This window comes from Bacillus sp. AM1(2019) (assembly GCF_009906915.1).
GTDB classification, from domain to species: Bacteria; Bacillota; Bacilli; order Bacillales; family Bacillaceae; genus Bacillus; species Bacillus velezensis.
In genome coordinates this window covers 930,001-1,158,940 of sequence record NZ_CP047644.1, presented here as the reverse complement: position 1 = coordinate 1,158,940, position 228,940 = coordinate 930,001, and the positions used below count along the sequence as shown (strand labels likewise).

General features: G+C 47.8%; 231 protein-coding genes, 16 tRNA genes, 2 pseudogenes and 2 riboswitches (2 of these 251 running past the window's edge). Of the genes and pseudogenes, 95 read left to right on the top strand and 154 right to left on the bottom strand.

Annotation, left to right across the window (positions count from 1 at the left end):
* The 8 genes from GNE05_RS05980 to GNE05_RS05945 form a co-directional block, all read right to left on the bottom strand.
* On the bottom strand, window positions 1-989 hold the 5' portion of the coding sequence (locus tag GNE05_RS05980) for a carbamoyl-phosphate synthase (glutamine-hydrolyzing) large subunit (protein WP_063095701.1). It extends 2,107 nt beyond the left edge of the window; only the first 989 of its 3,096 coding nucleotides appear in the window; its start codon is at window positions 987-989; its stop codon lies beyond the left edge, outside the window.
* Window positions 982-2,040, bottom strand: a complete 1,059-nt coding sequence (locus GNE05_RS05975) for a carbamoyl phosphate synthase small subunit (RefSeq protein ID WP_160182558.1) — start codon at window positions 2,038-2,040, stop codon at window positions 982-984. The genes GNE05_RS05980 and GNE05_RS05975 overlap by 8 nt, the downstream gene beginning before the upstream one ends.
* Before the next feature lie 69 nt (window positions 2,041-2,109).
* A complete protein-coding gene (locus tag GNE05_RS05970; protein ID WP_063095704.1) occupies window positions 2,110-3,267 on the bottom strand; it encodes an acetylornithine transaminase in 1,158 nt (385 codons plus the stop codon).
* The gene (gene argB, locus GNE05_RS05965) at window positions 3,264-4,040 is read right to left on the bottom strand and encodes an acetylglutamate kinase (RefSeq protein WP_032871177.1); all 777 of its coding nucleotides are present in this window, start codon (window positions 4,038-4,040) and stop codon (window positions 3,264-3,266) included. Before argB ends, GNE05_RS05970 begins: the two co-directional genes overlap by 4 nt.
* A gap of 14 nt (window positions 4,041-4,054) precedes the next feature.
* Window positions 4,055-5,272: a bifunctional ornithine acetyltransferase/N-acetylglutamate synthase gene (argJ, locus tag GNE05_RS05960; RefSeq protein WP_063095706.1), complete on the bottom strand. Its 1,218-nt coding sequence runs from the start codon at window positions 5,270-5,272 to the stop codon at window positions 4,055-4,057.
* Between the two features lie 22 nt (window positions 5,273-5,294).
* Window positions 5,295-6,332 (bottom strand): N-acetyl-gamma-glutamyl-phosphate reductase, encoded by a 1,038-nt coding sequence (gene argC / locus GNE05_RS05955; protein ID WP_160182557.1) that lies wholly within the window; start codon window positions 6,330-6,332, stop codon window positions 5,295-5,297.
* 167 nt (window positions 6,333-6,499) lie between these two features.
* Window positions 6,500-7,042, bottom strand: coding sequence for an MFS transporter (locus GNE05_RS05950; RefSeq protein ID WP_003155082.1), 543 nt, complete (start codon window positions 7,040-7,042; stop codon window positions 6,500-6,502).
* A complete protein-coding gene (locus GNE05_RS05945; protein ID WP_160182556.1) occupies window positions 7,039-8,475 on the bottom strand; it encodes an FAD-binding oxidoreductase in 1,437 nt (478 codons plus the stop codon). The genes GNE05_RS05950 and GNE05_RS05945 overlap by 4 nt, the downstream gene beginning before the upstream one ends.
* 185 nt (window positions 8,476-8,660) lie before the next feature.
* Between GNE05_RS05945 and fosM the strand changes: the two genes are divergently transcribed.
* Window positions 8,661-9,104: a FosM family fosfomycin resistance protein gene (gene fosM / locus GNE05_RS05940; protein ID WP_014417395.1), complete on the top strand. Its 444-nt coding sequence runs from the start codon at window positions 8,661-8,663 to the stop codon at window positions 9,102-9,104.
* Window positions 9,105-9,212: 108 nt separating this feature from the next.
* Here the strand turns inward: fosM and GNE05_RS05935 are convergent, their stop codons facing one another.
* Entirely contained in the window at window positions 9,213-9,521 is a 309-nt protein-coding gene (locus tag GNE05_RS05935) for a metal-sulfur cluster assembly factor (protein ID WP_003155088.1), read from the bottom strand.
* A gap of 62 nt (window positions 9,522-9,583) precedes the next feature.
* Entirely contained in the window at window positions 9,584-10,351 is a 768-nt protein-coding gene (locus GNE05_RS05930) for a prolyl oligopeptidase family serine peptidase (protein ID WP_007409140.1), read from the bottom strand.
* A gap of 120 nt (window positions 10,352-10,471) precedes the next feature.
* Between GNE05_RS05930 and GNE05_RS05925 the strand changes: the two genes are divergently transcribed.
* The 3 genes from GNE05_RS05925 to GNE05_RS05920 all read left to right on the top strand — a co-directional run bounded on the left by GNE05_RS05925 (window position 10,472) and on the right by GNE05_RS05920 (window position 11,716).
* Window positions 10,472-11,284 carry a Cof-type HAD-IIB family hydrolase gene (locus GNE05_RS05925; RefSeq protein WP_061861339.1) on the top strand — a complete coding sequence of 271 codons (813 nt, stop codon included), beginning with the start codon at window positions 10,472-10,474 and terminating at the stop codon, window positions 11,282-11,284.
* 85 nt (window positions 11,285-11,369) lie between these two features.
* Entirely contained in the window at window positions 11,370-11,519 is a 150-nt protein-coding gene (locus GNE05_RS20945) for a hypothetical protein (protein WP_003155094.1), read from the top strand.
* The gene (locus GNE05_RS05920) at window positions 11,519-11,716 is read left to right on the top strand and encodes a DUF3813 domain-containing protein (protein ID WP_003155097.1); all 198 of its coding nucleotides are present in this window, start codon (window positions 11,519-11,521) and stop codon (window positions 11,714-11,716) included. Before GNE05_RS20945 ends, GNE05_RS05920 begins: the two co-directional genes overlap by 1 nt.
* 36 nt (window positions 11,717-11,752) lie before the next feature.
* Here the strand turns inward: GNE05_RS05920 and GNE05_RS05915 are convergent, their stop codons facing one another.
* The gene (locus GNE05_RS05915) at window positions 11,753-12,214 is read right to left on the bottom strand and encodes a BsuPI-related putative proteinase inhibitor (RefSeq protein ID WP_160182555.1); all 462 of its coding nucleotides are present in this window, start codon (window positions 12,212-12,214) and stop codon (window positions 11,753-11,755) included.
* Window positions 12,215-12,228: 14 nt separating this feature from the next.
* A complete protein-coding gene (locus tag GNE05_RS05910; RefSeq protein WP_007610547.1) occupies window positions 12,229-13,071 on the bottom strand; it encodes a YitT family protein in 843 nt (280 codons plus the stop codon).
* Window positions 13,072-13,196: 125 nt separating this feature from the next.
* Here GNE05_RS05910 and GNE05_RS05905 point away from each other — a divergent pair, with 125 nt between their 5' ends.
* Both GNE05_RS05905 and GNE05_RS05900 read left to right on the top strand, forming a co-directional pair.
* Window positions 13,197-14,048: a DegV family protein gene (locus GNE05_RS05905; protein WP_045207102.1), complete on the top strand. Its 852-nt coding sequence runs from the start codon at window positions 13,197-13,199 to the stop codon at window positions 14,046-14,048.
* Between the two features lie 48 nt (window positions 14,049-14,096).
* Window positions 14,097-14,219 (top strand): hypothetical protein, encoded by a 123-nt coding sequence (locus GNE05_RS05900; RefSeq protein WP_003155105.1) that lies wholly within the window; start codon window positions 14,097-14,099, stop codon window positions 14,217-14,219.
* A gap of 49 nt (window positions 14,220-14,268) precedes the next feature.
* On the opposite strand, the gene GNE05_RS05895 is transcribed toward GNE05_RS05900, so the two are convergent.
* The 4 genes from GNE05_RS05895 to GNE05_RS05880 form a co-directional block, all read right to left on the bottom strand.
* Window positions 14,269-15,519, bottom strand: coding sequence for a CYP152 family fatty-acid peroxygenase CypC (locus GNE05_RS05895; RefSeq protein ID WP_061862063.1), 1,251 nt, complete (start codon window positions 15,517-15,519; stop codon window positions 14,269-14,271).
* Between the two features lie 132 nt (window positions 15,520-15,651).
* Window positions 15,652-17,301, bottom strand: coding sequence for a methyl-accepting chemotaxis protein (locus GNE05_RS05890; protein ID WP_128496557.1), 1,650 nt, complete (start codon window positions 17,299-17,301; stop codon window positions 15,652-15,654).
* Entirely contained in the window at window positions 17,298-18,275 is a 978-nt protein-coding gene (locus GNE05_RS05885) for a BMP family lipoprotein (protein WP_072177114.1), read from the bottom strand. The genes GNE05_RS05890 and GNE05_RS05885 overlap by 4 nt, the downstream gene beginning before the upstream one ends.
* 170 nt (window positions 18,276-18,445) lie before the next feature.
* Window positions 18,446-19,342, bottom strand: a complete 897-nt coding sequence (locus tag GNE05_RS05880; protein WP_170936341.1) for a CvfB family protein — start codon at window positions 19,340-19,342, stop codon at window positions 18,446-18,448.
* A 99-nt stretch (window positions 19,343-19,441) separates the two neighbouring features.
* Here GNE05_RS05880 and GNE05_RS05875 point away from each other — a divergent pair, with 99 nt between their 5' ends.
* From GNE05_RS05875 to GNE05_RS05860, 4 genes are all read left to right on the top strand, one after another.
* Window positions 19,442-19,933 carry a YajQ family cyclic di-GMP-binding protein gene (locus tag GNE05_RS05875; RefSeq protein ID WP_014417389.1) on the top strand — a complete coding sequence of 164 codons (492 nt, stop codon included), beginning with the start codon at window positions 19,442-19,444 and terminating at the stop codon, window positions 19,931-19,933.
* 100 nt (window positions 19,934-20,033) lie between these two features.
* Window positions 20,034-20,155, top strand: a riboswitch (SAM riboswitch).
* Window positions 20,156-20,244: 89 nt separating this feature from the next.
* The gene (locus GNE05_RS05870) at window positions 20,245-22,086 is read left to right on the top strand and encodes a bifunctional homocysteine S-methyltransferase/methylenetetrahydrofolate reductase (RefSeq protein WP_160182554.1); all 1,842 of its coding nucleotides are present in this window, start codon (window positions 20,245-20,247) and stop codon (window positions 22,084-22,086) included.
* 82 nt (window positions 22,087-22,168) lie between these two features.
* A complete protein-coding gene (locus GNE05_RS05865) occupies window positions 22,169-22,609 on the top strand; it encodes a GNAT family N-acetyltransferase (protein ID WP_007409151.1) in 441 nt (146 codons plus the stop codon).
* A gap of 197 nt (window positions 22,610-22,806) precedes the next feature.
* Window positions 22,807-23,433, top strand: coding sequence for a pentapeptide repeat-containing protein (locus GNE05_RS05860; protein ID WP_032871159.1), 627 nt, complete (start codon window positions 22,807-22,809; stop codon window positions 23,431-23,433).
* Between the two features lie 7 nt (window positions 23,434-23,440).
* Here the strand turns inward: GNE05_RS05860 and pdxR are convergent, their stop codons facing one another.
* The gene (gene pdxR / locus GNE05_RS05855; RefSeq protein ID WP_160182553.1) at window positions 23,441-24,883 is read right to left on the bottom strand and encodes a MocR-like pyridoxine biosynthesis transcription factor PdxR; all 1,443 of its coding nucleotides are present in this window, start codon (window positions 24,881-24,883) and stop codon (window positions 23,441-23,443) included.
* Window positions 24,884-25,008: 125 nt separating this feature from the next.
* On the opposite strand from pdxR, the gene GNE05_RS05850 reads away from it, so the two are divergent.
* Window positions 25,009-25,617: a LysE/ArgO family amino acid transporter gene (locus tag GNE05_RS05850; protein ID WP_060562131.1), complete on the top strand. Its 609-nt coding sequence runs from the start codon at window positions 25,009-25,011 to the stop codon at window positions 25,615-25,617.
* Between the two features lie 54 nt (window positions 25,618-25,671).
* On the top strand, window positions 25,672-26,166 hold the full coding sequence (locus GNE05_RS05845) for a DinB family protein (RefSeq protein ID WP_015239546.1): 495 nt from the start codon (window positions 25,672-25,674) through the stop codon (window positions 26,164-26,166).
* A 143-nt stretch (window positions 26,167-26,309) separates the two neighbouring features.
* Here the strand turns inward: GNE05_RS05845 and GNE05_RS05840 are convergent, their stop codons facing one another.
* Window positions 26,310-27,173: an AraC family transcriptional regulator gene (locus GNE05_RS05840; protein WP_015239545.1), complete on the bottom strand. Its 864-nt coding sequence runs from the start codon at window positions 27,171-27,173 to the stop codon at window positions 26,310-26,312.
* A gap of 122 nt (window positions 27,174-27,295) precedes the next feature.
* Between GNE05_RS05840 and GNE05_RS05835 the strand changes: the two genes are divergently transcribed.
* Window positions 27,296-28,663, top strand: a complete 1,368-nt coding sequence (locus GNE05_RS05835; RefSeq protein WP_003155121.1) for an MATE family efflux transporter — start codon at window positions 27,296-27,298, stop codon at window positions 28,661-28,663.
* Between the two features lie 34 nt (window positions 28,664-28,697).
* Here the strand turns inward: GNE05_RS05835 and GNE05_RS05830 are convergent, their stop codons facing one another.
* Both GNE05_RS05830 and asnB read right to left on the bottom strand, forming a co-directional pair.
* Window positions 28,698-29,438, bottom strand: a complete 741-nt coding sequence (locus GNE05_RS05830; RefSeq protein WP_160182552.1) for a squalene/phytoene synthase family protein — start codon at window positions 29,436-29,438, stop codon at window positions 28,698-28,700.
* 85 nt (window positions 29,439-29,523) lie between these two features.
* A complete protein-coding gene (gene asnB / locus GNE05_RS05825; RefSeq protein WP_085341871.1) occupies window positions 29,524-31,365 on the bottom strand; it encodes an asparagine synthase (glutamine-hydrolyzing) in 1,842 nt (613 codons plus the stop codon).
* A gap of 175 nt (window positions 31,366-31,540) precedes the next feature.
* Between asnB and GNE05_RS05820 the strand changes: the two genes are divergently transcribed.
* On the top strand, window positions 31,541-32,083 hold the full coding sequence (locus GNE05_RS05820; protein ID WP_236654838.1) for a DUF2777 family protein: 543 nt from the start codon (window positions 31,541-31,543) through the stop codon (window positions 32,081-32,083).
* 265 nt (window positions 32,084-32,348) lie between these two features.
* Here the strand turns inward: GNE05_RS05820 and GNE05_RS05815 are convergent, their stop codons facing one another.
* Both GNE05_RS05815 and GNE05_RS05810 read right to left on the bottom strand, forming a co-directional pair.
* A complete protein-coding gene (locus GNE05_RS05815; RefSeq protein ID WP_007409161.1) occupies window positions 32,349-32,705 on the bottom strand; it encodes a YisL family protein in 357 nt (118 codons plus the stop codon).
* 93 nt (window positions 32,706-32,798) lie between these two features.
* Window positions 32,799-33,704 (bottom strand): fumarylacetoacetate hydrolase family protein, encoded by a 906-nt coding sequence (locus tag GNE05_RS05810; protein WP_031378473.1) that lies wholly within the window; start codon window positions 33,702-33,704, stop codon window positions 32,799-32,801.
* Between the two features lie 217 nt (window positions 33,705-33,921).
* Between GNE05_RS05810 and GNE05_RS05805 the strand changes: the two genes are divergently transcribed.
* The 7 genes from GNE05_RS05805 (at window position 33,922) to GNE05_RS05775 (ending at window position 36,276) form a co-directional block, all read left to right on the top strand.
* Window positions 33,922-34,137, top strand: a complete 216-nt coding sequence (locus GNE05_RS05805) for an aspartyl-phosphate phosphatase Spo0E family protein (RefSeq protein WP_014417374.1) — start codon at window positions 33,922-33,924, stop codon at window positions 34,135-34,137.
* Window positions 34,138-34,326: 189 nt separating this feature from the next.
* Window positions 34,327-34,548 carry a spore germination protein gene (locus tag GNE05_RS05800; RefSeq protein WP_003155135.1) on the top strand — a complete coding sequence of 74 codons (222 nt, stop codon included), beginning with the start codon at window positions 34,327-34,329 and terminating at the stop codon, window positions 34,546-34,548.
* A 12-nt stretch (window positions 34,549-34,560) separates the two neighbouring features.
* Entirely contained in the window at window positions 34,561-34,797 is a 237-nt protein-coding gene (locus GNE05_RS05795) for a spore germination protein GerPB (protein WP_007409164.1), read from the top strand.
* Between the two features lie 35 nt (window positions 34,798-34,832).
* Window positions 34,833-35,450, top strand: coding sequence for a spore germination protein GerPC (locus GNE05_RS05790; protein ID WP_031378472.1), 618 nt, complete (start codon window positions 34,833-34,835; stop codon window positions 35,448-35,450).
* Window positions 35,447-35,623: a hypothetical protein gene (locus GNE05_RS05785; RefSeq protein WP_003155141.1), complete on the top strand. Its 177-nt coding sequence runs from the start codon at window positions 35,447-35,449 to the stop codon at window positions 35,621-35,623. The genes GNE05_RS05790 and GNE05_RS05785 overlap by 4 nt, the downstream gene beginning before the upstream one ends.
* Complete coding sequence (locus GNE05_RS05780) at window positions 35,623-36,018, top strand: spore germination protein GerPE (RefSeq protein WP_007610514.1); 396 nt, start codon at window positions 35,623-35,625, stop codon at window positions 36,016-36,018. The genes GNE05_RS05785 and GNE05_RS05780 overlap by 1 nt, the downstream gene beginning before the upstream one ends.
* Window positions 36,019-36,057: 39 nt before the next feature.
* The gene (locus GNE05_RS05775; protein ID WP_003155143.1) at window positions 36,058-36,276 is read left to right on the top strand and encodes a spore germination protein; all 219 of its coding nucleotides are present in this window, start codon (window positions 36,058-36,060) and stop codon (window positions 36,274-36,276) included.
* Between the two features lie 43 nt (window positions 36,277-36,319).
* Here GNE05_RS05775 and GNE05_RS05770 read toward each other — a convergent pair whose 3' ends face one another.
* From GNE05_RS05770 to addB, 5 genes are all read right to left on the bottom strand, one after another.
* The gene (locus GNE05_RS05770; protein ID WP_003155144.1) at window positions 36,320-36,613 is read right to left on the bottom strand and encodes a hypothetical protein; all 294 of its coding nucleotides are present in this window, start codon (window positions 36,611-36,613) and stop codon (window positions 36,320-36,322) included.
* A gap of 15 nt (window positions 36,614-36,628) precedes the next feature.
* Window positions 36,629-40,021: an exonuclease subunit SbcC gene (sbcC, locus tag GNE05_RS05765; protein ID WP_160182550.1), complete on the bottom strand. Its 3,393-nt coding sequence runs from the start codon at window positions 40,019-40,021 to the stop codon at window positions 36,629-36,631.
* Window positions 40,018-41,190 carry an exonuclease subunit SbcD gene (gene sbcD / locus GNE05_RS05760; protein WP_160182549.1) on the bottom strand — a complete coding sequence of 391 codons (1,173 nt, stop codon included), beginning with the start codon at window positions 41,188-41,190 and terminating at the stop codon, window positions 40,018-40,020. Before sbcD ends, sbcC begins: the two co-directional genes overlap by 4 nt.
* A 64-nt stretch (window positions 41,191-41,254) precedes the next feature.
* Window positions 41,255-44,959 carry a helicase-exonuclease AddAB subunit AddA gene (gene addA / locus GNE05_RS05755; RefSeq protein WP_160183193.1) on the bottom strand — a complete coding sequence of 1,235 codons (3,705 nt, stop codon included), beginning with the start codon at window positions 44,957-44,959 and terminating at the stop codon, window positions 41,255-41,257.
* On the bottom strand, window positions 44,946-48,446 hold the full coding sequence (gene addB, locus GNE05_RS05750; RefSeq protein WP_160182548.1) for a helicase-exonuclease AddAB subunit AddB: 3,501 nt from the start codon (window positions 48,444-48,446) through the stop codon (window positions 44,946-44,948). The genes addA and addB overlap by 14 nt, the downstream gene beginning before the upstream one ends.
* Before the next feature lie 140 nt (window positions 48,447-48,586).
* On the opposite strand from addB, the gene GNE05_RS05745 reads away from it, so the two are divergent.
* From GNE05_RS05745 to GNE05_RS05725, 5 genes are all read left to right on the top strand, one after another.
* A complete protein-coding gene (locus GNE05_RS05745; RefSeq protein WP_014417366.1) occupies window positions 48,587-49,300 on the top strand; it encodes a DUF421 domain-containing protein in 714 nt (237 codons plus the stop codon).
* A gap of 68 nt (window positions 49,301-49,368) precedes the next feature.
* Entirely contained in the window at window positions 49,369-49,878 is a 510-nt protein-coding gene (locus GNE05_RS05740) for a ferritin-like domain-containing protein (RefSeq protein ID WP_007610501.1), read from the top strand.
* Between the two features lie 251 nt (window positions 49,879-50,129).
* A complete protein-coding gene (locus GNE05_RS05735; RefSeq protein ID WP_017417412.1) occupies window positions 50,130-50,750 on the top strand; it encodes a TetR/AcrR family transcriptional regulator in 621 nt (206 codons plus the stop codon).
* Window positions 50,751-50,765: 15 nt separating this feature from the next.
* Entirely contained in the window at window positions 50,766-51,962 is a 1,197-nt protein-coding gene (locus GNE05_RS05730; RefSeq protein WP_014417364.1) for an MFS transporter, read from the top strand.
* 166 nt (window positions 51,963-52,128) lie between these two features.
* On the top strand, window positions 52,129-53,271 hold the full coding sequence (locus GNE05_RS05725) for an AbrB family transcriptional regulator (protein WP_160182547.1): 1,143 nt from the start codon (window positions 52,129-52,131) through the stop codon (window positions 53,269-53,271).
* A gap of 36 nt (window positions 53,272-53,307) precedes the next feature.
* Here GNE05_RS05725 and GNE05_RS05720 read toward each other — a convergent pair whose 3' ends face one another.
* From GNE05_RS05720 to GNE05_RS05705, 4 genes are all read right to left on the bottom strand, one after another.
* Window positions 53,308-53,829 (bottom strand): MarR family transcriptional regulator, encoded by a 522-nt coding sequence (locus GNE05_RS05720; RefSeq protein ID WP_012117244.1) that lies wholly within the window; start codon window positions 53,827-53,829, stop codon window positions 53,308-53,310.
* Window positions 53,830-53,917: 88 nt separating this feature from the next.
* Window positions 53,918-55,396: a monooxygenase gene (locus tag GNE05_RS05715; RefSeq protein ID WP_160182546.1), complete on the bottom strand. Its 1,479-nt coding sequence runs from the start codon at window positions 55,394-55,396 to the stop codon at window positions 53,918-53,920.
* Between the two features lie 147 nt (window positions 55,397-55,543).
* On the bottom strand, window positions 55,544-56,059 hold the full coding sequence (gene lepB, locus GNE05_RS05710; protein ID WP_003155158.1) for a signal peptidase I: 516 nt from the start codon (window positions 56,057-56,059) through the stop codon (window positions 55,544-55,546).
* Window positions 56,056-56,682 (bottom strand): TVP38/TMEM64 family protein, encoded by a 627-nt coding sequence (locus GNE05_RS05705; RefSeq protein WP_160182545.1) that lies wholly within the window; start codon window positions 56,680-56,682, stop codon window positions 56,056-56,058. Before GNE05_RS05705 ends, lepB begins: the two co-directional genes overlap by 4 nt.
* A 152-nt stretch (window positions 56,683-56,834) precedes the next feature.
* On the opposite strand from GNE05_RS05705, the gene GNE05_RS05700 reads away from it, so the two are divergent.
* The 4 genes from GNE05_RS05700 (at window position 56,835) to GNE05_RS05685 (ending at window position 59,340) form a co-directional block, all read left to right on the top strand.
* The gene (locus tag GNE05_RS05700; RefSeq protein WP_014417360.1) at window positions 56,835-57,194 is read left to right on the top strand and encodes a YhjD family protein; all 360 of its coding nucleotides are present in this window, start codon (window positions 56,835-56,837) and stop codon (window positions 57,192-57,194) included.
* A gap of 120 nt (window positions 57,195-57,314) precedes the next feature.
* Window positions 57,315-57,515 carry a DUF3311 domain-containing protein gene (locus GNE05_RS05695; protein ID WP_007409181.1) on the top strand — a complete coding sequence of 67 codons (201 nt, stop codon included), beginning with the start codon at window positions 57,315-57,317 and terminating at the stop codon, window positions 57,513-57,515.
* Entirely contained in the window at window positions 57,512-58,981 is a 1,470-nt protein-coding gene (locus tag GNE05_RS05690) for a sodium:solute symporter family protein (protein WP_160182544.1), read from the top strand. Before GNE05_RS05695 ends, GNE05_RS05690 begins: the two co-directional genes overlap by 4 nt.
* 41 nt (window positions 58,982-59,022) lie before the next feature.
* Window positions 59,023-59,340 carry a YbjQ family protein gene (locus tag GNE05_RS05685; protein ID WP_003155166.1) on the top strand — a complete coding sequence of 106 codons (318 nt, stop codon included), beginning with the start codon at window positions 59,023-59,025 and terminating at the stop codon, window positions 59,338-59,340.
* 32 nt (window positions 59,341-59,372) lie between these two features.
* Here the strand turns inward: GNE05_RS05685 and GNE05_RS05680 are convergent, their stop codons facing one another.
* The gene (locus tag GNE05_RS05680) at window positions 59,373-59,642 is read right to left on the bottom strand and encodes an excalibur calcium-binding domain-containing protein (RefSeq protein ID WP_003155168.1); all 270 of its coding nucleotides are present in this window, start codon (window positions 59,640-59,642) and stop codon (window positions 59,373-59,375) included.
* Between the two features lie 195 nt (window positions 59,643-59,837).
* On the opposite strand from GNE05_RS05680, the gene GNE05_RS05675 reads away from it, so the two are divergent.
* Both GNE05_RS05675 and GNE05_RS05670 read left to right on the top strand, forming a co-directional pair.
* Entirely contained in the window at window positions 59,838-60,548 is a 711-nt protein-coding gene (locus GNE05_RS05675; protein WP_160183192.1) for a YrpD family protein, read from the top strand.
* A 156-nt stretch (window positions 60,549-60,704) separates the two neighbouring features.
* Window positions 60,705-61,916 (top strand): GNAT family N-acetyltransferase, encoded by a 1,212-nt coding sequence (locus GNE05_RS05670; protein WP_160182543.1) that lies wholly within the window; start codon window positions 60,705-60,707, stop codon window positions 61,914-61,916.
* Between the two features lie 46 nt (window positions 61,917-61,962).
* On the opposite strand, the gene GNE05_RS05665 is transcribed toward GNE05_RS05670, so the two are convergent.
* From GNE05_RS05665 to GNE05_RS05655, 3 genes are all read right to left on the bottom strand, one after another.
* Complete coding sequence (locus tag GNE05_RS05665; RefSeq protein WP_160182542.1) at window positions 61,963-62,334, bottom strand: iron chaperone; 372 nt, start codon at window positions 62,332-62,334, stop codon at window positions 61,963-61,965.
* 26 nt (window positions 62,335-62,360) lie between these two features.
* A complete protein-coding gene (locus GNE05_RS05660) occupies window positions 62,361-62,729 on the bottom strand; it encodes an iron chaperone (RefSeq protein WP_012117235.1) in 369 nt (122 codons plus the stop codon).
* Window positions 62,730-62,874: 145 nt separating this feature from the next.
* Window positions 62,875-63,453, bottom strand: coding sequence for a competence protein ComK (locus GNE05_RS05655; RefSeq protein ID WP_003155179.1), 579 nt, complete (start codon window positions 63,451-63,453; stop codon window positions 62,875-62,877).
* A gap of 315 nt (window positions 63,454-63,768) precedes the next feature.
* Between GNE05_RS05655 and GNE05_RS05650 the strand changes: the two genes are divergently transcribed.
* Window positions 63,769-64,002, top strand: a complete 234-nt coding sequence (locus GNE05_RS05650; protein WP_007610478.1) for an IDEAL domain-containing protein — start codon at window positions 63,769-63,771, stop codon at window positions 64,000-64,002.
* A 30-nt stretch (window positions 64,003-64,032) separates the two neighbouring features.
* Here the strand turns inward: GNE05_RS05650 and GNE05_RS05645 are convergent, their stop codons facing one another.
* Window positions 64,033-64,890 carry an SDR family oxidoreductase gene (locus GNE05_RS05645; protein ID WP_015239527.1) on the bottom strand — a complete coding sequence of 286 codons (858 nt, stop codon included), beginning with the start codon at window positions 64,888-64,890 and terminating at the stop codon, window positions 64,033-64,035.
* Window positions 64,891-65,014: 124 nt separating this feature from the next.
* Between GNE05_RS05645 and GNE05_RS05640 the strand changes: the two genes are divergently transcribed.
* The 7 genes and pseudogenes from GNE05_RS05640 to GNE05_RS05615 all read left to right on the top strand — a co-directional run bounded on the left by GNE05_RS05640 (window position 65,015) and on the right by GNE05_RS05615 (window position 71,794).
* Complete coding sequence (locus GNE05_RS05640) at window positions 65,015-66,538, top strand: FAD-dependent oxidoreductase (protein ID WP_160182541.1); 1,524 nt, start codon at window positions 65,015-65,017, stop codon at window positions 66,536-66,538.
* A pseudogene (locus tag GNE05_RS21515) lies at window positions 66,535-67,194 on the top strand (protoglobin domain-containing protein); the annotation flags it as partial. The gene GNE05_RS05640 and the pseudogene GNE05_RS21515, both read left to right, overlap by 4 nt.
* Window positions 67,195-67,437: 243 nt before the next feature.
* On the top strand, window positions 67,438-67,953 hold the full coding sequence (locus GNE05_RS21510) for a methyl-accepting chemotaxis protein (protein WP_375167588.1): 516 nt from the start codon (window positions 67,438-67,440) through the stop codon (window positions 67,951-67,953).
* A gap of 130 nt (window positions 67,954-68,083) precedes the next feature.
* Window positions 68,084-68,641: a biotin transporter BioY gene (locus tag GNE05_RS05630; RefSeq protein ID WP_003155185.1), complete on the top strand. Its 558-nt coding sequence runs from the start codon at window positions 68,084-68,086 to the stop codon at window positions 68,639-68,641.
* Window positions 68,642-68,652: 11 nt separating this feature from the next.
* Complete coding sequence (locus GNE05_RS05625) at window positions 68,653-70,089, top strand: acyl-CoA synthetase (protein ID WP_160182539.1); 1,437 nt, start codon at window positions 68,653-68,655, stop codon at window positions 70,087-70,089.
* On the top strand, window positions 70,077-71,168 hold the full coding sequence (locus GNE05_RS05620) for an acetyl-CoA C-acyltransferase (protein WP_160182538.1): 1,092 nt from the start codon (window positions 70,077-70,079) through the stop codon (window positions 71,166-71,168). Before GNE05_RS05625 ends, GNE05_RS05620 begins: the two co-directional genes overlap by 13 nt.
* A gap of 50 nt (window positions 71,169-71,218) precedes the next feature.
* Window positions 71,219-71,794, top strand: a complete 576-nt coding sequence (locus tag GNE05_RS05615; RefSeq protein WP_007610462.1) for a histidine phosphatase family protein — start codon at window positions 71,219-71,221, stop codon at window positions 71,792-71,794.
* Between the two features lie 15 nt (window positions 71,795-71,809).
* Here the strand turns inward: GNE05_RS05615 and GNE05_RS05610 are convergent, their stop codons facing one another.
* Window positions 71,810-72,688 carry an ABC transporter substrate-binding protein gene (locus GNE05_RS05610; RefSeq protein ID WP_095060906.1) on the bottom strand — a complete coding sequence of 293 codons (879 nt, stop codon included), beginning with the start codon at window positions 72,686-72,688 and terminating at the stop codon, window positions 71,810-71,812.
* A gap of 489 nt (window positions 72,689-73,177) precedes the next feature.
* Here GNE05_RS05610 and GNE05_RS05600 point away from each other — a divergent pair, with 489 nt between their 5' ends.
* Complete coding sequence (locus tag GNE05_RS05600; protein ID WP_061862038.1) at window positions 73,178-74,326, top strand: S8 family peptidase; 1,149 nt, start codon at window positions 73,178-73,180, stop codon at window positions 74,324-74,326.
* Window positions 74,327-74,371: 45 nt separating this feature from the next.
* Here GNE05_RS05600 and GNE05_RS05595 read toward each other — a convergent pair whose 3' ends face one another.
* Window positions 74,372-75,622: a M48 family metallopeptidase gene (locus GNE05_RS05595; protein WP_007409200.1), complete on the bottom strand. Its 1,251-nt coding sequence runs from the start codon at window positions 75,620-75,622 to the stop codon at window positions 74,372-74,374.
* Window positions 75,623-75,775: 153 nt separating this feature from the next.
* Between GNE05_RS05595 and GNE05_RS05590 the strand changes: the two genes are divergently transcribed.
* Window positions 75,776-76,171: a YhfM domain-containing protein gene (locus GNE05_RS05590; RefSeq protein ID WP_012117225.1), complete on the top strand. Its 396-nt coding sequence runs from the start codon at window positions 75,776-75,778 to the stop codon at window positions 76,169-76,171.
* Between the two features lie 47 nt (window positions 76,172-76,218).
* Here the strand turns inward: GNE05_RS05590 and GNE05_RS05585 are convergent, their stop codons facing one another.
* From GNE05_RS05585 to GNE05_RS05570, 4 genes are all read right to left on the bottom strand, one after another.
* Window positions 76,219-77,760, bottom strand: a complete 1,542-nt coding sequence (locus GNE05_RS05585) for a fatty acid--CoA ligase family protein (protein ID WP_094295664.1) — start codon at window positions 77,758-77,760, stop codon at window positions 76,219-76,221.
* A gap of 131 nt (window positions 77,761-77,891) precedes the next feature.
* A complete protein-coding gene (locus GNE05_RS05580; protein WP_032863814.1) occupies window positions 77,892-78,536 on the bottom strand; it encodes an SDR family oxidoreductase in 645 nt (214 codons plus the stop codon).
* A gap of 80 nt (window positions 78,537-78,616) precedes the next feature.
* Window positions 78,617-79,612, bottom strand: a complete 996-nt coding sequence (lplJ, locus tag GNE05_RS05575) for a lipoate--protein ligase (protein WP_003155205.1) — start codon at window positions 79,610-79,612, stop codon at window positions 78,617-78,619.
* Window positions 79,613-79,624: 12 nt separating this feature from the next.
* Entirely contained in the window at window positions 79,625-80,359 is a 735-nt protein-coding gene (locus GNE05_RS05570; protein ID WP_017417389.1) for an MBL fold metallo-hydrolase, read from the bottom strand.
* Window positions 80,360-80,510: 151 nt separating this feature from the next.
* On the opposite strand from GNE05_RS05570, the gene yhfH reads away from it, so the two are divergent.
* Window positions 80,511-80,651 (top strand): protein YhfH, encoded by a 141-nt coding sequence (yhfH, locus tag GNE05_RS05565; RefSeq protein WP_012117221.1) that lies wholly within the window; start codon window positions 80,511-80,513, stop codon window positions 80,649-80,651.
* Between the two features lie 234 nt (window positions 80,652-80,885).
* Window positions 80,886-82,175: a glutamate/proton symporter GltT gene (locus GNE05_RS05560; protein WP_007610442.1), complete on the top strand. Its 1,290-nt coding sequence runs from the start codon at window positions 80,886-80,888 to the stop codon at window positions 82,173-82,175.
* Window positions 82,176-82,212: 37 nt separating this feature from the next.
* On the opposite strand, the gene GNE05_RS05555 is transcribed toward GNE05_RS05560, so the two are convergent.
* The gene (locus tag GNE05_RS05555; RefSeq protein WP_216631575.1) at window positions 82,213-83,244 is read right to left on the bottom strand and encodes a M42 family metallopeptidase; all 1,032 of its coding nucleotides are present in this window, start codon (window positions 83,242-83,244) and stop codon (window positions 82,213-82,215) included.
* A 131-nt stretch (window positions 83,245-83,375) separates the two neighbouring features.
* On the opposite strand from GNE05_RS05555, the gene GNE05_RS05550 reads away from it, so the two are divergent.
* Both GNE05_RS05550 and fabHB read left to right on the top strand, forming a co-directional pair.
* On the top strand, window positions 83,376-83,579 hold the full coding sequence (locus GNE05_RS05550) for a hypothetical protein (RefSeq protein ID WP_021494937.1): 204 nt from the start codon (window positions 83,376-83,378) through the stop codon (window positions 83,577-83,579).
* Between the two features lie 136 nt (window positions 83,580-83,715).
* Window positions 83,716-84,693, top strand: a complete 978-nt coding sequence (fabHB, locus tag GNE05_RS05545) for a beta-ketoacyl-ACP synthase III FabHB (protein WP_014417343.1) — start codon at window positions 83,716-83,718, stop codon at window positions 84,691-84,693.
* A 62-nt stretch (window positions 84,694-84,755) separates the two neighbouring features.
* Here fabHB and GNE05_RS05540 read toward each other — a convergent pair whose 3' ends face one another.
* The 6 genes from GNE05_RS05540 to GNE05_RS05515 all read right to left on the bottom strand — a co-directional run bounded on the left by GNE05_RS05540 (window position 84,756) and on the right by GNE05_RS05515 (window position 93,683).
* Window positions 84,756-87,089 (bottom strand): YhgE/Pip domain-containing protein, encoded by a 2,334-nt coding sequence (locus tag GNE05_RS05540; protein ID WP_021494936.1) that lies wholly within the window; start codon window positions 87,087-87,089, stop codon window positions 84,756-84,758.
* A 74-nt stretch (window positions 87,090-87,163) separates the two neighbouring features.
* Entirely contained in the window at window positions 87,164-87,736 is a 573-nt protein-coding gene (locus tag GNE05_RS05535; RefSeq protein WP_003155219.1) for a TetR/AcrR family transcriptional regulator, read from the bottom strand.
* A 148-nt stretch (window positions 87,737-87,884) separates the two neighbouring features.
* Window positions 87,885-89,318: a protoporphyrinogen oxidase gene (gene hemY / locus GNE05_RS05530; RefSeq protein ID WP_014417341.1), complete on the bottom strand. Its 1,434-nt coding sequence runs from the start codon at window positions 89,316-89,318 to the stop codon at window positions 87,885-87,887.
* 27 nt (window positions 89,319-89,345) lie between these two features.
* Entirely contained in the window at window positions 89,346-90,281 is a 936-nt protein-coding gene (gene hemH, locus GNE05_RS05525) for a ferrochelatase (RefSeq protein ID WP_003155221.1), read from the bottom strand.
* 75 nt (window positions 90,282-90,356) lie between these two features.
* Window positions 90,357-91,418: a uroporphyrinogen decarboxylase gene (hemE, locus tag GNE05_RS05520; RefSeq protein WP_014417339.1), complete on the bottom strand. Its 1,062-nt coding sequence runs from the start codon at window positions 91,416-91,418 to the stop codon at window positions 90,357-90,359.
* A gap of 123 nt (window positions 91,419-91,541) precedes the next feature.
* A complete protein-coding gene (locus tag GNE05_RS05515; RefSeq protein ID WP_065180667.1) occupies window positions 91,542-93,683 on the bottom strand; it encodes a transglycosylase domain-containing protein in 2,142 nt (713 codons plus the stop codon).
* Between the two features lie 122 nt (window positions 93,684-93,805).
* Here GNE05_RS05515 and hmoB point away from each other — a divergent pair, with 122 nt between their 5' ends.
* The 3 genes from hmoB to GNE05_RS05500 all read left to right on the top strand — a co-directional run bounded on the left by hmoB (window position 93,806) and on the right by GNE05_RS05500 (window position 97,066).
* Window positions 93,806-94,306 (top strand): heme-degrading oxygenase HmoB, encoded by a 501-nt coding sequence (gene hmoB, locus GNE05_RS05510; RefSeq protein WP_014417337.1) that lies wholly within the window; start codon window positions 93,806-93,808, stop codon window positions 94,304-94,306.
* 118 nt (window positions 94,307-94,424) lie between these two features.
* Window positions 94,425-95,810 (top strand): membrane protein, encoded by a 1,386-nt coding sequence (locus GNE05_RS05505; RefSeq protein WP_017417381.1) that lies wholly within the window; start codon window positions 94,425-94,427, stop codon window positions 95,808-95,810.
* A gap of 68 nt (window positions 95,811-95,878) precedes the next feature.
* Complete coding sequence (locus tag GNE05_RS05500) at window positions 95,879-97,066, top strand: M20 family metallopeptidase (RefSeq protein ID WP_094295661.1); 1,188 nt, start codon at window positions 95,879-95,881, stop codon at window positions 97,064-97,066.
* 20 nt (window positions 97,067-97,086) lie between these two features.
* Here GNE05_RS05500 and GNE05_RS05495 read toward each other — a convergent pair whose 3' ends face one another.
* From GNE05_RS05495 to ecsA, 3 genes are read right to left on the bottom strand one after another with little or no spacing between them, the layout of a single operon-like run.
* Window positions 97,087-97,791, bottom strand: coding sequence for an EcsC family protein (locus GNE05_RS05495; protein WP_045207066.1), 705 nt, complete (start codon window positions 97,789-97,791; stop codon window positions 97,087-97,089).
* Window positions 97,792-97,833: 42 nt separating this feature from the next.
* Window positions 97,834-99,060, bottom strand: a complete 1,227-nt coding sequence (locus GNE05_RS05490; protein ID WP_095060913.1) for an ABC transporter permease — start codon at window positions 99,058-99,060, stop codon at window positions 97,834-97,836.
* On the bottom strand, window positions 99,053-99,796 hold the full coding sequence (gene ecsA, locus GNE05_RS05485; protein ID WP_003155231.1) for an ABC transporter ATP-binding protein EcsA: 744 nt from the start codon (window positions 99,794-99,796) through the stop codon (window positions 99,053-99,055). Before ecsA ends, GNE05_RS05490 begins: the two co-directional genes overlap by 8 nt.
* Window positions 99,797-100,286: 490 nt before the next feature.
* Here ecsA and GNE05_RS05480 point away from each other — a divergent pair, with 490 nt between their 5' ends.
* The 3 genes from GNE05_RS05480 to GNE05_RS05470 all read left to right on the top strand — a co-directional run bounded on the left by GNE05_RS05480 (window position 100,287) and on the right by GNE05_RS05470 (window position 102,579).
* A complete protein-coding gene (locus GNE05_RS05480; RefSeq protein ID WP_021494930.1) occupies window positions 100,287-100,724 on the top strand; it encodes an HIT family protein in 438 nt (145 codons plus the stop codon).
* Window positions 100,725-100,860: 136 nt separating this feature from the next.
* The gene (gene serC, locus GNE05_RS05475) at window positions 100,861-101,940 is read left to right on the top strand and encodes a 3-phosphoserine/phosphohydroxythreonine transaminase (RefSeq protein WP_160182537.1); all 1,080 of its coding nucleotides are present in this window, start codon (window positions 100,861-100,863) and stop codon (window positions 101,938-101,940) included.
* 120 nt (window positions 101,941-102,060) lie between these two features.
* Window positions 102,061-102,579, top strand: coding sequence for a tryptophan transporter (locus tag GNE05_RS05470; RefSeq protein ID WP_014417331.1), 519 nt, complete (start codon window positions 102,061-102,063; stop codon window positions 102,577-102,579).
* A gap of 57 nt (window positions 102,580-102,636) precedes the next feature.
* On the opposite strand, the gene GNE05_RS05465 is transcribed toward GNE05_RS05470, so the two are convergent.
* The gene (locus GNE05_RS05465; protein ID WP_003155235.1) at window positions 102,637-102,828 is read right to left on the bottom strand and encodes a membrane protein YhzF; all 192 of its coding nucleotides are present in this window, start codon (window positions 102,826-102,828) and stop codon (window positions 102,637-102,639) included.
* Between the two features lie 117 nt (window positions 102,829-102,945).
* Between GNE05_RS05465 and GNE05_RS05460 the strand changes: the two genes are divergently transcribed.
* On the top strand, window positions 102,946-103,302 hold the full coding sequence (locus GNE05_RS05460; protein WP_014417330.1) for a YtxH domain-containing protein: 357 nt from the start codon (window positions 102,946-102,948) through the stop codon (window positions 103,300-103,302).
* Between the two features lie 179 nt (window positions 103,303-103,481).
* Complete coding sequence (locus GNE05_RS05455; RefSeq protein ID WP_014417329.1) at window positions 103,482-104,093, top strand: HTH-type transcriptional regulator Hpr; 612 nt, start codon at window positions 103,482-103,484, stop codon at window positions 104,091-104,093.
* On the opposite strand, the gene GNE05_RS05450 is transcribed toward GNE05_RS05455, so the two are convergent.
* On the bottom strand, window positions 104,090-104,431 hold the full coding sequence (locus GNE05_RS05450; protein WP_003155243.1) for a YhaI family protein: 342 nt from the start codon (window positions 104,429-104,431) through the stop codon (window positions 104,090-104,092). The genes GNE05_RS05455 and GNE05_RS05450 overlap by 4 nt on opposite strands.
* Window positions 104,432-104,641: 210 nt before the next feature.
* On the opposite strand from GNE05_RS05450, the gene GNE05_RS05445 reads away from it, so the two are divergent.
* Both GNE05_RS05445 and GNE05_RS05440 read left to right on the top strand, forming a co-directional pair.
* Window positions 104,642-105,172, top strand: coding sequence for a DUF3267 domain-containing protein (locus GNE05_RS05445; protein WP_007409225.1), 531 nt, complete (start codon window positions 104,642-104,644; stop codon window positions 105,170-105,172).
* A gap of 60 nt (window positions 105,173-105,232) precedes the next feature.
* Window positions 105,233-105,451: a hypothetical protein gene (locus GNE05_RS05440; RefSeq protein WP_003155245.1), complete on the top strand. Its 219-nt coding sequence runs from the start codon at window positions 105,233-105,235 to the stop codon at window positions 105,449-105,451.
* Between the two features lie 56 nt (window positions 105,452-105,507).
* Here GNE05_RS05440 and yhzE2 read toward each other — a convergent pair whose 3' ends face one another.
* Together yhzE2 and yhzE1 are read right to left on the bottom strand one after the other, a co-directional pair.
* On the bottom strand, window positions 105,508-105,594 hold the full coding sequence (yhzE2, locus tag GNE05_RS05435) for a sporulation protein YhzE2 (protein ID WP_003155248.1): 87 nt from the start codon (window positions 105,592-105,594) through the stop codon (window positions 105,508-105,510).
* Window positions 105,595-105,718: 124 nt separating this feature from the next.
* On the bottom strand, window positions 105,719-105,805 hold the full coding sequence (yhzE1, locus tag GNE05_RS05430) for a sporulation protein YhzE1 (RefSeq protein WP_017417375.1): 87 nt from the start codon (window positions 105,803-105,805) through the stop codon (window positions 105,719-105,721).
* Between the two features lie 158 nt (window positions 105,806-105,963).
* Between yhzE1 and GNE05_RS05425 the strand changes: the two genes are divergently transcribed.
* A complete protein-coding gene (locus GNE05_RS05425; protein ID WP_014417328.1) occupies window positions 105,964-106,815 on the top strand; it encodes a peptidylprolyl isomerase in 852 nt (283 codons plus the stop codon).
* 38 nt (window positions 106,816-106,853) lie between these two features.
* Here GNE05_RS05425 and GNE05_RS05420 read toward each other — a convergent pair whose 3' ends face one another.
* The 6 genes from GNE05_RS05420 to GNE05_RS05395 all read right to left on the bottom strand — a co-directional run bounded on the left by GNE05_RS05420 (window position 106,854) and on the right by GNE05_RS05395 (window position 114,576).
* Window positions 106,854-107,081: a sporulation YhaL family protein gene (locus GNE05_RS05420; protein WP_012117207.1), complete on the bottom strand. Its 228-nt coding sequence runs from the start codon at window positions 107,079-107,081 to the stop codon at window positions 106,854-106,856.
* A 115-nt stretch (window positions 107,082-107,196) separates the two neighbouring features.
* Window positions 107,197-108,141 (bottom strand): 3'-5' exoribonuclease YhaM, encoded by a 945-nt coding sequence (yhaM, locus tag GNE05_RS05415; RefSeq protein WP_003155251.1) that lies wholly within the window; start codon window positions 108,139-108,141, stop codon window positions 107,197-107,199.
* Between the two features lie 73 nt (window positions 108,142-108,214).
* Entirely contained in the window at window positions 108,215-111,097 is a 2,883-nt protein-coding gene (locus GNE05_RS05410) for an ATP-binding protein (protein WP_160182536.1), read from the bottom strand.
* Complete coding sequence (locus GNE05_RS05405) at window positions 111,094-112,317, bottom strand: metallophosphoesterase family protein (RefSeq protein WP_160182535.1); 1,224 nt, start codon at window positions 112,315-112,317, stop codon at window positions 111,094-111,096. Before GNE05_RS05405 ends, GNE05_RS05410 begins: the two co-directional genes overlap by 4 nt.
* Before the next feature lie 110 nt (window positions 112,318-112,427).
* Window positions 112,428-113,687 carry an ABC transporter permease gene (locus GNE05_RS05400; RefSeq protein ID WP_014417324.1) on the bottom strand — a complete coding sequence of 420 codons (1,260 nt, stop codon included), beginning with the start codon at window positions 113,685-113,687 and terminating at the stop codon, window positions 112,428-112,430.
* Window positions 113,680-114,576, bottom strand: coding sequence for an ABC transporter ATP-binding protein (locus GNE05_RS05395; RefSeq protein ID WP_159353968.1), 897 nt, complete (start codon window positions 114,574-114,576; stop codon window positions 113,680-113,682). Before GNE05_RS05395 ends, GNE05_RS05400 begins: the two co-directional genes overlap by 8 nt.
* A 105-nt stretch (window positions 114,577-114,681) precedes the next feature.
* Here GNE05_RS05395 and GNE05_RS05390 point away from each other — a divergent pair, with 105 nt between their 5' ends.
* Complete coding sequence (locus GNE05_RS05390) at window positions 114,682-114,867, top strand: YhzD family protein (RefSeq protein WP_015239502.1); 186 nt, start codon at window positions 114,682-114,684, stop codon at window positions 114,865-114,867.
* Between the two features lie 24 nt (window positions 114,868-114,891).
* Here the strand turns inward: GNE05_RS05390 and GNE05_RS05385 are convergent, their stop codons facing one another.
* The gene (locus GNE05_RS05385) at window positions 114,892-115,659 is read right to left on the bottom strand and encodes an enoyl-CoA hydratase (protein WP_017417370.1); all 768 of its coding nucleotides are present in this window, start codon (window positions 115,657-115,659) and stop codon (window positions 114,892-114,894) included.
* 184 nt (window positions 115,660-115,843) lie between these two features.
* Between GNE05_RS05385 and GNE05_RS05380 the strand changes: the two genes are divergently transcribed.
* The 3 genes from GNE05_RS05380 to GNE05_RS05370 are packed head-to-tail and all read left to right on the top strand — an operon-like array spanning window position 115,844 to window position 117,943.
* Window positions 115,844-116,197, top strand: a complete 354-nt coding sequence (locus tag GNE05_RS05380) for a hypothetical protein (RefSeq protein ID WP_014417322.1) — start codon at window positions 115,844-115,846, stop codon at window positions 116,195-116,197.
* 26 nt (window positions 116,198-116,223) lie between these two features.
* On the top strand, window positions 116,224-116,721 hold the full coding sequence (locus tag GNE05_RS05375) for a cation:proton antiporter regulatory subunit (RefSeq protein WP_012117200.1): 498 nt from the start codon (window positions 116,224-116,226) through the stop codon (window positions 116,719-116,721).
* 7 nt (window positions 116,722-116,728) lie between these two features.
* On the top strand, window positions 116,729-117,943 hold the full coding sequence (locus tag GNE05_RS05370; RefSeq protein ID WP_003155266.1) for a cation:proton antiporter: 1,215 nt from the start codon (window positions 116,729-116,731) through the stop codon (window positions 117,941-117,943).
* A gap of 25 nt (window positions 117,944-117,968) precedes the next feature.
* Here the strand turns inward: GNE05_RS05370 and GNE05_RS05365 are convergent, their stop codons facing one another.
* The 3 genes from GNE05_RS05365 to GNE05_RS05355 form a co-directional block, all read right to left on the bottom strand.
* Window positions 117,969-119,258: a lysine N(6)-hydroxylase/L-ornithine N(5)-oxygenase family protein gene (locus GNE05_RS05365; RefSeq protein ID WP_160182534.1), complete on the bottom strand. Its 1,290-nt coding sequence runs from the start codon at window positions 119,256-119,258 to the stop codon at window positions 117,969-117,971.
* A gap of 101 nt (window positions 119,259-119,359) precedes the next feature.
* Entirely contained in the window at window positions 119,360-120,862 is a 1,503-nt protein-coding gene (locus tag GNE05_RS05360) for a coproporphyrinogen III oxidase (RefSeq protein WP_160182533.1), read from the bottom strand.
* 112 nt (window positions 120,863-120,974) lie between these two features.
* On the bottom strand, window positions 120,975-121,841 hold the full coding sequence (locus GNE05_RS05355) for a Cof-type HAD-IIB family hydrolase (RefSeq protein WP_012117197.1): 867 nt from the start codon (window positions 121,839-121,841) through the stop codon (window positions 120,975-120,977).
* 383 nt (window positions 121,842-122,224) lie between these two features.
* Between GNE05_RS05355 and GNE05_RS05350 the strand changes: the two are divergent.
* Window positions 122,225-123,354 (top strand): annotated as a pseudogene (locus GNE05_RS05350) (DNA alkylation repair protein).
* 38 nt (window positions 123,355-123,392) lie between these two features.
* Here the strand turns inward: GNE05_RS05350 and GNE05_RS05345 are convergent.
* Both GNE05_RS05345 and GNE05_RS05340 read right to left on the bottom strand, forming a co-directional pair.
* The gene (locus tag GNE05_RS05345) at window positions 123,393-123,743 is read right to left on the bottom strand and encodes a YlbF/YmcA family competence regulator (RefSeq protein ID WP_014720937.1); all 351 of its coding nucleotides are present in this window, start codon (window positions 123,741-123,743) and stop codon (window positions 123,393-123,395) included.
* A gap of 85 nt (window positions 123,744-123,828) precedes the next feature.
* A complete protein-coding gene (locus tag GNE05_RS05340) occupies window positions 123,829-124,962 on the bottom strand; it encodes a DUF445 domain-containing protein (RefSeq protein WP_022553604.1) in 1,134 nt (377 codons plus the stop codon).
* A 238-nt stretch (window positions 124,963-125,200) separates the two neighbouring features.
* Here GNE05_RS05340 and GNE05_RS05335 point away from each other — a divergent pair, with 238 nt between their 5' ends.
* The 6 genes from GNE05_RS05335 (at window position 125,201) to GNE05_RS05315 (ending at window position 129,245) form a co-directional block, all read left to right on the top strand.
* Entirely contained in the window at window positions 125,201-126,292 is a 1,092-nt protein-coding gene (locus GNE05_RS05335; protein ID WP_014417317.1) for a YheC/YheD family endospore coat-associated protein, read from the top strand.
* Window positions 126,282-127,640: a YheC/YheD family endospore coat-associated protein gene (locus GNE05_RS05330; RefSeq protein WP_014417316.1), complete on the top strand. Its 1,359-nt coding sequence runs from the start codon at window positions 126,282-126,284 to the stop codon at window positions 127,638-127,640. Before GNE05_RS05335 ends, GNE05_RS05330 begins: the two co-directional genes overlap by 11 nt.
* Before the next feature lie 82 nt (window positions 127,641-127,722).
* A complete protein-coding gene (locus GNE05_RS05325; RefSeq protein WP_012117190.1) occupies window positions 127,723-127,938 on the top strand; it encodes a YheE family protein in 216 nt (71 codons plus the stop codon).
* A 224-nt stretch (window positions 127,939-128,162) separates the two neighbouring features.
* Entirely contained in the window at window positions 128,163-128,369 is a 207-nt protein-coding gene (locus GNE05_RS05320) for an alpha/beta-type small acid-soluble spore protein (RefSeq protein WP_014417315.1), read from the top strand.
* A gap of 101 nt (window positions 128,370-128,470) precedes the next feature.
* On the top strand, window positions 128,471-128,596 hold the full coding sequence (locus tag GNE05_RS21205) for a hypothetical protein (protein ID WP_007610363.1): 126 nt from the start codon (window positions 128,471-128,473) through the stop codon (window positions 128,594-128,596).
* Between the two features lie 28 nt (window positions 128,597-128,624).
* On the top strand, window positions 128,625-129,245 hold the full coding sequence (locus GNE05_RS05315) for an NAD(P)-dependent oxidoreductase (protein ID WP_014417314.1): 621 nt from the start codon (window positions 128,625-128,627) through the stop codon (window positions 129,243-129,245).
* Window positions 129,246-129,284: 39 nt separating this feature from the next.
* Here the strand turns inward: GNE05_RS05315 and GNE05_RS05310 are convergent, their stop codons facing one another.
* Both GNE05_RS05310 and GNE05_RS05305 read right to left on the bottom strand, forming a co-directional pair.
* The gene (locus tag GNE05_RS05310) at window positions 129,285-131,306 is read right to left on the bottom strand and encodes a multidrug resistance ABC transporter ATP-binding protein/permease BmrD (RefSeq protein WP_115940950.1); all 2,022 of its coding nucleotides are present in this window, start codon (window positions 131,304-131,306) and stop codon (window positions 129,285-129,287) included.
* A complete protein-coding gene (locus GNE05_RS05305; RefSeq protein ID WP_160182532.1) occupies window positions 131,303-133,060 on the bottom strand; it encodes a multidrug ABC transporter ATP-binding protein BmrC in 1,758 nt (585 codons plus the stop codon). Before GNE05_RS05305 ends, GNE05_RS05310 begins: the two co-directional genes overlap by 4 nt.
* Before the next feature lie 421 nt (window positions 133,061-133,481).
* Here GNE05_RS05305 and GNE05_RS05300 point away from each other — a divergent pair, with 421 nt between their 5' ends.
* Entirely contained in the window at window positions 133,482-133,982 is a 501-nt protein-coding gene (locus GNE05_RS05300; RefSeq protein WP_007409250.1) for a universal stress protein, read from the top strand.
* Window positions 133,983-134,020: 38 nt separating this feature from the next.
* Here GNE05_RS05300 and GNE05_RS05295 read toward each other — a convergent pair whose 3' ends face one another.
* On the bottom strand, window positions 134,021-134,572 hold the full coding sequence (locus tag GNE05_RS05295) for a hypothetical protein (RefSeq protein ID WP_014417310.1): 552 nt from the start codon (window positions 134,570-134,572) through the stop codon (window positions 134,021-134,023).
* Between the two features lie 108 nt (window positions 134,573-134,680).
* Between GNE05_RS05295 and GNE05_RS05290 the strand changes: the two genes are divergently transcribed.
* On the top strand, window positions 134,681-135,265 hold the full coding sequence (locus GNE05_RS05290; protein ID WP_012117186.1) for a TetR/AcrR family transcriptional regulator: 585 nt from the start codon (window positions 134,681-134,683) through the stop codon (window positions 135,263-135,265).
* 41 nt (window positions 135,266-135,306) lie between these two features.
* Here the strand turns inward: GNE05_RS05290 and dat are convergent, their stop codons facing one another.
* The gene (gene dat, locus GNE05_RS05285; RefSeq protein ID WP_014417308.1) at window positions 135,307-136,158 is read right to left on the bottom strand and encodes a D-amino-acid transaminase; all 852 of its coding nucleotides are present in this window, start codon (window positions 136,156-136,158) and stop codon (window positions 135,307-135,309) included.
* A gap of 256 nt (window positions 136,159-136,414) precedes the next feature.
* On the opposite strand from dat, the gene GNE05_RS05280 reads away from it, so the two are divergent.
* Window positions 136,415-137,263, top strand: coding sequence for a polysaccharide deacetylase family protein (locus tag GNE05_RS05280; RefSeq protein WP_014417307.1), 849 nt, complete (start codon window positions 136,415-136,417; stop codon window positions 137,261-137,263).
* Window positions 137,264-137,295: 32 nt separating this feature from the next.
* Here the strand turns inward: GNE05_RS05280 and GNE05_RS05275 are convergent, their stop codons facing one another.
* The 3 genes from GNE05_RS05275 to GNE05_RS05265 all read right to left on the bottom strand — a co-directional run bounded on the left by GNE05_RS05275 (window position 137,296) and on the right by GNE05_RS05265 (window position 139,471).
* Window positions 137,296-138,027: an NAD-dependent protein deacylase gene (locus tag GNE05_RS05275; RefSeq protein WP_370531147.1), complete on the bottom strand. Its 732-nt coding sequence runs from the start codon at window positions 138,025-138,027 to the stop codon at window positions 137,296-137,298.
* A gap of 63 nt (window positions 138,028-138,090) precedes the next feature.
* Window positions 138,091-139,206 carry a mechanosensitive ion channel family protein gene (locus GNE05_RS05270; protein WP_014417305.1) on the bottom strand — a complete coding sequence of 372 codons (1,116 nt, stop codon included), beginning with the start codon at window positions 139,204-139,206 and terminating at the stop codon, window positions 138,091-138,093.
* Between the two features lie 160 nt (window positions 139,207-139,366).
* Window positions 139,367-139,471, bottom strand: coding sequence for a YhdX family protein (locus GNE05_RS05265; protein WP_003155299.1), 105 nt, complete (start codon window positions 139,469-139,471; stop codon window positions 139,367-139,369).
* 169 nt (window positions 139,472-139,640) lie between these two features.
* On the opposite strand from GNE05_RS05265, the gene GNE05_RS05260 reads away from it, so the two are divergent.
* The 3 genes from GNE05_RS05260 to crcB are packed head-to-tail and all read left to right on the top strand — an operon-like array spanning window position 139,641 to window position 141,110.
* Window positions 139,641-140,357 (top strand): glycerophosphodiester phosphodiesterase, encoded by a 717-nt coding sequence (locus tag GNE05_RS05260; RefSeq protein WP_160182531.1) that lies wholly within the window; start codon window positions 139,641-139,643, stop codon window positions 140,355-140,357.
* Window position 140,358: 1 nt separating this feature from the next.
* Window positions 140,359-140,754: a fluoride efflux transporter FluC gene (locus tag GNE05_RS05255; RefSeq protein ID WP_069006985.1), complete on the top strand. Its 396-nt coding sequence runs from the start codon at window positions 140,359-140,361 to the stop codon at window positions 140,752-140,754.
* The gene (gene crcB / locus GNE05_RS05250) at window positions 140,751-141,110 is read left to right on the top strand and encodes a fluoride efflux transporter CrcB (RefSeq protein WP_012117180.1); all 360 of its coding nucleotides are present in this window, start codon (window positions 140,751-140,753) and stop codon (window positions 141,108-141,110) included. The genes GNE05_RS05255 and crcB overlap by 4 nt, the downstream gene beginning before the upstream one ends.
* Before the next feature lie 13 nt (window positions 141,111-141,123).
* Here the strand turns inward: crcB and GNE05_RS05245 are convergent, their stop codons facing one another.
* The 3 genes from GNE05_RS05245 to GNE05_RS05235 form a co-directional block, all read right to left on the bottom strand.
* Window positions 141,124-142,512 carry a hemolysin family protein gene (locus GNE05_RS05245; protein ID WP_007610337.1) on the bottom strand — a complete coding sequence of 463 codons (1,389 nt, stop codon included), beginning with the start codon at window positions 142,510-142,512 and terminating at the stop codon, window positions 141,124-141,126.
* Window positions 142,513-142,742: 230 nt separating this feature from the next.
* Window positions 142,743-143,987, bottom strand: coding sequence for a beta-ketoacyl synthase N-terminal-like domain-containing protein (locus GNE05_RS05240; RefSeq protein ID WP_160182530.1), 1,245 nt, complete (start codon window positions 143,985-143,987; stop codon window positions 142,743-142,745).
* Between the two features lie 32 nt (window positions 143,988-144,019).
* Entirely contained in the window at window positions 144,020-145,204 is a 1,185-nt protein-coding gene (locus tag GNE05_RS05235; RefSeq protein WP_160182529.1) for a pyridoxal phosphate-dependent aminotransferase, read from the bottom strand.
* Window positions 145,205-145,383: 179 nt separating this feature from the next.
* Here GNE05_RS05235 and GNE05_RS05230 point away from each other — a divergent pair, with 179 nt between their 5' ends.
* Together GNE05_RS05230 and GNE05_RS05225 are read left to right on the top strand one after the other, a co-directional pair.
* Window positions 145,384-145,809, top strand: a complete 426-nt coding sequence (locus GNE05_RS05230; protein ID WP_007409263.1) for a Cu(I)-responsive transcriptional regulator — start codon at window positions 145,384-145,386, stop codon at window positions 145,807-145,809.
* A gap of 61 nt (window positions 145,810-145,870) precedes the next feature.
* Entirely contained in the window at window positions 145,871-147,205 is a 1,335-nt protein-coding gene (locus tag GNE05_RS05225) for a hemolysin family protein (protein ID WP_003155308.1), read from the top strand.
* A gap of 45 nt (window positions 147,206-147,250) precedes the next feature.
* Here GNE05_RS05225 and GNE05_RS05220 read toward each other — a convergent pair whose 3' ends face one another.
* Window positions 147,251-147,850: a lysophospholipid acyltransferase family protein gene (locus tag GNE05_RS05220; RefSeq protein ID WP_007409265.1), complete on the bottom strand. Its 600-nt coding sequence runs from the start codon at window positions 147,848-147,850 to the stop codon at window positions 147,251-147,253.
* 238 nt (window positions 147,851-148,088) lie between these two features.
* Between GNE05_RS05220 and sigM the strand changes: the two genes are divergently transcribed.
* The 3 genes from sigM to GNE05_RS05205 are packed head-to-tail and all read left to right on the top strand — an operon-like array spanning window position 148,089 to window position 149,924.
* Complete coding sequence (gene sigM, locus GNE05_RS05215) at window positions 148,089-148,580, top strand: RNA polymerase sigma factor SigM (RefSeq protein WP_003155312.1); 492 nt, start codon at window positions 148,089-148,091, stop codon at window positions 148,578-148,580.
* On the top strand, window positions 148,570-149,646 hold the full coding sequence (locus GNE05_RS05210) for an anti-sigma factor (protein WP_087920756.1): 1,077 nt from the start codon (window positions 148,570-148,572) through the stop codon (window positions 149,644-149,646). The genes sigM and GNE05_RS05210 overlap by 11 nt, the downstream gene beginning before the upstream one ends.
* Window positions 149,634-149,924 (top strand): anti-sigma-M factor, encoded by a 291-nt coding sequence (locus GNE05_RS05205; RefSeq protein ID WP_003155315.1) that lies wholly within the window; start codon window positions 149,634-149,636, stop codon window positions 149,922-149,924. The genes GNE05_RS05210 and GNE05_RS05205 overlap by 13 nt, the downstream gene beginning before the upstream one ends.
* Before the next feature lie 36 nt (window positions 149,925-149,960).
* Here GNE05_RS05205 and GNE05_RS05200 read toward each other — a convergent pair whose 3' ends face one another.
* The 4 genes from GNE05_RS05200 to GNE05_RS05185 all read right to left on the bottom strand — a co-directional run bounded on the left by GNE05_RS05200 (window position 149,961) and on the right by GNE05_RS05185 (window position 155,219).
* Window positions 149,961-151,316: a sodium-dependent transporter gene (locus GNE05_RS05200; protein WP_022553614.1), complete on the bottom strand. Its 1,356-nt coding sequence runs from the start codon at window positions 151,314-151,316 to the stop codon at window positions 149,961-149,963.
* A 114-nt stretch (window positions 151,317-151,430) separates the two neighbouring features.
* The gene (locus tag GNE05_RS05195) at window positions 151,431-152,834 is read right to left on the bottom strand and encodes a branched-chain amino acid transporter BcaP (RefSeq protein ID WP_014417297.1); all 1,404 of its coding nucleotides are present in this window, start codon (window positions 152,832-152,834) and stop codon (window positions 151,431-151,433) included.
* 332 nt (window positions 152,835-153,166) lie between these two features.
* On the bottom strand, window positions 153,167-154,036 hold the full coding sequence (locus GNE05_RS05190) for an SDR family oxidoreductase (protein WP_015417120.1): 870 nt from the start codon (window positions 154,034-154,036) through the stop codon (window positions 153,167-153,169).
* A gap of 79 nt (window positions 154,037-154,115) precedes the next feature.
* The gene (locus GNE05_RS05185; RefSeq protein WP_065180685.1) at window positions 154,116-155,219 is read right to left on the bottom strand and encodes a citrate synthase/methylcitrate synthase; all 1,104 of its coding nucleotides are present in this window, start codon (window positions 155,217-155,219) and stop codon (window positions 154,116-154,118) included.
* A 109-nt stretch (window positions 155,220-155,328) separates the two neighbouring features.
* Here GNE05_RS05185 and GNE05_RS05180 point away from each other — a divergent pair, with 109 nt between their 5' ends.
* Entirely contained in the window at window positions 155,329-156,204 is an 876-nt protein-coding gene (locus GNE05_RS05180) for a transcriptional regulator CitR (protein WP_007409271.1), read from the top strand.
* Between the two features lie 68 nt (window positions 156,205-156,272).
* On the opposite strand, the gene GNE05_RS05175 is transcribed toward GNE05_RS05180, so the two are convergent.
* Window positions 156,273-157,097: a C40 family peptidase gene (locus tag GNE05_RS05175; RefSeq protein WP_014417294.1), complete on the bottom strand. Its 825-nt coding sequence runs from the start codon at window positions 157,095-157,097 to the stop codon at window positions 156,273-156,275.
* A 458-nt stretch (window positions 157,098-157,555) separates the two neighbouring features.
* On the opposite strand from GNE05_RS05175, the gene GNE05_RS05170 reads away from it, so the two are divergent.
* A complete protein-coding gene (locus GNE05_RS05170; protein ID WP_043021357.1) occupies window positions 157,556-158,935 on the top strand; it encodes an alkaline phosphatase PhoA in 1,380 nt (459 codons plus the stop codon).
* Window positions 158,936-158,972: 37 nt separating this feature from the next.
* Here the strand turns inward: GNE05_RS05170 and GNE05_RS05165 are convergent, their stop codons facing one another.
* Window positions 158,973-160,379 (bottom strand): SpoVR family protein, encoded by a 1,407-nt coding sequence (locus GNE05_RS05165; protein ID WP_022553618.1) that lies wholly within the window; start codon window positions 160,377-160,379, stop codon window positions 158,973-158,975.
* Window positions 160,380-160,548: 169 nt separating this feature from the next.
* Here GNE05_RS05165 and GNE05_RS05160 point away from each other — a divergent pair, with 169 nt between their 5' ends.
* From GNE05_RS05160 to GNE05_RS05150, 3 genes are all read left to right on the top strand, one after another.
* The gene (locus GNE05_RS05160) at window positions 160,549-162,063 is read left to right on the top strand and encodes a mechanosensitive ion channel (protein WP_021494910.1); all 1,515 of its coding nucleotides are present in this window, start codon (window positions 160,549-160,551) and stop codon (window positions 162,061-162,063) included.
* Between the two features lie 132 nt (window positions 162,064-162,195).
* On the top strand, window positions 162,196-162,630 hold the full coding sequence (nsrR, locus tag GNE05_RS05155) for a nitric oxide-sensing transcriptional repressor NsrR (protein ID WP_007610306.1): 435 nt from the start codon (window positions 162,196-162,198) through the stop codon (window positions 162,628-162,630).
* A gap of 178 nt (window positions 162,631-162,808) precedes the next feature.
* Window positions 162,809-164,263 carry a peptidoglycan endopeptidase LytF gene (locus GNE05_RS05150; RefSeq protein WP_014417290.1) on the top strand — a complete coding sequence of 485 codons (1,455 nt, stop codon included), beginning with the start codon at window positions 162,809-162,811 and terminating at the stop codon, window positions 164,261-164,263.
* 44 nt (window positions 164,264-164,307) lie between these two features.
* Here the strand turns inward: GNE05_RS05150 and GNE05_RS05145 are convergent, their stop codons facing one another.
* Window positions 164,308-164,631 (bottom strand): DUF3889 domain-containing protein, encoded by a 324-nt coding sequence (locus GNE05_RS05145; RefSeq protein WP_029973217.1) that lies wholly within the window; start codon window positions 164,629-164,631, stop codon window positions 164,308-164,310.
* A 190-nt stretch (window positions 164,632-164,821) separates the two neighbouring features.
* Between GNE05_RS05145 and GNE05_RS05140 the strand changes: the two genes are divergently transcribed.
* Window positions 164,822-165,064 (top strand): YhdB family protein, encoded by a 243-nt coding sequence (locus GNE05_RS05140; protein WP_003155335.1) that lies wholly within the window; start codon window positions 164,822-164,824, stop codon window positions 165,062-165,064.
* A gap of 14 nt (window positions 165,065-165,078) precedes the next feature.
* On the opposite strand, the gene GNE05_RS05135 is transcribed toward GNE05_RS05140, so the two are convergent.
* The 13 genes from GNE05_RS05135 to GNE05_RS05075 all read right to left on the bottom strand — a co-directional run bounded on the left by GNE05_RS05135 (window position 165,079) and on the right by GNE05_RS05075 (window position 179,206).
* Complete coding sequence (locus tag GNE05_RS05135; RefSeq protein ID WP_029973218.1) at window positions 165,079-165,603, bottom strand: NADPH-dependent FMN reductase; 525 nt, start codon at window positions 165,601-165,603, stop codon at window positions 165,079-165,081.
* Window positions 165,600-166,247: a response regulator gene (locus GNE05_RS05130; protein WP_160182528.1), complete on the bottom strand. Its 648-nt coding sequence runs from the start codon at window positions 166,245-166,247 to the stop codon at window positions 165,600-165,602. The genes GNE05_RS05135 and GNE05_RS05130 overlap by 4 nt, the downstream gene beginning before the upstream one ends.
* Complete coding sequence (locus GNE05_RS05125) at window positions 166,247-167,383, bottom strand: GAF domain-containing sensor histidine kinase (RefSeq protein ID WP_160182527.1); 1,137 nt, start codon at window positions 167,381-167,383, stop codon at window positions 166,247-166,249. The genes GNE05_RS05130 and GNE05_RS05125 overlap by 1 nt, the downstream gene beginning before the upstream one ends.
* Before the next feature lie 144 nt (window positions 167,384-167,527).
* A complete protein-coding gene (locus GNE05_RS05120) occupies window positions 167,528-169,270 on the bottom strand; it encodes a phospho-sugar mutase (protein ID WP_088056542.1) in 1,743 nt (580 codons plus the stop codon).
* Between the two features lie 139 nt (window positions 169,271-169,409).
* Window positions 169,410-171,077: a glycerol-3-phosphate dehydrogenase gene (glpD, locus tag GNE05_RS05115; RefSeq protein ID WP_014417285.1), complete on the bottom strand. Its 1,668-nt coding sequence runs from the start codon at window positions 171,075-171,077 to the stop codon at window positions 169,410-169,412.
* 138 nt (window positions 171,078-171,215) lie between these two features.
* Entirely contained in the window at window positions 171,216-172,706 is a 1,491-nt protein-coding gene (glpK, locus tag GNE05_RS05110) for a glycerol kinase GlpK (RefSeq protein ID WP_007610291.1), read from the bottom strand.
* Between the two features lie 16 nt (window positions 172,707-172,722).
* Window positions 172,723-173,550: an MIP/aquaporin family protein gene (locus tag GNE05_RS05105; RefSeq protein ID WP_021494903.1), complete on the bottom strand. Its 828-nt coding sequence runs from the start codon at window positions 173,548-173,550 to the stop codon at window positions 172,723-172,725.
* A gap of 172 nt (window positions 173,551-173,722) precedes the next feature.
* Complete coding sequence (locus GNE05_RS05100; protein WP_007610287.1) at window positions 173,723-174,298, bottom strand: glycerol-3-phosphate responsive antiterminator; 576 nt, start codon at window positions 174,296-174,298, stop codon at window positions 173,723-173,725.
* A gap of 16 nt (window positions 174,299-174,314) precedes the next feature.
* On the bottom strand, window positions 174,315-175,667 hold the full coding sequence (locus GNE05_RS05095) for an aspartate aminotransferase family protein (protein WP_160182526.1): 1,353 nt from the start codon (window positions 175,665-175,667) through the stop codon (window positions 174,315-174,317).
* Window positions 175,668-175,909: 242 nt separating this feature from the next.
* Window positions 175,910-177,448, bottom strand: coding sequence for a bifunctional GNAT family N-acetyltransferase/carbon-nitrogen hydrolase family protein (locus tag GNE05_RS05090; RefSeq protein WP_007408451.1), 1,539 nt, complete (start codon window positions 177,446-177,448; stop codon window positions 175,910-175,912).
* The gene (locus tag GNE05_RS05085) at window positions 177,441-178,130 is read right to left on the bottom strand and encodes an HAD family hydrolase (RefSeq protein WP_003155347.1); all 690 of its coding nucleotides are present in this window, start codon (window positions 178,128-178,130) and stop codon (window positions 177,441-177,443) included. Before GNE05_RS05085 ends, GNE05_RS05090 begins: the two co-directional genes overlap by 8 nt.
* A 127-nt stretch (window positions 178,131-178,257) precedes the next feature.
* Window positions 178,258-178,680, bottom strand: a complete 423-nt coding sequence (locus GNE05_RS05080; protein WP_007408449.1) for a CBS domain-containing protein — start codon at window positions 178,678-178,680, stop codon at window positions 178,258-178,260.
* Between the two features lie 130 nt (window positions 178,681-178,810).
* A complete protein-coding gene (locus GNE05_RS05075; RefSeq protein ID WP_007408448.1) occupies window positions 178,811-179,206 on the bottom strand; it encodes a DUF5365 family protein in 396 nt (131 codons plus the stop codon).
* 109 nt (window positions 179,207-179,315) lie between these two features.
* On the opposite strand from GNE05_RS05075, the gene GNE05_RS05070 reads away from it, so the two are divergent.
* Window positions 179,316-180,224 carry an RluA family pseudouridine synthase gene (locus GNE05_RS05070; RefSeq protein ID WP_014417281.1) on the top strand — a complete coding sequence of 303 codons (909 nt, stop codon included), beginning with the start codon at window positions 179,316-179,318 and terminating at the stop codon, window positions 180,222-180,224.
* Here the strand turns inward: GNE05_RS05070 and GNE05_RS05065 are convergent.
* Both GNE05_RS05065 and GNE05_RS05060 read right to left on the bottom strand, forming a co-directional pair.
* Window positions 180,221-180,817, bottom strand: coding sequence for a class D sortase (locus GNE05_RS05065; protein ID WP_095060940.1), 597 nt, complete (start codon window positions 180,815-180,817; stop codon window positions 180,221-180,223). The genes GNE05_RS05070 and GNE05_RS05065 overlap by 4 nt on opposite strands.
* Entirely contained in the window at window positions 180,814-182,868 is a 2,055-nt protein-coding gene (locus tag GNE05_RS05060; protein ID WP_095060942.1) for a bifunctional metallophosphatase/5'-nucleotidase, read from the bottom strand. Before GNE05_RS05060 ends, GNE05_RS05065 begins: the two co-directional genes overlap by 4 nt.
* Before the next feature lie 192 nt (window positions 182,869-183,060).
* On the opposite strand from GNE05_RS05060, the gene GNE05_RS05055 reads away from it, so the two are divergent.
* Window positions 183,061-183,726, top strand: a complete 666-nt coding sequence (locus tag GNE05_RS05055) for a spore coat protein (RefSeq protein WP_007610275.1) — start codon at window positions 183,061-183,063, stop codon at window positions 183,724-183,726.
* Here the strand turns inward: GNE05_RS05055 and GNE05_RS05050 are convergent, their stop codons facing one another.
* Window positions 183,727-184,629, bottom strand: a complete 903-nt coding sequence (locus GNE05_RS05050; RefSeq protein ID WP_025649518.1) for a hypothetical protein — start codon at window positions 184,627-184,629, stop codon at window positions 183,727-183,729. It lies immediately after the preceding gene.
* Between the two features lie 120 nt (window positions 184,630-184,749).
* The gene (locus GNE05_RS05045) at window positions 184,750-185,289 is read right to left on the bottom strand and encodes a YhcN/YlaJ family sporulation lipoprotein (protein ID WP_003155362.1); all 540 of its coding nucleotides are present in this window, start codon (window positions 185,287-185,289) and stop codon (window positions 184,750-184,752) included.
* A 144-nt stretch (window positions 185,290-185,433) separates the two neighbouring features.
* Here GNE05_RS05045 and GNE05_RS05040 point away from each other — a divergent pair, with 144 nt between their 5' ends.
* Window positions 185,434-186,006 (top strand): hypothetical protein, encoded by a 573-nt coding sequence (locus GNE05_RS05040; RefSeq protein ID WP_101287887.1) that lies wholly within the window; start codon window positions 185,434-185,436, stop codon window positions 186,004-186,006.
* A gap of 98 nt (window positions 186,007-186,104) precedes the next feature.
* Here GNE05_RS05040 and GNE05_RS05035 read toward each other — a convergent pair whose 3' ends face one another.
* A complete protein-coding gene (locus GNE05_RS05035) occupies window positions 186,105-187,496 on the bottom strand; it encodes an L-cystine transporter (RefSeq protein WP_160182525.1) in 1,392 nt (463 codons plus the stop codon).
* Window positions 187,497-187,647: 151 nt separating this feature from the next.
* Between GNE05_RS05035 and GNE05_RS05030 the strand changes: the two genes are divergently transcribed.
* On the top strand, window positions 187,648-188,727 hold the full coding sequence (locus tag GNE05_RS05030; protein ID WP_071392064.1) for a GGDEF domain-containing protein: 1,080 nt from the start codon (window positions 187,648-187,650) through the stop codon (window positions 188,725-188,727).
* A gap of 16 nt (window positions 188,728-188,743) precedes the next feature.
* Here the strand turns inward: GNE05_RS05030 and GNE05_RS05025 are convergent, their stop codons facing one another.
* Complete coding sequence (locus tag GNE05_RS05025) at window positions 188,744-189,574, bottom strand: MetQ/NlpA family ABC transporter substrate-binding protein (RefSeq protein WP_160182524.1); 831 nt, start codon at window positions 189,572-189,574, stop codon at window positions 188,744-188,746.
* Between the two features lie 381 nt (window positions 189,575-189,955).
* Here GNE05_RS05025 and cspB point away from each other — a divergent pair, with 381 nt between their 5' ends.
* Window positions 189,956-190,156: a cold shock-like protein CspB gene (gene cspB / locus GNE05_RS05020; protein WP_003155376.1), complete on the top strand. Its 201-nt coding sequence runs from the start codon at window positions 189,956-189,958 to the stop codon at window positions 190,154-190,156.
* Window positions 190,157-190,247: 91 nt separating this feature from the next.
* Here the strand turns inward: cspB and GNE05_RS05015 are convergent, their stop codons facing one another.
* From GNE05_RS05015 to queG, 18 genes are all read right to left on the bottom strand, one after another.
* On the bottom strand, window positions 190,248-191,195 hold the full coding sequence (locus GNE05_RS05015) for an ABC transporter permease (protein WP_160182523.1): 948 nt from the start codon (window positions 191,193-191,195) through the stop codon (window positions 190,248-190,250).
* Window positions 191,188-192,105 (bottom strand): ABC transporter ATP-binding protein, encoded by a 918-nt coding sequence (locus GNE05_RS05010; protein WP_101287889.1) that lies wholly within the window; start codon window positions 192,103-192,105, stop codon window positions 191,188-191,190. Before GNE05_RS05010 ends, GNE05_RS05015 begins: the two co-directional genes overlap by 8 nt.
* Window positions 192,106-192,822, bottom strand: coding sequence for an ATP-binding cassette domain-containing protein (locus tag GNE05_RS05005; protein ID WP_033574454.1), 717 nt, complete (start codon window positions 192,820-192,822; stop codon window positions 192,106-192,108).
* Window positions 192,812-193,189 carry a GntR family transcriptional regulator gene (locus GNE05_RS05000; protein ID WP_031304429.1) on the bottom strand — a complete coding sequence of 126 codons (378 nt, stop codon included), beginning with the start codon at window positions 193,187-193,189 and terminating at the stop codon, window positions 192,812-192,814. The genes GNE05_RS05005 and GNE05_RS05000 overlap by 11 nt, the downstream gene beginning before the upstream one ends.
* A gap of 2 nt (window positions 193,190-193,191) precedes the next feature.
* Window positions 193,192-193,959, bottom strand: a complete 768-nt coding sequence (locus GNE05_RS04995) for a hypothetical protein (protein WP_160182522.1) — start codon at window positions 193,957-193,959, stop codon at window positions 193,192-193,194.
* Between the two features lie 119 nt (window positions 193,960-194,078).
* Window positions 194,079-194,450, bottom strand: coding sequence for a hypothetical protein (locus GNE05_RS04990; RefSeq protein WP_014417269.1), 372 nt, complete (start codon window positions 194,448-194,450; stop codon window positions 194,079-194,081).
* A gap of 12 nt (window positions 194,451-194,462) precedes the next feature.
* On the bottom strand, window positions 194,463-194,996 hold the full coding sequence (locus tag GNE05_RS04985; protein ID WP_003155386.1) for an NAD(P)H-dependent oxidoreductase: 534 nt from the start codon (window positions 194,994-194,996) through the stop codon (window positions 194,463-194,465).
* Window positions 194,997-195,020: 24 nt separating this feature from the next.
* Complete coding sequence (locus tag GNE05_RS04980) at window positions 195,021-196,616, bottom strand: MFS transporter (RefSeq protein ID WP_003155387.1); 1,596 nt, start codon at window positions 196,614-196,616, stop codon at window positions 195,021-195,023.
* A 40-nt stretch (window positions 196,617-196,656) separates the two neighbouring features.
* A complete protein-coding gene (locus tag GNE05_RS04975; protein WP_007610259.1) occupies window positions 196,657-197,322 on the bottom strand; it encodes an HlyD family secretion protein in 666 nt (221 codons plus the stop codon).
* Window positions 197,323-197,358: 36 nt separating this feature from the next.
* Window positions 197,359-197,823 (bottom strand): MarR family transcriptional regulator, encoded by a 465-nt coding sequence (locus GNE05_RS04970; RefSeq protein WP_003155389.1) that lies wholly within the window; start codon window positions 197,821-197,823, stop codon window positions 197,359-197,361.
* Window positions 197,824-198,009: 186 nt separating this feature from the next.
* Window positions 198,010-199,188, bottom strand: coding sequence for a sporulation protein YhbH (gene yhbH / locus GNE05_RS04965; RefSeq protein ID WP_017417325.1), 1,179 nt, complete (start codon window positions 199,186-199,188; stop codon window positions 198,010-198,012).
* Between the two features lie 190 nt (window positions 199,189-199,378).
* On the bottom strand, window positions 199,379-201,274 hold the full coding sequence (prkA, locus tag GNE05_RS04960) for a serine/threonine protein kinase PrkA (protein WP_003155391.1): 1,896 nt from the start codon (window positions 201,272-201,274) through the stop codon (window positions 199,379-199,381).
* 358 nt (window positions 201,275-201,632) lie between these two features.
* A complete protein-coding gene (locus GNE05_RS04955; protein WP_014417267.1) occupies window positions 201,633-202,343 on the bottom strand; it encodes a hypothetical protein in 711 nt (236 codons plus the stop codon).
* 11 nt (window positions 202,344-202,354) lie between these two features.
* A complete protein-coding gene (locus tag GNE05_RS04950; protein ID WP_017417324.1) occupies window positions 202,355-203,068 on the bottom strand; it encodes a polymer-forming cytoskeletal protein in 714 nt (237 codons plus the stop codon).
* Window positions 203,059-203,691, bottom strand: a complete 633-nt coding sequence (locus tag GNE05_RS04945) for a YhbD family protein (protein ID WP_021494891.1) — start codon at window positions 203,689-203,691, stop codon at window positions 203,059-203,061. Before GNE05_RS04945 ends, GNE05_RS04950 begins: the two co-directional genes overlap by 10 nt.
* Before the next feature lie 136 nt (window positions 203,692-203,827).
* Window positions 203,828-204,310, bottom strand: coding sequence for a tRNA (uridine(34)/cytosine(34)/5-carboxymethylaminomethyluridine(34)-2'-O)-methyltransferase TrmL (gene trmL, locus GNE05_RS04940; RefSeq protein WP_101536285.1), 483 nt, complete (start codon window positions 204,308-204,310; stop codon window positions 203,828-203,830).
* 36 nt (window positions 204,311-204,346) lie between these two features.
* Window positions 204,347-205,258: an amidase domain-containing protein gene (locus GNE05_RS04935; protein ID WP_012117141.1), complete on the bottom strand. Its 912-nt coding sequence runs from the start codon at window positions 205,256-205,258 to the stop codon at window positions 204,347-204,349.
* Window positions 205,259-205,333: 75 nt separating this feature from the next.
* Complete coding sequence (queG, locus tag GNE05_RS04930) at window positions 205,334-206,494, bottom strand: tRNA epoxyqueuosine(34) reductase QueG (RefSeq protein WP_015239452.1); 1,161 nt, start codon at window positions 206,492-206,494, stop codon at window positions 205,334-205,336.
* Between the two features lie 84 nt (window positions 206,495-206,578).
* Here queG and GNE05_RS04925 point away from each other — a divergent pair, with 84 nt between their 5' ends.
* Entirely contained in the window at window positions 206,579-207,202 is a 624-nt protein-coding gene (locus GNE05_RS04925; protein WP_072588930.1) for a hypothetical protein, read from the top strand.
* Between the two features lie 90 nt (window positions 207,203-207,292).
* Here the strand turns inward: GNE05_RS04925 and GNE05_RS04920 are convergent.
* A tRNA-Gly gene (locus GNE05_RS04920) sits at window positions 207,293-207,366 on the bottom strand.
* Window positions 207,367-207,556: 190 nt separating this feature from the next.
* On the opposite strand from GNE05_RS04920, the gene GNE05_RS04915 reads away from it, so the two are divergent.
* Together GNE05_RS04915 and GNE05_RS04910 are read left to right on the top strand one after the other, a co-directional pair.
* Entirely contained in the window at window positions 207,557-207,760 is a 204-nt protein-coding gene (locus tag GNE05_RS04915; RefSeq protein ID WP_003155407.1) for a helix-turn-helix transcriptional regulator, read from the top strand.
* Window positions 207,757-208,224, top strand: coding sequence for a hypothetical protein (locus GNE05_RS04910; RefSeq protein WP_160182521.1), 468 nt, complete (start codon window positions 207,757-207,759; stop codon window positions 208,222-208,224). Before GNE05_RS04915 ends, GNE05_RS04910 begins: the two co-directional genes overlap by 4 nt.
* A 20-nt stretch (window positions 208,225-208,244) precedes the next feature.
* Here GNE05_RS04910 and rpsN read toward each other — a convergent pair whose 3' ends face one another.
* The 6 genes from rpsN to GNE05_RS04880 all read right to left on the bottom strand — a co-directional run bounded on the left by rpsN (window position 208,245) and on the right by GNE05_RS04880 (window position 213,613).
* On the bottom strand, window positions 208,245-208,514 hold the full coding sequence (gene rpsN / locus GNE05_RS04905) for a 30S ribosomal protein S14 (protein WP_007610245.1): 270 nt from the start codon (window positions 208,512-208,514) through the stop codon (window positions 208,245-208,247).
* A gap of 174 nt (window positions 208,515-208,688) precedes the next feature.
* Entirely contained in the window at window positions 208,689-209,825 is a 1,137-nt protein-coding gene (gene ssuD, locus GNE05_RS04900) for an FMNH2-dependent alkanesulfonate monooxygenase (RefSeq protein ID WP_160182520.1), read from the bottom strand.
* A gap of 24 nt (window positions 209,826-209,849) precedes the next feature.
* Window positions 209,850-210,683 (bottom strand): ABC transporter permease, encoded by an 834-nt coding sequence (locus GNE05_RS04895; RefSeq protein WP_160182519.1) that lies wholly within the window; start codon window positions 210,681-210,683, stop codon window positions 209,850-209,852.
* Entirely contained in the window at window positions 210,683-211,672 is a 990-nt protein-coding gene (locus GNE05_RS04890) for an aliphatic sulfonate ABC transporter substrate-binding protein (RefSeq protein WP_007408418.1), read from the bottom strand. The genes GNE05_RS04895 and GNE05_RS04890 overlap by 1 nt, the downstream gene beginning before the upstream one ends.
* A 15-nt stretch (window positions 211,673-211,687) precedes the next feature.
* A complete protein-coding gene (locus tag GNE05_RS04885) occupies window positions 211,688-212,455 on the bottom strand; it encodes an ABC transporter ATP-binding protein (RefSeq protein WP_160182518.1) in 768 nt (255 codons plus the stop codon).
* Between the two features lie 222 nt (window positions 212,456-212,677).
* Window positions 212,678-213,613: an amidohydrolase family protein gene (locus GNE05_RS04880; protein ID WP_039062853.1), complete on the bottom strand. Its 936-nt coding sequence runs from the start codon at window positions 213,611-213,613 to the stop codon at window positions 212,678-212,680.
* 256 nt (window positions 213,614-213,869) lie between these two features.
* Here GNE05_RS04880 and katA point away from each other — a divergent pair, with 256 nt between their 5' ends.
* Complete coding sequence (katA, locus tag GNE05_RS04875) at window positions 213,870-215,315, top strand: catalase KatA (RefSeq protein ID WP_003155420.1); 1,446 nt, start codon at window positions 213,870-213,872, stop codon at window positions 215,313-215,315.
* A 71-nt stretch (window positions 215,316-215,386) separates the two neighbouring features.
* Here the strand turns inward: katA and GNE05_RS04870 are convergent, their stop codons facing one another.
* The 6 genes from GNE05_RS04870 to GNE05_RS04845 all read right to left on the bottom strand — a co-directional run bounded on the left by GNE05_RS04870 (window position 215,387) and on the right by GNE05_RS04845 (window position 221,174).
* Window positions 215,387-216,352, bottom strand: a complete 966-nt coding sequence (locus tag GNE05_RS04870; RefSeq protein ID WP_021494882.1) for an ABC transporter ATP-binding protein — start codon at window positions 216,350-216,352, stop codon at window positions 215,387-215,389.
* Entirely contained in the window at window positions 216,345-217,331 is a 987-nt protein-coding gene (locus GNE05_RS04865; protein WP_022552802.1) for an ABC transporter ATP-binding protein, read from the bottom strand. Before GNE05_RS04865 ends, GNE05_RS04870 begins: the two co-directional genes overlap by 8 nt.
* Entirely contained in the window at window positions 217,328-218,233 is a 906-nt protein-coding gene (gene opp4C / locus GNE05_RS04860; RefSeq protein ID WP_014417251.1) for an oligopeptide ABC transporter permease, read from the bottom strand. The genes GNE05_RS04865 and opp4C overlap by 4 nt, the downstream gene beginning before the upstream one ends.
* Before the next feature lie 12 nt (window positions 218,234-218,245).
* Window positions 218,246-219,202: an ABC transporter permease gene (locus tag GNE05_RS04855; protein WP_014417250.1), complete on the bottom strand. Its 957-nt coding sequence runs from the start codon at window positions 219,200-219,202 to the stop codon at window positions 218,246-218,248.
* Between the two features lie 68 nt (window positions 219,203-219,270).
* On the bottom strand, window positions 219,271-220,992 hold the full coding sequence (locus tag GNE05_RS04850; protein ID WP_160182517.1) for an ABC transporter substrate-binding protein: 1,722 nt from the start codon (window positions 220,990-220,992) through the stop codon (window positions 219,271-219,273).
* A 2-nt stretch (window positions 220,993-220,994) separates the two neighbouring features.
* Window positions 220,995-221,174 (bottom strand): FbpB family small basic protein, encoded by a 180-nt coding sequence (locus GNE05_RS04845; protein ID WP_015417079.1) that lies wholly within the window; start codon window positions 221,172-221,174, stop codon window positions 220,995-220,997.
* A 259-nt stretch (window positions 221,175-221,433) separates the two neighbouring features.
* Here GNE05_RS04845 and GNE05_RS04840 point away from each other — a divergent pair, with 259 nt between their 5' ends.
* A complete protein-coding gene (locus GNE05_RS04840) occupies window positions 221,434-222,789 on the top strand; it encodes an FAD-binding oxidoreductase (protein ID WP_025284453.1) in 1,356 nt (451 codons plus the stop codon).
* A gap of 40 nt (window positions 222,790-222,829) precedes the next feature.
* Here the strand turns inward: GNE05_RS04840 and thiC are convergent, their stop codons facing one another.
* The 18 genes from thiC to GNE05_RS04750 form a co-directional block, all read right to left on the bottom strand.
* Complete coding sequence (gene thiC, locus GNE05_RS04835; RefSeq protein ID WP_160182516.1) at window positions 222,830-224,602, bottom strand: phosphomethylpyrimidine synthase ThiC; 1,773 nt, start codon at window positions 224,600-224,602, stop codon at window positions 222,830-222,832.
* A gap of 121 nt (window positions 224,603-224,723) precedes the next feature.
* Window positions 224,724-224,834: riboswitch (TPP riboswitch) on the bottom strand.
* A 48-nt stretch (window positions 224,835-224,882) separates the two neighbouring features.
* Complete coding sequence (locus GNE05_RS04830; protein ID WP_160182515.1) at window positions 224,883-225,581, bottom strand: Type 1 glutamine amidotransferase-like domain-containing protein; 699 nt, start codon at window positions 225,579-225,581, stop codon at window positions 224,883-224,885.
* 85 nt (window positions 225,582-225,666) lie between these two features.
* On the bottom strand, window positions 225,667-227,238 hold the full coding sequence (locus GNE05_RS04825; protein WP_160182514.1) for a Na+/H+ antiporter NhaC family protein: 1,572 nt from the start codon (window positions 227,236-227,238) through the stop codon (window positions 225,667-225,669).
* A gap of 145 nt (window positions 227,239-227,383) precedes the next feature.
* Window positions 227,384-227,465 (bottom strand) — tRNA-Leu (locus GNE05_RS04820).
* A gap of 245 nt (window positions 227,466-227,710) precedes the next feature.
* Window positions 227,711-227,799: transfer RNA gene (locus tag GNE05_RS04815), tRNA-Leu, on the bottom strand.
* A 7-nt stretch (window positions 227,800-227,806) separates the two neighbouring features.
* Window positions 227,807-227,877, bottom strand: a tRNA-Cys gene (locus GNE05_RS04810).
* 6 nt (window positions 227,878-227,883) lie between these two features.
* Window positions 227,884-227,958 (bottom strand) — tRNA-Gly (locus GNE05_RS04805).
* A 52-nt stretch (window positions 227,959-228,010) separates the two neighbouring features.
* A tRNA-Gln gene (locus GNE05_RS04800) sits at window positions 228,011-228,082 on the bottom strand.
* Between the two features lie 9 nt (window positions 228,083-228,091).
* Window positions 228,092-228,167: transfer RNA gene (locus GNE05_RS04795), tRNA-His, on the bottom strand.
* A gap of 29 nt (window positions 228,168-228,196) precedes the next feature.
* Window positions 228,197-228,270: transfer RNA gene (locus GNE05_RS04790), tRNA-Trp, on the bottom strand.
* Between the two features lie 10 nt (window positions 228,271-228,280).
* Window positions 228,281-228,365, bottom strand: a tRNA-Tyr gene (locus GNE05_RS04785).
* 11 nt (window positions 228,366-228,376) lie between these two features.
* A tRNA-Thr gene (locus GNE05_RS04780) sits at window positions 228,377-228,449 on the bottom strand.
* A gap of 3 nt (window positions 228,450-228,452) precedes the next feature.
* Window positions 228,453-228,528, bottom strand: a tRNA-Phe gene (locus tag GNE05_RS04775).
* Window positions 228,529-228,538: 10 nt separating this feature from the next.
* A tRNA-Asp gene (locus tag GNE05_RS04770) sits at window positions 228,539-228,615 on the bottom strand.
* Window positions 228,616-228,622: 7 nt separating this feature from the next.
* A tRNA-Met gene (locus GNE05_RS04765) sits at window positions 228,623-228,699 on the bottom strand.
* 7 nt (window positions 228,700-228,706) lie between these two features.
* Window positions 228,707-228,782 (bottom strand) — tRNA-Val (locus GNE05_RS04760).
* A 10-nt stretch (window positions 228,783-228,792) separates the two neighbouring features.
* Window positions 228,793-228,864, bottom strand: a tRNA-Glu gene (locus tag GNE05_RS04755).
* A gap of 36 nt (window positions 228,865-228,900) precedes the next feature.
* A tRNA-Ser gene (locus GNE05_RS04750) sits at window positions 228,901-228,940 on the bottom strand (it continues 51 nt past the right edge of the window).

Sequence of the window (228,940 nt, the reverse complement as noted above, 5' to 3'; positions counted from 1 at the left end):
GTATAGCCGACGGCAAGTTTCGCCGCCATTTTGGCAATCGGATAGCCGGTCGCTTTTGACGCGAGAGCTGAAGAGCGGCTGACACGCGGGTTCACTTCAATGACATAGTACTGTTTGCTGAACGGATCCAGCGCAAATTGAATGTTGCAGCCGCCGACCACATCCAGCGCCGAAATAATCGCCAGGCTTGCTGAACGCAGCATCTGATATTCTTCATCCGTTAACGTCTGGGACGGTGCGACGACAATGGAGTCCCCTGTATGCACGCCGACGGGATCGATGTTTTCCATATTACAGACGGTGATGCATGTATGATTGCTGTCGCGCATGACCTCATATTCGATTTCTTTAAAACCGGCGATGCTTTTTTCGACGAGGCATTGGCTGATCGGGCTTGCTAACAGCGCCTGTTTAATAAGCGTCTGAAACGCTTCTTTCGTTTTCGCGATTCCGCCTCCCTTTCCGCCTAACGTGTACGCCGGTCTCAGAATGACCGGAAATCCGATAGACTCAGCGAAACGGAGGGCGTCTTCTTCGTTGTCGACGATTTCGCTTTCCGGAACGGGCTGATCGAGCTCTTTCATCAGGGCGCGGAACTGCTCCCGGTCTTCGCCTTTTTGAATGGTTTCCACCGATGTTCCCAAAAGCTTGACGTGATGCTTCTTCAGCACGCCTGCTTCTTCAAGCTTAACGGCTAAATTCAATGCCGTCTGGCCGCCCAAATTGGCAAGCAGACCGTCCGGTTTTTCTTTTTCAATAATGGCCTCGATGCTGTCGGTTGTGAGCGGTTCAAAATATATTTCATCGGCAAACGCCTCATCCGTCATAATCGTTGCCGGGTTGTTGTTGACTAGAATAACGCGGTATCCTTCTTCTTTCAGAGCCATGCAGCCCTGCGTTCCTGAATAATCAAATTCTGCCGCCTGGCCGATGATGATGGGGCCGGAGCCGATGACTAATATGCTGGAAATGGTTGTATCTTTAGGCATGAGCGATTTCTCTCCTTGCTGGTATCACTTTCTCTAGAAATTCATCAAATATCCACTCGCTCTCAGCCGGTCCGGGGTGAGCTTCAGGGTGGAACTGGACGCTTAATACGGGAAGGCGCTTATGAATGAGCCCTTCCACTGATGTATCATTGACATGATGAAATCTGATGGACAGCTCGTTTTCGTCAATTGATGCTTCATCAACGACATAGCTGTGGTTCTGGCTTGTCATAAACACCCGTTTCGTTTTCCGGTCAATGACGGGATGGTTGGCACCCCTGTGGCCGAACGGCAGCTTATACGTATTTCCTCCGAAAGCCAGGGCAATCAGCTGATGCCCGAGGCAAATGCCGAGTGCGGGGAAATCACTGAGTAATGATGTAATCCGGTTCATGTACGGCGCAATCGCTTTCGGGTCGCCCGGGCCGTTTGAGAGCACGATTCCGTCGGGCTGAATGTCGTAAACAGCGTTCATCTGCTGATACGGAATGACCGTTACTTTACAGCCGCGCTTTACAAGTGACGAGGCGATTGATTTTTTATAACCGAAATCAATCAGCGCAATATGCCGGTCTCCATTCCCCATTGACGTGATGTCTTCAGACTGCGCCAGCTCCGCCGGGTTTTCTGTTCCGGATGCTGCCGGAATTTCTCCTGTTGTTGACACGGCAGCGTTCATCGTGCCGCCGGAGCGGATGGTTTTGACGACGGCCCGTGTGTCCACTTCGGTTAAGAGCGGGATGTTCCATTTATTTAAATACTCTCTCAAGCTTGAGACTGCTTCGTGGTGAGAATAATGTTCACACGCTTCATAGACGGCAACAGCCTTGACTTGAGGAATCTTACTTTCAAGGTCTTTTTCATTAATTCCGTAGTTTCCGATCAGCGGATACGTAAAGACGACGATCTGACCCTTATATGACGGGTCTGTAAGCACTTCCTGATAGCCCGTCATTCCGGTGAAAAAAACCGCTTCGCCAACACAGCGGGCGTCTTTTTCAAGTTCACCGCCGAATGATGTTCCGTCTTCCAATACTAAATAGCCTTTCATCTAAAGCCCACCTCTTGATGAATAATTAATTAAAAATATGAATTTTTATACTTTAATATCGAAAAAAAATTACCGTTTCATTGCCGAATGCGCTTCGATCGCTGCCTTAAGCATACTGACGGCCGACAGCATTTCTTCTTCAGAAACCGTAAGCGGCGGGAGCAGCCTGATGACATTCGGTCCGGCCGGAAGCACGAGAAGCCCGCGTTCCTGCAGATCTCCGATGATGCCGGACACGGGACCTGCGCATTCAATGCCGATTAATAACCCTTTTCCGCGGATTTCTTTTACAAAAGGCCCTGTCAGTTCACGGTTCAGCTGCGCTTTTAAAAATGATCCTTTGTCTGCCGCCGCCTGGAGAAAGTCCGGCTGAAACACAATATCCAAGGTTGCTTTCACAGCTGCCATGGCAAGCTTATTGCCGCCGAAAGTCGTACCATGCGTACCCGGCGTAAAGGCGTCTCCAAGCTTCTTTTTGCCGATCACGGCTCCGACGGGAAAACCGTTTCCAAGCCCTTTCGCAGCAGTGATGATGTCCGGAGAGATGCCGAAATGCTCATAGCCGAATGCCTTGCCCGTCCGGCCGATTCCGGTTTGAATCTCGTCTGCGATAAGCAGCGCCTGTTTGTCTTTGCAAAATGTCTGTAAGGCTTCGATGAATTCCGGATCGGCGGGATTGACTCCCCCTTCTCCCTGCACCGTCTCAAGCATGACGGCGGCGATATCATCCTCTTTTGAAAGCGTGCTGAATGCCGACGGATCATTGAACGGAAGATAGTGAAAGCCTTGAAGCATCGGTCCGAAACCGGTCTTGATTTTGTCTTGTCCGGTGGCGGCCATCCCCGCATAGGTCCGTCCGTGAAAGGATTGATGAAATGTTACAATTTTTGTCTTTCCCGTTGCTTTACGGGCAAGCTTAATGGCGCCTTCATTCGCTTCGGCCCCGCTGTTGCAGAAGAAAACGAGATCCCCCGCGCTATGTTCGGCAAGCTTTGCCGCGGCTTTTTCCTGAAGATCATTTTCAAACAGATTGGAAACGTGCCATACGCTGTCAAGCTGTTCTTTCACCGCTTCTGTGACCTCATCATGACAATGGCCGAGATTGGAAACGGCGATGCCCTGAATAAAATCGAGATACGTTTTTCCGTTTTCATCCTCTGCAATTGTCCCTTTCGCTTTTTTGATATCGATGGGCCAGCGGCTGTAGGTTTGAAATAGACTGCTCATGACACGCTCTCCTTTTCTTTGACGATTTTTGTTCCTTGGAAGGCTTGATCGGTGAAAAACGCTCCTTTTCCGTTTACGATCATCACTTCCTCGACATCTTCACTCAGTGCCGATAATGCCGAGTTTACCTTCGGAATCATCCCTCCTGAAATCACGCCGTCATCTATGAGGGCCTGAATCTCTTGCGGCGTCAAAGTATCCAGCCTGTTCTCTCCGTCCATAATTCCTTCGACATCCGTGACAAATAAAAGTTTGTCGGCGTGTAAGGCTGAAGCGACGGCCGATGCCGCGGCGTCTGCGTTGACGTTCAGCGTTTCGAAATCACTTGTCATGGAAAGCGGAGCGATAACGGGAATGATGCCTTCTTTCATTAATGCGTGAATGATTGACGGATCGGTTTTTTGTATTTCGCCGACTTCTCCGTATTTGTCTTGATTAAGATAGGATGCTTGAAGGAGACCGCCGTCCTTTCCTGATATTCCCGCGGCTTTCAGCCCGTTTTTCGCGAGTTCGGTTACGAAAAATTTATTGATCGTCCCTGACAAGACCATTTCCGCTGTTTCCAGCACCGGTTTGGTCGTTTTCCGCTGTCCATCGACAAATTCCGTTTCAATCTGCAATGTTTTCAGCATTTTTGAAATGTCCGGGCCGCCTCCATGGACGACGGCAATGTTCCAGCCCGATTGCATAAGCTCTTTTACATTTTGAAAAAAATCGGCGGATAACTCGCGGATTACGCTTCCGCCGCACTTAAAAACGATCGTTTTCTTCATGCCGCTCCCCTTTGTTATGTGCGATAGCTCGCATTGATTTTGATATAATCATAGGTTAAGTCACAGCCCCATGCCCGGCCGCTGCCGGATCCTTCCTGCAGGCGGACTGCAATCGCAATCTCATCACCTGATAAGTACTCTTTGGCATCAGTTTCCGAAAATGGCTGAGGTTCGTTGTGTTTAAACAGACACTGACCGCCGAGGAAAACTTCCACTTGTTCGGCCGTTACGCTTGCCGCACTGTGCCCGATTGCGCCGATGATGCGCCCCCAATTGGCGTCTGTACCGTAAACGGCGGTCTTCACAAGGCTTGAGCCGACGATTTTTTTGGCGATAATATTCGCCTCAAGGTTATTTTTCGCGCCTTCGACTCTGGCTTCAATTAATTTCGTCGCTCCTTCACCGTCTCTGGCAATATCTTTGGCAAGGTCTTCGCATACAAGCTTTAACCCCTTTTTAAATGCCGGCCAGTCAGGGTGCTGCTCCGTCAGGCAATCATTCCCCGCGCAGCCGTTTGCCATCACAAGCACCATGTCATTCGTCGATGTTTCTCCGTCAACGGTGATTTGGTTAAATGAAACATCCGTAATCTCTCTGAGCGCGTTTTTGAGCGCCTGTTCTTCCACGGCCGCGTCCGTTGTGACAAAGCCGAGCATTGTCGCCATGTTGGGGTGGATCATGCCGGAGCCTTTCGCCGCTCCGCCGATCGTGATGATGTCTCCGCCGATCACCAGTTCATAACACGTCTGTTTCGTCACTGTATCCGTCGTCAAAATGGCTTCTTCAAATGCTCCGGACACGGACGGCGCTTGACCGAGCTGTTCAATGCCCGCTTGAATTTTTTTCATGTCTAAAAGCTCGCCGATCACCCCGGTTGACGAAACCGCAACAAGCTCCGGCTCAATGCCGAGCTGGCACGCGAAGCCGTCCCGCATTTCATAGGCGTCCTTTAATCCTTGGTCTCCCGTACAGGCGTTGGCAATCGCGCTGTTGACGATAACCGCCTGAAGCACACCCTCTTTTTTCAGGCTGGCTTGCGTCACTTTCAGCGGCGCTGCCTGAAAATGGCTCTGCGTATATACCGCTGCACTGACTGCAGGCGCTTCGCTGATAATCGCTCCGAGATCTTTTTTTGAATAGCGCAGACCGCAGTGCACGCCCTTTGCCTCAAACCCTTTCGGCGAGGATACGCCGCCTTTTATTTTCGTGATTTCCTCACTCAGCTGAATCATATTTTCGAATCCCTCTTTCGTTCTATGGATAGACTGGCGTCATCGTAAGTCCCGTTTCTTCCTGCCAGCCATTCATGATATTTAAATTTTGAACCGCCTGCCCTGCGGCGCCTTTCATCAGATTATCTATGACAGAAACGATGGTGGCACGGTTTGTTCTTTCATCCACGGTGACACTGATATCACAAAAATTGCTGCCGTATACCTCTTTCGTCGCCGGAAATTCACCTTCCGGCCTGATTCTGACAAAATATGAATCTTTGTAGAATTCGGAATACAATTCTCTTACCTGTGCAGCAGACATACCCGGAGGAGCCTCCGTATACATCGTCGCCATAATGCCCCTTGTCATCGGCGCCAAATGAGCGGAAAACGTGATCGGGCCTGTGCCGGGCTGCCAAGCCGCTAATTGCTGTTCAATTTCCGGAGTATGCTGATGCTCATTAACCTTATAAATTTTGAAATTATCATTCAGCTCAGAATAATGAGTGCCCATGGATGCTTTTCGGCCGGCGCCGGATACGCCTGTTTTCGCATCAACAATCAGAAATGAATCTTGTAAAAGCTTATTCTTCGCCAGCGGGGCGAGCCCGAGCAGCACAGCCGTCGGAAAACATCCCGGATTGGCAATCAGCTTTGCAGTCTGAATCTCTTTTTTTTGCAGTTCGGCTAAACCGTAAACCGCGTTTTGAATCGTTTCTTCCGGAGCGGCCTTCCGCTTATACCACTTTTCATACACGGCCGGGTTTTGAATCCGCAGATCGCCGGATAGATCAATGACCGGGATGCCCGCCTCCGCCAGCTTGGGCGACCACTCTCCGGAGACGCCGGGCGGCGCGGCTATGAACATGACATCAATTTCGTTTCGGATCGTTTCTATGTGAAGCGGCTGAAGTGATTGTGACGCTATATTCCTCAAATGCGGATATGAAGCGGCATATTCTTTTCCTTCGTCGCTCGATGAATATAATATACAATCCTCTGCATAAGGGTGATGGTTAAGAATCCTGACAAGTTCGGCGCCTCCATAACCAGTAGCGCCTATAACACCTATTTTCAACGGGTTCACCTTCTTGGTTTTTGTGAAATTATTTAACATTATAACATGAATAAAAATTAATTCAATTGTATATTTAATATTTTTTCATTCATTTTCCATCTGTTTTCGCTGACAAAAAAACTCCCTCTCGTTCGAGGGAGTTCCATAAGAAAAACAGGCTGATCGGATCAGCCTGTTTTCTTCAGCATCATCAGCCCGCTTATAAAAAACAGCACGGAGCTGGCGTAAAAAATAATATAAACCGTAAAGAAATCAGCGAGAAACCCGCCGAGAATAATGGCGGCAGCTGAAAATACGGCCGTCCAGAAATGATAGCTGCCGACTTTTTTTCCCCGCTCCCCGCCGTCGGTGTAATCGGCGATCATGATTTTCTCGCCGTGTTTTTGCATCGCGCCGAACAGGCCCAAAAGCACCTGCACAACATAAACCTGGTGCACGCCGGTAATGTGCGGGAGCGTCAGAAGAAGCACCGCCATCCCCCACGAATTCGCCATAAGGAACCAGCGGGGATCCAGTCTTGCCGACAGCCGGCCGAGCAGCGGATGAATCAATGCGCCGCTCAGGCCGAACAAGCCGTATGAGAGACCGAATTGCGTGTAGCTGGAACCGATGTTTTTAATAAATAAAATATAAAACGGAAAGATCAGGCTGCCGGCAAAAAAGACACTGCTCTGTGACAGGATCAGCCATTTTAAATGGTTGTGTTTCATGATTTGTACCTCTGATAAAAATAATTCATAAACAAGTCATCCGGATCATATTTGTGTTTTTTCTGAAAGAACATATCGCTTTTCGGATATGCCTCGCGCATCTGCTCTTTCGTTTGATACAGCATATACGGGAGATAATAACTGCCGCGGTGGCGCAATGCCGTATCCGTCATTTTTCTGACAATCCGCGCCGCACTCGCCTGGCCGTCTTTTGAAAACCCTTCATTGATTAAAAGAACGAGTGAAAACATGTCTTCCTTTGCGTATGACAGATCGGCTTTTTCATTTTTTTGCACGTAGCGGATCGTAATATTTACGAGATTGAGATCTTCATGTGACAGCGTCTTGCGTAAATCATGAATGTACGGCGCAAATTCGCCGACGGGCACGAAGTATTCTTGTAGCACATCGGTGTTGTCCGTGTTTTCATATTCCAAAAATTTCGACTCTGACCGCATGACATTGTTCCTGGAGACTTTCACGCCGTTTTGGCTGAGAAAATAAGATTGCTGGGTTGACCAGAACCAATTTCTGCCCCAGTCATACCGGCGGGAGAGGCCAAGCGCGAATTTCGTCAGCGCCGGATGCTCATCTTCTTTCAGTTCATTGTGCTGCTTTAATTCTTTCTGATTGTCTGAGAGCGTGTAATCAGTCACATACATATCGCGCAAAAAGCCTTTATCCCCTGTTGCGATCCGTGCGAGATGCATGCGCACGGCGGGGTTGCGCTGAACATGCTGCGTAAAATATTGACTGTATGTATCAGCGTTCATGCGTTTCGTTTTCATTTCATAAAGCTCATCATCCGTCAGCTCAATATCCGCGTCAAGGATGACGCCGAACAGGCCGTAGCCGCCGATGACGGCTGAAAACAGGTCATCTTTCGGAGTAACGGTGATGACTTTGCCGTCCGCCTTTAAAAGATGAAACGATTTGACCGTATCAATCAGCGAACCGTACCGGATATCCCGGCCGTGGGCGTTGGCGCTCAGTGAGCCGCCGATCGTAAAAATGTTTTGCGATTGCATGACTTTTACCGCGAGCCCGTACGGATTGACATAGCGCTGAATATCATTCCACGTCGCTCCCGCCTGCACTCTGATGATTTTTTTCTTTCGGTCGAGACCGAGTATTTTGTTGTAGCCCGTCATGTCGAGAACGATACCGTCTTCATAATACGTCTGGCCGCCCATTGAGTGCTGGGCGCCTGCGATTGAGATCTTCAGATGCTTTCTCTTTGCTTCCTTAATGGTTTCGATCAATGTTTCTTTCTCTTTTCCTTTGACCGTCTGCTTAATTTTCACGGGCATGAGACGGCTGACATCCGTCATTGTCCCTGCCTGCTGCTCCGGCTCTTTGTGAAAAGCGGAAACAGCGAACAGCGCCGTATAAACAAGAATGCTAAGGATAATGAGAAGTAATTTTTTCTTCATGGGTTCCTCCCTCGCATGCAGCCGGTCTATTATATCATGCCTTACGTCCGTTTTTTTCCTTTTTAACCCGATACCGGAAAACACACGGCATAAAAAATACACAGAAATCCTTAAAATGATTTTTTAGTCAGTATATAATCGATATATATGCAGATGTATTACCAAAGGGATTGTTTAAAACAAACATGTTAAATGAGGTGGGGAAAATAAACATAAAAGGAATCAATCATCTTCTTTTTTCTGTTTCAAATTTGGAAAGATCTATAGAATTTTATGAAAAAGTATTTCATGCACAACTCCTGGTTAAAGGGCAAAAGACAGCATATTTTGATCTGAACGGGCTTTGGCTTGCACTTAACTTAGAGGCGGATATACCAAGAAATGAAATACATAAATCTTATACGCATATGGCCTTTACAATTGATCCAAAAGATTTTGATGCAATACATCAACGGCTAAAAAATCTAAATGTAAATATATTAAATGGGCGTCCAAGAGATAAACAAGATCAAAAGTCAATTTATTTTACTGATCCCGATGGGCATAAATTTGAATTCCACACAGGCACACTCCAAGACAGACTGTCCTATTACAAAAAAGATAAACCTCATATGAAATTTTATATATAAAGGTTTGTTTGCGATCCAAAACAAACCCTCACTGTCGCTTATATGCAGACAAAAGAAAAGCACCTCCAAACTTTAGGATGTACCTAAAATCCGAGGTGCATTTTCTTATTACTGAATCCCTAATGCGATTTTTGCGTAGCGTGACATTTTGTCTCTTGTCCACGGCGGATTCCAGACGATGTGGACCTCCGTCTCTTTTACATCCGGAATGTCGGCGAGCGCTTTTTTCACCTCGTCGACGATGATCGGAGCGAGCGGGCACCCCATTGATGTCAGTGTCATCGTAACGTGCGTCAGGCCGTCGTCATCCATATCAACGTCGTATACAAGGCCGAGATTGACGATATCGACGCCGAGCTCAGGGTCAACAACCTGCTCCAAGGCGCCCATGATGTTTTCTTTTAATGCTTCTTCCACGTTCCATCACTCCTTTTTCCTCAGTATAACGTAAAAGCGGGTTTTGTTAACACCTTTGTGCTTTATAAATGCTTATCGAACCAGGCGACGGTTTCTAAAACGGCGTATCTCGGGACTTTATGATCAGCCCGTTCGTCTTTCAGAAACTGAAGATGGTCAGGCCGGCTGCTGTAATGAGGTTTAATCGTTTCATAAAAGCCGCGGGTCGGTGCATACGGAACGACTTTGTCTTGAACGCCGTGCCAGAACAGCAGCGGGCGGCTCCGGAGTTTTTCCGGTTCCAGACTGAGATCAAACGGTTTGAGCCGCGCAAACAGTTCATCGACCTGTTCTTTTGTGACGTCAATGTCGATGTCCTGCTTTTGAATGTGGTCAATCTGCTGCTGAAAAAACGCCGTATAGTTCGGGCTTCCCATCAGACTGACGCCGGCTTTGACCCAATCATACGCGGCCATCGCGCCGAATGTCGTAATTCCGCCCATTGACGTGCCCGCAAGACCGATCCGCCCGTCTTCAATCAGACCGCGCGCTTCAAAATCCTTTTTCAGCACGTCAAGCTCCTCGATTTCATTTAATACAATGTCCCAAAAATGGACGGCGAGCTCTTCTGCTGACAGCTGTTCAGCGCGTTCACCGTGGTAAAGAGCTTCCGGCAGCACCGCCCTGAAGCCCTTTTCAGCAAGCAGGTAAGCGAAATGAAGATTATGCTCCTTCGCGCTTGTAAAACCGTGAATAAAGAAAACAAGGGGAGCGGGACGGTCCCGATTTTCTTCTTTTACAATATGTAAAAACGGAATGCCTGATACGGTTTGATGATCAATAAGAATCACGTTGACTCCCTCCTTAGGATAACCATAATCATAAGTGTAACATGTAGACAATAAAGATGGTAAAAAGCTACACTGTACATAAGTGAAAAACAGCAAATCATATGACAAAAGGAGTTATTTATGGAGACAAAACCTTATCTCATCGCCTTAGATCTGGATGGAACTTTATTAAAAGACGATAAAACCATTTCCCCTGAAACGGCACGGACGATTCAGAATCTGAAAGAAGCGGGTCATCATGTCTGCATCTCAACCGGGCGCCCGTTCCGTTCCAGTTCGATGTATTATGACGAGCTTGGGCTGACAACGCCGATTGTCAATTTTAACGGGGCATTTGTCCACCACCCGAAAGACGAATCATGGGGACGCTACCACACGTCTTTATCGGTCGATGTGGTCAGACAGCTTGCCGAACTTACAGAGACCTATCAAATACATAATGTGCTCGCTGAGGTCATTGATGATGTGTACTTCCATTATCATGATGAGCATTTAATTGAGGCGTTTCATATGAATACGGCGAATGTCACATTCGGCGATCTGCGTGAAACGGTCAAGGAGGATGTAACGTCCGTATTGATTCACGCGAAGGAAGAGGACGTCGCGGACATACGCGCGCATTTATCCGATGTGCACGCCGAGGTCATTGACCACAGAAGATGGGCGGCTCCGTGGCATGTGATTGAAATCATTAAACACGGGATGAATAAAGCGGTCGGCCTGAAGAAAATCAGCGACTATTACCAAGTGCCGAGAGAACGGATCATCGCGTTCGGCGACGAAGACAACGATCTTGAAATGCTCCGGTTTGCCGGGTGCGGCGTAGCGATGGGAAACGGCACGGATGAAGTCAAACAGGCCGCAGACCGCGTCACGGGATCAAATGAAGCGGACGGAATCGCCGAATTTTTAAAATCCTATTTCTCCCTGTGAGGTTTTGCCGCTCATAACACAAAGCCTTCCGCCCATACTAAAACAGACGACTCATCTCGTCTAAATATGGAAGGGGGACATTGCAATGGGTAAACGAAACAAATCAAAACGGTTTATTCAGCAAGGCAAGGACTCTGTCAGTCTTCATGACGCAAGATTTCCATATCGGTCTACATTAGAGGAAGCACAGCATGATGCAGCAAAAGATTCGGCTGAAAGGCAGGTTGACTTTTAATGAGAAACGAACTGTTTTCTCAAGCCAAGTCATTTGTCCAGCAGGCCGTCATGATTGCTAACGGTTTCGAGGACGGCGATCAGGAAAAAGCTGTCTCACGCGCCAAAAACGCCGTGTCTTCCGCGTACGCCAATTCGACGGATGCAGAACGTCAGCAGCTGCACCAATTTCAGGATCAGCTGGAGAAATTGCAATAAAAAAAGGCGCCCCGTTTAGACGAGGGCGCCGCTTTTTTATTTCACTTCAAATGTTTTTACCGTTTTCAGCCTTTTTCCGATCTGATCGGACTTCCCTAAAAACGTCACCGTCACCGTGTATGTTCCCGGACCGGGCACGTTCTTCCACACATCTGAAAAGTCATACGTTTCATTCGGCATTAAAGTCACGGTTTGAAACGCCTGAGTAAACATTTTGTCTTTTGAATAGCGGTACAGTTCTTTGTGATGTTGGTCATGTACGGTCAATTCGAATTTCTGCCCTGAGCTGAATGTGAATTCGATCGGGCTGCCGCTTTTGTTTTTTAAAGACATTTGAAATTCGATCTGCTGATCCGTCTGCACAGGGTTTACGGCTAATTCCGCTTGCTGTTCATTCATCTCTCCGGATACCTCCTCAGCGGGCTCCTTCTGCCCGGATTGACTGCTGCACCCGATCAATAAAATGACCGGTAATAACAGGCCAAACAGCCACTTCATTCTATCCGCTCCTATCAGTCTTTTCTGAAGAAACCAAAGATCCCCGTCGTTTGCACGATGTTTGTGAAGGCTTTCGGGTCGACTTCTTTCACGATTTTCTCAAGGTCATACAATTCGTACCGCGTGATGACGATGATCATCATTTCTTTCTGTTCGTTTGTGTAAGCGCCTTTTGCCGGCACCGTCGTAATGCCGCGGACCATTTTCCCGTAAATCGCTTCTTTGATTTCATCGGCTTTTTTCGTAACGATCATGGCGGTCAGTTTCATGTGGCGGGTGTGAATGGCGTCAATCACCCTTGTTGTGACATACAGAGCGACAAGGGTATATAATGCTTTCTCCCATCCTTGCAATAATCCTGCCGTCAAAATGATAATCCCGTTCAAAATGAAGAAATATGTGCCGACCGGTTTATCCTTCCATTTGGCCAGCACCATCGACACGATATCAAGACCGCCTGTCGAAGCGCCGAATTTCAGCGTTAAACCGATGCCGATAGCTGAGATGACTCCTCCGAATACGGTATTCAGAAGAATATCGTGCGACAGTCTCATTTCCGGGAGAATTCCCATAAAGACGGACGTCATCGCTACGCTTAATATGCTGTATACGGTGAATGATCTGCCGACTTTCAGCCACCCTAACACACCGATGGGAATGTTTAAGAGGAACATGAGAACTCCTGTCGAAATATAAAAGGGGGCGTATTGATCAACGACGCTTGACAGCAGCTGGGCGACACCGGTAAAACCGCTGGCATATACATTCGCCGGTATCAGGAATAAATTCAGTCCCGCCGCATACAGAAACGCGCCGATGACGACGATTGCTAATTTTTTTGCTTGTTCTAGTACCATGGCTTGCTCCTCCGCTCATTTTCATTATTAGCTTTTCCCTTAAAACAAAGTTTTGAACACTATTTTGCCACATTTATATGATATAGTTGGCATCACTCTCACCAATCGGAAAGAAGGGAATTATGATGACAGTTCACCTTATTGCTGACAGCGCCTCTGACCTGCCGAAATCTTATATTGAAGAAAACCGGATCGGGTTCATTCCGCTGCACGTAACACTTGACGGAAACGAATATGAGGACGCGGTCACCATTCAGGCGGATCATATATTTCAAGCGATGCGGGACGGGAAAGTTCCGAAAACATCCCAGGCATCACCGGATACGATAAAAAAAGTATTTTTACAATATGCGGAACTGGGAGAACCGGCGATATACGTCGCCTTTTCCTCAGGTCTTTCCGGCACCTATCAGACGGCCGTAATGATCGCCAATGAAGTAAAAGAGGAATTTCCCGATTTTGATTTACGGATTGTAGATTCCAAATGCGCTTCATTGGGCTGCGGCCTCGCGGTGATGCACGCGCAAACACTCTGTGTTAACGGGAATACAATACAAGAAATCGAAACGTCTGTAAAGAGCTTTTGCGCACGGATGAAACATATATTTACGGTCGATGATGTCGCTTATCTCGCGCGGGGCGGCAGAATTTCAAAAACGTCCGCTTTTGTCGGGGGGCTTTTGAACATCAAACCGATTCTGCATGTGGATGACGGCAGGCTCGTGCCGCTCGAAAAATTGCGCGGACAAAAGAAACTGTTTAAACGGATTATAGAAATGATGAAGGAAGAAGGCGGCGATTGGGCGGATCAAACCGTGGGAATCAGCTATGCAGATAATGAAGAGACGGCGCTTCGGATGAAGGAAATGATTGAAGAAGCGTTCCATCCGAAAGAGATCATTCTTCATTCAATCGGCTCTGCGATCGGCGCCCACTCCGGGCCGGGCACGCTCGCGATTTTTTTCCTGAAGCCATAATTTCAATGCGGGCGGGCATCCTAACGGACAGAAGGGAGGCTTTGCCGCATGAAAGATGATGACAAAAAACCGTTGGACAATAACGCCGTAAATCAGAAAAAGAACCGGCTTGCCGAAAAAAACCGGCAGGCGGGAAAAAACCAGAATTCCAAAAAACCGGACCATCTGTAAAAGCAAAACAGCCCTCTTTGTCTTAGAAGAAAGAGGGCTGTTTTTTGTTCTATATGCGTCTAACATCACTTATCACGAATCCGCTTTCAGGCAATGCCGGCATTCTGGACAGGCTGAAGCTTAAATCTTGGGACGGAACATCGTACTCTATTTCATTGGCAAGAAACGCAAGGGAAGTTTTCATGACTTCCACGGTCATTCCCTCACCCGGACAGCGGTGGCCGTTAGCCGGATCACCTCCGCCCTGGGGAATGAAATCAAATTTATTTTCCTCCCGCCCCTGAAAACGTTCCGGGCGAAATTCATTCGGATTCTCCCAAAGCCGGGAATCATGGTTTGTCCCATATAGGTCAAGCATGACGGAAGCACCCTTTTTAAACTCACAGTTCTTCCATACGAAATCTTTTTTCACAACGGCTCCTAAAAACGGGGCAAACGGGTAATACCGCCGAACTTCATGTGCAAATCTTTCGGCCTCCTGATCATCTCTCGATCTCAGTTTGCCCCGATATTCAGGGTAATCATGCAATGCAAGAGCTGAAAACGTAATGAAGTAAGAAATGGCGGCAATCGGGCGCAGAACATTAATAAGCTCAACAGCAGCCATGTGAGAATCAAGTCTGTTCCCGTCAAGTTCTGTATGAAAAGCCATTTCATACAAGGCTGAGCCCTCCGGCGTTTGCAGCTTGCCGGACCGCACATCCTCAATGACCTCCTCTATCCATTTCTCCGTTTTCAGCCTCGCCCTTCTGCCTTTCCAATGACGCGGTCCGACAGCGCCGAATGCGTCTACCATATCGGTGAAATCCTCTGCCCGTTCTTTCACTTCTGAGTCTTTCAGCGGGACGCCGGCCCACTCACAGGCAGCCCGGCACAGCACTTTCTTCGCTTCATCAAAAAGGACAATTCGGTTTGAACCCTCCCACATTTCCGCAGATGCTTTCCACTGTTTTGCCACCGCTTCCGCAAGCCGTTTTTGCCGGGGCGGCGTCATCAGCGACATAAATAGAAGCTTCCTGTGCTTATGCCGTTCACCGTCCATTGCCTGGATTGCCCCTGTTCCGAATAACGTTTTCTGCACCCGTTTGGGGAGGGCCTGCTGCCGCTGAAATCGTTCTGTGTCATAAAAAAGCTTTGCGGCTTCCGCTCCGCTCATACAAATGAATGTCTTCCCTAATAAACGGGCGCGAAACACATCTGAGCGATAAGTCTCCGCTCGGTTTTTCACAAATACATAACCATCGCGTAATAAAGCCAGACTATTATCAAGACCCTTTTCATGCGGAATTTGTTCATCCATCCCGATTCCTCCCTTCTTTTTTCACCTTTCACGAAAAAGAATAAATATAAACACATGTATATTCAGTATTTGTGTTTCATTCAGAAGTTACTCATGTCAGGCTGCAAAAATCAGGGGCGGGGCAAAAGCCCGTTACAAAGTAAACCGGCGGACCTGATCGTTTAACCGCTCTGTCAGGCTCACCAGATTATTGACGCTTTCCGCCATTTTATGAAAAGAAGACAGCTGCTCAAGCGCGGAGGCAGAAATCTCTTCGCTTCCTGCAGCCGTTTCCTGAACGACGGCGCTGATGCTTTCGGCATGATGCAGCACTTGCTCACCAAGCTGTTTCGATTCGATGATCCGTCCGTCCAATTGAGTAAGCTCCGCTTTAATATGGGCGGCTTTTTGTTCAATATGGACGAATGATTCTGATGTTTTCTCCATCAGCTCCTGCTGTCTGTCCGCTAAAGCGACGCCGGTCGTGACAGCTCCGGTAATAGATGTGATGCCGTCTTCAATTTGCTTTACCATATCGAAAATCTGCGCGGTCGCTTTAGCTGATCCGTCTGCGAGCTTCCGTATCTCCTCGGCAACGACGGCAAATCCTTTTCCGGCCTCGCCTGCTCTGGCCGCCTCGATTGCGGCGTTTAATGACAGCAGATTGGTCTGGCCCGCAATGTCAGAAACGGTCTGCGCCATCATACTGATGCCTGCCGCATGCTCTATGAAGAGATCGGCGGCTTTGGAAATCTCTTTTGATGTCTCATTGCTTTTATCAATGGCTTGCTTGGTCTCGGCTAAAGCACCGCGCCCCGCAGCCACCGCCGCAATCGTCTCTTCGCTGCTTCTCGTCGTTTGTTTTGAACGTTCGGCGTTCGCCTTTGAATGTTCATCCATTTGTTCAATGAATTGCACCGCATGCTGCAGATCTTCTGAAATGGTTTGGGAGCCTTGCGCCATTTCTTCCGTCGACACGGACACCTGCTCGGTCATGTCCTTCAGCGTCTGGTTTTCCTTCGTCAAACCTTCCGCAAACGTCTCGACTTCACGGCCGACCTCTCCGATCGCCTGAATTAAGGTGCGGAGCTGTTCAGCCATCATTCCGAATGAGTCATTCAGCTCTTTCAGTTCGTCTTTCCCTTTATAATCAAGCATTTCAACAGCAAGGTTCCCTCCCGCAATACGACGGGCATTTTCAGCCATGCGGCGTATCGGCCCTGCAATTCTCCTCGTCAGCCTGATGGAAGATATGACGGTGACGGCAAGTATCACGATGGTCAGCACGGCTGCGCTGTAAACGATAAACTGAATCTGGTCAGCCGTATGCTTCTGCATGTCTTCATAGTGATCCCGGCTTTTCAGATTCAGCATATAAATATCATTCAGAAGACCGTTGATGCGGGCCGCCGTCCTTGTCGCTTCAGCCGGGCTTTTCGAATCAAGAGCAGCGTCCGCCTCCGCCTGCCACGATTCGTATTTTTTGGCGAGTTTGTCATAAGCGGCTTTGTCCGCATCGTCCGTCATCGTTTTTTCGAGCGCCGCCAGTTTGTCTGAGCTGCTTTTCATATAGCTTCGCACATCTTCTTTCTGGGCGTCTGCGAGCGTATAGGAATAGTCGGTGATGCTTTCTTTTAACGTATTAAGGTCAGCTTTTGCTTCCTGGACGTTTAACAGCGCGTCCACTTCATCTTCATTTGAAGCCTGAATCTTCATCATGTTTACGATGGTAAAGCCGATGACGGCGGCGAAGCAAATCATCGTAACGGCTGCGTTAACGAGCAGCCTTGTCCGTAATGTCACTTCAGATCGCCTCCTTTTTCAATCAGGCTGTTTTTCATATCCGTGATCTTTTTCGCCAGCCCGCCTGCGTTTTTGACAACTCTGATCTTGGCTAATTCCATGCCGTTTTCCTTCAGTCCGTAAACGATCTCACCGCTTTTGATCTCCTTGTTGTCTTTTAAATCTTTCGCCAATTCATAGATGACATGGTCGACATTTTTCACTAAAGAAGAGATAACGGCGTGCTCGGCGGTGTAATATTGATCGCTGTCAACACCGATGGCGTATACTTTTTGCGCCTCCGCTTCTTTCAGTGCGCCGACGCCCGTGAAGCCGGCCGCCGTAAACAGGACATCGGCTTTTTTTCGGATCATGTTTTGGGCGATGCGCTTCCCGAGCTTATCATCATCAAACGTACCGCTGATGTCCGACAGCACGCGGATTTTCGGTTTGACTGATTCCGCGCCTTTCAGATAGCCTTTTTTAAACCGTTTAATGACGTCGGCATCTGAACCGCCGATAAATCCGATCGTGCCGGTTTTGCTCGTCATAGCCGCCAGCGCTCCGGCTAAGAAGCTTCCTTCATCCTCTTTAAACGTGACGGAGGTGACATTATCCAGGTCTGATACGGAATCAATCAGCACAAACCGCTGCTTCGGATATTTTTTGGCGACCTTTTCTAAATCCGCCTGCATGCTGTAACCGAGCCCCACAACAAGATCATTGCCTTCCCGGACAAGCTGGGTCAGTCCTTTTTCGTATGTACCGGTATCTTTTATTTCCCGGTAATCAAATGTGATGCCGAGCTCGTCTCTCGCTTTCATCAAACCTTGAAAGCCTGAATCATTAAATGATTGGTCGCCGAGGCCGTTGTCTGTCAGCATGATGCCGATTGTTTTCGTTTTTTCGGCCGCCGTTTCCTCAGATTTGCCGGCACATCCCGCCGTGCTGAGCGCAAGCAGCAGTACAGCCGCAAATATCGCCATTTTTCTCATTGAAACTCTCCTTTTGTTTTTTCTATAGTTATATATCGGTTCGGATGTCAGAATATTTTATTTCAATAAAATATGTATGTTCGGCAGGGTGTTAAACAAATGAGGAATATAGCAGCTTTTGAGAAAATAAAAAACATCGGTTTTGGTTCACCGATGTTTTTGCAGAACATTTATTGTTTTTCGTATGTCCAGCCGTCTTCCTGATAGACCTTGCCGTTTTTCATCAGATGCCCGAGCGCCCGCTTAAAGGCGGCTTTGCTTAAATGAAACCGTTCGCGGATATCGTCAGGATGGCTTTTGTCTCCGTAAGGCATCGCGCCGTTTCTTGATCTCAGATAGGTCAGAATTTCTTCCGCGTCAACCGAAAGCGCATCCTGCTTTCTCGGCAGCAGGGACATGTTGACGGAGCCGTCTTCCTTTACCTCGATGACACGCCCTGTCACGCGGCTGCCGAGTCTCGGCTCTTCTTTTCTTTCTGAAGGGTGAATAAACGCGCGGATGCCTTCATCGGTAATCAGAAAAGAGCCTGATGCGATCAGTCTGTACACCGTGCCTGTCAGGTCTTTATTCATGACGTCTTCCTCTGCATCCGTAAATAATTCACTGATGATATCCTCAGGCGCCGGTTTGGCAAACATGCGCCCGCGGCTTGTCACCTTCAGCATGCAATACAGTCTGTCTCCTTTTTGCGGCCAGACGGATTTGTACGGAGGCAGGTGCTCCGTTGCGACGAGCGCGTCTTTTGACAGACCGACGTCGACGAATACGCCCATATCTTCCACAGCGTCCGTCACTTCCACCCATCCGTAGTCATAAAAGCTGATGAGCGGCTTTTTCATCGTCGCCGCGAGTCTTTCCTGATGATCGACGTAAATAAATACGTCCACTTCATCTCTGTCTTCGATATCCTCTGTGATTTCACTGTTATGTAAAAGAACCGTATCCTCGCCGTCAGTTAAAAAATAACCGAAATCGGTTTGGTGATCTATACTAAGCGTGAGCTGCTGCCCTGGTCTCATGTTATCGTCCTTCCTGATTCGCCCGTATGAGGCTGATGTTTTTCTCATTTTTTCCAATATGCATAAATTCATGCTTTATGCTGTTGGACATTTCTCTTTATTCTACTATAATCAACTCATAAGTGAAATGTTATAGGAGGTTTTCTCATGGCAAAAGAAAGTTCTTTTGATATTGTATCCAAAGTTGAATTTCCCGAAGTGCAGAATGCGATTCAGATGACGCTGAAAGAAATCGGCACGCGCTATGACTTTAAAGGATCGAAAAGCGATGTGAAGTTAGAAAAGGAAGAACTTGTCCTGATTTCTGATGACGAGTTTAAACTGAATCAGCTCAAAGATGTGCTGAGCGGCAAGCTGATCAAACGGGACGTGCCGACGAAAAACATTGAATACGGCAAAATCGAAAATGCAACTGGAGGCACGGTGCGCCAGCGCGCGAAGCTTGTACAGGGCATTGATAAAGACAACGCCAAAAAAATCAACGCGGTGATTAAAAATTCCGGCTTGAAGGTCAAGTCGCAGATTCAGGACGACCAAGTGCGCGTCACCGGAAAAAATAAAGATGATCTGCAGCAGATTATCGCAGCCGTCCGCGGAGCAGACCTGCCGATTGACGTTCAATTTATTAATTTTAGATAAATTATGTGATTCCTATTGATTATTGTCTCTATTTTCGGTAAATTTGGAGAAAGGGATTTTCACAGTTAAGTTTTGGAAACCCATGACAATTACATGAACGTTCTTATCAAGAGAAGCCGAGGGACTGGCCCGACGACGCTTCAGCAACCGGTGTAGTGGTTTATCCAAACCATGACCAAGGTGCTAAATCCAGCAAGCTAAAAACAGCTTGGAAGATAAGAAGAGAGACAAATGATTACAAAGTCTTCTTCTTAAGAAGACTTTTTTTATTTCTCTTTTTTCCTTGCTGAATGTGATGAAGGAGGCAAACAATGGGACTATTACAAGATTTAGAAGAACGGATTTTAATCGGAGACGGTGCGATGGGCACTCTCCTCTATTCCTACGGCATTGACAGATGTTTTGAGGAACTGAACGTATCAAAGCCCGAAGAAATCAAGCGGATACATAAGGCTTACGTGGAAGCCGGGGCAGACATCATCCAGACAAATACGTACGGCGCGAATTTTATTAAGCTCTCAAGATACGGACTTGAGGATGAAACGAAAAAAATCAATCAGGAGGCGGTCAGAATCGCGCGCGCTTCCTCAGACGGCGCTTATGTATTGGGAACGATGGGCGGCATCCGCACCTTTAACAAAAACGCCTACAGCCTGGAGGAGATTAAACGCAGCTTTCGGGAGCAGCTTTATTTATTGCTGCACGAAGAGCCGGACGGTCTGCTTCTGGAAACATACTATGATTTAGAAGAGGCCCGCGAAGTGCTGAAGATCGCGAGAAAAGAAACGGAACTTCCGATTATGCTGAACGTATCCATGCACGAACAGGGCGTGCTGCAGGACGGAACGCCGCTTCGGGAAGCCCTCAGGTCCATTGCCGATCTCGGCGCTGACATAACGGGAATCAATTGCCGGCTCGGCCCGTACCACATGATTGAAGCGCTCACCGAAGTGCCGATTTTCCATGACGCTTATTTATCGGTCTATCCGAACAGCAGCCTTCCGTCTTTAGAAGAAGGCCGGCTTGTTTATGATACGGACGATGCCTATTTCCGGGAGAGCGCCGTACAGTTCCGCACTCAGGGGGCGCGCATTATCGGCGGCTGCTGCGGTACGACGCCAAACCATATCAGAGCCATGGCTGAAGCGGTCCGCGGACTTTCTCCCGTCACTGATAAAGAAGTGAAAATCAGACGGGAAGAGGAAGTCATCTCAGTCCGTAATGAACGGACCGAGCCTGGTTTAAACGAAATCGCCGCTCAAAAACGGTCAATTATCGTAGAGCTTGATCCGCCGAAAAAATTGAATTTTGACAAATTTCTGCAAGCGGCGGCTGAATTAAAAGAAACCGGCATAGAAGCGCTGACGCTCGCCGACAATTCATTGGCGACACCGCGGATCAGCAATGCAGCCTGCGGTTCATTGCTGAAAGAGCGCCTTGATATCCGTTCTCTCGTTCACATTACATGCAGAGACCGCAACATCATCGGCCTTCAGTCACATTTAATGGGGCTGGATACGCTCGGGCTCACCGACATTTTAGCCATCACGGGTGATCCTTCAAAAATCGGCGACTTTCCGGGGGCTACCTCCGTCTATGATTTAACGTCCTTTGACTTGATCAGGCTGATTAAACAATTCAACGAGGGCATTTCTTTATCAGGGAAACCGCTCGGCAAGAAAACGAACTTTTCCGTAGCCGGAGCATTTAATCCGAATGTCCGCCACCTTGATAAAGCAGTAAAACGGCTGGAGAAGAAAATCGAGTGCGGAGCTGACTACTTCGTGTCCCAGCCTGTCTACTCGGAGCAGCAGCTCATTGACATTCATCATGAAACGAAGCATCTCAAAACACCGGTGTATATCGGAATCATGCCGTTAACGAGCAGCCGCAACGCAGAGTTCATCCATCATGAAATCCCGGGCATTAAGCTGTCAGACAGCATCCGCGAAAAAATGGCGCTCGCCGGCGAAGACAAGCGGAAGCAGAAAGCCGAAGGCCTCGCCATCGCCAAGTCGATTCTCGACACGGCGTGCGAACTGTTTAACGGAATTTATTTAATCACCCCGTTTCTCCGTTCTGATTTGACGTCAGAGCTTGCAGCTTATATTAAGCAAAAGGATGAAAAGCGGGCTGATGTATATTTGCATTGACGCGGAAGAGGCCGCCTGATATGACAGGCGGCTTTTTCATGGTACGATACAGAAAAAGAATCAAGCAAAGGAGGATTTTTTCATGGTTGAAGTAAAACCCATCACCGCAGAAGACACGTACGCGATCAGACACAGCGTGCTGCGCCCCCATCAGACGATTGAGGATTGTAAATATGATCAGGACAGCGTCAAAGGAGCCTTTCATCTCGGAGGTTTTTACGACGGGACATTGATCAGCATCGCTTCTTTCTACCCGCAGAACCAGCAGGCTTTACAGGCAGCGCCCGCCTACCAGCTGCGCGGCATGGCGACGCTTGAGGAATACCGGACGCAAAAAGCGGGAAGCACGTTAATCGCCTATGCAGAACGAAAACTGGCAGATATGGGGGCGGCGCTTGTCTGGTGCAACGCCAGATGTCACGTAAAGGGATATTACGAAAAGCTCGGCTGGAAAAGCACGGGCAGCCCCTTTGACATACCCGGCATCGGCCCGCATGTGATCATGTATAAAGAACTCGCCTGAAACAGACTAAAGCCCTTGGGGACATGTCTCTAAGGGCATTACCTTGAATGTCACGTCTGCTTTTATATGCGGTACTATTGACGCCCTCCCGCTTTTTTAATACCCTTTGTACATTACACAACAGCAAGGATGGCAGGCAGAAAACGATATCTGTCAATTGCCGTTTTCAGCTATTAATTCAGAAAAGGAAGTATGAGATGAATACGATCCAAAAACCGAAAATCCCGAAAGAATTGCCGGTGCTTTCTTTCACAGAAGCGCTTCAGGACGACCTCATAAAAGAAGTCGTCATAGAAAACGCCGTCGTAAACAGCAAACTGGACGGCCTGCGCGCCGAAAAAGTCATTTTCAGAAACACCGTTTTTACGGATGTCTCTTTCAGACATATGGAATGTACGGATGTCCTGTTTGACAAATGTGATGTCTCAAACGCTGATTTCAGCGGAAGCATCATCCATAGAACGGCGTTTCAGCATTCAAAACTTCTCGGCTTGAATCTGGCGGATTCCGCCATGCGTCATGTACGGTTTGAAGACTGCCTCGCAAATTACAGCTCCTTCAGCTATTCCAATATGAAGCATGTCCGGTTTGACACGTGCGCTCTTACAGAAAGCGAGTGGAATGATGCCGTTCTTGAATACACAGATCTTGACGCCTGTGATTTGAACGGCGCAAACTTCATCGGCACGTCTCTTTTTAATATGGATATCAGCACGTGCACATTTGATCATCTGCACGTCTCACTTGAGAAGCTGAAAGGATGCCGCATCTCTCCGGCGCATGCCGTTACATTCGCAGAAGCGCTCGGAGCCATTGTGACGTGATCTTTTATCAAACGAAACGGCGGGCGATGTCCGCTATCGTTTGAATGCCTTTTTCCAAGTCCGGTAAGGATGCGTATGAATAGGAAAGACGCAGGCTTTGCCGGTCTTCGGGAAGATAGAGTGCTCCCGGATTGATCAGCACGCCGGCCTCCAAGGCACGGGTGAAAAGCGTCTGAACGGCGATTGCTTGATGAAAAGTGACCCAAATATAAAAGCCCCCCTCCGGCACACGCCACTCCGCAATATCTCCCGCGTATCTTTCAAGAGAACGCAATGCCGCATCTCTTCTGATTTTGAGTTCCTTTCTGAGACGCAAAAGGCGCGCTTCATAGCGGCCGCTTGACAGCCATTGACATGCCGCCCATTGAGATAAAGCACTGGAGCCGTAATCCGTCTGCATTTTAATATCGGCGAGCCTGTCTGCAACCGGCTCAGGGGCGACGACCCATCCGATGCGCAGACCCGGGCTTACGGTTTTTGACAGCGTGCCGATATACAGCACATTCCCCTCACCGTCCATGGATTTTAACGGAGGCGGCGGTTCTTTATCGATCCATAAATCACCGTATGCGTCATCTTCAATGACAGGCAGGCGGTGATTTCTTGCGAGCGCGATGAGTTCCTTCCTCCGCTTAAGTGACATTACCGTTCCGGTCGGATTATGGAATGACGGAATGGTGTACAGCAGCCCTGCTTCGTATTGCCGCCGGTAAGCGGGAAGATGATCCGTTTTGATTCCGCTCCCATCCATCGGCACTCCCTTAAGCCTGACGCCCGCTGATTGAAACACACGCAGGGAATGGAGATACGACGGGTTTTCAGTCAGCATGACGGAGTTTGGTTTTAGCAGCCCGATTGAAATGAGCTGAAGCGCCTGCAGCGCGCCTGAGACGATTACGATGGATGCCGGGGACGCGTGAATCCCCTTTGTTTTCAAATGTTCCGCGACGCTTTGCCGAAGCTGCAGGCTGCCCTTCGGTTCTTCATAGCCGAGCGCAAAAATGTTAGTTCCCGCTTCACGGAACAGTTCGGCCATCTCCTGCTCAGGCAGCAGCTTTTGACTCAGTTCACCCGTCCCCAGCCTGATCAGATCCGGACGCGGCTCATTTTGATTAATGGCCTGAATCAAGGATGAATTCGGCTGATGACTCCCCGATGTAACGTATGTGCTCCAATCAAGGGGCTTAGCCGCTGCCATGATTCTCCACGTATTGTTGACGACCTTTGTGCCTCCCCCTCTTTTTCCTTCCAGAAGACCTTGGGCGATTAACTCATCAACTGCTACCGTCACTGTGCTTCGGTTGACCTGAAGCTCCTCAGCGAGCTTTCTTTGTGAGGGAATTTTCGTGCCAATGGTCCATTCGCCATGAAGTATTTTTTCTTTTATATGCTGTTCGATCTGGAGATAAAGCGGTATGTGCGACACCCGATCCGGACGCCAGCTGTTCATACGTCATCCCTCCTTCTTTATTTATTATACATTTGGCTGGTTTAAGTACCAGCCAAATGGCCGGAGACATCAGCACACAGTGCGGCTACAATGAGATTTAGTTGACGATTGGAGGGTTTTACGATATGAATGCCATTCTTCACGGAGTGATGCTCGCTTTCGGCCTTATTTTGCCATTGGGCGCGCAAAACGTGTTTATTTTTCAGCAGGGAGCCTGGCAAAAACATGTGTGGCAGGCGTTTCCCGCAGTGATTGCCGCCGCGGTATGCGATACGATTCTCATCAGCGCGGCGGTCGCAGGCGTGTCAATGATTATTGCAGAGATTCCCGTTTTTCAGACCGTCATGCTTATAGGCGGCTTTTTGTTTCTCAGTTTTTTAGGCTGGCAGACTTGGAGAAGCAAACCGCAGGCCGAACAGGCGAGAAAAACGGTTTTCACGGCAAAAAAACAGGCGGTCACGGCCGCCATGGTATCCCTTTTGAACCCGCATGCGATTTTGGATACCGTCAGTGTCATCGGCACAAGCTCCGCCGCCTATCCGGGAATTGATAAATGGCTGTTTGCCGGTGCTTGTATCGCGGTTTCCTGGGTATGGTTCGCCGGACTGGCATTCGCGGGACGGCTCGTCCAAACGGCGGATACAGGAGGCCGGCTCCTCGGCATCCTGAATAAATGCTCGGCATTGGTGATGTGGGGTGCTGCTTTTTATTTTGCTGCGCTTTTGTTTCGATAAAAGGAATTCGGCCAGGCCATGTTGAATGTACCGGAAGGAAGAGGGGGAATTGGAATGTCAGACATTTTAAAGCTGTATCACTACCACAGATGGGCAAATGAGCAAGTTATTCAGCATCTGAAGACGCTGCCCGCGGTCAGCTTACAGCAGAAACTGAAAAGTGTTTTTCCGACTGTGAACGCCGTGCTTGTGCATATATACCGGGCTGATTACATTTGGCTTCACGTGCTTTACGGAGAAACTTTCGAACAAATCGTCTCGCAGTTTGATCAATTTGAAAAGCTTGACGGAGATTTTGAGGCGATTGAACATAGAATGACTGAACTGGACAAAGAATTCAGCGAATTTTTAAAAGAAATGGAGAACCCGGAAGGTCCGATCTCTATTTCTCATCCGCGCCTGGGGACGCTTCAGACGACATATGCCGATGTGATCCGGCATGTTGTGAATCACGGCACATACCATCGCGGCAATATCACCGCGATGCTTCACCAAATGGGCTATAAAGGCGTGCCGACTGACTACATTTTTTTCTCATACGAATCATAAAAAAGCAAAGGCCTCCCGGGCCTTTGCTTTTTTACTTCGAATCTATCATAATCCGATATAGCCGGAGACGCCCGCTTTTTCGGCCACATCGTAAATTGTCATTTCCATGCTTACTGATCCCTCTTTTGTTCTCTGGTTTTAGGTCAGTCCGTTTTCCGGCTTACGAATTTGCGGTACTCAAGCGGCGAAATGCCTTCAATCTGTTTAAACAGTTTGGAAAAATAGGTTGGGTCCTCCATACCGATGGCGTCCGCGATCGCCCCCATTTTGTCATTGGTTGCGGACAAAAGACGTTTCGCCTCCGTCATTCTGACTTTGTTCGTATACTGGCCGGGCGTGACGCCGAGCACCTGCTGCATGCAGCGGGTCACGTAGTCTTGGTTGTAATGAAGAGCCGAAGAGAGCGCTTTAATGGTTGTTTTCTCCTGATAGTGCTCCTGCAGGTACCGGGCGGCCTCCCATGCGACTCTTTCCTTTGCGGACGGGATTTGGAACGCTTCTTTCTGAAGATGGAGCAGCAGCTCTTCAAACAGAATCTGCTTTCTGAGCGGCAGGTCGGAATTCTCGGCGCTGTCATCTGTCAGCACACTGAATTGCCCGGCCATAAACTGCGGGCGTCTCACCTTCCCTTTTTGCGGCAGGGACAGGCGGTAGCGGGACGGCTCTTCAAAGCTCCCTTTTTTTCGCCTCAGCTCCGACCAGTTGTTCCCGGTTGTTTCCGCCATCTCATAAGCCGCTCCCTCAAAATGAAGCCACGAATAGGATGTCGTTTCTTCACTGCCTTTTGTCCCGTAATGTTCAAGGCCGGGAGAAAGCAGAATATATTCTCCGGCTTCAACGGAAAAGGCGTTTTCGTCTTCTGTAATGTAGAGGACGCCTTCTTTCACATACAGCAGATCAAACACCGGGAAGACCCGTCTCACATGGGTTTCGCCTTTTTTGAATACTCCTTCTCCCGCAGCGATAAAGACCGGGAACGGAGGAACTGTGAACTCGAGAAAGGACATATTTTCGGCCCTCCTTTTTAAGTCGGATTTTTGCAAGAAGTTTCGTTTCTCTCCCTTTTTATTATAAGAAAATGGAGGTACACTTTTAAACGTTGATTTTGTCAGGAAAGGGGTTAAAAGAAATGAAACAAGCGATTTTAAAACGGGCTGCGTTCAAACAATCCTCTGATCACAAACTCTCATTATACGCGCTGACTTGGCCGATATTTATTGAGGTTTCATTATATATGTTTATGGGAAACGCCGACACTCTTATGCTTAGCCAATACTCTGACAACAGTGTGGCGGCCGTGGGTGTCAGCAATCAGATTTTAAATTTAATTATCGTGATGTTCAGCTTTATCGCAACGGGTACGACAATTGTGATTTCACAGTTTTTAGGATCTAAACAGAAAAAAGAGGCGCAGGAAGTGGCTTATGTATCAATAGGAGCGAACTTTGTCATCAGTCTCGCCATCAGCGCCGCCATATTTTTTGCGGCCGTTCCGCTGCTTCATGTGATGGGTCTTTCCAATGAATTGATGCCGGATGCCAAAGTCTTTTTGCAGGTGGTCGGCGGGCTGTCCTTCATTCAGGCTTTGATTATGACGTTCAGCGCCATTTTAAAAAGCTACGGTCATACGAAGGATACGATGTTCGTTACGATCGGGATGAATATTTTAAATATTGCCGGAAACTTTCTTGTCATTTTCGGGCCGCTCGGCCTTCCGGTGTTAGGCGTCGCCGGTGTTGCGATGTCAACGTCCTTCGCGCGGATCATCGGGCTGATCGCGATGATTGTGATCGTCAAAAAACGCATCGGACTCGGTCTAACATGGCAAAAGATTTTTCACGTCCATAAAGAGCACTTGCGGAAACTCCTGAAAATCGGGATTCCGTCTGCCGGCGAACAGCTGTCTTACAATATTTCGCAAATGGTTGTCACTTATTTTATCGCCATTATGGGCGCTCAGGCGCTTACAACAAAGGTTTATACACAAAACATCACCATGTTTATCCTGCTGTTCGGAACGGCGATCAGCCAGGGTACACAGATTTTGATCGGCAGATATATCGGCGCCAAACGGTTTGACGACGCTTATGACCGCTGCATGAAAAGTCTGTACTGGGCGCTTGGCATTGCCGCTTTGACATCAGTGATCATGACTTTGTTTTCAAAGCAGCTGATCGGAATTTTCACAAGCAGCCCTGACATTATTGCGACGGCGAGCATGCTGATCGCCATGACGATCATTCTTGAGCCCGGGCGTTCATTCAATGTCATTATCATCAACTCGCTGCGGGCTGCCGGAGATGCAAAATTCCCCGTCTACATGGCGATGATTTCCATGTGGGGTATCGGACTGCCGCTCGCTTATCTGTTCGGCATCCATTTCGGATTAGGGCTTATGGGCATCTGGATTTCATTTATCGCGGATGAATGGGTCAGAGGCATTCTTATGTACAGAAGATGGCGGTCGCGGATTTGGATTCAAAAAGGGATTGCATAGACGCCCTGGCTTCGTTATGAAGCCGGGCGTTTTTTTATGCTTGTGAAAGCCGTTGTCTCATGTCACCGAGCTCTGACCGGTAATGTGCCGCTAAACCGGTAACGGCGGGCCTTGAGTATAACGGAAACAGCTCCAGCTCTTCAGACGCCTCCTCGAAATACGCCTCGGCCTCGAATGCGATGTACTCCCATACATTCATAAAAGCTTTGTTGACGGTATGGCTCTCCAGCTCTTCTTCCGTATAGCCGAATTGCTTCATCACCTGGCGCGGGAGACGCTTTTTCGCCCGCTCGTCCGTATGGACCTCCAGAAGCACCCGGGTCAGCTGAATGGCTGCTCCTAATGAAACGGCTGCATGGCGGAGTTTCCCTTGGTTCCGGCGCGCGCAAACCGGCAGCAGAAGCAGGCCGAGGGCTCCGCCTGTTTGGCCCGCGTACATCAGCAGGTCATCAAACTCTTGATACGTTACTTTTTCTCTGTCAGAGATTTGGCCGGCGATAAACTCACGTAACGGCTCTTCTTCAAGCGCAAATTGCTGCCGCACATCGGCGAGCGCCTCCCACAAAAAGCCGTCGGCGCGGGACCCGTTCAGAAAGTCTTGTGCCGCCTGTTCAAATCCTCCAAGTTCCTGCACATCAAGCCGGTCAGCTTCGTGAAACAAAGCAAGCACCGCCCATGCGGCCCGCCTGTTTTTTGGCGGCAGGGATGAGAAAGTCCGTTTATATAAAGGAAAGTGCGCCTCGGCAAGCTGGGCGCATGTTTCGTATTCGGTCATGGTATCACTCCTCTGTTTTTTAGTGTACCATATGTTTCACAATAAAAAGACCGATATCCTTCAGCGGAAACCGGTCGCGGCACTGTTATTCTTCTATATCGATACGGTACGCCTCAAACCATGTATGGATCTGGGCAAGATGGGCGATCAGCTGCGGGCCTTTCATCAGCTGGCCGAACCACGGAACCTGAAAAGATGAACCTTCTGTCTCCAGCAGCATTTCCAGCTTCTTTCTGTCAAGCAGGGTGTGAAGCACGGAATCTTTCTGTTGTAAAATCGTTTTCAGCCATTCTGTGACCCCCTGCGTGTATTTCGGGTGATGCGTTTTCGGATAAGGGCTTTTTTTGCGGTACAAAATATCTTCAGGAAGCAGTCCTTCAAGCGCTTTCCGCAAGATGCCTTTTTCCCGGTTGCCATGCATTTTCATTTCCCAAGGAATATTCCAAACGTATTCCACAAGTCTGTGGTCAGCGAACGGCACCCGTACTTCAAGACTTGCGCCCATGCTCATGCGGTCTTTGCGGTCGAGCAGATTTGTCATAAACCAAAGCATATTTAAGTAGAACAGCTGCCGTCTCGCTTTATCTGTTCCCGTCTCACCGTCTAACAGCGGCGTTTCCGCAATGGTTTCTTCATATCTCGCATTCACGTATTCTCTAAGATTCAGCCGTTTTTGCCACTTTTCATCCAAGAGCGTGATCCTCTCCTCAGTCGACCTCATCCAAGGAAATCCGTCTTCTTCTGCCGCGGTGTGAAACCACGGATATCCGCCGAAAATTTCGTCCGCACATTCTCCGGAAAGGCTCACGACAAAATCTTTTTTAATTTCCCGGCAGAACCATAATAGCGAGGAATCAACATCAGCCATGCCCGGCAGGTCTCTGACGAGAACGGATTCCTCCAGATGTTCAACCAGCTGATCCTGCGTAATCACGCACTTATGATGCTGTGTGCCGAATGCATTTGTCATTTTATCGATCCACGGGCCGTCATCATTCGGCTGAAAGGCGCTCGCTTTAAAAAATTTGCTGTTCTCCTCATAATCAATTGAATAAGTATGAAGGGGATCTCTGCCTTGTTTCTCAAAATGAGCGGCGGCTATCGCGGTTATCGCGCTCGAATCAAGCCCCCCTGATAAAAACGTGCAAACCGGCACGTCAGATACGAGCTGGCGTGTCACTGCATCCTGAAATAAGTACCGAATGTGAGCCGCGGTTTCATCGAAGCTGTCTGTATGCTTTTCGCTCTTTACATTCCAATAGCGCCATATGGACAAACCGTCCTTTGAGAAAGTGAACGCATGGGCGGGACGCACCTCGTGAATTCCTTTAAACACCCCGCAGCCCGGAGTTCTGGACGGCCCGAGTCCGAATACTTCCGCAAGTCCGCCGCTGTCTGTGCGGGCTTTCACATCAGGATGAGCAAGGATGGCTTTCAATTCCGACCCAAACAGAAAGGAAGAGCCGTGTTCTTTATAAAAAAACGGTTTGACGCCGAGCCGGTCTCTTGCCCCGAACAGCCGCTTGCGCTTTTCATCCCAGATGGCAAAAGCGAAAATACCGTTCAAGCGGTCCACGCACTCCTCCCGCCACTCAATATAGCTGTGCAGCAGCACTTCTGTATCAGAGGTCCTCTCAAAACGGTGGCCCCTCGCCTGAAGCTCCTTCCGCAATTCCTCCGTGTTATACAGCTCGCCATTATAAATGATGGTGTACGTTTCCTCTTGATGCGTGCAGGCCATCGGCTGGCGGCCGCCTTCAATGTCAACGACCGAAAGTCTTTTATGTCCGAATAAAACATGGGGCTCTCCCCAGACGTTTGAATCATCAGGCCCTCGTTTTGAAAGAGTGTCTATCATATTGTTCATAATATGTTTCTCTTGGACGAGCTGCTTTTGAAAATCGACCCAACCCGCAATTCCACACATGTGATATCAGCTCCAATCCCGTTTCTGTCGGTATCAAATTCGTTTCTATCAGCACTTTACCCAGTTTATGCAAAGAAACGCAGATAGTTGATTTGTCCCACTAAGAGTTGTATGAGACAAGCCCGATTTGGAAAGAACGGAAGAGAAGAAACAAACAAAGGAGACCGGCACGGTTATGAAACGAAAACAGCTTTTCTCAGAAAAAAACAAATGGGGTCGCGGCACCCTGATGATAGAGGACGGCATCTGCCTCGTCGAAAACGATGAAGGCGATATCCTGCTGGCAGACAGTCTAGGAAACGCAGACGTATTGATGAAACGCGAGGGCAGATGGCAGCCGGCACGGATTTGCGGCGGTGCGGCCGAAATCGGCGCAGACACCATCGCCCTGCTCGGCGGGGAAGAAATCCGTTATGAAAAGGCGGTCAAACGGCCGCTGTTAACCTTGCTCGATTCGCTGGACGATGAAACGTTTCTGCTGTTTCTCAGCCATCTTCACGGGTTCGGCCTGTCTGTATATGATTGCGTATTTTCCTACAATCAGGCGCTGTTTTCCGGTGAAGGCGTTTCGTTTTATCACTTCTCGGCGGATGACGCACAATGCGCCCTGCAGCATCACCGCGGCAGCTCGGGTAAACACGACAGATTTGAATGGACGGCATCTGACGGGCGGCGCTCCATTATGTATTCAGCGGCAAGACAAGACGGCACCGCGTAACAAACAGGCGGCACCTTTTAAATAGGTGCCGCCTGATGTATTTAGCTTTGTTTTTCACGCTGATTGACGCCCGGCGTTTGCTTTGACCCTTCACAGCCGTAGCTTTTGCGGTAGCAAGAGTGATTGGCGCTTTTGGCATCCTGCAAATCTCCTTCGCCTCATCAACATCCCCCTGTCACGGCATTTCTCATTCAGCGGCACAGTCGCTTATACATTTTGCGCAACTAAAAAAACCCGGATGTATCCGGGTTTTTCAAGCGATTGATTAAAATACGTGAAAGCCGATCGGCAAGTGAAGGCCGAGCAGCACCGTCAGGACGAGCACGATAATAAAACCGATCCACAGTCCGCCGGTTGATTTGCCTTTTTTCTTGCGGATGACGAGCATTTCCATCAGTCCGATGGTAATGATGCCGAGCAGCATTTTTCCGGCGTACTCTCCGTTCCAATTCGCAAAACGGACGAAAAGCTCAGCTCCGGTCAGAATAATAATAATGTAGAATAAGCGCAGAATCATATGCGTAATTTTTGCGCCCTTCGCTTTTCCGGAACCGTACAGCCCGTAGCTGACAAACACCAGGATAAGCGCAACGACCCATGAAGTAATATGCCAATGTGTCATTATGTTCAATTCCCCCTATCAGATCAATCTGCCTCACTTATGGTACCACAACAAGCCGATCGGAGCATTATCAATCGTGCGAAAGACACACAATTATCCGATTTGGTTCGACAGCGTGCCGATCGGTTCAATTGTAATGTCAATGCGGTCCCCCGGCTTTAAAAATTTCGGCGGCTTAAACCCTTTTCCGACACCGGACGGCGTCCCCGTCGCTATAATATCACCGGCTTCAAGCGTCATTCCTTTTGACAGCGTTTCGATTAATTCAGCTATCGGAAAAATCATGTCACCCGTTGATCCTGATTGGCGCAGTTCTCCGTTCACCCGCGTTTCAACTTTCAGGCTTTGCGGATCACTGACGGCCGACTTATGTACAATGACCGGGCCCATCGGGCATGTCGTATCGAGGCTTTTGCCGATAAAAAACTGTTTATGTTTTTTCTGCAGATCGCGCGCTGTTATATCATTTACAATTGTATAGCCGAATATATGATCAAGCGCATGTTCTTTGGAGATGTGCGATCCGCTTTTTGATATGATTACCGCAAGCTCCCCTTCATAATCAAGCTGCTCCGTTACGTCCAAGTGGCTGTCCACTGTTTCTCCGTGTCCTGTAACGGCAGCGGGGGCTTTCGTAAAAACCATGGGATGCTCCGGTATATCAGCCTCACTCCCCATTTCAACGGCATGATCACGATAGTTTTTCCCGATGCAGATCACGTTCTTTGAAGGTCTCGGAATAGGCGCGCAAAGCTTTACGTCAGACAGCGCATACATAAATGAACCCGACTCGTCATTCGGTTTTTTCGCCCATTCCGCAAGCTGTCCGGCATGCGCGACAAACTTATCTCCTTTTTGAATGCACTCGATCAGCGAACCCGGAATCGTCTCAAGTTCAAACAATTTTTTTTCAGCCTTTTGCAGATCTAAGATTTTGTCATCATCAATGATCAGACCGACAAATGTTCGGCTGTTCAGTTCCCCTGTCGCAAATTTCATGTTAATCCCCCATCATTTTTAAATCTGGCATTCCTTTATGTATTCTTCCTCCAGGCGGGAAATTCCTCTTTTAAACAGGCTGAAAATAAGTGTAAAAGAGTATCAAAAATTGTCACTTTTTTAGTCATATTGACGAAATAAAACCTTCTTGGACAAAATGGGTTATACTATTATCATCCTATGTTTTCCAAAATAATCGAGAATTGGAGATCACACGATGAACAAAATTGAAGAAAAAAGATTAACTTTATTCGAGACAGCGCAAAAATTCGGAATCAATGCGACGGAGACCATCAGGTGCAGCCAGGAGCTGGACAGCCTTTTAAACGGGTGCCGGGGCGGGCTCATCCAACAAACGAAAGACAGCGGGCTGAACCCGTCCGTACAGATTGAGCACGGCCGCACCGCAGGAAAAAAAGAGGCTTTCTCATAAACGTGATGTGTATATAAATCTGTATCATTTATGTATAAGGCCCGGCATGCGTATAGCGCCGGTGTTTTTACGTCTAAAGTTTTTTCCGCTCACAAAAATGTGCATTTGTCATAAGCTATTTTAGGCAGGCAGCCCAGATAAGCTCCTGGAGTGCAGTCATGAAAATCTTCACGAAAAGGATGTGCTCGTATGCCCGCAATTGTCGGAGCGTTTAAAATTAATGCCGTCGGTACGAGCGGAGTCGTTCATATAGGCGACTGCATCACCATTTCTCCAAAAGCAGAGGTTAAGACATTTGCCGGCGCGGGCAGCTTCAATACCGGAGACAATCTCACACTGACGAATTACAGGAATTCAACGAATGTGTACGATAATGATGTAATCGATCAGCCGATGGCAGGAAACGCATAAAGGAGGCGCCGTATGAATTTTTACGTCAATCAGTCGATCCATATCAATTACATGCGTGTAGAATCTGTCAGCAATTCCTCCATACTGCAAATCGGAAGCGCCGGTTCAATTAAATCTCTTTCCAATCTGTACAATACAGGGAGTTATGTTGAGCCGGCGCCGCCTGTCACCGCGGGGCAGCAGACTGTAACAACAGGGGGAGGTCCCGGCACCTCATCATTTGTACCGCTCCAGCCGCCAAGCCGGTAGTTTTAATGAAGGAAACGAGACGCGAGGTGAATGTCATGTATGATCAATCCGTTTCATCCTACCTGCAGAATTTAAATTCTTTCGTCCAGCAGCAGGCGCAGCAGATTCAGGAGCTCGAACGGCAGCTGAAAGAATTCCAAAATGAAATTTCAACGCTGAAGCAGCAGCCTTCTACAAGAATCGATCGGCTCGAGTATAAATTTGATCAGCTGAAAATTGAACGGCTGGAAGGAACGCTGAATATCGGATTGAATCCGACTGATCCGAATGCCGTGCAAAACTTCGAGGTCGGCCAGACATCTCCGCAGGTCGGAATGATGCAGCAGGAACAGGCGGGCCAGCAAATGCAGCAAATCCGTCAAAACGTCGATATGTACCTGAATGAAGAAATCCCCGCGCTTTTAGAACAGCTCGAAACTCAGTATGAGAGCAGGCTGGACGAAGCGAACAAATATCATATTATTGAAGATATCAGAAAGCAGATGGACAGCCGGATTCAGTATTATCTGTCCCATGTCCCGAAAGAAGAAAATACGGCGCCCGCGCAATATGCCGAGCAGATTGCCGAACATGTGAAGCGTGATATTGTCAGGGCCGTCGAGCACTTTATTAAGCACATACCTGGTGAAATGAAAGGTGATGATCCGTCATGATTTTTACAGTGATTAACCGGAATATTGAAGTCGGCGACATCCGGTCTACCGGTGTATCCAGTTCTTCCTTATTATTAATCGGCGACACCGATTCCGTCTATCTGTCTTCCATCTTTGACACGCCTCCGGAATCTCTTATTATCGGGCCTTATGTGCCGCTGGCGCCGGAATAATGTTAAAGCGCATTTCACGCCTCCGGAACGCCAAAATCAATTCAGTCGGGATTGCGAGTGTCTTTCAAGCAGGCGATACGAATGAAATCAATATGCGGATCAAAGTATTGGCCGATCAGCGTACTATTGCCTTATACAGAGATGATGAAGGCTCATTTAACAAAAAAGAATACCAGATCTTTCGGCAGCCGGCCGTCATGCCGTTACCGGAAACGGGAGTCCAAAGCGCATTCTGCCATGAAAACCCTTCAATTCGGGTAAGGAATGTGAAAGTTCAAGGGGTATCGTCAGCGTCCGTGGTTCAAATCGGATCGACGTCGATCGTTCTTGGAGATTCGCGCCTGAAACATATTAGGCAGATTGTCACACCAAGCTCACAATCACAGCAGCCCTGACATATAATGACGGTGAGACTTCTATAAAGGGTGTCGTTTATGCCAGCAATTACCGGACCTATAGCTATCAATTCCATATCGGGCGGAGTCGTAAACTTTGGTGATTCCTTTTACCTTTCTCCAAAAAGCTCTTCTAAATCTGCGCTCGGTTCGGGAGCAGGCAATACCGGAGATTTCCTGTTATTAAACAACGTTGTCAATGCGACAAACTATATAGACCCCGATGTCAGCGATCAAAATGTGGTAGGAAACGCCTAAAAAGCAGCCGCTCTTTCAGAAGAGGGCTGCTTTTGGTTCAGCGTTATTTTCGTTCATTTGCTTTTTTTGTTTTTACAAGCTTTTCCGGCGGCTGTTTTCTGATCCATTTCACAAACCGCGCAAGTTTCGGGTCACGTCGCAGCTCTTCTATTCCCGCGAGCCTTGCCGCAAGCTCCTGATTCGTATAGAGCGCGTGAACCTGTTTATGACAAGGGATGCAGAGCATTGCGGTCGGAAGGAATGTCCCGCCTTCTTCCTTAGGCGTTAAGTGGTGCTCCGTCAGCCGCACATGATGGCGGCCGCATAATTCACATGTGCCCTCGGCAGAATCGGCCATGATTCCTTCTCCTTTCTACATGATCTCCAATGTGACCCGGGTGCCTTTCCCGCCCGGTTCGGACGGATGAACGATTAATTTTTTCGGCAGACGCGCTCTCAGCTCCTGCACATGGCTGATCACCCCGACGGATAAGTTGTCCGATTGCAGCTTTTCGAGCGCTGTGACAACGGTGTCTAAGAGCCCTTGGTCAAGAGTCCCGAATCCTTCATCTAAGAAAAAGAATTGCAGCGGGTATTGCCCCCGCAGCTGAATCTGGGCGGACAAGGCAAGCGCAAGCGACAGCGATGTCAGAAACGTCTCCCCGCCGGAAAGGCTTGATACGGGCCGTTTGACGCCTCCGTTCGCGTCATCACGCATGACGAAACCGCCTTCTGAATCGACTAATATGGCATACCGCTGCCTTGTCAGCGCTCCGAGACGGGCAGAGGCGTCTCGAGCCACGCTTTCCAGCTGTTCTTCCGCTAAAAATTCGACGAATGTATTGCCTTTACATACAGACTGGAGCTTATCAAGCCTGTCAATCTGTGTCTGCCAGCTTTTCAGTTCGGCTTCAATCTCTTTAAAGCGCTTATGCTGTTTTTGCATAACCGCGTAGGCTTTTGCCTGTGCTCCTTTTTCCTCCATGGCGGCGCCTGACTCAGCCTCTGCCTGCTTCAGCAGAGAAACGGATGCTGTCCATTCTTCCTCCGATATCCGGCGCTCGGCTAATTTATCAGTAACACGGCTGATATTTGCCGATAGCTGTTTGGAGGTGTCCAGAAACTCATCAATTTCTTTTTTCATTTCCTCTGCACGCCCTTGCGGAAGCAGACTTTTTTTGACTTGGTCCGGCTCGGTAAACCCGGTGCCTTTTGACCTCACGCGCCAGTCGTTTTGCGCTTTCTCAAGAGAGGCCTCAGCATCCCTGAGTGACATGAGACTCCCTGATTCCCGGCCTTTTGCGTCATTCAGTGATTGCTGCGCCTGCTTCAGCGCATCGAATAGGGACTGTTCTTTGGATTTTAACAGCTGTAATTCCTGCCGCACCGCTTCAAGCTTTGCGGAAATTGATGTTTCTTCAGCTGCTGTTCCGAGCTCTTGTTCATATCCGTCAATCACCTGCTGCAGGCGCTCAGACGCATAGTGAAGCTCGAGCCGTTCCCGTTCAAGCCGATGCTTCATCTCCTGCAGGCGTTCTTTCTCCTCTTCATGTTCCTTGAGGAATGCGATGCTTGTTTCAATGCGCTTCTCACATTCTTCTGCCTGCCTGTCCTTCTCATCTATCGAAGCCTGCCAGGCGTCAATCCGGTTTGGCGGAATATCACCGCAGACTTCGTTGTACTGATTCAATCGGCTTTCTGACAGCGATTCAAGCTCTTCTAATGAATGTCTGAGACGGCCGGCTTCTTTTTCCTCGTAGCGGATTCGTTCGGCAAGCTGCTCAGCTTGTTTTACCGTCTGCTGATGCGCGCTGATCAGTCTTGTGACCTTCTCTTTTACCGACAGCATATCCTGTTTCATTTGTTTCCATTCCAAGCGGACGGCGCTGAACGCTTCATCAAGCGGGCGTCCGCTGATGGAAGAAGCGGCTTCCAGCTCCGGAACCCGGGCGCTTTGCAGAAACGGACATTCTTCGGTAAAACGCCCCGACTGTTCTTCTAATGCAACCTTGGCTGTCAGCACTTCCTGAGAAAGAGCCGCCGCCTCAGAAAGCAGCGCTTCCACCTGCTGCAAATGTTCCTGCACAGCCGTATCAGGCGAGAATGTTTCATGAGCGGAACGCGGGCGGTCATGCTGCGTCGAGCCGCATACAGGACAAGGCTTTCCTTCGATCAGTTTTTCCGATAATTCTTTTGTTAATGCAGCCGTTCTCGCTTCCTCTGAGCGCCTGCGGAGATCGGCTTGCGTTTTGTCAGCCCGTTCGGCTGCGGCTTTCAGTGAACGCTCCGTTTCACAGACCATATGGTAAACGGTTTGAAGCGTTTGATAAGCGCGCGTAATGTCTTCCTCTTCCGTTTTCGCTTTCGCTGTGAGCGACTCGCTTTCTCCGTTCAGCTTCTCCATGTTTTTCAGCTGCGTTGTCAGATTGGCCCGCTCTTTCGTGATTTGTTCCTGTGTCTGCTGAAAGCCCGCCGCCAGCTGTGCTGCGGTCTGGCATTTTTTCCGTTCATCGGCGGTCACTTGAACTGCTTTCAGCTCTTCTTTCAGCTCATTCTGCCTGTTTTGGCCGCGGGTCAGGCGGTCTTTCACTCCGGCCAGCTGTTTCGAGGCGGCTTCGTATTCTTCCTCTTTTTTGCTGTGTTCCGCATTTGTTTTTTTCGCTTCTTTTTTCGCTTCGAGCAGTTTTTGTTCAATGGCTGAAAGTCTTTGATACAGCTCTTCTTCCTTGACAAGCTTCGGCTCCTGTTCGGCCTTATGGGCCCGCCATGCTTCATAGGCTTCATTTTGCCGGGTAAATGAAACGGTTTCCGCCTCTGATTTCCGTTTGGCCAGTTCGTGTTCCTGTTCGGCGCGCTGCTTCCGGCGGACGGCTTCTGTGTAACGGTCTGCGTAAGGCTCAAGGGCGAGAGCTGTTTCCGCCTCTTTAAGACGCTCAGTCAAATCCGTGATGTACGGGCGTCTTTCCTCAAGCTTTTTCTCCCGGCGCTCATATTCATCTCTTTCTGTCTGCAGGTTCCAAATTTCCTGGTGATTCTCAAAGCGCTCTTTTGCCCGGACCCGTTTCTTCTCAGCTTCTTCAAGCCGTTCGTTCGCTTCGTGAAACTGCTGTTCAGCCTGCTTCAGCGCATCTTCTCCTGCGTCTCCGAGGCCGGATTGTTCGGCCAGCATTTCATTTTTTTTCGCTGCCGCTTCCTGCGCCCGCCGCCGCAATTTTTTGACAAGCCTGTCCCCGTACTGTTCCAGATTAAACAGGCGCTGGAGCATATGTCTTCTTTCCGCGCCTTTAAGCGACAGAAACTCGGCAAACTTTCCTTGCGGCAGCACGACGGCTCTTGTAAAGTCGTCAATGGTCAGGCCAAGAAGCTCCTCTACCTTTTTGTTCACTTCATTCGCTTTATCGGCCAGCACCGTTTGTTCGTCTTTGATTTCAATCAGGCGGCAGAGGGCGGTTTTTACTTTCGTTTCATCCGTTCTCTTAAAAACGCGCTCGACCTTGTAGGAAACCCGGTGGCCGGATTGAAGCGCGAATGTAAATGAGACGGCGAGCTGATCTTCGGCATGATTCAGGATGCCGTGCGTATTATTTGCGGCGCGCTCCACTTTTCCGTATAAAGCGAGTGTCATGGCATCAAGGATCGACGATTTTCCGCTTCCAGTCGGCCCGAAAATTCCGAACACCCCGGCTCCGGACAGTCCGGCAAAATCAATGGTCTGTTCCTCCCTGAAGCTGTGGAGCCCTTTTATCGTTAACAGAATCGGCTTCATGTCGCATCCTCCTCATCATCTGCTGACGCAAGCTCTAAAAACAGCTTGACCATCTCCTCATCCGGCACGCCGCCGCCCGTTTGTTTTTCATAAAACTTCTTAAATCGATCCTCAATTGATGTGTGTTTCACTTCAATCCGGTCATTGCCGGTCTCTTTTTCTTCAAAAACCGGCCTGATATGGATAAAGCCGGGATGCGCCTTTCTCAGCCGATGAATTTCCTCGAGAGAAAGCTGATCCGTCAAATGGATATCAAGATCGATCCAGGCATTCCGGTCACGCCCTTCATCGAGCCAGCCGTGAACCTCGCTCAGCCCCTGCGCTTTCCATTTGACGAGCGGTTTACCGGAAGACAGGAAAATCTCTTCCCACTTCGCTTCTCCGCCGGGCTTCGCTTCTACCACCGTCACCGATTTGGCATAACCGGCTTCTGAAAAGCTGTATGCCAGCGGAGAGCCTGAATAACGGGCAGCCGTCTTGGCGCGCTTGATCGTTTGCGGTCGGTGGAGATGGCCGAGAGCCACGTAAGCCGCATCAGCCGGCAGGCTGTCAGCGGCAACTGTGTAAGCGCCCCCGACTTCAATCGGACGCTCTGAATCGGTCTGATTCCCCCCCGCGACATAAATGTGGCTCGCCGCGATTTTCACGGCATCGTCCCGGCACAGTCCGCACATGTGAGCAAACGCCTCTCTGATTTTGATATCGTAATGATCGCGAAGAAGCTTTTCCTCAAACGTATCAGAAAGCACTTCGTTTAATCTCGCCTCTGACGGATATGCCAGCGCGGCTACGGCTAACAGCTCGTCCGCCGACGGCACCTCAATATGCACGGGTTCTGTCCGCGGATAGCCGATTAAATGAATGCCGCGCTCATTTGTTAACGGAGAAGCCGCCGCCAGCCTGTCGGGATTGTCATGGTTTCCGGCAATGACGACAACCGGGCGCTTTCCGCCGTCAGAAAGCGCGGAAAGACTTTCGTAATACAATTGTTCAGCGAGCGCAGGCGGGTTGACCGTATCAAATACATCCCCCGCCATAATGACCGCATCAATATTTTCTTCCTTGACAATGGTATTCAGCTCTTCCAATACCTCGGCCTGCTCGCTCAGCCTGCTTCTGCCTTCCAGCGTTTTGCCGAGGTGCCAGTCAGCTGTATGTAAAATGCGCATACCGCATTCACCTCACTTTTTGATAGAAAAAAAGATCCGCTCCAAAAAGGAGCTTCGGATCTTGTTACAGTGTAAGAACGTGACCTCCATCGAAGAAATAGAGCGCACGCCCTTTCACTTTCGTTTTTGTAATTTGTTCAACCGCTTTTGTATACAATTCGATTTGTGTTTCATACCTTTTTTGCAGAATCGGAGCCGCGCCTTCAAATCCGTTCAGGAATTTCCCCTCTATCCGATCTGTTTTATAGTCCAGCAAATAGAGACCGTCCGCAGTTTCGTAGAGGCAGTCAATAATCCCCTGCACGAGCAGCGGTTCACCGGCCGTTTCGGCATCCTTGTACACCTCGCCGGCCGGAAGCGCCATACTGAACGGCACTTCCCGGTCAATCCGCAGCGCCCCGAGAAGGTCTTTCCCGATTTCAGTTCCGAAAAACTGGACAATTTCTTCTATATCAATAGCTTCCTGCTGTTCTTCTGTCAGCAGCTCTTTTTCGTAAAGCATCCGGACCGTCCGCTCCGCTTCTTCGGCAGTCGGAACGTGCGTCAGCGGTATGTGCTGCATCACCGTATGCATCGCCGTCCCTTTTTCGGCGGCTGTCAGCCCTTTTTTCATCATAAAACCGGGACGCCTGTATAAAAGCGTGTCTCCTGACGGTTTGATGAGAGAGCGGCCGCTGTATTCATCCTCGTATTCTTGCTTTCTCTTCAGCTCAGAAACTGACTGCTTCGTTCTGATAGCCGTCAGCTCTCGGTACGGATATTTCCATTCAAGCAGACGGCGCGCCTGATCATCAAATGAAAACGAATCAGGAATCGGCTCGCCCTGCTGAATCGCTTTGAGACGTTTGCTCTTTTCTTCAGCACGTTCTTTCGGATTCTCTTCCAGCAATTCACTTTGCTGCAGCATCCGGATGTGAAAACGCGACGGGTCGCGCGCGATATCCTCAGATGAGGAAAGTCCCGGCGTCCTGTGCGCTTCCATGTCACGGTGGCGGATGAGCGCCGGCCCGATAAAGTCCAAATAAGATGACGCCTGATAGCGGTCGAATTCAGAAAGAAGCCAATCGGGCCGGTCTGCTTGCGCCTGCCATTTGGCCAGCTGTTTTTCCCGGTTTTTGCAGGAACCGACGAGAAACAGCTTTTCCTTCGCTCTGGTCAGCGCCACATACAATACGCGCAATTCTTCGGATAAGAGCTCTCTGCGCATCTTTTTCTTCATCGCCACAAGCGGAAGAGTCGGATAGCTGATTCTGAGTTCCGGATGAATATACTTCGTGCCGAAACCGAGCTCTTTATCAAGCAGGTATGATTTGTTGAGATCCATCATATTAAAACTTCTGCCGAGTCCGGCGGTGAAAACGACGGGGAATTCAAGTCCTTTGCTGCTGTGGATCGTCATCAGCCGAACGACATCCTCCTGCTCGCTGAGCGCCCGGGCCGTCCCCAGATCATCGCCGCGCTCCTGCATCCGTTCAATGAACCGCAAAAAGCGGAATAACCCGCGGAACGCCGTCGCTTCGTACGAGCGCGCCCGGTCATACAAGACGCGCAGATTGGCCTGGCGCTGCTTTCCGCCAGGCATGCCGCCTGCATAGTCAAAATATCCGGTATCGCGGTATACTTCCCAAATCAGCTCAGACACCGAATGATTCGTCGAAAATGACCGCCACTTTTGCAGACTGTCATAAAAGGTTCTCAGTTTTTGATACAGGTCATCATGCCTGTCAGCGTTCGCTATATATGCTTTCAGCGCTTCATAAAACGGCGCTTTTTTCTTTTCAAGGCGTATCAGCGCAAGTTCATTTTCGTCACAGCCGACGATGGGCGATCGCAGCACGGAAGCAAGCGGAATATCCTGATACGGATTATCAATCACCTTCAAGACTGAAAGCGCCGCAGCTACCTCCACGGCTTCAAAGTAACCCGACGTCAAATTGGCGTACACCGGAATGCCCTGGTTTTTCAGCTCTTCCATTATTTGCGGCGCCCACGGCATGGAGCGCAGCAAAATTACGATATCCCGGTACTGGATATTCCGGTGTGTTTTTGTTTTGCCGTCATATACCTTAAACGGAGATGAGACAAGCTTTCGGATCTCCCCGGCTATCGCTTTCGCTTCCCAATGCACAGTTTCAAAGTCTTCGGTATCCTCGGAGCTGTCTGCGCCATCAGCGCTGTCAATGAGCAGCAGTTCCGTTTTTGCCGCGTCATTCGGCGGATACGATGCGCCGAGCTTCAATGCCGCCTGTTCATCGTAATCCACTTCGCCGATTTTTCCGCCCATCAGCTGCTTAAACAAGAAATTCGTACTGTCCAAAATATCGGAGCGGCTGCGGAAATTTTGGTTCAGGTCAATTTTCTGCCCCGCGCCTTCCCCGCTTTCTGTAAACCTTTTATATTTCCCGAGAAACAGCAGCGGCTCAGCAAGTCTGAAACGGTAGATCGATTGTTTAACGTCGCCTACCATAAACAGATTTCCCGTCTCTTCATTCCCGCTTTTAACAAGCTGCAGGATAGACTCTTGCACAAGATTCGTATCTTGATATTCATCAACCAGAACTTCATGGAACTGGTCTTGATAATAAACGGCCGCTTCGCTCGGCACTCGCCGGCCTTCTTCATCAACCGCAGTTAAAATCGCCAGGCAGTAATGTTCCAAATCTGAGAAATCAATAATTGATTTTTCTTGTTTCGCCGCTTCAAATCGTTTTCCGTATGATATCACGAGCTGAACGAGCGTTTCGATGACAGGCTTCATATCTGTTAAACTCTTTAAGTGATCTTGCGGACTTCTTGTAAAGTAATCGGTCTTTACCTTTTCGATCAGTTTCTTCGCGCCGTTTCGCAAATCGGTCGCTTCGTCCAAAAGCGCTTTGTCAAATTCATCGCCCTTTACCGCCTTCGCCCGCTTAAAGGAGACTGCGGGAACCCGTTCATACAGCGCATCGAAGTCATGCCGGCAGCTGATCAGCTCTTCTATCTGCTGAAGGTCATCCAGAAAATTATCAGCGCGCGGGGCCGGCCCGCCGGGCGCTTTTGTCAGTTCAAGCGCCTTCTCAAGCTTTTGTTTTGCCCCGAAGAGCGCCATTTCAGCATCTTCTTTCACATACTGGTAAAACGGAAGCTCTTCCATTTTGCTTTCTTCCGTCACGTCATACAGGCGGACAAAGCTTTGCAGCCACGCTTCCGGGTCAGGATGCGACCGGGAATACTCGTACACCCGTTTGACAAGGTCTTGAAGATCAAGATCATGCCTGTCTGTCGTATATCTGTCCGCAAGCTCAAAAAACGCCTGATTCCCTTTTGCGTATTCATCTTCAAACAGCTCATCAAGCACTTCGTCTCCGAGCAATTCGCCTTCCGTCTGGTCAGCCATCCGAAAACCGGGGTCAAGATCAATCATATAATAATATTTTTTAAGCACTTGCAGACAGAAAGAGTGAAGCGTCGAAATGCTCGCCCGATTTAATAGAGAGAGCTGCCGTCTGATATGCAGAGATCCCGGATTTTTGGCGAGCTCTTTTTCTAATGCTTCCGCGATCCGATGCTTCATCTCCGCTGCTGAGGCGTTTGTAAAGGTCACCACAAGGAGCCTGTCAACATCAACCGGATCTTCCTCCGCGGTTATCTTTCTGATCATCCGTTCCACGAGCACGGCCGTTTTACCTGATCCGGCTGCGGCAGCGACCAGAATATCGCGGCCGGAAGAAACGATGGCGCTCCATTGGTCATCCGTCCATATGCTGTCTTTCGGTTTAGGAATTTGCATCATCATCCGCCTCCTTCTTCAGCCAATCCAGTATGGTGCCGTCTTTTTCCGCTTTCAGGCTGCGGTATTCATTTTCCTTAAGCGACTCATCAAACTGGCACACCGATTGAAACGCACAATACGTACAAGGCGTCTTATCTTTCAGCTTATACGGGGTAATGGACACAAGCCCGTCCGTTATCGCTTCGCCCGCCTGTTCAAATGTCCGCCGCACATGGTCTGTCAGCAGATGAAAATCCTGTTCACTGACCGCGGCTGAGTCGGATCTTAAAGAACCGTCCTTTTTCAAACCGGCATTGACGATATTTGAACGCCCTTCCTCCAACGTCGTGTCCATCAGGCTGATCGCCTCCCGGTCACCGAGGAGAAGGCCTTTCATTTTAAATTTCTTAAAAATTTCCTGCTCGATTTCATCAAGCCCCATCGGCAGACTGGCCTGAATCATCGGATCATGAATATGGAAATACAAAACGCCTGCCGGTGTCGCTTTCATGCCGAGCCAATCCGCGGAATGTGTAATCGATAAGTCAAGATATGTGAGCATTTGCAGAGCGAGCCCGTAATACACCTCCGCCAGATCAAGCCCCCTGTCGCTTGATTTATAATCAACGACTCTCAGCAGCAGGCCTTTTGAGCTTTCCGCTTTATCCACGCGGTCGATCCGTCCGACGAGTTCCATCGTACAGCCGTTTTTCAGCGTGAAAGTGAGCGGAGGCAGCGGCCCGCTTCCGCCGAAACCGAGTTCAAGACCGACCGGGACGAAACCGCTCGCCTTCGCATGCTCGCTTAATATGCCTGAAACACGCGTGACGATCTTCTGCAGTTTTTCCTTCACATAAAAGTGTCTGTTTGAGCTGAGCAGAATCTCTTTTTGCAGCTTTGGCGCAAGCCGTTCCACCGCTTCATAGGAGAAATTCCGGCACTGATCTTTCGTCAGATCGCGCCATTCCAGCTTCTGCTCACGAAGCCGGTCTGAAATCAGCTTCAGGCTGGAGTGAAACAGCTGGCCGATATCCGGCGCTTCCAGCTTGAAAAACTGCCGCTCTTTTAATTGAAGCCCGTGTGATGCAAAATGGGAAAACTGGCAGGCATTAAACGCCTCCATCCGGGAGACGCTTCCTTTAATATGCTCGCCGTAAAGCTGGCGCGAAACAGGCCGTTCAAGACGCTTCGCCTCATTGCGGAAAAACAGGCTTGAAAACAGCTTTTTCGCACGTTGGTGATCAGACTCTTTCATCAGCACATTGTATGCGCTCCACCATACGTCACTGATCTCGTACTCTCTTGTCCACAGCCTGAGCTGACTTGCCGTATATGTCTGAGCCACCTGTATATTGACGAGATACTGAAGCTGCTCTTCTTCGCTTACCTGCTCGGGATCAGCCGCTGACAGCTTTTCCTGATGATCGGGAAACAGCTCGCCAAGCCTGTTTACAACGATTGACGGCAGGAGCGTTTTTCCTTCCGCATCGGCAATCGGGTACGACACATAAAGACGGTCAGACGGACTCGACAGCGCCATATAGATGAGAAAATGCTCATCAAGCAGGCGCTCACGCCCCGCGGAAGACAGCTCCACTCCGACCGCTTTCAGCCACTCCCGGTCATCATCAGACAGCACGCCGTTTTCATCCGGGCGCGCCGGAAGAACGCCGTCATTGGCCCCGATGACGAATGTGCAGGACGTGCCGTACATTCTTGAGAGATCCATATTCCCTACAAATACTTGGTCAAGCGCAGGAGGAATTAAAGAAAAATGAAGCGATTCCGTTCCCGTTTCAAGCATTTGCTGGAACAGCGCCAAAGATATTTCATCTTCACCCATCATGCCGGCAAACTCCTCGAGAAGCTGGATAACGGCATCCCACGCCTGGCCGTGCTGCTGCGCTTCGATCATGTTTCCGGCCTCTTCGGCCCGCTGCCTTTTTCGGTCCAGCTTCAGGGGAACATCGGTATCTTCCAAAAAGAGATAAAGAGCCTCCGCCATGCTTTGAACCGTTTTCGCCTTTTTCATCCGGTTTTGAAGCCGGACAAGGGGCGCGGCCATCCACTCTTTCGTCTCATTCAGCATTTGCTCCATCTCTATTTCCTGATCTGTCTGCGCGAAATCCTCATCGAGCGATACGAAGCGCCTGTATACAAACCGCTCGCCGCTCGTCCAGCGCTCCCCTTTAATGCCGTAGGCGATACAGTAGTTTTCAAGCTGATCAACCTGCTCTCTTATTTTCTGCTCCGGCTGATCAAGCGGGAATAACAGTTCGGTTTTCGCACAGCGGAACACCGCTTCATATCTCCAGTTCCCCTTCACGACATCCAGGCTTGAACGGATGAATTCAATAAGCGGGTGATGCTGCATAGAAGCTTTTCCGTCAATAAAATAAGGAAGCCCGTAATCGGCAAACACTTCCTTCAGCAAATCTTTATAATCTTCCGGCTGACGGATGAGAATCGCCATATCTTTGTACCGGTATCCTCCGTCCCGGACAAGTGATTGAACTTCCCGGGCAATACCTTCAAGCTCAGCTCTTCTGTTTTGCGCCTGCATGACGGTAAAAGCTTCCTGTCCGCCGGTATACGCCGCGGCGGGACGCACATCGTACTGCGACTCTATACAGGCAAGCTCCGGCACATGCCGATGCCGCTTCGTGCCATGCAGTTCCTTGCAGGAAATATCGGCATTCAATTCCTTTGCCGTCTGATAAAGCTTATAGTATGTGCTTCCCGTCATTCTGAACAGATCGAGCTCATCCGGTGCCTGTTCCGCCGAAGGGCTGTCCGCCGTCAGCGAGAATGTGACATGTTCAGCATGCATGATCAGCTGCTCCAGCACCCTTAATTCCTGCGGCGTAAATTGATAGAATCCGTCGACGTAAACACGGGCGCCTTTTACAACGTCCGCCAAAGGAATCTGCTGAGCGAGCAGCGTCAAATAATCCTCTGAATGCAAATAGTGTCCGGCGAGGCTTCTTTCCATCTGCTGATATAAAATGCCTAAATCATGAAGTTTTTCAGACAGCATCCGCTCTCCGCGATATTCTGACGCCGTTCCGCTTTCCGCCATGCGGCGGACGTCTTCAGGTTCAATACAGTACCGCTTAAACTCTGTCAGCATCCGTTCCACCTGCTCAGTGAACCCGGTTTTGTCACTCGCTTTTTGATACACTTTAAACTCGTGCTTATATTCTTCAATCAGTTTCCTTAAAAGCATCTGCACACCCGTCGTCGTCACAAACGGGCGGTTCATGCCCCCGGTATGGTGAAGCACGCGCCACGCCAAACGCGAAAAACTGAACACTTGAGCGCGTATCATGCCGCCGATATCCGGCGTTTTAGCAAGCTCATATTCCATTAAAAACGTCATTTGATCCGGGACTAGAAAAATGATCGGTTTCCCGAACGGCTCCCGGCGCAGTTCATCTTGAATGCTGTCGATAATCAGCCTCGTTTTCCCACTCCCCGATCTGCCTACTAAAAACTCAACACCCAAATTAGAAGACCCCTCTCTTTTTATCTTTCTACATTTTATCGAAAGTTGACGAAAATGACCAATCTCATCTGCTGGTAAAAACGGGATGACTATTTTAAAAAATATCGTTTTTGACCAAAATAAAGAAAAAAGGACTAATGATGATGTCAGAATATCCCGAAGTGATTGTACGGACGGCTCTGTCGTTCAGCATTCTGTTTATCGGCGCCCGGATACTCGGTAAACAAACCATTTCACAGATGACGCTTTTTGATTTCATTGCGGCCATCTCGCTCGGCGCCATCACGGCAAATCTGTCGTTTAATACAAAGCTGCCGATTCATTATAATGTCATTGCCTACATTATTTTCGTGGCAATCATTTACCTTGTCGCATATCTTTCTATGAAAAATAGGACCCTTAGGGGTTTCTTTGCAGGCAAACCGACCATTATCATTCAAAACGGTAAAATACTTGAGCATAATATGAAAACGATGCGTTATACCATCGACTACTTGAACCAGCAGCTGCGTGTAAATGACGTATTTGACATTTCTCAGGTTCAGACTGCCATCATTGAAACAAACGGCAGCATGTCAGTGGAGGTCAAACCGGAATTTGCGCCCATTACAAGACAGGATCTCGGCATCTTTGCCGGACATGAAAAGAACTTTGCCGTTGAGCTGATTATGGACGGCCGGCTGGTGATGAAGAATCTGGAAGAAAACCACGTATCGGAAAAATGGCTGAGAGAAGAATTGGACAAGAGAAACCTCAAACCGGAAGACGTCGTATACGCTGTGCGCGGAAGCAACGGCCGGCTTTTTGTCGACACATACGACGACCATATTACATCGCCGCTAGATCAAGAATAAAAATGACATCCGCACATGTCACGGGCTGCCGCCGTATAATACCCTATAAACATCCGGGGGTGAGTCCAATGCACGAGAATTTTTTTCATTATACAGCCATCTGCAGTGACGATTCTGTGCTTATCAAGGATCTGGTAAAATCCATAAACGGTGAATACAGCGCTGTGATTTGCTACTCAATATTAGCCGAAAAAGCGCCGACCGCAGAAATCAGAAGACGAATCGAACATATCAGAGAAGAAGAAGTGCGCCACCTGCACGCTTTCTCTTCACTGTATACGTCAATTACCGGAAAACAGTTGACGCCGAAACAGACGGAGCATTGTCCGCACACATACAGAGAAGGACTGAGGGCGGCGTTTTATGATGAGCAGAAAACGAATGATTTTTATTTGCAGGCATCCGATAGAGCGGTGCATCCGGAAGCGAAGCGGTTATTTGCCCGCACGGCATTTGACGAGCAGCGTCATGCCGTCTGGTTTTTATACGATATGGCCCACTCTCCTTTCCACCATACAGGGGGAACGGTATCAAACGCGCCGAACACAAGCTACACCGAGGTAAATACCGGAAAATAACGGTTCAGGCAGATCACGCTCCCCCGCCGGGAGTCTTCAGACCGCAGACAAACCCCGTTCTTTCAACATGAGAGAATGGGGTTTACTTTTCGAGCCGTTTTTATACTCCCTCTAAACAATGGATAACTTCTTCATTGTATAATCAGCAAAAACCCTTTATAATAAAATAAACCAACTGGTCGGTTTTAAACGAACCGAGCCCCGCTTTGCCGGGACAACGATATGAATGAGGCGGAAAGGATCTGTGTGAAGTGACAAATACAAAAGGCGGTGCCGGAAAGAGCGAAAAGACGAAGAACAGGCTCGTATCCGCTTCGCGTGACTTATTTGCAAAAAAAGGATATTCAGAAACATCGATTCGGGATATTTTAGAGGCGGCCGAAATCAGTAAAGGCAATCTATATCACCATTTTAAAGGAAAAGAGTTTCTGTTTCTTCATATCATGGAAGAGGATCACCGCGTGATGATCGAGACGTGGAGGGAAATGGAAGCTGATCTGAAAGATGCTGCCGAAAAACTGGCGGGCTTTGCGGAGCTGCTCAGCCGGATGAGCATTAATTACCCGCTTATGAGAGCAAGTGAAGAGTTTTATGCGAGTGCGTTTACGTCAGAGGAGGTCGTAAAGCGGCTCAACAAAATTGATATTGAATATGACGATGTGATGAGGGAGATCTTAGAAGAGGGAAATCAAGACGGCAGCTGGTCCATTCATCATGTCGAATCAAAAGTGAAAATCCTGCTATCCGTCTTCTACGGTTTAGATGTGTTATATAAAAACGATACCATTCAGCAAAGAATCGAATTGCAAAAAGAAGCCATCTCCGCGTTTATTCACGGGTCGATCAGCGCTGATAAACAGAATGACAGCTGACAAAGGAGAAACAACATGCAAAAACCGATCAGAGAACAAAAGGCTGTACTCATCATCTTATTAAGCAACATATTTATTGCGTTTTTAGGCATCGGATTGATCATTCCCGTTATGCCGCTGTTTATGAATGTGATGCACTTGACGGGCAGCACAATGGGATACCTTGTCGCTGCCTTCGCCGTCGCGCAATTAATTGCATCCCCCATTGCGGGGAGATGGGTTGACCGCTTCGGCAGAAAAATCATGATTCTCGCCGGACTGTTTTTGTTCGCATTATCCGAACTGACCTTCGGATTGGGCACACATGTCTCCATTTTATATTTCGCAAGGGTGCTGGGGGGCATCAGTGCCGCTTTTATCATGCCCGCTGTTACAGCGTATGTCGCAGATATTACGACGGTGCAGGAAAGATCGAAGGCGATGGGCTATGTATCTGCCGCCATCAGCACAGGGTTTATCATCGGGCCCGGCATAGGAGGATTTATTGCCGATCACGGCGTTCGAATGCCGTTTTTCTTTGCGGCGGGAATTGCATTTATCGCAGTGATTTCCTCTGTCTTTATGCTGAAAGAGCCGTTAACTAAAGAAGAACGCGCAAAGCAGATGGAAAGCGTCAAAGAATCAACCTTCTTAAAAGATTTGAAAAAGTCGATTCATCCAAGCTACTTGATCGCCTTTATCATCGTCTTTGTTTTGGCATTCGGGCTGTCGGCGTACGAAACGGTATTCAGCTTATTTACAAACCATAAATTCGGCTTCACTCCAAAGGATATCGCCATTATTATTACGTTCAGCTCCATTGTGGCGGTCCTCATTCAAGTGCTCGCATTCGGCAGACTTGTCAACTTCCTCGGGGAGAAAAAAGTCATTCAGCTTTGTCTGATCATCGGCGCTGTGCTGGCTTTCGTTTCTACGGTGATGTCAGGGTTTTTACCCGTGCTCGCTGTCACCTGCATCATTTTCCTTGCGTTTGATTTACTGCGCCCGGCACTGACAACTTATCTATCGAAAATCGCAGGAAATCAGCAGGGGTTTGTTGCCGGTATGAACTCAACATACACGAGTTTGGGCACCATTTTCGGCCCGGCTCTGGGCGGTATTTTATTTGATATGAATATTCACTTCCCGTTTCTGTTCGCAGGTGTGGTTTTATTTCTCGGTCTGGGATTGACCTTTGTGTGGAAAGGAAAAGCGGGCGAGGTTTCGGAGTAGGGTGCACTCACCCATCTCCGGAGCTTTTTTGCGTTTTCGATAAGAAAAATGAATGGATTATGAGAAATAATTCATTATTTATTTATCTCAAAATCTATACTATAGTAATAGTAAGGTTAACGAGCTTAACAATTTAATATGGATGTTTCAGGAAGAAGGGTTTTCATTGAAGAAAGACAAACATCTCCTTACGGATATCTGGTTTATTCTCATCAGTGCGGCAGGGGGATTTCTTCTTTCGCTTACAGGGATGTCGATCGCCTGGATGCTCGGAACGCTGGCAGCCGGCTGCATCCTCTCCATGACGAGGCCCCGCTGGCTGTTCATGGCGCCTGACAGAAGAGGGATTCACCGCAGATGGCTTGCGGCGGGACAAATGATCCTCGGCATCGAACTCGGCCAGAAACTGAACCTGTCCGTTCTGTCGGTTTTACGGGAGCATTGGCTTCCGGTAGGCTTCATGCTGATTTTCTCTATCGTGATGGCGCTTGTTTCCGGATATGTGCTCTTTCGGTTCAGCCGGACGGACATGATGACAAGCTTTGTAGGCACGGCGCCGGGCGGTTTATCCGCCATGCCCGGTATCGCCCAGGAAGTCGGCGCAAACACCGCGATTGTAAGCCTTATTCAGCTGACGCGCGTCCTTTTGGTCGTCATGACAATACCGTTTCTCGTCATTTTCTTATTTACCAAACAAAACGGTACGGCTCAGACATCAGCCGGAGCCGTTTCAGCAGGAGCTTCACATCCGGGCCTTATTCCCGCCTTGTTAACGGCCGGATTTATTTTGGCTGCCTGGCTTGCAAGCAAAGGCGCAAAACGGCTGAAATTTCCCGCCCCTTGGCTGCTCGGCAGCATGATCGGCGTTGCTGCTGCGGAAATCGGCGGGTCCGCCTTGGCGGGCAAAGACATGCTGGCCTGGTGGCCGCCGGAAGCGAACCAGCTGTCCCAAATTTTTCTCGGCGCCACAATCGGATCAAAAATGTACAAAAGCATGTTCACCGGTGTGACGAGAGTGCTGACCGTCGGATTTATTTCTTCCGTCGGATTAATCGCCGCCATGATTCTGAGCGCGGTTGCGGTTTCTAAATTAACGGGCATCTCCATGATTACATCTGTTCTCGCCTTTTCTCCCGGCGGGATCGCCGAGATGGCGGCGACTTCGATCACCCTGCATGAAGACTCGACTTTCGTCGTCGCTGTTCAGGTCATCCGGATCGTTCTCGTCATCGCCATGCTTCCGCCCTTCTATCGGCTGCTGCACCACCTTTCTCAGCTGAAACGGGCACACGGTGAAAGAGGAACATGATCCGAATAAAAAAACACGCATCCATATGCGTGTTTTTTATTTGAACAGCTCTCCGCCGCCATTTACAGACCGCCAGTTTGCTGAAAGATCACGGAACAGCCGTTCAGCAAATAACAGTTCTTCATCTGTATAGCGGTCTAAAAACGCCAAGAGCCGCTTTTTTATCAATTCATGATATTCATGATGAAGGGAATGCAGCTCTTTCCCGGCAGGAGTCAGCCGGAAATAGACTTCTTTTTTATTGTCGCTCAGCCGGGTTCTGCGCAGAAAGCCGGCTTCCAAAAACTTCGCGCAGCTTCTCGACACGGTCGGCTTTGTCGTCTTCATTTTTTCCGCTATTGACGTGACATTGATCGGTTCATGATCTCCGATACACGACAAAATGTGAATTTCCGTCAAGGTCAACTGTAATTTTTTTCCATTTTCTTCACGGAGTTCGTCCATCCGTCCGGCCAACGACGCCCTGATGTCCTCCTGACACCTCTCCTGCTCGTGAAAAATATCTGTCAGCCCTTCAAGAATCATGTGTTTTGCATGGTCTGGCTGTCTTCTGTCCAACTGCTGAATCACCCTTCCGTATTGATTGTTTCTTTTACTATAACGTTTTGTTACACAAGAAACAATCACACAGGCGCATAAAAGGGCATCAGATGAATCCCCATCTCTCCAAACCGGCCAGAAGGGCTTCTTCCGCTTCACGTCCCGAGCCGCCGGCTGCCCATGCCGCGTGGCCGTCCGGCCGGATTAAAACGGTGTGGACGTCATCCCAATCGGCACGTGTTTCAGCAAGCTCCGCACTGACAGCTGCCACGCTGTCCGTATCAATACCGGCGGGAATGCTCCCTCTTAATGACAAAAGCACAAAGGCGCCCTTATGAAGAAAATCATACAGCCGGGCCGGCCGCCCGTCATGAAGGGTCAATTCGATATCCGGCAGGCGTTTTCCGTTCAGGATATGCGGCGGCAGCTCCGCATCCGGTTCATAATGCAGATCAAGCGCGGATACTTTTCCCGCCAATAAACGGTTGGACTCCTGAAAATCCAGCAAAGCGGTCATCGTTTCTCTTAATGCCATCCCCGACTCGGTAAAATCCATGAGCTTTATCTGGGTTTTTATATTGTGCAACACTTCTTTTCCTGTGCTGTGCCTTTCCTGATGATAGCTGTCCAGAAGATGAGGCGCCGCTTTTCCCTTCACTTGCGCCGCCAGCTTCCAGCCGAGGTTGAAGGCATCCTGAAGCCCCGTGTTCAGCCCTTGGCCGCCTGCGGGAAAATGAATGTGCGCCGCATCACCGGCCACAAAAACCCGGCCTGATCGGTATTGTTCGGCCTGACGCTCGGCATTGCCGAACCGCGACATCCATACCGGATCACTCAATCCGAAATCAGTGCCGCATATCCGCCGCAGGTCTTCTTTCAGCTCATTTTCGGTGACCGGCTCTTCCTTCCGCTTTTGCGGAGCGTGCGGAGAAACGATGAGGACGCGGAAAAGTCCGTCCGTAAGAGGGACAATCACAACCGATCCCTCCAGGCGGCACGTTGACAAAAAGGAAGATTCGGGCGGATGTTTCAAAGCGGCATCACAGAGGGTTCCTGTTAAGTCGGCATCAGTGCCCGAAAAAGCGATGCCCGCCTGTTTCCTGACAATGCTCCCCGCTCCGTCTGTACCCGCGGCATATAAACTGTGAAGAGTGCGGATACCGCTTTCGTCCCGGAACACCGTCTCCACTCCGTCATCCGTCTGGGTGACAGCCACCGCTTCCGCCCCGCGGATGATGTCTGCGCCGAGACTTGATGCATACTCCTCCAAAATCCGCTCCGTTTCTGCCTGAGGCAGCATTAACGAATAATTCTGCTTCGTATCCAGCCGAGAAAAATCCAGCCGTGTATCAAGCATGGAAAAATGGCCGGAAGACACCTTCGTCCCTTTTTCCAAAAAGCGTTCCAATATGCCTCTCATGGCAAAAAGCTCAAGTGTGCGCGGATGCATGATAAGCGCTTTGGAATATGGCACCGTCTTCTTCAATCGTTCAATAACAGTCGTTTTCACTCCGGCCAGCGCCAGTTCTGATGCAAGCATAAGCCCGACCGGACCTCCCCCGATAATGGCAGCCTGTGTTTTCATCTCATCAGCTCTCTTTCATATTTTTTGTTACACACGTAACAAAATCACCAAAAAATAAAACGCCTCCTTTTTGTTTCACGCGTAACAATTTTCATTATAGTCTTTCCTCTGCTTTTTTACAATCATTTCCGAAAAAAAAGACGCCGTTTACTTGGCGTCTGATTCACTGATGACTCCGACAATGTCTTTATCCTTAATCGGACCGAAATGACGGCTGTCGAGGCTGTATATGCGGTTGTCGCCAATAACAAAGTATTGTCCCTTCGGTATGCTTTTGCGCCCGGTCGTTTCCTTCAGCGTATAATCACCGGTCACATGGCTCCCGGCGGACAATGATGACTTTAACGGTTTTAAAAACGGTTCCGCCACCCGTTTTCCATTCACATACAGCTGATCCTCCCTGTATGCGATTGACTCGCCGGGGAGCCCGATGACTCGTTTGATCAGCACTTTGCGGTGCGGGCCTTTAAACAGGACAATATCGAAACGGCGGATCGTTTTGTAACGATGGGAAAACTTGTTGACCATCAGCTCATTTCCTTGTTTAAAGGTCGGATTCATGCTGATTCCTTCGACTTTATAATCAATAAAAATGGCATTCTTTAATTGTATGGCCAAAACAACGATAAGCACGCCGGCTATAAACCAAAATCGTTTTTTCAAGATTCCTGTCTCCCTCCGTCTTTCTCATGCTGACTGATTCTCGTCTGTAAACGCCGTTCGATATGCTTTCCGGCATACCACAGCACCGCGATCACCGTTATGGTGCCCGCCATCCTGAAAGGCTGTGTCATGAGTGCGTGAAGATCATACCCGATAAAGCTGATCATAAAGATCATGACCATTTTCCCCATAGCGGCTGCTGATATAAACTGCAGCGCCCCCACCCGTGACAGACCGGCAACGATATGAACCGCAGCGGACGGCGTAAAGGGGAAGCAAAGTAAAATAAACAGCGGACCGAAACCGTGCCGCTCAACCCAGAGCATCATCCGCCTTATGGTCCGATGCCTGCGGATGAAACCGAAAGCTCTTTTCTGTCCGAAACGGCGGACGGCATAAAACATCAGCATCGATCCTGCCGCAGATCCAAGCCACGACAGAAAAAAACCTTCCCACAAACCAAATGCATTCGTATTCGCCACCACAAATACAACGAGCGGCAAAAACGGAAGAAACGCTTCAATAAAAGGCAGTGCAGCCGCAGCCGCCGGGCCGAAAGCTCTATAGCTTTGGAACCATTCCGTCAGCTGTTCCTCAGTCAAATATGATAAAAAATGCTCCAACGTTTATACTCCTTAACGAGTTTGTCTATCCTTATTCTACACATTATCTCCAAAAAACGAAAATGTTTACGAGATTTTCCGACTTGAAATATCGTGTAAGCGAGTATAAAATAAGAACAAACGTTCTCTTTTTTAAGAAAGAAGGAGTATTTATGCCTGACATCCGGAGCGGCACCCGCGATCTCATCGAAAAAGGGCTGTTTCTGCCCATGGCGGCTGCCATCCTGAACCGGGACCTCGAAGCGCTTGATTCGTGCCCGTTCAAATTAAAACAACCCTATAAACAGCTTATCGGCTGCTCTTTAAAATTAGCACAAAAGGATTTGAGTGATGTTAGAAAAGAGTTAAGAAAGCGTAAAATTAAACTATACGAAGCGGAAAGAGATGAAGCATTTACGCTTTATATATGCACCATTAACGGCTATGAAGAAAAACACCGTTATTTCAACCCGAGAATACGGGAACAGGTAACCGCCTTATTGGAATATTACCTGTCTATTGCGACCATTTAAAAAGCAGCCGGGACTGCTTTTCCTTTTCAGCTGATAAATTTCAGACTATTCACACTATACATTCGACATGATTTTCTTTATAATCGGGACACGCTGTTTTCAATGAAAAGGAGGAATGTTATGAAACTGATTCATGTTCTCGCCGCCCTGCCCTTTTTCGGAATTCTCGCCGGCATTCCATTTGCCAACCGGGTGACGCCTTATGTTTTCGGAATGCCTTTCATTCTCGCGTATGTCGTCATCTGGGCGGTGCTGACTTCCGTTCTGATGGCCGCCGTTTACAAATTGGACAAAGAAAACAAGGCGGGTGAGGCGGAATGAACGCAGCATTTCCCGTAATGGCCGCCGTGCTCCTGTTTTGTGTATGTCTCGGAATCCGGGCCCGAAAAGGAAAACATATGGACCTTGAACAATGGACGGTGGGCGGACGCGGCTTCGGCACGATGTTTGTCTTTTTATTAATGGCGGGAGAAATATACACGACCTTCACATTCCTCGGCGGAAGCGGATGGGCTTACGGAAAAGGAGGCCCCGCCTTTTATATTATCGCGTACGGCTGCCTTGCCTACATTTTGTCATATTGGCTTCTGCCAGCCGTGTGGACTTACGCCAAACAACACAAACTGATGTCGCAATCAGATTTTTTTATTTCAAAATACAACAGCCCGCTCCTCGGCATTCTCGTATCGCTCGTCGGCATCGCATCCCTCATCCCCTATCTCGTCCTGCAGCTGAAAGGGCTCGGATTAATTGTTTCAGCAACGTCATACGGACAGATTCCGCCCTCAGCCGCTGTCTGGATCGGCGCTGTCTCCATCACGATTTATGTGATGATATCAGGAATCCACGGTTCGGCGTGGATATCAGTCGTTAAAGATATCATGATTTTAGGCATCGTCCTGTATTTAGGCATTTATTTGCCCATTCATTACTATGGCGGGTTTACGGAGATGTTCAAACAAATTGACGCCGCAAAACCCGGTTTTCTCACGCTGCCGGAAACCGGACAGAGCGTTTCCTGGTTCAGCTCAACGGTTTTGCTGACCGCCCTCGGCTTTTATATGTGGCCCCATACATTTGCCGCTTCCTATTCGGCGGAGCATCCGCGGGTGTTTCGGAAAAACGCAATCATCATGCCTCTTTATCAGCTCGTCCTGCTGTTTGTCATCTTTACCGGATTTGCGGCGATTCTGCAGGTGCCCGGTTTAAAAGGGACGGACACGGATCTCGCCTTATTAAAGCTGTCTGTGAAAACCTTTGATCCCTGGTTTGTCGGACTGATCGGATCGGCGGGCATTCTGACGGCGCTTGTACCCGGTTCAATGATATTAATGGCCTCAAGCACGCTGTTCGCCAAAAATGTGTACAAAGCCATTCTGCCCGGCACGACTGACGAAAAAGTCTCACGGCTCGCAAAATACGCCGTACCCGTCATCGCGCTGATATCCGTATATTTTACGCTGAAAGGCGGAAATACCATCGTCACCTTGCTTTTAATGGGCTACAGCCTTGTCACCCAGCTTTTCCCCGCCCTCTTATTCAGCCTGCCGAAGCGGCGTTTCATCACAAGCCACGGCGCTTTTGCCGGCATAACGGCCGGGGTCGGAACGGTGGCCTTCATTACGCTGACCGAATCAACCATCGGAACCCTCTTTCCGTTTCTTCCGCAGATCGTTAAGGATATGAATACAGGCATCATCGCACTGGTTCTGAACATTGCCGTCATGTTTGCAGTCAGCGCCGCAGTCAGAAAAAAACAAATCGGCGCAGCCGAAAAGGCGGCTTAAATGGTAAGATAGCGGTAAGATACACGAAAGGGGAAAACCGCATGATCATGACAACGACCGAAACCGTCGCCGGAAAACAGATTACGGAAGTGAAAGGCTTGGTGACAAGCAGTATCGTCCAGTCCAGACACATCGGCAAAGACTTGCTTGCAGGCTTAAAATCTGTCGTCGGCGGCGAATTGAAAAGCTATACTGAAATGCTGGAAGACTCCAAAAAAGCGGTGAAAGAGCGGCTGATCAGAGAGGCGGAGCAGCTCGGAGCGAACGCCATCGTCGGCCTGCGGTTCGAACTGACCGCAGGACAGAACACATCCGAATTAATCGGATACGGAACCGCCGTCACCGCCGAATCCATTTAAAAAAACAAGCCTCTTTAAAGAGGCTTGTTTTTTTATTTCTCACATGCGATATAGTCTTTATCTCGGTCAAGTCTTTTATTTGCATTGTAAAGCGCTTTTGATACATACGGCTTGTACTTTGTTCTGCCGCCCTTGTTTTTCACTTTCGACGATTTGGCCACGCCGCCCTTGTACACCTTATTCAGCGCCTTGCAGTTTTGATACGTTTTCACCTTTGTTTTCGCTTCTGCCGTCTGCCCCGCTCCGTATGAACATCCGAACACCAGACCGAAAGACAAAAGCACAGCTGCCGTCTTTTTCATCTCTATCCTATCCCCTCTCCTGAGTTATGCGGTATTGCTGAACATATCATAGTTCAAATAATCTCCATTTACAAGAGAAATAGGAAAATAGTTTCAATTTACGTCCGACTGTATATCTTTTATAGAATTTTTCCCAAAACCTTTTATAATATGAATTGATAGCGCTATCTGACTATGATGATAGGAGGAGAAATGATGATGAAAAAAGGGCTTTTTGCGGGTGTGCTCACTACAGCCGTTCTATTCGGCACATGTACGGCGGAAATTCCGGGGTTGATCAGTCCCAATACGGCGGAAGCGGCGTCTCAGCTCAGCAAAGGAATCGGCGGAAGGGCCTACCTGAACAGCACGGGTTCTGTACTCGTCACGAAAATTCAGCTTCCAAGCTCAATTCAGGTGTCAAATGGGACAGCCTATATTTACTCAGGATTTACCGGAGGCACAGAGGCTGATATCGGACTTCAGTACAGTGACACCTATCATGTATGGAAACCGATCATGAAAGTCGGTTCAAAGGGACAAGGCCAGGTCAAGTATCTGGAAGGAGAAAGCCAATTCACCTATACGAAAGGCTTCCGGCCCGGCAGCACCGTACAGCTGACCATCTACAAAAATCTGAACGGCAATACCCGCGCCACATACTGGGGCACAAATAATGACGGATACACCGGCCGCATCATCTCAGAACTCGCCCAAACAAATGTAGGCTCTGTCTCAAAATGGAAAGCGCTCGCCACCGTCGCGGTCACATCAGAGGATCAGCGCCCTTACATCAAATCAAACTTCTCAACAGCCTTTACGAACATCACGATCGACAATAAAGCAATCACACCTGTGATTGATACACAGGATTTTGCCAAATTGACAGTGTCAGGCAGCAGCGTCAGCATGTCTGTCGTCAAATAAAGAATTTTGAACGCACGATTTCCCATATCGTGCGTTTCGTTATGTCAATACTGCCGCCGGGTGAAAAATTGGAAACGAGGCGGATTTTCATGTACACTTTATGTAAACCACAAAAATGATTGACGTTCAGTCATCATTCATACAGGAGCGAAATTTATGAACAGAGAAAAAAGGCTTGAATTAAAGAAAGTCAAACCGAAACATTTGCAGCAATTTAATCAGCTGCTCCGATATGTTTTCCAAGTCACGAACAGTAATCTGCATGAAGTGGGATGGAAGGAACCCGAAATCGCCTCCGCAAAACTCCCCGTTTTGGAACAAGCGCATGTATTGGGCTGGTTTGACAAAGACAAACTCGTTTCACAGGCGGCCGTTTATCCATTTCAAGTCCGGATTTTTAATAAAACGTTCGAAATGGGCGGTGTGACGGGGGTCGGAACATATCCCGAATACGCCAATATGGGATTAATGGCGAAACTGTTATACAAAGCATTAGTTGACATGCGTGAGCGCGGTCAGTCCGTATCCTATTTGTTCCCCTACTCCATCCCTTACTACAGAAGAAAAGGCTGGGAAATAATCAGCGATAAAATGATGTTTGAGGTGAAAGACTTTCAGCTCCCGAAAATGAGCACCGTTTCCGGTGAAGTGGAACGCGTCGAGCCGGAACATGAGGTCATTAAAGAAGTATACAGCCGATTCGCGCATAAAAGCCATGCGGCCATGATCAGAAATGAACTGGCATGGGATGAATATTGGCGCTGGGATTTAGAAGAGCTTACGGCTGCCGTGTATTATGACCAATCCAGACAGGCGAACGGTTATGTTCTTTACTGGATTGCAGATGAAGTTTTCCATATTAAAGAAATGGTATATGTAAATGAAGAAGCGCGAAGAGGCCTGTGGAACTTTATTTCGGCTCATTTCTCCATGGTGACAAAAGTCGTCGGCGACAATTATTCTAATGAACCGATCGCCTTTCTGTTAGAAGATGCTGAAATTGAGGAAACGATTTCTCCTTACTTTATGGCCCGGATTGTCGATATTGAGCAATTTATCAATCAGTATCCCTTTAAACCGCAAAAAGAGAAGCGGACATGGTCTTTTACACTGGAAGATCCGCTGCTTGAATGGAATCAGGGCGTCTTTACAGCGGAGATTTCGCCTGAAGGAAAAGCCGTTTTAAGCCCGGGCGGCGATGCTGATGCGGCGAAACTGGATATTCAGACGATGACGGCATTATTATTTGCATACCGGAAACCAGAATATCTTCACCGCACGGGCCGGCTCGAATGCAGCCCGGACACATTGGAATTCATTGAGGATTTGCTGGAAACGCAAACCCCTTATTTCTCGGATTACTTTTAATAAAAAAACAGCCCTCCTCAGGGTTGTTTTTTTAATATTTCTTTCATTATTTCCGCCAAAATGCTGAGCAGTCCGCCTTATCCTGAATATTGAATTGAATCATGCGTTCAAGCAGATCATAATGCACTGGTTCAGTCCATTGAATTCTGAACAAACGGGAAGTAGCGCTGTAGCCGGCACGGGCAATGTCGTCGGCAAAATGCGCAATTCCCGCTTCTTCGGGGGAAACACTTACATGATGCTTTGCTGCCGCAAAGCCGATAATAAAGGTGCCGTGATCCGTAAACATCGGCGTGTTCCACTTGATCTGCGCTTCTAAGTTCGGAAATCGGCCAGCCGTCCACGACAGGATTTCCTCCATTCGCAGACGATGATCAGGGCTGTCGATACTTGATAAATAGTCTTTGAAAACGTCCATGTCTTCCTCCTTCAACATCACGTCCGCTAGCGCCAAAACCCCGGATTTTCAGCTTTTTCCTTGATGTTAAATTCGATGATCTTCTTTAGCAGATCATAGTGCACCGGATCAGTCCATCGAATTCTGAACAGGCGCGAAGAAGCGCTGTACCCGGCTTGAGCGATGTCATCGGCAAAATGCTCCATCGTCTCTTTTTCAGGTAAAATGCTCAAATGATTTTTTGCCGCGGCAAACATAATGATATAGGTGCCGTGATCGGTAAATGTCGGTTTGTTCCACTTGATCTGCGCTTCTAAGTTCGGAAATTGGCCAGCCGTCCACGACAAAATTTCCTCTGCCTTGAGACGGTGATCCGGGTTATCGATTCCTGATACATATTTTGCGAACACATCCATGCCCATCTCTCCTAAAATGAAATATCATTACTCTTTACATCATCATAGCCAACAGACGGACACGATACAACTCTATACCGGCATGTAAATCGAAAAAAGCCCTCCCCAAAAGGAGAGGACCCGTCCCTTCACATCACAGCTCTCTCTAATATCTCTCCCCCAGCTCCCGCAAAATAAAGTCGTAGATCATTCTTGTCCGCTCTTCTTTCGGATACAGCATGAATTCCTGCCGCTTCGGGATATGACTGCCCATCCTGTCCTGAAAAGTGGTTCTGAGATAGGCGGTTCTGTAAACCTGATTTTCAAAAGAATGATAGGATACTTCCAGTTCCATCGTTTTGCCGTTTGAGAACGTGACCGCTGTGTCATCAAATGCCGTCGGTTGAAAATCTTTAACGTGCACATGCGATATCCAGCCGCATTGAGGCCTTGCAGAAGAAAGTGTAGGGAATAAAAAGATGTGATTTGAAGGGTCCACCATAATCGGCGGCTTGTGAGAAATTTTAATCGCTTCATATGTTCCCGCTTTTCTCCCGGCATAGCTGGAGCCAAAGTAGCGGCAGCTTCTGTCGATGATGTGAATCGGCTTCATGCTGACATACAGAATGCAGTCTTTTTCAATGACCTTCGACCCCATTTTACCGTCTATTTCCTCAGGCAAAACAGCGATGGTTGAACGATTTACTTCGTAGCTTTCTAAGGGTGCGTGTGTTTTCTGGCACATAATGTGCAGCCTCCAATCCTTTTCTTGAAAATTTATACTAATAATCTATCATCTGTCATTGAAAAACGACAGGTTTTTTTTGAATATAGCTAAAAATCACCTTTTAAAGATGTAATTTAGTCTTAAATTACTATTTAAATATTATTTTTCTTTTTCATTTCACCTCATTTATACAATGCTAATTTTCGTTTTTTCGTCAATTTGCAGGATATGTCGATATATTTCCAAGTATTAGTTGTCTAAAGATTATAAAAATTAATTGATTTTTCCGGCCGTTATCCATATACTATAAAAAAGGCATTGGGGGGATTCTTTATGAAAGAGAAAAAGTCGTACACTGAGCTCATGAAGTCCCGCAACACGCAAAAAGCAAACGAATTCGATGTGACAATGGCCGATATTTACATTCAAATGGTGCTTGATGAATCCTTGTATAAACGCCGGATCGCCATGCTGACAATGCAGATTAATAAGGCGCTTGATGATAAAAATAAAGAAGCGTTCCTCACGCTTTCAAAAGAATATGCCGCACTCAAACAGAGTGAATAAGCCAATCCATATGGATTGGCTTTTTTTACATTATCCGTTTACGATGGTGCCGCCGTTCACATGAATCGTCTGTCCCGTGACATAGGAAGAATCATCGCTTGCTAGGTACAAATAGCTCGGCGCCACTTCAACAGGCTCTCCCGGACGCTGCATCGGCACGTCTGAGCCGAAGACTTCCACTTCCTTCGCCGAGAAGCTCGCCGGGATCAGCGGCGTCCAGATCGGCCCCGGCGCCACTGCGTTTACCCTGATGCCCTGAGTGACAAGAGATTGGGAAAGAGATCTTGTAAACGTGACGATCGCCCCTTTTGTCGCTGAATAGTCAATCAATGTTTTGTGGCCTTTATAGGCGGTAATGGAGGCCGTATTAATGATTGAACTTCCTTTTTTCAGGTGAGGGAGCGCGGCTTTCGTTAAGTAAAACATTGAAAAAATATTCGTCTGAAACGTTCTGATGAGCTGGTGGCTCGTGATTTTCTCAATCCCCGGCTGCACGTGCTGCTCACCCGCGTTGTTGACCAGGATGTCAATGGAAGGAAAGGCTTGGCCCGCCTGGCGGATGACATCGTTGCAAAAGGCTTCGTCGCCGACATCCCCTGCGATCAGCAGACACTTCGCCCCCTCTTTTTCTACATATTGCTTCGTCTCTTCGGCATCCTGATGCTCATCAAAGTAAACGATGACCACATTAGCGCCTTCCTTCGCGAATAAAACGGATACGGCGCGGCCGATCCCGCTGTCTCCGCCCGTGATGACCGCCGTTTTCCCTTCAAGTTTTTTCGCCGCTTTCGGTTTGTCAAAAACGGGGCGCGGGTCCATTACATATTCAAAGCCCGGCTGCCGGTTTTGATGCTGCGGCGGCAAGGTTTTCTTCTTCTGGTTAGCCATTTTGATCACTCCTTTACATTAATTACTATATTATGAGTAATTTGAGCATCTTATACGAATTTCATGTATGAATAGAGTCTTATTGGAAAAATTAAGAATATACAACAGAGGAGGTAAATCTGAATTGACTACTTTTTCAAACGAGGAACCGGCTTCCTATTGGAAAGCAACAGCTGGCATTCCTTCCTTTCCCGCCCTCACTGAAGATACGGAATGTGACGTTGCGGTTATCGGCGGAGGAATTACGGGCCTGACAACGGCATACGAACTGACGAAAAGAGGTTTCCGTGTCGCTGTCATTGAAGCAGACCGGATTTTAAACGGGACGACCGCGGGCACGACCGCAAAAATTACCGCCCAGCATGATTTCATCTATGCCGATCTTATTCAGCAGATCGGCCTGACCAGCGCAAGGCTGTATTTCGAAGCCCATCTCCGCGCCATGGAAGACATGAAGCAGATCATCAAGGACCTTTCGATTGACTGCAGACTGATTGAACAAGACGCATATCTTTACACCAATACAGAATCAGGCGTCAAAAAAATCCGCAGTGAGCAGGAAGCTTATACCAAGCTCGGTATTGAACACGAGCTTGTGAAAGAACTTCCCGTCCCCGTTGATTGCAGGCTCGGCCTCGCCATGAAGAATCAGGCGCAATTCCATCCGCTTTTATATGGCGCGGCGCTCGTCAAAGAGATCGTTAAAAACGGGGCGCGGATTTTTGAACAGACGGCTGCGATCGACATAAAAAAAGAACCGCAGCCGGAAGTGGTCACGAAAAACAGACACGGCATCAAGTGCAGCTATATTGTCTGCTCTTCCCACTTTCCTTTTTATGACGGAGGCGGGCTTTACGCCGCCAGAATGTATGCCAGCAGATCCTACGTACTCGCGGTAAAACCGAAACAAGCGTATCCGGACGGGATGTATCTCAGCATAGACAAGCCGTCCAGATCACTGCGATACACCGATTTGAACGGTGAAAAACTGGTGCTTGTCGGCGGCGAAAGCCACAAAACAGGCCAGGGAAAAGAAATGTCCGAGCATTACGAAGCGCTGAAACAATTTGCGGAAGACACAATCGGAGTTGAAAGCATCCCATATCATTGGTCTGCACAAGACCTTGTCACCATTGACAAAATTCCGTTCATCGGTCCCATCTCAGGCGATGAAGAACATATTTTGGCGGCGACCGGTTTTAAAAAATGGGGCATGACAAGCTCAGCGCTCGCCGCGAAGCTTTTGGCTGATCATATTCAAAACAAAAAGAACCCGTTTTCCGGCCTGTTTATTCCGTCACGCTTCCACGCAGATCCGGGACTGAAAAAACTGATTTCCTATAATGCCGACGTGGCCAAACACCTTATCTCGGGCAAACTTGAGAGGCCGGACGCTTCACCTGAGACTCTTCGGCCCGGGGAGGGAAAAATCGTAACGGTAAACGGCAAACGGGCCGGCGCCTATAAAGATGAAAAAGGCTGTCTGCATCTTGTCGATACGACATGCACCCATTTGGGCTGTGAGGTCGAATGGAATGACGGCGAACGGACGTGGGACTGTCCTTGTCACGGGTCCCGGTTCACACCTGACGGCGGGGTTGCCGAAGGTCCCGCCATCAAGCCGCTGAAGCGCCTCAGCCAAGATTGACTAAACCATTCTGTACGAATGGTTTTATTTTTTTTCGCAATAAAATATTTTTATCAGATGCCTTCATTCAAGTTCCTTCCATACCGATAAAAAGAAAAAGAGAATATCTGGGGGAACTTATATTGTTATTTAAAAAAGACCGCAAAAAAGAAACAGCTTATTTTTCGGAAGCCGATGGAAAAAAACGCATCGCGCTTTCAAATCAATATGCAGATGTCCAAAAACAGCTGAAAATGGTCAGGCTTGGAAACGAAGAACTTCATGTGCTTGAAGAGCTGCAGCCGTTAATTAAAGAACATATCTCAACAATCGTCGATTCCTTTTACCGAAATCTGGATCACGAAAAATCATTAATGACGATCATTAACGACCACAGCACGGTCGAGCGCCTGAAAAAAACATTACGGCGTCATATCCATGAGATGTTTGCCGGCACGATTGATGATGAATTCATTGAAAAAAGACAGCGCATCGCTTCCATCCACTTGCGGATCGGCCTTGAACCGAAATGGTATATGGGAGCGTTTCAGGATCTGCTTCTGTCGATGATGAACATATATGAAGCAACCATTCCGGATTTGCATGAGCTTTTAAAAGCGATCAAAGCGACGACGAAAATATTGAATCTTGAACAGCAGCTCGTCCTTGAAGCATTCCAGACTGAATATAACTGCCAGCGTGACGAACAAGAGGAAAAGAAAGCCCGTCTTCATCAAAAAATCCAGGAAACATCCGGATCACTCGCTGATTTGTTTTCAGAAACGAGCAGAGCCGTGCAGGAGCTGGTCGATAAATCCGAGGGCATTTCCGAGGCGTCAAAAGCCGGCACCGTCACTTCCGTACATGTCGAAGAAAAATCAATCGGCGGGAAAAAAGAGCTTGAAAGCCAGCAGAAGCAGATGAATAAAATCGACACCAGTCTTCTGCAGATCGAAGAAGAAATGGACAAGCTGAATGACATCGCCCAGCAGATCGAAAAAATCTTCGGCATCGTGACGGGGATCGCCGAGCAAACGAATCTCCTGTCACTCAACGCTTCAATAGAATCTGCGAGAGCCGGTGAGCACGGCAAAGGGTTCGCCGTTGTGGCGACGGAGGTAAGAAAGCTTTCAGAGGATACGAAAAAAACCGTTTCCACCGTATCAGAGCTCGTGAACAATACCAATACACAAATCAACATCGTGTCCAAACATATCAAAGATGTAAACGGACTTGTAAGTGAAACGAAAGAAAAAATGGCGCAGATCAACCGTCTGTTTGATGACATCGTCCAAAGCATGAAAACGAGCAAAGACCAGACAGGCAAAATCGACGTTGATTTGCAGGCCTTTCTCGGCGGCCTTCAAGAAGTCAGCCGCGCCGTTTCCCACGTTGCATCATCCGTTGATTCACTTGTTATCCTTACAGAAGAATAAAGATAAACCGACCGGCCTTTTTCATAAAGGGCCGGTCTTTTTAATGTTAACTTAAAATATAATATAGTTGACATATATAAAGACTCGCTTTATTGTATAAACATATTTTGATAAGCTGGAGGAATACATAATGAAATTGACAGAAATGATGCATATTGCCGTGTTTACCGCCATTATGGGACTTTTGGGGCTGCTCCCGCCGCTTTTCTTATCCTTTACGCCGGTTCCGATTACGCTCCAGACGATCGGAGTGCTCTTATCGGGAAGCATCCTAAAACCGAAAGCGGCGTTTTTAAGCCAATTGCTGTTTTTGCTGATTGTGGCATGCGGAGCGCCTCTCCTTTCAGGCGGCAGAGGCGGGTTCGGGGTTTTTTTCGGGCCGAGCGCCGGATATCTCATCGCATATCCGCTGGCGGCATTACTGCTGAGCCTCAGCATCCAAGGCCTTCGCTCAGCTGCTGTCCCCCATTTGTTTATCAGACAGTTCTTGTTCGGCGTGCTGTTTTTGTATGTCATCGGCATTCCCGTTCAGGCTTTTATGATGCACATTGATATCTTGACTGCCGTAAAGCTCAGCCTCATCTATGTGCCCGGAGATCTGCTTAAAGCGGCCGCAGCCTCATTCGCAGCCGTAAGAATCAGAAAAACTCTTCAAGCAAGCCGGCTTTTGCCGACGAAAGGAAGCTGATTTTAGTCATCATGATTACATCATCATATTCAGATACAGCCGGACAAGCGCCGGAACAGATCGCAATTCAGACAGAAACAGAACAGATCAACTATCAAACTTGGAACAGGCTGGTAAACCAAACCGCAAACTGGCTTGGCAGCCTTTCAGGTAAGCCGGAAAACATTGCAATATTACTGCCGAACGGCATCCCATTTTTACAACTTTTCGCAGGCGCGGCGCATGCCGGCTGCACGGCGGTTCCGTTAGATCCCCGCTCGGCAGCGGCGGAACTCGCGGACCAGCTGCACATCAGCAAAACCGGCCTCGTCATCTGTGACCGCCGGCTGAGCGGCAGACTGGACGGCGTCAAAACGCCTGTCATCCTGTGGGATGAATGCAGGCCTTTGATCGAGGCGGAAAAAACGGAAGGCGCTTTTATCAAAAACGACGGCCTGCCCTTTTATACCGGATTCACCTCGGGATCGACCGGTAAGCCGAAAGCCTTCATCCGCTCTCACCGTTCGTGGCTGGAGAGCTTTTCTTGTACGAAACGTGAATTCGGCATTTCCCCTGATGACAAAGTGCTGGTACCGGGCACGCTTCGCTCGTCACACTTTTTATACGGCGCCGTCAGCACTTTGTTTATCGGCGGAACCGTCATCCTTCAAAGAAAATTCAATCCGGCCGGAATGAAAGACCGGCTCAGACAAGCTGACGTTCTATATACCGTTCCGACAATGACGGACGCCCTGCTCTCACTAGAGGCGTTTCCGGATACACCGCTCAAGGTGATTTCTTCCGGTGCAGACTGGCCCGCTTCGTCTAAACAAGCGCTGTCAGAGCGCTATCCCCATTTGCGGTTGTACGATTTTTACGGAACGTCTGAGCTGAGTTTCGTGGCGTTCTTATCGCCTGAAGACAGCGCCCGAAAGCCTGACGCGGCGGGCCGCCCGTTTGAAAATGTTACAATCGAAATCCGCCGGCCCGGCGGAGAACGCTGCATGCCGGGCGAAACGGGGAAGATTTTTGTGAACAGCCCGATGAAATTTTCCGGATACATCAATGGCGCAAAACCTGATGATTCCGGCTGGATGACGGTTGATGACATGGGATATATCGATCGTGAAGGCTATCTTTATATCGAAGGACGTGAAAACGGGATGATCGTATCAGGCGGCCTGAATGTATTCCCTGAAGAGATAGAACGTGTGCTCAACCGCTGTCCGGGCGTCAGAAAAGCGGCCGTCATCGGCATTCCTGATGATTATTGGGGCAGCATCGCCGTTGCGGTGATCGACGGACATGCAAATGTAAAGGAACTGAAGAAACAGTGCCGCGAGCAGCTGGCGGCATATAAAATCCCGAAAAAGTGGCTGTTTTCAGACATACCGGAAACGGCCGGCGGAAAGATCGCCCGTGCCGCCGTACAAAAGCAGGCAAAGGACATGATGGAATGGAAGCTGTAATTACGGATGCGAAACGGACAATTTTCGCCCGGGAAAACGGCCTGTTAAAAGACTGTCTCCCAGAAGATTTGGCAGCTCCGCTGATCCGCCATTTGAGCCGGAACATCCCCGAAGACATTGATGAAGTCCTGATCGGAAACGCGACGGGCCGCGGCGGGAATCTCGCCCGGCTGTCAGCCTTGGCCGCCGGGCTTCCTTTGAGCGTGTCCGGTACGACCATCGACAGGCAGTGCGGCTCCGGATTGGACGCCGTGAGGGTCGCGTGCCACTTTGTTAAAGCCGGCGCGGGGAGCACATACATCGCGGGAGGAGCGGAGAGCAGCAGCCGTTCCCCTTTCTCATCCCGGGCGCGCTTTTCTCCTGAACACATCGGCGATCCTGATATGGGCATAGCAGCCGAGTATACGGCACAGGCTTACGGCGTAACGAGAAAGATGCAGGATGAATATGCCCTTCTCAGCTATGAACGGAGCGTCAAGGCGCACGAAGACGGCTTGTACCGCCGGGAAATCCTTCCCTGCCACGGATTCGCCGCTGACGAAAACATGCTGAAAAAGCGGAACATGGAGCCTCTCATCACCCGCGCCAAACCCGTCTTTCAGTCCGGAGGGTCTGTCACCGCCGCCAACAGCTGCGGAATTTCTGACGGGGCGGCGGCAGTTTGTGTGATGGAAGAACAAAAAGCGCGGTCTCTCGGTTTAAAGCCGGGATTGCGTTTTATCGGAAGCGCGGTAAGCGGCGTCCATCCGCATTATCCGTCAGCAGCTCCGGTGTATGCCGTTAAAAAGCTTTTGAAGGAGCGGGATCTGTCACCCGATGATATTGATATATACGAAATCAACGAGGCGTTTGCCGTCAAAATATGCGTTTTTTCACAGCAGCTTCAAGTGCCGTATTCTAAAATAAATGTCCGGGGCGGCGCTCTGGCCGTAGGGCATCCGTACGGGGCTTCCGGGGCGGCGCTTGTCACCCGGCTTTTTTATGAAGCAAAAAGACGCCCGGATGCCCGCTACGCAGCAGCAGCGATCGGCAGCGGAGGCGGAGTCGGACTGGCGCTTCTCTTTGAAGTGTTAACGTAACGGCAGTATAATAGATGATATCGATAAAAAATGATCGGAGTGGAGACTTTATGACTGCCGTTTGTTTAGTAAGACATGGAGAGACTGATTGGAATGCCCAAAAGAAGCTTCAAGGCAAATCGGATATTCCGTTAAATGCGACGGGAGAGCGTCAGGCGAAAGAAACAGGAGAGTACTTAAAGGGGTCTGAATGGGATGTCATCGTCTCAAGCCCGATGAAACGGGCCAGAAAAACGGCTGACATTATTAACGGGTTTTTGAATCTTCCCATTGTCGTCATGGAAGATTTCAGAGAACGGAGCTACGGTGATGCGGAAGGAATGTCTTTACCGGAACGGTCGAAGCGCTACCCGGATAAAAACTACCCGAACATGGAGACCGCAGAAGAGCTGACAGACAGAATGCTTGCCGGTTTAGTGAAAGTTCAGGAGCGGTTTCCTGAGCAAAAAGTACTGATCGTCGCTCACGGCGCAGCCATTCACGCCCTCTTGTCCGCCATTTCTGACGGTGATACCGACATACAAAACGCAAAGCTTGTCAATGCGTGCCTGAGCAATATCGAACGAATTGAAAATAAGTGGCGCGTCAAAGATTACAATGTAAGCAGCCACCTATCAGAATCATAACAAAAAGGCCCGAATTCAGTTTTGGGCCTTTTTAGCGAGCATTTTTTTCTGCAGATCATGTAATATGGCGTCCGCACCGTCAATGCTCCGGCGCTCCGTCCATACCGCCCTGTCCGCGCGGTAAACGTGTCCGTTTTTTACGGCTGTCAGCTGTTTCCAAAGGTGATTTTTTTCGAGTTCTTTCTCACCGTCCAACAGTACGATGTAATCAGGATCGATATGCAAAAGCTGCCCGGGCGTCATTTTGATAGAGTCTGATTTCCCGCCGGAATCCGTCTGGACCGCATATGTAAACCCTGCGAGCGTCAAAAGCCGGGACGTGAAAAACCGGTCATCCTTTACGGAAATGCTGTCATTTGCAGCGTCAATTAATAAAATCGTGCCGCCTTCTGCATCCAGCTTTCTTTTGATGTCATTCAGCTTTTCTTCCTGGGCCGACAATTGTTTCTCTATGATGCCATCTTTACCGACCGCCTTTTCAATAGTAAGGGCAGCGTCAACCGCATCCTGATAATCCGCAGCTTCATTTTGTAAAGCGATTGTCGGAGCGATCTTCGTCAGTTTATGGTAGATCCCCTTGTGAAGGCTTGAGTCTGCAATGATGAGATCGGGTTTTAACGAAGTGATCTTTTTCAAATCGGGATGTGACGGGAGCCCGACGGACGGACTGCCGTCGTTTCGCTCTTTCCGGTCATCCGCCGCGGCCGCCGGCTTTATGCCGAGATCATGGAGGGTATCAATAAAGCCATCATTCAATACGGCGACGCGATGCGGGTGCGCAGCCACATGCGCCGTCCCCAGATCGTGCCTGACGGCGGTTTCATGTTCCTGTTCTGAACATGCCGTTATGAAGAGAACGGATAAGATCATCAGCATACTGAAAATTGGTTTCATCTGTTCCCCCTCTTTCATTTTTCCGCAATTATATCATTGACAATATAAGTATCAATGATATTCATTATCATTATTTTTATAAAATGGTTTCACAGCTTTTCTCCGTCAAGAAAGCCGAAGACTGATTCATGCCGGCCGCTTTATTTCATTCCGCTTTCGTTTCCATCAGACTTCTGCATTCAACAAAAGGTGACATTTATCCTGTTTTTGCCGCAGCTTCTAAAAATGGAATCAAACCGTTCGACCCAGCAAACAAGAGAGCGATCGCGGCTGTGTACAAATACTCATGTCCTTCCATCGGTTTTTTCCATTAAAATTTAAATATTTCGGGTTCCTATTAAACGAAAGAGAGATGATATACCTAAATAGAAATAAAACAAACTGAAAAAAATTGGGTCTACTAAAATATTATTCCATGCTATACAATTAATCCACAGAATAATCTGTCTATTGGTTGTTCTGCAAATGAAAAAAAGGAGAGGATAAAGAGTGAGAGGCAAAAAGGTATGGATCAGTTTGCTGTTTGCTTTAGCGTTAATCTTTACGATGGCGTTCGGCAGCACGTCTCCTGCCCAGGCGGCAGGGAAATCAAACGGGGAAAAGAAATACATTGTCGGATTTAAACAGACAATGAGCACGATGAGCGCCGCTAAGAAAAAAGATGTCATTTCTGAAAAAGGCGGGAAAGTGCAAAAGCAATTCAAATATGTAGACGCAGCTTCAGCTACATTAAATGAAAAAGCTGTAAAAGAGCTGAAAAAAGACCCTAGCGTCGCTTACGTTGAAGAAGATCACGTTGCACAGGCGTACGCGCAGTCCGTGCCTTACGGCGTATCACAGATTAAAGCCCCTGCTCTGCACTCTCAAGGCTTCACCGGATCAAATGTTAAAGTAGCGGTTATCGACAGCGGTATCGATTCTTCTCATCCTGATTTAAAGGTAGCAGGCGGAGCCAGCATGGTTCCTTCTGAAACAAATCCTTTCCAAGACAACAACTCTCACGGAACTCACGTTGCCGGTACAGTTGCGGCTCTTAATAACTCAGTCGGTGTATTAGGCGTTGCGCCAAGCGCATCTCTTTACGCTGTAAAAGTTCTCGGCGCTGACGGTTCCGGCCAGTACAGCTGGATCATTAACGGAATTGAGTGGGCGATCGCAAACAATATGGACGTTATTAACATGAGCCTCGGCGGACCTTCTGGTTCTGCAGCGTTAAAAGCGGCAGTTGACAAAGCCGTTGCTTCCGGCATCGTAGTCGTTGCGGCAGCCGGTAACGAAGGCACTTCCGGCGGCTCAAGCACAGTGGGCTATCCTGGTAAATACCCTTCTGTCATTGCGGTAGGCGCTGTTAACAGCAGCAACCAAAGAGCATCTTTCTCAAGCGTAGGTTCTGAGCTTGATGTCATGGCACCAGGCGTCTCTATCCAAAGCACGCTTCCTGGAAACAAATACGGCGCGTACAATGGTACGTCAATGGCATCTCCGCACGTTGCCGGAGCGGCTGCTTTGATTCTTTCTAAGCACCCGAACTGGACAAACACTCAAGTCCGCAGCAGTTTAGAAAACACCACTACAAAACTTGGTGATGCTTTCTACTACGGAAAAGGGCTGATCAACGTACAGGCGGCAGCTCAGTAAAACATAAAAAAACCGGCGTCGGCCATGGCCCCGCCGGTTTTTTTATTATTTTTCTTCCTCCGCATGTTCAATCCGCTCCATGATCGACGGGTGGCTCCCTCTGAAAATTTTGACGAGAAACGGCGGGTTGACCCGGCTCAGTCCCGTATCGGCCAAATCCTGAAACGTCTCAATCGCAGCTTCCCGGTTTCCGGTCAGCTCGATGCCGTAGCGGTCGGCGGCGTTTTCCTGATACCGGGAGACGGCATTCGTAATCGGATCAGAAGCAAAACTGAGAACGGATATGAGCAGCAATAACAGCGGGAGGGCGGCCAGATCTTCAGGCCCCTTTATATGAAGCATTCGGCCGAAGAATTTGGACAGCCGCTTATAAAGCTTGTCAATGATATAGAACCCGGCTAATGACAGCAGCAGATACCCGGCCAGTCCGATGTACACGTGCTTCATCACATAGTGCCCCATCTCATGCCCCATAATGAACAAAATTTCCCGATCCTTCAGTTTGTTAAGCGTCGTATCCCACAAAACGATTCGCTTATTCGAACCGATCCCCGTCACATACGCATTCAGCGCATTCGTTTTCTCCGACATATTTACTTCATAAACATGGCTGGCCGGAATGTCGGCCTTGTCGGCAAGCGACAAAATTTTGCTTTCCAGCTCCTTGTCTTTCAGCGGATAGAAATCATTGTATAAAGGATCAATCACGACCGGCTGCAGGAAAAACAAAAACAGGGTAAACGGCACAGTAAGACACCAAGCGTAAAACCACCATTTTTTTGTATGCTTTGTGATCAGCCAGTAAAACACAAGCACACACACGGCAAACAGCGGAAAGCTGATCCAGAAATCAATGACATGGTCTCTTATCCAGCTTGCTGTTGTCTGCGTCGAAATATGATACGCAAGCGAAACCCGATATCCGATCCACTCAAGCGGAAGCGAAGCCGCCGTAACGATGAGTGAAATCACAAATACGAAGCTTACGATTTGCAGCACCCGAAAGCGCACCGCTGCTTCCAGCCAATGCTTTATTTTTTTGGCAAGCCCCGTAATGAGCAGCAGAAAAAATAAAAACCAATCTAACGGCGCTCCGATGAAAAATAAAAAATCCTTTACATTTGAAAAGTTTTCAGCGGCTGCCAGGCGGCCCGGGTCCATAAACGAGGACGGATCGGCTTTCGTTCCCTTTACGGCCTCCGGGACGGCGGAGTCTCCTGTCATAAAGAAATACCAATAGAAAAAAAGGCCGTACAGCACATAGGCAAGTCCCGCTGCCGCTATCCATTTGCGCATGGAAGTCTCCCTCCTTAGCCTTATGACTTACTCCTATTGTAAGCATAAATGCAAATAAATAGAACCAAGCCTCCAAACGGATGTTAATCTTTTCACAACAGAAAAGAATGGAACAACAGGAAGCGGGAAAGACTAAAAGACGGAGTGATGAATATGAAAAAAATAATCGCGTTTATTGTAGTAATCGCCCTTTTGGTTATTGCTTTCTTCTATGTATACAGCCGGACCGGCGATGTGTTTCCATCAAGCAACGCAGATCTGATTATTCTGTCTGAGCACGGAAAAAAAGAGATCAAAATTAAAGACAGGCAGAATGTAAAAGATATGCTCGATATCTTGAACCAAGGAAAACAAGTCAAACTGACCAAAAGCGTATCTCCCGATTACGACGGAACGGTCAAATACCATGAAGACCGTTTCGATTCATTCAGCATGTGGCTCGAAGGCGGCAATTATATGCTGTACAAGTATAAAAACACGTATTACAAACTGACCCGGCATGATACGAAGCTTGTACAAAGCATCATTAAGGAAGAATCGCAGAGCTGACCGGATCAGCATGTAAAAGCGAAGCCCCCGGCTTCGCTTTTCGTCCGTCATTTCGGAAGCATGTCCCGGACCGCCCGCCTCAGCAGCTTCCCGGTCGCATTCTTCGGAATTTCCTCAAGAAAAACCACTTCCGCCGGCCGTTTATATTTTGCCAAATGTGTTTCACAGTAATCAAAAACCGCCTGCTCTGTCAGCTCACCGTCCCCAGGCACTATATAAGCATGCACCGCTTCCCCCGTTTTGGCGTCAGGAACGCCGATGACCACGGCTTCTTTAATGCCCTCATGGCTGTAGAGCACTTCTTCTACTTCGCGCGGATAGACGTTGTATCCGCCGACGAGAATCATATCTTTTTTTCTGTCGACGATATAAAAATAACCGTCTTCGTCGCGCTTCGCCAAATCACCCGTGTACAGCCAGCCGTCTTTCAGCGCGTGCTCCGTCTCCTCGGGCATCTTGTAATAGCCTTTCATCACATTCGGCCCTTTCACGATCAATTCTCCCACTTGATGGTCGGGCAATTCGCGTCCGAGTGTATCGACGACTTTATTTTCGACATGTAAAATATTCGTCCCGATCGAGCCGGGCTTTCTCCCCCGGTCAAACGGATTAAAACAAGTAACCGGCGACGCTTCAGAAAGTCCGTACCCCTCCAGAATGGTGACGTCAAAGGTTTGTTCAAACGTCTGCAACAGAGCGACCGGCATGGAGGCGCCGCCTGAAATGCACAGTCTGACGGACGCAAAATCCTCCGCCTTGCCGTGCTCGTATTGATACAGATAGTTATACATCGTCGGAACGCCGGCAAAAATGGTTGCCTGACGGCTTTTAATCAGTTTAAACACAGAAGCCGGGCTGAATTGCGGCTCGATTAAGACACACGCTCCGCTCATCAGAGGCGCATTCATACAAACGGTTAAACAAAAAACGTGAAACATCGGCAATGCCGCCACAATTTTGTCTTTCTCATTCATTCCTAAGTATCCGGCGACATCATTTGCATTGGAGAAAAGATTCTGATGGGTGAGCATGGCGCCTTTCGGTTTTCCGGTCGTCCCTGAGGTGTATAAAATGACGGCAGTATCATCTTTTGACAATGTCGGATAAGTTCTGCTGCGCTCCGCCGGGCGAAGCATTTTTGTAAACGTTGTCATTTTTAAGCGCAATTGAGGGTCTTCTGTCGATGGAGCGTTCTCTGCTGTCTGGCTGATAATGATATGCTCCAGCAGCGGCAGCGAGCCGTGCAGGCTTTCAAATACGGGAATTAATAGATCGATGCCGGCGATCGCTTTGACATCGCCGTTTTTCAGCATGTATGCGATTTCTGAAGGTGTATATGCCGGATTAACAGGTATGACGACAATTCCCGCTTTTAACGCGCCGAAAAACGCAATAACAAAGTCAGGCGTATTTCCGAGCAGCAGCGCGAGATGATCCCCTTTTTTCAGTCCCCTGTCCTCCAAGCCGTTTGCAAATGCTTTGATTTTACCTGCCAGCTCCTCATACGTCATGTACTGATCTTGAAACAGACAAGCTGGTTTTTCCGGTTTCTGCGATGCCGTTTCTTCCAATTTGGAAACCAGATTCATTTTCCCACCCCTTTAAAAATGTAATGAATGAATAGTCATTCATTTGTCCGGAATAAACGTTCACTTTTATTATAGAAAAATATAGAAAAACACTCAAGGGCAAAAAGCCCCGAGTGCCGTAAAACCGGAAACTATAATTGTTTCAGCGCTTCACTGACCGGCGTGCCGCCCGCCGTCAGATCGAATGCTTTTTCATACGTATTCGGTTCATCAAGGGATGCGATAACGGTCTTGGCGACATCGTCTCTTGAAATGGAGCCTCTTTCTAAATCGGCCGCGGCTTTGATATTTCCCGTGCCGGGATCATTTAATAACCCGCCCGGCCGGATAATCGTATACGTCAGACCGCTCGCTTCAAGAATTTTATCCGCATAATGCTTTGCGGCGTAATACGGCTTCAGCGCTTCATTCCAATTGCCGCGGTTATGAGCCTGAAGGGCGCTTACCATAATGAACCGCTTGATGCCGGCTTTCTTTGCCGCTTCTACCGCTTTCGCCGCTCCATCAAGATCAATCAAAAGCGTCTTATCGTATCCGGTGCTTCCTCCTGATCCGGCGGTAAACACAATCGCGTCACAGCCTTCGGCGGCTTTCGCGATGTCTTCCGGGCTTCCTTCCAAATCTGCAAGAACGGCTTCTGTTCCCGCGGCTTGAAGCGCTTCTTTCTGCTCTTGTTTCCGGACCATCGCCCGCAGCGTATGCGTGCCGTCTTTTTGAAACAGCCCGGTCAGCCGCTGTCCGATCTGTCCGTTTGCTCCGATGAGAAATACTTTCATCATGATCCCTCCCTATTCATTATGGTTCTATCATTTCACAAAAACGGGCGCTGATTCAAATCATGCGTTCGGCAAATGCTCTAATAAATCAGCTCGAGGAAATCTTCCAGCTCTATTTTGCCGAAATACTGTTTCAGATCGATTCCGGCCAGCGCTTCCCTGATAGCGGTTCGGTCATACTGTTTTCCGGTCAGTGCCTGTTCGACTTCACTCACATCTTTCGCACCGAAGAAATCACCGAAAATTTTGCAGTCCTGAATGATTCCTTTTTTCACTTCAAGACGCAGATCAATCGATCCGACCGGATAACGTTTCGAATGCTGAAGATTAAATGCGGGCGACCTGCCGAAATTCCAGTCCCAGTTTTGATAGCGCTCTTCGGAAATCTTCCGGATCGCTTTCCAGTCTTCATCGGTCAGTTTATATTCCGGCACTTCGGAAAGATCATTTGTATTAAAAATATGGTGAAGCAGGTGCTTTTTGAATTCGTCCGCCGTCATTTTGTCATCAAGAAACTCGCTGATGTTGGCGACACGGCTTCTGATTGACTTAATGCCTTTTGATTCGATTTTGTCCTTTTTCACTTTCAAGGCTGATACAACATGATCAATGGCGGAATCCAGCATTAATGTTCCGTGGCTGAAAATACGCCCTTTCGTCGAAAATTGAGCGTTGCCGGAAATTTTTCTGCCGTCCGCGACGATGTCGTTTCGGCCGCTTAATTCAGCTTCCACACCGAGCTGGCGCAGCGCTTGAATAACGGGTTCGGTGAATTTTTTAAAATTGTGAAAGCTGTCGCCGTCATCCTTGGTGATAAAACTGAAATTCAGATTCCCGAGGTCATGGTAAACCGCACCGCCTCCTGATAGCCTGCGGACGACGATGATTCCGTTATCTTCTACGTATTTCGTATTGATTTCTTCTATTGTGTTTTGGTTCTTCCCGATGATAATCGACGGCTGATTGACATAAAACAGCAGGTATGTCTGTTCAGGGTCGAGATGCTTCACGCAATATTCCTCGATCGCGAGGTTGATCCTCGGGTCGGTTATGTTTTGATTGTCGATAAATAACATGGTGCTCCTCCTTTATTTCTCCCACTTCAATCCGGAAGCGGCGATTGTCACTTCGCCCCCGAACACGGATTCCGCTTCTTCTTTCAGCTTCCGGTGCTCGCCGAAATGAGGCAGATGCGTGAGAATCAGCTCCCCCGCTCCGGCCTCCTTCGCGATACGTCCGGCTTCCAAACTGTTCATATGGCCGGCTGACGTGCCGTCCTGGTCTGCGTAAAAATTGCACTCACAGATCAGCAGATCGGCATTTTCCGCAAACGGGATAAACGCGTCCTGGTAGCTTGAATCAGCCGTATACACAACAGAAGCTGAACCGTCAGTAATCCGCATCGCATAACAAGTGACCGGATGCACCGTTTTCAGAAAGGTAATGGTGAACGGCCCGGCAGAAAGCGGGCGGTCCGGCTGATAGGCCACTCCTTTTGTATGCGTTTTATATGTAAGACGCTCAAACTGTTCTATATCAGCATCATGCCCGTAAATCGGCAGTGCATGCGTCCCTTTTCCGAGAAAGGAGCCGACCTGTTTGGCAAATTGAAGCGGCCCGATATCAGCGATGTGATCATGATGATAATGGGACAAAATGACGGCATCAAGCTCTTCTGCCGGAACATAGGCAAACAGCTTTGATAATACGGCGCTTCCGCAATCGACGAGCAGAGAATAGCCGCCGGACTGAAACAGATAGCCTGAAGTTGCTTCGTTTGCGGCCGGAAACCCGCCGCAGCATCCAATAACTGTAACTTTCATATAATCCTCCGAATGTTTATGATAAAAAGTTCCTTTCCTCCAATATACCTATTTTTCGTACAAATTGCATGTTTTAAACATTGTGCCAAAACAGCCGTTGATTTTCTCAAACTGTTATAATACAATGTAAAGACAAAACAATGAAAGAGGGATGGGTATGTTGGAAAAGATGTCGGATTTTTTCAGAAATTTACCCGGTAAGAAATGCGAAGAATGCGGAAATGAGATTGTTGAGCAGTATGAGTGTCACATTAATTTGTGCAATGACTGCTTGAAAATTAAGGATATGTGACAATAGGGCGCCGCACAATTCTAAGTTGTGCGGCGCCCGTTTTTTTCGGCCCTCATCATACTTTCTGAATAGGGCGTTATTCACCATTATTAGCAATTATCTGTACGTTTTAAAATATTCAGTATTTTCAATCTATATTTTTCTATAGACGGATTGTTTTCTTTTCTATTATAATTTGTTCTAATAGCTATCTTTTTAGATACTTATTGCACTTTTTTCTTCGGGAGGTAATCTATGAAAAAATTACGCTTTGGACTAGCGACGCAAATTTTCGTCGGACTCATACTAGGGGTTGTAGTCGGTGTCATCTGGTACGGCAATCCCGCCATTCCAACATATTTACAGCCTATCGGCGATTTGTTTTTACGCTTAATCAAAATGATAGTGATTCCAATTGTCGTCTCCAGCTTAATCATCGGCGTTGCCGGCGCGGGAAGCGGAAAACAAGTCGGAAAATTAGGCTTCAGAACGATTTTGTATTTTGAGATCATTACTACTTTTGCCATTATTCTCGGGCTGGCTTTGGCGAATCTGTTTCAGCCGGGGGCAGGCGTTAATATACATGAAGCTCAAAAGACAGATATCAGTCAATATGTTGAAACAGAAAAAGAACAAAGCGGCAAATCCGTTGCGGACACATTCCTGCATATCGTACCGACAAACTTCTTCCAATCATTGGCCGAAGGAGATCTGCTTGCCATCATCTGCTTTACCGTGCTGTTTGCACTCGGCATCTCGGCAATCGGTGAAAAAGGAAAGCCTGTCTTGGCCTTCTTTGAAGGTGTTTCTCATGCGATGTTCCATGTTGTGAACCTGGTCATGAAAGTTGCGCCGTTTGGTGTTTTTGCGTTGATTGGTGTTACCGTTTCCAAATTTGGGCTCAGTTCCCTGCTTTCACTCGGTAAACTGGTCGGTTTAGTATATGTAGCTTTGGCTTTCTTTCTCATTGTTGTATTCGGAATCGTCGGAAAGCTTGCCGGTTTAAACATTTTCAAATTCCTCGCCTATATGAAGGATGAAATTTTATTGGCGTTCAGTACGTCAAGCTCCGAAACCGTACTCCCCCGCATCATGGAGAAGATGGAGAAAATCGGCTGTCCGAAAGGTATTGTTTCCTTTGTTGTGCCGATCGGATATACCTTTAACTTAGACGGATCTGTGCTGTACCAATCAATCGCCGCTTTATTCCTCGCTCAGGTATACCACATTGACTTGACCATTTGGCAGCAGATTACCCTTGTGCTTGTCTTGATGGTCACTTCCAAAGGAATGGCTGCCGTGCCCGGGACTTCTTTCGTCGTCCTGCTTGCGACACTCGGCACAATCGGCGTTCCTGCAGAAGGCCTTGCATTCATCGCCGGTGTTGACCGGATTATGGACATGGCCCGTACGGTCGTCAATCTGACCGGAAACGCGCTGGCATCCGTTGTGATGTCAAAATGGGAAGGCCAGTATGATCCCGTTAAAGGCGCGAAGGTCATGAGCCTCGCCAAAACAGAACAAAACACAACCATCTCAGGTTAAAAAAACCCTGCACGGAATGATTTCCGCGCAGGTTTTTTTATGCCATCGGCGATAGAACGTACCGATGCAAAAGCTTTGCCGTATTAAGAAGCGATAATTCATGCGTGCGTTCAAAAGCGTGTGAAGCGTCAATTCCCGGGCCGATCAGCCCGTGGACGATGTCATGGCCCGAACGGATGGCTGCTGAGGCATCAGAACCGTAATACGGATAAATATCAAGCTGATAATCAATGCCATAGCGCTCCGCAAGGCCGGCCAGATGTTTTCTGAGCTGATAATGGTACGGGCCGCTCGCATCTTTCACGCAAATGGAGACGGTATATTCATCCGTTGACTGGCCGTCGCCGATCGCTCCCATATCAACAGCCAAGTATTCGACGGTCTCAGGAGGAATGTTGGAATTGCCGCCGTAGCCGATTTCTTCATTATTAGAAATCAGAAAATGCGTCGTATACGGAAGTTCGATTTTCTCTTCCGTGATACGGCGGATTAAATTCAGGAGCAGAGCCACGCTCGCTTTGTCATCAAGATGCCGGGACTTAATAAAGCCGCTCGGCGTAATCTGCACGCGCGGGTCAAATGAGATGAAATCGCCGACCCTGATGCCGAGATCGGACGTCTCTTCCTTCGTCCGGACAGGCTCATCAAGGCGGACTTCCATATTCTCCTGATTCCGCTCTGCCTTGCCGGCGTCCTTGTAGACGTGCACAGAAGTCTGATGCATTAAGATGGTGCCTGTATAGGTTTTGCCGGAAGAAGTTTGGATCTTGCAATATTCTCCTTCAATCGAGTTATATCGGAAGCCGCCGATCAAGTCAATCTTCAGCCGGCCGTCCGCCTTTATTTCCTTTACCATCGCGCCGAGCGTATCGACATGCGCCGTCAGCAATCTGTGTTTCTTGTCATCACGGCCGGGAATTGTGACAAAAAGACCGCCTTTGCGGTTTCTGTAAGAGGAGACGCCCCATTCTTTTAAAAGACTTTCTGTATAGGCGATAACCTCGTATGTATTGCCCGTCGGACTCGGAATCGACACCAATTCTTTAATCAGTTCCATCGTATGTTTCATATTTTCCACAGGTCATTCCTCCTATCAATTTTATTCTTCTTAAAATATACTCTTTTGATCCATAACCCGTCCAATCTTTTCCTTCTCTTTTTTCATAGAATGAAGGGAGCATGAGCATAGGAGGGAAATGTATGATCAGCCGTAAACCGCACAAGCGGAAAAGATTTCATAATGATTGGTTTGAGGATTGGTTTGAGGATAATTGGTCTGGTGCAGCCTTCTGGGGCTGTAAAAAAGAAAAAGATCACTGTAAAAAGAAAAAAGAAGACCCTTGTAAAAAGAAGAAAGATAAAAAGAAGCATCATCATTCATGCTGCCGCTGCCGTCATTGGTAATCGTTCACACAAGCCCGTTTTACAAATAGATTCTCATGCTCCCCAAACAGCGGATGCTGCTTGGGTTTTTTTATTAAAATTAGTACCAAGTAATAATATCAGGTGTTATAATCTGATATAAAGGAGTGATTTTTTCATGTCAAAATCTAAAATTACAGCAATCGGTACATATGCTCCGGCACGCCGATTAACAAACGCGGATTTGGAGCGCATCGTCGATACATCTGATGAATGGATCGTCCAGCGCACCGGTATGAAGGAAAGACGCATTGCCGGCGAACATGAATTCACATCGGATTTGTGTGTGGAAGCGGTGAAAAACCTTGCAGAACGATACAGCGGAACTCTTGATGATGTCGATATGATCCTTGTCGCCACAACGACGGCGGACTATGCGTTTCCAAGCACCGCGGCACGCGTGCAGGCTTACTTCGGCTGGCCGCAAACGGGGGCGCTTGATATTAACGCCACATGCGCCGGACTCACTTACGGCCTTCAGCTCGCAGACGCATTAATTACCGCCGGTTCCCATCAAAAAGTGATTGTCATTGCCGGTGAAACATTATCAAAGGTAACGGATTATACTGACCGGACGACCTGTGTTCTTTTTGGAGACGCTGCTGGCGCCCTATTGGTGGAACGCGATGAATCAGCGCCGGGCTTTTTGGCAGCCGTGCAAGGAACAGCGGGAGGCAGCGCGGACGTGCTGTATCGCACGGGACTGAGCGCAGAATTAAACGGCGAGCCGCTTAAAGGCGGAGGAAACATGGTGCAAAACGGGCGCGAAGTATATAAATGGGCGGCCAGAACCGTGCCTGAGGAATGCAATGCCCTTTTAGAAAAAGCCGGCTTTTCAAAAGACGATCTGGATTGGTTCGTTCCTCACAGCGCCAACATGCGGATGATCGAATCCATCTGTGAAAAACTGCCCTTCCCGCTTGAACGGACATTGACAAGCGTTGAATATTACGGCAACACTTCATCGGTTTCTATTATTCTCGCTTTGGACGAAGCTGTGAAAGCGAAAAAACTGTCGGAAGGCCAGACGCTGGTATTATTCGGGTTCGGCGGAGGATTGACGTATACCGGACTGTTGGTGAGATGGGGATTTTAATAGTACGACGATCGAAATCTAAAAAAAAGAGGCCCTGACCATCTGCTCAGAGCCTCTTTTTCTTATGCTGTTATTTCTTCTTCCGTTTTGTGTTCTTTTTTGCTTTGCACCGTAAAATACACGATGGTCAGCGCGATCATGACAACGGCGATGCCCAACAGAATGGATGCCTGCTGCCACATATAGCCGTAATCGCCATTTGAAATGACGGCGCGGAACCCGTTGATGCTGTAAGTCATCGGCAGTGCCCCGTGAATCACTTGATAGAATCCCGGCAGGAGTTCAAGCGGGAAGGTTCCTCCGCTTGCCCCGAGCTGGAGCACCAAAATGATGACAGCGATAAAGCGTCCCGGATTCCCCATCGTTGTCGCCAATAATTGAATCATGGACAGGAACGCGATGCTGGTAATCATCGTAAAGAGATAGAACCTCCAAGTGCTCTCCACATCAAGCCCGATTCCTTTCAACAGAACCGTGGCGACAATAACGGATTGAATCAGTCCGACGAGCAGAATAACGCTGAATTTGCTGAGGAACCATTCAAAACCGTTTCTCGGACGCCCTGAAGCTTCACTCAGAGGGAACACGACCGTCAGCATCAAGCCGCCGACATACAAGCCCATAGAGAGAATATAAGGCGTCAGTCCGGTACCGTAGTTAGGCACGGAATGAATCGCGTTATCGTCCGTTTTTACCGGATCGGCAAACATGCTGTACGTTTTGTCATCTGTCTTAATGTCCCCGGTTTGATCGGCCGCATCTTTCAGCTGGCTGGACAATTGTCCGGTGCCGTCTAAAAGCTTGCTTAAACCGGTGCCGAGAGACGCTTGACCCTGCTCAATTTTGGACGAGCCGTCATGGATTTTGTTTTGCGCATCCAGGAGTTTCGTTAAGCCGCCTGATACTTGGCCGCTCCCTGACACTAACGCTTCTGATCCTGATTTGAGCTGTCCGAACTTGCTGTTGTATTCGCCGATGCCGGCCGTCAGTTTATTTTGGCTTTCAAAGACGGTCTGCGCTCCGCTGTACAATTTATCAGTTCCCGCTGTCAGCTGGTTAATCGCGTCTTGTACCGCCGCTGCGCCGTTATACAGTTTCGATGTGGACTGAGGCAGTGCTTTCAGCTGATCAGCCTTCGCTTTTACATCTTTGAGCGCGCTTTTTATGACTGACATATCCGGAAGCTGAATATCTCCGCCGGACGGAAGCTGGCTGACGATATTGTCTAAATCCGGAAGGTCGGCCTTCGGAAGCTTCTCATTCAGTAGCTGAACAAGTTTCGCTTTTTGCTCATCCGTTAAGAAATCACTGTCCTTAATCACCTTTTTGACCGCGTCATCCCGGGCATCCAGGTTGTTTTTCAGATCAGAAAGCTTCTTCTTAAACTGCTGCAGGTCCTTTTCAGTCTGCTCGAGCTGCCCAACCGCGTTTTCAATGTCTGACAGGTTGACTGAATTGATCGCATCTTCAAATGCCGCCGCTTTTTGCGACACTTCCTGCGCCTTGCTGTTTAACGCGCTTAATCCATTCGTTAAATCCGGAAGCTTTTGCTGGAGCTGCTTTTGTGCGTCAAGGCTCGTTTTCAGCCCGCTGGCCACTTGGCCTCCTCCTGAAGCAATCTGTCCTGATTTATCTTGAATTTCGGCGCTTGCGCTCTGAAGTTTTGCGATAGAGCTGTCAAGCGTTTGAATTCCGCTTGTCACTTTCGCCGCTCCGTCTGCAAGCTGCTGCGTTTTATCGCTGATGGTGGCGGTGCTTTCAGTAAGCTTCGCTAAATTTTCCTTCAGCTTGGCGCTGCCGTCTTTCGCGTTTTTCGTGCCGTCGTCTATTTTCTTGGCTCCGCTGCTGGCTTTGCCGAGCCCTTTGGCAATATCTTTAAAGTTATCAAAAATGACTTTTGCGTATTGCTCTGTCACTTCTTTCGACACGGAGGCTTTCAGTTTGTCGATCGCCTTTTCCCCGATTGTCGCGCCGACATAGTTTGATCCGGCATTCGTATGATATTTCAGATCCAGCTTCTTCGGATTTTTATCCATTACCGTGCTGGCGTTTTTCGAAAAATCTTCAGGAATCTCGACCAATAAATAATATTTAGCATTTAATAAGTCCTTTAACGATTGATCAAGATCGCTTGAAAAATGCCAATCAAAATTATCATTTTTCTTTAACTCTTTCACAAGATCGTCACCGATCTGAAGATGTTTCCCTTCGTAGTCCGCCCCTTTATCCTGGTTGACAACGACAACCGGCAGCTGATCCACCGTGCCGTACGGGTCCCAGTACGCCTTCAAAAACACTCCGCTGTAGATCAGCGGAACGAATAATATGGCAATGATGGGGATTAACAGTTTCTTGTTCGTTACAATGTCTTTCCACTGGCTTTTTATTGTATTCAACCCTGTTGCCTCCTTCCGCAAACTGACTCATTTGACAAAACGGTCACGGCACCTAAAAAGTGAAGGATCATCTATTATTTAGATAATCCTTGACCAACATACATTTCCAGCAATTCGGCGATCGTCTCTTTTTCAAGAGGCGGATGGTTTTTTTCCCAGTCAAATATCAGCGCGATGTAGAGCTTGAGCATCACAAAAGCGGTCAGTTCCGGATCACACGGTTTAATGCTTCCGTTTTCAATGGCTGTTTCTATCTTTTCTTTAATGTATGACAGAATGGCCCGCTCCATTTTCGCAATGACATCCTGAACGGCTATTGTACCAATCTCGGCGTTCTCCTGAAAAATTTTAATAGTCAGCTGGTGTGTTTTTCTGAATTCCAAAATCGCGACAAGCGCCCGGTGGACATTTTCGTGAAATGAAAGCTCCGGTTTCATCGCTTCGTCTGCGTGTTCCTTCATTTCTCTTAAAATAGTGGTGAAAATATCATCAAACAGTTCTTCTTTGTTTTTGAAAAACGTGTAGATGGTTCCCTTCCCCACATTTGCAAGCTTTGCCACCAGATCCATTGTCGTTGCTTTGTAGCCGAATTGTGTAAAAGACTTCGTTGCCGCTTCCAGAATGAGCTTTTTCCGATCGACGGACATGTTTCCCACCTCGTTAAATTGACCGTTTGAACGTTTTAGTCATTTTGTACATAAGATAACTTATCACAGTCGCAAAGAAGATTCAAATGTTTTTTCTCTTTACTGGTGTTCCCTTTACAGAACGGGAACATGCAAAAAAACCTCCGTTTTACGATAACGGAGGCTGGTACGTTTCAAATAAATAAGCCAGTGAATCATATACGGCGGCTTTTCCCTGGTCGATACAGTCGGGGATGCCCACCCCTTCGAATGACGCGCCCGTCGCGTATACGCCCGGATAGGAAGCTTTCAGCGCATCTCTGAACTCTTTGATGCGCTCCTTATGGCCAACATGGTATTGCGGCATGCTTTCGTTCCAGCGGGTCACACAGGTCATTTCCGGTTCGCCATTCATTTTCATTACTTTTTTCAAATCTTCCATTACGATTTTAATGATCTCGTTATCTGAAAGATCTACGATGGATTCATCTCCGGCCTTTCCGACGTACGCCCTGAGAAGCGTTTTGCCCTCCGGCGCCGCGTGCGGCCATTTTTTATTCGTCCATGTGCAGGCCGTGATGGAGAAGTCGCTGTTTCTTGAGATTACGAATCCCGTACCTTCATGCTCCATCTTGACGGCTCCCTCAGGAAAACCTAAGGCGACGTTGGCAACGGACGTAGAATGCATGTCTTTGAGACATGAAACCGCCGGCAGATCAGAAAGCATTTTCGCCGCGGCTTTATGCGGGGCTGTTACTATGCATCCTTCCGCATAGAGCACTTTGCCGTTATCAAGCGTCACGGAATATCCTTTCTCCTCGCGGCCGATATGGGTGACTTTCGTTCCTTTCATCACCTTTGTCAGCGTAAGCTGCTTTTCCAGCTCCTCCACCAACGTTTGAAGCCCTGTCGTCAGCGTTAAAAACTGGCCCTGCTTTTTGGCCGTCAGCTGCTGTCCCGAAGGCTGCGGACGTGATTTTTTCATACCGAGAATCAGGCTTCTGTGCTTTTGCTCAGTCTGATAGAATTGCGGAAACGTAGACATGAGGCTCAGCTTATCAATATCTCCGGCATAAATCCCTGATAATAGCGGTTCTATTAAATTCTCAACAACTTCGTCACCGACGCGTCTGCGGAAAAATTCACCCAGAGACTGATCTTCCTTCGGTTTGCTCGCAGGCAGGACAAAGTCAAGCGCCGCCCGCGCTTTTCCGGGAACAGAAAATAAACCGGTGGAGATGAACGGAGCGATTTTGGTCGGAATGCCCATCACCGCGCCCTTCGGCATCGGATGAAGCGTCTCGTTGACGAGCACGTAAGACTGGCCGGTCGCATTGTTGACGAGCAGATGCTCAAGCCCCAAATCCTTGACGAGCTGCGGCGCGCTTTTTTTCCTTTCCAAAAAAGAATCCGGGCCCCGCTCAATGATGTAGCCGTCTTTATGCGCCGTCTGAATTTTGCCGCCGGCTCTCGGGCCTGCTTCGATCAAGGTGACCTCAAGCGGCAGCTGTTTTTCTTTGATTTCTTTTTCCATGTAGAAGGCGGCGGCTAATCCCGTTATGCCGCCGCCGATGATGACCAGATGTTTTTTATCGCCACTCATTTTTATCGCCTTCTTTACCGTTTAATTCTACTTGTCCAGCTCTTTCAGCACGACCGCTGCAAGCGCGTCGATAAATTCAGGCTGTGCGTTCGGCATGGCCGGACGATAGTAGCTTGCGCCGACTTCTTCGGTCACAGCTTTGCATTCATAATCATTATCGTAAAGCACCTCTAAATGATCGGCAACGAAGCCTGCGGGCACGTATACAAATGCTTTATAAGGATGCTTTTGATACAGCTCGCGCGTGAGATCCTGCACATCCGGCCCGAGCCACGGATCAGGGGTGTTCCCTTCGCTTTGCCAGCCGACTGCGTAATCGGTAATTCCGGCACCTTCGGCAATCAGTTTTGCGGATTCCTCCAGCTGGTCAGGATACGGATCGCCGTATTCTTTAATTTTTTCAGGAAGGCTGTGCGCTGAGACGATCAGCATCGCGTCATCCCGTTCTTCTTTCGGCATTGATTCATACGTTTTCTTCACCTGGCCGACCCAATAATCAACGAATTTCGGTTCATCATACCAGCTTTCAACGGACTTGATGGTCAAGCCGCCGAGCTTCTCCGCTTCTTCTTTCGCGCGTTTGTTGTATGACTGGACGCTGAATGTTGAAAAATGAGGGGCGAGCACAAGGCTGACAGCTTCTGTAATGCCGTCTTTATGCATGTCCGCCACCGCGTCTTCAATAAACGGTTCAATATGTTTTAATCCGATGTACACTTTGAATGTTACATCATCCTGGATTTCATTTAAACGCTGTGCGAGCTTCTCCGCCTGCTCCTGCGTGATTTTCGCCAGCGGAGAAATGCCTCCGATCGCTTCATATCTGTCTTTTAAATCTTGAAGCATATGAGGCTCCGGCTTTCTTCCGCGTCTGATATGCGTATAATAACGTTCTATGTCCTCTTCTTTGTAAGGCGTTCCGTAAGCCATGACAAGAAGTCCCATTTTCTTTTTGCTGCTCATTTTGTTAAACACCTCTTTTGATGGTCTGTCTACCTTGATTTTGACAGGAAAATCTACTTATAACCAACGATCTGCTCAGGAAGATTGTTCCGTTTTTTTGGCAGCGGAATATTCATGTACAAACGCCGTCAGCTTTTTCAGCGTTTCCGGATTGACATCAGGGAATACGCCGTGCCCTAAATTGAAAATAAACCCGTCCGCTTTCATGCCTTGATCAAGTATCGCTTTCGCTTTTTTCTCGATGACTTCCCAAGGCGCAAGAAGAAGCGACGGATCAAGATTGCCCTGAACCGTTTTTGTAATGCCTTGTTTTCTGGCGTCATCTATGCCGAGTCTCCAATCAAGACCGACGACATCAAGAGGAAGGTCATGCCAATCCCCGGCCAGATGGCTTGCGCCTACGCCGAACATGATCAGCGGAACTTGCTCTGCAGAAAGCTCCCGGAAAATTCTGTCCATCACCGGTTTTATAAACTGCCGGTAATCTTCGCGGTTCAGCGCGCCGACCCATGAATCAAAAATCTGAATGGCTTTTGCGCCGGCGTTAATCTGCGCTTTTGCATAAACGATAATCATGTCCGCGAGCTTGTCCATCAGCATTTGCCACGCTTGCGGCATACTGTGCATAAACGCTTTTGTTTTGTTGTAATTTTTAGAAGGCCCGCCTTCAATCATATAACTGGCCAGCGTAAAAGGCGCTCCCGAAAAACCGATGAGCGGAACATTCAGCTGTTCGTTTACGAGTAATCGGATCGTTTCCAGCACGTAAGGAACATCCTGTTCGGGATTCAGTTCGCCGAGCTTTTCAATATCCGCAGCAGAGCGCACCGGCTGATCGATCACCGGGCCGATTCCGTTTTTTATTTCAACATCCACTCCGATATAAGGAAGCGGCGTCATAATGTCTTTATATAAAATGGCAGCGTCCACTCCGTACTGCTCGACCGGGAGCCTCGTCACATACGCGCACAGCTCGGGCTGATGCGTAATTTCGACTAAGCCGTACTTTTCCTTCAGCTTGCGGTATTCCGGCTGCGACCTCCCCGCCTGTCTCATGTACCAGACAGGGACGTGATTTGTCTTTTCTCCCCGTGCCGCTTTTAAAAACGTATCATTAAACGCTTCTCGTTTACTCATCTGAATTTCCACCTTTCCTCCTGCAACCATACGTTCGTGTTCTTCGCCCATTACACTATACCTTGTTTTTTCAAAAGCGTATAGAATTGAGGCTTAATGTTCAAAAAATCGCCGAATTCATGATTAAGAAGAAAAAAGCTTCGGCTGAACGTATTCCGTTCCCTCTCCTTCTTGATCCGTCTGTGAATTATATGGAACGACTTTGTATGAAGCCCCTGAAAACAGATTGGCGTACGGTATGTCAAAGCTGCCTTTTCCTTTCACCGAATCCAGAAGCTTGTCTTTTCCGTCTTTCTTCTCATATATTCGGTAAACAACCCGATCATCCTTTTGAATATCCCATTTTAATTGAACCGTAATCAGTCCCATCGCCTTAAATGTATAACGGGCCGACAGGGACTTTACCGCCTCCAGCTCAATCGGGCTGCCCAGTTCCTTCACATTTTCAGGCTTTTTGAATGTCCGGCCGTTTTCCCCCGCTTTTGTAACGATATCTTTAAAGAGTCTGACCGGGTATTGGCTTCCGCCTTTCAGGTAATGGGTTTTATCCGTTTTGTCATAGCCCATCCAGACGGCTCCCGTCAGTCCGGGAGTGTATCCCGCAAACCAGGCGTCCTTTGTCGCGCCGGGGACGCCGGTAAATGTGGTCGTGCCGGTTTTCCCCGCCAGGTCACCTTGATAGCTGCCTTGTGAAGCGGTTCCTTCTTTTACGACCTGCTGAAGCATTCTCGTCATATTCCATGCCGTCTGTCCGCTGAAGACGCGCGTTTTGCCGTTTTTAGGCCCGGACAACGTTTCTCCGTCTTCGTCCGTGATTTTCTCTATAAAAAATGGCTTCGTATACATTCCGCTTGCCGCAAAGGTATGATAAGCTCCGGCAAGCTGAAGCGGGGTGACGCCTTCAGACAGACCGCCCAGCGCAATCGCGAGTCCGTTGTCAGAAATGTTCATACCGTTTTTCTCAAGATACGATTTTCCCGTATCTACGCCGATCTGCTTCAATGTCCAGACAGCGGGCGCATTTATGCTGTAAGTGATCGCATCCTGCATCGTCACTTCCCCCTTGTACTGTCCGTCATAATTTTTCGGTTCATACCCGTCGTAGGACGTGAGTTTGTCTTGGAGAAGCGAATACGGTTTGAACTTGTCTTCCTGCATGGCGGGACCGTATACGGCAATCGGCTTAAACGTTGAGCCCGGCTGCCGCTTCGCCGTAACCCTGTTGTATCCTTTTGTCACGTAGTCGCGTCCGCCGACCGCCGCGCGCACGCCTCCGGTTTTATTATCAATAAAGACGGCGCTTCCCTCTGCCGCTTGATCCGTCCCCGGAAAATAGCCGCTTTCCTTCATGAGGGTGTATGCCGTTTTCTGCAGCTTGGAATCAAGTGACGTCCGGATCGTATAGCCGCCTTGAAGCAGCTGTTCACCCGACATCGAATAACGGGATTCCGCCTCCTTGATGACAAGATCGATATAACTGTCAAACCAAGGCGTTTCTGATGTTTTCTTGACATGAAGCCCCAATGTCCGGCCCTGGGCTCTGACGGCTTCCTTGGCGCTGATATAGCCTTGGTCGTTCATCATTGCAAGAATCGTATCGCGGCGTTCTTTATTTTTATCCGGATGCTGAATCGGCGAATAAAGAGATGGCGCCTTCGGAATCGCTGCCAGAACGGCTCCTTCCGCAACGGTTAAATCTTTTACTTCTTTATTAAAGTAGTAGTGGGACGCGGCTTGAATGCCGTAAACGCCATGGCCGAAATAAAGCTGGTTCAGGTACATTTCAAGCAGCTTGTCCTTGCTGTAATCACGCTCAAGATTGATGGCGATAATGACTTCCTTCGTCTTGCGCAAAAATGTTTTATCATGAGTCAGAAAAATGTTTTTCGCCAGCTGCTGGGTGATCGTGCTTCCGCCTTCCACCTTGCCGCCTGCTAAAACATCCCGGAACACCGCCCGGCCGACAGACTTCACATCAATGCCGTGATGTTCGTAAAACCGTTTATCTTCAACGGCGATAAAGGCATCTCTCACATCTTCCGGAACCTGCTGAATGGATACCGGCTCGCGATTTTCCGTATAGAGGCTCGCGATTTCATCACCGTTTTGATCGACGATTTTTGAAGATGCGTGCAGTATTAATTTCTTTTCATCGATGACATAATGGCCGAGAAATATAATGATAATGTATCCGATTAACGCGAGAAAAGCGGTTGCCGCCGCAATTACAGCCGGAATAAAGAATCTTTTTTTCTTTTTCAGCATAAGTCACCTCGCCTTTCTTAACTTGTAGTATGGGAAATATTGTTTCGAATTATGTCAGAATGAGTCGCCAATAGAAACTTATACCACTCTTTTGATATACTAGCAAGCAGGAGGTGGCTGATATGAAGGTTTATATTACATACGGGACAGCCGATTTTTTAAAGACGATTGCAAAGAAACACCCGAGTGAGAATATGGTGCTGATGCAAGGTGAGGATAATGCGGTTTTAATTCATGAAACAAATGGAGAAACCGTTTTTCAGGCGCCCCATTCCTATGAAAGCATCGACAGCGTCGGGGAAATCAAAAATCCGGGCTACGCCGTCCTCAACAACATCGCCGTTACCCAGGAAGGCCGTCCGCTGTTTGAAAACCGGTTTAAAAACCGCGCCGGCAAAGTGGAAAATGAACCCGGTTTTCAAGCCATCCGCGTATTAAGACCGCTCGAAGGCGATACGTATGTCATTTTGACCCTGTGGAAAGAGGAAAAAGCCTTTCAGGATTGGCAGCAGTCAAACTCTTATCAGGAAGCTCATAAAAAACGCGGAACATCTGCCGGCATCGACACGACGTCTATTTTCTCCCGGCCGTCTTATGTAACCGCTTATTACGCAATAGACTAAAAAACCGCCGGAGATTCTCCGGCTTTTTTAATGTCCCGATTTTACGCTTCGTTCTTTGCACCTTCCGCCCGCCTATGAATAACCTGTAGCAATCCTATTTATAAACGGAGTGGTTCAATTGGGGATCGGCGTCTACTCGGTACATCTGCTTTATGTTGCTTTTATCGCGGCCATTATCGTTTTTATGCTTCTCAGAAAAGATACAACCTTTATTTCACTCGCCGGCATTTTTGTGATTGCGCTATGGACGACGCATTCATTCTCCGCTTCGGTCAGCAGCCTGTTTCACAGCTTCACGTATGCCGCCGGAGAATTGCTGCCGACGATTTTTATCATTTGTTTTATCGTGGCGATGAGCGGCCTCTTGACCGAAACCGGTATTAATGAAGCGATGATTTCTCCGTTTGCAAAGCTGATGAAAGGGCCGGCTGTCGCGTATTGGGTTATCGGCTGTCTGATGTTTGCCATCTCTCTTTTTTTCTGGCCGTCACCCGGGGTGGCGCTGATCGGCGCTGTGCTGCTTCCCGCAGCGATCCGGGCGGGCCTTTCTCCGATCGCCGCGGCTATGGCGATGAACCTGTTCGGCCACGGATTCGCTTTATCGGGGGATTACGTCATTCAGGCGGCCCCGAAATTAACGGCCGATGCCGCGGGCATTCCCGTGGGCGATGTCATGCAGGCAAGTATTCCGCTCGTTTTGATCATGGGGTTAACGACGACAATCACCGCTTTCTTCCTCATCATGCGGGATCGAAAAAAAACGAAGGCCCCCCTCTCCTTGGACAGCTCCGGTTCTTTGGACACAAGTATGTATCTGCCGAAAAAACTCAGGGTGATCCTGGCGGTTTTCATTCCGCTTGTTTTTCTCGCCGATATTATCTGCATGATTGTATACCGTCTGCAAGGAAACGAGGCGACGGCACTCGTCGGAGGAACCGCGATCGGCATTCTCCTGATCGTTCATTTCATTGTATATAAAGAGCGGCATTTAGAAAAGATCACCGAGTATTTTATCGGCGGTTTTCAATTCGGCTTTAAAGTATTCGGCCCCGTCATTCCGATCGCGGCCTTCTTTTATCTCGGTGACGCGGGGTTTAAAAGTATTTTGAACACCCCGCTGCCGAAAGGATCTGCGGGGATCGTCAATGACCTCGGATTGGCCCTGTCCCATTCTTTTCCGATGTCCGGAGAATTCGCCGGCATCGCCCTGGCAGCAGTCGGTGCGATTACCGGGCTCGACGGGTCAGGGTTTTCCGGTATATCTCTTGCAGGCTCGATGGCAAAGCTGTTTTCCGCCGCGCTTCATACGGACCCGGCCGTTTTAACGGCGCTGGGCCAGATTTCAGCGATCTGGGTCGGGGGCGGAACATTGGTCCCTTGGGCACTGATCCCCGCTGCGGCTATTTGTAAAGTTGATCCGTTTGAGCTTGCCAGGAAAAACTTTATCCCGGTTGCGGCCGGGCTAGTCGTCACAACGATCGCCGCCATCATCATTCTCCCGTAGCAAAAGGATTGAAATCTTCTGACATTTTCTATACAATCATGGGAAAAGCAGACGAGGGGGCATCGCTTTTGACGTTAACGACACTTCAAAAAAGCTTAAACGCTCAGCTTGACGGGCTGTATGAGGAAATGGTTGAAATCAGGCGTCACCTTCACATGAATCCCGAGCCATCGTTTAAGGAGAAAAAAACACCGGCGTTCATCGCCTCATTTTATGAAAAGCTCGGCGTCCCCATCCGGACGAATGTCGGGGGCAACGGTGTCACAGCCTATATTGAAGGCGGTGAACCGGGACCGGCCGTGGCACTCAGAGCTGATTTTGACGCTTTGCCGATACAGGATGAAAAAGATGTGCCCTATGCTTCACAAATTCCCGGCGTCATGCACGCCTGCGGGCACGACGGCCATACGGCGGCTCTGCTTGCGGTCGGAAAAGTGCTGTACCGCAACCGGGAAAAACTGAAAGGGTCATTTGTGATGATCCACCAGCACGCCGAAGAATTATCTCCCGGCGGAGCAAAATCAATGATTGAGGATGGCTGCCTCGAGCATGTCGATGCCATTTTCGGCACACACCTTTGGGCGACTGAACCCGTCGGGACGGTCTTATGCCGCCCGGGCGCAGTGATGGCCGCCGCTGACGGCTTTACGATTAAAGTCATCGGCAAAGGCGGCCACGGCGCGATTCCTCACGATACGAAGGACGCCGTTTTAATCGGCTCACAAATCGTCACGGCTCTTCAGCATATCGTCAGCCGGCGGGTAAATCCGGTGCAGCCGGCCGTCATCTCAGCCGGCTCATTCATCGCTGAAAATCCGTTTAATGCGATTGCCGATCAGGCAGTCATATCAGGCACCGTCCGCTCGTTTGACGAAAGTGTGCGCAGCCTGCTCGAAGCAGAAATAGAAGCCGTCGTAAAAGGAATCTGTTCCATGCACTCCGCTTCCTATGAATATCGTTTCAAGCGCGGTTATCCCGCCGTCGTTAATCATCCTGAGGAAGCGGCGCACGCTGCGGCAGCCGCAGCGGAAACAGACGGCGTCACGAAGGTCGTTGAAGGAGAGCCGCAGATGGCCGGAGAGGATTTTTCCTATTATCTGCAGCATACAAAAGGCGCATTTTTCTTTACGGGCGCCGCTTTAGAAAACGCGGAAACCATTTATCCTCATCATCATCCGAAATTTGATTTTAATGAAAAAGCGATGCTGACGGCCGCCAAGGTGCTTATCGGTGCCGCGGTGAGCTACCCCCGCTGACATAAAAAACAGCCGGTACATTACGTACCGGCTGCTGTGATTCTTAAATGAAAAACGTGCCTTGCCGTCTCACCGAGCTGTGACAGCAGTTTATAATTGGCCGCTCCGCCCACGGCGGCTCCGACGACCGGCAAAAGCTGAAACAATTTCACCACGTCCAGATAATCGCGGTATTCCTGCTGAAAAACTCTCCAATCGACATCATGCTTTTTCGAATCCCATTGTTCAATCATTGAGTATATGCGTTTCCGCTGTTCACCGCTTGAGAAAGCCAGCTGAAAAATAAACAGCAAAAACAATCGCTCATCCCTGTCTTTCACATCATAGCCGTAAATGGAGGCAAGATCGAACAGACATTTCATTTTAATGGATAGCAGCAAAGGAAAATCAGCCATCCCTAAAAAAATTCCGCCGGCCCCCGTACCGATACCTTCAGCTGCCGCGACCTTTTGGTACGATACGATGGTTTGTCTGGCAAGGGCATCTTTTTCAGCAAGCGTCATACCGTGTGTATCCCGCTTGCTTTTCACCAGATTTGAACCAGCCATTGTTGCTTCGGTCATTTTTTTAATGCTTTCTGTGATGACGGCATGAATTTTATCGGGAATCCGCTCATTGATTTTCGCCTGCATTCCTTTAGAAAAACGTTCAAGCATAGAATCTTTGCGCAAAAAACGCGCTTTCCATTGCAGTGCTTCCTGTATCAGCTGCTGATCGTCGGTCATCTGTGTCTCCTTCTTTCATTGAGGTTTCAAAAACCCGATTGATTACAGCTTGCCGTACTTTTTCAATCTTCCGCCCATATACGAAGGCATGATTACAAAAATCAGAACGGCTGAAGCAACAGCCGCATACAGCGCCCCGCTGACTCCCGCGGCATAAGCTGACGCTGCACAGAACAGCAGCGCCTGCACGGTTAATGCCGATTTCATCAGCGAAAAGAAACTTTGCAGCTTCGCTTTCTGATTGACCGGGTAAAGCTCCTGCAGAGAAAGATGATGAAAATGCCCGAACAGCGGCAGAAGCTGTATCCCCGTTATAAAGACGGTAAATACGGTTAACGCCGCCGTTATCCACGGATTGGCGGAAACGAGCATAATAATCAGGATAAAAATAATCGTGAGCCTGACCTGAATGCCGAGATAATCATTTGAACGCAGAAAGGCCCGCGCATACATATAGGAGAACGTTTTCCGCTGTTCAAACGGAATCATTCTGAGCAAAAAGTCGAGATACGCCCGGCGTTTTGCCTGTTTCTTCAGGTGAGGCACATCGGTAAACAGATTGGCGATTCTGTAAAACCGCTGCTTCCTTCTTAATTCATATTCAATATGGGCTTCCCATTTTAATGATTTATGTTTTGCGGCCGATATGAAATACACATAAAGGCCGGCCATCACAACATAGACGGCGGCAGCGTACACATAAAACGACTGTAAGACGAAGTATAAAAGCAGCATATTGCAGATAAAGCGTATAACCGCATCCATCATTTTCATGCTTCTGTCATTCATAAACGTCATCCGCCACTCCATGGCCTGATTCCACGCTTTTACCGCCAGCATCTGAATAAATACGGCGGCATACGACGCAAGCGACGCCCCCGGACTTACAGCGAAAAACAGAGGCATGCATACAAGCGACAGGGCAATAAGCGGAAACAGCTGTGACAGATAGCTGTACTTAAATGAATGCTTAAAGTATGTCCCCATTTTCGGTTCAAGCGGCAGCAGAAACACGAGGTCCGCTTCCTTTAACAGCGTCCGGACGTATGAACCGGTCAGCACAAATGAAAAGAGCACCGCCATCACCCAAAATGACGGAAAATGAACGGGAATGTCTTTGACCCACTTGCTGTACCAGCTTGCCGCTCCGGCAATAAAAAAGATCAGCACAATGACGAGATGATCATTGAGCATATATTTCATATACATTCTGGTTTCCTTTATATGCTCTTCAAGCCGGGACTGCCAAATCGTAGACATATTATTCATGGCCGGCGTCTTCCTTCGTCAGTTCGATATACAAGTCATCAAGAGCTGCGTCTTTCATGCCGAACTGCTCTCTCAGTTCTTCCAGTGTGCCGCTTGCCCGCACTTCGCCGTTATGTAAAATAATGAAAGCGTCACAGTAGCGCTCTGCCGTAGCCAGGATATGCGTTGACATCAGCACGCTTGATCCGGCTTTTTTCGCGGCGTCCATCCGCTCCAGCAATGCATTGATCGCAAGCGGGTCAAGGCCGAGAAACGGCTCGTCAATGATATAAAGCGAAGGCTCCGCGAGAAACGCGCACATGATCATGACCTTCTGCTTCATCCCTTTGGAAAAGTGAGCGGGAAACCATTTCAGCCTTTTTTCCATTCTGAATTCTTTCAGAAGCGGAGGAAGCCTTTTTTCAAGAGTTTCTTTGGAAAGGCCGTACGCCATGGCCGTCAGCTCCAAATGCTCTTTGAGCGTCAGTTCTTCATACAGCACCGGCGTTTCTGGGATGTACGTAAATTGCGAGCGGTAGCTTTCCTTATCCTCCGAAAACGTCTTGCCGTTCAGCTCGATCGAGCCTTTATGCGGGTCCATTAATCCGATAATATGCCGGATCGTCGTGCTTTTGCCCGCGCCGTTTAATCCGATGAGTCCGACAATCTGGTTCGGCTCAAGGGTGAATGAAACATTTTTTAAGACCGGGTTTCTCGTATAACCGCCGGTTAAGTCTTTTACCGATAGCAGAGACATAATTTCTCCCCTTCTGATTCGTTTTTCTTCATAGTACCAAAAATAAAGTCTGATTTGAAACGATTCCCTTTTTTCTCACGTGAAAATCGTGCATAGTTATCGTTTTGGCGGACATCATAATGTATGTAGAAGGAAACAGCTTTAATCAACTGAAAATGAGGTGTTTATAAAAGACGTCTTAGAACAGTTGGATGAAAATCAACATGTCCTGTGCTTACAATTTCTTCACACACTGCTTTGATGATGTTCTTCATTCATGATGAAATAATCAAATGAGGTGTTTGTCCCAGGAATGATTAAGCAGACTCATAAGTCTTCATTTTAAAAACAAATGAGGTGCTTACAAAAGGCATATTCAATTTTCTGTGATAAAGCTTCGTACTTCTGCATCAGGGTGAACGCGCAGCCGTTCATCCTGTTTTTTGTTTTGGCCGTTTTTGTGGTACGATGAGAATATACATATATTTCTTTTCAGGGAGGAAACCCATCTATGCACAAAGCGGACGATTGTATTTTCTGCAAAATCATTGCCGGTGACATTCCGTCTTCAAAAGTATACGAAAATGAACACGTCGCGGCGTTTCTTGATATCAGCCAGGTCACAAAGGGCCACACGCTCGTGATTCCGAAAACACATATCGAAAACGTGTACGAGTTTACGCCTGAGCTTTCTAAAGAATATTTTGAAGCGGTGCCGAAAATCGCACGCGCCATCCGCGATGAATTCGAGCCGATCGGGCTGAATATTCTCAATAACAACGGTGAAAAAGCGGGCCAATCGGTGTTCCATTTTCACATGCATATCATTCCGCGTTACGGAAAAGGCGACGGTTTCGGGGCTGTCTGGAAGCCCCACGCCGAAGACTATACGCCTGACGATCTTCAGGAGATCGCTTCAACCGTCAGAAAACGGCTTGCCTCATCTTAAAGATGAGGTTTTTTTGCGTCCGGAAACACAAAATACATAAAATTATATTTTTTCATATCAAAAAAATCAAAAAATTGTGATAGGATAATTGTATTATTTCTTACACTAAAGCGGAAAACAGGGAGAGATCGTAAACATGGAACGTACAACGAATTTCAATGCAGGACCCGCAGCCCTTCCACTGGATGTGCTGCAAAAAGCACAAAAAGAATTTGTCAACTTCAATGATACCGGCATGTCCGTCATGGAGCTGTCCCACCGGAGCACGGAATATGATGCGGTGCACCAAAAAGCCAAAAGCCTTCTGAAAGAACTGATGGATATTCCCGACGATTATGATATTTTATTTCTTCAAGGCGGCGCAAGCCTTCAATTCTCCATGCTTCCGATGAACTTTTTAACGCCGGAAAAAACGGCGCACTTCATCGTAACGGGCGCATGGTCTGAAAAAGCACTCGCCGAGGCGAAACTGTTCGGAAACACATCCGTCACGGCAACAAGCGCAGATTCAAACCACAACCGCATACCGGAAGCGGACCTCTCAGGAATCAAAGACGGCGCCTATCTGCATATTACGTCAAACAACACGATTTTCGGAACGCAGTGGAAAGAGTTCCCGAATTCACCGATCCCGCTCGTAGCCGACATGTCAAGCGACATCCTGAGCAGAAAAATTGATGTCAAAACGTTTGATGTCATCTATGGCGGAGCCCAGAAAAACCTCGGGCCGTCCGGCGTCACGGTCGTCATCATGAAAAAATCATGGCTTGAAAACGAAAACGCCAACGTCCCTAAAATGTTGAAATACTCCACTCACACAAAAGCCGATTCACTGTATAATACGCCGCCTACATTTGCGATTTATATGCTGAGCCTCGTCCTTGAATGGCTGGCTGAAAACGGCGGTGTCGAAGCGGCTGAACGGCGCAATCAGGAAAAGGCCGATGTCCTGTACGGCACAATCGACGCAAGCGGCGGGTTTTACGCGGGGCATGCCGCAAAAGACAGCCGTTCTCACATGAACGTCACGTTCACCCTCCGCGACAGCAGTCTCACGAAAAAATTCGTTGAAGAAGCGAAAGCGGCTAAAATGATCGGACTCGGAGGCCACCGCTCAGTCGGAGGCTGCAGGGCGTCTATCTACAACGCCGTCAGCCTGGCTGATTGTGAAAAACTGGCTCAGTTTATGAGAAAGTTCCAGCAGGAAAACGAATAAATTTCTTCTAACATAACGGTTCCTTTGATATACTGTTTGCATATCAATTTTTCCGGCCATCGCAATAAATGACGAGCATATTATTGGATGGCGAAAAAGCTTAGCAGAGGAGAGCTTAGTATGAAAACAAAAGAATTAGTCATTATGGCCCTGTTTGCGGCAATCGGAGCGGTGCTTCATTCCATTATGCCGCCGGTATTATTCGGAATGAAACCCGATATGATGCTTGTGATGATGTTTATGGGTATTCTGTTATTCCCCCGTGTGCAGAACGTACTGATGATCGGGATTGTAACGGGAATCATTTCCGCACTCACGACATCTTTTCCGGGCGGACAGCTTCCGAATATCATTGAAAAACCGGTAACGGCGTTTCTGTTTCTCGCGCTGGCGCTTTTGGTGAAAAAGAGCGTGAAAACAGCGGCCGCCGCCGTCATTACGATAGCCGGCACCTTCATCTCCGGTTTGCTCTTTTTGGCGCTGGCCCTTCTGATTGTCGGCCTGCCGGGCGGATTCACCGCCTTGGTGCTCGCGGTCGTCCTTCCGGCGGCTGCGCTGAACGCGATCGCCATGATCATTATGCATCCGATTGTGCAAACGATCTTAAAACGGTCCAATATGATTGAAACGGTGAAATAACCGCATACCGAAACCTCTTCCGGCCGGAAGAGGTTTTTTAATGTGTTTCAGCATGTTTTATACGAGAAGTTTTGTGAAAAAGATAAGGAACAATGTGAGGGCGGTTCCTGCTGAGCAGACGATGGCCTTTTGGCGGACGACCCGCTTCGGCGGATATGAAGCGGCCTGGCCGAGCAGTTTCAGGTAATAAACGGCGCCCGCCGCAAAGACAAGAGCCATACAAGATAAAACAATCATAAAGACAGACAACCTTCTCCCTCCTTTTCCCTTAAAAAATATGCTAAAATAAAGCAAGCTATGTATAGAAGTTTATTCTTCTGAACAAAAATGATAAAAGTTATGAGAAAAAAAACGGGGTGATTTCAAATGGCTGACGGACGTTCCCTTTTAACAGGCCTTTTCGTAGGCGGATTGATCGGAGGCGCAGCGGTGTTACTCTCGGCTCCTTCATCCGGAAAAGAGCTGCGGGGCAAAATCAAAGAGAATTGCAATTCAATTGAGGACACAATCAAACGGTTAAAAAAAGACGGAATGGCGCTTAAGGACCAGCTTGTCCAAACGGCGAAAGAAAGCGCAGAAGTCATTAAAGACGTAGGCGGAGAGCTTCAGACCAGCATTAAAAGGTGGCAGGAGGAAATCAAGCCGCACCAGCAGGATCTCCAAAAGGAAATCGCTGATATCGAAGAGAAAATCAGACAGCTGGAGAAAACCTTACAAAACTAATATCCTATACAACCAAAAAAAGTGCGGACCTATTGCGTTCCGCACTTTTTTTTGCGGTTTAAAGCCTTTCCCAGCAAAGGATTAAGAATTTATTATAAAATTCTTAAATTTTCATCTTTATTAATCTTTATTTTATTGGCATAATAGAGGAAAAGAAAATGTGAAGCAGGTGATCTGTATTGAATCGTGTTGAACCGCCTTACGATCTAAAAGAAGCTTTAATCTATACCCAAAAAATGGCGCAGCTGTCCAAAGCGCTCTGGAAATCTATCGAGAAAGACTGGCAGAATTGGCTGAAGCCGTACGACCTTAATATTAATGAGCATCATATATTATGGATTGCCTATCAGCTTAAAGGAGCTTCTATTTCAGAAATCGCCAAATTCGGCGTTATGCACGTATCAACTGCATTTAACTTTTCAAAAAAGCTTGAAGAACGGGGATATCTGAAATTTTCCAAGCGGCTGAATGATAAACGGAACACGTACATTCAGTTAACTGAAGAAGGGGAAAATGTATTCGAAAGCCTGCTTGAGGAGTTTGATCCGTCGAGGAACGCGGTGTTTAAAGGCTCACAGCCGATCTACCACTTATTCGGGAAGTTTCCTGAGGTTGAAGAATTAACCTGTGTCATCCGCCACATTTACGGCGAAGATTTTATGGAGATATTCGAGAAATCATTGACAAACATAAACAATGATTTTGAAAGTGAAGACGGAAGGCTGAAGAAAAAAACGGACGAATCGGCTGTCCATGAAACGGCTGAAGAGCTGGAACCGATCAACAGTTAATCAAAGTGCTTCATAATCTCAATAAACTCTTCCATCAGCGCTGTATAAAGCCCCTGCTCATACAGAGCAAAAATCGTTTCATGAACATCTAATTTTTCGTTCAGCTGTCCCGCAAAAAGCGCAAGGAGCTTGTCAAACGTCACAAAGCCTTGCGCTTTTTGCGACTCCAGCTCGTCCTCCAATTCGCGGCAGATCCGCCCGACCTCTTCTCCTTCTTCTTCGGTCAGCCCTTTTTCAATCATCATCGCATAAAAAGGGTACTTATCCATATCCACCGTTTTCACCAGCAATTGTATGTAATATTCTAAACGCCCGATACGCTGATCCATTGAATCCATCCGTTTCACTTCTTTCTATCTTTAATCTTATTTTAGCTGATAATGAATGGAGAAGAAAGGTTAAACCGTACATTTCCATGTTTCACCGAGCTCTTCTGTTCTTCTCTTTCCAGGTTTATTTTTTTCTTTAAAAAAGGATTGATTTTTTCTCCTGAAGAGAGTAAATTATTTTGAGATTGTATTCCATCTTTGTACGGAAGGATGACTCTGATGAATTGCTGGAAAACCATTAATCTGATCAAAGATTATGGTGCGGTTCGTTTATTATTGACTGCTGTAGGTTTTATGATCCTGTTTTTTATATGCAACTTCTTGGCATTCGGGCTGCTGCGTCCGAATATCAGTTTAAGTGACGGGCACGTGTTTGCTTTTTGTGTTCTGCTCGTTGTTACTTTATTTGTACATAAAGTCATACATGTCCTGCCGATGATCTGTAAAAAAAGAAAAAAGGAAATGAAAATGTACTTCTTGCGGATGCCGACATGGAAAGGCATACCGAAAACGACGATGCTGATTTCTACGATCAGCCCGTTTTTATTCATTACGCCGTTATTGTTTTATGCCGGACTGGCATTTCCGAGACACGCTCATTACTTTTATATGATTTCGAGCATTCATGCGGGGTATTGCCTGCCTGATCTTCTGTTTGCGCTCCATCTGGTCAAAGCGCCCAAATCATGTCTGATTGACCAGGAATCCGACGGTTTTGATATTTTAGTAAAAAAAGTGCCGGAGTCTTGATGTCCCGCTGATTTTTCAGGTTACATTCTATCTTTTTTAATAAATATTTGGTAATGTAATATGGGAGCAGTTCAGAGAGAGGGGGAATCTCCCATCATTTTATTCTATTTTATCGTGGCTGCCCTGTTTATTCTTTATTTCATAAACAGGCTCACAAATACATTATGCCTTGTCAGAGAGATTCCTGAAGACCGGCAGGATAAGGTATTCCGTTTTATTAATGTATCTATTTTAATTTTACTGATCTCTTCATTCGTCGAGATCTCCTTTACTGTGTAAACAGGCAAAAAAATATGGCTGACGGAGGTCTGACCCCCGACAGCCATATTTTTTTCTTAATAAAGCCAAGAAGCGCCGATGATGATCAATAAGATGAACAGAACAACCAATAATGCAAAACCGCCTGCAAATACTTCACCCATCTCCAAAAGCACCTCCTACAAAACGTTTTATTTTTCCAATTACATCATATGCAATGTACTTCTGAAACGATTAGGCGCCCGGGTAAGAAAACGGACCGCTTTTAGAAAAAGCGATCCGTTTCGCTTAACAAATGTAAGCTGCACCTACGATGATAAGCAATATGAACAGTACTACGAGCAGCGCGAAACCGTTTGAATATCCTCCGCCCATGGTTCATTACCTCCTTTTCATGATCAATATATTTGTATGTATCAGGAAAAAGTTTGACTAGACGAATGCCCTTTATTTAAAATCTTTTTACAGAAAGCCACAATATGTTATGATACGCATATGCAATTTAATTTGGATGATTAGGAGTGTTTAAAGGAATGAAGAAAATCGCGATAGCAGCTATTACGGCAACGAGCGTCCTGGCTCTCAGCGCTTGCAGCAGCGGCGACAACGACGTAATCGCCAAGACAGATGCCGGAAATGTAACAAAAGGCGAGCTCTACACGAACATGAAAAAAACCGCGGGTGCAAGTGTGCTGACACAGCTCGTACAAGAAAAAGTATTAGCAAAAAAATACAAAGTAACGGATAAAGAAATCGATAACAAGCTGAAAGAGTACAAAACGCAGCTCGGCGATCAGTACAGCGCCCTTAAACAGCAGTACGGCGAAGATTACCTGAAAGATCAGGTGAAGTACGAACTGCTTGCACAAAAAGCGGCGAAAGACAACATCAAAGTGACTGACGCTGATACGAAAGAATATTACGACGGCTTAAAAGGTAAAATCCGCGCGAGCCACATCCTTGTCGCTGACAAAAAGACAGCTGACGAAGTGGAGAAAAAGCTGAAAAAAGGCGAGAAGTTTGAAACGCTTGCGAAAGAATACTCAACTGACACATCAAAAGACAGCGGCGGCGACCTTGGCTGGTTCGATAAAAAGTCAATGGATGCAACATTCAGCAAAGCTGCATTCGGCCTGAAAGTCGGACAAGTCAGCGATCCGGTCAAAACAAAATTCGGTTATCATATCATCAAAAAGACGGAAGAACGCGGCAAATATGATGACATGAAAAAAGAACTGAAAGAAGAAGTTCTTAAACAGAAATTAAACGACAACTCAGCTGTACAGGCAGCGATTCAAAAAGTCATGAAAAAAGCTGACGTAAAAGTTGAAGACAAAGACTTAAAAGACACGTTTAACACTTCAACATCTTCTGAATCTAAATAAAAAAACTGTGCGGGCTCTCGGCGAGCCGCACAGTTTTTTTATGCGATGGAATGATTGGAGTTTTCTTCCGCATCCCCGTTTTCACTTGCGGGCGCAGCCATACGGCGCTCGCGTTCCTGTTCCATCCGTTCAATATACACCCTTCCTTCTTTTTCAATAAACGACTGGTCAAGCTTTTCCTCTTCTTTAGCTGTTGTGAAAAGCTTATATGCGCTGAAAATAATTCCGATAATGCAAAGGTATACCCACCAAGGAAAAAATAGCACGTCGGTTTCCTCCTTTTTTCACCCAGAGTCTTTATTCTAAGCTATGCTTGATAAAGACAAGTTATGAGAGCTGAACGTAAAAAAGACCGATCATAGAGAATCGGCCTTTTTTATCTTATTGATGGAAAGTCGGTTTGTAGAAAGAACGGTTTTCAAGCGCAAATACACGCTCTGTGTATTCGCCCGGCTTCACCCGTTCCAGCGCTCTGTCCATCATGATCATTTTTGCATCCAGATTATCAATGTAGTGCAGAATTTCCGCTTCTTTCACCATCGGCGGTTTCGGGCTTCCCCATTCCGCTTTTCCGTGATGGCTTAAAATCAAATGTTTCAGAATCAGCACTTCTTCAGCGTCAATCTGAAGCTCTTCGGCTGCTTTTGAAAGCTCTGTCACCATGATCGAAATGTGCCCGAGCAGATTCCCTTCCACGGTGTACGTTGTGGAGACGGGGCCTGAAAGCTCTTTTACTTTGCCGAGATCATGCAGAATGACTCCGGCATACAGTAAATCCCGGTCAAGAGACGGATACAGATCGGCAATCGCTTTTGCCAGGTTCAGCATGGACACTACATGATACGCGAGCCCGGAGACGAACTCATGGTGGTTTTTAGCCGCAGCCGGGTAATCCATAAACTCAGCCGCATATTTTTTGACCAGATGTCTTGTGATCCGCTGGATGTTTGGATTTTTCATTTCAAAAATGTATTGAGTGACGGTTTCCATCATTTCATTTTTCGGAATTGGCGCCGTTTCCAGAAAATCATCAATGCTGACATTTTCGTTCTCGCCGGCCGGCCGGATGTTTCTCAGCTTAAGCTGGTTTCGTCCGCGATAGTGATGGACATCTCCGATCACCTTCACGATCGTCTGCGCCGCGTACGTTACTTCATCAGTCGGCTTGGCATCCCACAGCTTCGCTTCGATATCTCCCGATTGGTCCTGCAGCATTAACGTCAGGAATGGTTTTCCGTTGCTTGCGATTCCTTTAGTCGAAGATTTAATCAGAAAGTATTGATCGACCTGCTCGCCGACCTCGTGCAGCATAATACCTTTTGCCATTCTATTAAAAGCTCCCTCCATATCTTACATAATACCAGTATAGCACATACCTCTTTTTTGAAAATAAACTCTTTTATGACAGGAGCCGCATGACTTGTCCGCTGTGAAAAGACCGGCTGACATGCTCATGGCAGGTGAAATAAAGTATCTGCCGCCCGCCTTCTGAAAGCTGATTCAGCACATCAAACAGCCGCTGCAGCCGCTGCCTGTCAAAATGGACAAAACTGTCATCAAGTAAAAACGGCAGTGATACCGCAGACTCCCTCTCTGACGCAAGGGCAAAACGAATCGCCGCATAAAGCTGCTCGCATGCCGCCTGTGACAGTTCGCCTGCAGAAAACACCGTTCCGTCTTTCCGCATGACCATAATAGAATCATCAGCCTCGGAAAAATACAATTTGTGATAGCGTCCGTCCGTAAGCGGTCCGTATAATGCACCGGCGGTTTCTAACAGACGGGGAAGCGTCACTTTTTTATGCCGCTCCATTTTTTCCCTGATAATGTGTCTGACCGTCTGTAATGCGGCCCACTCTTTAGCGGTTTTTTTCACGCGCTCCTTCTGCATTTCTGTCTGATGTTTTAAATCGGATACAAGCCCCGAGGACTCCAGCTGCTCTTGCTTCACCGTTAATAAAGCGGTTTGCTCACGGAGCTGGGCGCTTTTTTCCTCAAGCGTTTTTTTCTCTGTTTCCTTCTGAACGACTGTATGTTCAAGTTCGGACACTGTGCGGCTCATGTACGGCTCCAGCTGTTTTCCGCCTATGCCGGACAAGTGCGTTTTGATTTCGCGCAGCTGCCGCTCTTTTTCCCGGCGGCTTTCATTCAGCCTGGCGAGTTCACAAAAGTGTTCGCGTTTTTTTGCGCCTGCCGCCATGAAAAGCTGTTTGACCTGCTGTTCGTAGTAATGAACTTCTTCATTTAATTCACGCATTTGCTCTTGTGCATGCAGCAGATCCGTTTCGAGCGCCTGCTTTCGTTTTGCTTCCTCACGGGCCCGTTCCGCCTGCGCCAGCAAAACGTGCAGTCTTTCTTTTACGGACAGCTCCCTTCCGTCTGAAGGACTCAGCTTTTTGACCCGGTCCTCAAAAGCTCTTTGCAGCTTTTGCAGCCTGCCCGCTTCAATGGTCAGCTCATGCTTGTTAAGGATTTCTTTTTTGACATCTTTCATCACATGATATGCGTCAAGAAGATGGGAAGGACTTCCTGAAAACCCCAGTTCCTTCATAAAAAGTTCCGCCTGTTTTTCAGACGGCGCCATTTCCGCCTCCCATTCTTCATATTGGCGGATGACTCTTTCATATGCCGCTTCTTTCTGTTCAAGCACGGCTTGATCCGCAATCAGCTGCTGCCGGTGCCGGCCGTCACGCCAAAGCTCTTCCTGCAGAAGATCAGCCGCTTCTTTAGAGATCGCCGGCTTCTTTTTCTTGTGTCCGGGCCCTCCTCTTTCTGACGGCAGCGGCTTTTGCATGCCGGACAGCATATACAGCAGCAGAGCGCCGGTAAAAAGGGCGGCGGGCAGCCATTCCTTTAACATAGCAAAAATCGCAATGAACAGAATGCCCGCACCGAGAAAGAGCTTTTTTTGTCTGGCGCGCTGTTTTTCCAGCTGCTGAACATGTGCCTGCCATTCGTTTCCTTCTGTATCAGCCGTTTGCTTATATGATTGTAAAGCGGCTTCTTTTTCTTTCCTGACAGCGGGGTCCAAAATGTTTTCCGCCGTCACGGCATGTTTTCGTTCGGCTTCTTCCAGCTCCAGCCGCGCTTGTTCGAACATCGCATCAAGCTGTGCCTTTCTTTCTCTTGCCTGTCCGGCGCTCTGCACGGCTTCCTGCAGCCGCCATTCATATTCATAATCGGTGTTCAGTGAAAGAATGCCGTCTTCCTCATGTCTTCCGAGCTGCTGCAATCCTGACGAAACGCGGGCAGATGTCTGCCGGATCTGTGATTGGATGGCGGCAAGCTGTTCGCCGCGCGATTCGTACATATGCTGCTCGCCGGAAAGCTCCTGCAGCTGCCGCTCTTTTTGCAGCAAGTCCTCATTTGGAGCGAGCAGCTCAGCCTGCCGCCGGAGTTCATCCGCTTTTGCCCGAAGCCCCTCAAGACGGGCCGCTTTCGGATGGAGATGCGATTCGTATTTTTCAAGCTGATGCATTCCGTCCTTCGGGAATTGCTTCAATGCTTCCGGATAAGAAGAAAGTTCGCTTTCCAAGGCTGTTTTTTTGTCTGCGAGCGGCTTTGCTTCTATCGCTGATTTTACTGTTTTGATTTCTTCAGTTATGTCTTTCAATCGTGCTTCGGCATCCCGCAAACGGCCGCCGGCGCTTTTTTTCTCTTCCAGAAGGCTGTGATAGCCCGCTTCCGCAGCTTCCGCCTGTTTCAGCTGGGCGCTGAGCCGCTTTAATGTATCCAACTCCTGATTTAAGCGGGGGTTCCGCCCGTTCGGCTTATATATCCTGTCAAGTTCTTTTGCCAGCCGCCCGTCAAGCTTTGCCGCCGCTTCCGACCCGAATAAGCTCGAATACAGGAGAAACTCGCCGATTTTGTCCCGGTTAAAAGCTTGAATCTCCTGCAGTCCGAATACATCGAACGAATAGATCGCTTCGTACAGCGCCCGGTCTGTATCGGAGAGAAGCTGTTTGAGCCATTCTCCGTCCTTGATTTCGCCTGAAGCCGTATACACTCTGACTTTTTCGGCAGCGCCTTTTGTCCGTTCGATTTTGACAGCGCCGTGATCGACATGCTTCAATTCCACAGCGCCGCCGTAAACCCCGCCATTTTTCGGTTCGTATTTTTTTGATTTCGGAAAACCGAACAGCACGCTTTTGATAAAGGACATCAATGTCGTTTTCCCCGCTTCATTTAACCCGTAGATCACTTGCACGGGAGAATCTGACAGCTGAAAACTTCGGTCGGAAAATTTTCCGTATTGGTAAATATGCATCGCCGTTATTTTCATCGCTGAAGCTCCTTCATCTGGCGTCTTAAAACGGCTTGAGCCTGCCGCTTAATATCCAGTATCTCTTCATCTGTAAATGAAGCCATCTGACGCCGGTATACGGGATGACGCTCAAGGGCTTCAAATACACCGCTCATGTCCGCGCATTGTTCTATGTCCTGAAGCAGCCCTTTAAAAAACGGATCGGGCGGCACGCTGTCTGTTTCGTCCGTCCGATCCTCAAGCGCAAGCGGCCAGATGAAACATTCCTCTTCGGCCTCTTCCTCCTGTAAAGCGGAAAGAAGCTCCTCCACGATGCCTGCGGGCGCCTCCGTCCAAAAGCGGGGCGCTGCGCCGCGAAGCACCAGCCTGACACATGCCGGACGGCCCGCCGCGCGCAAGCCGGAGAATGTATCTGATGCGGCTCTCAGAAGTGAAGTCATATGTTCAGCTGCGGAGATATCCAGATCAATTTCCTCCCATAACACATCATGCGCTTCTTTGAATTCCCAAGACATCTCACCGTTTGCCGCCCGGACGAGAAAATATCCCTTAGGTCCGGTTTCTTTTAAATGCCGGGCTTGAATATTCCCGGGGTAAATGGCGGCGGGATGCTGGGCGGACAGAACCTGCCGTTTATGAATGTGTCCGAGCGCCCAGTAATCCATGCCGCTTTTTTCAAGGTCTTCTTTCGTAAACGGGCAGTACGGGTCATGCCCTTCCGCTCCTGATAACATGCCGTGGAGCATGCCGATATGATAAGGCGCGCCGGTCATTTTCCGGTAACGGGCCGCCTGATTGACCGTTACGCTTCTTTCCTGATAGCTGCACCCGTAAATGCTTGCCGCAAGCTCTCCGTTTTTAAAGAAAGATTTTTCCTCCGGTGTATCCGAGGTGAAGATATGTACATTTTCCGGCCATTCAATCGGCGTCCACTTACCGCCCAAATGATCATGGTTGCCGAATATGACGAACACTTGGATATCCGCTTCCTGTAATCTCGTAAACTGTTTTCTCAAAAACAGCTGGGCTTTTAAACTTCTGTTGGCTTCGTCAAACAGATCCCCCGAAAGCAGCACGAAATCTGCCTGCTCCCGGAGTGCCCCGTCCGTCAGTCGGCGGACGCTGTGAAATGTGCTTTCTTTAATACGCGCATATACCGGTTCAGGCAGATTCGAAATGCCGTAAAACGGGCTGTCCAGATGCAGGTCAGCGGCATGAATAAACGTCAGATCAGCCATCTCGCCCTCCCCTTTCTGCAAATTGAATTACCCTTATTTTAGCACCGTTTTTATACGAATGCACGTTCTGCAAAATAAAAAAACAGCCCGGCTGTTCCGGGCTGTTTCTCTTATTTTTTGGAGATGCGCAACGCTTGTTTAATCGCTTTGAATCCGCTGGCGTTTCCGTAAATCAATACGCCGCCTTTGTAAATTTTCGCGCCGACCGCCGCAAAGATCACGATAGTGACCAGTGTCAGGGCGATTCCGGCCGCAGCCTGCCAAAACGGGATATCGAGCATCCCGACGCGTAAAAACATAATCATCGGCGTGAAAAACGGAATGTAAGATGTAACGGTAATAAAACCGGCGTCAGGATTGCCGATGCCGAACATGGCGATCATAAAACCTGCGACGACTAAAAAAACCATCGGCTGAATCGTCTGCTGTACGTCCTCTATCCGGCTGACAACACTGCCGAGAAACGCGGCAAGCGTCGCGTAAAGAAAATAGCCGAGCAAATAGAAAATGACGGCATAGACTATCGTCGAGACTGGAACATCCGTAAAATTGAGAAATGCACTGATCGGCGACGACGCCTCATTATGAGGGTTCAGCTTCAGTGAGAGATAACCCGCCGCAATCAGCACCGCAAACTGTGTGATCCCCACGAGCGCGATACCGAACAGTTTGGCAAACATCTGCTGAATCGGCGGCATGCTTGAAATTAAAATTTCCATGACGCGGGACGATTTTTCCGTCGCCACTTCCATCGCAATCATGCTTGCGTACATGATAACTGAGAAGTAGATGACAAACAGCATGATGTATACAAGCCCCATTACCTGACCGAGCTCTTCCTCAGATTTCGCCCCTTTTTCCAGCGCGTCTTTGCTGACTTCCGGCGGAGTGTAGAGGCTGCTGACTTTTTCTGCCGAAATGCCGAGCTTGGCGGTTTCGACAGCGGTTTTTGTCTGGGTTAAAGCCTGCTTGAGCAGTTTATACGCTGATTCATCGGAAATGGTCAGCGCCTTGTATGCTCCTGTTATCGTTCCTTTTTGATCTTGTCTGATGATAAACAGTCCGTCCCATTCACCGTCTTTGACTCGCTTTACGGCATCTTTTTCAGACTCCTTCGTCTCCATTGCCTGCAGATCATTGTCTGTATCCGCCGCTTTAAGCTGTTTTGCAAACGCCGGATACAGCCCGCCCGTTTCATCAATCACCGCAATTTGCTGCTTGCCGTCATCCGATTGAAACACGGATATAATCGATTGCAGGTTGGTCACCGCTAATACCAATAAAACGGTAATGGCGGTCGAAATAATGAATGACTTTGCCGCGATTTTGTTTTTATATGTATGAAACAGCATAATCCAAAATTTATTCATAAACGGCCCCCACCTTTTCTATAAAAATATCATGCAGTGACGGCTCTTCCAATTCGAACTTCCGTATAAAACCTTTCCCTTGCAGCGCCCGGAAAATATCCTGAGAAACCGGTTCATTCGCGACCTGCAGTCTGATCCCGTCATTTGTTTCCTTCCATTTCACGACGCCTTCATGCGTTTTTAAAAAGCTGAGGTCATCATCTGAATGAACAGTGACATTTTTTTTGCCGAAAGACCGCTTAATGTCTTTCAGATTGCCTTGAACGACGGGTTTCCCCTTCTGGAGAATGCACAAATTCTCGCAAAGCTCTTCCACATGCTCCATTCGGTGGCTTGAAAAAACGATGGAAACGCCGCTGTTTTTCAAAGAAATAACCGCTTCTTTCAGCAGCTCGACATTCACCGGATCAAGACCGCTGAAAGGTTCATCGAGAATCAGCAGTTCAGGCTTATGCAGGACGGCCGAAATGAACTGGATTTTCTGCTGGTTTCCTTTCGACAGCTCTTCGACTTTCTTATTCTTGTAATCTGTAATGCCGAACCGCTCGAGCCATGTCATGAGCTCTTTTTCCGCCTCTTTTTTGCCCATTCCTTTTAATCTCGCCAGATAGACAAGCTGGTCACTCACCTTCACTTTCGGATACAGCCCCCGCTCTTCCGGGAGATAGCCTATTTTTTCACTGATGGAATAATTGACCGGCTGCCCTTTCCAGGTGATATGCCCGTCAGTCAGGCTTAAAAGACCTAAAATCATCCGAAAGGTCGTCGTTTTTCCCGCGCCGTTTGCGCCGAGCAGCCCGAACATTTCCCTTTCAGGTATTTGCAGGTTCAAATTGTCAACAGCGGTAAAGCTGCCGAATGTTTTCGTTACGTTTTTAATTGTAAGCACGAATCCAACTCCTTCCTTGACCCATTATATACTAATAATGGGTCAAAATTAATGGAGGATTTTAAATTCTTTATCAGAATATCATTCTATAAAGGGGGTGACATGATGGGACAATATGTATTGACCGCATTCCATGCGTCGGGAGAAACGCTGCTGAATGAACGGATCGAAGCGGATAATGAGGCGGAGGCGAAGGCCGCCGGAGAGGCTTTATTGAAGGAAAAAAAGCTTGAGAACAGTACTCATCGCTTGGTAAATGAAGCCGGAAAGCTGATTTTATTCCACAGATAACAGAAGCTTTCCGGCTTCTGTATTTTACCGGTTAAATTGCGGCGTCCGTTTTTCTAAAAAGGCGCGGATGCCCTCTTTATGATCATCCGTTTTTCTCATATTTTCCTGGGCCTTTCGTTCAAGAGACAAAACGTCTTTTAACCGGCTGATATGGAGGCTCTGATAAATAGCCTTCGTTTCAATCATCGCTGACAGCGGCGCATGCAGCAATCGGTCGATATACGGTTGTGCCCCCTCACTAGGGCCGCCGCTGAACAGCCCGTCGGCAAGCTTGAGCCGCACCGCTTTTTCAGCCGGCAATTTTTCACCGCTCCAAATCAGTTTTTTCGCTTCGATCTCACCGACGCGTCTCATTAATAAATAATGGCCTCCTCCATCGGGAACCAATCCGATGCCGATGAAATTCATCGCGAGGCGGGCGTTTTCTTCGGCGAGCACCACATCGGCGCACAGCGCGAAACTCAGCCCGAGCCCGGCCGCGGCTCCGTGGATGGCGGCAATCACAATTTTTTTCATATCATAGAGGGTCAGCGTAATGGATTCGATCATTTTCATGAGCCGTTCATATTCTCCTGAATCATGATCCGACGTCATCATCTGAATATCACCGCCCGCGGAAAATCCCCGGCCTTCCCCCCGTAAAAGCACGATAAGCGCCTCACTGTCGGCTGCCATCACGCATGCATTTTCCAATTCCCGGAGCATTTGTTCATTCAGCGCGTTGTAACTGTCAGGCCGGTTCAGCACAATCTCCGCGATCTTTCCCTTTTCTTCATAACGAATATACTGCATGTTTACATCCCCCTTGAATCCGCTTACATATTTTGTTCAAATGATATATTCCTTCCCCCGAAGCGAAACTCCTTTATTTTTCAAGGTCAACAGATACCGAAAAATGCATATCATTTGAAACTGAACATACATTTTTATATAGTGAAATTGATATACAAAACAAAAGGGGGGAAAAACGCCGATAATGAAATATGTGATACTCAGCTTGTTACTGAGCTTTTTTATGGTGCTGTTCCCCCCTTCGGATGTCGCTCTTCCTTCCCAATTGGTGACAGAAACAGACAGCCATGTACAAATTTCGGTTTACCCGCAGGAAACGGATTCGGCAAAGACGCCGGTTCAAACCAAAACCGCTCCGCAAGGCCTGTCAAAAGGATACGGTGCGTTATCCCGGATGATCTCCCTGTTATCTGTCAAACCTCTTGATCAATTCATTGATTCCACAATGGAAAGGACATGCGCCATTCCGATACAATACCAGTCAAATTACCTCCGGCATCAGACCATTTCTCATTGCCAATCTGTATTTACGGTGTAAAAACAGTATATTCCGGAGGGATTTTTATGAATATTAAAGAAAACGATCTGCCCGGCATCGGGAAAAAATTCGAAATCGAAACGAGAAATCATGAAAAAATGACAATCATCATTCATGATGACGGCAGGCGGGAAATTTACAGATTTGATGACCGCGACCCTGATGAGCTTCTGGCAAGCATTTCACTTGATGATGCGGAAGCTAGACAAATTGCCGCGATTATCGGCGGGATGGTGTATAAACCGCAGGCGCTTGAATCGATTGAAATGGCGTTCAACGATCTGATTATCGAATGGTTTAAAGTTGAAAAAGGGGCAAAAGCGGCAGGGCGGACGCTCGGCGAACTGGATGTGCGGCAGAACTATGACGTGACGGTCATCGCCATCATTAAGCATAACCAGAAAAAGCTTTTAAACCCGGGCGCTGATTCGCTCCTTGAAGCAAACGATACACTCGTCCTCTCAGGTGAAAGAAAGCATCTGAAAAAGCTGATCCAAGACTTCCTCTCCAGAGACGGAGTGTGATCTGTTTATGGACCATCTCGTATTTGAAGTCGGTACGGCGTTAGTTCTTGTGGCCATTGCGAGTGTCATCGCCAATAAAATTAAATTCTCGATCATCCCCTTCCTGATCATTTTAGGAATGCTCGTCGGGCCGCACGCGCCCCAAGCGGGCATCATTGACCTGACGTTTATCGAAAGCCGGGAAGTGATTGAATTTTTCGGACGGATGGGCGTCCTGTTCCTCCTCTTTTACCTCGGCCTTGAATTCTCGGTCGGAAAATTAGTCAAATCCGGACGTTCAATCGCCGCCGGCGGAACGATTTATATTCTGATTAATTTCAGTTTAGGGCTGATCTACGGCTTTATCACGGGCTTTTCCTTTTTGGAAGTGCTTGTATTGGCGGGTGTCATCACGATATCATCAAGCGCCATTGTCGCAAAGGTGCTTGTCGACTTAAAGCGCACGGCCAATCCGGAAACGGAGCTGATTCTCGGCATCATTATGTTTGAGGATATCTTTCTGGCGGTTTACTTGTCCGTCGTTTCCGGGCTTGTTCTGGGAGACGCGACGTCTGTCGGGGGCGCGCTGATGTCAATCGTGATCGCTTTCGGATATATGCTGCTGTTTTTCATTGCCGCTCGGAAATTGCCGCCTCTGCTGAACAAGCTGCTTGATATCCGTTCAAACGAGGTATTTGTCATCGTCATTTTCGCCGCGCTCTTTTTCATTGCCGGCTTTTCCGAAACGATTCATGTCGCTGAAGCGATCGGCGCGCTCTTGCTCGGACTCGTATTTTCGGAGACGGCCCATTCTGACAGGATTGAGCATCTTGTCGTGCCGTTCCGTGACTTTTTTGGCGCCATGTTTTTCTTCAGCTTCGGCCTCAGCATTGATCCGTTTTCACTCGGAGATGCGGTATGGCTCGCCCTCGGCGCCGTTCTGCTGACGATTGCCGGAAACTTTATCGCCGGCATGATCGCCGGGCGCCGGGCGGGGCTTTCTCATAAAGCATCGTCCAATATCGGGCTGACCATTGTGTCCCGCGGCGAATTCTCCATTATCGTCGCAAATCTCGGCATCGCCGGCGGCCTGTCCGCTTCACTTAAACCTTTCGCCGCCTTATATGTTTTGATACTGGCCATCTTCGGCCCTTTGCTCACGAAAGAATCGAAGCGGATATATCTCCTGTTGAACAGCGTGTTCAAATGGAAGACGCCTGAAAAGAAACCGCAGAAATCATAAAAAAAACTGACCTCTTCATAAGGGGTCAGTTTTTTTGAGCGGGAAGAAATTGCTGAAAAGCCGTTTTTTTATTAATGGAGAAATGCTCTTTCCCCAGAATGGTATTGATGATTTTTTGGTTTCTGTAAACAGACAGCTTCAAATTCGTAGCGCCTGTTCCGTGAGCATGATCAAGATTCGTTAATGTGAAAAAATGATGCCGCCTGTCGTCCTTAAAGATAAGACGGGAATCGGCCGTCACTTTAAACCGTTTCTCATCCTCCCATTCGATATCGGGGGCAATTGCCGTAAACCATTCCGGAATATGGGATTTAAAGCCGGTCGCCAATATCACTTTTTCTGAATCGGCCGTAAAGGTTTCATCCATCTGCCATTGATGAAAGCTCAGTACGCAGCGCCCGTTTTGCTTTTCAATTTTTTCAAGCTCCGCCATCGGCTGAATATACACGTCAGGCGAACCTCCGCTGATCGATCTGTGATACAGGGCATCGTAAATGGCGGCAAGTGTGTCAGAATCAATGCCGTGGCGCAGTCCGTCCAGCTCAGGGAGCGTGTTCAGCCGTTCTTTAAAAGGCAGGCGGTTAAAATATTCCACATAATCAGGTGTAAACATTTCCTGCCCGAGCTTGGCGGTTTCCAATTCTCGAAATCCGGCGGAGCGTGTCACCCATTGCAGCCGGCTGCGGCGGTATTGTTCATCGTGCAATAAGTCAGAAAAGATCTCCGCGGCGCTCTGTCCGGAGCCGACCACTGTAATTGATTCGGCGCCGGCGAGCTCGTCTTTCCGAAACAAATATTCCGTGCTGACCATCGTGTCCTGACGCGCTTCGCCAGCAATCTCTGCGGGAATAAGCGGTTCAGACCCCGTCCCCATGACGAAATGCTTCGTTTGATAGACACTGATGCTTCCGTCCTCAATGTTCTTGACGCTGACGTCATAATGTCCGCCGGCATTTTTCACGCCGATTACCTCTGAGCCGAAACGGCATGATTTGATTTCTGAAGCCGCCCAGCTCAAATAGTCGTTAAATTCCCGTCTCGGAATATCAAATTCATTAAACGTATAAAACCGGTACAGCCGGTCATGTTCATGGAGAAAGTTTAAAAACGTGTAGCGGCTTTTCGGATCGGCGAGCGTGACCAGGTCTGCCAGAAACGCCACCTGTAAATCTGTCCCTTTAATTAATAGACCGGGATGCCACGCAAATTCTTTCTTTTTATCGAAAAAAAGAGCGTCTGTTCCGGGTATATCCTCTAATAATGCGGCAAGCCCTAAATTAAACGGCCCGATTCCCGCTCCTATGACATCATACATAATTACACCTCTTACGAATAACAGTCTGATGGTCTTTTCCCGTTTTTGCAGACGGTTAAACATAAAAAAAACGGCACGCTGATTCCGTGCCGTTTTTGATATTATAATGCAGATTTAACGAACATCTCATCTAAGTATTTGATTTTCTCTTCTGTATAATGCTCGAATCGGTCATTATATGATTTCGGATCTTTCGGATTGGCGAAGTGCGTGATTTTTCCGGTTTCCGGATGAATGAATTTGCTTGCCGCGCCGCAGCCGATACCGATAATCGTCTGCACTTCTTCCATAATCATAATGTTGTAGATGCTTTCCTGACCAGGGAAGGAGTAGCCGACATTTTCAAGGTTTCCGAGAATGTTTTTCTGCCGGTACAAGTAGTACGGCGTATACCCGTGCTCTTTTGTCCAGCGGACGGCGTCATCCATCATGCGGGACACTTCCTGTCTGTCGGCAACTTTATACTTATGCTTGTTTCTCGTCATTTCTGACGCCCGTTTAAAAGAAAGCGTATGAACGGTCAAAGATTCAGGCATCAGCTTTTCCGTTTCTTCAAGACTGTGTCTGAACTCAGCCGTCCCTTCTCCCGGCAGGCCGATGATCAGGTCCATGTTGATGTTATTCATGCCGTGTTTGCGGGAAAGATGGTATTTTTCGATGGTTTCTTCAACTGTATGATGTCTGCCGATGGCCTTAAGCGTTTCGTTTTCATAAGATTGCGGGTTAATGCTGATTCTGTCAATCTTATACTTATTTAAAACGGCCAGCTTTTCCTCCGTAATCGTGTCGGGTCGGCCCGCTTCAACGGTAATCTCCCTGATATTCGCGACATCCGGGAAAGAGCGGACCATTTCTTCATATAAAAGATCCATTTCTTCAGCGGTAATGCTTGTCGGCGTGCCGCCGCCGAAATAAATGGTCGTCACTTTGATATCATGCCGCTTCAGCCATTCTCCGATTTTCTGCATTTCATAGTGAAGCCCCCATAAAAAGGAGCCGACTCTTCCCGCCTGTCCTTGAATGGCATATGCCGGAAACGTGCAGTAGGCGCATTTCGTCGGGCAGAACGGGATGCCGATATATATGCTGACTTCATCTTTGACCCGGTACAGATCGGGAACCGCAGCGAGCTGACGGTCGACAATCTCCTGCATCAGATTGATTTTTTCATCATGGATCAGATAATCTTTTTTCAGATCGGCGTGCGCCTCTTCTTTTGTCAGGCCGCTCTGCAGCTTTTTATGAAGAAGTTTAGTAGGTCTGATGCCGGTTAAGATTCCCCATTTTTGTGTCATGCCCGTATGCGATTGAAGAAGATTTAAGTAGACGTATGACAGCGTGTTTTTCACCTGTTTAAATACTTCTTTTTCGCTCCATCCGGTAAGAAGCGGTTTCGTATGATGTTCCTTTTCGCCGGTTCCTTTGATTTCTCCGGATACCGACACGCTGTCTGCATCTTGAGAAATGGCAAGTGAGATGACGAGATCAGAGGGTTCCTCCGTTTCGCCGTACGCAAGAACACACTCTTCAAAAAATAAATTCGCGATGTTTTGCAGCGGACGATGCAGCCTGTCATCCGTGATGCCGTCTATTTTTATTTGCAATGTGATCACCTTATTTTTCAGATTCAAAACTTTCTTTAGTGTACAGAAAGAACAGGCTAAAATCAATCCGCGAAAAAGCCGCAGACCGGCGTTTCGCGTCTGCGGCTCTTGATTACGGCCGTTTCATGTGGAACTTATCGAGAAAGCCTTTGCGGTGCTGCATGCGGAAATATTCCTTAATCATATAGGCGACTCCCTGTTCATCATTTGACCTTGTCACCCAGTCCGCTTTTCTTTTTAATTCATTTGAAGCATTCCCCATCGCGACGCCGAGACCGGCCAGCTCGATCATCGGCAGATCATCTTCCTGATGGCCGATAGCCACAACCTCTTCCATTGAAAGCCCGAGTTCAGCGGCGACCATAGAAAGTCCGCTTTCTTTTGAAACCCCTTTAGGCACGATGTTCAGTTTTTCTCCGTTGACGCGGATCACATCGACGGCCGGGAATGCTTTCATTATCGTATCCGTTATGTCAGCCTGCAGGCCATCTTCGGCATGCACTTCAATGACGGGCGCTGAAACCGGCTCATCAAGGAGCAGGTCACTTAATGATTCGACAAACTGCACCGGATAAAAAATCGGGTCAGACGGATGAATCATTGTTTTCCCGACCAGATTGGAGTTCACTTTCTTCTTGTTTCCGATCGAATATTTTTCGTGAAGAAGCCGGATATTGCATGGATAGCTTTCCAGCACCTGAACAATATTAAACGTGTGATCTTCTGATATTTTCTTTTCAAAAAACGGCTCATCTATTTTTTCAGAAATGTATGCGCCGCTGTGGGTAATCAATTTTGCATTCAGCTTTAATATTTTCGCCACTTTTTGAGCGGAGCGAAAATGGCGGTTTGTGACCAGTGTGACGTAAATTCCTTTTTTCTTGACGTATTCGATGGCATCCTTTGTCGTCTGATGAAGTTTGCCGTTGGAGCGAAGAAGCGCTCCGTCTATATTTAACGCCAGCATTTGTTTTGACACAGAGAAGTCCCCCTCCTTGATGACTGTACTTGTCATTAGGATATGACCCTGTCTCTTTGTTTAGAACAACCTTTTCTCCGCAGCAAAAAAGCCTGCCTCAAGCAGACTTTGAACTGTCGTTTTGTTGGGATACGATCGATTTGCTGCCTTCTCCCCAATGTGTATTTCTATTTACGAAATATATCAGGAACCCCTTATTTGACCGTTGATGCGCTCGTTTCACTTACTCTCTGTTGCTACCCCTTAACATACCAGGCAGTATAGGCGACCGTATCCTTAGATCATCTGTAAGTGTAGGCGCTTTCAGAGTTATTATCTCAATTATATTGTTAAAAAACAAGGGTTTTTTTAACTAAAAAAATCAGAGGGAATATCTGTGCTGAATGTATGATAAAGTTGAAAGGGAACATACATTCTCATATAATAAAAGAAAAAAAGCGGTGACTGTCATGTCTCTATTAAAAGATATTTATAACGAAGAATTTGCAGAAGCACTTCTGAACAGAATCAAATCGGCGCATCCGGCTTTTGAGCGGGACAAGTGCCGGGCGCTGATGTTTCAGGAAGATTGGCCCGGACTGACGTTAAAACAGCGGATGCGCCGGATCACAGACTCTTTATATGAAACACTGCCGAAGGATTACATACGGGCGCTTGACGTCTTATATGAGACAGCTCCCCGCTTCTCAGGGCTCGCCGGGATTATTTTTCCCGATTATGTCCAACAGTACGGAACGGATCACTGGGACGAATCAATGAAGGCGCTTCAGTATTTCACTCGTTTTTCCACTTCCGAATTTGCGGTCCGCCCGTATATCAGGCTTGACCGGGAGCGGATGTTCAAAGAGTTCCTTTCCTGGACGGAGCATCCGGACGAACATGTCAGAAGGCTTGCCAGCGAAGGCTCAAGACCGCGCCTCCCATGGGGAATCTCCATTCCGGCTCTTCTTGACGATCCTTCTCCGATTCTCCCTGTTCTGGACCGCTTGATGCAGGATGACTCGTTATATGTCAGAAAAAGCGTGGCGAATAACCTGAATGACATCTCCAAAACACATCCGGATAGATCGCAGCCGAGCGGTTCGGAAGCTGTCCGCACACGGACTGGATTTTGAAGCACGCCTGCAGGACACTGTTAAAAAGAGGAGACAAACAGGCGCTTGCGGTTTTCGGGTTTGAAGACGCCTCCCGGATTTCATTGGAACGTTTTACACTGAATTCGGAAACGGCCGCCATCGGAACAAGCATACATTTTTCTTTTCAGATCCGCTCATCCGCCCGGCAAAAAGTCAGGGTTGAATACGCGATTGATTTTGTAAAGAAAAGGGGGCACCGCAGCCGCAAGGTGTTTAAGATGTCGGAGTCCGCCATGGATAACGGGGACGTAAAAACCTTCAGCAAACATCATTCCCTTAAAGATTTAACCACCCGCAAGCATTATCGGGGAATTCACACTCTGTCTGTCATCATTAACGGTACGGTAAAAGGTTCGCTTGATTTTTCTGTTGAATAAAAAAACCCCTCCATTTCATAGATGGAGGGGTGTGGAGCTTATTCCGGGCTGCCGTAAAGCTCTTCAAGAGGTTTCATAATGATTTTGTTTAACTCGCCGATCAGCATGCTCATGCGCTGTTCCGCTTCCATCAGCTGAGAAATCAATTCATGCTGCTGTACGAGAGCAACCGTTTTTTGTGCCTGCTCTACCTCTTCCTGAGTGATTTCTTCACCTGACATCTGTTTCTGCTGAAGCTGCAGCTGTACATTGCGGAAGTTATCAAACATGCGTTTTGCGGATTCATCTGCGTTTACTTGATCATAAAGCCCTCTCAGACGGCTGTATTCATCACTGTTTCGCAAAGCTTTTTCAAGATCATATGCTGCATCATAAAAATGAACTGCCATAGTAACCGCTCCTTTCTTCCTTTCGGACATACCACTCCACTATAACAGACTGCGGAGCGACTTTCATCATCGGCGTATGTTTTCCTTAGAAAAGAATGACAAACAAAGCCTGAATTGCTCCGATTATCCCGCCGAGCAAACCGCCTAAATACGTTATCATCTTAAATTCTCTCTTGGAAATCGACAGCACCATTTCCTCCAGCCGTTCAACGGGAAACTGATCAACCTGCTCTTTGACCACTTCCTCAAGACGCAGCCGTTTCAGCACATCCTCCAAATGAGCGGCAATACCGCCGAGTGCCGCATCAAGCAGCTTCGGCGCGTACGTCCCCGTAATCTCCCCTTCATAACGGGAGATGATGTCACCGAGCCGGCATTCGAAAAAGGGCGCGGTTTGAAGTGCGGCCAAAGCCCGCTTTTTCATGCTGAACAGCAGATCTTTCGCATTCCACTTTTCATCGGCCTCATAAAGTGTATAAGATTTGAGCTTGCCCCATTCTTGAGAAAGCAGATCAGCCAGAAGCTTTTTCGTTTCCTCATTGCGCAAAAACTTTAACAGCTCAGGCAGCACACGGTCTGCCAAGCTTGAATTGCCGAGGAACATCTGCACCATGCCGCCGAGCATCCCCCGGGAATTCAAAAAGTCGTCAATCATATTTCCGAGCCTGTCTTTCCCTTCTTCGCTCTCAAAATAATCAATGCTCCGCTTCAGAATATAATCTGCGGCCATCGGGACTTTTGCATCCAGCTTTTCCTGCAGCTCATCAGGAAGCCAGTCTTTTATGGCGCGGTGCTCATATTTCCGGTACAGTTCCGAAAGCTTTTCATCGGTAAAACGGTCAATCCAGGCATCCGTCTTTTCCTGCGGATTCCGGATGCCCGCGGCGGCCAAAGCTTCGTGCACCGTCATCTCGGAAGCGGCCATTTTTTGTGTGAATTGTTCGGCGAAAAGAAGCGCCTGGTTTTTAACGGTATCTGATAAAAGCCGTTTTTTTATTCCTTCCGGGGTTAAAAGGTGGTTCGTCACCATGAGCCCCATTTGTTTTGCCAATTCATCCCGCCTTTTCGGGATCAGCCCCGGCGTAAACGGAACCCGTTTTCCGAACAGGTAATACGGCCGGTACGGACGAAATAACATCTGAATGGCAAGATGATTCGTCACCGCGCCGATCGCGGCTCCGATCACAATCATAAATAGAAACGTTCCTGCTATGCCCATTCCTTTTCTTCTGCCTCCATCTAATGTTCTATTTTCTTGATGATATATCTATTCGTATTATAGAGGCTGGCGTGCATGCGGGCAAATGAAGAACCTGAATTGTTGTTTGTGAGGAATAAGGCAAGATGCTGTTTCGTACTCTTTACAGTAGATCATCTTTTATGATGCGCCTTAGCATATTTATTGGATGGAAGGGCCGTTCCATCAGCGGCTTTTTGAATAAAGGGGGAGTAATAATATGACAACACTCGGTTTTATGTCTGTATCCCGCCGGCACGAAGAAGATTACGCCGGGGAATTGGCTGAAAGAGCGCCTCAATATAATGTGCGCTTAGCCCGCTTTACACCGTTTGATATATTTCCGGATTCTTTGCGCGTAAAAGCGCTCGTCTATCACCCGCAAAGCGGAAAGTGGAACGAAACGGAAATCGATATTCCCGAATATATTTACGACCGCTGTTTTTACGGAAAATCCGCTGAAGCGCAAAAAGCCAAACCGATCGTCGAATGGCTGAAAAAATATCGGAAAACGGAATTTATCGGCCGGGGGCTTCCTGATAAATGGACGGTCACGGATGCGCTCCAAAAACATCATCTGATCAGTCCCTATATTCCTGAAACGGCCGAAGTCAGCCGCTATGAACAGGTGCAATCATACTTAGCCAAGGAAAAAGCATGTATACTTAAGCCCGCTTTCGGCGCGGGAGGCAGAGGCATCATCCTGCTTGAAACAGGCAAAAAATCAATTACGGCCACTTACTATATCGGAAAAAACAAACAAACAAAATCATTTTCCAATCACGTGTCTTTTAAGTCTTGGTGCAAAAAAGTGCTGCAGCACCGCTATTTGCTTCAATCCTACTTAAATATCCAGGATAAAGAGCGGCATCCGTGCGACATCCGCATTTTCATGCGCAAAACTGAGTCAGGCGTTTGGGAAACGGTCGGAAAAGCGGTCAGAAGGGGTTATCAGAACGGTCTTTTATCTCATTTCCCCGGAGGATCTGAACCGATTAAGTTTGACACATGGTTTGAGGAAATTCCGAGAAAGCAGCAGGCCGTTTTATTGGATGATGTCTTTTCGATCACCCAATCCGTCCCTTATTTCCTTGACGAACGGTTCGGGCCGCTGTTTGAGCTGGGGCTCGATATTTGTTATGCCAAAGACGGACGCATCTGGCTTTTGGATGTCAATTCAAAGCCGGGGCGGAAAGCTATTTTAAGCGTGGCTCCGGAGGCGAAAGAGGATTTGTATACGAGTCCGCTGAGACGCTTCCGCGAACTTCAGTCACAGGAAAGCCGGAAAGGAGTATTACCGCGTGAATCATAAAGGGATGATTGTCGGCATCGATAAAAAAAGCAAAAATACGCTGTTTCTCCCCTCCTCCATGAAACGGGAAGGGCTTTTATCCGCTGCCTTCGGGACCAAGGTTGTCAAATGCCGTGTAGCCTTTTCTCAATCACTTGAAAAAAGCGCGCTCCTTTCTGAAGATTTGTTTGAGGAGCTGTTGATACCGCATAAAAGCCGGGCTGACTTTCTCATACACGGCCAGACGGTGCACATCGGTCCGCTGATCGGCGTTTTCACAGCCGGGTTCACATCATCGCCGACCCGCCCGTTAAGAGACCGCACAGACTTCTTTTCCAAGATGCTCTCTCTTCATGAACAGGCGAACGGATATTGTTTTGTTTTCGGTGCTCATCAGATCAACTGGGAAGAAGGCACCGTCCAAGCGCTGATTTATAAAGAAAACAGCTGGAAACGGACGGCCGTCCCGCTTCCGAATGTCGTATATGACAGACTCCCGAGCCGAAAAACGGAAGAAGTTCCGCTTTTACAACAGACAAAACAAAGGCTGATGAATGTCTATCAGATTCCGTGGTTTAATCCGCAATTCTTTAATAAATGGGACATTCATAAGCTTCTGGAAAAAAACAGTCTCACCGCTTCACTTCTGCCAAAATCTATCCTGCACCCGAATGCGGAAGCGTTAGAAACGTTATGCAGCACGTTTGACACCGTCTATATCAAACCTGCAGACGGCGCACTCGGAACGGGGATTTACAAGGTGGAAAAAACAGATGCCGGCTTATCTGTCAAACACACGAATGAGGAAAAAACGGTGGTGACGGCAGAGTATTCAGATGCGGCATCCTTCATGACATCATTTAAAGAAAACAATGACCCGTCCGCATTTTTAATTCAGCAAGGCATTGACCTGATCCGGCTGGATGGGCGCCCCGTCGATTTCAGGGTGCACACGAATAAAAACGCCGAGGGGAAGTGGACAGTGACGGCCATTGCGGCAAAAATTTCCGGTGAAAACAGCATCACGACGCATCTGGCAACTGGCGGAGAAGTCAGGACGTTAGCTGAATTATACGGCGATCCGCGCGAGAGAGTCGGCATGATGCGGAAACTTTCAAAAGCCGCCTTGGCGGTCAGCCGCGTGTTAAATGAGCACATTGAAGGTTTTATCGGCGAAATCGGTTTTGACCTCGGCGTCGATCATTCAGGGAAAGTTTGGATGTTTGAAGCCAATTCCCGCCCCGGGCGCAGCATTTTTTCCCATCCGAAGCTGAGATCGGTCGATTACCTGACAAAACGGAGAAATTTTGAATACGCGTCGTATTTATCAGAACGGTCCATCACCGCCCCGGAAAAACTTTGGCGGTGAGGCTGTCTTTTTTTTGGTTTACCCGGGACAGGCAATGAACGATGAGCTACAATGAACAAGATCAACATTTCCCATAAGGAGCGTGAACGTCATGATTTCGCACTTCAGCTGGAAACCGTTATTCAAAAAAGAGAAACTGCCCGGATGGCGGATTTCATTTTACTGGCAGGGTACGCATTACGAAGGGATTTACCATAAGTCCGGAGACATTGAATGGGGACACACACATCCGGGAAAAGAAGAGCCGGCTCTCGTAAAAGAGCTGCATGAATTAATGCTTTATCACATATATGACTGAAAGCTAAAAGCTCAGCCGCACCAGGCTGGGCTTTTCTTTTTCCTTCCGCTATTTACCACACCGTTTTCCGAATGAGATGCCGTTTGCTTTACCATAATACGTAGTACAAAGCGGCAAACAGCATTGGGTGAAGCCGAGCTGGCAATGGTTTTCATTCCGAAAATCATCGGCTGGTGCAATTCCAGCAAACCCAACCATACTACTTTATAAAGGAGATCATACAAATGGCAAACAACAACTCTTCAAACCAACTCGTAGTACCCGGCGCTGCTCAAGCAATCGACCAAATGAAATACGAAATTGCTTCTGAGTTCGGCGTAAACCTTGGCGGAGAAACAACTTCTCGTGCAAACGGTTCTGTCGGAGGAGAAATCACGAAACGTTTAGTATCTTTCGCACAGCAGAGCATGGGCGGCCAAGGCGTACAATAACTCAATAAATGGCTTACAGAAGGCGCGGGATACCGCGTCTTCTTTTATGCCGTCACCCTTTTTTCCTATTCCACATACCCTAGGAAAAAAGGAGGGAAAACATGTCATTCATTGCCTCAGTCAATTGGGAGCTGTTTCAGTTCGTAAGTGTCTCTTTGGTCAATGAATATGTTGCCCACCATTTCCCGTTTATTCACAGGTATTCTTTTCCCCGCTGCTTTGAATGATATAATGAGCGGCGAGGAGGTTTTTTACATGAACATCGCTTTACTCGGAGCAACGGGAAGAGTCGGACAGGCTTTTATAAAAGAAGCGCAGAAACATGGACACATGGAGATATTCGCTCTTGTCAGATCAGCCGGAACAGTCCTTCCCATTCCTGAAAAACATATCATAACAGGGAATGCGAGGCGGCGGGAAGATGTAAGCCGATTGATTTCCAAAGCGGACACAGTCGTGAGCTGTCTCGGCACGGACGGTGACGATACCCTTTCAGCCGCTATGACCCATATCATAGACGGCATGAAACGGCATCATGTTCAGCGTCTGATTACGATCGGCACCGCGGGTATCCTTCAATCACGGCTTATGCCTGATCAATACCGTTTTGAATCGGCAGAATCAAAACGAAAATCAACAAGAGCCGCAAAAGAACACGCCCGCGTATACGAGATGCTGCTGGCAGAGGATCTTGACTGGACGATCATCTGTCCCACCTACCTTCCTGACGGAGATGCTGCCGGAGTTTACCGGTTCGAACAGGATCGCCTTCCTGAAGACGGCGCTGAAATCACCGTCGGAGACACGGCGCATTTTCTGTACCGTGAGCTGATCAGCCCGCAGTTTGTCAGAAAACGGGTGGGACTGGCTTACTGAATGAAAAAAAGGGCGAATCTTTAGATTCACCCTTTCCGATTACACCGCGGACTTCGCCGTTCCTTTCTGCAATTCATACATTTGATGGTACTGCCCCTTTTGCGCCATTAATTCGTCATGGCTTCCCTTTTCAATGATGCGGCCCTTTTCCAGCACGAGAATCTGGTCCGCGTGTCTGATCGTGGAAAGCCGATGGGCGATAATAAATGTCGTGCGCCCTTCTTGAACGACTTGCAGCGCTTTTTGAATGACTGCTTCTGTTTCGGTGTCAATGTGCGCCGTCGCCTCATCCAAAATTAAAATGGCCGGATCAAACACAAGCGCTCTTGCAAAAGAAATCAGCTGACGCTGGCCTGAGGACAGTGTGCCGCCTTTTTCAGTGACGGGCTCTCTGATGCCCTTCGGCAGGGATTGCAGAAGACTTGCGGCGCCGACTTGGCGAAGCGCTTCTTCCGCCTGCTCCAAAGAAATACGCTGATCATCGAGTGTCACATTGGAGCCGATCGTGCCCGAGAAAAGATACGGGTCTTGCAGCACAATGCCCATATGCGACCTCAGCTCCTGCCTCGACATGCCGTATATGCTTTTATCGTCCAGCAGAATATCCCCTTTTTGAGCATCATAAAAACGGAACAGAAGATTCAGGATGGAGCTTTTGCCGGACCCCGTATGGCCGACGAGGGCGACCGTCTCCCCTTTTTCAGCTGTAAAGCTGATGTGTTTCAGCACCTCTTCCCCCTTTCGATATCCAAAAGAAACATCACGGAATTCCACTGTCCCTTTCGCCTTTCTGTCTGCGGGAGCGCCTTCTTCTTCCGTTTCCTCCTCCTGTAAAAGCTCGAATACCCTGGCGGCAGAGACACGGGCCAATTCAAGCTTCGAAAATTGGTTGACAATCCCCGTAACCGGCTGGAACAAACGGTTTAAATAATCAACAAATGCATATAAAACGCCGATCGAAACAATTCCGGCCGCACTCAGACTCGCGCCTCCGAAATACCATATCAGCCCGACAAACGCCAGATTGCGCAACACATTGACAAGACTGTGGGACATGAGGGAATTTAAGGACAGCATTTTGTTTTTGTAGCGGAAATGAGCTTCATTCAATTCTTCAAATTCCTTCATCGTTTCCTTCTCTCGGCGGAACGCCTGAATAATCGGCATCCCTTGAATGGACTCGTTCATTTTCGCATTGATGTCACTGTTAATGGAACGGATTTTTTGGTTGAAGACGGATGCGTATTTGCGATACACAACCGACCAGATCATTAAAATCGGGATAATCAGCAGGCAAACGGCGGCCAGCCTGACGTCAAGCATAAACAGCGCCGTAAAAATGCCGAGCATATAAACGCCGCTTGTGATAAATGTCGACAGCACCGTTACATATAAATCCCTCACCGCTTCTGTGTCATTCGTAATGCGGGCCACGACTTTTCCGGCAGGCAGATTATCAAAGTAGCGGATCGGCATTTTCTGAATGTGTGAAAATACATCCTGCCTCATGCGCTGTATGATCCGATTCGCTCCCATCTGCAGCAGATAATGCTGGCCGTAATGAAAACATACGGAAAACATGAGCAGTCCCGCGTAAATGGCGGTCAGCGTCAGCAATCCTTTTATTTCGGGACGGTAAAATTGAAAAATCTCCTGTCTTGATAACGTAATGGCGGGATATGACCTGCTTTCTTTACCGTTTGATATTGTCAGCCGGCCGTCAGACACAGAACGGTTTCCGTCAAAACTGACGGGACGGTCAACAAAATAGTAGCCCGCACCGACTTGATAAATGTGCGCCTCTCCGGTTTTGTCCGCCCCCGGTTTGAGCCGGTCCTCCCTGACATAATCATGCCCCCGGAACCTGACGGCGCCCGGATCGTCCGCAGAGGCTTTAACCCATGTTTTTTCAATGCCGAGAATGTGGTCGTCAATCATTTTTTTTCCGATAAACGGGCCGGTCAGCTCAGTGCCGACCGCAATAATGAGCAGGACGACCGCCCATATCAGCAGCTTCTTATATTGAAGCGCGTAATTCCATAATCTTCTCCCAGTCTTCATGCGCCCGTCCCCCCTTCTTCAAGAGAGGACAGCTGCTGCCTCTCATATTGTTTTCGATACCAGCCGTTCTGCGCCAATAGCTCCCGGTGCGTGCCTCTTTCAGATACCCGGCCTTCATCCATGACGAGAATGAGATCTGCGTGTTCAACTGCCGAGAGCCGGTGGGTGGTGATAATCGTTGTTTTATGCCGCCGTTTTTTACGGATGCTGTCAATGATAGCGGCTTCCGTTTTCGCGTCTACGGCAGAAAGCGAATCATCTAATATGAGAATGTCCGGATCGGTCAAAAGCGCTCTCGCAATTGAGATGCGCTGCTTTTGTCCGCCCGAGAGCGCTACGCCCTTCTCGCCGACAAGCGTCTCAAGCCCGTCGGAAAGCATACCGATATCGTTTTCAAAATGCGCATCTTTCAGCGCGCTGCCGATTTCCTCTTCGTTTGCATACTGCCGTCCGTAAAGCAGATTCTCTTTTACAGTCTTTGAAAATAAAATATGATCCTGCGGCACATAGCCGATCCACCCGCGGAGCTCCTCAAGCGGAATCTCCTGAATCGGAACGCCTGTAAACGTGATTGCTCCAGCCCCGGGCGGATATTCACGCAACAGCTGCTTAATGATCGTCGTCTTTCCGCTTCCCGTCTTCCCGACGATGCCGAGTGTCTGCCCTTTTTCTACGGAAAAAGATACATCAGAAACCGCCGGTCCCGCTCCGCTCGGATACGTGAAAGTCACATGTTCAAAAACAAGACGCCCTGGCTCCTTGATGCCGGCGGGGTGCTTGGGTCCTGTCACGTCAGGCTCATAGGAAAGCGTCTCATTGACACGATCCAAGGAGGCATTTCCGCGCTGCATGATATTGATTAATTCTCCGATCGCAAACATCGGCCAGATCATCATTCCGAGGTACACGTTAAACGATACCAGCTCTCCCAGCGTCAGCCGGTTTTGAAAAACGAGATAAGCGCCGTAGCCGAGACCGATAAGATAGCTGAGGCCGACGAGAAGCTTCACAGTCGGTTCAAAAAGTGAATCGATAAACGCCACCTTCATATTTTTCTCATATACATCCGCCGTCATATCACCGAACCGGCTGACATCATTTTTTTCCTGCACGAATGCCCGGATGACCCGGACGCCGGATACCGACTCCAGCACCTTGTCATTTAATGATCCGAAAGCATCCTGCGCTTCCGTAAACCGCTCATGGATCTTTTTTCCATACAGGCTGACCGCAGCCGCCATTATCGGCAGCGGAATAATCGCGGCAAATGTCAGCTTCCAGCTGATGAGAAGCCCCATTGTCAAAAATATCGTCAGCATATACATCGTCGAATCAACGAGCGTTAAGACCCCGAAGCCCGTCGTCATACTGACGGCCTGCAAGTCATTTGTCCCCCGCGCCATTAAATCGCCCGTTCTGTATTTCTCGTAAAACGGCGGTGACATTTGAAGAAGCCTTCCCATCAGCTTTGAACGGAGAATCTTCTCCATGACATTCGCCCCGCCGAAAAGCTGATACATCCAAAAATAAGACAGTAAATAGACGGCTGCCGTTAATGCGAGAAAAACACATATGTAAAACAGCATCCCGCTTTTTGTAAACACACCCGCCTTCATATCGTCTATCGCGTTACCAAGAAGTTTAGGCGGAAACATTTCAATGACATTCACAATCAATAACAGAACAATCGCTGTCGTATAGCGCAGCCAATAGGCTCTAAAAAACCACGCGAGCTTTTTTAATACAGTAAACAAATACCGTCATCCCCTTTCATCAATCAGCCGCCCTCAAGCTTTTCCGGATTGTTTTTCATTGTTTTCGCTAATACCGCCACATGCATCACACCTGTCTTTCTTTCATTTTTTTGTATAAAAAAAGACATGAAGCCTCAGCTCCATGCCTCTTATTATTATAAATAAGGTACAGACCCGCCGTTTATGCGCGACTGCCCCGTTTTTAAGCAAATGTTCAGAAAACGGAAGCTGTATGGGAGTCACGCCGGTATTCAGCTGAAGATGAGTTGACAAGCTTTAGTTTTGACATGATCCATACCTCCTTTTTCCCTATATTGTTCCTTCATCATATAAACAAATCCTTTTTTTGTCAATGCAGGTTTTGCATTTCTGCCATTCGGGTATTGTAAAACAAACCTTTTTTACTGAAAGGATGAGGCCGATGTTTCACGCGGACCGGTTGATAGCAGCTTTTGACGGAAGTGATGATAGTAAAAAAGCGCTCCAAAAAGCCATAGACCTTTCAAAAACATTTCACGCGGATTTAACGGTCGTACATTCCCACAATGCAAAAGATACCCGGACGATTGTTGATCCCCCGAGGCCGGGAGCCGGGGCAACGTATATCGGCGGCGGGATTGCAAGCGTTCCTGACCCGCTCCAGGCGGAAAGAATCTCCCCTGATCCGATGATTTATGAAGACCGTACGGAAGAAATCGTTGCGGAAGCGAGAATGCTGATGAACGACAGCCAGATTGACGGGGATATCGACATTTTAGAAGGTGATCCCGCTGATGCCATTATCGAGCATGCCGACCGTATATCGGCGGATTTGATCGTCATGGGGAGCCGGGACCAGAACAGGCTGAAAAAACTTTTATTCGGAAGCGTCAGTGAAAAACTGTCATCGAAATCCGATATTCCCGTGCTGATCGTAAAATAATTCTTTCTGTAAAGCAGCTTAATCAAAAGCTGCTTTTTTTACAGCTCCCGGCTGTTTCTTCTTTTTTTCGGCATCACAAAAAAACTCGCCATGATCAAAAAATCGATGCACAATACGACAGACCAGCCCTTTAACAGTACGCTGAGCGCTTCGGTGCGGGAAGCGTCCTGAATGAGAAATACCGTTCCGGCTAAAAGAACGCCGCCGATGACAAATGCTAATACATGTCTTCCCCACCCTTTTGCATAATGTTTGGCATAATCCAGTCCGTACCGTTTGACCGGTTTTGCCCCTTCCTTGACCACATAATAGCGGAACCGCTCATCCGCCCATTGAATCATGCTTTTCCCGAAGGCGACAGACACTCCGATATAAATGGCCGCCACCGCATGCGCCATAGTCGCCGCCGCCCCTCTGTATAAATCAGCTGCAGCCGCCAGAAACAGTACGGCATCCAATAAAGGAATGAGAGCGAAAAAAAACATTCCGAGCTTTTGCCGCCTGAATATATAGCGCGCCGCCAATCCGAAGATGACAGCCGCCCAAAAAGCAGCCTCACAAATGACAATCAACCAAGCAATCGCGTTCAATCCGGTTCCCCCTTATCGTTTTCTAAAATGCATTGTATCACTGCTTTTTATTTAATACAACTGTATTGCAAAATTGCAAGAAAAAATATTTCCTGTTACACTGGAACCATGCCTAAAATAATCGATCATGAAAAAAGAAGAAAACAAATAGCCGAAGCCACTTGGCGGACGATTTTGGAGCGGGGAATGGAAGGAGCGACAGTGAGAAACATCGCCCAGGAAGCGGGTCTTTCTTTAGGCGCGCTGAGGCACTATTTCACCACCCAGGATGAGCTTTTAGGGTATGCGATGACACTCGTAAAAGAAAAAGCGGCCGCCAGAATTAACGAAGTTGCCATGAAAGATCTGCCGCCGAAAGAAAAAGCGGTGCGTCTGATGCTTGAAATCATCCCGACAGATGAAGAAACGATGGCTGAAATGGAGGTATGGTTCGCTTTCACAGCTTATGCCAGACATAAGGGAGAAGAGTTTCAACCCCAGCAGGACGGGATCTTGGCATATATCCGCGGTCTGATTGACTGGCTGGATGAAAATAAGCTTCTGAAACCGAATCTTGATAAAGAGATCGAAGCGGAGAAAATGTACGCCATCGCCGACGGATTGGCGCTGCATGCCATGCTTGAACCTGAGCGTCTTTCAAAAGAGAAGATCTCCCGTGTGCTCGTGCAGCATATCGAATCTCTTTTTATCTGACTGAAGCAAAAAGGCCGGATGTGTTCCGGCCTTTTTTCAGCTTATGACTGAACGCCGAGCTCCTGCTGAATGTGCGACTGAAAAGCCTCCTGAATCGTTTTGGCTACAGGTCCCGGCGCGCCGCTTCCGACCGGTTTTCCGTCAAGGGTTACGATCGGGATTAATTCAGCCGTCGTTGACGAGATGAAAATTTCATCCGCATCCCTGAGTTCGTCTTCGGTAAGAGCCTTCTCCCGCACCTCAATCCCGTTTTCTTTCATCAGCTCTAACAGTTTCATCCGCGTAATGCCGTTTAAAATCAGCTCATTTGCAGGATGCGTCCGGACAGTGCCGTTTATGACGGCGTATACATTGGAAGAGGTTCCTTCCGTAACCGCTCCGTCCCTTATCAGCACCGCTTCATAAGCGCCTGCTTCATAGGCTTTTTGTTTAATCATCACATTATACAGTAAATTCAGACTCTTAATGTCACACCTCAGCCAGCGTTTGTCTTCCGCCGTTATGGCCTGCGCTCCGGCTTTTTGTTCATTTTCCGGTTTTTTCACTGAAAAGGTGTATGCCGTCGTCTGCGGTTCCAATCCTTCGTCATACTGGTGCTTCCGCGGCGCCTTCCCTCTCGTCGTCTGTATATAGACCCCGCCGTCAATGAGTTTGTTTTCCTGTACGAGCTTTTGCAGATCCCATTCTATGTCCTCTGCGGAGAACGGCAGGGTGATGCCGATTTCTGCGGCGCTTCTGAAAAGACGGACGATATGCTCACGCAGACCGAATAAGGCGCCGTTATACACTCTGATGACCTCATACACACCGTCACCGAATTGATATCCGCGGTCCTCAATATCAACTGCCGCTTCTTCACGATCAATCAACTGGCCGTTTACTAATGTCTTCATGTAAACCCTCCTAATCGTTATCTGCCGTGATGTACATTCTCAGCTGTTATTGTCAACTATTCTATCATACTGAACGAGCCGGCTGCGGAGTTTATTTTTTTCTTAAAATCTTATTATTCGACATCTTTTCTATGTCTTTTCCAGTTTTGTTCCTGTATACTTGATTCGACATACATATGCTGTTAACTTATGGCACTTCGCAAGCCTCCGCTGTTATCGGCATTATGCAGAAACTTATGCTACTGGAGAGATTGTTATGCGCAACACAAAAGAAGGTGCTTCCCCTTCTCTGTTTTCATTGGCTTTTAAACTTACAAGTTTAGCAGTTTTGTGCGGACTGCTTCTGGTAATCGTCATAATGGGATATTCCGCTTCCGCCGCAAAAAACAAACAGGTCACCGTGACCGCAAACGGGCAGCTTCGGGATGAAGCAGAAAGCCTGCGGCTGAAAAATGATTCTCCCGACGTCTTAATGAAACATTTGCAGAAAGAGCGTGACCCAGGGAAAAAAACGGTATATTTAACCTTCGACGACGGGCCGTCTCCATATACTGAACAGCTGTTGAATGTATTGAAGGCAAATGGCGCAAAGGCCACTTTTTTTATGCTTGAACCGCGGATGAAAGCCTATAAGCATTCCGTGCAAAGAGCGAAGCAGGAAGGAATCGCGCTCGGCCTGCACGGCGTGACGCACGATAATCACCTGTTTTATCAAACACCGACATCACCGCTGAACGAAATGCAGCAGGGACGCGATACGCTCGAGGCAATCACCGGAGTAAAAACGGATCTTGTCCGCACGCCATACGGCAGTAAACCGTCATTGACGGCTGCCCAGATTAAGAATCTCGAAAAAGGCGGATTCGTGTACTGGGACTGGACGATAGACAGTGAAGACTGGAAGTACAAAAACGCACGGTACGTGCCGGAAGTATTGAATCAGCTCGCATATTTGGAAAGCGTTCATACGAGCAGGCCGCATGTCATTTTAATGCACGATCTGCCTGCGACGGTGCACGCTTTGCCTAGCCTGATCCAAAAACTGAAAGCCCAGGGCTACTCCTTTGATGTTCTGACGGATCAAATGATTCCCGTCCATGAATAAGAAAAGCCGGATCTGTATATGATCCGGCTTTTTTATGTCGCGGCGCTGATCCGTTTTGCAAATTCACCGATCTTCTCATGGATGACAAGATCAAATAAATGGTCGCAATATGTCGGCTCAAGGTTAATGATCACCTGCTTCAAACCGGGAATCCGGCCCGCATCCTCAGGGACAAACCTTGCCGGCGCCACTTCAAGCGAAGTGCCGATCACAAGAAGAAGATCAGCTTTATCAAGCTTTTCATAAAGGGTTTCAAAATGCTGAACGAGATCGCCGAACAGCACGACATCCGTTTTTAATACGGTGCCGCATACCGCATGATCACCGATTTCCGCCGTACATTCCGGCACTTCGTCCTTCAGCAGATGAGAAAGCCCGTAGCGCGCTCCGCAGCGGGGGCATGCGGCGGTCTGAATTGAACCGTGAAGCTCATAGACACTGCTGCTTCCCGCTTTCTTATGCAGCCCGTCAATATTCTGCGTGAAAATGTCTACCTGCTTTCCCCGCTTTTCAAGATCCGCCAAATACGTATGGCCGGCATTCGGCTCATAGCCTCCGCTCATTTTCATCTGAAAGAGCTGTTTGAATTTAGGCCAGAATTCACGCGGACGGCGTTCAAAGTATTCCCTGCTCATCGCTTCCATTCTGGAGGTGTCTTCGGTCCATATACCGCCCGCCGAACGAAAATCAGGAATGCCGGATTCCGTGCTCATTCCCGCTCCCGTCAGCACCACGATACGTTCCGCCTGATTGATCAATGTCATAAACGCTTCCACTCTTCCACCGCCTTTTCTTTTTATCATATCATGAAAAAAGAACGGCGCCTGTTATGCCCGTTCTTTTTCTCCGGAATGATCCTTCACATGAACCGGATCATCGTGGCTCTTCTGTTTTACGAATACATTCTGGCCCGGATAGGCGAACTCCACGCCTTCCTCAGCAAAAATATCAATAATCCGGCGGTTGATATCCTGCCGCACGTCCAAGCTTTCCGCCCAGACGATGGTCTTTGTGTAAAAGTTGAAAAACAGATTATAATAGCTGTCCGCAAACACGTCAAAGTTAACCATAATCGTATCATCATGCACGCCTTCATGTTCACGAAGCATTTCTCTGAGCCTTGTGATGCACCGCTCTAAACGATCAATCGGCGTCGCATAAGAAACACGAACAGAAAACGTGACCTGGCGCTTCGTCATCCTCGTCCAGTTTGTGATGGCTTCCATAGACAGCGTTGAATTGGGCACGGTAACAAGCGCCCCCTGCGCCGTCCGGAACCTTGTGCTTCGGAATGTGATATCTTCAACGCCCCCCGTTACAGATGACGTCTCGACCCAGTCGCCGATCGTAAACGGCTTTTCCGTAATGATGATAATGCCGCCGAAAAAATTGCTGATCGTATCTTTAGCCGCGAGCGCGAAGGCCAATCCGCCAAGTCCGAGTCCGGCCACGAACCCGTTTACATCATAATTGAATTCCTGCGCGATCACACTGACGCTGAGCGCCAGAATGACAAAGCGCAGCACCTTGGATAAAAACGGCGCCAAAATGTCATCCATATCAAGCTCAAAACGCTGATTGACTTTATGAAATAAAAACGAAGACGCCGATGTCAGATTGCAAAGCCCCCAGGCGATCAGCGCAACGATCAGAGAGCGGTACAATTTTTTGACAATGTCCATCTGCCCGTCTAAAAACGGCGAATACTCAATCGCCAAAAACAGACCCAGCGCCACGAAAAACCATCTGGCCGGCTTGTCAAACGCTACGGCAATCTGTTTGAATATGTCGGTTTTCGGCTTGTTCGCCAATTTGTAAACGAGCTGAAAAAAGTATTTGACAAACAGTTTTCTCAAAACGAGAAAAGCCGCTAAAATTCCGATGCTGATACTGATCTGCGAAATATGGTCAAGCGTAAAAAAGCTCTGAAATTGTGTCATCATGGCATGCTCCTTTGTCTTGTCGAAAATCTATTATACTAAAACATTCGGACATCAGCTTCTTTTAATGTCTTTAGGCAGCCTGAAAAACCCCGGCATCAGAGCACAGCCGGGGTTTTCACACATTCGTTCATCTTTCAGCCAGATACAACAGGGTCAGGCACTATTTCTTCTTTGATTGTGTCTGTTTCAGGAGAGTCGCTTTTTGGATTTCAGCATCGGTTTCGGCCTTAATTCTTTCTTCCACTTTCAATCTCCCTTTTCCCATGATCTCGCCTCCTTTTTGCCATTATAAATCATCACTGCGGATTGTAAACCGAAAAAAGCACTATCTTTATTCCAAAAAAATACTGTTTCGCACATTCACCAGTTTGAATCGCTGTGCATATACGAATCTGATATAATAACAGAAATGCCCATGAGGGGAGCTGACAAGCTTGTATACCATCGCTCATCGCGGCGCATCCGGTTACGCGCCCGAAAATACATTTGCGGCATTTGATATCGCTGCCGAAATGAACGCTGATTTCATTGAGCTTGACGTCCAGCTCACAAAAGACGGCCAGATTGTCGTCATCCATGATGACAAAGTCGACCGGACGACGGACGGCTCCGGTTTTGTAAAAGATTTTACGCTGAAGAAGCTGCAGTCTCTGGATGCCGGCAGCTGGTATGGGGCTGAGTTTAAAGGGGAGCGGATTCCCCTGCTCGAAGAGGTTCTGAAGCGTTATCATTCTGAAATCGGATTTTTAATTGAACTGAAGGGGCACGTTTCTCAAATCGGTCTTGAAAAAGCAGTCGGCCAGCTGTTAAGCAGGTTTTCCTTTTCCATCCGCCCTATCGTTCAATCATTCAGCCTCAAGTCAATTCAGACCTTTCACGACATGTATCCGTCCGTTCCGACTGCAATAATTGCAAGACCCAGCTTCGGGATGTTTTCCAAAAGCCAGCTGGCCGCCTACAAATCAGCCGTAAATTATGTCAATATTAAATATACCCGCCTGAATCGGTTCTTGATTTCCACCGCTCACAGACACGGCCTGAAAGTATTTGCCTGGACGGTCAGAAATCAAAAGACGGCCGAAAAACTGCAAATGATGGCAGTTGACGGCATTGTAACTGATTTTCCGGATTTTATTTCTAAGGATGGCTGATATGAAACAATACATCGCAATTTTTATCGGAGGCGCGCTTGGCGCATTGCTCCGCTTTGAAATGAGCGCGCACATTCACAGCGGTTCTTTCCCGGCGGCCACTTTCCTCGAAAATACGGCGGGAAGCCTTTTACTCGGTCTTATTACGGGTTATTTCATCATTCGGGCTAAACGCCCTCTTTTGACCGCCTTTTTAGGAACCGGTTTTTGCGGAGGCTTCACGACGATGTCAACCTTCGCAAAAGAAACCATTTTTCTGCTGCAATCGTCTCCCGCAGCGGCTTTTTGTTATTTTGCCGCGACATTAGTCTCTGGCATTACCCTTGCATGTGCCGGCATTTTCTGGGGACGGCGGATTGCCCTTCACGCAGCGGGAAGGGGGCATGATACGCCATGACGATTGTCCTGATGCTTATCGCAGCGGGTATCGGAGCGGTATTACGGTCTCTGCTGGGTAAAACAATTTCAGAAAGAACAAAAGGTTTTCCGATGCCGCTTGGAATGGCTGCGGTCAACCTGCTCGGCTCCTTCGGCCTCGGCATGTTCACCGGCCTGGGTCTGGATAATCCTTCTGCCGGCATCATCATCGCGACGGGCTTTTTCGGTGCGTTTACGACCTTTTCCACGTTCAGTATTGAAGCCGTGCAGCTGATGATGAACAATCGCATAAAGGAAAGCCTGCTCTACATCGCTGTTTCAGCAGCCGGAAGCCTTTTGGCGTTCTGGTGCGGCTTTGTTATGATATCCATTTAAAAAAACCTTGAGCTTATTTTTCGCTCAAGGTTGCGTTATGAAGCATGACCGTTTCAGGCACGGGCAGCTGGCGGTTTATTGTTCCCTGACCGCCCGGGCGGCCCTGTTCTTCTTTGAGTTCAAGCTGTTTAATAAACCGGCCGTCCATTTCTAATATGAGGGCAGTGTATCCCCCGATTTGTATCGACTCACCCGCACAGATGTCAATATTCCGTTTCAGCACAAGACCGCCGATCGTGTCGACTTCCTCTTCAATCCCTGCGCCGAGAAGATGATTCACCTGATCAATCCGAACCTTTCCGTCCAGCACATAATGGCGTTCGGACAGCTTTTGAATCTGCGGCTGTTCGTCCTCATCAAATTCGTCTCTGATATCGCCGACGATTTCTTCAAGGATGTCTTCGGTCGTCACAAGACCGGACGTTCCGCCGTATTCATCAGACAATATCGCCAAATGAATCCGTTCTCTCTGCATTTTTATCAGCAGGTCGTGTATCGGGATCGTCTCGATGACTTCAATCACCGGGCGGACGTAAGACGTGATGGATACTTCCGCTTTTTCATCTTCTGTCATAAACAGCAGATCTGAAAAGAGATGCTTCGTATTGATCATGCCGATGACGCTGTCTTTGTCCCCGTCCGTTACGGGCCAGCGCGTATATTTGTCTTTCAGCATCATATCAAGCATTTCCGGCACGTCCATATCAGTGGAAACAGCCGCGATTTCTTTTCTCGGGATCATGATTTCCTTGGCGATCCGATTATCAAAATCAAAAATTTTATTCACAAACGTATATTCAGACGGATTGATTTCTCCGTTTTTTAAACTTTCTGACAGCAGGATCCGCAGCTCTTCTTCAGAGTGGGAGCCTTCATGCTCAGATGCCGGCTTTAATCCGGCCAAACCGGTCAGAATTCTCGCGGAGCCGTTCAGCACCCAAATAAACGGGAACATGAACACGTAAAATAACCGAAGCGGTCCGGCAATCCATAACGTCAGCTTTTCCGCTTTTTGAATCGCAACCGTTTTAGGCGCAAGCTCACCGACGACGACATGTAAAAACGTAATCAGCCCGTACGCCGCAGCAAAAGCAATCACATGCTCGGCTGAATCCGGCAGCCCCATACCCTGAAACACAGGATGAAGCATCCGCTCAAATGCAGGCTCTCCCAGTACGCCGAGCCCGATGGAGGTGAGTGTAATGCCAAGCTGCGAGGCGGATAAATACTCATCAAGATCCGTAATGATACGCTTTGCGAGCACCGCCCGTCTGTTCCCTTCTGAAATGAGCTGATCAATTCTGGATCTTCTCACTCTGACGATCGCAAATTCACTCGCCACGAAAAATGCCGTTAACGCAATGAGCACACCGATTAAAATCAAACTGTCAATATCGTCCATTTCACCTTATCCCGAATTGAAGGATAAGGACGTCACCTCCTGATTTCATCGTTTTTTCTTAAGCGAGAGGAACGAAATGGGTGATTGACTACACAGAGGGCCCCATCCTGCCACCTCCTAAGTCAAAGCATGATTGTCATTTGTATAGTTTATTGTATCACAACTCCATTCTTTCATCATTTTCAGATTTTTTATCATATAAAAAACAGCCTTCAAAAAGAAGGCTGCCGTTATCTGCTTCGGAAATGATTTTCTAAACAAAGCGCCGTATTAATCCCCCCGAATCCCATGCTTAAGCTTAACGCATGGTGTACGGTATGGGCGCTCGGCCCGTCGGTCACCCACTGAAAAGAATCATCAATCGGCTCCGTTAAGTTTCGGATCGGATGAAGCTTGTTTTCCCGCATTTGCAAGAGAGCAGCAATGATTTCCACCGTTCCGGCCGCACTCAGACCGTGTCCGGTAATCGATTTTGTCGCATTAATCCGCGCGTGCGACAGGCCGCTTTCAGAAAGCGCCCGGCATTCAGTCTTATCACCGATCGGCGAACCGGTGCCGTGCGGGTTGATGTAATCGATCTCTTTTGCTGAAAGACCGGCCCGCTCCAGCGCCTGGCGGATCACCGTCATTTCGCCCTCTGCTGAAGGATTCGGGTTGCGGTTCGCATCGGAAGCCATCCCCCAGCCCTTTAAGCCGGCCCACGAACGCGCGCCCCTCTCTTCGGCAGATTCAGCGCGTTCCAGCACAATCGCCCCGCACGCCTCTCCGAATATAAACCCGTCCGTATGCCGGTCAAACGGGCGGCAGGCGGCTTCAGGCCGTTCAGCGTATGTATCAGTGCCCATCGCTCCCAAAGAACGGAGAGCATGACACTCCATGTACGACAGATCGGCCAGCGCCCCGATCACGATGCATCGGTCAAACAGGCCTCCTTTGATTCCTTGAGCAGCCTGAATAACCGCCGCCTGGCCGCTTGCCGACGCGCCGCCGACCGTAAAGGCCGGCCCTTTTATCCCGAATTGCTCCGTACAAAGCCCCGACAAATCACTATCCATAAAAGAAAGCCCGTATGTCGGATTTACAAATTGCGGCGTTTCACCGTTTTTCTCAAAGACCTGCAGCAATTCGCGCTGCGTCATATTCGAGCCGCCGATGATCAGACCGGTGCGGCTGTGGTCAGCGCCGTCTAATTGAGCGTCATGCCACGCTTCATATAAAGCGATAAGCGCCGTCTTTCCTGATAATGCGGCCCTTCGGTACAAGCGCTTGGACAGCGCGTCCGGCGGCGTTAATCCGCTAAGCTCCGCGCCGATAAACGAACTGCCTTTCTGCCGGCCGGGCCGTTTCATCACATCAAAGGCGTGCCGCCCCTCCATGAGCGCATCGAGAAACGCCTCCTTGCCTTGTCCGACCGCGGTTAAGACTCCGATTCCTGTAATGCTGATGTCTGACGTGCCATTATTTCTCCTCGACATTTGTCCGTTCTCCCATCTTTATGTATTGGAAGCTATGAAGAAAAATCTTGATACAGTGCTTTGAAAATATCGCGCGACTGTCTGATCTGTTCTGAAGGCACGCTGAAAGATAATCGGAAATAGCCGCTTTTTCCAAATCCGCTGCCGGGTACGATCAATAGTTTGTATTTCTGTGCGGCATGCATGCAGAACGCCACCTCGTCTTCAATCGGTGATTTCGGAAAGACGAAAAAGCCTCCTTTCGGCATTTCAAATTCGAAGCCGGCTTCTGTGAGGATGTCCACCATAAGGTCTCTCCGCTTTCTGTAAGGTTCAGCGTCAATCGAAAGATCATCCATTTTCGCCACGGCGCGCTGCATCATGACCGGAGCGTTCACAAAGCCGAGCGTCCGGTTGCAGAAAACGAACGCATCCGTCAGAAGATCGCCCTCAGGCATTTGGGCGTCTGCCGCGATATACCCGAGCCTTTCCCCCGCAATGCCGAGATCTTTACTGAACGAACTGACTAAAATCACGCGGTGATACGCCTGAAACGGATTCGCCTGCTCTTCTCCGTAGATCAGCTGGCTGTACGGTTCATCAAATAAAATAAATATGCTTTGGCCGTTCCGCTCTTCGGCTTCTTTTAATAAGGCGCCCAATTCGTTAAGGTTTTTCTGGCTGAGCACAGTCCCCGTCGGATTATGCGGCGTATTAACGATCAGTCCTTTCGTACGGGGGGTGATCGCACCTTTAACCGCTTCAATATCAATCTCAAATGAGTCAGTCAGCGGGCGGATGACGGGTCTGCCGCGGTAATTTTCAACATACGCTTTATATTCCGCAAAATAAGGCGAAAGAAGGATGACTTCTTCCTCCGGGTTTAAAATGCTCTTCAGCGCGACATTCAGCGCCCCTCCGGCTCCGACCGTCATGACTGTATGCCTGGCGGAAATTTCTGTCTGAAACCGCTCTGACAAAAAGCGCGCAGCCTTTTCTCTCGCCTCCGGAAGCCCCTGGTTTTGTATGTATCCGTGCCGCCCTGTTTCAGCCGCTTCGCAAAGCGCCTTTTTAAACGTTTCAGGCGGCTCCGCAACCGGATTTCCTATTGAAAAGTCAAACACCTTATCGGCGCCGAACTCTTTTTTCAGCCGCGCGCCTTCATCAAATAGTTTGCGTATCCATGAACCTTTCTCCAGATTCTGTGTCACTTCCCGTGATAAACCGGCCACTGTCATCTGTCCCTTCTGTCTTTTTCTTCCGTTTCTATTTACAATGATTATGAAAGATTTACCTGGCGCAGTCAACGCTTTTTCAGACAGCCCGCCGCGCCGTTTCAGGAGAAAGACGGAAAACAATAAACTTGTGCAAACTCCCCTTCATATATTAAACTATTCTCATAACTATAACGTGATGGTTGGGGAGGGATTTAGATGGGGCTGAGACTTATCGCATCAGTGAATTAGCAGAGCTTGCCGGTGTAACGAAACGCACGGTGGATTACTACACAAACCTCGGGCTTTTAAAGCCTGACAGGTCTTGTTCGAACTATCGTTACTACGATACACTTGCACTTAATCGGTTAAAGTTTATAGTCGCTTGTAAAAAGCAGCGATTGGCCCTGTCTGATATAAAAGATCGACTGGAGAACCAGTTTCCCTCTTCAGCCCTGCCTGACGATATTGGAAATCTGGCATCGGAAATTGATCACATGAATCAAAACATCTCCGTGATCTTGAATCGGTTTGAAAAGCTTGAACCAGAGGAGCGCGCCCAGCTGAAAAAAAGGCTGGCTCCAGAAAAGCTTGCAGTGCTTCAATCATTTATGCTGCTGTTAAGTTAAACCATTATCTTACTAACAGGAGGTGTTACCTTCATCTTCCCAAAAGGAGTGAAGGTTCTAATTGGACATTGTGAATTTGATTTTAGTCGCGGTTTTAATCGCGCTGACGGCATTTTTCGTAGCATCTGAGTTTGCGATAATCAGAATCAGAGGCTCACGGGTTGACCAGCTTATAGCAGAAGGAAATAAAGCCGCAATCGGTGTCAAAAAAGTGACCACGCATTTAGATGAGTATTTATCGGCGTGCCAGCTCGGCATAACATTGACTTCCATCGGTCTTGGTGTCTTAGGCGAATCAACGATTGAACGCTTGCTTCATCCGCTTTTCACAAAGATAAACGTACCAAGCTCATTATCGCATATTATTTCATTTATTCTCGCCTACGCGATCATTACATTCTTACACGTGGTCGTGGGAGAATTGGCGCCGAAAACAGTCGCCATCCAGAAAGCGGAAGCCGTTTCAATGCTGTTTTCGAAACCGCTCATTTGGTTTTACCGCATCATGTTCCCGTTTATCTGGCTTCTGAACAACTCCGCCCGTCTTTTAACGAAGACGTTCGGTCTGGAGACGGTGTCTGAAAATGAGCTTGCCCACTCTGAAGAAGAGCTGCGCATCATTTTATCGGAAAGCTATAAAAGCGGTGAAATCAACCAGTCTGAATTTAAATATGTGAACAAAATCTTTGAATTTGACGACAGACTTGCAAAAGAAATCATGATTCCGCGTACGGAAATCGTCAGTCTGCCGCATGATATCAAAATTTCTGAAATGATGGACATCATTCAGATTGAAAAATATACCCGGTACCCTGTCGAAGAGGGTGACAAAGATAATATTATCGGCGTTATTAACATTAAAGAAGTGCTGACCGCCTGCATAAGCGGCGAAGTATCAGTCGACTCGCCGATTACCGATTTTGTCAATCCGATCATCCATGTGATTGAGTCGGCACCGATTCACGATCTGCTTGTAAAAATGCAGAAGGAACGGGTTCATATGGCGATTCTGTCGGATGAATACGGCGGCACCGCGGGGCTTGTCACCGTTGAAGACATTATTGAAGAAATCGTCGGGGAAATCCGTGATGAATTTGATATCGATGAAATCAACGAAATCCGCAAACTCGGCGACGGCCATTACATGCTTGACGGCAAGGTCCTGATTGATCAAGTGAACGAACTCCTCGGCATCCATTTGGAAAATGACGAGGTCGACACCATCGGCGGCTGGTTCCTTACCCAGAAATACGACGTCGAACAATACGACTCGATTATCGAAGAAGGCTGTGAATTTATCATTAATGAAATTGACGGCCACCACGTCGCATATATCGAAGTGAAAAAACTGGCGTTTGATGAACTGCTGGAAACCGCCGAACAAAAAGAAGCATAACAAAAAAGCTTGCGCGTCTGATACAGACGGCAAGCTTTTTTTCATTTACAATTGTTCAAGTTTTTTCTCAAGCTCTTTAATTCTGGCATTCAGCTCTTCTGTCATGGCCGCAAGCCTCTCCTTCGGCGCAAGATCGGAAAAGTCCTCCAAAAAAATCGGCTCGCCGATGATAAGCCGCATTTTTCCCTTTTTAAACAGCGCTTTACCCGTAGACGGCCCTTTATATGCGGCCGGAACGAGCGGCGCTTTTCCCATTTGGGCGATGGTCACGGCCCCTCTTTTCAGCGGGACGTCTTCTGATGTTCTCGTGCCGCTCGGAAAAATCCCGACAATCTTTCCTTCCTTCAGAAGCTTAATCGGCGTTTTAATGCTGCTCGGGCCCGGATTTTCACGGTCAACCGGGAACGCGTGAATCTTCTTCAAAAAACGTCCGATCCACTTTTTCTGAAACAGCTCTTTTTTCGCCATATAATGAATCTGATGGGGCAATATCCCGACACCGAGCGTTAGGACGTCCACCCAGCCCGCATGCGTGCACGCGATAACGAATCCTTTATCAGACGGAAGATTCTCTTTATTGTACACTTTCACTCCTCCGCGCAGGGATAGAATGCATTTGATGGCATTTGCACAAAACTTATACATAACGCACTTCCTTTGTTGTAATGATCAAAAGTGTTCTCTCTCTATTATAACAATATTTTTTATTACCTGGTACTAATAATTATATTTTTCCTCCGCCGATCTCTATCTTTTATGACGGATTTTGGGTACTATAGAGAAATGGTGTTTGATGAGGTGAAAATGAATTTAAGCCGTTTGCATGGAACGTGCAACTTTAAACCTTTCTTATGCGTGTATAACATAGAGGGGAGAAAAGGCAGTGACGATCGATGAAATTTACCAAATGTATATGAATGATGTTTACCGGTTCCTGCTCTCCATGACAAAAGACAAGCATCTCGCTGAAGATTTGCTGCAGGAAACCTTTATGAGGGCATACATACACATTCACTCCTACGACCACAGCAAAGTAAAGCCATGGCTTTTTCAAGTGGCGAGAAATGCGTTTATAGATTATGTCAGAAAACATAAAAAGGAAGTGACCATTTCCGATGACTTAATTGGGAGCCTTTTTCAGACGGCTGTTCAAAGCCCGGCTCATCAGATTGAAATCAAGGAAGTGCTGACAGGGTATATGTCCGAACTTCCCGACAATTATCGGGAGGCCTTAACACTGTATTATTTAAAAGAACTGAATTACAAAGAAGCATCCCATATTATGAATATTTCAGAGGCTAATTTTAAAAGTGTTTTATTTCGTGCCAGACAGCGGCTGAAAGCACTTTATAATAGAGGTGTTAATGATGAATGAAGAATTTAAAAAGCGTTTTTACCAATACAAAAATGGAGAAATGAGCGACCGGGAAATGGCCGCCTTTGAAGAAGAGCTGGAAAAGCTGGAAGTCTATCAGGAGTTGATTGAAAGCGAAATGCAGGACGACCGGGAATGGGACGTCGGCATCAGCCCGGAAAAACAGAAGGCCATTTTATCATACGGAAAACGCAAATCGTATTTGCGGATTTCAGTTCTCGCCGTCATCTCCACTTTGATGATTTTGCCGCTTTGCACTTTGGGAAGCTACCTCTATTACGGTCTGGGAGGAAAGGAAAGCACCGGCAATCAATTAATGGAGACCGCGGCAGTGACGGTGGCGACCACAATGCCGAACGTCCTTGTCGATACCTCCGGACTGAAAAGCCAGGTGAAGCTGTTTGGAATGAATACGGAATTTCCGCTGCAAAAGCAGATCGGCACAAAAACGAAATCCGTCGGCGGAGAACGGATTGAAATGTTTTTAGATACGGTCAAATCGCCTGCCGTTAACTACTATGATTTAGACGCGGCACAGGCAAAGCATTATTTCGCCCATCCTTCCGGCTTAAAGGAACGCACGATTGAAAAAGCCGGTCAGACATTAAAAAAATTGCCTGAAGGAAGCGTGGCGGAGGTCTATCTTTCTTATGACCGGGCCTACCCTTCTTCTCAAGTATATTCAACTTTTAAAAAATACGATGTGAAGTTTTTATGGAATGCGGTCGAAACGGAGAAAAATCTGAAAGACAGTCCTTATGCCGAGCCGTTAGGATTTCCCGGGAAAGATTCCAAGATGGTGTCCTCTTTCGAAACGCAAGGACAGACAGACCGTGAACAATTTATCAATGCCCTTGAATTTATGTCCCGCCATAAAAAATGGGCGCATGCAATATCGAAACGAAAAGACATGAATCTTGGCAGCCGAATCGACTATGTTGAACATCACGGAATGAACGTATACGGCTCTGTCGTGACGGGGCCGACAAAAGAAATCGAACGTCTGCTGAAAAACAAAACAGTAAAAGCAGCAAACATCGGTGAGGTGGAATTATGGAATTGGTAAGAATTTTTAAAGAGCATAATGTTTTCGGCTGGATATCAGTCGGTACCGCGATTTTGTCGCTGCTGCTTTTGAACGTGGCAATCATCAGCAATGTGACTTTCTATTCTTATCAGATGCTGCCGTTTGCGATGGCCGCCGTGCCGTTCGGCATCATTGAGCTGTTTATTAAAAAAGGACGGACGGGCCCGGGACTGCTCGGTGTCATTCTCAATCTGTTCGTCATTGTCTGTGTATATACGATCGTTGCGGTTGATACGAATCTGCAATTCGGTTTTTAAACATAAAAACAGGCCCTTTTACGGGGGCCTGTTTTTTTAAAATGAAAGAACGCCGATTAAATGCAGCAATACGACGATGATAGCCAGCGGCACGAGATATTTCAGAAGGAAATACCACAGTTGAAAGAAACGATAGCCGATGGCGGAACCGCTTTTCATCTCGGCAAACAGCTCCTGCTTCGGTATTTTCAGCGGGACGAAGATTGATATTAATAAAGCGCCGAGCGGAATCAGCACATTGCTGACGGTGAAATCCGCAAGATCAAAAAACGTTTTTCCGAACAAATGAACATCACCGAGAACACCGTATGATAAACAGGACGGAATTCCGACTAAGAAAATGAGCAAACCGCTTGTCCACGACAGCTTCTTTCTTTTCGTTTCATCACCTTTCCCGACAGTCGCCACGATAATTTCCACCATCGAAAAGGCCGAAGTCAGAGCGGCGAAGAAAAAGACAGCCAAAAAGCTGATAAAAAACAGCGAGCCGAACGGCAGCCGGTCAAACACAGCCGGCAGCACGGTAAACAGCAGTGTAGGCCCTTCATCCGGTTTAAAGCCGAACGAAAAAACCGCCGGGAAAATGGCCAGTCCCGCAAACAGCGTGACGAGCACATTCATCAAAACAATGGAACCCGCCGAACCCGGAAGATTTTGGGTTTTCGGCAGATACGAACTGTATGTCACCATGACCGAAACACCGAGCGTTAATGTAAAAAACGCCTGTCCTAAAGCATATAGGATGGATTCCGGCGTCAAATCTTCAAAGTGCGGAACCAATAAAAATTTAATCCCCTCAACGGCATGATCGAGCGTGACTGATCGCAGCACAAGCAATAGAAACAGCACGAATAAAATCGGCATCAGCACCGCACTGACACGTTCAATCCCTTTCTGCACGCCTTTTGCGACGACCGCCACCGTCATGATCATAAATACAAGCTGCGCAATGAGAGTCTGGATCGGATTTTCAATGACCGTCCCGAACACCGTGCCGTACTGCTCCTGAGTGAGCCCGGATAAAGAACCGGTAACGGCTTTTAACACATAAAGCAAAATCCACCCGCCGACAACACTGTAAAAAGACAAAACTAAAAAACAGGCCGCCACACCCACATAACCCGTGAGGTGCCATACCGACTTCGGCGCGGCTTGTTTGTAGGCATCAATCGCATTTGTCTGGCTCCGTCTTCCGAAAATAAATTCACCGAGCAAAAGCGGATAGCCTAAAAGCACGGTAAAGAGGACGAATAAAAGAAAAAAAGCGCCTCCTCCGTTCGTACCCGCTACGTAAGGGAACTTCCAAATGGCTCCCAGACCGATCGCCGAACCGGCAGCGGCCATAATAAATCCTATTTTCGAGGCCCATTGAACCCTTTTTTGGTCAGACACGACTTTCCACTTCCCTTCCGCCCTATATTATCCCTTATTCGCTGCGATAACTTAAGCCCATTTCAATATGTTTCATTATTCCGAAAAATAAAAAGGAGCGGCGGGTGCCGCTCCTTACAAATCCCCGTTTAATTTCGAATGCTTTCTCGAATATAAGAAATAAATCACCAGACCGATGATCAGCCAGATAAAGAAACGGAATATGGTGGTGGCGCCGAGGTTAATAATCAAAAACACGCAGAACAGAATGGACAATATCGGAATAAAGGGAACCCCCGGACATTTAAAAGCCCTCGGCAGATCAGGCTGTTTCTTTCTCAATACGATAACCGCCACGGAAATCAGGACAAACGCGGCAAGCGTGCCGATGTTCACCAGCTTCGCCAGTTCATCAAGCGGGACGAGCGAGCCGAGTAATGCTGACAGGATGCCGAACACCCACGTCACCACATGCGGCGTTTTATGCTTCGGATGGACTTTTGAAAGCGCCCCCGGCACCAAACCGTCACGGGACATGGCAAACATCACCCTCGTCTGGCCGTACAGCATGACGAGCATCACCGTTGTCATTCCCAACACTGCGCCGATATCAATAATCCCGGCCACCCAATTCTGTCCTGCCATCTGCAGGACGAGAGACACGGGATGGTCAACGCCTTCAAAGCGGGCAAACGGAACGACGCCCGTCATAATCGCCGATACGGTCACATACAGCACAGTGCAGACGATTAATGAAAAGATAATTCCTTTCGGCAGATCCTTCGCCGGATTTTTCGTTTCTTCAGCGGCGGAAGAGACGGCGTCAAAACCGATAAAAGAGAAGAAAACGAGCGCCGCGGCACTGAAAACACCGCCGAACCCCATCGGTATAAACGGCTGCCAGTTGTGAGGTTTGACATATACGGCCGCAACGGCGATAAACAATAGAACAACCAGAACCTTCAAAATGACCATAATATTATTGACCCGCTTCGATTCCCTAATGCCTAAGTAGAGGAGGAATGTAATCGCAAGCACGATAACAAATGCGGGGAGATTAAAGAATGTGACCGTGCCTTTTATTGACCCCGGCGCGGCCGTTAATGCGGTCGGAAGATGAATGCCGAAGCCCGCCAAGAATGATTGAAAATAGCCGGACCATCCGACCGAAACCGCGCTGACGGCGAGCATATATTCCAAGATTAAATCCCATCCGATAATAAACGCGAGAAGTTCACCCAGTGTCGCATAAGTAAACGTGTAGACGGAACCGGAAACCGGGACGCTTGAAGCAAATTCGGCATATGACAGAGCCGCAAATAAACACGCAAGAGCGGCGATGACAAATGAAACGGTCAGCCCCGGCCCCGCCGTGACAGCGCCTGTTCCGGTTAATACAAAAATCCCCGTTCCGATGATGGCCCCTATCCCCAGAAGGGTCAAATCAAAGGCCCCTAACTCTCTTTTTAGCGACTTTTCCCCGCCCGTTGCGGCAAGCAGGTCCTGAATGCTTTTCTTTCTGAATACGCTCCCCTTCATCTGCTTCACTCCTTGTAAACCAATATATGTTAGAATATTCAGATAACAATAGCAATAATGACTAAATTCTTATTTTTCGCATGAAATGTTTCAGCACATCATTCCTTTCTCCTATGTCATATTATAGCGAAAAATATAAAAATGAAAATAAATTTTTGAAAATTCTATATATTGTTTTTAGTTTTCATAAAACAGAACTCAGCGGATTCTCCACTGTGAAATATTAACATTAGTGATTTAGCTGGAGACTTCCATTTTTTGAAAATCGTATTCATATGTACGTTTAAATAAAAATCCCGCCCTTTTTAAAAGCGCGGGATAAGACTTGCGTATTATGTTGAAATAAATCTGCCGCCATTTACGTGAATGGTTTGCCCCGTCATATAGGAAGATTCGTCTGAAGCCAGAAGCACGTAAGCTCCGGCGTGTTCCGCAGGCTGTCCCGGTCTTCCCATCGGAGTGTCCAGACCATGCTTTTCCACCTTTTCTTCAGTAAACGTTGCCGGAATCAGGGCGGTCCAGATCGGACCAGGAGCCACCGCATTTACTCTGATCCCCTGATCGGCCAATGACATCGCCATTGAACGCGTAAAGGAAACGATGCCGCCTTTCGTGCATGAATAGTCGATCAATGATGTGTCTCCCTGATAAGCGGTAATAGACGTTGTATTAATGATGGCGCTCCCTCTTTGCAGGTGGGGCAGCACGGCTTTTGTCATATGAAACATAGAAAACATGTTTGTACGGAATGTCTTCTCCAGCTGTTCAGCTGTAATATCAAGAATCCCGTTTTGCGGATGCTGCTCAGCCGCATTATTAACGAGAATATCTATTTTTCCGTAGTGATCTAAGACTTGGCGGACCGCCTTTTGACAATGCGCCTCATCACCGACGTCTCCCGGAATTAACAGGCATTCGGCCTGGTATTCTTCCGCACGCTTTTTCGTTCTCTCGGCATCGGCATGTTCGTCTAGGTACAGGATGGCAAGATCCGCCCCTTCCTTCGCGTAAGCGATCGCAGCCGCTGCGCCGATGCCGCTGTCTCCGCCCGTGATGACGGCGACTTTTCCTTTTAATCTGCCCGACCCTTTTACATCCGGGTCCTCCAAGAGCGGTTTTGGCTCCATGTCTGACTCAATGCCGGGCTGGCGGTTTTGCACCTGCGGCTTTTGTCCTTCCGTCTGTCTGTCCATCGGATTCATATTCTCACACTCCTGCAATTGGTATTACTGAGACGATACCACGCAGTGCGGGGAGTTAAACGGACAAATATGCCGGTGATTAAAGCTGCTGAGCCGTTTCGGGAAAAGCGCCGGTGTATTTCGCAGACGGCCTGTAAATCATGTTGTCAGCGGACTGTTCAAGCACGTGTGCGCACCAGCCTGCCATTCTGCTTGCTGAAAAGGTCGGCGTAAACAAATCATTGTCGACATCAATGGCCTGCATCACAGCCGCTGCGTAAAACTCTACATTCGTATACAGCTTCCGTCCGGGCTTATATTGCTCTAACAAGCGGATGGCTTCCTTCTCCACATAAAGCGCCAAGTCAAGCGACGGATCATTTCCCGCCACTTCTTCAGCCTTTATGCGCAGCGCCTCCGCCCGCGGGTCTTTTGTTTTGTACACCCTGTGCCCGAAGCCCATCAGGCGTTCTCCCCTCATAAGCTTCGCTGCCAAATACGCTTCTGCATTTTCTTTTTCTCCGATGTCTTCAAGCATTTTCGTGACGCCTGAAGGCGCGCCTCCGTGCAGCGGCCCTTTCATCGTACCCAGTGCGGCAGTGACGGCAGACACTAAGTCCGATTCAGTCGAAACGGTGACTCTCGCTGAAAAAGTCGATGCATTCATCCCGTGCTCCATCGCCAGAATCATATACGTCTCAAGCGCTTTCTTTTGGGCTGCGGACGGCTGCCTGCCTGTCAGCATATACAAGTAGTTTTCAACGTGTCCGTATCGCGCCTCAGGTGACAACGCTTCCTTCCCTTGTTTACGGCGGTATCTGTACGCAATAATCGTCGGTGTGACGGCAATCAGTTTAATCGCTTCTTCCGGCTTGGGCGGATATGTAAATGAATCTGTGCCCAAACCTGAAACAGCCGTTCTCAGCACCGCCATGTCGTCCATTTCATCCGGAAGCGTTTCCAGTAAGCCGATCAAATGTTTCGGAAGCCCGCGCTCGGCTGCAAGTTCTTCCTGAAACGCAAGCAATTGCCGCTCATCAGGAAGCGCCCCGTTCAAAATGAGATACGCCGCTTCTTCAAAACTGGATTGCAGCGCGATATCCTTCGCATCATAGCCGCGATATATTAAATGCCCCTTTTCTCCGTCAATGTGGCTGATAGCCGTTTCTGCACAAGTAATCCCTTTCAATCCACGATAAATCAATTTCATTCCCCCTTATCCTCTTTCTGTTATTATAGTAAATATAATATTTAAAAAATAATGAATATTTTTAAGGGAATTAATTAAAACTTTTAATCAGAGGAGTGCATCTATGGATTTTAAATGGCTTCACACCTTCGTCACTGCGGCAAAATATGAGAATTTCAGAAAAACGGCGGAAACGCTTTTTTTATCTCAGCCGACCGTCACCGTTCATATAAAATTATTAGAGAAAGAAATCAGCTGCAAGCTGTTTCAGCGAAGCGGCCGGAAAATACAATTAACGGAAGAAGGAAAAGCATACGTGCCGTTTGCCATGAGGCTTTTGGAAGACTATGAAAACAGCATGGCGGAGCTGCACAGGGTGCGCCAGGGCTACTCGCACACACTGACACTCGCTGTTTCGCCGCTTATCGCCGACACCGTTCTCCCGTCTGTCATGAAGCGTTATACAGAGGACAATAAAGAAACCGAAATGACGGTCACCATTTTCGAATCGGAAGAAATCGCCTCTCAAATCAGAAACGGCTCAGCCGATATCGGACTGAGCTGCTTAAAGGTGCAATCATCTTCCCTCACTTGCCGCCCCCTGTACAATGACCCCGTTGTCCTCGTCGCGCCGCCCGGCCGAAAACCCGGGACAGGGAAGGCGGATGAAGTGAAAGACCTGTTCGGACAATATCTGCTTTTGACCCATAACCACCCTGACTATTGGGATGATTTGCTCCGCCAGGTCAGAATACAGTTCCCTTTCGTCAGGACAATGAAGGTGACACAGACGCATATTACGAAACGATTTATTAAAGAGGGGCTGGGTGTCTCATTTCTGCCGCTGTCAGCGGTACGGGCCGAACTCGCCGCAGGCAGCATGATTGAAATTCCGTGCGAATTCGCCCAGATGCCGAGCGCGGGCGCGTACGCCATTGCCCTCTATGAAAATGAGAAAAAGAAAACCTTTTTAGATTTTTTATCACATTTTCATTTTTAGGTGAAACAAATGGAGCTCTGTCCCGTCTAAATAAAAAACCCGTTCTGATGAACGGGTTTCTATCGCTGCTAGAATCTTTTCGCGCCAAGGTAGCGAGGTTTCCAGTAGCTGTTATTCAGATCACTTGTTGTGACGCCGTCAGAACCGGCATGGATGAACTTGTTGTTTCCGATGTACACACCCATGTGTGAAGGGCCGGCCTGATATGTTGTAAAGAAGACGAAGTCTCCTCTTGACGGGCTGGACACGCTCTTCATTGAGCTCCAGTATCCCGCAGTGCTTGTTCTGCCGACACTCGTCTGTTTGTTTAACAGGTACCAGATAAATCCGCTGCAGTCAAAGCCGGAAGTCGTTGTTCCGCCCCATACATACGGCGTGCCGATTAAAGATTGCGCATCAGAAATCAGCTTGTTTACATTCAGGCTCGTCTGTGCAGCATTATGGCTGGATGAAGGCTGCTTTGATGACGAAGATCCTGAAGACGTTGAACCGGAAGTTGATCCCTTTACTTTAAGAACTTGTCCGATGCGGATCAGGTCCGTTTTTAAACCGTTTAAACTTTTTAATTGGTTTACCGTCATTTTATATTTATTCGCAATTTTCCAAAGGCTGTCGCCTTTTACGACTTTATATGTAGACGATGATGACTTGCTGCCCGAATTTGAACCTGAAGATGATTTACCGTTGATCGAAAGCGTCTGGCCGATGTAAATGATATCCGATTTTAATTTGTTCTCAGATTTAATGGAATTAATTGACGTTCCGTACCGATTTGAAAGTCCCCATAATGTATCGCCTTTTTTTACCTTAATCGTTTGCGCAGATGCCGCGCCCGCAAACAAAGTCGTCCCCAAAACCACTGCCGTTGTTGCTGTAACAAGTTGCTTTTTCATGTTTTCCTCCCCGAATGATTCTATCTATTTTATGTGTCTCTTTTTTAAAGTTTTTATCTGTTTCCTATTATAAGGTTCAATTTCCACTAGAAATAGACTTGACTTCCCGTGACAAATTTCTTACTAATTCGTTTTTAAAAAAAGTTTTTAAGGGTATTAAATATTTCAATTTGATTTCAAACGTGACGAAAAATGAGTCAATTTGTCATGTTTTTTTCCTGTGATCCTCGTATTTTGGAAAAACAAAGCAGTTTATTTTCCAAATAACCCCTTGTTAAAAAAATCCTCGTCTTTTTCAAAAAAGTGAATGGTTTTCACTCTTTCTTGAAAACATAAGTTACACCGGAATTTACATTTCTAACAATGTTTCACCTGAAATTTACAGGAGGAACAGGCGCTCTTTACAAACATCCCCTACCATTAGACATGCAGACAAGATTAAAGGAGGACGAGTGAGAATGAGTCTATTTAAACAGGTTCGATCAAAACTTCTGCCGGCGGCAGCCGTATCCGTGCTGACAGCCGGTCTGATTGCGGGCGCGGGGCTTCAGCACTCCGAACAGGCTGCGGCAAAAAAACAGCCTGACAAAAACGAAATCAGAAACGTCATCTTCATGGTCGGCGACGGAATGGGCGCTCCCTATATGAACGCCTACCGTTCGGTCATTAACAAAGGAAAACCTTCGGATGGCATGAAACTGACGGCATTCGACCCCAATCTCACCGGTATGATGATGACTTACCCTGACGATCCTGATTCCAATATTACCGATTCCGCGGCGGCAGGCACGGCAATGGCCACAGGCGTGAAAACGTATAACGCGGCGATCGGAGTCGATAAAAAAGGAAAGCGGGTAAAATCCGTCCTCGAAGAAGCGAAACAAAGAGGCAAATCCACCGGACTTGTCGCAACTTCGGAGATTGCCCACGCCACTCCTGCGGCATTCGGAGCCCATAACAAATCCAGAAAAAATATGGATGACATCGCAAGCAGCTACTTTGATGACCGCATCAACGGAAAACAGAAAGTCGATGTGCTCCTCGGAGGCGGCAAATCAAACTTTATCCGTAAAGACCGCAATGTAACAAAGGATTTCAAAAAAGCGGGATACAGCTACGTTACATCAAAACAGGAGCTCAAAAAGGATCGTAACAAGAAGATTCTCGGCCTGTTTGCCGATGGCGGACTCGACAAAGCAATCGACCGCTCAAACGCCGTCCCTTCATTAGAAGACATGACAACGGCAGCGATCGACAGGCTGAACAAGAATAAAAAAGGGTTTTTCTTAATGGTCGAAGGCAGCCAAATTGACTGGGCGGGACATGACAATGATATAGTCGGCGCAATGAGCGAAATGAAGGATTTTGAAAAAGCGTATAAAGCAGCGATCGCATTTGCCAAAAAGGACAAACATACGCTTGTCGTTGCCACGGCCGATCATACCACCGGCGGATTGACGATCGGCGCGAATGACGATAAAAACTGGCATGTTGAACCGATTCTTGCCGCCAAAAAAACCCCGGCATTTATGGCTGACCAAATCAAAGCGGGCAAATCCGTATCTTCCGTGCTTGCGCGTTATACAGACCTGAAATGGTCAAAAGCTGAAATCAAACAGATCGAAACGGCAGCAAAACAGGATGCTGACAAGAGCATCTACAAAGCGATCATTAAGCTCTTTAATGCGAAAACCAACAGCGGCTGGACAACCGGCGATCATACGGGCGAAGAAGTTCCCGTTTACGCGTACGGTCCGGGAAGAGAGTCATTTACGGGGCTTTTAAACAACACGGACCAGGCCAAAAAGATCTTTCACATCCTGAAACACGGAAAATAAAAAAGGATGCGGGGGTTTCCCCGCATCCTTTCTTCTTTTACAGATATCTCCGGTGCACTCCTTTGCCGTCATAAGAAAACATCACTTCTCTGTCTTCAAGAACAGATTCGATGTGCACGCTCCTGCCCCACAGCTGGTACAGATACGGCAGCACTTTCTCCAAATATTTCAGATCAAGCTCAATTCCCTCATACCAATGTTTAATATAAAGCTCATTATTCTTCAGGTAATCCCCGTCATTGACGGTCAGATAAGGAAATCCTCCGTTGACCCGCATGTTCACGAGCTGGTCGCGCACGGCCTTCCATTCTTTGTCGATCACTTTATAGTCCCTGCCCTGTTTTTGGAATAAATACAAATCCTCACGCATCACGAGATCTTTCGTCAAATAATTGCGGATAAATGATATATCCGATTCAATTTCCCTGACCTCAAACATTTTCTCGCGGCCGGAACCGGGCTTTGCTCCTGTTTTTTTCATTTCATCTGTCGGGTTGTCATAACGCTCTTCGATGTCTTCAAAAATTTTCAGCCCTAAATAATACGGGTTGATTCCCGTTTTTGACGGCTGAACGACGCCTGCGTTCAGCTTCGCAAATTCGATGGCTTCATCTGAAGTCAGGTCAAGCTCGCGGATAATCCGCTGATGCCAATAAGATGCCCAGCCTTCGTTCATGATTTTCGTTTCCAGCTGCGGCCAGAAATACAGCATTTCTTCTCTCATCATGGTTAAAATGTCACGCTGCCACGGTTCAAGCTCCCGCGAATGTTCTTCGATAAACAGCAGAATATCTTTTTCCGGCCGGGGCGGAAACGGTTTTTTCCCTTTTTTCTTTTTCACCTGCTTCGGCTTATCCATTCCCCATAAATCATCGTAAGGCGATGGCGCGGTTTCTTCTTCGTCCTCCTCTTCGTCATCGACGCTCCACAGCAGCTTCGGCCTGACGAGCGACGGATCGATATGCTCCTGAATCGCCAGAATGGCATCTAAAAAGGACTCCACCTCTTTTATCCCGTGCATTCTTTCATAATGCTTAATCCGCTCCGCCGCAGCCGCCATACTCTCAACCATGTCCCGATTCGTATTTTGAAAGCGGCAGTTATTTTTGAAAAAATCACAATGGGCAAGAACATGGGCTACAATTAATTTATTTTGGATCAGCGAATTGCTGTCCAGCAAAAAAGCGTAGCAAGGGTTGGAATTAATGACAAGTTCATAAATTTTGCTCAAACCGAGATCATAATGGAGTTTCATCTTGTGAAATTGTTTGCCGAAACTCCAGTGGCTGAATCTCGTCGGCATGCCGTACGCGCCGAATGTATAAATAATTTCAGCCGGGCAAATTTCATATCTCATCGGGTAGAAATCAAGGCCGAAACCCTTGGCAATGTCGGTTATTTCCTCAATTGCCCGCTGTAAACCTTTTGTCTCCTCCGCGTTCAACCGAATCCCCCCTACTTGGACTTATTTATAATGTATGACCCCTCCTCTCAAAAGATGAAATAACAGACCGGTTTCCGGCTGAAAACTTTCGGCACATCCGCCCCGTTTGCTTTATATGTAAGTGGGTAAAACACACACCATACCCCAAAAAGAAAAGGAGCGATTCTACTTGAATACAGCAGACATGCTTACGACGTATCTCAGCAAACTCCCGAATCTGATCATTGCACTGCTCGTCCTGCTTATCGGCTGGGGCATTGCCAAAATCATTGAAAAAGCCGTATACAAAGGCCTGCAAAAAACAAAAATCGACGACAGGCTGTTCGCCGAAAAAAAGCCGGCGCGCTATTCCTCAGAAAAAGTCATCAGTAAAGTCATTTATTTTATCGCATTAATCATCGTTTTTATTCTATTCTTTAACATTCTGCATCTGACAACCGTGGCTTCGCCTTTTGTCAGCATGCTGTCAGCGATAACGGCGGCAGTGCCGAGCATTTTAAAAGCCGGCCTGATTCTGCTGTTGGGCTGGGCGGCCGCTTCGCTTTTCAGCTATCTCGTCAAAAAAGCGGGCATGAAACTCGCTGAAAACGGCCGGCTCAGAAAATGGACAATGGTGTCTGAAGAAGCGGAGATGAGCAGATCCGTTACGGCCGCTTCACGAATCGTTTTTTACTTCGTCTTGCTCTTGTTCCTGCCCGGCGTCTTGGCCGCTCTCCAAATCAGCGGAGTATCAGGGCCGTTTACAAATATGATCCAAAGCGTTTTGTCCTTTATACCGAAATTATTCGCCGCGGCGCTGATTGTTTTAATCGGCTGGCTTGTTGCCCGTCTCGTCCGTGATATCGTCACAAACTTTCTGGCGAGTATCGGCACGGAAAGGCTTGCCGCACGTATGGGGCTTTCTATTTATCTGAAGGATACAAGCCTGTCGGCAATCATCGGAACGATTGTCTACGTGCTGATTTTCATTCCGGTGATCATCTCTGCGCTTGACCGGCTTGATGTGGCGGGTATTTCTGAACCGGCGTCAGCCATGCTGCACACGGTCTTCACAATGCTCCCTAATATCATCATCGGTATTGTGCTGATCATCGCCGGCATCTGGATCGGAAAATGGGTCAACAGCATTGTATCCGGGCTCTTGCACCGGGGCGGTTTCGACTCTCTTCTCGGTAAAATGGGCTTTGAACAGGCGGGTACCCCGAAGCTGACGCTTTCTCAGACGGTCGGCATGATTGTTCAGATCATCATCGTCCTGCTCTTTACGGCAGAGGCGCTGCAGCTTGTCCATCTCGAATTTCTCGTTGTTATCGCAACCGGTATTATCGCTTACCTGCCTAATGTTCTGGCCGCTGTATTTATTCTCGGAATCGGGCTTTTGGCCGGACAGCTCGTCAGCAGGCTGCTTGCCGGCATGCTGAGCGGAAAGGAATTCAGATTCCTGGCGCCGCTTGCGAAATATACCATTATCACTCTTTCAATCTTTATGGCGCTGGATCAGCTCGGTGTCGCCGACACGATCGTAAATGCCGCGTTTATTCTGATTCTGGGCGGTTTCGCGCTTGCCTTCGGACTTTCATTCGGTCTTGGCGGAAAAGAATTCGCCTCCCGTTATCTCGCAAAATTGGATCGCAAAATTGAAAAACATCAATCGGCTGACGATCGTAAGCCGCCGATGTCTTAACGAAAAAAACGTGTGCTCAGAAGGAGCGCACGTTTTTTTTTGAGTTAAAGGGGCAAATTCCTTTTTTTTCATTTTAAATTCATATATGATAGACTGTAACAGAAGCAAAATCTCTTTTTTCGAGGTCATTCTATGAAATTAACGAACTATACCGATTATTCTTTACGCGTTTTAATTTTTTTGGCTTCCAGACATTCCGACGAACTTTCCAACATAAAAGAAATCGCAGATACTTATTCCATCTCTAAAAACCACCTCATGAAAGTCATTTACCGCCTCGGACAGCTCGGATATGTCGAAACGATCCGGGGCCGGGGAGGCGGAATCCGATTAGGAATGACACCGGAAGACATAAACATTGGAGAAGTCGTTCGAAATACAGAAGACGACTTTAACATCGTAGAATGCTTTGACTCCAAAAAAAATCTCTGTATTATATCTCCCGCCTGCAACTTAAAGAACCTTCTGAATGAAGCCCTGCAAGCTTACCTGGCCGTTTTAGACAAATATACGTTAAGGGATCTGGTCAAAAACAAAGAGGAGATTATGAGACTGCTCAGAAGCTGAAGGAATGTCCGCATTCCTTCTTTTTTTATGCCGGCATAAGAAAAAAGGACTATTTCTATTAATATGATAAACGATTGCAGACAAGTGCCGATATAAAGATTATCATTACTGATATCCTCACCTTGCGGCTGCAACGAATGGGGATAGAAAAATTATCGCAGGAAAAGGGAGATTCACTATGAAAAAAAAGGTAGCGGTCGGTTTGACTGCATCTGCGATCGTCGGGTCTGCGTTAGCTGTAACACCGGCAGAAGCACAAACGATTAAGGTTAAAAGCGGAGATTCATTATGGAAGCTTGCCCAAAACTACAATACAAGCGTGGATGCCATTACATCAGCGAATCATCTAAAATCCACCGTTCTTTCTATCGGGCAGACGCTCAACATTCCTAACGGCAAATCAGATTCCGGCAGCAAAAAGCCATCTTCAAAGAACAGCGGCACGACTAAAAGCGTTTATACAGTGAAAAGCGGAGACTCGCTGTGGCTGATCGCATCTGATTTTAAAATGTCCGTACAGGAACTGAAAAAATTGAACGGTCTGACAAGCGACTTAATCCGCGCCGGACAGAAGCTGCAAGTGACGGGGAAAGTTTCCTCAAGCACCGATCAGAAAAAAACCGCTCCTGGCAGCAGCTCAAACAGCAGCAAAAATCAGTCATCATCTTCCGGGACGTATAAAGTCAAACTCGGCGATTCACTATGGAAGATCGCAAACAGCGTCAATATGACCATTGCGGAACTCAAAGTATTAAACAACTTAAAAACGGATACGATCTACGTAAACCAAGTCCTGAAAACAAAAGGAACGTCTTCTTCGGGAAACACGCCGTCAAAAGACAATTCAAACCAAAATAAAAACCAGACGCAAACGTCATCTTATACAGTAAAAAGCGGAGACTCACTCTGGAAAATCGCAAACGCATACAATATGACGGTTCAGCAAATCAGAAGCATCAACAAACTGACGTCAGACATGCTGCGGGTCGGACAAGTGCTTAAGCTGACCAAAACGTCATCTTCCGGCTCTTCGACTTCACCGTCAACTCCGAACCAGTCCGGAGATACAGGGAAAACCACTACATATACCGTGAAAAGCGGGGATTCTTTATGGGTTATCGCCCAAAAGTTCAATGTGACCGCCCAGCAGATCCGCGAGAAAAACAATCTGAAAACAGATGTTCTTCAAATCGGACAAAAGCTGACGATTACCGGGCAGCAGACAAACACGACACCGAATCAGTCCGGCAACACAGGCGGCACAGGTTCAACAAGCGCGAAGATTAATGTAATGATCGATGCCGCAAAAGCTCAACTGGGCGTACCGTATGTATGGGGCGGGACAACGCCGAGAGGCTTTGACTGCAGCGGTTTCATTTATTACGTTCTCAATAAGGTCACTTCTGTATCCAGACTTTCAGCCGCAGGCTACTGGAATACGATGACATCAGTCAGCCAGCCGGCGGTCGGTGACTTTGTCTTTTTCTCAACTTATAAAGCCGGACCTTCCCACGTCGGTATTTATCTCGGGAACGGCCAGTTTATTAATGCCAACGATTCGGGTGTCGTTATTTCCAGCATGAACAATTCCTATTGGAAACAGCGCTACCTCGGCGCAAAACGTTTCTTCTGATATCTGACAAGCTGTACGGCCTCAATTAGGCTGTGCAGCTTTTTTTACAGTCTGAAAATATTAATGCTGATCACGTGTTTTGTTACGGGATGGAAATACACTTCAGCACGGGATGAAAACGTTTCTTTTGTTGTTTGCACCGTTACGCGAAACACATCTTTCGTCTGTTCCCGGTTCACTTTTGTACGGCCCATGTACGAATAATCAGTAAGCTCGGCCCCCTTGTATTCACGTTCAAGCTGGTTCCATGCGAGCTGCTCCCATTTTTCAACTGATGGATCAAGGTGTTCTGTATGCCCTTTTTCAGAGATCGAGGCAATGAGAATGCCGCAAAACAAGAGGGCAAGCGCAAATGGAAGGGATTTCATCTTATGTTCTCCTGAGTCGTTTTTTGTCAATCTTAGCGTGTCCAAAGAAGAGACGGATATGCGGTTTTATTTTATGTCTCCCTCATATTGCTATGCCGCAGTGATAAGGACACCAACTTTTCCCCCGTTGCATCCGGGCTTCAGCGGCATAAACTAACGGAGAACTTCTCATTGAAAGGAGAAGCGTTAGATGGATCATGCCGATTATGACAAAGCCTTGTATTACACACACCGATCTCAATGGGACAATTTGTTAATATTGATGGTTCGTACAAAAGATGATTTATTATCAAAGCGTATTGAGCACTTTCTGCACGCGTATCATTTCGAATATGATCATGCGGTGCTTGAAAAAGAGCTGTATTCTCTTCTCGGGTATATTGATCATGCGACAGAGCTCGCTTATGAAGATCAATTAGCCATGCTGACATAAAAACAATCCCGGCGTCAGACGCCGGGATTTCTTGTGTTTGTGAACATATTCAGCTCTTCGATCATCTCTTTCAGGCTGACCGCTATATCCTCAGATACGGTCCGGCGCTCCATGTCAATGTGAATCGGGTCTAAGACCAGCTGTTTCGGGATGACATTTGCATAAACGCCCCGCATGACCGTCCGCATATTCGCCAGCGCGTTCATGCCTCCTTTTCCTCCGCCCGCCGCGGCAATGATTGCCACCGGTTTGTATGCCCAGTGATCGCTGCTTAAAAAATCGATGGCGTTTTTTAAAGCGCCGCTCATGCCGCTGTGATACTCGGGAGATAATAAGACGACGGCCGCCGACTTTTTCACCTGCCGCCTTAACTCTTGCACTGAAGGCAGCTCGTTCTGTTCTTCTTCACCGTTATAAAGCGGCAGATCACTTTCGCTCAAATCAATAAAATCGGTATGAAACCGATCTCTGATATAAAAAGCGGCAATTCTAGTCCGCCCGTTTTTTCTCGGTGTTCCGCTGATCACTAATATGCTCATGATTTTACCGCCTTTCCAAAAACATTATATTTTACCGCATACAATGCCGCCTGCGTCCGATCGGAAAGATTCAGCTTTGACAGCAGGTTGGACACGTGGGTCTTCACTGTTTTTTCTGAAATAAACAGTGCCGCCGCAATTTCCTTATTGCTTTTCCCTTTGGCTATTTCTTGAAGAACATCTTTTTCACGAGGGGTCAGGTGATAATATTTTTCCTTATCCTGACCATCCTGAACCATATGGGTCAGCACATGAGGCACAATATCCGCCGACAGCCGGTAACGTCCGGAATATACTTCCCGGAGCGTTTTTACTAAATCATCGGGCTGGGCGTCTTTCAGCTGATACGCTTTTGCGCCGGCTTTAAGGGCGGGAATGACATGCTCCTGATCAGAATAGCTCGTCAAAATGACGATACTGATGTCCGGAAATCGTTCAGCCGCAATTTTTGCCGCTTCTATGCCGTCCATATCAGGCATTGATAAATCCATCAGAATGATGTCCGGCTCCGTCTTTTCAGCTTGCTGAAGCGCTTCAGCACCGGTGGATGCCTCACCGGCAACTTCAATGTCTTCCTGAGTGGCGAAGAAATAGCGCAGTCCTTTGCGGACAACGTGATGATCATCAGCAATCACAATTTTCATCAATCAGACCTCCTATCCCGAAACGGAAGCCGAACTGAGACAATCGTTCCGGCGCCAAGCTCGGATTGCAGTGTAAAGCGGCCTCCGATCGCTTCAGCCCGCGCTTTCATGCCGGCCACGCCGAGCGATGGGAGCACAGCATGCACATCAGCGCTGAAGCCCGCTCCACGGTCGCTGATGTGAAGCTCAGCGCAATCCGGCTTTTTAACGGCGGAAATGATAACCCGGTCCGTTCCCGCATGCTTTTTACAGTTATTCAAGGCTTCCTGGGCGATCCGCCAAAGCGCGTGTTCCTGTTCATCTGTAAGCTCCAGCTCATCCTCCATTTCACAAACGGCTTCCAGGCCGATGAGAGCGGCATAGCTTTTGATCGACGCATACAGCCCTTTCGTCAAACTTTCCGGCTTCAGCTGCCAAATAAGCGCCCTCATTTCTGTTAGCGCATCCTGAGACAGCTCTTGAATAAACATAATCATCTGCCGGAGCCGATCATCATCTGTAAAGCTCTTTGCGGCTTTTGCCGTTAAGCTGACAGAAAACAGCATCTGATTGACGGAATCATGCAGCTCTTGCGCAAGTCTGCTTCGTTCCATCAACAGGGCGTTCTGCTGCTCAAATTCGGCCAATTTCATCCGCTGAATCGCCGTTCCGATTTGAAATGCAACCGCTTCAAGCAGATGCAGTTCTTCTTCGTTGAAAAATGTCTTTTCACTTGCGGCGACGTTTAATAAACCGAACTTCCGGCCGCCGTCCTCAAGCGGTACGGTCGCATGATGGGTAATGCCCTCCGTATCGCGGCAGTTCGTCGTCTGTTCCGCAAATTCAATCCGTTTACAATTCATTATGTTTACGGCTTTTGTCAATCCGCCATTGCTGAATTTGGTAAGACAATAGCATTCCCCGCTGCACATGAGTGCATTTTCCCGCTGACCGAGAGCCGGCGGTAAATAAGCGGATGCGGCGAGCGTATAAGACCCGTCCGGCTCAATCAGAAAAATCCACCCTGTCTGCAGCCCGGTCAGGCTGAGCAGTTCGCGGAGCACTTTATCAAGCGCTTCCTTTAAATCGTGGCTTTGGTTTAAGGTTTCCGCAATCGCTTTTAACGTTTTTAACGTTTCTACCGTCGTTTTCGTCAATTTCCCTCACTCCGGCCAATCAGAATTATCCATATTATATCAATTCTTTTCTGTATATTCCTTTGTTTTCAGCATGAATTTTCCTCATACTTTCGGATGAAACGTAAAAAAAACCGCCGGATGTCGCTTCCGGCGGTTTGTTGTTTATTTCGTATTTTCCACTATGCCATCCACCGTTTTCATGACGGCTTCAGATAATGCGGCAAGACGCTGTTCGCTGTCTTGTAAAGAAGTTCCCTTCACGGCGAAATAGAACTTCACTTTCGGCTCCGTTCCCGATGGACGAAGGCAGAACCAAGAGCCGTCTTCAAGGAAATATTTCAGGACATTTGACTTCGGAAGATCAATATCTTCTTCACGATGATCGGCAAATACAGTCCGTTTTCCCGTTGAATAGTCCTCAGCCTGTGTGATTTGTTTTCCGGCCATCTGCTTCGGCGGATCGTTTCGGAAGGAAGTCAGGATAGCGGAAATCTGCTCTGCTCCCTGTTTTCCTTTTAACGTCAATGACTTCAAGCCTTCACGATAATAACCGTATTCTTTAAAAATGGACAGCAGCGCGTCATAAAGCGACATGCCCTGCTTTTTATAAAAGGCGCATACCTCGACGGCTAACAGCGCAGCCTGGATCGCGTCTTTGTCACGCGCGAAATCGCCGATTAAGTAGCCGTAGCTTTCTTCATACCCGAACTGGAACGTGTATTGGCCTGATTTTTCATATTCTTTGATCTTTTCACCGATAAATTTGAAGCCTGTCAGCGTGTCAATCGTATCTAACCCGAACGATGAAGCGACGGAGCGGCCCAATTCGCTCGTGACAATCGTTTTCATGACGACACCGTTTTCAGGAAGGGTGCCCTGTTTTTTCTTCTCGGAAAGCAGGTAATGCAATAAAAGCGCGCCTGTCTGATTTCCCGTCAGCACTGTGTACTTGCCTTCGCTGTTTTTTACGGCAATGCCGAGACGGTCGGCATCCGGGTCCGTAGCGACGAGAATATCGGCATTTTGTTCTTCTCCGAGTTTAATGGCATATTCGAATGCCGCGTGCTCTTCCGGATTCGGCGATTTGACGGTTGAAAAATCCGGGTCCGGCAGCTCTTGCTCCTTTACGACGGTGACGTTTTTGTAACCGAGTGCTTCAAGACCGCGGCGTACCGGTTTATTTGCCGTGCCGTGCAGCGGAGTGAACACGACGCTGACATCCACTTCATCCGAAAGCTCGGGATGTACGGAGATGGAAGTCAGTTTTTCAGTATACGGTTTATCAATTTCTTCACCGATTATTTTAATCAAACCTTTTTCTTTCAGCGACTGTTCATCTTCAACTTGAATCGTTAATTCATTTTCTATGGCATTCACTTCCGCAATGACGATGTCCGCTTCTTTCGGCGGCAGCTGTGCGCCGTCATCGCCATACACTTTATATCCGTTATATTCAGGCGGGTTATGGCTGGCCGTCACGACGATACCGGCATAAGCGTTCAGCTTTCTCACCGCAAAAGACAGCTCAGGCGTCGGGCGGAGCTCATCAAATACGTATGTTTGAATGCCTTGGGAAGCAAGGGTTTTTGCAGCTTCCATCGCAAACTCAGGAGATTTATGACGGGAGTCGTATGCGATCGCAACCCCTCTTTTTTTCGCGTCTTCTCCCTGTTTTTCGATATACGCCGCAAGTCCGGCGGATGCTTTGCGGACCGTGTAAATATTCATCCTGTTCGTACCCGGCCCGATTTCTCCTCTCATGCCTCCTGTTCCGAACTCAAGATTTTTGTAGAAAAAATCTTCCAGCAGCTGCTCGTTTCCTTCTGCGTCCGCCAATAATTTTTTCAATTCTGAATCTAATTGTTCGGCCTGATTCCAGCGTTCGTAGCTCTTACTCCAACTCATGTTCGTCCTCCTATAATTTCAGCTTATGACCATATTTTAATATGAATCGGCTGCCCGTGTCACTTGATAACCTAACCAAATGCTTTATGTAAGAAGATAAAAGAAGGGCTCATGCCTTTTCGGCACAGCCCTCCGGTTATTATTGTTCGAGCGGAACAACCGCGTCGTGCAGCAGCGTATTTAACCACTCAGTGTGTTTTTCTTTCGTTGCGTCATTCCATTGGAATCGGTCGCTCATGTAATCAATCACGGCCGTTTTATACGTTTGCACCCATTTGATGTCGAAGAACAGTCTTCCCGTTCTGCGGACGAAGAAATCGGCAGGTGTCGCAGCCATTTCTTCTTCGATGCTGTAAGCCGCTTCAGCCAGAATGTGAACCGGAATCTGGCGTTTTTCCGCTTCGTCTTTCAGACCTTCAATCCGGCTGAATACATTTTCAACGTTAGAGCCGTATCTGATGGCTAACTGCTTAGCGGTTTCCTGTGATAAACCGATTTTCAAGCCGTCTTTTGTCTTTGCTTCCACAAATGACTCGAAGTTTTTAGAGCCGCCGACATGTCCGCCGGAAATCGGCATCGTCTTCGTCTTGCAGCCGCCGAAGTCCTGGCCGCCCTCTTCTTTCAAGCGGTCGCGGACAAGATCGACAATGTGCTCAGCCATTTTACGGTAGCCCGTCAGTTTTCCTCCGGCGATCGTAATCAGGCCTGATTGAGATGTCCAGATTTCATCTTTACGGGAGATCTCAGACGGGTCTTTCCCTTCTTCGTGAATAAGCGGTCTGAGGCCGGCCCAGCTTGATTCAATATCGTCCGCCGTAATGTTCAGTTCCGGGAACATATAATTGATGGAGCTGACGACATAATCGCGATCCTGCACCGTCATGCGCGGATGCTCAAGTTTTTGTTTGTAAACCGTATCGGTCGTACCCACGTATGTTTTTCCTTCACGCGGAATGGCGAACACCATCCGGCCGTCCGGCGTATCAAAGTATACCGCCTGTTTAAGCGGGAATACGGATTGGTCGAATACGAGATGGACTCCTTTTGTGTGCTGAAGATGTTTTCCGCTTTTACTGTGGTCTTTTTCTCTCAGCTCGTCGACCCACGGACCTGTCGCATTGACGATTTTTTTGGCGTAAACTTTGTATTCCTTGCCTGACAGCAGATCTTCAATTAAAACGCCGACAACTTTTCCTTTTTCATAAAGCAGTTCTTTCACTTTAGAGTAGTTGACAGGCTCCGCACCGAATTTAACGGCTTCTTTCATGACTTCAATCGTCAGTCTCGCATCGTCCGTCCGGTACTCTACATAATAGCCTCCGCCTTTTAAGCCGTCTTTTTTGACGAGCGGCTCTTTTTGCAGCGTTTCTTTAGCAGACAGCATGCTTCTGCGCTCTGATTTTTTTACTCCCGCTAAATAGTCATACACACGCAGGCCGATGGAAGTAGAGAATGAACCGAACGTGCCGCCTTTATGAAACGGCAGCAGCATCCATTCCGGCGTCGTGACGTGCGGGCCGTTTTCGTACACGATGGCACGTTCCTTACCGACTTCTGCAACCATTTTGACTTCAAATTGCTTCAGATAACGCAAACCGCCGTGGACAAGCTTTGTGGATCGGCTTGATGTGCCGGCCGCGAAATCCTGCATTTCGCTCAAAGCGACTTTCATTCCCCTTGAAGCTGCGTCAAGCGCCGTACCGGCACCCGTAATACCTCCGCCTATAATAAACAGATCGTATGTTTTTTTAGTCATGTCTTCCAGCATATGATCCCGTTCCAAACTTGAAAATTGGTGATTCATCATTACGTTTCCTCCTTGTTGTCACGGTATAGAAAAAGAGACCACAACAGCCAAAGCGCATGTCATCACTTTGGTGCTGTGGTCTCTCCTCATCTCAGGACCGTTCCTATTAACTTGTTTTCAGTATACCACATTTTTATCTTATTTAAAAGCCATAGCTGCATTTACTGCTTTTTTCCATCCGCCGTACAATTCATCGCGTTTTTCATCTTCCATTTCCGGTTTGAATTGCTTATCAAGGTTCCATTGATCGGCGATTTCAGTGCTGTCCTTCCAGTATCCGACAGCGATTCCGGCCAAATACGCGGCACCGAGCGCCGTCGTTTCATTAATTTCCGGACGTTCGACCGGCACATCAAGCAAGTCGCTTTGGAACTGCATGAGGAAGTTATTTTTTACCGCTCCGCCGTCTACACGCAATGTTTTTAAAGAGATGCCTGAATCAGCCTCCATGGCATCAAGCACATCTTTCGCCTGATAAGCGAGAGATTCAAGCGTAGCCCGGATAAAATGCTCCTTCGTCGTTCCGCGTGTCAGGCCGAAAACTGAGCCGCGCACGTCACTGTCCCAGTACGGTGTGCCTAATCCGACGAAAGCGGGCACGACATAAACACCGTCAGCGGAATCCACACGCTCTGCGTATGTCTCGCTTTCTTTTGAATCTTGGAACATCCGCATGCCGTCTCTCAGCCATTGGATGGCAGAACCTGCGACAAAGATGCTTCCTTCCAGTGCATACTCGACTTTTCCGTCTAATCCCCAGGCGATTGTCGTCAGAAGGCCGTGATCAGAAGTGATGGCTTTTTCTCCGGTATTCATCAGCATAAAGCAGCCTGTGCCGTATGTGTTTTTCCCCATGCCTTCTTCAAAGCACGCCTGGCCGAACAGCGCTGACTGCTGGTCTCCCGCCGCTCCCGCAATCGGAATGTTTTTACCGAAGAAATGATAATCAACCGTTTTCGCGTACACATGAGAAGACGGTTTCACTTCCGGCAGCATTGATTTCGGCACGCCTAAAATATCAAGCAGCTCGTCATCCCATTTTAATTCATGAATATTAAACATCAGCGTTCTTGAAGCGTTGGAATAATCCGTTACGTGCGCCGCCCCTCCGGACATTTTCCAGATGAGCCATGAATCAATCGTTCCGAACAGAAGATTTCCGTTTTCCGCTTTTTCCCGCGCGCCTTCTACATTGTCAAGAATCCATTTGACTTTCGTTCCTGAGAAATAAGGGTCGATCAAAAGTCCCGTTTTTTCTCTGAATGTATCATTATATCCTTTTTCACGAAGCTCTTCGCAAATGCCGGATGTTTGTCTCGATTGCCACACAATCGCATTGTATACCGGCTTTCCGGTATCTTTATCCCATACGACCGTCGTTTCCCTTTGATTCGTGATGCCGATGCCGGCAATTTGATCAGCGCTGATTCCGGACTCGGAGATCACAGTCGCGATAACGGCGAGCACCGATCCCCAGATTTCGTTCGCATTGTGCTCCACCCAGCCCGGCTGAGGGAAATGCTGTGTGAATTCCTTTTGAGCGGAATGCACGATTTTTCCTTCTTTATTAAAAAGAATCGCTCTTGAACTTGTTGTGCCTTGGTCAATTGATAAAATATAGGTCTCCATGATGCCGCTCTCCTTTTTAAATATATTCAGAATTTGATAATATTTTCCGTGATTGAGATTTCTTGGTATAAATATAGAGTATGAAAAGCACTACAACCATTATAACGCTTACAAACCAAAAGCTAGGTGTCACATTTCCTTTAAACGCGGCATTGTAAAATACGCCGCCGAACGCACCGCCCATGATCGGACCGACTACGGGAATCCAGGCATATTTCCAATTTGACGGCCCTTTTTTCGGAATCGGCAGAAAGGCGTGAGCGATTCTCGGCCCCAAATCCCGCGCAGGGTTGATCGCATATCCGGTCGTCCCTCCAAGAGAAATCCCGATGGCAACAATGAGGAATCCGACAATCAGCGGGTTCAGCCCTTTTGTAAATTCATTCGCTCCGATTGCCAAAATGCCGAGCACAAGCACAAACGTACCAATGACTTCACTTATCATATTCCCAAATGTATGAGGAATACTCGGGCCGGTCGAGAAAACGCCCAGTTTAGCGGCCGGATCATCCGTCGCCTTCCAATGCGGCAGATAATGAAGGTACACAACAACCGCACCGATCATTGCTCCGATCATCTGCCCCGCAATATAAACAGGGACCTCTTTCCAAGGAAAGCTGCCTTCAAGCGCAAGGCCTATCGTTAAAGCCGGATTCAAGTGGGCGCCGCTGATACTGCCGACGGCATATGCCGCCATGGCTACTCCCAATCCCCAGCCGAATACAATAACAATCCATCCGGATTGGTATGAAAGCGATTTCTTTAAATTGACTCCCGCACAAACGCCGCCGCCGAAAATAACAAGCAGCATTGTACCGATTACTTCTCCCCAAAATGCTGTCATCATCATTCCTCCTAAATGACAAAATAGCAGGTTTGACAGAGTTATAGAGAATAAAAAACCCACAACAAACCGCTTTACGCTTTATTGCTTCCGTAAAGAGCTGTTGTGGGTCTCCGGGTCTCCATCACATAGTATTAACCTAGGTCTATTGTAACAATGGGTGTAAGCGGTGTCAATCTTTTTTTGTCATAGAATGTTCATATTTAGCCCATAGTTCGGTGTCTGAAGTCGTCACAGCTGTGGCTCCTGCCTGCAAGGCGTTTTCAACGTCCTGCTCCGTGCGGATGAAGCCGCCGGCAAAAATCGGAATCCCCGTCATTTCTTTAATTTCTCTGATTAAAGTCGGAACGATGCCCGGGAGAACCTCGATAAAGTCAGGCTTATGCTTTCCGACGAATTCCATGCTTTTCTCCATGGCGCTCGTATCCAAGAGAAACAGACGCTGGATCGCGTATATTTTCTTTTGTTTCGCTTTGACGATGACTGATGATCTCGTCGAAATGATGCCCGCGGGCCGGATATCCTGACAAATAAACTCCGCACCGTATTCGTCATGCTTAATGCCGTGAATTAAATCGACGTGAACCATCAGAAGTTTTCCGTGTTTTTTTGCTTCATTCACGACACCTTTTAATTGACCGAGGTGGATATCTAAAATGACGCCGTATAAGAACGGACTTTCTAAAAATGCATCGAATTGCTTCATGTTCCGGATTGCCGGTAGAATCTGCTGGTTGTGAAAACTCATGTTTTACTCCTTTACATTAAAAATCAATGCTCAGCACGCTTTCCTTGACGGTCGAAATGATGAAAGAGAGCTCCTCGTCCGACAGGCAAAAAGGCGGAGACAGCTGAATGACATTATTATATCCCGCTACAGTATCGCCATTTTTCCCGACAAGCAGGCCTTTTTCTCTGCAGGCGGTGATGACGTGCTGCACAAGGGCGGCATCAGCGGGTTCCTTCGTGACTTTGTCCTTGACGAGCTCAATGCCGGCAAGGAGGCCCTTGCCCCGTACATCTCCGACCGCCGGATGTTCTCTGAGCGGCTCAAGCTCACGGAGCAGCCTTTCTCCAAGCTCACGGGAGCGGGCGATCAGATTTTCGTCCTCCATCAATTGCAGGTTTTTCAAAGCCAGGGCGCAGGCTGCCGGATTGCCTCCGAATGTATTCACGTGCCGGAAGCGGCCGTACGGCTCACCGCCCGAATACGCCTCAAAAATCTCCCGTTTTACTGCCGTTGCCGACAGCGGCAGATAAGCGCTCGTAATGCCTTTTGCCATTGTGACGATGTCCGGTGAAACGCCGTAATGCTGAAATCCGAACGGCTCTCCCGTGCGGCCGAAACCGCAAATGACTTCATCACTGATCAGAAGCGCGCCGTGGCGGCGGCAAATGTCCTCTACCTTTGCCATATACCCGTCCGGAGGCATCAGTATCCCTCCGCCTGTAATAATCGGTTCCATAATAACGCCGGCAATCGTTTCGCTTAACTCCCACGTCATGATCCGGTCGATTTCATGCGCGCTTTCCAATGTGACGGCATCTCCGGGATTCCGATAAAGATCAGGCGGCACCGCATGCAAAAACCCTTGTGAGAGCGGCTCATATTTATATTTTCTCTGCGCCTGGCCGGTAGCGGCGAGCGCCCCCATCGTATTGCCGTGATAGCCTCTGTACCGGGAGATGAATTTGAAGCGGCTGTGATCGCCGTTTTCAATGTGGTATTGGCGGGCAATTTTGAACGCGGTTTCATTTGCTTCCGATCCGCTGTTGGAAAAGAAGATCACATAATCGCCGCCGAGCCATTCATTCAGTTTTTCCGCAAGCTCAATCGCGGGTTGATGGCTTTGGGTCAGCGGATAATAAGGAAGCTCCTTCAATTGGCTGTAAGCCGCATCGGCAAGCTCCTTTCTCCCGTATCCGATATTGACGCACCACAGGCCTGACATGCCGTCCAAATACCGTCTGCCGTCAATGTCCGTAACCCAGGCGCCTTCCCCTTTTTGAACGATTATGCTGTCATCCGGCTCCGCCCCTTTCATCGCGTGCCAAATCAGCTCTTTATCCTTTTGTTTGAGTGACTGATTTTTTTGTACATGTTCCACACCGCTCATCTCCCTTTCAATATCATTGCACTGTATCGAAAGCTGCCCGGCTTCTGACGCCGATTCTCTTGGTGAAGTTTTCCTCTTAATAAGAATATAAAGGCGCGGCATGGGCGAGTCAATAAAGCGGCGGCAATTAAAAAAACGCTTTCTCCCAGAAAGCGAAAGGGCTACAAGAGCATATCCCGAAACCGGGGCCGGCGCAAGTGTTTTTATAAAAAACCCGCCCCTTAAGCGGAGCGGGCGTTTTTTTATTTCAGGTGCGTAATCCGGTAAATATCTTTGCGCCGGTCTTTCAGCTGGCGCACGGTTCCGTTTTCACGCTGCCTTCTTAAGATTTCAAGGTCCACGTCCCCGATCACGACCATTTCGATATTCGGATTCGTTTCACCGACGATTCCGTCTCTGGCGAATTCAAAATCAGACGGAGCAAAAATGGCTGACTGCGCGTATTGAATATCCATATTTTCTGTTTGCGGAAGGTTTCCGACCGTACCTGAGATGACGGTGTAAATTTGGTTTTCAACCGCTCTCGCCTGAGAGCAGTACCTTACGCGCAAGTAGCCTTGGCGGTCTTCAGTGCAGAACGGCGTAAAGATAATTTTCGCCCCTTGATCGGCGGCAATTCTCGCAAGCTCCGGAAATTCGATATCGTAACAGATCTGAATGGCGATCTTTCCGCAGTCCGTATCAAATACGCGCACCCTGTCTCCGGCGCTGATGCCCCACCATTTCCGCTCATTCGGCGTAATGTGAAGCTTATATTGTTTTTCAATCGTGCCGTCACGTCTGAATAAGTAGGCGATGTTATAAATTTTCCCCTCTTCTTCAACGAAGTGAGAGCCGCCGATGATGTTGACATTATATTTCACCGCCAGATCTGTAAAGAGGCTGATATAGTCCTCGGTATATTCGGTAATCCTCTGAATGGCCAGACTCGGAGAACGCTCCTCGAGAAATGACATGAGCTGCGTCGTGAAAATTTCCGGGAACACCGCGAAATCAGATCTCGCATCGGAAGCCACATCGACATAATATTCAACCTGATTGGCAAATTCCTCGAAGGAGTAAATCTTTTTCATTTCATATTGAATGACGCAAATGCGCACCGGAAATGCCGATTTGTAATAGCGCTTCGACTGCGGCAAGTAATCGACATTGTTCCATTGCATTAATGTCGCATATTTAATGGACGCGGTGTCATCCGGGAGATAATTCGGATTGATCCGCATGAGCGTAAATCCGTTCATCAGCTGGAAAGAAAGCACCGGATCATAAATCTGATGGCGCGTCACCTGTTCGACATAGGCTCTCGCCGTCATTTCTTCCGCATACTTATGATAATTCGGAATCCGCCCGCCGATAATGATGCTTTTCAGATTCAATCGTCTCGCCAAGTCTTTTCTCGCCTCATACAGCCGGTGTCCGATTTTCATCCGTCTGTATTCCGGGTGAACCATTACCTCAATCCCGTACAGATTCAATCCGTCCGGGTTGTGGTTCGTGATATAACCATCGTCTGTAATGTCCTGCCACGTGTGGCGGTCATCATATTCATCGAAATTGATGATCAGGCTTGAGCATGAACCGATAATTTCCCCTTCATACTCGGCGCAAAACTGACCTTCCGGAAAGTGCGCGAGATGGCTGATTAAATGCTCAGGCTCCCACGGCTCCATCCCCGGAAAACAATCCTTTTGCAGCTCAATTATTTTGTTGATATCTTTCTCTTCCATATTCCGTATGACCATTTTCTTTTCAAAACGGGTCAGATCAAGTTTCTCAGACAATGCTGCTTCCCCCTGCCGGTTCGTTTTGATCGTTCAATCGCTGTAAGAGTAATTCAAGTTCCATTTCCGCCATCGATTCCAGTCTGTGATCGTATTCTTCAAATAACAGGGCGCTTGTTACCTTATTCGGGACGATGACACATTTCATTCCGGCACGTTTGGCTGCGATTGAGCCGTTGACCGAATCCTCAAAGGCCAGACATTCAGATGGTTCAACGCCTAAATGTTCCGCAGCTTTCAGATAGAGCTCCGGATTCGGCTTCACTTCTTCTACGTCGTCAGCCGTCTGAATCACTTCAAATTCATCAAACAGGCCTAATTCCTTCAGATGGCCCGATACCCATTTAAAATCTGAGCTGGACGCGAGCCCCACTTTCAATCCTAATTCTTTTGCCGCGGCTAAATAAGCCTCCACCCCGGGACGCGCCGTTTCCGTCTTCATCCGCTGTTCGAAGCGCCCGCGCCTGATCGCCGTCAGTTCATCATGATCGAGCTTTCTTCCCAGCTGCTCCTCTAAATATGCGAACGGCTTAAACCCCGCGGCCGTTCCGATCACCTTTCCCCAGACGGATAAAGGCAATGTTGAACCGTGTTCTTCAAACATTTCCTGCAGCACTTCATATTCATGGGTTTCTGTATCTAAAATTAACCCGTCAAAATCAAAGATTAATGCTTTTATCAATGGTTACAGCTCCTTTAGCTAAACGTACTGACCTATGTATACACTATACCGTGAATTTCTTTCGCGTTCAAAATGTAACATTCTGACGGAAAGAAGAGCCTGCATGAGTGCAAGCTCTCTTCATCCGTTACTGTGTGTTTTGACTGGAAATATTGGAAAGAGCTGCTCCCGCAGACTCATTTGAACGCTGATCGACCGCTAAGTCTCCAAGCGCAACGATCCCGACCAGATGATTTTGATCGACAATGGGAAGGCGGCGGATTTGGTGTTGGGCCATCAGATGTGACGCCTCTTCAAGACTCATTTCCGGGTTTCCGGATACAACTGCAGAAGACATCACGTGTGAAACAGGTGTTTGGCCGTCGCGGCCTTGAGCCGTTGTTCTCAATGCGATATCACGGTCTGTCAGCATTCCTTTTAATTCCCCTCCGTCAACGACGGGAATTGCTCCGACATTATGCTGGTGCATCAGCGCAGCCGCTTCCTGAATCGTTTGATTGGGAGAAACGGTAGCCACGTGGGTAGTCATTGATTGTTTGATTGAACTCATTGTAAAGCACCCCTTTCGACATTTATTATGCTCGGGGATTTGTCTCATTATAAAGGGAGTTAGAGGAAAGAAATTGTGGTATCATGTCAAAGAAGCAAAAAAGAGCCTGTTAAAAGGCTCTTTATACCCGTCAGATCAGCCTTCTGTGACCGCAGGCTTCTGATCCGGCCCCTGTCTCGAAATCATCATAGGTAAAGGGAAAATTCATTCCGCATTCATTCAGCAAAGCGCAATTTTTATCAAACAGCGCCCGCTCTTTGACGTCATATACCGGGTGCGGCTTTGACAGCATGATATGTACCGTTTGCAGACAAGCCATAATTTGAAACGCTTCTTTTAAAGTTCCTTGGTAACGTTGGTTTTGTAATGATAATACGCCCCTTTTTTTAAAGCGCTGAATTTCCAGTTCGGAGAAATAAAGAGGAAAGACATTTTGAAACAATTCAGAGGAAAGCTCTTGTATCGCGCTTTCTTGTCCGTCAGTCGCTGCGTTCACAATTCTCACATCAATCACCTTTCTTGCCATGTGAATATCCTTAATCTTTATCAAGAATAGCATAGAAAAAAACGCGAAAGCTAAGGTAAGTGTTTCCTATTGAAACAGCCGCTTTCCGCTTGAAAAGGAGCTTTATGATATGAAACAAAATGACCGCGGTCTGGAACTCCTGATTACGGAAAAGCACGCCGGACAATGGCTGTTTTCAGTCCTGAAATCTGAATTCCAGGCGTCAAAACCCGTAATTACGGAATGGATGAACCAAGAAAGCATTCAGGTGAATCGGACATCCCCGAAAAACAATATCATACTGAAGACCGGAGATCGCTTATTCATTGATCTTCAGGAAAAAACGGGTTCTTCGGTGACTCCGGAATACGGAGAGCCGGACATTTTATTTGAGGACAATCATATGCTGATTGCAAATAAGCCGGCGGGAATGCCGACTCATCCAAATGAAGAGGGTCAGACCGGCACCCTCAGCAACCTGATCGCTTACCATTTTCAAATCAACGGCGAGCAGGCGAAAGTGCGCCACGTTCACCGTCTTGACCGTGACACGTCAGGCGCGGTCGTTTTCGCGAAACACCGCCTGGCCCATGCAATCCTTGACCGTCAGCTCGAAACCAAAACATTAAAACGCACCTATATCGCCGCGGCGGAAGGAAAAATCACGCCGAAAAAAGGCACGGTTGACTCGCCGATCGGCCGCGACAGGTCACATTCCGTCAGACGGCGCGTCTCACCCGGCGGACAAGCCGCCGTCACCCATTACAAAGTGAAAGGCTATCATCCCGGTGCGCAGCTTACATTGGCAGAGCTTGAACTGGAAACCGGGAGAACACATCAAATCAGGGTGCATATGGCAAGCATCGGCCATCCGTTGGCGGGCGATGACCTGTACGGCGGAAGCAGGACGCTGTTTCACAGGCAGGCGCTTCACGCCAAAAAAGTCAGTGTCGTCCATCCGATCTCAGGAGAAGAAATCGTTGCCGAGGCGCCGATGCCGGCTGATCTGGCTCATTTTACCGAAACGTATTTTTCTTAAACCGGGTCGGCATATATAATATATCGTTTCGGCGCATTTCCAATGTAAGAAAACGGATAGCAAGTGGTCAGGATCAGTTCCTCCCGCTTGTGCTGAAGGGTGATGACAGATGTATCATCCCGGCTGACGATTTTTGTACGGCTGAGTTTATAAGAAAACGTGCCGTAAGACAAAATCACGTTCAGTCTGTCTCCTTTTTTCAGTTCGCCGGTCCGGCGGAACACCGTGTCCCTGTGGCCGGATAACACAATTTGGCCGTGATCGCCCGGATAATAGCTGTCCTTATAATGTCCGACGCCTTTTGCTAAATCATCTGCGTCAGTCCCTTCGACGATCGGGAGCTCAGCGTCGATTTCAGGGATTTCTAAAATGCCGCTTGCCTCACCCGTTTCGGGGTGAAATTCTTTTTTGCGCTGTGCCAGCACGGCGCTTTTTGTTTCGTTCTTTTCCAAGACAGGTTCTGTTGCTTTTTTTGCTTCTTCAAGCGATTGGTTCGTTTTCATATGTGAATCAATGATCTTCCAGCTTCCGTAACATGTGATGATGATACCGGCGATGATGACGAGAAGCGGAATATGTTTCAGTTTGTTCATCGTGTGCGGATTCCCCTTTTCTTTCTGAAAAGCCAATATACACCGGCACCCGTGATCACCAGGCCGGCCAATGCCGTCTGATGGCTGCCCGCTGAAGTATCAGGCAAAAGGCGGCCTTTTTGTGTGCCGCTTTCAGTCTGTTTTGTGCTTTGTTCCGAATTTGCGGCAGACGCCGGACGGGATTCAGGAATTGACTGCACTGTATCAGATGCTGTTTCTTCTGCGACAGGACGTTTAGGTTTTTTGGTTTGATCAGGCTGTTCTGCTGCATCCGGTTTTTTAGCGGGTTTTTCCGCTTGAGGTTTTTCTCCTTTATCAGGCCTGGTGCCGCCCGGTGTTTCCCCGCTTCCCGGCTGATTGCCGGTATCATCAGGTGTTTCGGCGGCTGGTGCCGTGCGGATGCGGCCGTCGGTTTGATAAGAAATCGGCGCGGAAAAGCTTTTGACATAGTCTACTGTCGCTTCCAAATCCTCAGGCCCCGTCACCGGATTCTTGCCGAGTTTCCCGATCGGACCGTATTTTGCCCCCGCCGCCGTCGCCATAAATTGATTGACTGTTACTGTATATCCTTTTTCGGGCTGTATGTCTGTCCCGTCCGCCATTTTCATATCCACCGCTTGTCCGGTTTCCGGGTTCCATGTATAGGTAAATCCGCTGATGCTGTAATCCGGACCGTACACCGGAGAAATTTGCGCATTAATAATCTCCCGCAAATCTTTTCCTTTGATTTCAAGCTTCGTCAGCACATTGCCGAACGGCTGTACATTATAAAGGTCTCCCCATGTGATCGGCCCTTTTTTTATGCCGTCCCGGATGCCTCCCCCATTCATAAGCGCAAAATCGGATTTCATCTTCGCTTTCATACCGTCGGCAATCAGATTTCCGAGCGCCGTGTCGCCGTCATTTGAATACCCGCCCGTTATATCATGGGCCGCTTCCCCGACCGTTTCGCTGATAATCGGTTTCACTTTCTCTTCATATTTGCTTAATATGCCTGCCGCAGCCGGGTCAGGCTTGATTTTACTTTGATCGATATATTGGATTTCCGCTGATTTTTTCACGATATCCTTCGACTCTTTATCAAGTTCAAGATCGGCGATTCCGATTGCTTTTCCGTATTCAAATGCCTGCACGATCAGCTTGCCGTCGATTTCTCCGTTTACGACTTTATGATTGTGCGCGGCGAAAATCACATCAATCTCTGAGTCTGTTCCGCTTGCAAGCTTTGCGGATTCTCCCGTGATGGCTGAGCCATTTTGTTCAGCAGACATATGGGCGAGTACGGCGATTGCTTTAATTCCTTTTTTCTTCAAGTCAGCGGCGGCGTCATTGACGGCCTTTACCTCATCCGTAAACGTAATATTTTTAATTCCGTCCGGGATGACCATGCCTGCCGCCGATCTGGTTACAACCCCGATAAATGCGATCGGAATTCCGGAAACGTATTTAATTTCATACGGCGGCAGAAAGGGCTCCCCTGACTTCAGTTTACAGTTGGCGCAGACGAGCGGGAAATTTTGGCCGTCATAACCGCTTGTCCCCTTACCGTCCGGATGATCTCCTCCATTGATGATCCGTTTAAGCTCATCCGTTCCTTCATCGAATTCGTGATTGCCGACAGTTCCGACATCAAAACCGATGTCTTCCATCAATTCTACTGTCGGTTCATCCTGAAAAAGGGCTGACACGGGAGAGCTGCCCCCGATCATATCGCCCGCATGCACGACAAAGGCGTGTTCTTTCTCGGCTTTCGCCTTTTTAATGTACGCGGCGGCGTAGTCCATCCGCCCGAAAGTGCCATCCGGTTTACCGTCTCCGTTAAGGTCAAGCTCATATTGCTGATCAATTTTTCCGTGCAGATCATTCATGCTGATGATTCTGAGCGGGACACGGCCCGAGTCTTCAGTCTGCCGTTCTTTATACGCTTTATCCGTGCCGGCTTCATTCAGTGATCCGGCTTGTCCGATTGCTTCCGCATCTTTCACGCTGAACATCATAAAACAAACCGTCAGCAAACAGCACGAAAGACGCATACCCCTTTTTTTCTTCATTCATTTCCCCCCTGTCTTCTAAGAAATACGTTAGCTTATTTTCTTAAAAATCACATCATTTTTTTGTAAAGATTGTCTTCGCTGGCGCAAAATAGTAAATAATCCCCACGTAACGAAATAGGTCTTGATGTATAACGGATCGGCTTTTTTCACATCTTAATGATGATTTGACATGAAGGAGGAAAACAACCAGTGGAACAGCAGCAGAATCAGCAGCAGCCGCCAGTAAATCAGGGGATCCCGGGTTCACCGCAAGTGAATCACGGAGGACATGAGCTTTTCGATATGCATGAAGTGCTGGCCGGAACAGTCGGCGTTTTGGATCAATTTATGATGCTCAGACAGTTTATACAGGATCAGCAGCTGGCCGACATCCTTGACCGCCAGTATCAATTCATTCTCGGACTCTATAATCTGACGGCAGAATGCTTTAAGACCGGCCAAAAGCCTTCTCAGGAAACGTCGACATATATGATGAAGGAACAGAACCAGGCCGTCTACGGTATAAAACCGACTCAGCCGAAAAAACCGAATCAATCATTAAATGATGTCAAAGATCTCGGGATCAGCGGCCATATGCTCGGCCTGATTAAAGCTCAAGCTTCTCTCTTGACGATGAGCTCGCTTGAAATGACCAATCCCGTCACAAGAAGAGTGCTCTCCGCCCAAATTCAGCAATATGTCGAAATGGCGTTTGAAATCTTCTTATACCAAAACAAACACGGTTATTATCAGGTTCCTCAGCTCAATGCACAAGATATGCAGACCATGCTGAATTCATTTGCGCCGGCGCAGGGACAGCCGCAAATGCCTCCGATTAAAGGACAAATGGGACAGCAGCAGCAAAACCTCCATTGATTAAAAAACGGCGTTGGAAACCTGACTCTCCAATGCCGTTTTCTTTTTTTCATATGCTTTTGTGAAATCATGTTCAAATCGTTTCAGGCTTTCTTTCGTAGCCGCTTCAAAGCCTTTTTCAAAATCCTGTGTTTCGGCGGTTTTGTTGATAATGGTTAAGATAATGCCTTCTCCGAATGTTTCGGTTAAGTCCTTTATCATATAGAAGCTTTGCAAATAGACATCCGTTTCATATTCCATACGCGATTTCTGCCATTTTCGGTCGGTCGTTAATTGATCAAACGGCACGACGGAAAATGCAATCGGATCAATGACTACATCATAATGCGCGACCCACTCGCTCAGCCCCTCATGAAACCAAAGCGGAAATACAGACGTATCCGTCCCCAATTGCCGCGTTTTTTGATGAAACGCGTAGTGTGTGTATTCATGTATAATCAATTGCTTATACATGAAAACGGCCAGCTCATCTTTTTTCAAAAGCTGTTTTTTCTCTTCAGGCAAAAGCCCCATCATCTGCTCCTGTTCTGAATAAAAACCGACTACATTTTTCAATCCTGAATATTGCTCCATTTCAGCTTCATCCGAAAAGAAAATGAGTTCAAGCGGCGCTGCACCTTTGTAGCCGACAATGATTTGATTGATACGCTTTGCGTGGTCCAGCGTAAGCTTGGTCAGATCCAAGAGCGGCTTTTCATCCGCCGTATAGTAAATCGCTGTATGTTTGTAAATTTCTTTATTCATGTGTTCAGTCACTTGTTCCTTCGTCGGAACAGAGCGGCTGTTTTGGCCTGACAGGACGTACATCATACTTACTGAAACGGCTGAACTGACAGCCAATATGACAAGGACTCCGCACAGGATCAGAGTGAATGCCGCCCGTTTCCCCATGCCGTCACGCAAACAAGCTCCCCTCCCCGATCCTTCAATTTTCATCTCATTCTTTACTTTATGCTCAGGAGCGCTGGGTCGTGACGGCAGATAAAATAAAAAAGCCGCAGCAAATGCGGCTTTTCCATTCATTTATTTATTGGGGTTTGGGAATACACGCTGCACCATTTGGCCGAATTCATCAAACAGACCGGATACAGGATGTCCGTTTTGGATTCGTTTTCCGTAGCCTTGCATACGTTCAACGAAGTCCGGGTTCGCTGATACATATACAGTCCGGACATGTTTATCGGCTGATTTCACCTTATCGGTAATTTTATTTTTTAAATGGTTGGCGATGGCGCCTTTTTGCCCGTTTGTCAGAACAACGGCAACATATGCGCTGTTTCCGGCAACGATCACAGTCGCATTTTTAACTTCTTTTAAATCAGTCACCTTGTCGGCGGCTTTATCAGCCACTCTCAGGTTACGATTGTCATTGTGATCGGTGTTTTGGTTATGACGGTTCACTGTATTCATATTTGTCGCACCGTCGTTAGGCGTGTTGCGGTAATTTACATTCTGGGTGCGGTTGTCATTTCGTTTTCCTTCTCCCTGGTTCCCCATACTGCACCCTGCGGTAATCAGCATCGGCAGAAGAAGGGCAGAGATAACTGCTTGCTTTTTTATCATGTGAATTCCTCCTTTCTCACTTTACGTATAGGTTTTTCTATTCGGCGGGATTTATGCACGCCGTTTGCATTCTGAGCGGTTTGGATAAATATCAGAAGGAAAGGGAAAGGTAAGCGTAATCAATTGAATGAGGAGGGATTTAACTTGTTCAGAAAAAAAAGCGGCATCAGCCCGACAGCGCTGCTGATCGGATCATCGATTCTGATTGCAGCTTTATCACCCGAAATCCGCCGGAAAATCTCCGGAATGGTTTCAGGCAGTATGCAGCATAAAGATGGCACACATTCCATGCAGCCTGCTGACCTGATTCAACAGGCGTTCGGCGGGGATTCCGGCGGACAGCAGCACACAGACAAAGCCCGGCATTCACAAAACGGCTCCACACAGCCTGCCGAGCTGATCAAACAGGCGTTCGGCGGGGATTCCGGCGGACAGCAGCACACGGACAAAGCCCGGCATTCACAAAACGGCTCATTGCAGCCTGCCGAGCTGATCAAACAGGCATTCGGCGGGGATTCCGGCGGAAGGCAGCATGAGCAGACTTCCCGCAATCACTCCGGCTCATCCCATACGGACGGACAGGCAGACCGCAGTAAAGAAACTTCGCCGAAGCCTCACTATACCGAGCCGATTCACTTCGAAGAAAGCGCGGTAAATGTTTTAAATGACAGCACCGTGATGAATATGCTGGAAGAAATTGAACCCGGAAATCATTAGAAACGAAAAAATCCTTCATTCGTTCAACGATGAAGGATTTTTCGTTTTAGCGCTCTATCTATTATTTTTCTATAAGAGAATGAACCATCGATCTGCTGTTAAGCTTCTTCAGCTTCAATGACGATTGAGGAATCATTGTACACCGCGGTATCGGTTTCCTTCGTCATTTTACTTGTTAACAGCCCTGCGGTCATACTGCCGCTGACATTTAAGGCGGTGCGCCCCATGTCAATTAACGGCTCAATTGAAATGAGCAGCCCGGCAAGCGCGACAGGCATGTTCAAAGCGGATAGGACGAGCAGAGCCGCAAATGTCGCGCCGCCCCCCACGCCTGCTACACCGAATGAACTGATTGCCACGATGGCGATGACGGAGATGATAAATCCCGGTTCAAACGGGTTTTGCCCTACTGTCGGCGCAATCATCATCGCGAGCATCGCCGGGTAAATGCCGGCACAGCCGTTTTGACCGATCGATAAACCGAATGAACCGGCGAAGTTCGCAATTCCTTCCGGGACGCCCAAGCTTTTTTGCGTTTTAATATTAAGCGGCAAAGCCCCTGCGCTTGAACGGGACGTAAACGCAAACACCATGACAGGAAATGCTTTTTTCACGTATGTGATCGGATTTAAACCGCTGAACGTAATCAGCAGCAAGTGAATGATAAACATGACGATAAGCGCGGCGTATGAAGCGATCACAAACATCCCCAGTTTCGCAATGCTGTCGATGTCGCTTGTCGCGATCGTCTTTGTCATAATCGCCAATACCCCGTAAGGCGTCAGTCTTAAAATTAATGTCACGACGCGCATAATAATCGCGTATACCGCATCGACAATTCCGCTGAATGTCGCAGCGTGCTCCGGCTGCTTCCGTTTCACGCCCAGAAAAGCGATGCCGAGGAAAGCGGCAAAAATAACGACTCCGATGGTGGAAGTCGGTCTGGCTCCCGTGAAATCAAGAAACGGATTTCCCGGCAGAAGCTCAACGATTTGCTGAGGCATCGTTTTGGCCGTCATATCCTCAGATTTTTGCTGCAGCTCCTGGCCTCTTGATAACTCGGTGCTTCCCTGGTCGATATGGACGGCTTTCAGATCAAAAGAAAGCGCCGAAACAATTCCGACTGCCGCGGCAATTGCTGTCGTAGCGATCAAAATTCCGATGATCAGTCCGCTGATTTTCCCGATGTTATGGGTCAGTTTCAGCTTCGTAAATGCGCCGAGAATAGAAATAAAGACTAGCGGCATGACGATCATCTGAAGCAATTTGACATAACCGCCGCCGGCGATATTAAACCAATCAGCCGTTTGTGTCACAATATGTGAAGCCGGCCCGTAAATCAATTGCAGTGCAAAACCGAATACAATGCCTAGTCCGAGCGCGGTAAAGACACGTTTAGAAAAGGAAACGTGTTTTTTTTGCATGACAAACAGACCTGCTATAAGCAAAAGCATAATAAAAACATGTAAGACTACAAATAAATTCTCCAAAACAGGTAAACACTCCCTTGCTCATTATCCTTTAACACTATATTATATCAATTCCGATCGGTCAAGTAAGGATTGACAATATATGTATTTTTATTGATTTTTCTCTTTTCTTTCCACCCTTTCTCTAGTAACTTATATAAGGGTGATTGTTATGCTGAAGGAACTGTTTCTTAATTTAACGATTTTAATCACATTTAATTATCTGTTCACCCTTCTTTTTAAAGAGTCGCTTTCGTATAAAGAAGACCGTCCGATGTTTCAATTACTGAAGGGGACGGTCTGCGGGCTTTTAGGGGTTTTTCTGATTGTTTTCGGCTTTTCTTACTCCGATTCCATCATTGATCTCAGAAATATCCCCATTATCATCGCCGCTCTTTACGGAGGCTGGGTGTCTACGGCAGCCGCCTTTGCGATTATCGTCGCAGGCCGTATCCTGATCAATTTCAATGCCAGCGCCATTTTTTCCATCGCCGCAGTCGGGGTTATTGCGATACTTTCTGCGGCCGTCCTCAGAGGAAAAAAGCCGGATCACAAAAAGGCGTTCGTTATGCTGCTTTTTTCAAATGTTATTTTCACCCTGACGCTGCTGTTTCTTATGCCTGAACAGCCTGCCGGGGCCCTCGTTTATTATTGGCTCATTTCCGTCTTGGGCGGAATGCTGTCACTGTATATCATCAAACACGAAGCCGATGCCCGCGTTTTGTTCAAGCAATACAAGTTTCAAGCGAATTATGATTTTCTGACGGGGATTTTTAATAAGAGAAAATTCGAGGACGTCTCGCGCGTTCTGTACGATCGGGCGTCTCAATCCCCCTCGTCTCAGCTCGCGCTTATTTATTTGGATATTGATCACTTTAAGCAGATCAATGATCAATACGGCCATTATGAAGGGGACCAAGTGCTGAAGGAACTGGGGGCACGCCTGAGGTTCTTACTCAGCAGTTCTCATACGTCAGCCCGCATCGGCGGGGAAGAATTTGCCGTGCTTATGCCCAATTGCACGTATACAAAAGGGCTTCACCTCGCAGAGGAAATCAGGCACACGATTGACGCGAACCCGATTCTGCTGACGAGCGGAGATACAATTCCCGTGACCGTTTCCCTCGGCATCGCGCATTATCCGACAAATACACCGGATCCTCAGACATTGCCCCTGATCGCGGACCGGATGCTGTACAAAGCGAAAACATCAGGGCGCAATCAAGTGTGCAGCACTGAAAAAAAAGAATGATCGCCCGAAGAGGAAATCATTCTTTCTTTTCAGTGAGAAAGCCGCCCCTCAGGAAAACGGGAATCAGGCTGCCCTCATATTCTTTTTCAATCAACGCCGCGGTATCATCTGATTGATACAAAGACAGGAGTTTTTGCATCCGTTCATCATCTTTATCCTCAGCTCTGACGGCGATCAGATGAATATACGCTTCTTTCATTTGCGCCGATCGGATCAGCGCGTCCTTCTCCGCATGAAATCCTGCTTTTTTCGCCTCGCTTTGACTGAGAACTGCTGCGTCAGCATGTTCCGCCGCCTGATAGGCGTTCTTTTTTGTTTCCGTTTTTAAGGTCAGATGCTTCGGGTTGTCCTTGATCATATCAGTTGAACCCGTACCGGTGAATCCCTTTTTCAATGTAATCAGTCCGGCCTCCTGCATGAGAAAAAGCGCCCTGCCGAAGGCCGCCGCTTCATCAGGCACGGCAATGACCGCTCCGTCCGGTATATCCTTCAGCCGTTTATGTTGCTTGGAATACACCCCCAGCGATGCCGCATATGTCGTTCCTAAAGGAGCCAGCTTCTTTTTCACATGAGGCGGCAAAGATTGAAAATAAGAAACGGATTGAAACGCATTGGCGTCGAGATCCCCGCCGGCAAGCGCCAAATCGGCCTCGGCATAATCCGAAAACGTTACCAAAGAAAGCTGCAATCCTTCCTCACCGGCTTTTTTCGCGACAAACTCCCAGATCGATTGATCAGATTCATTGATTCCGATAGTAATTGTCCGGTTCCCGACAGGATAATGGCATGAAGTAAGTGACATGATCAAAATGAAAAGAAACAGACTGTTTATAAGCCGCAGGTTCAAGTTGACCTACTCCCTATCTATTTTTATGTACAGAGGCTGCACCATGGTATTCGGGCTCATGATTACCTACAATACCGATTAAAAAAAGGGTTGTCAATTCTTCCTTAAGAGGCTGCAAAGCGGTTTTTATCAGCTGAAAATGGGCTGTTCTAGTCTCAAATCAGATTTCCGTATCAGAGCGTTCCCCTCTTAAAACATGTTATTTCGAAAAAAGTTACATTTAGCAGTTGTTTTTTCTTCGAATTACTGGTAGAGTAAAGGTAATTATTTTTGTTCGAACTATCTTTAAGAAGAAAGTTTTGTAAGAGTTTTCGTCTTGGAAGTTTGTTTTAGAGCAAGAATAGTGAATTTAAGCGTTATGTCGCTTTAGGAGGAAATTTCATGTTAGAAGGTAAAGTAAAATGGTTCAACTCTGAAAAAGGATTCGGATTCATCGAAGTAGAAGGTCAAGACGATGTATTCGTTCACTTCTCTGCTATTCAAGGCGAAGGCTTCAAAACTTTAGAAGAAGGCCAATCTGTTTCTTTCGAAATCGTTGAAGGAAACCGCGGACCACAAGCTGCTAACGTAACAAAAGCATAAATTGTTTAAAAACCCTGCCGGTGTACGCCGGCAGGGTTTTTTTTATCTAAAACGAAAAGCTGTTTTGCAAAGGCAAAACAGCTTTTTTATATCAAGTGGCAATATCGCGTTTTAAGAAGACGCCGAATGCGAGCGCCAGAAAAATAACGAAGTAAATCACAAGCATCACAACCGAAAATGTCATCGTCATCCCCTCTACTAAAGGAGTCCCGTTCATATATTGCGATAAATCCGTATTGGCGAATAAAATATATTTGGTCCATTCAAATTTCGTGGCAAGAAATACAGTCGCCGTGTTTCCCATAACCAATAGAAAAATAGAAAATCCGACCGCTAATGAGCTGTTCCGGAATACCGCAGACAGCATAAACGCCATCGTTGCAAGCATAAAAGCGGAGACAGATTCATAGATATATGTTTTAGCGAGGAAGGCGATGATATTTTGCTCAAAAACATGGCCGTCTTTGTATACGAGATGAACATCAGCCGCAGTATCTCCCCCTGTACCGAAAAAGACCAATCCCAGCAGAGCGGAGCCGGCAAATAAAATCACAAGCATCAGCAGTCCGAACAGCAGCACCGTCATATATTTAGAAAGCAAAATCTGAAAACGGCTGAGCGGACGAATGGCAAGCAGCTTGATCGTGCCCCAGTTGAACTCATTCGCCACGATGCCTGCGGCAATGATAATCGTAAACAGCCCGGTCAAAACAGTCATCATCGAAGAATCAGCTACGTATGACCACACTGTGTACCCTGTATCCTCAGGAATATTATGATCCATACGGTATTCATTTATCGCGACATTCTGTTTCAGGTTATCAATGAGCGTCTGGTTTCCGGTTTCCTTCATCTGCTGTTTCATTTCTTTGTTTTCGGCCTGGAGCTCCTGTTTCCAATTCGGATTGGCTTCGCTCGAGGTGAAATGGTTTGACAGAAGCGCAAAACCGATCATCGAAACGCCTAAAATTACAATCATAGCCCACGTGCCGACGCGGCTGAAAATTTTTATCCATTCATTATAGATCAGCTTAAACATATTGAACCTCCTCTTTCGTCCCGCCGGTAATCTCCAAGAAACGGTCTTCCAAAGATTTTGTCATGATTTTCACTTCATATAAGCGGATGTTTTCACGGACGAGCAGTGATATCACATCAGGCACTTCCTGTTTTGACAGCTTGATCTCAATGCCGTTTGTCTTCTTCACACAGTCAAACTGACTCAGAACGGCCAGGGCCTCTTCTCTTTGTTCAATATGGAAGAAGTATGTATCTTTATCCTCTTTTCCTTCATCCCTTACTTTTTGAATATCGACAAGCTCCCCTTTTTGCAGAATGCCGATTCGGTCGCACATTAACTCCATTTCTGACAGCAGATGGCTTGAGACGATGACAGCCATTCCTTTTTCACGTGTCAGCTTTTTCAGATGGTCCCTGATTTCCCTGATGCCCGCGGGATCAAGGCCGTTTGTCGGTTCATCCAGAATCAGCACCTTAGGATTATGCAGCAGGCTTTGGGCGAGGCCGAGACGCTGTCTCATTCCGAGAGAGTAGGTTTTTACTTTGTCATGTATTCTGTCCTGCAACCCGACGAGCTCGATGACCTCATCTATTTTTTCTTTCGTAACGCCTTTTACCATCCTTGCGTACTGCTGTAAATTTTTATAACCGCTCAGGAATTTGTACAGCTCCGGGTTTTCCACGATGGCTCCGACGTGCCTGACCGCTTTTGCATAGTTTTTCGTAATGGATTCCCCGCAGATTACGATGTCTCCCTGAGACAGTTTCATTAATCCGACCATCATTCTGATCGTAGTGGTTTTCCCCGCTCCGTTCGGCCCTAAAAATCCAAACACTTCGCCCGCCCGGACGGAGAAGCTCAGATCATGAATAATCGTTCGTCCTTTTATCGTTTTCTTTACCTGTTGCAGTTCTAATACCATTTCCAATTAGAATCCCCCTTCTATTTCGTGCGCCTGCATGACGCTTCTGTACCATTGCAGCACGGACATTCCTTCCTGTTCCCGGATTTCTTCGACCTCGCGCCGTTCAGCGATTTTCCCTTTTATGAAAACCATCACTTCGTCTAACAGCGTCTCAATCTCGCCGATCTCATGCGTGGCAATGACGACGATCTGGCTGTCAAAATCAATATAAGATACGAGACTGTTGACAATCGACTCTCTGACCGCCGGATCAAGACCTGAAAACGGCTCATCCAGCAGAATGACGGATGCTTTTCTCGAGAGGGCCAAGACGATTTTCAGCCTGCCCCGGCTGCCTTTGGACAGCTCTTTTATCTTCTGCTTCGCTGAAAGATTCATTTCCGTTAATAGGTTATGTGCTTTTTCGAGCTGAAAATCCGGGAATTGCGAATGATAAAATGTGAGCATATCACCGACGGTCGTCCGGGCGGAAAACATATCATGTTCGGTTAAATAAGCCGTACGAAACAGCATGTTCCTGCTTACTGCGCAATCTCCCATCCGGACGGCGCCCGATGTCGGGAACGCAAGCCCGGCAAGCATTTTAAGCGTTGTTGATTTCCCGCTTCCGTTCGGCCCTAAAATTCCGTAGATTTTACCCGGAGACAATGAAAATGATACATCGCTGACCGCGAGCCTGCGGCCGTATTTTTTTGTTACGCGTTCAAAATCAAGATTCATCGTTTGCTTCCTCCGCATATCGTTTGATCCCGTCGAGCATTTCCTCAGGAGATAACCCCAGCTCCGCCATTTCCTGAATAAAGCGTTTGAAAACGTCTTTTGTCAGCCTGTCTTTCAGCTCTGCTTTCAGATCGGATCTTTCCGCTATAAAGGTTCCCTGTCCTCTTCTCGTCTCCACGATCCCCAGCCTTTCCATTTCACTGTACGTTCTTTGTATCGTGTTCGGATTCACTTTCATCTGTACGGCCATCTCCCTTACGGACGGCAGTTTGTCCCCCGGTGAAAGCTCACTTCGGATCAGCCGGTAATATACACGATCGGCAATCTGCAGATAAATCGGCTTGGATGACTGAAATTCATTCTCCATCATTACACCTCAACCTTTCGATTCAGCAGCATAGAGGCCAGCGCAAGACAGAGCGCCGCAAGCACGATCACTGCCAAGAAGCTGAAAAGCGAAATGTGGACGGTTTTCAGCTCCATCGTCCATCCGGTCAATTTTGTATAATGAAAATGAAAATTCGCATACACTTTTACCGGCCATAAATCATGTTGAGATGAAGTGAAAGGCGTAATGATTTTATCGTCAATATAGGTCCAGACAAACGCAAGCACGATGCAGATCACCCAACGGAGGACGGGAACATTTTTTAATGAGTGAAAAACAGTCCAAAATACGGCCACGATCACAGATAAGTACGCTGAACTGATCAGCAGGTAAGCATTCAGTCCGGTTAATGTGCCGGCCAGGGGAATGGCGTGTTCCAGCGCTCCTTTTGCAGAAAGCATCCGGTACATCCAAATGCCGTAACCGGTCAGCGCCAGCTGCCCGATCAACTGATACAGCAGTGAGGCCGTCAGCTTGGAAGCCAGCAGATAAAACCCTCCATTCGGATTGTAAAGCCACAGCTGGTTTTTTCCTTCTTTATGAAGGTGATAGTACATAAAAAGCGGCGCTACAAGAAATTGAAAAAACCCCATTGCCGCAAAAAAGCCGAAAATGACGAGCGGTTCTTTCTGACGGGCAGCGATGACGTGGGCTGCAAGCGCCAAGCAAATCATGCCGCAAAGCCACACCGCGAGCCAAATCCATGAAACCTTCGCATCTTTTTTCAGCAAACCTAAAAACGATGTCATTCTTGCTCTCTCCATTCGGATCAAGTGTATGAGTAACATAGTACACTAGATCATCATGTATTACAATATCTTCAATAAAAAAAAGACAAATCCGCTCTTACGCAGATTTGCCTTTTCAATTACTTCTTTTTGTTTTTTAAGGAGAGCAGCGCATCACGATAGCTGCTATCCTGCATTTTGCCGCCGCTATCAGGATCGTTTGTTTCCCGATCCGTCTCAGAAGTCTTAAACTTCTGAAGCGCCTGACGGTACACATCATCGCCCATTGTATTCTTTTTCTCACGGGGAGATTCAGATTTCACAACGACGGGAGCATGCTCGGCTGAGCGCTCCTCGGCCGGATCATGCTTTTCCGGCTGTTCGGCTGTAGTGCCGATCGCTTCTCTCTTTTCTTCTTTGACATCCTGTCCTGCAGAAGTGCTGCGGACATTGAATGTGATAAGAAGTGCAATCACAATGACAGCAGCAATAACCGCTATAATAATGGCCATATAACCCTCTCCTTACTGTCGTCCGGCAGTTAGATTACCTGTGACTTGGCTGACACGTCTGCCAAGCGCACGGCCTAATTGAAGGCCTTCTTCCGTCATCAGCACATCGCTGTCAACCGGGCATGTGACGCCCGCGCCGTAGTAAGAGCCGTACAGCGCGTTTTCTGGAACGTTGCCGGGAAGTCCGACAACAATCATGCCTTGGTGAAACATAGGAGTGATCAGATTGTGCATTGTCATTTCTAATCCGCCATGTGTTGTCGCCGTCGTACAGAATACGGCGCCGACTTTATCAATCAGCTCGCCTTCAGCCCACAGATAGCCGAGTCTGTCGATCCACGCTTTTAAGCCTGAACTGATGGTGCCAAAGTGTCCCGGGCATCCCCAAATAATGGCATCCATGTCTTTCAGCTTGCGGATGTCTGCTTGATCGACATGGTCGATCAGGACTTCAGCCTCAGCGTTTTCTCGTGCTCCTTCGGCAATGGCTTCAGCAAGGTGTTTTGTATGTTCGCCTTCACTATCGTACACTACGTAAATTTTCATTCAGGAAACCTCCCATTCAGATGATTAAGATTCCTTCACTTCTTTAGGGGCCGGAAGCAATGACAGCTCCTCTTTTTTCTTCGCCCGCTGTTTGTCTTTCCGTACGTCACGCAAGAACAGGCTCAGGACTACGCCGATAACCGCAAAGATCGTCGCCCACATAAACGCGTCATTAATCCCCATAACGTTGGAATTAAGTGAAGCTGTTTTGTAGAGATATGAATAAACGGTTTGTTTCGCCGCATCAAGCGACATGTTCATGTTGACCATTAAATTCGAAACCGCGCTTTGGAACGACTGCATGAAGCTTGGATCAGCCGTGCTCGTTTTATCCGCAATCTGCGAATAGTGCATTGTCGTACGGTTCGTATAAATCGTTGTGATCAAACTTGTTCCGATTGAACCGCTGATCTGGCGGAGCGTGTTGCTCATCGCCGTGCCGTGGCTGTTCAACCGTGCCGGAAGCTGGTTCATTCCGGCTGTCATAACAGGCATCATTAACAGTGACATACCGAATGCGCGGATGGCATAGACAAGCATAATGTGCGTGTAAGGTGTGTCAATTGTCAATTTTGTGTACTGGAATGTCGTTGCGACCGTGATGACCAGCCCGATAATCGCAAGCGGTCTCGGACCGATTTTGTCAAACAGAATACCGGAAATCGGCGACATGATCAGCATGACAATCGCGCCCGGCAATAGCAAGAGGCCCGATTGCAGCGCCGTAAAGCCGACTAAGTTCTGCAGGTAAATCGGAAGCAGGAACATTCCTGTGTAAAGCGCAACGGTAATAATGATGTTAATCACACTGGAAAGTGAGAAAATATCATATTTAAATACCCGGAAGTCGAGCATCGGTTTTTCAGAGCGCAATTGCTGGATGACAAACGCGGCAATCGCGATGACACCGACAATGACGGTAGACAGCACGATCGGATCTCCCCAGCCGTCGCTGCCCGCTTCACTGACTCCGTAAAGCAATGAGGCAAATCCGACAATGGATAGAATCGCACCCAAGCTGTCGAGTTTGATTTTTTGCGGTTCCACCAAGTTCTTAAAGAGGAAGAACGCTATGATAATAACGATTGCCCCGATCGGAACAAGGCCGTAGAACATAATGCGCCATGTGTAATGCTCGATGATCCAGCCGGAAAGAGTCGGTCCGACCGCCGGAGCAAACATCATCGCAAGACCGAAAATCCCCATTCCTTTCCCCCTGCTTTCAGGCGGGAAGATAAGCAGAATGGTTGTCATGACCAGCGGCTGCAGGATACCGCCGCCGACCGCCTGAATTAACCGGCCGATCAGCATGGTTGAGAAGTTAGGCGCGATTCCGCAGACTAACGTTCCCGCTGTAAAACAGAACATGGCTACGAGAAAGAGGCTTCTCTGTCCGAACCGGGTAATTAAGAACGCAGATAACGGAATCAAAACACCGTTGACCAGCATGTATCCGGTCGTAAGCCACTGAATCGTCGTCGCACTCACACCGAACTCGGTCATTAAGTGCGGCATCGCCACGTTAAGAAGCGTTTGGTTCAAGATCGCCAGGAATAACCCGGCCATAAGCACAATAAGCAATGTTTTAGGACTTTTTACTTGATTATCTGATTTAGCCACCTAAGACAACCTCCCTTCATGGTTTGATGACTGATCTGTATTATTCAGAGATTTTTACAGATGCGTTCATACCAGGAAGCACCTTGTCAGATGGGTTGCTGAGTGAAATTTTAACAGGAACTTTTTGCGTTACTTTTGTGTAGTTGCCGCTTGAGTTTGAAGAAGGCAGCATATCAAATGTTGAATTTGTCGCATAACCGATTTCTTCTACTGTTCCGTCAAATGTTGTATTAGGGTCGCCGTCAACAATTACGTCTACTTTGTTTCCTACTTCAATGTCTCTAATGTCTGTTTCTTTAATGTTTGCAGTGATGTAAAGGTGTTTCATGTCAATTTCCTGGGCAATTGTCGTACCGGCTTGCACCATTTGGCCGTTTTTCACTTCGTTTTTCACGATTGTTCCATCCATGATGGCTTTTACGTCAGCATTTTGCTGTCCTTTGATTTTTGCAACAACGTCGTTTTTGCTTACTTCTTTCCCCTCATCAAGGTTCCAGTCAGTTACTTTACCCGCAGCAGGAGCTGTGATAGCAGCCATGTCTCCGGCAACTTTTGCTTCATCGGTTTTTACATAGTGTGTGCTTTGATAATAGTAGTAAGCACCTCCGCCTATAATTGCAAGAACAACAATCAAACCGATAATGTTGGTCAGAATTAAACGTCCTCTGTTCATTTTGTTTTCTCCTTTCGTTTCTTCCTCTATCATTTTGTGGAATGATGATAAAAATATGTGGGGATTTTTTTATTTTCCGTTTTTCACTGCACAGCCGTTTGCAAGCTTCGTTAAACTTTCCGCGAGCTTGCGCAGGTACTGCAGTTCAGCGGTATTGAGCTGCCGGTATAAGACCGCCGCTTTTTCGGCATATTGAACAGCAGCTTTCTTTAGAAGTTCTTCCCCCTCTTCGGTTAACTGAATCATAACAACACGCCGGTCGTCGTGATAGTCGCTCCGAACCATTAGGCGGCGCTTATACAGAATATCGGTCATTCTCGTGACAGACGCCGGTTTCAGATCAAGCGACAAAGCCAGCCTTGAAAGCTGCGTGCTTTTGCTCTTATGTATTTTGAACATCAGCAGATACTGCAGTACTGTAATATCAAAAGGTTCAAGAACTGTCTCCAGAATCATTTTCTGCTTTTTGTAAATCGATCTGGAAGTATCAAACAGTTGTTCAAAACTGAGCAAAGCGAGCTCTGATTCAATCACCGTATTTTCACCTCATTCCCTTAATAATAGTTCACAAGATAAAATATTAATAAATGAAAGAAGGTTTGTAAAGAGAAAAGTTTCATTTTTTAAGGATTTTTTTTATGCCGTTTTTTCTCTTTATTTTTAATTTAAAAAAGCCGAGTGAAGAACCGCGGCCGCACGATTCTTCACTCGGCTTTATATTTAATACGATGCTTTGCTTACACCGGCTTCCTCATTTTTAAAAAAGCTTTTCAGCGCTTGAAATACGTCTGATTTCTGTTTCAGGATGTAGTATTTAAATTTATCATCTTTGACATTTTTATAGGCGGACATGAGGGTGGAATGCCTGTTATATTGATTGACCTCACCGTAACAGAACAGATTCGATTTTTTCATGATGTCATTGACGAGCTTTACGCACCGGGCGTTATCCGAAGTCAGGTTATCTCCGTCTGAAAAATGAAACGGATAGATGTTGTAGCGGGCGGGGTCATATTTTTCATCAATTAATTCAAGAGACTTCCGATAAACGGAGGAACAGATGGTGCCCCCGCTCTCGCCTTTCGAGAAAAAATCTTCTTCCGACACAACCTTCGCTTCCGTATGGTGGGCGATAAATTCGATATCAACCGTTTCATACTTTGTCCGTAAAAATCGTGTCATCCAAAAAAAGAAGCTCCTCGCCATATACTTTTCCCATACGCCCATCGAACCGCTTGTATCCATCATGGCTAAAACGACAGCTTTCGATTCCGGCTTCGTCACATCATTCCATGTTTTGTATTTCAGATCTTCCGGATAAATAGGATAAAACGACGGCTTGCCTGTCATGGCGTTTCGTTTATAGGCCGACAGCATCGTCCTTTTCTTATCGATATTCCCTGTCAGCCCGGTTTTCCGGATATCATTGAACTCGATATCGGTATGGACGATATTGTCCCTTTCCTTTTGCTGCAGATTCGGCAGTTCTAATTCCTGAAACAGCGCTTCTTCCAGATCCATCAATGAAACTTCCGCTTCATAATAATCCTCGCCTGCCTGATCGCCGGCTCCCTGGCCTTTTCCGGCACCCTGCTTTTTATCTGCGCCGTCTCTTGCGACGACATCGCCGACTTCGCTGTCGCCGTCGCCTTGGCCGACATGTTTATTTTTATCATAGTTATAACGGATTTTATATTCATCAAGCGAACGAATCGGGATTTTCACGACATCTTTTCCGTTGGACATAATAATGCTTTCCTCAGTGACAAGGTCCGGAAGGTTGTTTTTTATCGCTTCCTGTACTTTCTTTTGGTGGCGCTGCTGGTCGTCAAAGCCTTTGCGATGGAGGGACCAGTCTTCCTCTGAAATCAAAAAATTTCCGCTGTCATTACGGGACATGAATTCCCCTCCTTAACCGTTATGGTCGTTTTACATGTGTATTCCGGCTTGGTCCTGTTTATGAAACAAGTCCGGCGAAAAGATTTATTTTTATCTTATGCCGGCCGGACTCTCCAATTGACAAACAATTGCGAAAAACAGACAAAAGAACCCGTCCTTTTACAGACGGGCCTCTCAATGAAATCAAACATCAGCGGTTTAACAAGCTTCCGACATACTTCAGCAGTTCATTAGCGCTAGTCGAATTATAGCCGTGTTCATCTATTAATCTTGCCACTACCTCATTGACCTTTTTCAGCTGCTGCTCATCCGGCGTTTTGGTGGAGGTCGTAATTTTCACCACATCTTTTAAGTCTGCGAACAGCTTTTTCTGAATCGCTTCGCGGAGTCTTTCGTGCGAATTATAGTCAAAGCGTTTTCCTTTTCTTGCATATGCGGATATGCGGATTAAGATTTCTTCGCGGAACGCTTTTTTCGCGTTTTCTGAAATGCCGATCTGCTCTTCAATGGATCTCATCAGTTTTTCGTCAGGATTCATTTCTTCTCCCGTCAGCGGGTCGCGGAGCTTATTTTTATTGCAGTACGCTTCCACATTATCTAAATAATTGTCCATGAGAGTTTTCGCGGATTCTTCATATGAATAGACGAACGCCTTCTGCACTTCCTTTTTGGCGATGTCATCGTACTCTTTTCTGGCGGCGGAAATAAAATTCATATACCGCTCTTTGTCCTCGGCGGAGATGGACGGATGCTGGTCGAGTCCTTCTTTTAAGGAACGCAGCACATCAAGCGAATTGATCGATTCCATATTTTTTCTGATAATCGTTGAGGAAATGCGGTTGATGACATAACGCGGGTCAATTCCGCTCATTCCTTCATCATGGAATTCCTTCTTCATATCCTCAAGATCAACGGAATTGTAACCTTCAACGCTTTCTCCGTCATAGAGCCTCATTTTTTTGACGAGATCAATATCAGAGCGGTTCGGTTCCTTCAGCCTGGTCAAAATAGAAAACATCGCGGCCACTTTTAATGTATGGGGGGCGATGTGTACGTCAGAAACATCACTTTCAGAAATCATTTTTTCATAAATCCGTTCTTCCTCTGACACCTTTAAATTATAAGGAACAGGCATCACGATGATCCTGGAGTGAAGGGCTTCATTTTTCTTATTGGCAATAAACGAGCGGTACTCCGTTTCGTTCGTATGCGCAACAACCAATTCGTCGGCGGAAATGAGCGCAAACCGTCCGGCTTTGAAATTCCCTTCCTGCGTGAGTGACAGAAGGTGCCACAGAAATTTTTCATCGCATTTCAGCATTTCCTGAAACTCCATCATTCCGCGGTTCGCTTTATTTAATTCACCGTCAAACCGATAAGCGCGCGGATCTGATTCTGAGCCGTATTCAGCAATCGTTGAAAAATCAATACTTCCCGTCAAGTCGGCGATATCCTGTGATTTCGGGTCAGACGGGCTGAAGGTTCCGATTCCGGTACGTTTATCCTCCGAGAAGAATATACGTTCAACCTTTACATCCTCAATTCTGCCGCCGTATTCTTCTTCAAGCCGCATGACATTAAGCGGAGAAAGGCTGCCCTCAATTCTGATGCCGTATTCTCTGTAGAAGTCGTCGCGCAGATGATGGGGAATGAGATGGAGAGGATCTTCATGCATCGGGCAGCCTTTAATGGCGTAAACAGCGCCGTTGTCTGTCAATGAGTAGGCTTCAAGCCCTTTTTTCAGCATGGTGACAAGAGTTGACTTTCCGCCGCTGACGGGTCCCATCAATAGTAAAATCCGTTTTCTTACATCGAGCCGCTTGGCAGCCGGGTGAAAGTATTCCTCCACGAGCCGTTCCAGAGATTCCTCAAGGCCGAACAGCTCCCGCGAGAAAAAGCTGTATGTCTTTTTACCGTCATCCTCCTCGATTCCGCTGTCTTTTATCATATTAAAAACGCGAGAATGAGCAGACTGCGCGACCAATGGATTTTCTTTTATGATCTCCAAATAATCAGCGAACGTCCCTTCCCATTTGAGACGCTGCTCTTCCTCTCTGTACTTTTCAATTTTCTTTAATATATCCATAAGAACCTCCTCTATCATGGTTAATGCACTAGAAATAAGGTACTTTGTTACAATCTATGCGGTGACGTGATAATACATGCTTTTCGTTTCTTAAAAATAAAGACGTTATAAGGCCGTCATTGACAAGGGTCCAGTGCACCGTTCATAATGAAAGAAATACAGTTTCATCCAGACTCGGACATCAAATGGAAAAGCAAAGAGGAGGAGAAATGATGAAAACGATCATTTTACTTGGGGTCATTCTCACTTTTTTAGTATCCATTTTTACGGCGGGTTACGACAGCAAACCTGAAAACAAATAACGGCAAAAGGGTGCTCTTCATCAAGAGCACCCTTTCCTGTACAACATAACAATGTTTCACATTTGAATATGTTCTTGGACTGTTGATTTTTCATGAGATTTGCAGCTTGTTTGATACTCGATTTTTCCGATTTTGCAGCCCGGGCCGATTTCCACATGCTTTCCTCTGACGATGTCCGCTTCCGTGTATTCGAGGTAAATTGCGTCCCCTTCGATCAATTCAGCAGAAAGCGTGCCGGCTTTCCGTTTAAGAAAACCGGGTTTCCGTCTGACGGTGATCGATGTGCCGCCGATTTCTTTCACGCGGCTTCGGTCATAACGCAAATGGATGTTTACGTCCCCCGCGTTTAACAATCCCGCCACATTGATACATCCTGTTACATGAAGCAGCTCCGTCTCGCAATCGCCGCCGACTGTGAGACTGCCTTTTATATGACACTGCTCTCCCGCGGCCCCGCCGCCAATTTCAGCAAGTCCTTTCAGCCTCATCGTGGCGAAACGCATGGAGCCGCCGACTTTCAATGTGCCCATCACATTTGCTGAACGTGCTGATAAATCTCCTGCAACTTCATGCTCTCCGAAAATTTTCAGCCTGTTGATCTCGGCATCTCCGAGAAAAAGTCCCGTACCGAATATCCGGCAGCGTTCGCTTTGAAGTCCTTCGCCGACAGTTCCTTCCCCTTTAATGCTTACATTTTGGTAGGAGCCGCCGGAGGCGTGTCCGGCTCCGTACATTTTTAAATGACTCAATTTTTTTGTCGTTTCCATCGCAGTTCCTCCTATCGTTTCACGACTTTGTTAACCAAAGCGGAAGGATCACATGTAAAATCGCCGCTGTATTCCACAGTCCCAATGGTGCAGCCTGCGCCGATCCGCACATGATTTCCGCGGACTGTCTTCGCGTTCGTGTCCGCCAATTCAATGATGTCACCTTCAATCAGCTCCGCTGTCAGCACCGGGGCGGGCATCAGCTTAAAACGCGTAAGCACGCTCTTTCTGCTCATCACTTTCAAATGGCGGCAGCCGATCTCTTTCACATGGCTTTCTCCCGCCGCCAGCTTAATACTGACTTCATCGGCATTCAGCAGGCCGCCGATCTTGCATTTGCCTTCCGAACGGAACGTCTCTGTCTCGCAATCGCCTTCAATCCCGGCTTTCCCGGATATGAAAATATCATCAGCTTTCACACCGCCGCCGAAAGATGAAAATCCCGCGACGTTCAGCCGCTCCGTTTTGACATCACCTTTAATGACACCCGTTCCGTTGATACGGATGGATTCAGCTTCGGCACTGCCGGAAATTTTCCCCGAACCGCTGATCGTCAGTGTTTGCGTCTTGACATGTCCGTCTGTTTTTCCGCTGCCGTTAAACAAAAAGCTCGCGCACTCCACATCACCTGACACCGTGCCGCTTCCGTTGATCTCCACTGTATGAAAACGGCCTCCTTTTGAACTTCCTGAACCGTTGATGATTAATTTATCTGTTACTTCCATTGATGGTCCTCCTGCATCCATTTCGTTTTTAATTCTTCCGATGCCGCAGCAAGCGCCACCCGTTCAACCACTTTGACAGTCGGTTCAAATAAAATATGTTCCGCGTCTGCGATGAAGCACGTCGTTACGCCTAGCTTTCGGAGTATGACAAGCTGCGTATTCGCTTTCAGCTCGGAAGCCTCATACGTTTTCAGCACCCCTGCCGCCAATTTTCCTTCCTCAAGGCTGATATTGCCCGATTGCAAAAGCCCTTCAAGCACATATAAAGACAGCAGCGCGCGGGACGCGAATGTCACGCCGTCTTCGCCATAAACCTGCAGCGCGGCTTTTGAAATCAGTCCCTTTTGAAGCAGCTCCGCAGACGTTATATTGACATCAGTCATTTGCGGAGACAGCATTTCTCTCATTTCATCCAAAGACAGATTTTCTTTCATTTTCTGTATTTTTGAGATGCGTTTTAATATTTCCGCTCTCGGAAAAAATGTTTCCTGGCCTGTAAATGTTGATTTTCGGATAAACCATTCTTCAGGAATTAAATTTTTCCGTTTCCAGCGGTACAGCTGCCCGTATGAAATTGATGTTTCTTCCAGCAATTCTTTTTTAGAAATCAATTGTTCCTCCATGAATCCAGCTCCTTCGATGAATGCATTGTAACATAACACTGTTACGTTGTTAAGCCCATAAATATAAAAACGCCGTGAACCGCTGCTGTCCGTCTTTTTTATTCAATAAAAAAACGCCCGGATGCGGGCGCTTTTTTCACGTCAAATCTCTGTAATTTTGCTGGCGCAGCGCTTCATATACAAGAATCGCGGCCGTGTTGGACAGGTTTAATGATCTCACATGCTCGGTCATCGGCAGACGCAGGCAGCGGTCCATATTGTTTTCGATCAATTCTTTCGGAAGTCCGCTCGTTTCTCTGCCGAATACGAAGAAAAAGTCTTCCTCCGTATTTGAGTAATCAAATGATGTGTGCGGCTTTTGGCCGAATTTTGTAATGAAGAAAAACTTTCCGTTCTCATATGCCTCAAATAACTCTTCCAATGAATCATGATATACGACCTTGACGAACTCCCAATAATCGAGTCCGGCGCGCTTCAGCATTTTATCATCGGTCGAGAATCCGAGCGGGCGGATCAAATGAAGCGTTGTGTCTGTTGCCGCACAAGTACGTGCGATATTTCCCGTATTGGCCGGGATTTCGGGTTGATATAAAACGACATGTAATGCCACGATGTTCACCTCTGTTTTTTATTCCGCCCACCATTATATCATTAATTACTCTTTTGTCGTATCATCCGTAATATGAAAAAACGCATATCTGATGGAAGGAGTATACGCCGTTGAATCCTCATATGACCAATATCTCATTCTGCTGTCATACGTTTGGGCATTGACAAGCGGCATATTGCTTTTATCTTTCGCGACCACGATCGCCGTATGATTAAAACGGCCGTCCCCTTCAAAATCATAGCAAATGATATCTCCGGGCATCAGTTCTTCAGCTCTTGATACTTGCACCGCGCGAAGCCCTGCCTTGGATTGGGCCAGATACATCTTCATCGAATGCGCGACCGTCCAGCTGTAGCTCCACGAGCTTGCCTTCATCCACCAGCCTGAGCCTCTGTTCGGATGCCCCCGCATCGGTGCTTTTCCGGCATGTAAACATTGGGAAATAAAATTGGTGCAGTTGTCGCTGAAATTTTTATAAGCGGGATTTCGTTTATTCCAAAACTTCTCCGCGTACTGCACGGCAGCCAGACGGTCGTATTGAAACGCCCGCCCGAAATCTTCCCGTTCACTCCGCTCATATTCAATTACGCTGTTTCCGTCAGAAAATCCCGCCGGTTTTTTCTTTACTTCCCGGTCTTTAATCAAAAGCTGATCATAGAGAAATGCAGTCCGTTCCTCAATCTGCTCTTCTAAGTAAAGGTGTCCGTCATGCTCCTTGCACAAATATTCGAAATGAATCGTGTACATGACGCATAACGTGCCGTCGTCCTCAAGGCTGCTTTTGACAATGACGGCTTTTGCCTTCGCTTTCACGATGTCAACTTTCCGTTTTTCAAACAGCTCTTTTTTTCTCGTCAGGACCTCAAGATCGCCGGGCTGCCCATTGTGCCTCATCTCGGTTCCGTTGATTAAATAATGAAGCCGGGCCTCCGCTAAATCTTCAATAATATGCTTCAAGCGCTCCACCCACCATACTGTTTTATAAAGAAAAACACTTGAACTCACGCCAAGTGCTTTTTCTCTATACATATGTCAGGACCGGCCGGTTTTAGTCTTATCAGAAACCGATAACAGCTCCAGTCCCTTTTCAATTTCCCGTATAGCTTCCTCATCCTGCTCCTTTTGAAGCGCTTTTTCTAATTCCCCCGCATAATCAGGATCACCGATTTTCCCGATGGCCCAGGCGGCCGTCCCCCTGATGACGGGGCGCGGATCTTGGTGCATCAAGGCCGTTAATTCCGGAAGAGACGAGGCATCTTTAAAATGAGCCAAAGCTAAAATCGCATTCCGCTGTATCGGCTTCTTGCCGCGCCATGATCCCGATACATGTCCGAATTTTTCTTTGAATTCGCGGTTGCTTATGGTCAAAAGCGGCTTTAACAGCGGCTTTGCGATTTCCGGATCAGGCTCCATCTGCGGATGAAGATGAAAATCTTTCCCCTTATTAATCGGACAGACCGTCTGGCACGTGTCACAGCCATACAGACGGTTTCCGATTTTCGTGCGGAACTCATCCGGCAAAAATCCCTTTGTCTGGGTCAGGAACGAAATACAGCGCTGGGCGTTAAGCTGTCCGGGATTGACGAGCGCGCCGGTCGGACACGCGTCTAAACATTTTGTGCACGTACCGCACATATCTTCAATCGGCACATCCGGTTCAAAGGGCAGATTGGTGATCATTTCAGCCAGATAGACGTAAGAGCCGTATTCAGGCGTGGTGATCATGCAGTTTTTGGCGCTGAAGCCGATTCCCGCCCGTTCAGCCACGGCCCTGTCGGACAATTCTCCTGTATCCACCATTGACTTTGTGCGGATATCCTCATGTTTGCTTTGGAGAAAATTCTCCAGCAGATCAAGCTTTTCCCTCAGCACGTCATGATAATCCTTCCCCCAGGAAGCTCTGCAAAAAATGCCGCGCCGCCCGTCCCTCGTGCTCCTCGGCGCATCTTTCATTTTGGAAGGATAAGCAAGGGCGATGGCGACGATTGATTTGGCTTTCGGGAGAAGCAAAGACGGTGTAACCCGTTTTTCAATATCCGGCTCTTCAAACCCGGATAAATAGCCGAGTGATTCCTGAAGAATCAGCCGGTCCCGCAGACTGTCGAACGTATCAGCCGTCGTAAACCCGATTTTGTCGACTCCTATGCTTTTGGCGTATTCGATTAATTCCTCTTTCAGTTTATGAATATTCATTTTTTGCACAGCCTCCTTTCTTTGTGATCAGGCTCCCGCACAGGTATAATAGAGTTTTATCATCCCGAAATGGAGTGAACACACTTGAACATCAGTTTAGATCCACTTATTGCTGAACGGGTGCCGGGGATCAAAGCGGCAGCCGTCTTATATGAACAGATCGAAGTCGGGCCTGCTCCGCAAATGCTGAAAGGCCGCCTCCGTTTATTTCAAGAATCTCTTTACTTTGATTATGCTGACGGGGGTATAGAAGAGCAGCCTTTTGTACAAGAATGGGCGCGTATGATGGAACAGCTCAGTCCCGCCTTTTCAGGACAAAAAACGCCGATGGAGCTTATGCTCGGCGATATTTCCCGGGAACGATTCATTGAAAGTGTGAATTCAGCCCATGATACCATACTTTTTTTCTCCTTGAAATATTCATTGCCTATCATGACGTATGACGCCGCAGAAATAGATGAACCGATTTCAATTAAAATCGGAGAAAAAGAAAGCGTACTGTCCTTCTCCGGCCCGGATGGTGTTTTCGGCGACTTCACCGGACATATCAATACCCGCCCGGTCACGCCCGGCACAAAGAAAATGCTGCAGCTGATCTTTTTCCCGCCTTCATTTCATGCCGACGCGGCGGATGAGCTGCTATCATCCTTAACAAAAATGTTTGAACAAATTCACGGAGGCACGCATACCGTCTCTTGGCTTTCATAAAAAGACACGCCTTTCGTGTCTTTTTTCACATAAAAAAACGCAATACTTCGTTTATCAGAGAAACGAAACACTGCGTTAATAACGTATGTATGGAGCGGGTGATGAGAATCGAACTCACGACATCAGCTTGGAAGGCTGAGGTTTTACCACTAAACTACACCCGCATCAAAATTAATTTTTGTCAGTACCGATTTGATGTTTCTAATATTACATGTTTATTTTTTTTTCGTCAAGGGAATGTTAAAAAATTTGTCGAAAAAAATTCTTTTTTTGTCCACATGTTAAGTTGGGTTTACATTTTGTTAAGAGTCTCATACAATATAAAAAAGAAAAAAACTTGAGGTACGCCTGATGATGAAAAATAAAGTAAAAGAGCTGAGAGCCAGATTCGGCTATTCTCAGGAAACGCTCGGAAAAGAAGCCGGAGCCACCAGACAGACGATTGCAGCGATTGAAAAAGGAGATTATGTGCCTTCACTTTTATTGGCGCTTAACATCTGCCGGGCTTTCTCCCTGCCGATGGAGGAAGTGTTCTGGCTGGAGGAGGAGAAAAAATGAGTTTGAAAAGAAAAGCGTGTTTTCACCTTGCACTCTACGGATTGGCCTGCTGGACGCTTATTTCCTTTATGGAAGCGGCGCCGCGGATCGCTCAGTTTTTCCAAACGGAGGGGAGCGGTTCATTTGAGCTGAATATCACGCCGTTTCTGCTGTTTACCGTTTGTACCGCATTATATATCTATACTGAAAAGAAAAAACGGAACGGCAAAAAGCACAGGCTTGTGCCCGATGAATTTGAGGAACAGGATGAAAGAGAACGGATGATGACGGCTAAAGCTTGCCGTTCCTCGTATATCGCCGTTTACTTCTCATTGCCGGCCGCAGCCGTTCTGCTTTTGTTTTATCCGCTTATTCAGCCGCATCTTCCCTTTTTTCCGATTCTTTTGATTTTCATTCTGATGATGATTCAGCATTTGGCTTATGCTTTCACTTTTCATAAGCACGGCAAAAACTCCGGTTCATGACAGATCCGGAGTTTTTTACTTTACCAGCTCGCTTTTTTCACCCCGGGAATCCGGCCTTTATGCGCCAGCTCCCTGAATGCGATTCTGGACAATTTAAATTTTCTCATATATCCGCGGGGCCGCCCCGTCACCGTACAGCGGTTATGAAGCCTGGCCGGAGCAGAATCACGCGGCAGTTTGCTCAGCGCTTCCCAGTCTCCTTTTGCCTTTAATTCTCTTCGGATGTCCGCATATTGTTCAACAAGCTTCTGCCGCTTGAGCTCTTTGATCACTTTTGATTTTTTGGCCATTTCAGCACTCCTCTCAAATCGCAATTATTACGTTTTGTATCATATCATCCATATGAGTATCGTGCAAGCTAAGCGCTTAAAAAGGCGGGTGAATACCCGCCTTCACTGCCGGCATTTCCCCGGAAATGAATCCGCAGAAAGCGCCCGCCGTCAATTATCCGCCTTGCGACGTCATCAGACTGTCGCTTTATTTCCTCTTGCAAAATGGTCGTTTCCCATTGCTTCACCCAGTCTGCGCTCAAGCTTTTTAGTCCGTTCATTCTGAAACGGCAGAAGCGGAAACACGAGTTCAGCCAGATAATAAGCTTCTTCCAGATGCGGATAGCCTGAAAAGATAAACGACTCAATGCCGAGTGCCTGATACTCTAAAATTCGAGCAGCGACGGTCTGCGGACCACCGACAAGCGCCGTGCCCGCTCCGCCTCTGACCAGTCCAATGCCGGCCCAGAGATTCGGGCTGATCTCAAGCTTCGAGCGGTCACCGTTATGGAGATCGGCCATCCGTTTTTGTCCCGAAGAATCAGCGCGCCGGAGCGCAGCCTGCGCTTTCGCAATCGTCTCTTCGTCTAAATGGCTGATTAATCGTTCAGCCGCTTCCCATGCCTCTTCCTCAGTCTCCCGGACAATCACGTGAAGTCTGATGCCAAAACGCATTGTCCTTCCTTCCTTGGCAGCCTGTTTTTTAACGGTTTCAATCTTTTCTTTTACCTGCTCCGGCGGCTCTCCCCATGTTAAATAGACATCTGTATGTTTCGCCGCAGCCTCAATTCCCGCCTGTGATGAACCGCCGAAATATAATGGCGGATGCGGAGACTGTTTTGGCGGAAACAGCAGATTGCTGTTTTCCACTTTGATATGGTCCCCTTCATATGTCACCGTTTCGCCCCGCATGAGTCCGCGCCAGACGGTTAAAAATTCTTCAGTCGCCTTATAACGTTCATCGTGGCTGATAAACATGCCGTCTCCCGCCAGTTCATAAGGATCTCCGCCCGCTACGACATTTACGAGCAAACGGCCGTCTGACAGCCGGTCCATTGTCGACGCCATTCTCGCGGCGACAGACGGCTGCATCAGTCCCGGACGGACCGCCACTAAAAATTTCAAGTCACTCGTTTCCCCCGCTAAAGCGGCAGCCGTCAGCCACGGGTCTTCACATGATCTCCCCGTCGGCAGCAGAACCCCCGTATACCCGAGTCTGTCCGCCGCCTGTGCCACTTGCTTAAAATAAAGATGATCCGCCGTTCTCCCTCCCGTTTGCGTCCCTAAATACCGGCCGTCACCATGCGTCGGAATAAACCAAAGAATCTCCATATGAATCTCTCCTTTTTTAATAGGTTACCCTTCATAACTGTTCCGCCATTTTAATAGTTTCCGTTCGAGCATTCTGACCAATGCATCTGTCAGCTTGCCGACAGCCGCAAAAATGATAATGCCGACAAACACCTTATTTGTCTGTGAAAATTGTCTGGCATCCATAATCATATAACCGACGCCCTCGCTCGATCCCATCAGTTCCGCCACCACAAGACCGAGCCACGCAATGCCTAGAGAGAGCCTGATGCCGAGCAGGATATTCGGCAGAGATGCCGGAAGAATTAATTTCGTCATCTGCTGATACCAGTTAAATTCCAGCACCCGCGCGACGTCAAACAGCTTCGCGTCCACACTGCGGATTCCGAGAAACGTATTAATGTACACGGGGAAAAAAGCCCCCAATGCGATCAGCAGAATTTTTGATGTCTCATCAAATCCGAACCACAAAATGAACAGAGGAGTCACGGCCAAGTGCGGAACCGTTCTGAGCATTTGAAGAGACGGATCTAGATATGCTTCCGTCCGCTTTGAGAAACCGACCAGCAGCCCGAAAACAAGCCCGAGGCCAGCGCCAAGCAGAAATCCGGCAGCAGCCCTGTATAAACTGATCTCTAAATGACCCCAAAGTTCACCTGAAAGAAGAAGTTCCTGAAACGTCTGCAAGATGACGACAGGTGAGGGGAGCACCGTTATCGAGACGATGCCCAGACTTGCGATAAACTGCCATACTGCGATGACCGCAGCCGGGAGTACAACCCCTTTCATCCATTGGTATGAATACTTCCGGGATCTTGCCAGAGCTTTCTTTTCTGATTGGCTTATTGCGCCGGCAGCCGTTGATACTTCTGCTTTCATTACTTGCCATCCCCCGTTTCAAGCGCTTTTTTAATAAATGAATTGTCGACAACGTCTTTTACATGAATTTTCTTATGAATCGCTTTTGTTTGATATTGAAAATCAGCGGTTTCCTGCTGGGCTTTGACAATATCATCATTGATCGGTTCATTGAGAGGCTCAGTATTGTTAAGCACGTTTCTGACGACTTTCGGATCAAGATGTTTGATTTTCGCATATAAGGAGACAGCTTCATCTTTGTGTTCCTTTTGCCATGCAACTGCTTTATTGAACACTTTCAGAAAACGGACAACCTCATCCGGGTGTTCTTTGGAAAATCCCGTTCTGACTAACGTGAAACCGGGAGAATATAAATCTGTGCTTTCTCCGTTCGCCAATATTTCCGCCCCGTGCTGCAGCGTTTCAATCGACAAATACGGCTCCCAAATGGACCATGCGTCAACTGATTTGTTTTCAAAAGCGGAAACCGCCTCATCAGGCTGAAGCTGGATGATGGTGACGTCATCGGCGGAAAGCCCCGCTTTATCTAAAGCTTTATAGAGAAAATCAAAGCCGCTGCTGCCTTTGGCTACAGCGATTTTTTTACCTTTCAATTCTTTCAGGCTCTGAATCCCGCTGCCCTTGTTTACGAGAATGCCGTTTGCCTTTAACCCGTCCTGAGACAGCCCGATCTCTTTAAAATCAATCCCTGCCGCCTGACCGGAAATGACCGGTGAATTGCCGACCTGGGAAAAATCAAGCTTATCGGCGGCAAGACCTTCAAACTGCGGAGGACCGCTTTGGAATTCGACCCATTTTACTTTTATTCCGTCTTTTTTGAAAGCCTCCTCAAACCAGCCTTTTTCCTTGGCAATGAGAAGCGGGCTTAAACTCTGCTGGATGCCGATCCGGATTTCTTTCACCGTTTTCCCGCTCCCCCCTGTCCCGTCTGCACTGCATCCGGCTGACACCATGACTGCTGCGGCTAAAAGAATGATGATTTTTTTCACTTCACTTCGTCCCTTCTATATCCCGGACCCATCCGCAAACCGGAGGTCTTCCGTTTTCTCAAACTCAGAAAGCACCTTCTGCCGGACGGCCTGAAAATCCGCTGACGTCCGATTGCGCGGATGCGGAAGCTGAATCGGCATCAGGCTGTGCAGCCGGCCGGGCTGTGCCCTGAGGATCGCCAGCTTATCGCCTAAATAGACGGATTCATCAATATCATGCGTGACCAGAATCATCGTCGTTTTTTTCTCGCGCCATATATCAAGCAGCACACCCTGCAAATGTTTTCTCGTAAAAGCGTCAAGCGCCCCGAACGGTTCATCTAAAAGCAGCACCTCCGGCTCGCGCAAAAGGGCTCTGGCGATGGCAACCCGCTGCGACATGCCGCCGGATAATTCGCGCGGATAAGCGTTCTCCGCTCCCTGCAGCCTGACAACCTCAATCAGATCATCTACTTTTTTCCGAACGGCCGGGTCGTTCATATTGAGATCGGCAGCGATGTTTTGTTTTACCGTCAGCCAGGGAAACAGCCGGTGCTCCTGAAAGATAAATCCCTGCCGGATGCCCGGTCCCGATACATTGCGGCCGTTTATTGTGACAGAGCCTTTATAATCGGTATCAAGACCGGCAATCAATTTTAAAAGCGTGCTTTTGCCGCATCCGCTCGGCCCGATGACAGTCAAAAATTCTCCCGATGCAATTGACAGCTCAATATCATTCAGCACCGGCGTTTTCCGGCCTTCATGCTCAAAAGCTTTTTCTTGTATGCTGATGGTTACAGCCATCTGTCTTCCCCTCTCTTTCTGCCGCGTGCGATCGAAAAACAAAAAGGCCCCCATCTCCGATTGCTTGCAGAGATGGGAGCCTTCGGCGGTCCGATCGGCAACCCGTTTGTTTTTAAATTTGAATATCATGTTAATTCAAATTATTCCGACTTGTCAACTGTTTTTTATAAGGATTAAAATACGCCCTCCGGCATAACCCTGCCAGAGAGCGCATCGGCTGTATCACGTATTTACTTCCTTTTCTTGGCGGGCGATTTTCAATAATGTCCGCGCGTTGTTGCCGAAAATGTTTTCTATATCTTCTTCCCGCATATTGATTTCCCGGCAGGTCCTCACCTGCTCCTGAAGATATCTGTATACATATCCTCTCGGAAATCCGTTCGAATCCGTCCCGAAGATGATCCGTTCAGCACCGATTAATTCAGATGTCTTTCGAAACAGAATTTCCAAATCAAGCGGGTACGGCATCCACCTCATCCACTGATTTGAGCCGGACGTGTCAATATACACATTCGGGCAGCTCCAGCACAGCTGCAGCAGTTCCTGGTAATATCCGGCGCCGAAATGCGGAATGATGAACGGGATATCAGCATACTCTCTCGCGACGCGATAGATGGAGAGCGGGTTGATGTTGCGATGGCTGACAATGCCCCCCGCTCTTCCTAAAAGCCCGAAGTGAATTAATACAGGCAGCCTTTTGTCAGCCAGATACGTCCATAGCTTTTTCAGCGATGGATCATGAAAATCGATGTCTGTCAGCGGCCCGAACAGTTTATATCCTTTCAGACCGAGCTCTTCTACCGCTCTTTTCAGCTCTTCATACGCATCCTCCCGCTCCAAAGGATGATATGCAAATCCGGTAAATCTCGCGGGATTGGCTTGAATAAACGCCGCCATCCGGTCATTGCTCTCTGCTGTTAAAAAATTCAGCACGTCAATGCCGTACTTATCTAATTCATTCTCCCACCTTGTCATCAAAGCGATTTCGCCGTCATCGCCCTCAACATCATGCGGATCAGGAAAATCCCAAGTCAGATTCATTCTATCTGACCGCTCCCGGTTATAATCGGAAAATGTCTTATCGTTTTTGCCGAAATAAAGGCTGTACGGCAGATGACCGTGAATATCGACAGGTTTAAAATGCTGCCGGAAAAGCATACAATCGCCGCCTCCCTTTACCGCCTGACAATAAAAAAAGGCCCTTATCCAGTGATGAATAAGAGCCTCTTGTGTCCAAGTCAGCGGTTTCTATTTTTTCTCATCTTAAACCCATTATTCCCGTCAGTCAAGTAGGCTTTCAAATCCAAACCCTTTTTCGATAATAAAAATAATTATTTTATAATCATTATAAAATAATATTGACTTTTTACTGATAGGTGATATTATGTTTTTATAAATCTAAAGAGGTGATCACATGAGTTCAAATAAATTGACAACCAGCTGGGGCGCTCCTGTCGGAGATAACCAAAACTCAATGACGGCCGGCGATCGCGGTCCTGCTTTAATACAAGACGTCCATCTGCTTGAGAAATTGGCGCACTTTAACAGAGAACGCGTTCCCGAGCGTGTCGTTCACGCAAAAGGCGCGGGCGCGCACGGTTATTTTGAAGTCACAAATGACGTTACAAAATATACGAAAGCCGCATTTCTGTCAGAAGTCGGTAAACGCACGCCGCTCTTCATCCGTTTCTCAACCGTTGCGGGCGAACTGGGCTCTAGTGACACAGTGCGCGACCCGCGCGGATTTGCCGTTAAGTTTTATACAGAAGAAGGAAACTACGACATCGTCGGAAACAATACACCCGTGTTCTTCATCCGCGATGCCATCAAGTTCCCTGACTTTATCCATACACAAAAAAGAGATCCGAGAACACATCTGAAAAATCCGACGGCCGTTTGGGATTTCTGGTCTCTGTCACCGGAATCCTTGCACCAGGTAACCATTCTGATGTCAGACCGGGGCATTCCGGCGACTCTTCGCCATATGCACGGATTCGGAAGCCATACATTTAAATGGACAAATGATAAAGGCGAAGGCGTCTGGATCAAATATCACTTTAAAACAGAGCAAGGCGTGAAAAACCTTGATGTTAATACAGCCGCAAAAATCGCGGGCGAAAATCCCGATTACCATACGGAAGATTTGTTCAATGCGATTGAAAACGGCGATTTCCCCGCATGGAAATTATATGTTCAAATCATGCCGTTAGAAGACGCAAACACATATCGCTTTGATCCGTTTGACGTCACAAAAGTATGGTCTCAAAAAGACTATCCGCTCATTGAAGTCGGCCGCATGGTTCTGAACCGCAATCCGGAAAATTACTTTGCGGAAGTAGAACAGGCGACGTTCTCTCCCGGCACATTAGTCCCCGGCGTCGACGTCTCACCTGACAAAATGCTTCAAGGCCGGTTGTTCGCATACCATGACGCGCACCGCTACCGTGTCGGCGCGAACCATCAGGCGCTGCCGATCAACCGTTCCCGCAATGAAGTGAAAAACTATCAGCGTGACGGACAAATGCGTTTTGATGATAACGGCGGCCGCTCCGTCTATTACGAGCCTAACAGCTTCGGCGGCCCGAAAGAGTCACCTGAAGATAAACAGGCGGCATATCCTGTATCAGGTTTCGCTGACAGTGTAAGCTATAACCATCATGATCATTACACACAAGCCGGCGACCTGTACCGCCTGATGAGCGAGGAAGAGCGCGCGCGCCTTGTCGCCAATATCGTCAGTGCGATGAAACCTGTGGAAAAAGAAGAAATTAAGCTGCGCCAGATCGGCCATTTTTACAAGGCTGATCCTGAATACGGCAGACGCGTTGCCGAAGGACTCGGACTGCCATCACCAAAATAGCATCAAAAAACCTGCCGGTCTGCCCGGCAGGTTTTTCCTGTTTATTATCAATAAAATCGTTTTTTTCTCAATTACACGAAGTGGCATGCCGCAAAATGATGAAGCCCTTTTTCTGACAGCGCCGGACTTTTCTCAGCACATATCTTCTTGGCTGCCGGGCATCTCGTTCGGAATTTACAGCCTGAAGGCGGATCAGAGGGGCTCGGTATATCACCCTTTAAAATTATCCGCTCCCTTTTCGCTCCGGGATCAGGAACAGGCACGGCTGATAACAGCGCTTTCGTATAAGGGTGAAGCGGCCGTGAAAAGAGCTCCTCCTTTGACGCGTATTCCACAATCGTCCCTAAATACATAATGGCGACCTTCGTACATAAGTGCTCCACCACGCTTAAATCATGAGAAATGAACAAATATGACAGCCCGTGCTGTTTTTGAAGGCTGCTGAACAAATTGATCATCTGCGCCTGGATGGAGACATCTAACGCCGCCACGGGTTCATCCATAATGATAAATTGCGGCTTGAGCGCCATCGCTCTTGCAATCACGATCCGCTGCCGCTGCCCTCCGGAAAATTCATGCGGATATCGGTCGATAAAGTTTGCGGAAAGTCCGCAGGCTTCAAGAACCTCCGCCGCTTTATCACGCGCATTCCGCTTCACCGCCAATTGATGCTCGATCATCGCTTCACCGATGGCTTCTCCGATCCGGCGCCGGGGATTTAAAGAACTGAACGGATCTTGAAAGATGAGCTGCGCTTCTGATCTGAAAGTTTTGAGCTCGCGCCGGCTCATCCGAAACACATCACGTCCCTGAAAAAACACCTCTCCCCCTGTTTTTTCATGAAGCCTCAAAATGGTCTTGCCGATTGATGACTTTCCGCTGCCCGATTCTCCCGCTAAGCCAAACACTTCTCCCTTTTCTATCGTAAAACTGACACCGTCGACCGCTTTTACGGGATTTTTGCGGGTCTTTCTCATCCCCCCATGCTCCTCGTAATATTTTTTCAGCCCCTTGACCTCCAGCAACGCATCACTCATCTGCTTTCTCCTCTCTGTAAAGCCAGCACGCCGCCTGATGCCCCTTCCCGAATTCAGTAAAATGCGGGCTCGATCTCCGGCATATTTCCGTGCTGTGTTCACATCGCTCCGCAAAATAACAAGACGATCCCGACAGGTCCGCAAGCTCGGGGACCTGCCCCGGAATGGTGTACAGCATCTCCCTTCTTTGACCGATAACCGGCTTGGCCGCGAGCAGCCCTTTCGTATACGGATGCTTCGGATCAGAAAACAGCTTTGCAACCGGTCCTTCCTCCACAATTTTTCCCGCATACATGACAATCACATAATCAGCCATTTCGGCAACCACGCCAAGGTCATGAGTAATGAATAAAATAGACGTGCGAAATTGCTTTTTCATATCCCGCAATAAATCCAACATCTGCGCCTGAATGGTTACGTCAAGCGCTGTCGTCGGCTCGTCGGCAATGATCAATTTCGGTTCGCAGCTTAGCGCGACAGCCGTCATGATGCGCTGCAGCATGCCGCCGCTCAGCTCATGAGGATATCGGTGCATAACCTGCTCGGCATGCGGGATCTCCACTAACGTGATCAGTTCAACGGCCTTCCGCCATGCCTCTTTCTTACTCAGCAATAAATGTTCGCGAATCGGTTCGGCCAGCTGCTCACCGATTGTAAACACCGGATTCAAAGATGTCATCGGTTCCTGAAATATCATCCCGATTTCGCTGCCGCGGATTTTCTGCATGTCTTTTGGTTTCAATTCCAACAGGTTCCGTCCGGAAAAATGCACCGCTCCCCGTTCGATTCTCCCCGTCTCGGGAAGAAGCTGCATAATGGACAATGACGCCATGCTTTTCCCGCAGCCGGACTCCCCTACAATACAAACCGTTTCCTCCTCATGTATCGTAAAGCTGACATCGTCCACGGCCTTTACCGCCCCCTCCTCTGTATAAAAAGCCGTTTCCAAATGCCTTACTTCTAAAAGCGGTTTTTTCATTTCATTTTCACCTGCCGTTTTACCTTAGGATCAAAAGCGTCTCTTAAACCGTCTCCAAGCAGATGAATCGCCACAACGGTCAGAAAAATGGCCGTTCCCGGCGGAATCCACAGCCATGGGCGGAGTGTAAAATCCATAAAATGATTCGCCGCTTCCATCATGTTTCCCCAAGAAGGTGTGGGCGGAGCAACGCCAAGCCCGAGAAAACTCAGCGCCGATTCACTCAGCATCGCTCCCGCCACATGCAAAGTCGCCGCTACCAGTAATAACGGCAATGTATTGGGAAGCAAATGATAGAGGATTTTCCGTTTATCACTAAGCCCCAAAACTTCCGCGGCCATCATAAACGGCTGCTCCTTCAGCGACAAAATCTGTCCGCGTACAAGCCGCGCCAAACCGGGCCATCCGATCAGGCTTAACATCATCATAATCAGGTACATTCTGTATTCAGAAGGCACTTTCCACTCCGACATCACCGCAGCCAAAATCAAAAGCAGCGGCAGGCCCGGGATGGACATGAGCATATCAGCAATTCGCATAATGATCATATCTGCGGCTCCCCGATAAAATCCGGCCGCAGCCCCGAGTAAAGAACCGATGACAAGCGACAGCACCATTGAAGCAAGCCCCACAGTCAGAGAAATCTGCCCCGCCAGCATCAGCCTCGTCAGCACATCTCTCCCGTACTGGTCGGTTCCCAGCCAATGATGGATTCCCGGCTGCTGATTGGCATTTGAAATATCCGTCCGATCTGTTATGTACGGAGAAAAAGACGGCCCGATAAAGCACAATAAAAACATAAAACATAAGAAAAGAAGACTGATGACCGTCAGCTTATGCTGCAGCAGGCGGCGGTACGTCTGCTTCCAAAGAGAAGGCGGCACCCCTTTTTGTTTTTTCATTCCGAACACCCCCTATTTCAGCCTGACCCGCGGATCAACCGCAGCATAAGCGATATCCGCCAAGAAGTTCCCCACAATCGTTAAACAAGACAAAAACAAGGTAAACGCCATCAAAACCGGATAATCACGATAATGCACAGATTCCAGCTGAATACGTCCGACACCCGGCCACCCGAAAATCTGTTCAATAATGATAGCTCCGGAAAACAGTCCCGGCAGTTCAAAAGCAAGCAGGGTGATGGCCGGAATGAGCGCGTTTTTCAACGCATGTTTCCAGATGACGGTGCGCTCTTTCAATCCCTTCGCTCTCGCCGTTCTGATATAATCCTGTCTGATCACGTCCAGCATGCCGGAGCGGAAATACCTTGTCAGCGAGCCGATGCCGAGCATAGATAAAATCACGACCGGAAGAATCATATGTCTGGCGGCTTCAAGCACGTACGAAAAACCTGTACTCGTGCTTCCGGTATCAATCATCCCGCCGACGGGCAATAATTTCAAATCCACCCCAAACCACTTAATAAACAGAAGGCTGATAAAAAAAGACGGGAACGCCATGGAAGCAAACACAAGAAACGTCACGATCCCGTCAAACCATGAGTATTTCCTGACAGCGGATATGACACCCGTTATCATCGCGGCTGACCATGTGACAAGCAACGCCAAAAACGCGACAAAAAACGAATTCCAGACATATTTCCGAAGCAGTGACAGGACGTTCTCCTGATATTTCAAAGAAAACCCAAAATCTCCGCTGAGCACATTTCCGAGCCACGTCACATAACGCTGCCAAATCGGCTGATCCAGCCCGTAAAGCGCTTTTAACTCCTTCGCTCTTTCAGGAGTCAGGTTTACATTGGAATCGATATAGTCGCCCGGCAGCATGGCGAATAAGAAAAAAATAATAAAGGACGTACCGAATAAGATCACAAGCATTTGAATGAATCGTTCTGCGGCATACCGTTTCACAAAAAGCCCCTCCTTTCCGCTGAAAGGGCAAAATCCCCAGGATGCACCGGGTATTTTGCCCAACCGTTCTATTGAATTGAGACATTTGAGAGACTTGAACTGATTCCAGAATAATTATCAGGCTCAAGCCCTTTTATTTTTCCGCTGACCGCCCTTGCGCTCTGACGGTAATGAATCAGAATGTAAGGCGGGTTTTCCCCGAGCTCCCGGTACAGCTGGTGATAAATCTCTTTTCTTTTGCTGATATCAAGCGTGCCGGCTCCTTTCTCTATCAGCCGGTCCGCTTTCGGATTGGAATATCCTGTTACATTATTGGGATGGCCGGAAGCCAGCTTTTCCACCGTGTCATTCGGATCAAGAATCTGCGAGGTGGAAACGGCGGCAAGGTCATATTGTTTGTCATTTATTTTCGCTACTTCTGTATTAAAATCCATCACTTCCGGTTTTAATGAGATTCCGATGTCCGCGTAATTTTCTTTCGCGATCGGGATGAAATCATCATCCGCTTTAGACGTGTAATAGCTGATTTCAAGCTTTTTGCCGTTTTTTTCACGTACACCGTCTTTACCCGTTTTCCAGCCCGCTTCATCGAGAAGCTTTTTGGCTTTTTCAGGGTTAAACGCGTACCGATTGACACCTTTGTCATCATAAGCCCACGAAACCGGAGACACCGGCACATTCGCGACTTCTCCGTAGCGTTTAAAGCGGACATCGACGATTTTTTGACGGTCAAGTCCGGAAATAAGCGCCTGGGACACTTTCTTATCTTGAAAAGGAGGACGCTTGTGATTGACGTACACAAGCCCGTAATCATTCACGACAGATACGCTTATATTGGCAAAACCGAGACTTTTTAAATGCTGAACCGTATCATCATCAGGTGAGAAAGAAGCGTAATCAAGGTCACCCGTTTCAAACAGCTGAAGGGAAGTTGACGGATCGATAATTTTATAAATCAGCTTTTCGGTTTTTGGTTTTCCTGCATAATAGTGTTCATTAGCCTGATAGCGTATTTCCTGTCCCGGAAGGTATTCTGTAAATTGATAAGGTCCCGCTCCGAACGGTTTGGCATAAAGCTCTTTTAAATAATCCAGTTTGCCGAATTGATAATTCTTTCCGTAGTAGGCTTCTGACAGCACCTGCCCGCCTAAAAGAAGCAGCGACTTCGCACTGACTTTCTCAGTCGTGATTTGAATGGTTCTGTCATCAAGGACGCGAATGCCCTCTATCGTCTTTGCCTTTCCTTCCTTGTAAGCCTTACCGCCTTTAATATAGGCCGTGGTGATATCTTCATAGCCCGCGTATGCAGGATCATGCAGCAGTGTTAAAGTGAATGCGGCATCCTTTGCGGTCAGCGGTGAACCGTCGCTGAAAACGAGATTTTTTCTTAAACGGAACGTGTATGTAAGCTGATCTTTGGAAATTTTCCAGCTTTCCGCAAGAGCCGGGGCAGGCTTCCCCGTTTTATCCAGTTTGACTAACGGTTCAAAAATAGGATCTGTCGCATTTCCGTCCCAGCCGTTTTCATAAAAGTAGGGCAGAAACACGCCGCCCGGCGCGGAAATCCCAGCAACAAAAGTGTCAGTTCTGGCTTTCGATTTAGCGGGAATGGCCGCCGGATGAGAAGCTTTAAATTCCTTTGTCTTGACATGGGCAATACGTGTTTCTTCCTTTTTATCCGCCGCAGATGACGGTTCTTCCCCGGCGCTCCCTAACGCGCACCCTGATAACATGATGGATACCGACAGCGCGAGTACCGTTGTTTTTATCCTCCATTTTCTCTCCTTCATCTTTATCGAACCCCCGCATGCTTTTCATCTATCTTTATATAAATCTGCTCCATCTGTTCCTCATTTCTCATAATCTCCCGTTTGTTTTTCTCTACAAGCAGTTCGAAATTCAATGTGTATTTTCTGTACTTTTTTCGTTTTTTGCTCTTTTTGCGCACATGTGATACCTTTTTTAACGCCACTTTTCATCCCTCCGCTTTTCATTTCATTCAATGACTTTCACGCAAAAAAGGCCCTTATCTGTTTAAAAGATAAGAGCCTTCGGTGATCCGATCAGCCATCGTTTGGAAATATGTAATGATTATGTTAATTCATACAATACCTACCTGTCAACTATAATTTAAAATATCGTTTCCTTCCGGGGGTTTTCCTCATACACTCTCTCATTTTTCCGCATATGCTAGAAAACATAGCAGATTACAAGTGAAAGTGAGTGAGAATGTGGAAAAGACAACATTGACCGGTCGCATCGTCAAAAAAGATGACCCGGACTATAATGCTGCAAGAACCAATATCAATTTAAGCCTGCAAAGATATCCAGACATCATTGTGTTTTGTCAAAACAAACATGACGCTCTCAATGCGGTGAGATGGGCACGTGAGAACAATGTGCCTTTCCGTATCAGAGGCGGAAGACACAGCTACGAAAATTTTTCCCTGTTAAATGACGGACTAGTCATTGATCTCAGTGAAATGAAGAAAATAAGAGTAAATGAGGATAAGCGGCTGGTCTCGATTGAAGCGGGAGCCGAATTGGGGGAGGTCTACCGGACACTCTGGCGGTACGGCTTGACCCTTCCTGCGGGAACCATTGCGAATGTGGGAATCACAGGGCTGACGCTCGGGGGAGGAATCGGATATTTAACAAGGACAGCCGGACTTACTTGCGATCGTCTCCTCCAGCTCGAAATGATCATAGCGGACGAAAAAGCGGGTGCTGACTTGATCACAGTCAACCGCTCAAAGCACTCTGATCTATTTTGGGCGTCTCAGGGAGGAGGGGGAGGCAACTTCGGCATTGTCACATCCATGATGTTTAAAGCCGTGCCGATCTCGTGCGTGTCTGTTTTTTCTGTCACTTGGGGCTGGGATGATTTTGAGGAAGTATTTAACACATGGCAGCGCTGGGCTCCATTTACAGACAACCGGCTTACCTCATCAATTCAGTTTTGGCCTAAGGAAGTCAACCGCATAGAAGCGCTCGGTCAATTTACCGGGACAAAGGATGAGCTGAAAGAACTGCTGGCTCCGTTAATGAAAGCGGGAAAACCGGCAAGCGGCATGGTCAAGACAGTGCCATTTATTAAAGCGGCAGCCTTTTTTAACAGCCCGGGAGGCAATCAGCCGCAAAAGATGAAGCGGTCAGGATCCTTTATTGAAAAACCATTATCAACACGCGCGATTTCCACTTTAAAGCGCTATTTAGAGCACGCTCCGAACGAAAACGCCAGTGTGTGGCAGCAATCTCTCGGCGGGGCGGCCGGACGGATCGCTCCTGACCAAACGGCATTCTACTATCGCAACGCAATCATTGCCCAAGAATATATTACAACTTGGACATCTGCTGAAGAAGAAAGACAAAATGTCCGCTGGATCGAAGGACTGAGAACGTCCCTATCAAGAGAAACGATGGGAGATTACGTGAATTGGCCTGATAGAGAAATCAGAAACTGGCTGCAAACGTATTACGGAGAAAATGTTCACCGCCTCCGTCAAGTCAAAACGAAATATGATCCGGAAAATATATTCCGATTTGAGCAGAGCATTCCGCCGCTTCGCCGTTCACCGTTTTTCTAAAAAAGATGAAGATGGGCAAACTCCATCTTCATCTTTTCTTTTATTGATATAAGTGGCTTCCCTTCTCTGCAAACTCTTTTGCTTTTTCTTTCAGCCCTTCATTGACGGCCTCGTCTTCAGTAAGTCCGTTTTCCTTCGCATAATCACGAATATCCTGAGAAATTCTCATGCTGCAGAACTTCGGACCGCACATCGAACAGAAGTGAGCCGTTTTTGCGCCTTCAGCCGGCAGCGTTTCATCATGATATTCGATTGCTCTTTCAGGATCAAGCGACAAATGAAATTGATCACGCCACCGGAATTCAAACCGCGCCTTAGACAGAGCATCGTCACGGATCTGTGCACCCGGATGCCCTTTAGCAAGGTCTGCGGCATGTGCCGCGATTTTGTACGTAATGACGCCTTCTCTTACATCATCACGATTCGGCAGCCCCAAATGCTCCTTCGGCGTGACATAGCAAAGCATCGCCGTCCCGTACCAGCCGATCATCGCCGCGCCGATTGCTGAAGTAATGTGGTCATAACCCGGAGCGATATCCGTCGTTAATGGCCCGAGCGTGTAAAAAGGCGCCTCTTTACAAATTTCCAGCTGCCTGTCCATGTTTTCCTTAATTTTATGCATCGGCACATGACCCGGTCCTTCGATCATCACTTGCACATCGTGCTTCCACGCAATCTCCGTCAATTCTCCGAGAGTCTCCAATTCCGCAAACTGCGCTTCATCATTGGCATCCGCAATCGAACCGGGGCGAAGCCCGTCACCAAGAGAAAAAGCGATATCATAGGTCTTCATAATTTCACAAATGTCTTCAAAATGCGTGTATAGAAAGCTTTCCTGATGATGAGCCAGGCACCATTGCGCCATAATCGCCCCGCCGCGGGATACGATTCCCGTCGTGCGTTTGGCCGTTAACGGGACGTAACGAAGCAGTACGCCGGCATGGATGGTGAAATAATCCACGCCCTGCTCCGCCTGCTCAATCAATGTGTCACGATAAATGTCCCACGTTAAATCCTCGGCAATGCCATTTACTTTTTCAAGCGCCTGATAAATCGGCACCGTCCCCACAGGCACGGGACAGTTGCGGATAATCCATTCACGCGTCGTATGAATGTCTTTTCCCGTGGATAAGTCCATCATCGTATCGGCGCCCCAGCGAATCGCCCACGTCATTTTTTCGACTTCTTCTTCGATAGAAGATGTAACAGCCGAGTTGCCGATATTTGCATTGATTTTCACATGAAAATTCCGGCCGATAATCATCGGCTCGCTTTCCGGGTGGTTGACGTTAGAAGGAATAATCGCCCGTCCGCTCGCCACCTCTTCCCTGACAAATTCGGGAGACACATGCTCACGTATTGCGATAAACTCCATTTCCGGCGTAATGATGCCTTTTCTCGCATAATGCAATTGTGTTACATTTTTCCCCGGCTTGGCCCGAAGCGGTTTCCGCTGTAGGCCGGGGTATTCGGCGACACGGCCCTCTTTTTTATAACCGTTGTCTTCAGGCTTCACGGTCCGGCCATTATATTCTTCTACATCTCCGCGCCCGGTAATCCACTTTGTGCGGAGCGCCCCCAGCCCTTCATGAATATCAATCTGTACATCCGGGTCTGTATACGGCCCGCTCGTATCATAAACACGGACCGGCGCATTCTCCTCTTCCCCGAATGCCCCGGTAGTCGCACTCAGGCTGATTTCCCGCATCGGCACTCGTATATCGGGCGAAGAACCTTCTGCATAAACCTTTTTACTGCCGGAAAAACTCGACATAATGGAAATGTTCGCTTGCTGTACTGATTGATTTTGCATACAAATCTCTCCTTTATCATTTGAATAACAGAACCAAGCTCAGCACCAGCACAAAAAAACCGGGTTCAAAGAAGAACCCGGTTTTGCAGTCAGAAAGAAACTATTATTGTTTTCATCAACAATAATAAAACCTTTACTTCCCCACGCTGGTACGAACCAGATCAGGTCCAAAGGGTTAAGAAGCCGCCGCTTCTCTCTCAGCCCGCTCAGACGGGCACCCCCAGTAACTATTGATTTCGCTCTCATCGTAACATAAGTTGTGTACAAAAAAAGCATATTATCAAAATTCAGATAACGGAACAGTCATAAGCTCTGTTTCCCGAACGCCTTCTTCGGTATTAAAAACCCGATAACCCTTTGCGGTTTCCCGGGAAGAGACAGCCCGGAACAGCTGACCGTCTTTATAATGAAGCGCAGCGCCGTCATCAGCGGCATAGCCCTCCCTGAGTTTCTTTTCTGAAATCAGACGGTGATACACCGGCCGGCGCTCCGCTTCTCCGTCATAGTGCGGACAAAAGCTTCCCGGCAAAAATCCTAAAGCTCTTAACTCTCTCAAATCTCCAGCCGAATCCGTCAATCCTTCTTCATACCAGCAAATCGCCCCGGCGCTGAGACCCGCCAACATGATGCCGTTTTCCCAAGCCTCACGAAGAATAAGGTCAAGCCCCCACTCTTTCCATAAGACAAGCATATTGCGCGTATTTCCGCCGCCGACATATATAATATCTTTCTTCATGAGAAAGGATCTGAGATCAGAACCCGGCGGTTTAAACAGCGACAAGTGATCCGGCTCACACCGCAGCTTTTGAAAGGCCTGATAAAACCTGCCGATATAATTTTCCGAATCTCCGCTTGCCGTCGGCAAAAAACAAACTTTCGGCTTTGACCGCGCCGCCTGCTCTAAAATATACTGATCCAGCACAAGATGATCCGGCTCCATGGAAAAGCCCCCGCCGCCCATTGCAATAATCTGCTTCAATGTCATCACCTCTTTTTTCCTCTAGTATAACAGCTCATAAAAAGGCGTTATCCCAATTTCGGATACCGCCTTTAAAAAGTATTTGTTATCTAAAAAATGAAAACACACCGTATAACACAACGGAGATCCCCGCAGCGATAAGCGCCGGAACAAGCTTCGAACGGGCATATTTCACAACATCGATCTCCAACACCGTACAGGTTGTCACCGTATTATCACTGAGAGGAGAAGCAAACGCTCCAAATGTTCCGCTCGCAAACACGGCCCCGATCGCTAATAATAAGCTGGTATGTGACTGTACCGCCAGCGTTACGCCGAGCGGCATTAATAGCCCCCAAGTCCCCCAGGATGACCCGATAAAATAGGATATAACAGCCCCCAGTATAAAAAGAGACGGCGCAATAAACATATGAGGGATCCATGACGTTAAATGAGAAGTAACATATTTCGAGAATCCAAGGTCTTCAGATACTGCTGTTACGGCCCAAATCAGCGATAACATAATAATAACGTTGACCAATTCGTTTCCGCCCTTAATAAAATGGGTAACAAGCTCGCCTGCATGAAAACGCTGAAACATAAAAAGAGCAAATGCTGCAATAACCGCTGCCAATAATGCGGTTAACATGACGCCAAGCATATCGCTTTTGATAAAAGCATTCAAAAACCCTTGTGCTTTTGAATGGCCGTCCCACCAGCTGAGAAAGAGTGTTAATAGCAAAAACAGCCCGATCGGAATGATTAAATTCCAAGGCCGAATCGGTGTTTCCTTAATATAAGCACGGTGCGCCGAATCCAGCTCCTCCTGCTGGTCAGCATGCTCATCACTTTTGAACATTCCCGTATGTCCACCGTGAATATCTGAGATCGTCCCTGTTTCCATGTTGAATGAACCTGATCCTTTTGAAAGCAACACACCCCTGTTCCGCGGAATCGGTTCCGTATTTTTGTTATGTTTGCGAGCAGAAGTTTGTCCGCTCTTTTCTGTTTTTTCTAAGCTTTCGTCCGCTTTTTGTTTCTTAAAAAAGCAGTAATAAATTCCGACTACTATAATCACAATGGAGAAAAAATTGAAGGGAATACTTTTCACATACACCGTGTAAGCCGGCTGATCTATCCCTGACGTTTTAAGGGCCTGTCCGATAATGGAAACCATGTAGCCGACAAATGCCGTTGCTATCGGAATCAAGGCAATGACAGGGTTTGCCGTAAACTCAATGGCATACGCAATTTTCTGTTTCGACAGATCCAGACGCTTGCTTAAAGCTTTCATGATCGGTGCAATTGTGACGATGCGAAAGTCCGGTTCACTGAACGTGCCAAATGTCGACAGCCATGCAAGCAGCATCGCACCTTTTTTGGTTTTAACTTTTTTACTGATCAAATGGACGAATCCTTTTATCCCGCCGGTCAGCTTTATAATCCCTACAAGGCCGGCAAATGAATATAGAAACACAATGATTCTAATATTATTGGTGACGACAATGTTGCTGATGACATATTGAACCATATGTTCAATCCCGCCAAGCAAGCTGGGATGCAAAAGATAGCTTCCGACCAGCAAACCGACAAACAGACCGGACTGCACTTGCTTTGTAATGATTGAAATGGGAATGACCAGAATAAATGGGATAAGACAAGCCCAAGTCCCTTCCATAAAAAACACCTCTTTCAAAGAACTTGTTGTTAGTATCTTTGAAAAAAGCGTATTTATACAATCAGCAGGTATCATGTTTTCACAAGCCTTGGAGGATATTTTCACACAACAAAAAAGGCTTCTACATATTGTAGAAGCCTTTGTATACCGGTGGCCGGGGTCGAACCGGCACTCCAGAAGGAACACGATTTTGAGTCGTGCGCGTCTGCCAATTCCGCCACACCGGCATGTAATTCGTCGTGTTCAACCGACGTATATAAATATAACATGTATTTCATAAAACGTCAACGGTTTTAGCAAAGTTTTTTAAATGGTAATGCAGTATATACGATACAAGCAAGAAACTGATATTGATAGTCATTACGTTTTTATTATATAAAAAAAGTGATCTGCAATATGCAAATCACTCTCATATATGTTTTATAATGTGAAAACTGATGACCAATTTAACATAGTTCGTTCAAAGTTAAATTGGTGCCGAGGGCCGGACTTGAACCGGCACGGTAGTCACCTACCGCAGGATTTTAAGTCCTGTGTGTCTGCCAATTCCACCACCCCGGCAATAGAAAGGCGACACCCGGATTCGAACCGGGGATAAAGGTTTTGCAGACCTCTGCCTTACCACTTGGCTATGCCGCCGTAATTTGGAGCGGAAGACGGGATTCGAACCCGCGACCCCCACCTTGGCAAGGTGATGTTCTACCACTGAACTACTTCCGCAACATGTAAAAGAACTTAATACATCTTATGCTGTTGTTTTAAAAAAATGCAACTGGGCTAGCTGGATTCGAACCAACGCATGACGGAGTCAAAGTCCGTTGCCTTACCGCTTGGCTATAGCCCAATGATAAAATGGGGCGATTGATGGGAATCGAACCCACGAGTGCCAGAGCCACAATCTGGTGCGTTAACCACTTCGCCACAACCGCCATAATCTGAAGATGAATAAATAAAATAGTGGCAGGGGCAGTAGGAATCGAACCCACACCGGAGGTTTTGGAGACCTCTGTTCTACCGTTAAACTATGCCCCTATTTATAAAATGGTGGAGGGGGGCAGATTCGAACTGCCGAACCCTGAGGGAGCGGATTTACAGTCCGCCGCGTTTAGCCACTTCGCTACCCCTCCATCATTTAGAGTGCCGGCCAGAGGACTTGAACCCCCAACCTACTGATTACAAGTCAGTTGCTCTACCAATTGAGCTAGACCGGCAAATGGTGGCTCGGGACGGAATCGAACCGCCGACACACGGATTTTCAGTCCGTTGCTCTACCAACTGAGCTACCGAGCCTTTTTATAAATGGCGGTCCGGACGGGACTCGAACCCGCGACCTCCTGCGTGACAGGCAGGCATTCTAACCAACTGAACTACCGGACCATTTTTTTGGTTGCGGGGGCAGGATTTGAACCTGCGACCTTCGGGTTATGAGCCCGACGAGCTACCGAACTGCTCCACCCCGCGATGATAATGGTGGAGGATGACGGGCTCGAACCGCCGACCCTCTGCTTGTAAGGCAGATGCTCTCCCAGCTGAGCTAATCCTCCATCATATAAGTGACCCGTACGGGATTCGAACCCGTGTTACCGCCGTGAAAGGGCGGTGTCTTAACCGCTTGACCAACGGGCCCTGGTATTTTTTCGTTTGTTATGTATTGATAATTAGTGGCGGAGAGCAAGGGATTCGAACCCTTGAGACGGGGTTA

Bases quoted from the DNA above. Each gene is read 5' to 3' on its own strand.
- GNE05_RS05975 (WP_160182558.1), bottom strand. From the start codon at position 2,040: ATGAAAGGCTATTTAGTATTGGAAGACGGAACATCATTCGGCGGTGAA.
- GNE05_RS05970 (WP_063095704.1), bottom strand. From the start codon at position 3,267: ATGAGCAGTCTATTTCAAACCTACAGCCGCTGGCCCATCGATATCAAA.
- argB (WP_032871177.1), bottom strand. From the start codon at position 4,040: ATGAAGAAAACGATCGTTTTTAAGTGCGGCGGAAGCGTAATCCGCGAG.
- argJ (WP_063095706.1), bottom strand. From the start codon at position 5,272: ATGATTCAGCTGAGTGAGGAAATCACGAAAATAAAAGGCGGCGTATCC.
- GNE05_RS05950 (WP_003155082.1), bottom strand. From the start codon at position 7,042: ATGAAACACAACCATTTAAAATGGCTGATCCTGTCACAGAGCAGTGTC.
- GNE05_RS05945 (WP_160182556.1), bottom strand. From the start codon at position 8,475: ATGAAGAAAAAATTACTTCTCATTATCCTTAGCATTCTTGTTTATACG.
- fosM (WP_014417395.1), top strand. From the start codon at position 8,661: ATGTTAAATGAGGTGGGGAAAATAAACATAAAAGGAATCAATCATCTT.
- GNE05_RS05925 (WP_061861339.1), top strand. From the start codon at position 10,472: ATGGAGACAAAACCTTATCTCATCGCCTTAGATCTGGATGGAACTTTA.
- GNE05_RS20945 (WP_003155094.1), top strand. From the start codon at position 11,370: ATGGGTAAACGAAACAAATCAAAACGGTTTATTCAGCAAGGCAAGGAC.
- GNE05_RS05920 (WP_003155097.1), top strand. From the start codon at position 11,519: ATGAGAAACGAACTGTTTTCTCAAGCCAAGTCATTTGTCCAGCAGGCC.
- GNE05_RS05915 (WP_160182555.1), bottom strand. From the start codon at position 12,214: ATGAAGTGGCTGTTTGGCCTGTTATTACCGGTCATTTTATTGATCGGG.
- GNE05_RS05910 (WP_007610547.1), bottom strand. From the start codon at position 13,071: ATGGTACTAGAACAAGCAAAAAAATTAGCAATCGTCGTCATCGGCGCG.
- GNE05_RS05905 (WP_045207102.1), top strand. From the start codon at position 13,197: ATGACAGTTCACCTTATTGCTGACAGCGCCTCTGACCTGCCGAAATCT.
- GNE05_RS05900 (WP_003155105.1), top strand. From the start codon at position 14,097: ATGAAAGATGATGACAAAAAACCGTTGGACAATAACGCCGTAAATCAG.
- GNE05_RS05895 (WP_061862063.1), bottom strand. From the start codon at position 15,519: ATGGATGAACAAATTCCGCATGAAAAGGGTCTTGATAATAGTCTGGCT.
- GNE05_RS05885 (WP_072177114.1), bottom strand. From the start codon at position 18,275: ATGAGAAAAATGGCGATATTTGCGGCTGTACTGCTGCTTGCGCTCAGC.
- GNE05_RS05880 (WP_170936341.1), bottom strand. From the start codon at position 19,342: ATGAGAAAAACATCAGCCTCATACGGGCGAATCAGGAAGGACGATAAC.
- GNE05_RS05875 (WP_014417389.1), top strand. From the start codon at position 19,442: ATGGCAAAAGAAAGTTCTTTTGATATTGTATCCAAAGTTGAATTTCCC.
- GNE05_RS05870 (WP_160182554.1), top strand. From the start codon at position 20,245: ATGGGACTATTACAAGATTTAGAAGAACGGATTTTAATCGGAGACGGT.
- GNE05_RS05865 (WP_007409151.1), top strand. From the start codon at position 22,169: ATGGTTGAAGTAAAACCCATCACCGCAGAAGACACGTACGCGATCAGA.
- GNE05_RS05860 (WP_032871159.1), top strand. From the start codon at position 22,807: ATGAATACGATCCAAAAACCGAAAATCCCGAAAGAATTGCCGGTGCTT.
- pdxR (WP_160182553.1), bottom strand. From the start codon at position 24,883: ATGAACAGCTGGCGTCCGGATCGGGTGTCGCACATACCGCTTTATCTC.
- GNE05_RS05850 (WP_060562131.1), top strand. From the start codon at position 25,009: ATGAATGCCATTCTTCACGGAGTGATGCTCGCTTTCGGCCTTATTTTG.
- GNE05_RS05845 (WP_015239546.1), top strand. From the start codon at position 25,672: ATGTCAGACATTTTAAAGCTGTATCACTACCACAGATGGGCAAATGAG.
- GNE05_RS05840 (WP_015239545.1), bottom strand. From the start codon at position 27,173: ATGTCCTTTCTCGAGTTCACAGTTCCTCCGTTCCCGGTCTTTATCGCT.
- GNE05_RS05835 (WP_003155121.1), top strand. From the start codon at position 27,296: ATGAAACAAGCGATTTTAAAACGGGCTGCGTTCAAACAATCCTCTGAT.
- GNE05_RS05830 (WP_160182552.1), bottom strand. From the start codon at position 29,438: ATGACCGAATACGAAACATGCGCCCAGCTTGCCGAGGCGCACTTTCCT.
- asnB (WP_085341871.1), bottom strand. From the start codon at position 31,365: ATGTGTGGAATTGCGGGTTGGGTCGATTTTCAAAAGCAGCTCGTCCAA.
- GNE05_RS05820 (WP_236654838.1), top strand. From the start codon at position 31,541: ATGAAACGAAAACAGCTTTTCTCAGAAAAAAACAAATGGGGTCGCGGC.
- GNE05_RS05815 (WP_007409161.1), bottom strand. From the start codon at position 32,705: ATGACACATTGGCATATTACTTCATGGGTCGTTGCGCTTATCCTGGTG.
- GNE05_RS05810 (WP_031378473.1), bottom strand. From the start codon at position 33,704: ATGAAATTTGCGACAGGGGAACTGAACAGCCGAACATTTGTCGGTCTG.
- GNE05_RS05805 (WP_014417374.1), top strand. From the start codon at position 33,922: ATGAACAAAATTGAAGAAAAAAGATTAACTTTATTCGAGACAGCGCAA.
- GNE05_RS05800 (WP_003155135.1), top strand. From the start codon at position 34,327: ATGCCCGCAATTGTCGGAGCGTTTAAAATTAATGCCGTCGGTACGAGC.
- GNE05_RS05795 (WP_007409164.1), top strand. From the start codon at position 34,561: ATGAATTTTTACGTCAATCAGTCGATCCATATCAATTACATGCGTGTA.
- GNE05_RS05790 (WP_031378472.1), top strand. From the start codon at position 34,833: ATGTATGATCAATCCGTTTCATCCTACCTGCAGAATTTAAATTCTTTC.
- GNE05_RS05785 (WP_003155141.1), top strand. From the start codon at position 35,447: ATGATTTTTACAGTGATTAACCGGAATATTGAAGTCGGCGACATCCGG.
- GNE05_RS05780 (WP_007610514.1), top strand. From the start codon at position 35,623: ATGTTAAAGCGCATTTCACGCCTCCGGAACGCCAAAATCAATTCAGTC.
- GNE05_RS05775 (WP_003155143.1), top strand. From the start codon at position 36,058: ATGCCAGCAATTACCGGACCTATAGCTATCAATTCCATATCGGGCGGA.
- GNE05_RS05770 (WP_003155144.1), bottom strand. From the start codon at position 36,613: ATGGCCGATTCTGCCGAGGGCACATGTGAATTATGCGGCCGCCATCAT.
- sbcC (WP_160182550.1), bottom strand. From the start codon at position 40,021: ATGAAGCCGATTCTGTTAACGATAAAAGGGCTCCACAGCTTCAGGGAG.
- sbcD (WP_160182549.1), bottom strand. From the start codon at position 41,190: ATGCGCATTTTACATACAGCTGACTGGCACCTCGGCAAAACGCTGGAA.
- addA (WP_160183193.1), bottom strand. From the start codon at position 44,959: ATGCAAATTCCTAAACCGAAAGACAGCATATGGACGGATGACCAATGG.
- GNE05_RS05745 (WP_014417366.1), top strand. From the start codon at position 48,587: ATGATGTCAGAATATCCCGAAGTGATTGTACGGACGGCTCTGTCGTTC.
- GNE05_RS05740 (WP_007610501.1), top strand. From the start codon at position 49,369: ATGCACGAGAATTTTTTTCATTATACAGCCATCTGCAGTGACGATTCT.
- GNE05_RS05730 (WP_014417364.1), top strand. From the start codon at position 50,766: ATGCAAAAACCGATCAGAGAACAAAAGGCTGTACTCATCATCTTATTA.
- GNE05_RS05715 (WP_160182546.1), bottom strand. From the start codon at position 55,396: ATGAAAACACAGGCTGCCATTATCGGGGGAGGTCCGGTCGGGCTTATG.
- GNE05_RS05700 (WP_014417360.1), top strand. From the start codon at position 56,835: ATGCCTGACATCCGGAGCGGCACCCGCGATCTCATCGAAAAAGGGCTG.
- GNE05_RS05695 (WP_007409181.1), top strand. From the start codon at position 57,315: ATGAAACTGATTCATGTTCTCGCCGCCCTGCCCTTTTTCGGAATTCTC.
- GNE05_RS05690 (WP_160182544.1), top strand. From the start codon at position 57,512: ATGAACGCAGCATTTCCCGTAATGGCCGCCGTGCTCCTGTTTTGTGTA.
- GNE05_RS05685 (WP_003155166.1), top strand. From the start codon at position 59,023: ATGATCATGACAACGACCGAAACCGTCGCCGGAAAACAGATTACGGAA.
- GNE05_RS05680 (WP_003155168.1), bottom strand. From the start codon at position 59,642: ATGAAAAAGACGGCAGCTGTGCTTTTGTCTTTCGGTCTGGTGTTCGGA.
- GNE05_RS05675 (WP_160183192.1), top strand. From the start codon at position 59,838: ATGATGAAAAAAGGGCTTTTTGCGGGTGTGCTCACTACAGCCGTTCTA.
- GNE05_RS05670 (WP_160182543.1), top strand. From the start codon at position 60,705: ATGAACAGAGAAAAAAGGCTTGAATTAAAGAAAGTCAAACCGAAACAT.
- GNE05_RS05665 (WP_160182542.1), bottom strand. From the start codon at position 62,334: ATGGACGTTTTCAAAGACTATTTATCAAGTATCGACAGCCCTGATCAT.
- GNE05_RS05660 (WP_012117235.1), bottom strand. From the start codon at position 62,729: ATGGATGTGTTCGCAAAATATGTATCAGGAATCGATAACCCGGATCAC.
- GNE05_RS05655 (WP_003155179.1), bottom strand. From the start codon at position 63,453: ATGTGCCAGAAAACACACGCACCCTTAGAAAGCTACGAAGTAAATCGT.
- GNE05_RS05650 (WP_007610478.1), top strand. From the start codon at position 63,769: ATGAAAGAGAAAAAGTCGTACACTGAGCTCATGAAGTCCCGCAACACG.
- GNE05_RS05645 (WP_015239527.1), bottom strand. From the start codon at position 64,890: ATGGCTAACCAGAAGAAGAAAACCTTGCCGCCGCAGCATCAAAACCGG.
- GNE05_RS21510 (WP_375167588.1), top strand. From the start codon at position 67,438: ATGAATAAAATCGACACCAGTCTTCTGCAGATCGAAGAAGAAATGGAC.
- GNE05_RS05630 (WP_003155185.1), top strand. From the start codon at position 68,084: ATGAAATTGACAGAAATGATGCATATTGCCGTGTTTACCGCCATTATG.
- GNE05_RS05625 (WP_160182539.1), top strand. From the start codon at position 68,653: ATGATTACATCATCATATTCAGATACAGCCGGACAAGCGCCGGAACAG.
- GNE05_RS05620 (WP_160182538.1), top strand. From the start codon at position 70,077: ATGGAAGCTGTAATTACGGATGCGAAACGGACAATTTTCGCCCGGGAA.
- GNE05_RS05615 (WP_007610462.1), top strand. From the start codon at position 71,219: ATGACTGCCGTTTGTTTAGTAAGACATGGAGAGACTGATTGGAATGCC.
- GNE05_RS05610 (WP_095060906.1), bottom strand. From the start codon at position 72,688: ATGAAACCAATTTTCAGTATGCTGATGATCTTATCCGTTCTCTTCATA.
- GNE05_RS05595 (WP_007409200.1), bottom strand. From the start codon at position 75,622: ATGCGCAAATGGATAGCGGCAGCGGGACTTGCCTATGTGCTGTACGGC.
- GNE05_RS05590 (WP_012117225.1), top strand. From the start codon at position 75,776: ATGAAAAAAATAATCGCGTTTATTGTAGTAATCGCCCTTTTGGTTATT.
- GNE05_RS05585 (WP_094295664.1), bottom strand. From the start codon at position 77,760: ATGAATCTGGTTTCCAAATTGGAAGAAACGGCATCGCAGAAACCGGAA.
- GNE05_RS05580 (WP_032863814.1), bottom strand. From the start codon at position 78,536: ATGAAAGTATTTCTCATCGGAGCAAACGGACAGATCGGACAGCGGCTG.
- lplJ (WP_003155205.1), bottom strand. From the start codon at position 79,612: ATGTTATTTATCGACAATCAAAACATAACCGACCCGAGGATCAACCTC.
- GNE05_RS05570 (WP_017417389.1), bottom strand. From the start codon at position 80,359: ATGAAAGTTACAGTTATTGGATGCTGCGGCGGGTTTCCGGCCGCAAAC.
- yhfH (WP_012117221.1), top strand. From the start codon at position 80,511: ATGGGTATGTTGGAAAAGATGTCGGATTTTTTCAGAAATTTACCCGGT.
- GNE05_RS05560 (WP_007610442.1), top strand. From the start codon at position 80,886: ATGAAAAAATTACGCTTTGGACTAGCGACGCAAATTTTCGTCGGACTC.
- GNE05_RS05555 (WP_216631575.1), bottom strand. From the start codon at position 83,244: ATGAAACATACGATGGAACTGATTAAAGAATTGGTGTCGATTCCGAGT.
- GNE05_RS05550 (WP_021494937.1), top strand. From the start codon at position 83,376: ATGATCAGCCGTAAACCGCACAAGCGGAAAAGATTTCATAATGATTGG.
- fabHB (WP_014417343.1), top strand. From the start codon at position 83,716: ATGTCAAAATCTAAAATTACAGCAATCGGTACATATGCTCCGGCACGC.
- GNE05_RS05535 (WP_003155219.1), bottom strand. From the start codon at position 87,736: ATGTCCGTCGATCGGAAAAAGCTCATTCTGGAAGCGGCAACGAAGTCT.
- hemY (WP_014417341.1), bottom strand. From the start codon at position 89,318: ATGAGTGGCGATAAAAAACATCTGGTCATCATCGGCGGCGGCATAACG.
- hemH (WP_003155221.1), bottom strand. From the start codon at position 90,281: ATGAGCAGCAAAAAGAAAATGGGACTTCTTGTCATGGCTTACGGAACG.
- hemE (WP_014417339.1), bottom strand. From the start codon at position 91,418: ATGAGTAAACGAGAAGCGTTTAATGATACGTTTTTAAAAGCGGCACGG.
- GNE05_RS05515 (WP_065180667.1), bottom strand. From the start codon at position 93,683: ATGCTGAAAAAGAAAAAAAGATTCTTTATTCCGGCTGTAATTGCGGCG.
- hmoB (WP_014417337.1), top strand. From the start codon at position 93,806: ATGAAGGTTTATATTACATACGGGACAGCCGATTTTTTAAAGACGATT.
- GNE05_RS05495 (WP_045207066.1), bottom strand. From the start codon at position 97,791: ATGACCGACGATCAGCAGCTGATACAGGAAGCACTGCAATGGAAAGCG.
- GNE05_RS05490 (WP_095060913.1), bottom strand. From the start codon at position 99,060: ATGAATAATATGTCTACGATTTGGCAGTCCCGGCTTGAAGAGCATATA.
- ecsA (WP_003155231.1), bottom strand. From the start codon at position 99,796: ATGTCTCTGCTATCGGTAAAAGACTTAACCGGCGGTTATACGAGAAAC.
- GNE05_RS05480 (WP_021494930.1), top strand. From the start codon at position 100,287: ATGCACAAAGCGGACGATTGTATTTTCTGCAAAATCATTGCCGGTGAC.
- serC (WP_160182537.1), top strand. From the start codon at position 100,861: ATGGAACGTACAACGAATTTCAATGCAGGACCCGCAGCCCTTCCACTG.
- GNE05_RS05470 (WP_014417331.1), top strand. From the start codon at position 102,061: ATGAAAACAAAAGAATTAGTCATTATGGCCCTGTTTGCGGCAATCGGA.
- GNE05_RS05460 (WP_014417330.1), top strand. From the start codon at position 102,946: ATGGCTGACGGACGTTCCCTTTTAACAGGCCTTTTCGTAGGCGGATTG.
- GNE05_RS05450 (WP_003155243.1), bottom strand. From the start codon at position 104,431: ATGGATTCAATGGATCAGCGTATCGGGCGTTTAGAATATTACATACAA.
- GNE05_RS05445 (WP_007409225.1), top strand. From the start codon at position 104,642: ATGAATTGCTGGAAAACCATTAATCTGATCAAAGATTATGGTGCGGTT.
- GNE05_RS05440 (WP_003155245.1), top strand. From the start codon at position 105,233: ATGGGAGCAGTTCAGAGAGAGGGGGAATCTCCCATCATTTTATTCTAT.
- yhzE2 (WP_003155248.1), bottom strand. From the start codon at position 105,594: ATGGGTGAAGTATTTGCAGGCGGTTTTGCATTATTGGTTGTTCTGTTC.
- yhzE1 (WP_017417375.1), bottom strand. From the start codon at position 105,805: ATGGGCGGAGGATATTCAAACGGTTTCGCGCTGCTCGTAGTACTGTTC.
- GNE05_RS05425 (WP_014417328.1), top strand. From the start codon at position 105,964: ATGAAGAAAATCGCGATAGCAGCTATTACGGCAACGAGCGTCCTGGCT.
- yhaM (WP_003155251.1), bottom strand. From the start codon at position 108,141: ATGGCAAAAGGTATTATGCTGCACGAGGTCGGCGAGCAGGTCGATCAA.
- GNE05_RS05410 (WP_160182536.1), bottom strand. From the start codon at position 111,097: ATGAAAATAACGGCGATGCATATTTACCAATACGGAAAATTTTCCGAC.
- GNE05_RS05405 (WP_160182535.1), bottom strand. From the start codon at position 112,317: ATGGCTGATCTGACGTTTATTCATGCCGCTGACCTGCATCTGGACAGC.
- GNE05_RS05400 (WP_014417324.1), bottom strand. From the start codon at position 113,687: ATGAATAAATTTTGGATTATGCTGTTTCATACATATAAAAACAAAATC.
- GNE05_RS05390 (WP_015239502.1), top strand. From the start codon at position 114,682: ATGGGACAATATGTATTGACCGCATTCCATGCGTCGGGAGAAACGCTG.
- GNE05_RS05385 (WP_017417370.1), bottom strand. From the start codon at position 115,659: ATGCAGTATATTCGTTATGAAGAAAAGGGAAAGATCGCGGAGATTGTG.
- GNE05_RS05380 (WP_014417322.1), top strand. From the start codon at position 115,844: ATGAAATATGTGATACTCAGCTTGTTACTGAGCTTTTTTATGGTGCTG.
- GNE05_RS05375 (WP_012117200.1), top strand. From the start codon at position 116,224: ATGAATATTAAAGAAAACGATCTGCCCGGCATCGGGAAAAAATTCGAA.
- GNE05_RS05370 (WP_003155266.1), top strand. From the start codon at position 116,729: ATGGACCATCTCGTATTTGAAGTCGGTACGGCGTTAGTTCTTGTGGCC.
- GNE05_RS05365 (WP_160182534.1), bottom strand. From the start codon at position 119,258: ATGTATGATGTCATAGGAGCGGGAATCGGGCCGTTTAATTTAGGGCTT.
- GNE05_RS05345 (WP_014720937.1), bottom strand. From the start codon at position 123,743: ATGGCAGTTCATTTTTATGATGCAGCATATGATCTTGAAAAAGCTTTG.
- GNE05_RS05340 (WP_022553604.1), bottom strand. From the start codon at position 124,962: ATGGGCATAGCAGGAACGTTTCTATTTATGATTGTGATCGGAGCCGCG.
- GNE05_RS05335 (WP_014417317.1), top strand. From the start codon at position 125,201: ATGACAACACTCGGTTTTATGTCTGTATCCCGCCGGCACGAAGAAGAT.
- GNE05_RS05320 (WP_014417315.1), top strand. From the start codon at position 128,163: ATGGCAAACAACAACTCTTCAAACCAACTCGTAGTACCCGGCGCTGCT.
- GNE05_RS21205 (WP_007610363.1), top strand. From the start codon at position 128,471: ATGTCATTCATTGCCTCAGTCAATTGGGAGCTGTTTCAGTTCGTAAGT.
- GNE05_RS05315 (WP_014417314.1), top strand. From the start codon at position 128,625: ATGAACATCGCTTTACTCGGAGCAACGGGAAGAGTCGGACAGGCTTTT.
- GNE05_RS05310 (WP_115940950.1), bottom strand. From the start codon at position 131,306: ATGAAGACTGGGAGAAGATTATGGAATTACGCGCTTCAATATAAGAAG.
- GNE05_RS05300 (WP_007409250.1), top strand. From the start codon at position 133,482: ATGTTTCACGCGGACCGGTTGATAGCAGCTTTTGACGGAAGTGATGAT.
- GNE05_RS05290 (WP_012117186.1), top strand. From the start codon at position 134,681: ATGCCTAAAATAATCGATCATGAAAAAAGAAGAAAACAAATAGCCGAA.
- dat (WP_014417308.1), bottom strand. From the start codon at position 136,158: ATGAAGACATTAGTAAACGGCCAGTTGATTGATCGTGAAGAAGCGGCA.
- GNE05_RS05280 (WP_014417307.1), top strand. From the start codon at position 136,415: ATGCGCAACACAAAAGAAGGTGCTTCCCCTTCTCTGTTTTCATTGGCT.
- GNE05_RS05275 (WP_370531147.1), bottom strand. From the start codon at position 138,027: ATGACATTGATCAATCAGGCGGAACGTATCGTGGTGCTGACGGGAGCG.
- GNE05_RS05270 (WP_014417305.1), bottom strand. From the start codon at position 139,206: ATGATGACACAATTTCAGAGCTTTTTTACGCTTGACCATATTTCGCAG.
- GNE05_RS05265 (WP_003155299.1), bottom strand. From the start codon at position 139,471: ATGGGAAAAGGGAGATTGAAAGTGGAAGAAAGAATTAAGGCCGAAACC.
- GNE05_RS05255 (WP_069006985.1), top strand. From the start codon at position 140,359: ATGAAACAATACATCGCAATTTTTATCGGAGGCGCGCTTGGCGCATTG.
- crcB (WP_012117180.1), top strand. From the start codon at position 140,751: ATGACGATTGTCCTGATGCTTATCGCAGCGGGTATCGGAGCGGTATTA.
- GNE05_RS05245 (WP_007610337.1), bottom strand. From the start codon at position 142,512: ATGGACGATATTGACAGTTTGATTTTAATCGGTGTGCTCATTGCGTTA.
- GNE05_RS05240 (WP_160182530.1), bottom strand. From the start codon at position 143,987: ATGTCGAGGAGAAATAATGGCACGTCAGACATCAGCATTACAGGAATC.
- GNE05_RS05235 (WP_160182529.1), bottom strand. From the start codon at position 145,204: ATGACAGTGGCCGGTTTATCACGGGAAGTGACACAGAATCTGGAGAAA.
- GNE05_RS05220 (WP_007409265.1), bottom strand. From the start codon at position 147,850: ATGTATAAGTTTTGTGCAAATGCCATCAAATGCATTCTATCCCTGCGC.
- GNE05_RS05210 (WP_087920756.1), top strand. From the start codon at position 148,570: ATGATGAATGAAGAATTTAAAAAGCGTTTTTACCAATACAAAAATGGA.
- GNE05_RS05205 (WP_003155315.1), top strand. From the start codon at position 149,634: ATGGAATTGGTAAGAATTTTTAAAGAGCATAATGTTTTCGGCTGGATA.
- GNE05_RS05195 (WP_014417297.1), bottom strand. From the start codon at position 152,834: ATGAAGGGGAGCGTATTCAGAAAGAAAAGCATTCAGGACCTGCTTGCC.
- GNE05_RS05190 (WP_015417120.1), bottom strand. From the start codon at position 154,036: ATGAATCCGATGGACAGACAGACGGAAGGACAAAAGCCGCAGGTGCAA.
- GNE05_RS05180 (WP_007409271.1), top strand. From the start codon at position 155,329: ATGGATTTTAAATGGCTTCACACCTTCGTCACTGCGGCAAAATATGAG.
- GNE05_RS05175 (WP_014417294.1), bottom strand. From the start codon at position 157,097: ATGAAAAAGCAACTTGTTACAGCAACAACGGCAGTGGTTTTGGGGACG.
- GNE05_RS05170 (WP_043021357.1), top strand. From the start codon at position 157,556: ATGAGTCTATTTAAACAGGTTCGATCAAAACTTCTGCCGGCGGCAGCC.
- nsrR (WP_007610306.1), top strand. From the start codon at position 162,196: ATGAAATTAACGAACTATACCGATTATTCTTTACGCGTTTTAATTTTT.
- GNE05_RS05150 (WP_014417290.1), top strand. From the start codon at position 162,809: ATGAAAAAAAAGGTAGCGGTCGGTTTGACTGCATCTGCGATCGTCGGG.
- GNE05_RS05145 (WP_029973217.1), bottom strand. From the start codon at position 164,631: ATGAAATCCCTTCCATTTGCGCTTGCCCTCTTGTTTTGCGGCATTCTC.
- GNE05_RS05140 (WP_003155335.1), top strand. From the start codon at position 164,822: ATGGATCATGCCGATTATGACAAAGCCTTGTATTACACACACCGATCT.
- GNE05_RS05135 (WP_029973218.1), bottom strand. From the start codon at position 165,603: ATGAGCATATTAGTGATCAGCGGAACACCGAGAAAAAACGGGCGGACT.
- GNE05_RS05130 (WP_160182528.1), bottom strand. From the start codon at position 166,247: ATGAAAATTGTGATTGCTGATGATCATCACGTTGTCCGCAAAGGACTG.
- GNE05_RS05120 (WP_088056542.1), bottom strand. From the start codon at position 169,270: ATGAGTTGGAGTAAGAGCTACGAACGCTGGAATCAGGCCGAACAATTA.
- glpD (WP_014417285.1), bottom strand. From the start codon at position 171,077: ATGATGAATCACCAATTTTCAAGTTTGGAACGGGATCATATGCTGGAA.
- glpK (WP_007610291.1), bottom strand. From the start codon at position 172,706: ATGGAGACCTATATTTTATCAATTGACCAAGGCACAACAAGTTCAAGA.
- GNE05_RS05105 (WP_021494903.1), bottom strand. From the start codon at position 173,550: ATGACAGCATTTTGGGGAGAAGTAATCGGTACAATGCTGCTTGTTATT.
- GNE05_RS05100 (WP_007610287.1), bottom strand. From the start codon at position 174,298: ATGAGTTTTCACAACCAGCAGATTCTACCGGCAATCCGGAACATGAAG.
- GNE05_RS05095 (WP_160182526.1), bottom strand. From the start codon at position 175,667: ATGAGCGGTGTGGAACATGTACAAAAAAATCAGTCACTCAAACAAAAG.
- GNE05_RS05080 (WP_007408449.1), bottom strand. From the start codon at position 178,680: ATGAGTTCAATCAAACAATCAATGACTACCCACGTGGCTACCGTTTCT.
- GNE05_RS05075 (WP_007408448.1), bottom strand. From the start codon at position 179,206: ATGGCAAGAAAGGTGATTGATGTGAGAATTGTGAACGCAGCGACTGAC.
- GNE05_RS05070 (WP_014417281.1), top strand. From the start codon at position 179,316: ATGAAACAAAATGACCGCGGTCTGGAACTCCTGATTACGGAAAAGCAC.
- GNE05_RS05065 (WP_095060940.1), bottom strand. From the start codon at position 180,817: ATGAACAAACTGAAACATATTCCGCTTCTCGTCATCATCGCCGGTATC.
- GNE05_RS05060 (WP_095060942.1), bottom strand. From the start codon at position 182,868: ATGAAGAAAAAAAGGGGTATGCGTCTTTCGTGCTGTTTGCTGACGGTT.
- GNE05_RS05045 (WP_003155362.1), bottom strand. From the start codon at position 185,289: ATGATAAAAAAGCAAGCAGTTATCTCTGCCCTTCTTCTGCCGATGCTG.
- GNE05_RS05030 (WP_071392064.1), top strand. From the start codon at position 187,648: ATGCTGAAGGAACTGTTTCTTAATTTAACGATTTTAATCACATTTAAT.
- cspB (WP_003155376.1), top strand. From the start codon at position 189,956: ATGTTAGAAGGTAAAGTAAAATGGTTCAACTCTGAAAAAGGATTCGGA.
- GNE05_RS05015 (WP_160182523.1), bottom strand. From the start codon at position 191,195: ATGTTTAAGCTGATCTATAATGAATGGATAAAAATTTTCAGCCGCGTC.
- GNE05_RS05005 (WP_033574454.1), bottom strand. From the start codon at position 192,822: ATGAATCTTGATTTTGAACGCGTAACAAAAAAATACGGCCGCAGGCTC.
- GNE05_RS05000 (WP_031304429.1), bottom strand. From the start codon at position 193,189: ATGGAGAATGAATTTCAGTCATCCAAGCCGATTTATCTGCAGATTGCC.
- GNE05_RS04995 (WP_160182522.1), bottom strand. From the start codon at position 193,959: ATGACATCGTTTTTAGGTTTGCTGAAAAAAGATGCGAAGGTTTCATGG.
- GNE05_RS04990 (WP_014417269.1), bottom strand. From the start codon at position 194,450: ATGGCCATTATTATAGCGGTTATTGCTGCTGTCATTGTGATTGCACTT.
- GNE05_RS04985 (WP_003155386.1), bottom strand. From the start codon at position 194,996: ATGAAAATTTACGTAGTGTACGATAGTGAAGGCGAACATACAAAACAC.
- GNE05_RS04975 (WP_007610259.1), bottom strand. From the start codon at position 197,322: ATGATAGAGGAAGAAACGAAAGGAGAAAACAAAATGAACAGAGGACGT.
- yhbH (WP_017417325.1), bottom strand. From the start codon at position 199,188: ATGTCCCGTAATGACAGCGGAAATTTTTTGATTTCAGAGGAAGACTGG.
- prkA (WP_003155391.1), bottom strand. From the start codon at position 201,274: ATGGATATATTAAAGAAAATTGAAAAGTACAGAGAGGAAGAGCAGCGT.
- GNE05_RS04955 (WP_014417267.1), bottom strand. From the start codon at position 202,343: ATGGAAACGACAAAAAAATTGAGTCATTTAAAAATGTACGGAGCCGGA.
- GNE05_RS04950 (WP_017417324.1), bottom strand. From the start codon at position 203,068: ATGGAAGTAACAGATAAATTAATCATCAACGGTTCAGGAAGTTCAAAA.
- GNE05_RS04945 (WP_021494891.1), bottom strand. From the start codon at position 203,691: ATGGAGGAACAATTGATTTCTAAAAAAGAATTGCTGGAAGAAACATCA.
- queG (WP_015239452.1), bottom strand. From the start codon at position 206,494: ATGAATATTCATAAACTGAAAGAGGAATTAATCGAATACGCCAAAAGC.
- GNE05_RS04915 (WP_003155407.1), top strand. From the start codon at position 207,557: ATGAAAAATAAAGTAAAAGAGCTGAGAGCCAGATTCGGCTATTCTCAG.
- GNE05_RS04910 (WP_160182521.1), top strand. From the start codon at position 207,757: ATGAGTTTGAAAAGAAAAGCGTGTTTTCACCTTGCACTCTACGGATTG.
- rpsN (WP_007610245.1), bottom strand. From the start codon at position 208,514: ATGGCCAAAAAATCAAAAGTGATCAAAGAGCTCAAGCGGCAGAAGCTT.
- ssuD (WP_160182520.1), bottom strand. From the start codon at position 209,825: ATGGAGATTCTTTGGTTTATTCCGACGCATGGTGACGGCCGGTATTTA.
- GNE05_RS04895 (WP_160182519.1), bottom strand. From the start codon at position 210,683: ATGAAAGCAGAAGTATCAACGGCTGCCGGCGCAATAAGCCAATCAGAA.
- GNE05_RS04885 (WP_160182518.1), bottom strand. From the start codon at position 212,455: ATGGCTGTAACCATCAGCATACAAGAAAAAGCTTTTGAGCATGAAGGC.
- GNE05_RS04880 (WP_039062853.1), bottom strand. From the start codon at position 213,613: ATGCTTTTCCGGCAGCATTTTAAACCTGTCGATATTCACGGTCATCTG.
- katA (WP_003155420.1), top strand. From the start codon at position 213,870: ATGAGTTCAAATAAATTGACAACCAGCTGGGGCGCTCCTGTCGGAGAT.
- GNE05_RS04870 (WP_021494882.1), bottom strand. From the start codon at position 216,352: ATGAGTGATGCGTTGCTGGAGGTCAAGGGGCTGAAAAAATATTACGAG.
- GNE05_RS04865 (WP_022552802.1), bottom strand. From the start codon at position 217,331: ATGAAAAAACCGCTTTTAGAAGTAAGGCATTTGGAAACGGCTTTTTAT.
- opp4C (WP_014417251.1), bottom strand. From the start codon at position 218,233: ATGAAAAAACAAAAAGGGGTGCCGCCTTCTCTTTGGAAGCAGACGTAC.
- GNE05_RS04850 (WP_160182517.1), bottom strand. From the start codon at position 220,992: ATGAAGGAGAGAAAATGGAGGATAAAAACAACGGTACTCGCGCTGTCG.
- thiC (WP_160182516.1), bottom strand. From the start codon at position 224,602: ATGCAAAATCAATCAGTACAGCAAGCGAACATTTCCATTATGTCGAGT.
- GNE05_RS04825 (WP_160182514.1), bottom strand. From the start codon at position 227,238: ATGGAAGGGACTTGGGCTTGTCTTATCCCATTTATTCTGGTCATTCCC.